The 217,656-nt window shown below is 70.2% G+C and carries 172 protein-coding genes, 1 tRNA gene, 1 rRNA gene, 3 pseudogenes and 1 riboswitch (1 of these 178 cut by a window edge); of the genes and pseudogenes, 114 read left to right on the top strand and 63 right to left on the bottom strand.

Translation table 11 applies throughout. The annotated features are described in order from the left end of the window. Together rrf and ACZ5WE_RS28695 are read left to right on the top strand one after the other, a co-directional pair. A 5S ribosomal RNA gene (gene rrf, locus ACZ5WE_RS28700) occupies positions 1–88 on the top strand; the annotation flags it as partial. A gap of 115 nt (positions 89–203) precedes the next feature. Next, positions 204–866 (top strand): DegT/DnrJ/EryC1/StrS family aminotransferase, encoded by a 663-nt coding sequence (locus ACZ5WE_RS28695; RefSeq protein WP_467688549.1) that lies wholly within the window; start codon positions 204–206, stop codon positions 864–866. Here the strand turns inward: ACZ5WE_RS28695 and ACZ5WE_RS28690 are convergent. Further along, a complete protein-coding gene (locus ACZ5WE_RS28690; RefSeq protein WP_467688547.1) occupies positions 863–1,783 on the bottom strand; it encodes a CE1 family esterase in 921 nt (306 codons plus the stop codon). The two genes, ACZ5WE_RS28695 and ACZ5WE_RS28690, sit on opposite strands and share 4 nt — an antisense overlap. Before the next feature lie 140 nt (positions 1,784–1,923). Here ACZ5WE_RS28690 and ACZ5WE_RS28685 point away from each other — a divergent pair. Continuing rightward, positions 1,924–1,996 (top strand) — tRNA-Thr (locus ACZ5WE_RS28685). Positions 1,997–2,070: 74 nt separating this feature from the next. Here the strand turns inward: ACZ5WE_RS28685 and ACZ5WE_RS28680 are convergent. Next, positions 2,071–4,734 (bottom strand): SpoIIE family protein phosphatase, encoded by a 2,664-nt coding sequence (locus tag ACZ5WE_RS28680; protein ID WP_467688545.1) that lies wholly within the window; start codon positions 4,732–4,734, stop codon positions 2,071–2,073. Between the two features lie 273 nt (positions 4,735–5,007). Between ACZ5WE_RS28680 and ACZ5WE_RS28675 the strand changes: the two genes are divergently transcribed. From ACZ5WE_RS28675 to ACZ5WE_RS28630, 10 genes are all read left to right on the top strand, one after another. Then, positions 5,008–10,521: a HAMP domain-containing protein gene (locus ACZ5WE_RS28675; RefSeq protein WP_467688544.1), complete on the top strand. Its 5,514-nt coding sequence runs from the start codon at positions 5,008–5,010 to the stop codon at positions 10,519–10,521. Between the two features lie 244 nt (positions 10,522–10,765). Then, positions 10,766–11,449, top strand: coding sequence for a response regulator (locus tag ACZ5WE_RS28670; protein WP_467688542.1), 684 nt, complete (start codon positions 10,766–10,768; stop codon positions 11,447–11,449). 148 nt (positions 11,450–11,597) lie between these two features. Next, positions 11,598–14,393 carry a DNA translocase FtsK gene (locus ACZ5WE_RS28665; RefSeq protein WP_467688540.1) on the top strand — a complete coding sequence of 932 codons (2,796 nt, stop codon included), beginning with the start codon at positions 11,598–11,600 and terminating at the stop codon, positions 14,391–14,393. A 197-nt stretch (positions 14,394–14,590) separates the two neighbouring features. Continuing rightward, complete coding sequence (locus ACZ5WE_RS28660) at positions 14,591–15,478, top strand: helix-turn-helix domain-containing protein (RefSeq protein ID WP_467688538.1); 888 nt, start codon at positions 14,591–14,593, stop codon at positions 15,476–15,478. 66 nt (positions 15,479–15,544) lie between these two features. After that, positions 15,545–17,038, top strand: a complete 1,494-nt coding sequence (gene rimO, locus ACZ5WE_RS28655; RefSeq protein WP_467688536.1) for a 30S ribosomal protein S12 methylthiotransferase RimO — start codon at positions 15,545–15,547, stop codon at positions 17,036–17,038. Continuing rightward, a complete protein-coding gene (pgsA, locus tag ACZ5WE_RS28650; RefSeq protein ID WP_467688535.1) occupies positions 17,035–17,754 on the top strand; it encodes a CDP-diacylglycerol--glycerol-3-phosphate 3-phosphatidyltransferase in 720 nt (239 codons plus the stop codon). The genes rimO and pgsA overlap by 4 nt, the downstream gene beginning before the upstream one ends. Continuing rightward, positions 17,754–18,293, top strand: coding sequence for a CinA family protein (locus ACZ5WE_RS28645; RefSeq protein ID WP_467688533.1), 540 nt, complete (start codon positions 17,754–17,756; stop codon positions 18,291–18,293). The genes pgsA and ACZ5WE_RS28645 overlap by 1 nt, the downstream gene beginning before the upstream one ends. Positions 18,294–18,402: 109 nt before the next feature. Next, positions 18,403–18,777 carry a helix-turn-helix domain-containing protein gene (locus ACZ5WE_RS28640; RefSeq protein ID WP_160507571.1) on the top strand — a complete coding sequence of 125 codons (375 nt, stop codon included), beginning with the start codon at positions 18,403–18,405 and terminating at the stop codon, positions 18,775–18,777. A gap of 359 nt (positions 18,778–19,136) precedes the next feature. Further along, positions 19,137–19,607, top strand: a complete 471-nt coding sequence (locus ACZ5WE_RS28635; RefSeq protein WP_467688532.1) for a Dps family protein — start codon at positions 19,137–19,139, stop codon at positions 19,605–19,607. Between the two features lie 325 nt (positions 19,608–19,932). Beyond that, positions 19,933–20,259, top strand: coding sequence for a hypothetical protein (locus tag ACZ5WE_RS28630; RefSeq protein ID WP_467688578.1), 327 nt, complete (start codon positions 19,933–19,935; stop codon positions 20,257–20,259). On the opposite strand, the gene ACZ5WE_RS28625 is transcribed toward ACZ5WE_RS28630, so the two are convergent. The 3 genes from ACZ5WE_RS28625 to ACZ5WE_RS28615 form a co-directional block, all read right to left on the bottom strand. Continuing rightward, positions 20,207–21,061 (bottom strand): SDR family NAD(P)-dependent oxidoreductase, encoded by an 855-nt coding sequence (locus tag ACZ5WE_RS28625; protein WP_467688530.1) that lies wholly within the window; start codon positions 21,059–21,061, stop codon positions 20,207–20,209. The two genes, ACZ5WE_RS28630 and ACZ5WE_RS28625, sit on opposite strands and share 53 nt — an antisense overlap. 112 nt (positions 21,062–21,173) lie before the next feature. Continuing rightward, positions 21,174–21,974, bottom strand: coding sequence for an Fpg/Nei family DNA glycosylase (locus ACZ5WE_RS28620; RefSeq protein ID WP_467688529.1), 801 nt, complete (start codon positions 21,972–21,974; stop codon positions 21,174–21,176). A 141-nt stretch (positions 21,975–22,115) separates the two neighbouring features. Then, positions 22,116–26,816, bottom strand: a complete 4,701-nt coding sequence (locus ACZ5WE_RS28615) for an ATP-dependent helicase (RefSeq protein WP_467688527.1) — start codon at positions 26,814–26,816, stop codon at positions 22,116–22,118. Between the two features lie 79 nt (positions 26,817–26,895). Here ACZ5WE_RS28615 and ACZ5WE_RS28610 point away from each other — a divergent pair, with 79 nt between their 5' ends. From ACZ5WE_RS28610 to ACZ5WE_RS28600, 3 genes are read left to right on the top strand one after another with little or no spacing between them, the layout of a single operon-like run. Beyond that, positions 26,896–27,789, top strand: a complete 894-nt coding sequence (locus tag ACZ5WE_RS28610; RefSeq protein ID WP_467688525.1) for an AraC family transcriptional regulator — start codon at positions 26,896–26,898, stop codon at positions 27,787–27,789. After that, positions 27,786–28,595 carry an AzlC family ABC transporter permease gene (locus ACZ5WE_RS28605; RefSeq protein WP_467688577.1) on the top strand — a complete coding sequence of 270 codons (810 nt, stop codon included), beginning with the start codon at positions 27,786–27,788 and terminating at the stop codon, positions 28,593–28,595. Before ACZ5WE_RS28610 ends, ACZ5WE_RS28605 begins: the two co-directional genes overlap by 4 nt. Continuing rightward, the gene (locus ACZ5WE_RS28600; protein ID WP_467688524.1) at positions 28,592–28,900 is read left to right on the top strand and encodes an AzlD domain-containing protein; all 309 of its coding nucleotides are present in this window, start codon (positions 28,592–28,594) and stop codon (positions 28,898–28,900) included. The genes ACZ5WE_RS28605 and ACZ5WE_RS28600 overlap by 4 nt, the downstream gene beginning before the upstream one ends. Here the strand turns inward: ACZ5WE_RS28600 and ACZ5WE_RS28595 are convergent. Together ACZ5WE_RS28595 and ACZ5WE_RS28590 are read right to left on the bottom strand one after the other, a co-directional pair. Continuing rightward, positions 28,890–29,429 (bottom strand): annotated as a pseudogene (locus tag ACZ5WE_RS28595) (MFS transporter); the annotation flags it as partial. The gene ACZ5WE_RS28600 and the pseudogene ACZ5WE_RS28595 overlap by 11 nt on opposite strands. A 42-nt stretch (positions 29,430–29,471) precedes the next feature. Beyond that, entirely contained in the window at positions 29,472–30,851 is a 1,380-nt protein-coding gene (locus ACZ5WE_RS28590) for an alkyl sulfatase dimerization domain-containing protein (RefSeq protein ID WP_467688522.1), read from the bottom strand. A gap of 153 nt (positions 30,852–31,004) precedes the next feature. Here ACZ5WE_RS28590 and ACZ5WE_RS28585 point away from each other — a divergent pair, with 153 nt between their 5' ends. Then, on the top strand, positions 31,005–32,204 hold the full coding sequence (locus ACZ5WE_RS28585) for a PucR family transcriptional regulator (protein ID WP_467688520.1): 1,200 nt from the start codon (positions 31,005–31,007) through the stop codon (positions 32,202–32,204). On the opposite strand, the gene ACZ5WE_RS28580 is transcribed toward ACZ5WE_RS28585, so the two are convergent. Beyond that, complete coding sequence (locus ACZ5WE_RS28580; RefSeq protein WP_467688518.1) at positions 32,175–33,131, bottom strand: hypothetical protein; 957 nt, start codon at positions 33,129–33,131, stop codon at positions 32,175–32,177. The two genes, ACZ5WE_RS28585 and ACZ5WE_RS28580, sit on opposite strands and share 30 nt — an antisense overlap. 80 nt (positions 33,132–33,211) lie before the next feature. Here ACZ5WE_RS28580 and ACZ5WE_RS28575 point away from each other — a divergent pair, with 80 nt between their 5' ends. From ACZ5WE_RS28575 to recX, 4 genes are all read left to right on the top strand, one after another. Further along, positions 33,212–33,406 carry a DUF3046 domain-containing protein gene (locus ACZ5WE_RS28575; protein WP_367045344.1) on the top strand — a complete coding sequence of 65 codons (195 nt, stop codon included), beginning with the start codon at positions 33,212–33,214 and terminating at the stop codon, positions 33,404–33,406. A 105-nt stretch (positions 33,407–33,511) separates the two neighbouring features. After that, the gene (locus ACZ5WE_RS28570; protein WP_467688516.1) at positions 33,512–34,819 is read left to right on the top strand and encodes an AI-2E family transporter; all 1,308 of its coding nucleotides are present in this window, start codon (positions 33,512–33,514) and stop codon (positions 34,817–34,819) included. A gap of 260 nt (positions 34,820–35,079) precedes the next feature. After that, complete coding sequence (gene recA / locus ACZ5WE_RS28565) at positions 35,080–36,216, top strand: recombinase RecA (protein WP_467688514.1); 1,137 nt, start codon at positions 35,080–35,082, stop codon at positions 36,214–36,216. A 3-nt stretch (positions 36,217–36,219) separates the two neighbouring features. After that, positions 36,220–36,969 carry a recombination regulator RecX gene (gene recX / locus ACZ5WE_RS28560; protein WP_467688512.1) on the top strand — a complete coding sequence of 250 codons (750 nt, stop codon included), beginning with the start codon at positions 36,220–36,222 and terminating at the stop codon, positions 36,967–36,969. Positions 36,970–37,092: 123 nt separating this feature from the next. Here the strand turns inward: recX and ACZ5WE_RS28555 are convergent, their stop codons facing one another. The 8 genes from ACZ5WE_RS28555 to ACZ5WE_RS28520 form a co-directional block, all read right to left on the bottom strand. Further along, positions 37,093–37,581 (bottom strand): rhodanese-like domain-containing protein, encoded by a 489-nt coding sequence (locus tag ACZ5WE_RS28555; protein WP_467688511.1) that lies wholly within the window; start codon positions 37,579–37,581, stop codon positions 37,093–37,095. Beyond that, complete coding sequence (locus ACZ5WE_RS28550) at positions 37,578–38,114, bottom strand: cupin domain-containing protein (protein WP_467688509.1); 537 nt, start codon at positions 38,112–38,114, stop codon at positions 37,578–37,580. The genes ACZ5WE_RS28555 and ACZ5WE_RS28550 overlap by 4 nt, the downstream gene beginning before the upstream one ends. A gap of 72 nt (positions 38,115–38,186) precedes the next feature. Further along, positions 38,187–38,258: a putative leader peptide gene (locus tag ACZ5WE_RS28545; protein WP_309544753.1), complete on the bottom strand. Its 72-nt coding sequence runs from the start codon at positions 38,256–38,258 to the stop codon at positions 38,187–38,189. Positions 38,259–38,316: 58 nt separating this feature from the next. Beyond that, entirely contained in the window at positions 38,317–39,960 is a 1,644-nt protein-coding gene (locus tag ACZ5WE_RS28540) for an FAD-dependent monooxygenase (protein ID WP_467688507.1), read from the bottom strand. A gap of 291 nt (positions 39,961–40,251) precedes the next feature. Then, positions 40,252–41,175 (bottom strand): amino acid ABC transporter permease, encoded by a 924-nt coding sequence (locus ACZ5WE_RS28535; protein WP_467688506.1) that lies wholly within the window; start codon positions 41,173–41,175, stop codon positions 40,252–40,254. After that, a complete protein-coding gene (locus ACZ5WE_RS28530) occupies positions 41,172–41,840 on the bottom strand; it encodes an amino acid ABC transporter permease (protein WP_467688504.1) in 669 nt (222 codons plus the stop codon). The genes ACZ5WE_RS28535 and ACZ5WE_RS28530 overlap by 4 nt, the downstream gene beginning before the upstream one ends. A gap of 113 nt (positions 41,841–41,953) precedes the next feature. Continuing rightward, entirely contained in the window at positions 41,954–42,787 is an 834-nt protein-coding gene (locus ACZ5WE_RS28525; protein WP_467688502.1) for a glutamate ABC transporter substrate-binding protein, read from the bottom strand. Positions 42,788–42,843: 56 nt separating this feature from the next. Beyond that, complete coding sequence (locus tag ACZ5WE_RS28520; protein WP_160507590.1) at positions 42,844–43,623, bottom strand: amino acid ABC transporter ATP-binding protein; 780 nt, start codon at positions 43,621–43,623, stop codon at positions 42,844–42,846. A gap of 288 nt (positions 43,624–43,911) precedes the next feature. On the opposite strand from ACZ5WE_RS28520, the gene ACZ5WE_RS28515 reads away from it, so the two are divergent. Together ACZ5WE_RS28515 and ACZ5WE_RS28510 are read left to right on the top strand one after the other, a co-directional pair. Continuing rightward, positions 43,912–44,601: a response regulator transcription factor gene (locus ACZ5WE_RS28515; protein ID WP_467688501.1), complete on the top strand. Its 690-nt coding sequence runs from the start codon at positions 43,912–43,914 to the stop codon at positions 44,599–44,601. A gap of 16 nt (positions 44,602–44,617) precedes the next feature. Beyond that, positions 44,618–46,033, top strand: a complete 1,416-nt coding sequence (locus ACZ5WE_RS28510) for a sensor histidine kinase (protein ID WP_467688499.1) — start codon at positions 44,618–44,620, stop codon at positions 46,031–46,033. Between the two features lie 21 nt (positions 46,034–46,054). On the opposite strand, the gene ACZ5WE_RS28505 is transcribed toward ACZ5WE_RS28510, so the two are convergent. After that, positions 46,055–47,050 (bottom strand): TAXI family TRAP transporter solute-binding subunit, encoded by a 996-nt coding sequence (locus ACZ5WE_RS28505; RefSeq protein WP_467688498.1) that lies wholly within the window; start codon positions 47,048–47,050, stop codon positions 46,055–46,057. A gap of 86 nt (positions 47,051–47,136) precedes the next feature. Here ACZ5WE_RS28505 and miaB point away from each other — a divergent pair, with 86 nt between their 5' ends. Genes miaB through ACZ5WE_RS28490 form a run of 3 tightly spaced genes read left to right on the top strand, consistent with a single transcriptional unit; the run spans position 47,137 to position 49,791 of the window. Continuing rightward, positions 47,137–48,657 carry a tRNA (N6-isopentenyl adenosine(37)-C2)-methylthiotransferase MiaB gene (gene miaB, locus ACZ5WE_RS28500; RefSeq protein ID WP_467688496.1) on the top strand — a complete coding sequence of 507 codons (1,521 nt, stop codon included), beginning with the start codon at positions 47,137–47,139 and terminating at the stop codon, positions 48,655–48,657. Between the two features lie 51 nt (positions 48,658–48,708). Continuing rightward, positions 48,709–48,993: a hypothetical protein gene (locus ACZ5WE_RS28495; protein ID WP_160507594.1), complete on the top strand. Its 285-nt coding sequence runs from the start codon at positions 48,709–48,711 to the stop codon at positions 48,991–48,993. A gap of 39 nt (positions 48,994–49,032) precedes the next feature. Further along, positions 49,033–49,791: a class III extradiol dioxygenase subunit B-like domain-containing protein gene (locus ACZ5WE_RS28490; protein ID WP_467688494.1), complete on the top strand. Its 759-nt coding sequence runs from the start codon at positions 49,033–49,035 to the stop codon at positions 49,789–49,791. A 174-nt stretch (positions 49,792–49,965) separates the two neighbouring features. Here the strand turns inward: ACZ5WE_RS28490 and ACZ5WE_RS28485 are convergent, their stop codons facing one another. Beyond that, positions 49,966–50,277 carry an antitoxin gene (locus ACZ5WE_RS28485; RefSeq protein WP_467688493.1) on the bottom strand — a complete coding sequence of 104 codons (312 nt, stop codon included), beginning with the start codon at positions 50,275–50,277 and terminating at the stop codon, positions 49,966–49,968. Between the two features lie 25 nt (positions 50,278–50,302). Further along, positions 50,303–50,662: a hypothetical protein gene (locus ACZ5WE_RS28480; protein WP_467688491.1), complete on the bottom strand. Its 360-nt coding sequence runs from the start codon at positions 50,660–50,662 to the stop codon at positions 50,303–50,305. 182 nt (positions 50,663–50,844) lie between these two features. On the opposite strand from ACZ5WE_RS28480, the gene miaA reads away from it, so the two are divergent. From miaA to hflX, 6 genes are all read left to right on the top strand, one after another. After that, entirely contained in the window at positions 50,845–51,783 is a 939-nt protein-coding gene (miaA, locus tag ACZ5WE_RS28475; protein ID WP_467688490.1) for a tRNA (adenosine(37)-N6)-dimethylallyltransferase MiaA, read from the top strand. A gap of 101 nt (positions 51,784–51,884) precedes the next feature. Further along, positions 51,885–52,346, top strand: coding sequence for a hypothetical protein (locus tag ACZ5WE_RS28470; RefSeq protein ID WP_467688488.1), 462 nt, complete (start codon positions 51,885–51,887; stop codon positions 52,344–52,346). Between the two features lie 75 nt (positions 52,347–52,421). Then, positions 52,422–53,300, top strand: a complete 879-nt coding sequence (gene dapF, locus ACZ5WE_RS28465) for a diaminopimelate epimerase (protein WP_467688486.1) — start codon at positions 52,422–52,424, stop codon at positions 53,298–53,300. A 142-nt stretch (positions 53,301–53,442) separates the two neighbouring features. Next, positions 53,443–55,602 carry a RelA/SpoT family protein gene (locus ACZ5WE_RS28460; RefSeq protein WP_467688484.1) on the top strand — a complete coding sequence of 720 codons (2,160 nt, stop codon included), beginning with the start codon at positions 53,443–53,445 and terminating at the stop codon, positions 55,600–55,602. Positions 55,603–55,713: 111 nt separating this feature from the next. Continuing rightward, positions 55,714–57,201, top strand: coding sequence for a M1 family metallopeptidase (locus ACZ5WE_RS28455; RefSeq protein WP_467688482.1), 1,488 nt, complete (start codon positions 55,714–55,716; stop codon positions 57,199–57,201). A gap of 170 nt (positions 57,202–57,371) precedes the next feature. After that, on the top strand, positions 57,372–58,871 hold the full coding sequence (hflX, locus tag ACZ5WE_RS28450) for a GTPase HflX (protein ID WP_467688480.1): 1,500 nt from the start codon (positions 57,372–57,374) through the stop codon (positions 58,869–58,871). A 211-nt stretch (positions 58,872–59,082) separates the two neighbouring features. Here hflX and ACZ5WE_RS28445 read toward each other — a convergent pair whose 3' ends face one another. Together ACZ5WE_RS28445 and ACZ5WE_RS28440 are read right to left on the bottom strand one after the other, a co-directional pair. Beyond that, on the bottom strand, positions 59,083–60,309 hold the full coding sequence (locus tag ACZ5WE_RS28445) for a trypsin-like serine peptidase (protein WP_467688478.1): 1,227 nt from the start codon (positions 60,307–60,309) through the stop codon (positions 59,083–59,085). A gap of 246 nt (positions 60,310–60,555) precedes the next feature. Then, positions 60,556–61,803, bottom strand: coding sequence for a trypsin-like serine peptidase (locus ACZ5WE_RS28440; protein ID WP_467688477.1), 1,248 nt, complete (start codon positions 61,801–61,803; stop codon positions 60,556–60,558). Positions 61,804–62,130: 327 nt separating this feature from the next. On the opposite strand from ACZ5WE_RS28440, the gene ACZ5WE_RS28435 reads away from it, so the two are divergent. From ACZ5WE_RS28435 to ACZ5WE_RS28415, 5 genes are all read left to right on the top strand, one after another. Beyond that, positions 62,131–63,642, top strand: a complete 1,512-nt coding sequence (locus ACZ5WE_RS28435) for a diaminobutyrate--2-oxoglutarate transaminase family protein (protein ID WP_467688475.1) — start codon at positions 62,131–62,133, stop codon at positions 63,640–63,642. 99 nt (positions 63,643–63,741) lie between these two features. Next, positions 63,742–65,736 carry an IucA/IucC family protein gene (locus tag ACZ5WE_RS28430; protein WP_467688473.1) on the top strand — a complete coding sequence of 665 codons (1,995 nt, stop codon included), beginning with the start codon at positions 63,742–63,744 and terminating at the stop codon, positions 65,734–65,736. 36 nt (positions 65,737–65,772) lie between these two features. Continuing rightward, positions 65,773–66,594, top strand: a complete 822-nt coding sequence (locus ACZ5WE_RS28425; protein ID WP_467688471.1) for a GNAT family N-acetyltransferase — start codon at positions 65,773–65,775, stop codon at positions 66,592–66,594. Positions 66,595–66,652: 58 nt separating this feature from the next. Continuing rightward, positions 66,653–68,614 carry an IucA/IucC family protein gene (locus ACZ5WE_RS28420; protein WP_467688470.1) on the top strand — a complete coding sequence of 654 codons (1,962 nt, stop codon included), beginning with the start codon at positions 66,653–66,655 and terminating at the stop codon, positions 68,612–68,614. Between the two features lie 40 nt (positions 68,615–68,654). After that, the gene (locus tag ACZ5WE_RS28415; protein ID WP_467688468.1) at positions 68,655–70,697 is read left to right on the top strand and encodes an ATP-dependent DNA helicase; all 2,043 of its coding nucleotides are present in this window, start codon (positions 68,655–68,657) and stop codon (positions 70,695–70,697) included. Positions 70,698–70,795: 98 nt separating this feature from the next. Here the strand turns inward: ACZ5WE_RS28415 and lexA are convergent, their stop codons facing one another. Beyond that, on the bottom strand, positions 70,796–71,575 hold the full coding sequence (lexA, locus tag ACZ5WE_RS28410; protein WP_367045483.1) for a transcriptional repressor LexA: 780 nt from the start codon (positions 71,573–71,575) through the stop codon (positions 70,796–70,798). A 494-nt stretch (positions 71,576–72,069) separates the two neighbouring features. Between lexA and nrdR the strand changes: the two genes are divergently transcribed. Beyond that, complete coding sequence (gene nrdR / locus ACZ5WE_RS28405; RefSeq protein ID WP_467688466.1) at positions 72,070–72,624, top strand: transcriptional regulator NrdR; 555 nt, start codon at positions 72,070–72,072, stop codon at positions 72,622–72,624. A 134-nt stretch (positions 72,625–72,758) separates the two neighbouring features. Then, entirely contained in the window at positions 72,759–75,656 is a 2,898-nt protein-coding gene (locus tag ACZ5WE_RS28400; protein WP_467688464.1) for a vitamin B12-dependent ribonucleotide reductase, read from the top strand. Positions 75,657–75,722: 66 nt separating this feature from the next. Here the strand turns inward: ACZ5WE_RS28400 and ACZ5WE_RS28395 are convergent, their stop codons facing one another. Continuing rightward, a complete protein-coding gene (locus ACZ5WE_RS28395) occupies positions 75,723–76,250 on the bottom strand; it encodes a TerD family protein (RefSeq protein WP_467688463.1) in 528 nt (175 codons plus the stop codon). Between the two features lie 148 nt (positions 76,251–76,398). On the opposite strand from ACZ5WE_RS28395, the gene ACZ5WE_RS28390 reads away from it, so the two are divergent. The 5 genes and pseudogenes from ACZ5WE_RS28390 to ACZ5WE_RS28370 all read left to right on the top strand — a co-directional run. Further along, positions 76,399–77,232, top strand: a complete 834-nt coding sequence (locus ACZ5WE_RS28390) for an arylamine N-acetyltransferase family protein (protein WP_467688461.1) — start codon at positions 76,399–76,401, stop codon at positions 77,230–77,232. Between the two features lie 33 nt (positions 77,233–77,265). After that, entirely contained in the window at positions 77,266–77,871 is a 606-nt protein-coding gene (locus tag ACZ5WE_RS28385; RefSeq protein WP_249587319.1) for a YdbC family protein, read from the top strand. A 134-nt stretch (positions 77,872–78,005) separates the two neighbouring features. Further along, positions 78,006–78,665, top strand: coding sequence for a histidine phosphatase family protein (locus ACZ5WE_RS28380; protein ID WP_467688458.1), 660 nt, complete (start codon positions 78,006–78,008; stop codon positions 78,663–78,665). A 12-nt stretch (positions 78,666–78,677) separates the two neighbouring features. Next, a complete protein-coding gene (locus tag ACZ5WE_RS28375; RefSeq protein ID WP_467688457.1) occupies positions 78,678–79,586 on the top strand; it encodes an ADP-ribosylglycohydrolase family protein in 909 nt (302 codons plus the stop codon). Between the two features lie 335 nt (positions 79,587–79,921). Continuing rightward, positions 79,922–80,548: pseudogene (locus tag ACZ5WE_RS28370) on the top strand (DUF4153 domain-containing protein); the annotation flags it as partial. A gap of 114 nt (positions 80,549–80,662) precedes the next feature. Here ACZ5WE_RS28370 and ACZ5WE_RS28365 read toward each other — a convergent pair. Then, entirely contained in the window at positions 80,663–82,219 is a 1,557-nt protein-coding gene (locus ACZ5WE_RS28365; protein WP_467688455.1) for an MFS transporter, read from the bottom strand. A 133-nt stretch (positions 82,220–82,352) separates the two neighbouring features. On the opposite strand from ACZ5WE_RS28365, the gene ACZ5WE_RS28360 reads away from it, so the two are divergent. The 3 genes from ACZ5WE_RS28360 to ACZ5WE_RS28350 all read left to right on the top strand — a co-directional run bounded on the left by ACZ5WE_RS28360 (position 82,353) and on the right by ACZ5WE_RS28350 (position 84,510). After that, entirely contained in the window at positions 82,353–82,967 is a 615-nt protein-coding gene (locus ACZ5WE_RS28360) for a TetR/AcrR family transcriptional regulator (RefSeq protein ID WP_467688453.1), read from the top strand. 89 nt (positions 82,968–83,056) lie between these two features. Further along, complete coding sequence (locus ACZ5WE_RS28355; protein ID WP_467688452.1) at positions 83,057–83,758, top strand: ribonuclease HII; 702 nt, start codon at positions 83,057–83,059, stop codon at positions 83,756–83,758. A gap of 77 nt (positions 83,759–83,835) precedes the next feature. Next, positions 83,836–84,510 (top strand): hypothetical protein, encoded by a 675-nt coding sequence (locus ACZ5WE_RS28350; protein WP_467688450.1) that lies wholly within the window; start codon positions 83,836–83,838, stop codon positions 84,508–84,510. A gap of 225 nt (positions 84,511–84,735) precedes the next feature. Here ACZ5WE_RS28350 and ACZ5WE_RS28345 read toward each other — a convergent pair whose 3' ends face one another. Further along, on the bottom strand, positions 84,736–85,374 hold the full coding sequence (locus ACZ5WE_RS28345; protein ID WP_467688449.1) for a hypothetical protein: 639 nt from the start codon (positions 85,372–85,374) through the stop codon (positions 84,736–84,738). A gap of 214 nt (positions 85,375–85,588) precedes the next feature. Continuing rightward, on the bottom strand, positions 85,589–87,778 hold the full coding sequence (locus ACZ5WE_RS28340) for a RecQ family ATP-dependent DNA helicase (RefSeq protein WP_467688447.1): 2,190 nt from the start codon (positions 87,776–87,778) through the stop codon (positions 85,589–85,591). Positions 87,779–87,911: 133 nt separating this feature from the next. Here ACZ5WE_RS28340 and ACZ5WE_RS28335 point away from each other — a divergent pair, with 133 nt between their 5' ends. The 7 genes from ACZ5WE_RS28335 (at position 87,912) to ACZ5WE_RS28305 (ending at position 99,149) form a co-directional block, all read left to right on the top strand. Then, on the top strand, positions 87,912–89,408 hold the full coding sequence (locus ACZ5WE_RS28335; protein ID WP_467688445.1) for a DUF4192 domain-containing protein: 1,497 nt from the start codon (positions 87,912–87,914) through the stop codon (positions 89,406–89,408). A gap of 390 nt (positions 89,409–89,798) precedes the next feature. Further along, positions 89,799–91,703, top strand: a complete 1,905-nt coding sequence (locus tag ACZ5WE_RS28330) for a glycogen debranching N-terminal domain-containing protein (protein ID WP_467688576.1) — start codon at positions 89,799–89,801, stop codon at positions 91,701–91,703. 189 nt (positions 91,704–91,892) lie between these two features. After that, entirely contained in the window at positions 91,893–92,654 is a 762-nt protein-coding gene (locus tag ACZ5WE_RS28325; RefSeq protein ID WP_467688443.1) for an NUDIX hydrolase, read from the top strand. 191 nt (positions 92,655–92,845) lie between these two features. Beyond that, on the top strand, positions 92,846–95,140 hold the full coding sequence (locus ACZ5WE_RS28320) for an ATP-binding cassette domain-containing protein (RefSeq protein WP_467688441.1): 2,295 nt from the start codon (positions 92,846–92,848) through the stop codon (positions 95,138–95,140). A 161-nt stretch (positions 95,141–95,301) separates the two neighbouring features. Further along, on the top strand, positions 95,302–96,189 hold the full coding sequence (locus ACZ5WE_RS28315; protein ID WP_467688439.1) for a FadR/GntR family transcriptional regulator: 888 nt from the start codon (positions 95,302–95,304) through the stop codon (positions 96,187–96,189). A 425-nt stretch (positions 96,190–96,614) separates the two neighbouring features. Beyond that, the gene (locus ACZ5WE_RS28310; protein ID WP_467688437.1) at positions 96,615–98,156 is read left to right on the top strand and encodes an RNA polymerase sigma factor; all 1,542 of its coding nucleotides are present in this window, start codon (positions 96,615–96,617) and stop codon (positions 98,154–98,156) included. A gap of 162 nt (positions 98,157–98,318) precedes the next feature. Further along, positions 98,319–99,149 (top strand): serine protease, encoded by an 831-nt coding sequence (locus tag ACZ5WE_RS28305; protein ID WP_467688435.1) that lies wholly within the window; start codon positions 98,319–98,321, stop codon positions 99,147–99,149. A 169-nt stretch (positions 99,150–99,318) separates the two neighbouring features. Here the strand turns inward: ACZ5WE_RS28305 and ACZ5WE_RS28300 are convergent, their stop codons facing one another. Next, positions 99,319–99,546, bottom strand: coding sequence for a DUF7455 domain-containing protein (locus ACZ5WE_RS28300; protein ID WP_389913001.1), 228 nt, complete (start codon positions 99,544–99,546; stop codon positions 99,319–99,321). A 440-nt stretch (positions 99,547–99,986) separates the two neighbouring features. Between ACZ5WE_RS28300 and ACZ5WE_RS28295 the strand changes: the two genes are divergently transcribed. The 3 genes from ACZ5WE_RS28295 (at position 99,987) to ACZ5WE_RS28285 (ending at position 104,396) form a co-directional block, all read left to right on the top strand. Beyond that, positions 99,987–102,110, top strand: a complete 2,124-nt coding sequence (locus tag ACZ5WE_RS28295; protein ID WP_467688433.1) for a DNA gyrase/topoisomerase IV subunit B — start codon at positions 99,987–99,989, stop codon at positions 102,108–102,110. 154 nt (positions 102,111–102,264) lie between these two features. Next, on the top strand, positions 102,265–102,807 hold the full coding sequence (locus ACZ5WE_RS28290) for a DUF485 domain-containing protein (RefSeq protein WP_467688431.1): 543 nt from the start codon (positions 102,265–102,267) through the stop codon (positions 102,805–102,807). Then, positions 102,804–104,396, top strand: a complete 1,593-nt coding sequence (locus ACZ5WE_RS28285; protein WP_467688429.1) for a solute symporter family protein — start codon at positions 102,804–102,806, stop codon at positions 104,394–104,396. The genes ACZ5WE_RS28290 and ACZ5WE_RS28285 overlap by 4 nt, the downstream gene beginning before the upstream one ends. Before the next feature lie 46 nt (positions 104,397–104,442). On the opposite strand, the gene ACZ5WE_RS28280 is transcribed toward ACZ5WE_RS28285, so the two are convergent. Genes ACZ5WE_RS28280 through ACZ5WE_RS28265 form a run of 4 tightly spaced genes read right to left on the bottom strand, consistent with a single transcriptional unit; the run spans position 104,443 to position 109,077 of the window. Beyond that, entirely contained in the window at positions 104,443–105,123 is a 681-nt protein-coding gene (locus ACZ5WE_RS28280; protein ID WP_467688427.1) for a response regulator, read from the bottom strand. Next, positions 105,120–106,775: a sensor histidine kinase gene (locus tag ACZ5WE_RS28275; RefSeq protein WP_467688425.1), complete on the bottom strand. Its 1,656-nt coding sequence runs from the start codon at positions 106,773–106,775 to the stop codon at positions 105,120–105,122. Before ACZ5WE_RS28275 ends, ACZ5WE_RS28280 begins: the two co-directional genes overlap by 4 nt. Before the next feature lie 28 nt (positions 106,776–106,803). Further along, a complete protein-coding gene (locus tag ACZ5WE_RS28270) occupies positions 106,804–107,769 on the bottom strand; it encodes a sucrase ferredoxin (protein ID WP_467688423.1) in 966 nt (321 codons plus the stop codon). A 36-nt stretch (positions 107,770–107,805) separates the two neighbouring features. Beyond that, on the bottom strand, positions 107,806–109,077 hold the full coding sequence (locus ACZ5WE_RS28265; RefSeq protein WP_467688421.1) for a citrate synthase family protein: 1,272 nt from the start codon (positions 109,075–109,077) through the stop codon (positions 107,806–107,808). A 113-nt stretch (positions 109,078–109,190) separates the two neighbouring features. Between ACZ5WE_RS28265 and ACZ5WE_RS28260 the strand changes: the two genes are divergently transcribed. Further along, a complete protein-coding gene (locus ACZ5WE_RS28260) occupies positions 109,191–110,375 on the top strand; it encodes a citrate synthase/methylcitrate synthase (protein WP_467688419.1) in 1,185 nt (394 codons plus the stop codon). A gap of 110 nt (positions 110,376–110,485) precedes the next feature. Here the strand turns inward: ACZ5WE_RS28260 and ACZ5WE_RS28255 are convergent, their stop codons facing one another. From ACZ5WE_RS28255 to ACZ5WE_RS28240, 4 genes are all read right to left on the bottom strand, one after another. Beyond that, positions 110,486–110,731: a hypothetical protein gene (locus ACZ5WE_RS28255; protein ID WP_467688417.1), complete on the bottom strand. Its 246-nt coding sequence runs from the start codon at positions 110,729–110,731 to the stop codon at positions 110,486–110,488. Between the two features lie 114 nt (positions 110,732–110,845). After that, positions 110,846–111,508 carry a DUF6082 family protein gene (locus tag ACZ5WE_RS28250; RefSeq protein ID WP_467688415.1) on the bottom strand — a complete coding sequence of 221 codons (663 nt, stop codon included), beginning with the start codon at positions 111,506–111,508 and terminating at the stop codon, positions 110,846–110,848. Between the two features lie 108 nt (positions 111,509–111,616). After that, the gene (locus tag ACZ5WE_RS28245) at positions 111,617–111,850 is read right to left on the bottom strand and encodes a hypothetical protein (protein WP_467688414.1); all 234 of its coding nucleotides are present in this window, start codon (positions 111,848–111,850) and stop codon (positions 111,617–111,619) included. A 176-nt stretch (positions 111,851–112,026) separates the two neighbouring features. Then, on the bottom strand, positions 112,027–112,590 hold the full coding sequence (locus tag ACZ5WE_RS28240) for a DUF6082 family protein (RefSeq protein ID WP_467688412.1): 564 nt from the start codon (positions 112,588–112,590) through the stop codon (positions 112,027–112,029). Positions 112,591–112,881: 291 nt separating this feature from the next. Here ACZ5WE_RS28240 and ACZ5WE_RS28235 point away from each other — a divergent pair, with 291 nt between their 5' ends. Next, positions 112,882–113,931: a CobW family GTP-binding protein gene (locus ACZ5WE_RS28235; protein ID WP_467688410.1), complete on the top strand. Its 1,050-nt coding sequence runs from the start codon at positions 112,882–112,884 to the stop codon at positions 113,929–113,931. Here ACZ5WE_RS28235 and ACZ5WE_RS28230 read toward each other — a convergent pair whose 3' ends face one another. Next, positions 113,932–116,385, bottom strand: a complete 2,454-nt coding sequence (locus ACZ5WE_RS28230) for a DNA gyrase/topoisomerase IV subunit A (protein ID WP_467688408.1) — start codon at positions 116,383–116,385, stop codon at positions 113,932–113,934. It abuts the gene before it with no gap. Between the two features lie 236 nt (positions 116,386–116,621). Here ACZ5WE_RS28230 and ACZ5WE_RS28225 point away from each other — a divergent pair, with 236 nt between their 5' ends. The 4 genes from ACZ5WE_RS28225 to ACZ5WE_RS28210 all read left to right on the top strand — a co-directional run bounded on the left by ACZ5WE_RS28225 (position 116,622) and on the right by ACZ5WE_RS28210 (position 121,466). Beyond that, positions 116,622–117,974 (top strand): M16 family metallopeptidase, encoded by a 1,353-nt coding sequence (locus ACZ5WE_RS28225; protein WP_467688406.1) that lies wholly within the window; start codon positions 116,622–116,624, stop codon positions 117,972–117,974. After that, positions 117,971–119,356: a M16 family metallopeptidase gene (locus tag ACZ5WE_RS28220; RefSeq protein WP_467688404.1), complete on the top strand. Its 1,386-nt coding sequence runs from the start codon at positions 117,971–117,973 to the stop codon at positions 119,354–119,356. The genes ACZ5WE_RS28225 and ACZ5WE_RS28220 overlap by 4 nt, the downstream gene beginning before the upstream one ends. A 220-nt stretch (positions 119,357–119,576) precedes the next feature. Continuing rightward, a riboswitch (cyclic di-AMP (ydaO/yuaA leader) is annotated at positions 119,577–119,740 on the top strand. Between the two features lie 12 nt (positions 119,741–119,752). After that, positions 119,753–120,556, top strand: coding sequence for a M23 family metallopeptidase (locus ACZ5WE_RS28215; protein ID WP_467688402.1), 804 nt, complete (start codon positions 119,753–119,755; stop codon positions 120,554–120,556). Between the two features lie 223 nt (positions 120,557–120,779). Further along, positions 120,780–121,466 (top strand): GntR family transcriptional regulator, encoded by a 687-nt coding sequence (locus ACZ5WE_RS28210; protein ID WP_467688400.1) that lies wholly within the window; start codon positions 120,780–120,782, stop codon positions 121,464–121,466. Between the two features lie 167 nt (positions 121,467–121,633). On the opposite strand, the gene ACZ5WE_RS28205 is transcribed toward ACZ5WE_RS28210, so the two are convergent. Continuing rightward, positions 121,634–121,915: an HPr family phosphocarrier protein gene (locus ACZ5WE_RS28205; protein WP_160507645.1), complete on the bottom strand. Its 282-nt coding sequence runs from the start codon at positions 121,913–121,915 to the stop codon at positions 121,634–121,636. Between the two features lie 210 nt (positions 121,916–122,125). Here ACZ5WE_RS28205 and ACZ5WE_RS28200 point away from each other — a divergent pair, with 210 nt between their 5' ends. Genes ACZ5WE_RS28200 through ACZ5WE_RS28185 form a run of 4 tightly spaced genes read left to right on the top strand, consistent with a single transcriptional unit; the run spans position 122,126 to position 127,493 of the window. Continuing rightward, on the top strand, positions 122,126–124,957 hold the full coding sequence (locus ACZ5WE_RS28200) for a bifunctional acetate--CoA ligase family protein/GNAT family N-acetyltransferase (RefSeq protein WP_467688398.1): 2,832 nt from the start codon (positions 122,126–122,128) through the stop codon (positions 124,955–124,957). 42 nt (positions 124,958–124,999) lie between these two features. Beyond that, complete coding sequence (locus ACZ5WE_RS28195) at positions 125,000–125,596, top strand: DUF5998 family protein (protein ID WP_467688396.1); 597 nt, start codon at positions 125,000–125,002, stop codon at positions 125,594–125,596. After that, the gene (locus tag ACZ5WE_RS28190) at positions 125,596–126,789 is read left to right on the top strand and encodes an alkaline phosphatase family protein (RefSeq protein WP_467688394.1); all 1,194 of its coding nucleotides are present in this window, start codon (positions 125,596–125,598) and stop codon (positions 126,787–126,789) included. The genes ACZ5WE_RS28195 and ACZ5WE_RS28190 overlap by 1 nt, the downstream gene beginning before the upstream one ends. A 53-nt stretch (positions 126,790–126,842) precedes the next feature. After that, on the top strand, positions 126,843–127,493 hold the full coding sequence (locus tag ACZ5WE_RS28185) for a thymidine kinase (protein WP_467688392.1): 651 nt from the start codon (positions 126,843–126,845) through the stop codon (positions 127,491–127,493). A 66-nt stretch (positions 127,494–127,559) separates the two neighbouring features. On the opposite strand, the gene ACZ5WE_RS28180 is transcribed toward ACZ5WE_RS28185, so the two are convergent. Further along, positions 127,560–129,032 (bottom strand): NCS2 family permease, encoded by a 1,473-nt coding sequence (locus tag ACZ5WE_RS28180; protein WP_467688390.1) that lies wholly within the window; start codon positions 129,030–129,032, stop codon positions 127,560–127,562. A 335-nt stretch (positions 129,033–129,367) separates the two neighbouring features. Here ACZ5WE_RS28180 and ACZ5WE_RS28175 point away from each other — a divergent pair, with 335 nt between their 5' ends. Then, a complete protein-coding gene (locus ACZ5WE_RS28175) occupies positions 129,368–130,000 on the top strand; it encodes an XRE family transcriptional regulator (RefSeq protein ID WP_467688389.1) in 633 nt (210 codons plus the stop codon). A gap of 16 nt (positions 130,001–130,016) precedes the next feature. Here the strand turns inward: ACZ5WE_RS28175 and ACZ5WE_RS28170 are convergent, their stop codons facing one another. Continuing rightward, positions 130,017–130,823 (bottom strand): VOC family protein, encoded by an 807-nt coding sequence (locus tag ACZ5WE_RS28170; protein ID WP_467688388.1) that lies wholly within the window; start codon positions 130,821–130,823, stop codon positions 130,017–130,019. 320 nt (positions 130,824–131,143) lie between these two features. On the opposite strand from ACZ5WE_RS28170, the gene ACZ5WE_RS28165 reads away from it, so the two are divergent. Then, positions 131,144–131,998 carry a sulfurtransferase gene (locus ACZ5WE_RS28165; RefSeq protein ID WP_467688386.1) on the top strand — a complete coding sequence of 285 codons (855 nt, stop codon included), beginning with the start codon at positions 131,144–131,146 and terminating at the stop codon, positions 131,996–131,998. A 71-nt stretch (positions 131,999–132,069) separates the two neighbouring features. On the opposite strand, the gene sepH is transcribed toward ACZ5WE_RS28165, so the two are convergent. Further along, positions 132,070–133,179, bottom strand: a complete 1,110-nt coding sequence (gene sepH / locus ACZ5WE_RS28160; RefSeq protein WP_467688384.1) for a septation protein SepH — start codon at positions 133,177–133,179, stop codon at positions 132,070–132,072. A gap of 462 nt (positions 133,180–133,641) precedes the next feature. Here sepH and ACZ5WE_RS28155 point away from each other — a divergent pair, with 462 nt between their 5' ends. Then, positions 133,642–134,889, top strand: coding sequence for a hypothetical protein (locus ACZ5WE_RS28155; protein WP_467688382.1), 1,248 nt, complete (start codon positions 133,642–133,644; stop codon positions 134,887–134,889). A gap of 44 nt (positions 134,890–134,933) precedes the next feature. Here the strand turns inward: ACZ5WE_RS28155 and ACZ5WE_RS28150 are convergent, their stop codons facing one another. After that, positions 134,934–136,265, bottom strand: coding sequence for a D-arabinono-1,4-lactone oxidase (locus tag ACZ5WE_RS28150; RefSeq protein WP_467688380.1), 1,332 nt, complete (start codon positions 136,263–136,265; stop codon positions 134,934–134,936). Next, positions 136,213–137,463, bottom strand: coding sequence for an MFS transporter (locus ACZ5WE_RS28145; RefSeq protein ID WP_467688378.1), 1,251 nt, complete (start codon positions 137,461–137,463; stop codon positions 136,213–136,215). Before ACZ5WE_RS28145 ends, ACZ5WE_RS28150 begins: the two co-directional genes overlap by 53 nt. 107 nt (positions 137,464–137,570) lie before the next feature. Between ACZ5WE_RS28145 and ACZ5WE_RS28140 the strand changes: the two genes are divergently transcribed. Both ACZ5WE_RS28140 and ACZ5WE_RS28135 read left to right on the top strand, forming a co-directional pair. Further along, positions 137,571–138,698: a ferrochelatase gene (locus ACZ5WE_RS28140; protein ID WP_467688376.1), complete on the top strand. Its 1,128-nt coding sequence runs from the start codon at positions 137,571–137,573 to the stop codon at positions 138,696–138,698. Between the two features lie 29 nt (positions 138,699–138,727). After that, positions 138,728–139,540, top strand: a complete 813-nt coding sequence (locus ACZ5WE_RS28135; protein ID WP_467688374.1) for an inositol monophosphatase family protein — start codon at positions 138,728–138,730, stop codon at positions 139,538–139,540. A gap of 107 nt (positions 139,541–139,647) precedes the next feature. Here ACZ5WE_RS28135 and ACZ5WE_RS28130 read toward each other — a convergent pair whose 3' ends face one another. Then, positions 139,648–139,821: a hypothetical protein gene (locus ACZ5WE_RS28130; RefSeq protein ID WP_167357823.1), complete on the bottom strand. Its 174-nt coding sequence runs from the start codon at positions 139,819–139,821 to the stop codon at positions 139,648–139,650. Between the two features lie 307 nt (positions 139,822–140,128). On the opposite strand from ACZ5WE_RS28130, the gene ACZ5WE_RS28125 reads away from it, so the two are divergent. From ACZ5WE_RS28125 to ACZ5WE_RS28110, 4 genes are all read left to right on the top strand, one after another. Further along, on the top strand, positions 140,129–140,782 hold the full coding sequence (locus ACZ5WE_RS28125; protein ID WP_135331070.1) for a response regulator transcription factor: 654 nt from the start codon (positions 140,129–140,131) through the stop codon (positions 140,780–140,782). A gap of 6 nt (positions 140,783–140,788) precedes the next feature. Further along, positions 140,789–142,021: a sensor histidine kinase gene (locus ACZ5WE_RS28120; RefSeq protein WP_467688371.1), complete on the top strand. Its 1,233-nt coding sequence runs from the start codon at positions 140,789–140,791 to the stop codon at positions 142,019–142,021. A 393-nt stretch (positions 142,022–142,414) separates the two neighbouring features. Beyond that, on the top strand, positions 142,415–142,711 hold the full coding sequence (locus ACZ5WE_RS28115; RefSeq protein ID WP_055544889.1) for a DUF4193 domain-containing protein: 297 nt from the start codon (positions 142,415–142,417) through the stop codon (positions 142,709–142,711). Positions 142,712–142,724: 13 nt separating this feature from the next. Further along, entirely contained in the window at positions 142,725–143,657 is a 933-nt protein-coding gene (locus tag ACZ5WE_RS28110; protein WP_467688369.1) for a hypothetical protein, read from the top strand. Positions 143,658–143,694: 37 nt separating this feature from the next. Here the strand turns inward: ACZ5WE_RS28110 and ACZ5WE_RS28105 are convergent, their stop codons facing one another. Next, positions 143,695–144,141, bottom strand: coding sequence for a DUF3093 domain-containing protein (locus ACZ5WE_RS28105; protein ID WP_467688368.1), 447 nt, complete (start codon positions 144,139–144,141; stop codon positions 143,695–143,697). 58 nt (positions 144,142–144,199) lie between these two features. Between ACZ5WE_RS28105 and ACZ5WE_RS28100 the strand changes: the two genes are divergently transcribed. The 16 genes from ACZ5WE_RS28100 to ACZ5WE_RS28025 all read left to right on the top strand — a co-directional run bounded on the left by ACZ5WE_RS28100 (position 144,200) and on the right by ACZ5WE_RS28025 (position 165,483). Beyond that, a complete protein-coding gene (locus tag ACZ5WE_RS28100; protein WP_467688367.1) occupies positions 144,200–144,784 on the top strand; it encodes a PaaI family thioesterase in 585 nt (194 codons plus the stop codon). After that, a complete protein-coding gene (gene dut, locus ACZ5WE_RS28095) occupies positions 144,781–145,317 on the top strand; it encodes a dUTP diphosphatase (protein ID WP_467688365.1) in 537 nt (178 codons plus the stop codon). Before ACZ5WE_RS28100 ends, dut begins: the two co-directional genes overlap by 4 nt. Position 145,318: 1 nt before the next feature. Continuing rightward, positions 145,319–146,086: a DUF3710 domain-containing protein gene (locus ACZ5WE_RS28090; RefSeq protein ID WP_467688363.1), complete on the top strand. Its 768-nt coding sequence runs from the start codon at positions 145,319–145,321 to the stop codon at positions 146,084–146,086. Between the two features lie 318 nt (positions 146,087–146,404). Beyond that, positions 146,405–146,494: a K(+)-transporting ATPase subunit F gene (gene kdpF, locus ACZ5WE_RS28085; protein ID WP_033264828.1), complete on the top strand. Its 90-nt coding sequence runs from the start codon at positions 146,405–146,407 to the stop codon at positions 146,492–146,494. 8 nt (positions 146,495–146,502) lie between these two features. Then, positions 146,503–148,167, top strand: coding sequence for a potassium-transporting ATPase subunit KdpA (kdpA, locus tag ACZ5WE_RS28080; RefSeq protein ID WP_467688361.1), 1,665 nt, complete (start codon positions 146,503–146,505; stop codon positions 148,165–148,167). A gap of 83 nt (positions 148,168–148,250) precedes the next feature. Then, on the top strand, positions 148,251–150,356 hold the full coding sequence (kdpB, locus tag ACZ5WE_RS28075; RefSeq protein ID WP_467688359.1) for a potassium-transporting ATPase subunit KdpB: 2,106 nt from the start codon (positions 148,251–148,253) through the stop codon (positions 150,354–150,356). A gap of 23 nt (positions 150,357–150,379) precedes the next feature. Continuing rightward, positions 150,380–151,060 carry a potassium-transporting ATPase subunit C gene (locus ACZ5WE_RS28070; RefSeq protein ID WP_467688358.1) on the top strand — a complete coding sequence of 227 codons (681 nt, stop codon included), beginning with the start codon at positions 150,380–150,382 and terminating at the stop codon, positions 151,058–151,060. A gap of 141 nt (positions 151,061–151,201) precedes the next feature. After that, positions 151,202–154,468 (top strand): FtsX-like permease family protein, encoded by a 3,267-nt coding sequence (locus tag ACZ5WE_RS28065; protein ID WP_467688356.1) that lies wholly within the window; start codon positions 151,202–151,204, stop codon positions 154,466–154,468. Positions 154,469–155,053: 585 nt separating this feature from the next. Then, positions 155,054–157,846: a hypothetical protein gene (locus tag ACZ5WE_RS28060; protein ID WP_467688355.1), complete on the top strand. Its 2,793-nt coding sequence runs from the start codon at positions 155,054–155,056 to the stop codon at positions 157,844–157,846. Beyond that, positions 157,839–158,759 (top strand): ABC transporter ATP-binding protein, encoded by a 921-nt coding sequence (locus ACZ5WE_RS28055; protein WP_467688354.1) that lies wholly within the window; start codon positions 157,839–157,841, stop codon positions 158,757–158,759. Before ACZ5WE_RS28060 ends, ACZ5WE_RS28055 begins: the two co-directional genes overlap by 8 nt. A 99-nt stretch (positions 158,760–158,858) precedes the next feature. After that, entirely contained in the window at positions 158,859–160,085 is a 1,227-nt protein-coding gene (locus ACZ5WE_RS28050) for an alginate lyase family protein (RefSeq protein WP_467688353.1), read from the top strand. Between the two features lie 75 nt (positions 160,086–160,160). After that, on the top strand, positions 160,161–160,841 hold the full coding sequence (locus ACZ5WE_RS28045; protein ID WP_467688352.1) for an ABC transporter ATP-binding protein: 681 nt from the start codon (positions 160,161–160,163) through the stop codon (positions 160,839–160,841). 150 nt (positions 160,842–160,991) lie between these two features. Next, positions 160,992–163,538 carry a DUF4118 domain-containing protein gene (locus ACZ5WE_RS28040; RefSeq protein ID WP_467688350.1) on the top strand — a complete coding sequence of 849 codons (2,547 nt, stop codon included), beginning with the start codon at positions 160,992–160,994 and terminating at the stop codon, positions 163,536–163,538. A 44-nt stretch (positions 163,539–163,582) separates the two neighbouring features. Next, positions 163,583–164,266 carry a response regulator gene (locus tag ACZ5WE_RS28035; RefSeq protein ID WP_249592796.1) on the top strand — a complete coding sequence of 228 codons (684 nt, stop codon included), beginning with the start codon at positions 163,583–163,585 and terminating at the stop codon, positions 164,264–164,266. Between the two features lie 89 nt (positions 164,267–164,355). After that, on the top strand, positions 164,356–164,754 hold the full coding sequence (locus tag ACZ5WE_RS28030; RefSeq protein WP_467688349.1) for an OB-fold nucleic acid binding domain-containing protein: 399 nt from the start codon (positions 164,356–164,358) through the stop codon (positions 164,752–164,754). 3 nt (positions 164,755–164,757) lie between these two features. Then, a complete protein-coding gene (locus ACZ5WE_RS28025) occupies positions 164,758–165,483 on the top strand; it encodes a DUF3159 domain-containing protein (protein WP_467688347.1) in 726 nt (241 codons plus the stop codon). A 113-nt stretch (positions 165,484–165,596) separates the two neighbouring features. Here ACZ5WE_RS28025 and ACZ5WE_RS28020 read toward each other — a convergent pair whose 3' ends face one another. From ACZ5WE_RS28020 to ACZ5WE_RS28005, 4 genes are all read right to left on the bottom strand, one after another. Beyond that, positions 165,597–166,274 carry a potassium channel family protein gene (locus ACZ5WE_RS28020; protein ID WP_249587254.1) on the bottom strand — a complete coding sequence of 226 codons (678 nt, stop codon included), beginning with the start codon at positions 166,272–166,274 and terminating at the stop codon, positions 165,597–165,599. Further along, positions 166,274–166,942, bottom strand: coding sequence for a potassium channel family protein (locus ACZ5WE_RS28015; RefSeq protein WP_467688345.1), 669 nt, complete (start codon positions 166,940–166,942; stop codon positions 166,274–166,276). The genes ACZ5WE_RS28020 and ACZ5WE_RS28015 overlap by 1 nt, the downstream gene beginning before the upstream one ends. Before the next feature lie 153 nt (positions 166,943–167,095). After that, positions 167,096–167,335 carry a hypothetical protein gene (locus tag ACZ5WE_RS28010; RefSeq protein WP_467688343.1) on the bottom strand — a complete coding sequence of 80 codons (240 nt, stop codon included), beginning with the start codon at positions 167,333–167,335 and terminating at the stop codon, positions 167,096–167,098. Beyond that, positions 167,335–167,664, bottom strand: a complete 330-nt coding sequence (locus ACZ5WE_RS28005) for an ArsR/SmtB family transcription factor (RefSeq protein WP_467688341.1) — start codon at positions 167,662–167,664, stop codon at positions 167,335–167,337. Before ACZ5WE_RS28005 ends, ACZ5WE_RS28010 begins: the two co-directional genes overlap by 1 nt. A gap of 172 nt (positions 167,665–167,836) precedes the next feature. Between ACZ5WE_RS28005 and ACZ5WE_RS28000 the strand changes: the two genes are divergently transcribed. The 3 genes from ACZ5WE_RS28000 (at position 167,837) to ACZ5WE_RS27990 (ending at position 173,713) form a co-directional block, all read left to right on the top strand. Next, positions 167,837–170,116, top strand: a complete 2,280-nt coding sequence (locus ACZ5WE_RS28000; protein ID WP_467688340.1) for an MMPL family transporter — start codon at positions 167,837–167,839, stop codon at positions 170,114–170,116. 61 nt (positions 170,117–170,177) lie between these two features. After that, positions 170,178–172,226, top strand: coding sequence for an APC family permease (locus ACZ5WE_RS27995; RefSeq protein ID WP_467688338.1), 2,049 nt, complete (start codon positions 170,178–170,180; stop codon positions 172,224–172,226). A gap of 107 nt (positions 172,227–172,333) precedes the next feature. Continuing rightward, positions 172,334–173,713, top strand: a complete 1,380-nt coding sequence (locus tag ACZ5WE_RS27990) for a class I SAM-dependent RNA methyltransferase (protein ID WP_467688336.1) — start codon at positions 172,334–172,336, stop codon at positions 173,711–173,713. Positions 173,714–174,201: 488 nt separating this feature from the next. Here the strand turns inward: ACZ5WE_RS27990 and ACZ5WE_RS27985 are convergent, their stop codons facing one another. The 3 genes from ACZ5WE_RS27985 to ACZ5WE_RS27975 all read right to left on the bottom strand — a co-directional run bounded on the left by ACZ5WE_RS27985 (position 174,202) and on the right by ACZ5WE_RS27975 (position 175,633). Further along, positions 174,202–174,477 (bottom strand): helix-turn-helix domain-containing protein, encoded by a 276-nt coding sequence (locus tag ACZ5WE_RS27985; RefSeq protein ID WP_467688334.1) that lies wholly within the window; start codon positions 174,475–174,477, stop codon positions 174,202–174,204. Continuing rightward, complete coding sequence (locus tag ACZ5WE_RS27980; RefSeq protein WP_467688332.1) at positions 174,474–175,208, bottom strand: hypothetical protein; 735 nt, start codon at positions 175,206–175,208, stop codon at positions 174,474–174,476. Before ACZ5WE_RS27980 ends, ACZ5WE_RS27985 begins: the two co-directional genes overlap by 4 nt. A 266-nt stretch (positions 175,209–175,474) precedes the next feature. Then, a complete protein-coding gene (locus tag ACZ5WE_RS27975) occupies positions 175,475–175,633 on the bottom strand; it encodes a hypothetical protein (protein WP_467688331.1) in 159 nt (52 codons plus the stop codon). A 423-nt stretch (positions 175,634–176,056) separates the two neighbouring features. On the opposite strand from ACZ5WE_RS27975, the gene ACZ5WE_RS27970 reads away from it, so the two are divergent. Further along, the gene (locus ACZ5WE_RS27970; RefSeq protein ID WP_467688329.1) at positions 176,057–178,636 is read left to right on the top strand and encodes a tetratricopeptide repeat protein; all 2,580 of its coding nucleotides are present in this window, start codon (positions 176,057–176,059) and stop codon (positions 178,634–178,636) included. A gap of 30 nt (positions 178,637–178,666) precedes the next feature. On the opposite strand, the gene ACZ5WE_RS27965 is transcribed toward ACZ5WE_RS27970, so the two are convergent. Beyond that, positions 178,667–179,575 carry a serine/threonine protein kinase gene (locus tag ACZ5WE_RS27965; protein WP_467688327.1) on the bottom strand — a complete coding sequence of 303 codons (909 nt, stop codon included), beginning with the start codon at positions 179,573–179,575 and terminating at the stop codon, positions 178,667–178,669. A gap of 42 nt (positions 179,576–179,617) precedes the next feature. Here ACZ5WE_RS27965 and ACZ5WE_RS27960 point away from each other — a divergent pair, with 42 nt between their 5' ends. From ACZ5WE_RS27960 to htpG, 7 genes and pseudogenes are all read left to right on the top strand, one after another. Continuing rightward, positions 179,618–181,183 (top strand): PD-(D/E)XK nuclease family protein, encoded by a 1,566-nt coding sequence (locus ACZ5WE_RS27960; protein WP_467688325.1) that lies wholly within the window; start codon positions 179,618–179,620, stop codon positions 181,181–181,183. After that, positions 181,180–182,325, top strand: a complete 1,146-nt coding sequence (locus ACZ5WE_RS27955; protein WP_467688323.1) for a pPIWI_RE_Y domain-containing protein — start codon at positions 181,180–181,182, stop codon at positions 182,323–182,325. The genes ACZ5WE_RS27960 and ACZ5WE_RS27955 overlap by 4 nt, the downstream gene beginning before the upstream one ends. After that, on the top strand, positions 182,318–185,833 hold the full coding sequence (locus ACZ5WE_RS27950; protein WP_467688321.1) for a pPIWI_RE_Z domain-containing protein: 3,516 nt from the start codon (positions 182,318–182,320) through the stop codon (positions 185,831–185,833). The genes ACZ5WE_RS27955 and ACZ5WE_RS27950 overlap by 8 nt, the downstream gene beginning before the upstream one ends. Positions 185,834–185,865: 32 nt before the next feature. After that, positions 185,866–188,637 (top strand): pPIWI_RE module domain-containing protein, encoded by a 2,772-nt coding sequence (locus tag ACZ5WE_RS27945; protein WP_467688319.1) that lies wholly within the window; start codon positions 185,866–185,868, stop codon positions 188,635–188,637. Positions 188,638–188,879: 242 nt separating this feature from the next. Next, positions 188,880–189,122, top strand: coding sequence for a hypervirulence associated TUDOR domain-containing protein (locus ACZ5WE_RS27940; RefSeq protein WP_467688574.1), 243 nt, complete (start codon positions 188,880–188,882; stop codon positions 189,120–189,122). Positions 189,123–189,149: 27 nt separating this feature from the next. After that, positions 189,150–190,329 (top strand): annotated as a pseudogene (locus tag ACZ5WE_RS27935) (spore photoproduct lyase family protein). A gap of 87 nt (positions 190,330–190,416) precedes the next feature. Continuing rightward, complete coding sequence (gene htpG / locus ACZ5WE_RS27930) at positions 190,417–192,252, top strand: molecular chaperone HtpG (RefSeq protein ID WP_467688317.1); 1,836 nt, start codon at positions 190,417–190,419, stop codon at positions 192,250–192,252. A gap of 153 nt (positions 192,253–192,405) precedes the next feature. Here htpG and ACZ5WE_RS27925 read toward each other — a convergent pair whose 3' ends face one another. The 5 genes from ACZ5WE_RS27925 to ACZ5WE_RS27905 all read right to left on the bottom strand — a co-directional run bounded on the left by ACZ5WE_RS27925 (position 192,406) and on the right by ACZ5WE_RS27905 (position 198,877). Beyond that, positions 192,406–192,963, bottom strand: a complete 558-nt coding sequence (locus ACZ5WE_RS27925) for a hypothetical protein (RefSeq protein ID WP_467688315.1) — start codon at positions 192,961–192,963, stop codon at positions 192,406–192,408. A 445-nt stretch (positions 192,964–193,408) separates the two neighbouring features. Next, on the bottom strand, positions 193,409–193,978 hold the full coding sequence (locus tag ACZ5WE_RS27920; RefSeq protein ID WP_467688313.1) for a DUF305 domain-containing protein: 570 nt from the start codon (positions 193,976–193,978) through the stop codon (positions 193,409–193,411). Positions 193,979–194,070: 92 nt separating this feature from the next. Beyond that, on the bottom strand, positions 194,071–194,919 hold the full coding sequence (locus ACZ5WE_RS27915) for a DUF1996 domain-containing protein (RefSeq protein ID WP_467688573.1): 849 nt from the start codon (positions 194,917–194,919) through the stop codon (positions 194,071–194,073). A 140-nt stretch (positions 194,920–195,059) separates the two neighbouring features. Beyond that, positions 195,060–197,012 (bottom strand): discoidin domain-containing protein, encoded by a 1,953-nt coding sequence (locus tag ACZ5WE_RS27910; RefSeq protein WP_467688312.1) that lies wholly within the window; start codon positions 197,010–197,012, stop codon positions 195,060–195,062. Between the two features lie 50 nt (positions 197,013–197,062). Further along, positions 197,063–198,877, bottom strand: coding sequence for a coagulation factor 5/8 type domain-containing protein (locus tag ACZ5WE_RS27905; protein WP_467688310.1), 1,815 nt, complete (start codon positions 198,875–198,877; stop codon positions 197,063–197,065). A gap of 407 nt (positions 198,878–199,284) precedes the next feature. On the opposite strand from ACZ5WE_RS27905, the gene ACZ5WE_RS27900 reads away from it, so the two are divergent. Together ACZ5WE_RS27900 and ACZ5WE_RS27895 are read left to right on the top strand one after the other, a co-directional pair. Beyond that, on the top strand, positions 199,285–200,337 hold the full coding sequence (locus ACZ5WE_RS27900) for a LacI family DNA-binding transcriptional regulator (RefSeq protein WP_467688308.1): 1,053 nt from the start codon (positions 199,285–199,287) through the stop codon (positions 200,335–200,337). Positions 200,338–200,660: 323 nt separating this feature from the next. Continuing rightward, positions 200,661–201,569 carry an aminoglycoside phosphotransferase family protein gene (locus ACZ5WE_RS27895; RefSeq protein ID WP_467688306.1) on the top strand — a complete coding sequence of 303 codons (909 nt, stop codon included), beginning with the start codon at positions 200,661–200,663 and terminating at the stop codon, positions 201,567–201,569. Between the two features lie 235 nt (positions 201,570–201,804). On the opposite strand, the gene ACZ5WE_RS27890 is transcribed toward ACZ5WE_RS27895, so the two are convergent. From ACZ5WE_RS27890 to ACZ5WE_RS27875, 4 genes are all read right to left on the bottom strand, one after another. After that, positions 201,805–203,904 (bottom strand): ABC transporter permease, encoded by a 2,100-nt coding sequence (locus tag ACZ5WE_RS27890; RefSeq protein WP_467688304.1) that lies wholly within the window; start codon positions 203,902–203,904, stop codon positions 201,805–201,807. A 122-nt stretch (positions 203,905–204,026) separates the two neighbouring features. Beyond that, entirely contained in the window at positions 204,027–204,830 is an 804-nt protein-coding gene (modA, locus tag ACZ5WE_RS27885; RefSeq protein ID WP_467688302.1) for a molybdate ABC transporter substrate-binding protein, read from the bottom strand. 94 nt (positions 204,831–204,924) lie between these two features. Then, a complete protein-coding gene (locus tag ACZ5WE_RS27880) occupies positions 204,925–205,332 on the bottom strand; it encodes a TOBE domain-containing protein (RefSeq protein WP_467688300.1) in 408 nt (135 codons plus the stop codon). A gap of 153 nt (positions 205,333–205,485) precedes the next feature. After that, positions 205,486–206,289 carry an arylamine N-acetyltransferase family protein gene (locus ACZ5WE_RS27875; RefSeq protein ID WP_467688298.1) on the bottom strand — a complete coding sequence of 268 codons (804 nt, stop codon included), beginning with the start codon at positions 206,287–206,289 and terminating at the stop codon, positions 205,486–205,488. A gap of 95 nt (positions 206,290–206,384) precedes the next feature. Between ACZ5WE_RS27875 and ACZ5WE_RS27870 the strand changes: the two genes are divergently transcribed. The 6 genes from ACZ5WE_RS27870 to ACZ5WE_RS27845 all read left to right on the top strand — a co-directional run bounded on the left by ACZ5WE_RS27870 (position 206,385) and on the right by ACZ5WE_RS27845 (position 211,828). Beyond that, positions 206,385–207,539, top strand: a complete 1,155-nt coding sequence (locus ACZ5WE_RS27870) for an epoxide hydrolase family protein (protein WP_467688296.1) — start codon at positions 206,385–206,387, stop codon at positions 207,537–207,539. A gap of 189 nt (positions 207,540–207,728) precedes the next feature. Beyond that, the gene (fes, locus tag ACZ5WE_RS27865) at positions 207,729–209,009 is read left to right on the top strand and encodes an enterochelin esterase (RefSeq protein ID WP_467688294.1); all 1,281 of its coding nucleotides are present in this window, start codon (positions 207,729–207,731) and stop codon (positions 209,007–209,009) included. 118 nt (positions 209,010–209,127) lie between these two features. Further along, positions 209,128–209,508 (top strand): cell division protein SepF, encoded by a 381-nt coding sequence (locus tag ACZ5WE_RS27860; protein WP_367045643.1) that lies wholly within the window; start codon positions 209,128–209,130, stop codon positions 209,506–209,508. Between the two features lie 97 nt (positions 209,509–209,605). Further along, positions 209,606–210,772, top strand: a complete 1,167-nt coding sequence (locus tag ACZ5WE_RS27855) for an AAA family ATPase (RefSeq protein ID WP_467688292.1) — start codon at positions 209,606–209,608, stop codon at positions 210,770–210,772. Further along, complete coding sequence (locus ACZ5WE_RS27850) at positions 210,769–211,092, top strand: nucleotide pyrophosphohydrolase (RefSeq protein WP_467688290.1); 324 nt, start codon at positions 210,769–210,771, stop codon at positions 211,090–211,092. Before ACZ5WE_RS27855 ends, ACZ5WE_RS27850 begins: the two co-directional genes overlap by 4 nt. 253 nt (positions 211,093–211,345) lie before the next feature. Next, on the top strand, positions 211,346–211,828 hold the full coding sequence (locus tag ACZ5WE_RS27845) for a DUF6099 family protein (protein WP_467688572.1): 483 nt from the start codon (positions 211,346–211,348) through the stop codon (positions 211,826–211,828). Between the two features lie 65 nt (positions 211,829–211,893). Here the strand turns inward: ACZ5WE_RS27845 and ACZ5WE_RS27840 are convergent, their stop codons facing one another. Beyond that, the gene (locus ACZ5WE_RS27840; RefSeq protein WP_467688288.1) at positions 211,894–212,121 is read right to left on the bottom strand and encodes a hypothetical protein; all 228 of its coding nucleotides are present in this window, start codon (positions 212,119–212,121) and stop codon (positions 211,894–211,896) included. Positions 212,122–212,463: 342 nt separating this feature from the next. Then, entirely contained in the window at positions 212,464–213,387 is a 924-nt protein-coding gene (locus tag ACZ5WE_RS27835; protein WP_467688286.1) for an LLM class F420-dependent oxidoreductase, read from the bottom strand. 178 nt (positions 213,388–213,565) lie between these two features. On the opposite strand from ACZ5WE_RS27835, the gene ACZ5WE_RS27830 reads away from it, so the two are divergent. The 3 genes from ACZ5WE_RS27830 to ACZ5WE_RS27820 form a co-directional block, all read left to right on the top strand. Beyond that, on the top strand, positions 213,566–214,018 hold the full coding sequence (locus ACZ5WE_RS27830) for a cold-shock protein (protein ID WP_467688284.1): 453 nt from the start codon (positions 213,566–213,568) through the stop codon (positions 214,016–214,018). Positions 214,019–214,175: 157 nt separating this feature from the next. Continuing rightward, positions 214,176–215,705, top strand: coding sequence for a 3' terminal RNA ribose 2'-O-methyltransferase Hen1 (locus ACZ5WE_RS27825; RefSeq protein WP_467688282.1), 1,530 nt, complete (start codon positions 214,176–214,178; stop codon positions 215,703–215,705). Further along, a protein-coding gene (locus tag ACZ5WE_RS27820) for a polynucleotide kinase-phosphatase (protein ID WP_467688280.1) crosses the window boundary here: on the top strand, positions 215,702–217,656 show its 5' portion. It continues 610 nt past the right edge of the window; the window shows 1,955 of its 2,565 coding nt (coding positions 1–1,955); its start codon is at positions 215,702–215,704; the stop codon falls past the right edge of the window. Before ACZ5WE_RS27825 ends, ACZ5WE_RS27820 begins: the two co-directional genes overlap by 4 nt.

The raw sequence follows: 217,656 nt of genomic DNA, 5'->3' as shown, positions 1-217,656 counted from the left end.
CGGTTACATTCCGAACCCGGAAGCTAAGCCTCACAGCGCCGATGGTACTGCAGGGGGGACCCTGTGGGAGAGTAGGACGCCGCCGAACTATTATTAGAAGAGCTGGTCCCCGAACTTCGGTTCGGGGACCAGCTCTTTTTTGTTTTGTGTCACTTCCCGTTCACGTGCCGCAGCCAACATCTTGAGGCATGGGGACAGTTGGCATGTTGCGAGCCGCAGGTGTCGGCATTGGTGACGAGGTCATCGTGCCGGCGTACGGAAACGTGGAGATCGCCGAGACCGTGGTCCTGGCAGGGGCCGTGCCCGTGTTCGCGGACATAGATCGGACGACGTACTGCCTCGATCCTGATGCAGTGACCGCCGCCATCACCTCTCGTACGGCCGCCGTGGCTGTCGTGCACCGCTTCGGGCACCCGGCCGACGTCAGGCGGCTTCGGGACGTCGGGCAGCGGCACGGCATTCTCGTACTGGAGGAGGGTGAGACGAACGCACCGTACGACGAGCTTGCGCAGCGGCGGGCTCACGCGGCCTACCTGAGTGGGCGGCTCGGTGGTGTGATCACCCCGGACGGCGTCGAGGGGCACAGCTATCAGCAGTACGTCGTGCGGGTGCCCGGCAACGGGCGGCCGGACCGGGACGCGTTCGCGCGAGCCGTGCGGGTCAAGGGGATCGACTGCCGGGTGCCGGTGAAGACGCCTGTTCATCGCACGCCGAAGTTCTGGCGGGACGTCTGCCTGCCGGAGACCGAGCGGGCCGCGGACGACACCCTGGCGCTGCCGGTTGACGCGTCGATGTCGCGGCGCGAACTGCAGCGCGTTGTCTCTGCCTGCAACGCGCTCGGCGGGCTTCTTCAGCCGGCCTTCTAGGACTTCGAGGCGGCTGTTCGCCAGGGCACCTTCTTGGTGTGGGACTTGAAGAACTCCCACATCACGTCTGTCGCGTTGATGCCCGCGGTGGGGTCGGACATATTGCCGCCCACGCCGCCCGGCCAGGAATGGCCCATGTCGGGCAGGCGATGCACGACGACGTCCGATCCGTCGCGGCACTTGGCCGTTGTCCTCTTGATGTTCTTCTTGAGTTTCTCCGGCCGGCTCGTCTTGCAGGACAGCCGTTTCTGCCAGGCCGTGATGCCCTCGTCCATCCCTGTGTAGTGCTCGTCGAGTCCGCCGATGAAGGTGATCACGGAGACTGGGGTCTTGGGCATGTACGAGTCCATTGCCGAGTCGGGGCCGAGATAGCCGCCGCTGACCGGGGCGATGGCCGCGAAGGTGTCGGAGAGTTCGACCGCGAGCTTGTAGGACATGTCGCCGCCGTTGGAGATGCCGGTCGCGTAGACGCGGTCCGGGTCTGAGTTCCAGGTGCCGGTCAGCCTCTTCGTCATCGTACGGATGAAGCCCACGTCGTCCTCGGTGCCGCAGCAGATCAGGGCGTTGAAGCCCTGGTTGAGGCCGTCGGGGTAGGCGACGAGGAAGTTCTCCTTGTCCGCCTTGGCGTTGAGGCCGCTGATCGTGGCCGCGGCCGAGCCGTTGGCCGGATAGGGGTGCATGGCGATGATCAGGGGGAGCTTGTCGGCGCGGGTGTAGCCCGGTGGGGCGTGCACCGTGTAGACGCGCTTCTTGCCCTTCCAGGTGAGTGTGACCTTCTGATCTCCGGGGCGCGGGGTTTCCGCGGCCGCCCGCTTCCTGGTGGGCTTCTGGTCCGCGGCGTCGTTGTCGTCGTCGGATCCGCAGGCTCCGAGCGGCAGGAGCAGGGCGGCCAGTGCCAGGGGTAAGGAGTTCCGCATGGATGTACCACGTGGGGTCGGCATGGGCGCAGAGTGGCAGTGGCGGTGCGGGCGGTCCAGAGGAACGGTCGGTTCGAGGCACCTTCGATTTCGGGTATGATCTATTCCGTTGCCGAGCGGGAAACCGCGAAGCGCAACAGGCCCCTATAGCTCAGTCGGTAGAGCGTCTCCATGGTAAGGAGAAGGTCTGCGGTTCGATTCCGCATGGGGGCTCAGAGAGTAAGAAGAGAAGGTCCCCGCCCAGTTGGGCGGGGACCTTCTTTCGTTTCCGGAGGGGCGGGGGTGCCTCAGTCCTTGTGGAGGCCCGGGACCCGCATCGCGAGGATCGCCATGTCGTCCGACGGGGCGTCCGTCGCGAAGCGTTCCACCGCGCGCATGATGCGGGCCGCTACCGCGCCGGCCGTGAGTCCCGTGCATGTGGTGAGGACGTCCGCGAGGCCGTCGTCGCCGAGCATGCGGGTGCCCTCGCGGCGCTCGGTGACGCCGTCCGTGACGCAGAGCAGGACGTCGCCCGGGTCGAGCGTCATCGTCTGTTCGTAGAGCTCCAGGTCGTCCATGACGCCGAGGAGCGGTTGCGGCTCCGCGTACGGCTCGACTGTGCCGTCCTGGCGCAGGCGGAGCGGGAGGGGGTGTCCTGCGCAGACGATCTTCAGGACCGCTGAGCCGTCCTCCTGCGGCCACAACTCCCCGTAGAGGAGCGTGAGGAAGCGGCTGCGGGCGCCCTCGTCGAGGATCGCCGCGTTCAGGCGCTCCAGGACGGCGGGGCCGCCGAAGCCCTCGCGGGCCAGGAGACGCAGGGCGTGGCGGGCCAGTCCGGTGACCGCCGCGGCCTCCGGGCCCGTGCCGCAGACGTCGCCGATCGCGAAGCCGTACGCGCCGTCGCGGATGGGGAAGAGGTCGTAGAAGTCACCGCCGACTTCGTTGCCCTCGCCGGCCGCGCGGTAGATGACCTCGACCTCGACGCCCGGGATCTGCGGGAGCCCCGGCGGCAGCAGGCTGCGCTGGAGGGACTGACTGATGGCCATGCGCTCCGAGTACAGGCGGGCGTTGTCCAGGGCCAGGGCCGCACGGCGGGAGAGATCTTCGGCCAGTTCCAAAATCTCTTGGCGGAAGTGTTCGTCGGAGGGCTTGCCCAGCGTGAGCATGCCGATGACGCGGTTGCGGGCGACCAGGGGCAGGACGACCGTCTCGCCGCCGACCGCCGATGCCGTGGAGAGCGTCGTGCCGATGCCCGAGCCCAGGCTCATGGGCTCACCGAGGCCGAGGCTGCGCATGGAGGTGCGCAGGGCGGCCTGGTGGGCGGCCTCCGATGGGGCGGCCCAGACGCGGGCTCCGGGGGTCGGCACGGGGTCGGGAGGGGCGATCTTGGAGAGGAGTGCCTTCAGGCCGTCGATGCGCTCCTCGTCCTCATGGAGGACGTACGAGAGATAGGGCTCGGACGACTGGTCGGCGATCGTGTAGACCGCGCACCAGGTGGCGAGCGTCGGGACGGTCATCTGGGCCATGAGCGCCAGGGTCTGGTCGCGGTCCAGGGTGCCCGCGAGGAGGTCCGAGGCCTCGACGAGGAAGGAGAGCGAGCCGCGGCGCAGGCGCTCCAGCTCGCCGAGGCGCGCGGACTCGACGGCGAGGGCGATGCGGTCGGCGGCGAACTGCAGGCGCAGAGCTTCTTCGTTCGAGTACCGGTCGGGGGCCTCGGCGGCGACGCCCAGGGAGCCCGTGAGGCGGCCCTCGACCTTCAGTGGGACCGTGACCACCGAGCGCATGCCCGTGCCGCTGAGGAGCGGTACGGCGCCGGGGACGACCGTGAGGTCCTCGTGGACGGCCGGCATACGGGCGGAGCCGTAGCGTCCGGGGCCTGCCTCCACGGGGACGCGGGCGAAGCGCTGGCGGGCGGAGGGGAGGCCTGTGGAGGCGCGGACCTCCAGCTCCGTCTCGTCGTCCGTGGCGAGGAGCAGGAAGGCGGCGTCGCCGTCGAGCATGTCGCGGGCGCGTTCGACCGTGCGCTGGAGCAGACCGTCGAGGTCGTCCGGCGCGGGGGAGCCGATGAAGACCTCGAAGGGGTCGGCGGTGTGCGACTCGGTGAGCGTCCCGGGCTCGGGGGCGGGGCCGCGCAGCGGGGTCTGCAGGACGGCACGCTCGTCGTCGCGGACGAGCAGGCAGACCGTGGAGGGTTCGCCGTCGGCATCGCGCACGCGCAGATGCGAGGCGTAGACGGGGGTCACGCGGCCGTCGGAGCCGCGGATGCCGTAACTGCCCTCCCAGCGGGAGAGTTGGAGCGCTTCCACGATGCCGGTGCTGGTGCCCGGGGTGTGCGGCCAGGCGGCGAAGTCGGTGAGCGGCTTGCCGGTTACCTGTTCCGCGACGTACCCGAAGAGCTCTTCCGCGTCTTCGTTCCAGGCGGAGATCGCGCCGACGCGGTCGATCTGGACGACGGCGACGCGGACTCTGCCGTCGGTGAGCGGGAGCAGCTCGGCGGGGAGGGCGGGGCCCGCGGCGCGGGTGCCCACCGAGCGGTCGGGGAGGTCGAGTTGGAACCAGACCTGCTTCTGCGTCGGGGTGTAGTCGACGCCCCACCGGGTGGCGAGCGCCGCGCACAGCTGGAGGCCGCGGCCGCCTTCGCGGTCCGGGTTGCCCATGTTCACCGCGGACTGCTGGAGCGGGATCTCGCGTTCCGGATAGTGGTCGGACACCTCGATGCGTACGGCGTCCTCGCTGCGCAGGCAGAGGACGTCCGCGGCGGTTCCGGCGTGCACGACGGCGTTGGTGACCAGCTCGCTGGTGAGGACGACCGCGTCGTCGACGATGTCCGTGAACCCCCAGCCCTGGAGGGTGTCGCGGACAAAGGAGCGGGCCGTCGCGACGGAACGCCCGACGGGGTCGAAAGTCGCAGCCGCGCGCGCGGTGATCACAGAACTCCTCGTACGAGTATCGACGCCCAAGTCTCCCACCATGGTGCGGCCGCCCCTCCGATGCCCGCTTGTACGTGTGCCACCGCCCAGGCCGGGCAGGACCGGGGTGGTTGGACAGCCGGATGCCAGGTTACTTACCTTCGCCGTCCATGCTGATGCCGGACGTCAGTGTTTCCGCCCGGAGGGTGTGCGGACGGTGTGCGAAGCTGCCGAACTGTTATGGCCTGGTTCAGCCATGGTGAAACACTGGGCAAGCTTCTTGGAGAGAGCCCAGGTAACCCGAGCAGTACGGTCGACCCTTGCGGGAGGGACACAGTGGAGTCTGGCGCAGCGACGCGGGGCACTAAAACGCGTGCGAAAGACGGACAGTCCCAGAGCAAACAGCGCAAACCGCGCCACGGGACGACTACGTCAGTGGACGCTGCGGCCCTGAACAGGTTGCTCGCGGCGCTCGCGGCGATGCGGGACGGAAACTTCCGCAAGCGGCTCACGGTCTCCGGTGACGACGTCATGTCGGAGATCGCCGCCGTCTTCAACGAGGTGGCCGACCGGAATCTGCATCTGACCGGTGAGCTTTCCCGGGTGCGGCGCATGGTCGGGCGTGAGGGAAAGCTCACGGAACGGCTGGAAACCGGCGCGAGCGAGGGTTCCTGGGCGGCCGCGATCGACGCGTCGAACGCCCTCGTCGACGACCTCGTACGCCCCGTCTCCGAGGTGGGACGTGTGCTCTCCGCTGTCGCCGAGGGCGACCTGGAGCAGCGGATGGAGCTGCGGGCGCAGGTGGACGAGGGGAACGGTCATCCGCTGCGCGGGGAGTTCCTGAAGGTCGGCCGGACGGTCAACAACCTGGTCGACCAGCTCTCGACGTTCACCGACGAGGTCACGCGGGTGGCCAGTGAGGTGGGTACCGAGGGCAAGCTCGGAGGCCAGGCGCGGGTACGCGGAATGTCCGGTTCGTGGAAGGACCTCACGGATTCGGTGAACACCATGGCGTACCGGCTCACCGCGCAGGTACGTGACATTGCTCTCGTTACGACGGCGGTCGCCAAGGGTGACTTGTCCCGGAAGGTGACGGTCCACGTCGCCGGCGAGATGCTGGAGCTGAAGAACACCGTCAACACGATGGTGGACCAGCTCTCGTCGTTCTCCTCCGAGGTGACCCGCGTCGCGCGCGAGGTCGGTACGGAGGGCGAGCTCGGCGGCCAGGCGCAGGTGCCGGGTGTGGCGGGAGTGTGGAAGGACCTCACCGACTCGGTGAATCTTATGGCCGGCAACCTCACCGCCCAGGTGCGTGGGATCGCCCAGGTCACGACGGCCGTCGCGAACGGCGACCTGTCCCAGAAGGTGACGGTGAGCGCGCGCGGCGAGGTCGCCCAACTCGCCGAGACCATCAACCAGATGACCGAGACGCTGCGTACGTTCGCGGACGAGGTCACGCGTGTCGCGAACGAGGTCGGTGCCGAGGGCCAGCTGGGCGGTCAGGCGAACGTGCCGGGCGCGGCGGGAACATGGAAGGACCTCACCGACTCGGTGAACACGGTCTTCCGGAACCTCACCACGCAGGTACGGGACATCGCGACGGTGACGACGGCGGTCGCCAACGGCGATCTGTCGCAGAAGGTCACGGTGGATGTCGCGGGCGAGATGCTCGAGCTGAAGAACACCGTGAACACGATGGTGGACCAGCTCTCCGCCTTCGGTGCCGAAGTAACGCGTGTGGCGCGGGAGATCGGCGTCGAGGGTGAGCTCGGCGGCCAGGCACAGGTACAGGGCGCGGCCGGCACGTGGAAGGACCTGACGGACTCGGTCAACACCGCCTTCCGCAACCTCACGGGTCAGGTCCGCAACATCGCGCAGGTGACGACGGCGGTCGCCAACGGCGACCTGTCGCAGAAGGTCACCGTCGACGTCTCCGGCGAGATGCTTCAGTTGAAGAACACCGTGAACACGATGGTGGACCAGCTGTCGTCCTTCGCCGATCAGGTCACGCGGATGGCACGCGACGTGGGTACGGAGGGCCGCCTCGGTGGCCAGGCGCGCGTGGACGGTGTCAGCGGCACCTGGAAGGAACTCACCGACTCCGTCAACTTCATGGCGGGGAACCTGACGTCGCAGGTACGCCAGATCGCCCAGGTCACGACGGCGGTGGCCCGGGGTGACCTGTCGCAGAAGATCGACGTGGACGCGCGCGGCGAGATCCTGGAGCTGAAGAACACCATCAACACGATGGTCGACCAGCTCTCCGCCTTCGCCGACCAGGTGACCCGGGTGGCCCGCGAGGTGGGCACGGAAGGCCGCCTCGGCGGGCAGGCGCAGGTGCCCGGCGTGGCCGGTGTGTGGCGCGATCTGACGGACTCCGTGAACGGCATGGCCGGCAACCTCACCGCCCAGGTGCGCAACATCGCGCAGGTGGCGACCGCGGTGGCCCGCGGTGACCTCTCCCAGAAGATCGACGTGGACGCGCGCGGCGAGATCCTGGAGCTGAAGAACACCCTCAACACGATGGTCGACCAGCTCTCCGCCTTCGCCGAGCAGGTGACGCGAGTGGCCCGCGAGGTGGGCACCGACGGCATCCTGGGCGGCCAGGCCGAGGTGCAGGGTGTCTCCGGCACCTGGAAGGACCTCACGCAGTCCGTGAACGGCATGGCGAACAACCTGACCCTTCAGGTCCGCAACATCGCCGAGGTCACGACGGCCGTCGCCATGGGCGACCTCTCCAAGAAGATCACCGTCGACGCGAAGGGCGAGATCCTCGAGCTCGTCACCACCGTGAACACGATGGTCGACCAGCTCTCGAACTTCGCCGAGCAGGTCAACCGCGTGGCCCGCGAGGTGGGCACCGAGGGCAACCTGGGTGGCCAGGCGCGGGTTCCGGGCGTCACCGGCACCTGGAAGGACCTCAGCGACAACGTCAACCTGATGGCGAACAACCTGACCGGTCAGGTGCGCAACATCTCCCAGGTCGCGGCGGCGGTCGCCAACGGAGACCTGACCAAGAAGGTCACGGTCGAGGCGCGCGGCGAGGTCGCGCAGCTCGCCGACACCGTCAACACGATGGTGAAGACGCTGAGTTCGTTCGCGGACGAGGTGACCCGAGTGGCCCGCGAGGTGGGCACGGACGGCATCCTCGGCGGTCAGGCCCGGGTGCCCGGAGTCTCGGGCACGTGGAAGGACCTGACGGAGTCCGTGAACGGCATGGCCTCCAACCTCACCGGCCAGGTCCGCAACATCGCGATGGTCACCACCGCGATCGCCAAGGGCGACCTGACCAAGAAGATCGACATCGACGCCCGGGGCGAGATCCTCGAACTCAAGACCACCATCAACACGATGGTCGACCAGCTGTCGTCCTTCGCCGAGCAGGTCACGCGCGTGGCCCGCGAGGTGGGTACGGAAGGGCAGTTGGGCGGTCAGGCGCGGGTGCGGGACGTCGACGGCACGTGGCGTGACCTCACCGAATCGGTGAACGAGATGGCCGGAAACCTGACGCGTCAGGTACGTGCCATCGCCGAGGTCGCCACCGCGGTGACGCGCGGCGACCTGAACCTGAAGATCGACGTGGACGCGGCGGGCGAGATCCAGGTCCTGCAGGACAACATCAACTCGATGATCGCCAACCTCCGTGACACCACCCTCGCCAACAAGGAACAGGACTGGCTCAAGGGCAACTTGGCCCGCATCTCCGGTCTGATGCAGGGCCGGCGCGACCTGGCGGACGTCGCCTCGCTGATCATGAGCGAGCTGACGCCGGTGGTTTCCGCGCAGCACGGCGCCTTCTTCCTGGCGCTGCCCACGGAGGACGCCCCGGAACCGGGCGCCGAGCAGGGCGACGCGTACGAGCTGCGCATGATGGGCAGTTACGGCTACTCCATGGGCTCCATGCCGACGTCCTTCCGGCCCGGCGAGACGCTCATCGGCACGGCGGCGCAGGAGCGGCGCACGATCCTCGTGGAGAACGCGCCATCCGGCTATCTGCGGATCGCGTCCGGCCTCGGCGAGGCACCGCCCGCCCAGGTGATCGTCCTCCCGGTGCTCTTCGAGGGGACCGTCCTCGGCGTGATCGAGCTGGCCGCGTTCCAGCCGTTCACGCAGATCCAGAAGGACTTCCTCAGTCAGATCGCCGAGATGATCGCGACGAGCGTCAACACCATCAGCGTCAACACGAAGACCGAGGTCCTGCTCAAGCAGTCGCAGGAGCTCACCGAGCAACTGCGGGAGCGCTCGGCGGAGTTGGAGAACCGGCAGAAGGCGCTGCAGGACTCGAACGCCGAGCTGGAGGAGAAGGCCGAGCTGCTCGCCCAGCAGAACCGCGACATCGAGGTCAAGAACACCGAGATCGAAGAGGCAAGGCAGGTCCTGGAGGAGCGCGCCGAACAGCTCGCGGTCTCGATGCGCTACAAGTCCGAGTTCCTGGCGAACATGTCGCACGAGCTGCGGACGCCGCTCAACTCCCTGCTGATCCTGGCCAAGTTGCTCGCCGACAACGCCGACGCGAACCTCACCCCCAAGCAGGTCGAGTTCGCCGAGACCATCCATGGCGCGGGCTCGGACCTGCTCCAGCTGATCAACGACATCCTCGATCTGTCGAAGGTCGAGGCGGGCAAGATGGACGTCTCCCCGACGCGCATCGCCCTGGTGCAACTCGTCGACTACGTAGAGGCCACTTTCCGCCCGCTGACGGCAGAGAAGGGGCTCGATTTCTCCGTACGGGTGTCTCCGGAGCTGCCCGCGACGCTGCACACGGACGAGCAGCGGCTCCTCCAGGTGTTGCGCAATCTCCTGTCCAACGCGGTGAAGTTCACCGACTCCGGAGCGGTCGAGCTGGTGATCCGGCACGCGAACGCCGATGTGCCCAACGCCATCCGCGAACAGCTCCTGGAGGCGGGTTCGCTGCGGGACGCGGACGCGGATCTGATCGCCTTCTCGGTGAGCGACACCGGCATCGGGATCGCCGGCAGCAAGATGCGGGTCATCTTCGAGGCGTTCAAGCAGGCCGACGGAACGACGAGCAGGAAGTACGGCGGTACGGGCCTCGGGCTCTCCATCAGCCGGGAGATCGCGCGTCTCCTTGGCGGCGAGATCCACGCGGCGAGCGAACCGGGCCGCGGTTCGACGTTCACGCTTTATTTGCCGCTGCACCCGAGCGAACTGCCGCCGCAGGGCTACACGCAGCTGGCGCCCCTGCCGGGCACGGTCGCGCGGCCCGCCCTGGAGGAGGGTCCGTCCACGGTCGAGCAGCCCCCGCAGAGCGAGGGAGCCGCCCAGCCGCGGCTGGACTCGATGCCGGGTTCGGGCACGCTCTTCAGGCGCCGCCGTCGTGCCGCGCACGCCTCGTCGGAGCAGCCGCCGGTGCTGCCCGGGCAGGGCGTCGCCGAGCCCCAGGAGCAGGGCTCGCAGGGGCAGTGGCCGACCGAGGGGCAGGAGGCGCCCGAGGCGCGTCACGGCTACCAGTTCGGCGGTGAGAAGGTGCTCATCGTCGACGACGACATCCGCAACGTGTTCGCGCTCACCAGCGTTCTGGAACAGCACGGGCTCTCGGTGCTGTACGCGGAGAACGGCCGTGAGGGCATCGAAGTCCTGGAACAGCACGACGACGTGACGGTCGTCCTGATGGACATCATGATGCCGGAGATGGACGGGTACGCGACGACGACGGCGATCCGCAGGATGCCGCAGTTCGCCGGGCTTCCGATCATCGCGCTCACCGCGAAGGCCATGAAGGGCGACCGGGAGAAGGCCATCGACTCCGGAGCCTCCGATTACGTTACGAAGCCGGTTGACCCGGATCATCTGCTCTCGGTGATGGAGCAGTGGATGCGCGGGGAGTGACCGAGAAGAGGCTTCATTACGCGGAGTTGCTGACAGAGTGTGGCCGAAGCCGTGTAGAACCACGGGATTCGGGGAACCTTCTGGTCTCCCACTGCGTTTCTGCTACGTGCACAGTGACATCGCGGTGACAGGGTGTGGCGACAGGCGGGGTGCGGCTACCATGACCGGCACAAGGACGGACGGCGTAAGGGAGTCGTCCCCTGGGGCGGCGCCCGGTGTACCGCCGGGGCGAGGAGGGCGGGCCATGGTGCAGAAGGCCAAGATCCTCCTGGTCGATGACCGGCCGGAGAATCTGCTGGCGCTGGAGGCCATCCTCTCTGCGCTCGATCAGACCCTGGTACGGGCATCGTCCGGGGAGGAAGCGCTCAAAGCACTACTCACGGACGACTTCGCGGTCATTCTGCTGGACGTCCAGATGCCAGGCATGGACGGTTTCGAAACCGCCGCGCACATCAAGCGGCGAGAACGGACCCGGGACATCCCGATCATCTTCCTCACCGCCATCAACCACGGCCCGCACCACACGTTCCGCGGTTACGCGGCCGGTGCGGTGGACTACATCTCCAAGCCGTTCGATCCGTGGGTGCTGCGCGCGAAGGTCTCGGTGTTCGTCGAGCTGTACATGAAGAACTGCCAACTGCGGGAGCAGGCAGCCCTGCTGCGTCTCCAGCTCGAAGGCGGCGGCAAGTCGGCGGCGGGTGACGCCAAGGAGCCCGCGGGTCTTCTCGCCGAGCTCTCCGCGCGCCTCGCGGCCGTCGAGGAACAGGCCGAGGCGCTTACGAAACAGCTGGACGACGACTCGGCGGATGCCGCCGCGGTCGCCACCGCGGCCCATCTCGAACGCAAACTCACCGGCCTGCGGCGGGCTCTTGACGCCTTGGAGCCGGGCACCGGAAGCGGTGCGCCTTCGGTGTCCTCGCAGAGTTGAGCCGGCGCGGACACAGGGCACGAGGGGGCACAAGCCGACGCGGAGGCGGTGAACATCCGTCAGTTCACCGCCCCCGCAAGGGCGACACAAACGGGTGAAGCAGTAGGCACACGTGTCCGCAGTGGCCTCCACCGGTAACCTCAGACCCATGGCCTCACGTCCGTCCGCAGCCAAGAAGACGCCCGCGAAGAAGGCGGCCGCGCCCACAAAGGCTCCGGCGAAGAAGGCCGTCGCCAAGAAGCCGCCCGCCAAGAAGGCTCCGGTGAAGAAGGCGCCCGCCAAGAAAGTCGCGGCGAAGAAGCCCGCGCCCAAGCCGGCGCCCAGTCCCACGGGCGGCGTGTACCGCCTCGCGCGCGCCCTCTGGCTCGGTCTCGCGCACAGTGTGGGCGCGCTGTTCCGCGGCATAGGGCGCGGCGCCAAGGGGCTCGATCCGGCGCACCGCAAGGACGGTGTCGCGCTGCTGCTGCTCGGCATCGCGCTGATCGTCGCCGCGGGCACGTGGTCGAATCTGCGCGGGCCCGTGGGCGATCTCGTCGAGATGCTGGTGACCGGCGCGTTCGGCCGCCTCGATCTGCTCCTTCCGATACTGCTGGCGGTCATCGGCGTACGCCTCATCCGGCACCCCGAGAAGCCCGAGGCGAACGGCCGCATCGTGATCGGCCTGTCCGCGCTCGTCATCGGCGTGCTCGGCCAGGTGCACATCGCCTGCGGTTCGCCTGCCCGCGCGGACGGCATGGAGGCCATAAGGGACGCGGGCGGCCTCATCGGGTGGGCCACGTCCACTCCGCTGATCTTCACCATGGGCGAGGTCCTCGCCGTACCGCTGCTCGTCCTGCTGACCGTCTTCGGGCTCCTCGTGGTCACGGCGACGCCCGTCAACGCCATCCCGCAGCGGCTGCGGCTGCTCGGCACCAAGCTCGGCATCGTCCAGGCGGAGCCCGAGGCGGTGCAGGGGGACTACGCGCACGACGAGCGGTACGAGGAGCAGTGGCGCGAGGCGCTGCCCGCCCGCTCGCGCAAGCGCGCTGGGGCGCCTGAGCAGTACGCCCCGGACCAGGCGGAGGAGGAGGCGCTCACCCGGCGCCGCAGGCCCCGCAGAGGGTCCTCACAGCCCTCTGCGGACCGGCCGATGGACGCGGTGGACGTGGCGGCCGCCGCGGCCGCCGCCCTGGACGGTGCCGTCCTGAACGGCATGCCGCCCTCGCCGCTGGTCGCCGACCTCACGCAGGGCGTCACCGGGGAGCGCGACGAGCGGCCCGAGGAGCCCGAGCAGTCCGCTGAAAGCTCCGCCAGCTCCGTGCCGGTTCCGACCGCGCGCGCCACGGACAGCCCGCCGCCCGGCGTGCTCCGCAAGAAGCCGGGGGAGTCGCGTGACGCGTCGGCCTCCGGCGTGAAGGACCTGACGAAGGCCGCCCCGGAACAGCCGCGGGACCTGCCGCCGCGAGCCGAGCAGCTGCAGCTGGCCGGGGACATCACGTACTCGCTGCCCGCGCTCGACCTGCTGGAGCGCGGTGGCCCGGGCAAGACCCGCAGTGCCGCGAACGACGCGGTCGTGGCCTCGCTCAGCAACGTCTTCAGCGAGTTCAAGGTCGACGCGGACGTCACCGGCTTCACTCGGGGCCCGACGGTCACGCGGTACGAGATCGAGCTCGGCCCGGCCGTGAAGGTCGAGAAGATCACGGCTCTGGCCAAGAACATCGCGTACGCCGTCGCCAGTCCCGACGTCCGCATCATCAGCCCCATTCCCGGCAAGTCCGCGGTCGGCATCGAGATCCCGAACACCGACCGCGAGATGGTCAACGTGGGCGACGTGCTCCGTCTGGCGGACGCGGCCGAGGACGACCACCCCATGCTGGTGGCGCTCGGCAAGGACGTCGAGGGCGGGTACGTCATGGCCAACATGGCGAAGATGCCGCACATCCTGGTCGCCGGAGCCACCGGCTCCGGTAAGTCCTCGTGCATCAACTGCCTGATCACTTCGATCATGATGCGGGCGACTCCCGAGGACGTACGGATGGTCCTCGTCGACCCCAAGCGCGTCGAGCTCACCGCGTACGAGGGCATCCCGCACCTGATCACGCCCATCATCACCAACCCCAAGCGGGCCGCCGAGGCGCTCCAGTGGGTCGTGCGCGAGATGGATCTGCGCTACGACGACCTGGCGGCGTTCGGCTACCGGCACATCGACGACTTCAACCAGGCCGTCCGCGAGGGCAAGCTCAAGACGCCCGAGGGCAGTGAGCGGGAGCTCAGCCCGTACCCGTACCTGCTGGTGATCGTCGACGAGCTCGCCGACCTGATGATGGTCGCCCCGCGCGACGTCGAGGACTCGATCGTGCGCATCACGCAGCTCGCGCGGGCGGCGGGCATCCACCTGGTGCTCGCCACGCAGCGGCCGTCCGTGGACGTCGTGACCGGTCTGATCAAGGCGAACGTGCCCTCGCGGCTCGCCTTCGCGACCTCGTCGCTCGCCGACAGCCGCGTCATCCTCGACCAGCCGGGTGCCGAGAAGCTGATCGGCAAGGGAGACGGCCTCTTCCTGCCGATGGGGGCGAACAAGCCCACCCGAATGCAGGGCGCCTTTGTCACCGAGGACGAGATCCACGCGGTCGTCCAGCACTGCAAGGACCAGATGGCGCCCGTCTTCCGGGAAGACGTCACCGTCGCCACCAAGCAGAAGAAGGAGATCGACGAGGACATCGGCGACGACCTCGATCTGCTCTGCCAGGCCGCTGAGCTGGTGGTTTCCACCCAGTTCGGGTCCACGTCGATGCTCCAGCGCAAGCTGCGCGTCGGCTTCGCGAAGGCCGGACGGCTCATGGACCTCATGGAGTCGCGCGGCATCGTGGGGCCCAGCGAAGGCTCAAAGGCTCGTGACGTTCTTGTGAAACCCGATGAGCTGGATGGCGTGCTGGCAGTGATCCGCGGGGAGGCTCACCCATAAGGGAGCGGCAGGCAACCGTTTCCCTTCGGCATACGTCAAGTTGAGCGGAGGGAAAGCACCATGGTCCACCGCCCCCACCATCAGGATGTCCGGCCATTCCGATGGCGTACAAAGTCCGTCGCCCAGTTGCCCCACCCTTCGCGAACCCCCCTAGACTGAACATCCGGCAGGTGGCTACACGCTCGAAAGGCGCCCCCGTGTCCATCGGCAACTCCCCTGAAGACGACCGCCCTTCAGACCACCGACCCACAGACGACCGGCCCGACGACGACCGTCCGGCAGCTGAGAGTCCGGCTGACGACCGGCCCTCGATCGGGCGCGCGCTGCAGCAGGCACGTATCGACACGGGCCTGACCGTCGACGAAATCAGTACGTCCACTCGGGTGCGCATCCCCATCGTGCACGCGATCGAACAGGACGACTTCTCCCGGTGTGGCGGAGATGTGTACGCCCGCGGCCACATCCGGACGCTCGCACGCCACGTGGGCCTCGACCCTGCCCTTCTGCTGGCCCAGTACGACGAGGCGCACGGCGGTCGCCCGCCCGCGCCCACCCCGGCGGCGCCGCTCTTCGAGGCCGAGCGGATCAGGTCCGATCCGCGCCGGCCGAACTGGACCGCCGCCATGGTCGCCGCGATCGTCGCCGTCGTCGGCTTCGTCGGCTTCACCGCGTTCAACGGCGGGGACGAGGACGACGGATCGAAGTCGCAGGTCGCCGAGGGCGCCACGCCCGCGACCAGCAAGCCCGCCACGAAGCCCGCGCCCAACAAGCCCGCCGATCCCAAGCCGGACCCGTCGGACAGCGCGATCGCCGGCGCTCCCCGGGACAAGGTCACGGTCAAGGTGAGCGCCCCGGACGGGCGAAGCTGGATCTCGGCCAAGGACCACAACGGCCGGACGATGTTCGACGGCGTCCTCGAAGAGGGCAAGTCGAAGACCTTCCAGGACAAGCAGAAGATCGACCTGGTCCTCGGCGACGCGGGCGCGATCCAGCTGTTCGTGAACGGCAAGTCGATCGAGAACGAGTTCGAGCCCGGTCAGGTCGAGCGGCTCACGTACACCAAGGGCGATCCCGAGGTCGGCTGACCCTTGTGACGGCGGCCCGGACCCTCGCGGCGGGGGCCCGGGCAGGGACGAAGTAGTCTTGAGACCATGCCCGAACGCCGTACCGTCGCCCTTGTCACTCTTGGCTGCGCCCGTAACGAGGTGGACTCGGAGGAGCTCGCAGGCCGCTTGGAGGCGGACGGCTGGCAGCTCGTCGAGGCCGCCGAAGACGCGGATGTCGCCGTAGTCAACACCTGTGGATTCGTCGAAGCCGCCAAGAAGGACTCCGTCGACGCCCTCCTGGAAGCCAATGACCTCAAGGGCCATGGCAAGACCCAGGCCGTCGTGGCGGTCGGCTGTATGGCCGAGCGGTACGGCAAGGAGCTCGCCGACGCCCTCCCCGAAGCCGACGGTGTCCTCGGTTTCGACGACTACTCCGACATCTCCACCCGCCTGAACACCATCCTCAGCGGCGGCAGTGTCGAGGCTCACACCCCTCGTGACCGTCGCAAGCTGCTGCCGATCAGCCCCGCCGAGCGGCAGGACGCGGGCTCCGACGTCGCCCTGCCCGGTCACGCGCCCATGGACCTTCCCGAGGGCGTCGCACCCGCCTCGGGGCCCCGTGCCCCGCTGCGGCGGCGCCTGGGCACCAACCCCGTCGCCTCGGTGAAGCTGGCCTCCGGCTGCGACAGGCGCTGCTCGTTCTGCGCCATTCCCTCCTTCCGCGGGTCCTTCATCTCGCGGCGCCCTTCGGACGTCCTCGGGGAGACGCGCTGGTTGGCCGAGCAGGGCGTCAAGGAGGTCATGCTCGTCTCCGAGAACAACACCTCGTACGGCAAGGACCTCGGCGACATCCGGCTCCTGGAGACGCTGCTGCCCGAGCTGGCCGCCGTCGACGGGATCGAGCGGGTGCGCGTCAGCTACCTGCAGCCCGCCGAGATGCGCCCCGGGCTCATCGACGTACTGACCTCCACGGAGAAGGTCGCCCCCTACTTCGACCTGTCCTTCCAGCACTCCGCGCCTGGTGTGCTGCGGGCGATGCGGCGCTTCGGGGACACCGACCGGTTCCTGGAGCTCCTGGACACCATTCGGACGAAGGCCCCGCAGGCCGGCGTGCGGTCCAACTTCATCGTGGGCTTCCCCGGCGAGACCGAGGCCGACGTGGACGAGCTCGAGCGGTTCCTCACGGGTGCGCGGCTGGACGCCATCGGCGTCTTCGGGTACTCCGACGAGGAGGGCACGGAAGCGGCGACGTACGACCGGAAGCTGGATCAGGACGTCGTGGACGAGCGGCTCGCGCGCATCTCGCGGCTCGCCGAGGAACTGACCTCGCAGCGCGCCGATGAGCGCCTCGGTGAGACCGTCGAGGTGCTCGTGGAGGCCGTGGACGAGGAGGACGGCGCGATCGGCCGGGCGGCTCACCAGGCGCCCGAGACGGACGGCCAGATTCGCTTCACGGGCGCTACGGGTGGGGACGGCCTGCAGGTCGGTCGTATGGTCGTGGCAAAGGTGGTCGGCACGGAAGGCGTGGACCTGGTGGCTGAGTACAGCGAAATCCTGGGGGACTCGCCCCGGATCCCGGCCGAGGAGGCACGCAGATGACCGGAGTCCCGGCATCCGCGGCGGGCGGCTCCGGCGCGCAGGGCGCCAAGCCGGTGCGCGGCGGAAAGTTGGGCGCTGCGGCCGTCAATCAGGCCAGTGTGTGGAACGTCGCCAACTTGTTGACGGTGATCCGGCTGCTTCTCGTGCCCGGCTTCGTGATGCTGCTGCTCGCCGACGGCGGATACGACCAGGCCTGGCGCGCGTGGGCCTGGGCGGCGTTCGCCGTCGCCATGATCACGGACCTGTTCGACGGGCACCTGGCACGCACGTACAACCTGGTCACGGACTTCGGGAAGATCGCCGACCCCATCGCCGACAAGGCGATCATGGGCGCAGCGCTGATCTGTCTCTCCTACCTCGGCGATCTGCCCTGGTGGGTGACGGGCGTGATCCTCGGACGTGAGCTCGGGATCACACTGCTGCGGTTCTGGGTGATCCGCTTCGGTGTCATTCCGGCCAGTCGCGGCGGCAAGATGAAGACGCTCTGGCAGGGAACGGCGGCCGGAATGTACGTCCTGGCGCTGACCGGGCCGCTCGCCACGCTGCGCTTCTGGGTGATGGCGGTCGCCGTCGTCCTGACCGTCCTGACCGGGCTCGACTACGTACGGCAGGCCATCCTGCTGCGGCGACGGGGTCTCGCGGAGGCGCGTGCGGCGTCTGCCGCCTCCGCAGCCGCATCCGGCTCCGGCGAAGGGGCTCGGGAGTCGGCCCCGTGATGTCCCTCGGCCCGGCCGCGGAGGTGCTGCGGCTCCTTCAGGCGCGGGGCGAGACGCTCGCGGTCGCCGAGTCGCTGACCGGCGGTCTGGTGGCCGCCGAGCTGACGGCGGTTCCCGGGGCCTCCCGGGTCTTCCGGGGGTCCGTGACGGCGTACGCGACCGAGCTGAAGCACGAGGTGCTCGGGGTCGACCGCACTCTCCTGGCCGAGCGCGGTGCCGTGGACGCCGATGTGGCGCTGCGGATGGCGGCGGGTGTGCGCAAGGTCATGGACGCGGACTGGGGGATCGCGACCACGGGCGTCGCGGGGCCGGAGCCGCAGGACGGTCAGCCGGTCGGGACGGTCTTCGTGGCGGTCGACGGGCCGGGTTCCGCTCTTCGCTCTGAGGGGAAAGTGGCCGCGCTGCGGTTGAACGGTGAGCGTTCGGACATCCGTATGGAGAGTGTACGGAGCGTGCTCACGCTGCTGGTCGAGCGGCTGTCCGGCGAACCTGCCGGGAACGGGCGGGCACAGGATACGGAACAGAACGGGGGGACTTGATGTTTGCAGCCCTGAGTGAACACGACATCGCTCCCCGCACGGCCGCCGCGCGAGGCGGTACGGTGGGGCGTGAAGGATGCGGCTACGCGGTCCGAGGAGGGAGCCACCGATGATTCTGCTCCGTCGCCTGCTGGGTGACGTGCTGCGTCGGCAGCGCCAGCGCCAGGGCCGTACTCTGCGCGAAGTCTCCTCGTCCGCCCGAGTCTCGCTCGGCTATCTTTCCGAGGTGGAGCGGGGGCAGAAGGAGGCATCCTCCGAGCTGCTTTCCGCGATCTGCGACGCGCTTGACGTACGGATGTCCGAGCTCATGCGCGAGGTGAGCGACGAGCTCTCTCTCGCTGAACTGGCTGCGTCGGCAGCGGCTACGGAACCGGTGCGCGCACCGGTTCGCCCGATGCTCAATTCCGTCTCGGTGAGCGGTGTGCCGCCGGAACGGGTGACGATCAAGGCGCCTGCGGAGGCGGTGGACGTCGTCGCCGCGTGACGCTGCGCTGACTGTGCACGCTGTTTGAGCGCTCCGATGTGTCGAAGCCCCGGCCGGGTCACCGGCCGGGGCTTTCGTGCGTTCACGGGGCGCTCCGGGTGGTTCGTGCGTTCCGGGAGTCCTTGGGCGTTCTGGGTGCCGCTGTGTGGGTTGTGGGTGCTGGTTGTGGGGCTGGTTGTGGCTGGTTGCGGGCGCTGGTTGCGGGTGCTGGTTGAGGGGTGTGCGAGGGCTGTTTGAGGTGCCTTTTTGAGGTGACTCGTTCATCTTCTAAGCTGTCTGCGAGATGTCCCTATTGGTGCACTTGTGCGACAGTTGGTGGGGATTTTCGCTCACGCGAGCCCATGATCTTTGGAGGTTGGATGTACGTCGTGAAGAGTCCTCTGTCCGATGCGGATCTGAAGACGGTCTCGGACGCCTTGCAGGGCGCGCTCGTGGATCTGGTCGATCTCTCCCTGGTGGCCAAACAGATCCACTGGAACGTGGTCGGCACGCGCTTCCGCTCCGTCCATCTGCAGCTCGACGAGGTCGTGGACACTGCGCGGACGCACTCCGACACGGTGGCCGAGCGGGCTTCCACCCTCGGCGTCTCGCCTGACGGCCGCGCGGCGACCGTGGCGCAGAGCAGCGGCATCGGCGAGGTCGCCGGCGGCTGGGTCAAGGACGGGGACGCGGTGGGGACGCTTGTGGACGCGCTCGGTGCGGTGATCACGCGGATGCGGGAACGGGTCGAGGCGACCGGCGAGGCGGATCCGGTGAGCCAGGACATCTTCATCGGGATCACGGCCGATCTGGAGAAGCATCACTGGATGTTCCAGGCGGAGAACGGCTGATTTCGGAGAACGGCTGGGCTCGGGGAACGGCTGATTTCGGGAACGGCTGAGCTCGGCTGTTTCGGGAGCGGCTGGGCTCGGCTGTTTCGGGAACGGCTGAGCTCGGAGACGGGCGATCGCGGAGGGGTCGCGAGTGGTCGCGGAGAACGGTTGAGCAGGATGTTGGCCGTGCCTCGTGTGCCCTGTGGTGCGCCCTGCCGCCCGGTGGAGCCGGGCGTCTAGCGTCGATCGGGCATCGGGAGCCGGGCGTCAGGAGTTGGGCGTCAGGAGTTGGGCGTCGAGCGTTGAGCCTCGTGCGGAGGTGGTGACCGTGGCATGGAGAGTCGTGCGGTGGGCGCCGGCTCTGGCACTTGGCGCGCTCTGGTGGTGGGGCGTGCTGCGGCTGGCCCTCGTGCCCGATGCGGGAATCCTGGAGGGGGCGGTCGCGGCCGGTGGATGGGGGCTGAGTCTGCTGCCGGTGCACTGTGTGCCGAAGTCGCGGGCGGTGGGGGCGTCCCGGGCCAGGAAGCGTGAGGCCTCCGCCGCCGGGCGGCCGGGCGGCAGGCAGTGGCCCGGGCGGCGTGCGGCCAGGGGCGCTGCCCGCGGTGCCGCCGGCGCTGTCACCAAGGCATGGCGACGCCGCCGTTCGGGCGGAGGATCTGGCCCGTCGTAAAGCCGGAGGCGTCGGATGCCAGGTGCAGGACGGCGTGTGCGATGTCCTCCGGTTCCCCGACGCGGCCCAGCGGGGACATGCGGATCATGAGTCCCTCGGTGTGCGCCTGGGCGTCGGTGTCGTGCCGGTTGGTCATCGGGGTACGGATCCAGCCGGGTGCGACGGCGTTGACGCGGATGCCGTGCGGGCCGACCTCGGTGGCGAGGGTCTTCGTGAGCTGGACGACGGCGGCTTTCGCCGCGCCGTAGCAGAGGAGGCCGGGGCCGCCGGTGTCCACGGCACCCGAGGCCATGGTGATGATGCTGCCGGTGTGGCGGGGACTGCCGGTGTGGCGGGGACTGCCGGTGTGGTGGGGCCTGTCGGGGTGGCGGGGGCTGTCGGTCTCGCCGTTGTGCGCCGCGATCATCGCGCGGGCCGCGGCCTGGCAGGCGTACAGAACGCCCTTGAAGTTGATGTTCAGGACCCGGTCGAGGTCCTCGTCGCGGGTCTCCAGAACCGGGCTGCTGTGCATGATTCCGGCGATGGCTGCCATGACGTCCAGGCGGCCGTCGGCCGCGGTGGCGGTGGCGACGGCCTGGTCGACCTGGGCTCTGTCCGCAACGTCCACGGAGTGGGTGTGTGTGGTACCGCCCGCGGCCTTGATGAGCGTGGCCGTCTCGTGGAGTCCCTGGGCGTCGCGGTCGGCGCAGTGGACGGTGGCACCCGCTTCCGCGAGGAGTACGGCCGAAGCCCGGCCAATGCCGCTGGCCGCGCCGGTGACGAATGCGGTGCGTCCGCTGAGGTCGTACGCCGAGAGGGGCATGACGGGACGGTACGGCGGGATCTGACGGGGCGTCAACTAGTTGGTGTGGGTGTGGGTCTGCGCAAGTGTGGGTGTGGGTGTGGGCTGACGGGCTCGGGAAGCAGGCCGGGATTCAAGGAGTCGGGCCCTGTTGGCAGGAAGGGCACCAGTACGTGGGGCGGCTCCGCGAGCCGTCGCCCTGCTCGGCCAAGCGGATGGGGGTGCCGCAGCGCAGGCAGGGGCGGGGGACGCGGCCGTAGACGTACAGGCGCCGGCCCGCGCTGTCGCGGCCCGTGGTGGTGCGCGCCGGGCGGTCGCGGTTGGCTTCCAGGAGCTTCTTGGCTAGGGCGGGGATGCGGGAGGCGGTCTCGGTGGGGAGCTCGCCCACGGGGTGCCAGGGGGTGACGCCGAGGAGGAAGCAGAGCTCGCACTTGTAGACGTTGCCGATGCCCGCGAGATTGCGCTGGTCGAGCAGGGCCTCGCCGAGGGGGCGGTCGGGGGTCGCGAGGAGGTTGGCGAGGGCCTGCTCGGGGTCCCAGTCGGGCCCCAGGAGGTCGGGGCCGAGGTGGCCCACGGCCTTGTCCTCGTCGGCGGTGCGGAGGAGTTCGAGTACGGGCAGGCGATAGCCGACCGCGGTGCGCTCGGCGGTGCCGAGGATCGCCCTGATCTGGTGTCCGGGGCCGCCTCTCCAGCGCTCACCGGGGGCGTACACCTTCCAGGAGCCGTCCATGCGGAGGTGGGAGTGCAGGGTGAGCCCGCCCTCGAAGCGGGCGAGGAGGTGCTTGCCGCGCGGGGTGACGTCCAGGACGGTGCGCCCGGTGAGGTCGACGGTCGCGAGCTTCGGGACGCGGAGGTCGGAGCGCGTGACGGTATGCCCGGCGAGGGCGCTGTGCAGACGCCGGGCTGCCTGGTGGACGGTGTCGCCTTCGGGCATGGGATCCAGGGTGGCATGTCGGGGGTGGGGTGGGGGTCAGGTGTGGGGGAGGGGCGCGTGGGGTTGGGAGGGCGGCGTGCGGTGTGGCATGGCGTGGCCGGCTCGGGGCCCGGGGGCGGCTGGCCCGGGTGGTTGCCGTGGCTAGGCGCGCAGGCGGAGGCCCCGGGGGGTGGCGTGGAAGCCTGTTCCTTCCAGGAGAGGGGCGAAGGGGGAGGTCAGGGCGGAGCCGCCGTTGATGCGCTCGACCGTGACCGTGCCGAGTGAGCCCGCTCGGGCCGCCGCGGCGAGGGCCGCGGCGGCCGCGTGCAGCCGGGCGTCCTCGGTGGCCGGGGTGTCGTCCTGCGGGGTCGCGGGCCACGCCAGCAGGGTCTTGCCGCCCCGCTCCATGTAGAGGGTCAGTTCGCCGTCGACGAGGACGACCAGGGAGCCTGCCTTGCGGCCCGGCTTGTGCCCCGCGTCGGTGGGCGGGTCGGGCCAGGGAAGTGCGGCTCCGTACGCGTTGGCCGGGTCGGCGGCGGCCAGGACGATGGCCTGGGTCTCCGAGGGGCGCGGGGAGTAGTTCATGGCGGCCGGTGAACTGTCGGCGCGGTCGCGGGCGTTCGCCGCCGCGCGCAGCCGGTCCACCGCGCCGTCCATGGCGAACTGGGCGGCGCCAAGACCCTCGACCACATAGCCGCGCCGCGCCTGACCGCTGTCCTCGAAGGCGGACAGGACGCGGTACGTCGCCGAGAAGCCGCCCTCGACTCCCTCGGCCGCGACCGCCCCCCGGGTGACCACGCCGTGCCGGTCCAGGAGAGTGCGGGCCAGGGCGTGGGCACGCAGGGTGAGGTCGGGCTCGTGGGCGGGGAGCAGTGACCAGCGGCCCGCTACGGTCGGCGGGCCCGTACGCGACGTGGGGCGGGCGGCGGTGGTCAGCGTGCCATAGCGCCCGCGAGGGGCGGAGCGCTTGGCGCGGTGGGCCGTGGAGCCCGCGGTGCGACCCGAGCCGAGGAGGGAGCGCATCGGGGCGAGGGTGTCGTTCGTGAGCCGTCCGGACCAGGCCAGATCCCAGATGACATCGGCCAGTTGGGGGTCGGATGCCTCGGGGTGGGTCGTGGCGCGGACCTGGTCGGCGATCTGCCGGAAGAAGAGGCCGTACCCCCCGGAGAGGGCGTCGAGGACCGACTGGTGGAGCGCGGTGAGCTCCAGCGGATGAGCAGGCGGCAGGAGAAGGGGTGCGGCGTCGGCCAGGTAGAGGGAGACCCATCCGTCCTTTCCGGGGAGGGCTCCGGCCCCGGCCCACACCACTTCTCCGGCGGCGGTGAGTTCGTCGAGCATCGCGGGCGCGTAGCCGGAGACACGGGAGGGCAGGACGAGCTTCTCGAGCGCGGACGCGGGCACGGTCGCTCCCTGCAACTGCTCGACGGCGCGCACCAGTCCGTCCACGCCCCGCAGTCCGTGCCCGCTCAAGTTCTGCCATTGGGGCAGGAACTGGGCGAGGGCGGCGGGCGGCACCGGCTCCAACTCATGCCGCAGGGCCGCGAGGGAGCGGCGGCGCAGCCGGCGCAGGACGGCGGCGTCGCACCACTCCTGGCCGATGCCCGCCGGATGGAACTCTCCTTGTACGACACGTCCGTTGGCTGCAAGGCGTTGCAGCGCACCCTCGGTTACCGCGGCTCCGAGGCCGAAGCGGGCCGCCGCCGTCGCCGAAGTGAACGGGCCGTGCGTGCGTGCGTACCGCCCGACGAGGTCACCGAGGGGGTCCTTCACGGGTTCCGTGAACGCCTCCGGGACGCCGACCGGCAGCGCGGTGCCCAGCGCGTCGCGCAGCCGGCCCGCGTCCTCGATCGCCGCCCAGTGGTCGGCCCCCGCGATGCGGACGTTGATCGCGCGGCGGGCGGAGGCAAGCTCCTGCGCCCACTCGGGCTCGGCACCGCGCTCTGCCAACTCGGCTGTGGTGAGCGGCCCGAGAAGGCGCAGCAGGTCGGCGACACCCTCGGCGTCCTTGATGCGGCGGTCCTCCGTGCGCCACTGGAGCTCCTGCTCCAGTTCCGTGAGGACGTCCGCGTCCAGCAGCTCGCGCAGCTCGGCCTGGCCCAGGAGCTCCGAGAGCAGCCGGGAGTCCAGGGAGAGGGCCGCCGCGCGCCGCTCGGCGAGCGGTGAGTCACCCTCGTACAGGAACTGCGCCACGTACCCGAACAGGAGCGAGCGGGCGAACGGGGACGGCTCGGGAGTGGTGACTTCGACGAGCCGGACCTTGCGGGACTCGATGTCGCCCATCAGTTCTGTGAGGCCGGGGACGTCGAAGACGTCTTGGAGGCACTCTCTGACCGCCTCCAGGACGATGGGGAACGAACCGAACTCGCTCGCCACCTGGAGCAGTTGCGCGGCGCGCTGGCGCTGCTGCCACAGAGGCGTGCGCTTTCCGGGGCTGCGGCGCGGCAGCAGCAGCGCGCGGGCGGCGCACTCGCGAAAGCGCGAGGCGAACAGAGCCGAGCCGCCCACCTGATCGGTGACGATCTGGTTGACCTCGCCCTTGTCGAAGGCGACGTCTCCCGCGCCTACGGGGGCCTGCTCGCTGTCGTACTCCAAAGGGCGGTCGGTGGGTTCCTGGTCGAGCAGGTCCAGGCTCATCAGGTCGGCGTCCGGCAGCCGCAGCACGATGCCGTCGTCGGCGTGCATGACCTGGGCGTCCATGCCATACCGCTCGGTCAGCCTGGAGGCGAGGGCCAGGGCCCAGGGGGCGTGCACCTGCGCGCCGAACGGGGAGTGCACCACGACCCGCCAGTCGCCCAGCTCGTCGCGGAACCGCTCGACCACGATCGTGCGGTCGTCCGGGATGTGGCCGCAGGCCTCACGCTGTTCGGAGAGGTACGTCAGGACGTTGTCGGCGGCCCACTCGTCCAAGCCCGCTGCCAGCAGGCGCACGCGCGCGTCGTCACGCGAGAGGGAGCCGACCTCCCGGAGGAACGCGCCCACCGCACGGCCCAGTTCGAGCGGGCGGCCCAGTTGGTCGCCCTTCCAGAAGGGGAGGCGGCCCGGGACGCCGGGAGCGGGGGAGACGAGCACGCGGTCGCGTGTGATGTCCTCGATGCGCCAGGAACTGGTGCCGAGCGTGAAGACATCGCCCACCCGGGATTCGTAGACCATCTCCTCGTCGAGCTCTCCGACGCGGCCGCCGCCCTTCTTGGGGTCGGCACCGGCGAGGAAGACCCCGAAGAGGCCGCGGTCGGGAATCGTGCCCCCGGAGGTGACCGCGAGGCGCTGCGCGCCCGGCCGCCCGGTGACGGTGCCGGCGACGCGGTCCCACACCACCCGGGGGCGCAACTCCGCGAAGGCGTCCGACGGATAGCGTCCCGCGAGCATGTCCAGGACGGCCGTGAACGCCGACTCGGGGAGCGAGGCGAAGGAGGCCGCCCGGCGGACCAGGGCAAGGAGGTCATCGACCTGCCAGGTGTCCAGGGAGACCGTCGCGACGAGCTGCTGCGCAAGGACGTCCAGCGGGTTGGCCGGGATGCGCAGCGACTCGATGGAGCCGGTCCGCATCCGCTCGGTGACCACGGCGGCCTGCACCAGGTCCCCTCGGTACTTGGGGAAGACGACGCCGGTGGAGACCGCGCCCACCTGGTGTCCCGCCCGGCCGACCCGCTGCAGGCCGGAGGCCACGGAGGGCGGTGACTCGACCTGGACCACGAGGTCCACCGCGCCCATGTCGATGCCCAGTTCCAGGCTGGAGGTGGCGACGACCGCCGGCAGGCGGCCGGCCTTCAGGTCCTCCTCGACGAGCGCGCGCTGCTCCTTGGAGACCGAGCCGTGGTGGGCGCGGGCGAGGACCGGAGGGGCGCCCTTGGCCGCGCCCGCCTCGGCCATCAGCTCCGCGGGGGAGTGGTCTTCGGGGAGGGGCTCGCCCGTCGCGCGTTCGTACGCGATCTCGTTGAGCCTGTTGCACAGGCGCTCCGCGAGACGGCGTGAGTTGGCGAACACGATGGTCGAGCGGTGCGCCTGGACGAGGTCGGTGATGCGCTCCTCGACATGCGGCCAGATCGAGGGGCGCTCCGCGCCCTGGTCGGAGTCGGCGACCGGGGAACCGCCCAGCTCCCCGAGGTCCTCGACCGGCACGACCACGGACAGGTCGAACTCCTTGCCGGACGGCGGCTGGACGATCTCCACCCTGCGCTGCGGGGAGAGATAGCGCGCCACCTCGTCCACCGGACGGACGGTCGCCGACAGGCCGATGCGGCGGGCGGGCCGGGGCAGCAGCTCGTCGAGCCGCTCCAGGGAGAGGGCGAGATGGGCGCCGCGCTTGGTGCCCGCGACGGCGTGCACCTCGTCCAGGATCACCGTCTCGATGCCGGCCAGCGCGTCCCGCGCGGCGGAGGTGAGCATCAGGAAGAGCGACTCGGGGGTGGTGATCAGGATGTCCGGCGGGCGCGTGGCGAGGGAACGGCGCTCGGCGGGCGGGGTGTCGCCCGAGCGGATACCGACCCGCACCTCGGGCTCGGCGAGCCCGAGGCGCACGGACTCCTGACGAATGCCGGTCAGCGGGCTGCGCAGATTGCGCTCCACGTCGACCGCGAGGGCCTTCAGCGGAGACACGTACAGCACCCGGCAGCGCTTCTTGGGGTCGGCGGGCGGCGGGGTCGAGGCCAGCTGGTCGAGGGCGGCGAGGAACGCGGCCAGCGTCTTGCCCGAGCCGGTGGGCGCGACGACCAGCACGTCCGAGCCCTCGCCGATGGCCTTCCACGCCCCGGCCTGCGCGGACGTGGGCGCGGAGAAAGCCCCCGTGAACCAGCTGCGGGTCGCGGGGGAGAACCCATCGAGGGCGCCGGGGGCGCCGGGAGCACTGGATGCGGACCTGACCATGACCCCATCGTGCACCCCGCCACTGACAACGGCGCCGACCTGCGGAAAAGGGTTTGCGTGGCTGGCGCAGAATGGGGTCATGGCAGGTTCGGCGGAGCAGGCGCGGCACTGGCGGTACGCGGAGCTGCCCGGGGTCGACCTGCTGCGTGCCCACTACATCAACAAGACGTTCGTGCGGCACACCCACGAGCACTTCGTGATCGCCGCGATCGCCGAGGGCGTCGACGTCTTCCACCACGGCGGCGCCGATCAGCACGCGGGGCCGGGGACCCTGGCCCTGGTCAACCCCGACACGCCGCACACGGGCCGGGCCGGTGCGCCCGAGGGCTGGCGGTACGCCGCGGTCTACCCGTCACCGGAACTGGTCGCGGCCATCGCCGCGGAGACCACCACCGTTCGAGGAACCCCCGGCTTCATCCGACCGGTGCTCGAGGACCCATACGCCGTGACTCTCGTCCACCGGGTGCTGCGAGCCGCCGAGGAGGGCAACGCGCTGGCCGCCGACACGCTGCTGCGGGTGGCCGTGACCCGGCTGCTGCGGCTGAACGGCGGGCCGCTCCCTGAGCGTGCGCTGCGCACGGCGGGTGCCGGGGTCGCGGCACGCGCGCGTGCCGTCCTGGAGGAGCGGCTCGCCGAGCCGCCGAGTCTGGAGCGGCTCGCCACCGATCTCGGAGTCGGCCCCTTCGCGCTGCTGCGGGCTTTTCGCGACGCGTACGGGATGCCTCCGCACGCGTGGCTCACCGACACGCGGGTTCGCGCCGCACTGCGCCTCCTGGACGCGGGAACGACCCCCGCCGAAGCGGCCGTCGCCGTGGGCTTCACCGACCAGCCGCACCTGAACCGGCACTTCACGCGGATCGTCGGGGTGCCGCCGGGGGCGTACCAGCGTGAGCGCAAGAACGTACAAGACGGGGAATCGGCCCTGCTCGTACCGTCCGGCGTGTGGCAGAACAAACGACACGCGCAGGCATAACCCCAGGCCTGATCGAGCACGACGACCGCCCCACCGGCTCACCGGAGAAACCCGACTCCGCCGTCGTCCGCGACGCCCTCGGGGTCGGGATCGCCGTCGGACTCTCCGGCTTCGCCTTCGGAGTGACCTCGGCGGGCAGCGGCCTCACTGTGCTCCAGACCTGCGCGCTCAGCCTGCTGGTCTTCACCGGGGCCTCGCAGTTCGCACTGGTCGGGGCGCTGGCGGGCGGCGGCAACCCGTTCACCGCGGCGGCGGGCGCCTTCTTCCTCGGCGTACGCAACGCGTTCTACGGGCTGCGGCTCTCGCAACTGCTGGCCCTTCCGCGCGCGGTGCGCCCGTTCGCCGCCCACTGGGTGATCGACGAGACCACCGCCGTCTCGCTCGCACAGCCGACCCGGCACGCCGCCCGCATCGGTTTCACCGTCACCGGGCTGAGCCTCTACGTGCTGTGGAACCTCACCACGCTCCTCGGGGCGCTCGGTGCCGAGGCCATCGGTGACACCGACGTGTGGGGGCTCGATGCCGCGGGACCAGCGGTCTTCCTGGCGCTGCTCGCGCCGATGCTGCGGACGACTACGGAGCGGGCCGTGGCGGCGGTCGCGGTCGTCCTGGGGCTCGGTCTACTGCCCGTGCTGCCTGCGGGGGTGCCGGTTCTGGTGGCCGCGCTGGCCGTGCCGGTGGCGCTCTACGTAGAGGGCCGCAAGGCATCCGCCAAGGGAGCCGCATCTCCCGATGACGCCCAGAACGACAGGCAGAACGTGACGCAGAACGACATGCAGAGCGAGACGCAGAGGGAAGACCGTTGAACATCTGGATCGCGATCGGAGTGACCTTCGTCGGTTGTTACCTCGTGAAGCTCGCGGGCCTGTTGGTCCCGGCGGGCGCCCTGGAGCGCCCGCTCGTCAAGCGCATGGCCGCCCTGCTGCCGGTGGCGCTGCTAGCCGCGCTCACGGCCCAGCAGGCCTTCGCCGAAGGGCGGGTCCTGGAGCTCGACGCCAAAGCCCTGGGGCTCGCCGCGGCGGCCGTGGCGCTGCTGCTGCGCGCCCCCTTCCTGGTCGTCATCGGAGCGGCGGTGGCCGTCACCGCGGGGGCGCGGGCGCTCATGGGCTGACCGGCGTCTCTGTCCCCGTCGTTTCGGGGACTCCGAGCCGCCGCGCGGCCTTCTCCGGACGGCAGAAGAGGGCCGCGAGGACGCCGGCGGTCAGCAGCAGCCCCGACGTCAGCAGCCAGCCTTGCTCGTAGCCCGCGGACACCGTGGCGGCGCGGTCCACCATGCCGCCGAGGACCAAGGGGGAGAGGATCCCGCCGAGCGCATAGACGAAGGTCAGCACACCGAGGACGAGGCCCCGCCGGGCGGGTGGAGCGATCTGGGCGCAGGCCGTGGAAGCCACGGTGAGCATCACCATGGCCAGGGCCATCGGGCCCATCATCAGAGGCACCTTGACCCACATGGAGTCCGTCGATCCGAACGTGGCGACGGCGCAGCCCGCCACCGTCATGAGCAGCCCGGCTCCCGCGCCCACCGGCAGCCGGGGTGTGCCGCCCCGCCGTGTGGAACGCTGCGCGAGCAGGCCGTGCGCGAGGAGCACCGCGCCGTTCGCGAGGGCTCCCACGCCCACCAGAGTGCCCGCCTGGTGGAGGTCCCAGCCGACCGAGCAGCCACGTGTTCCGCCAGGCCCCGCTCATCCGCAGCAGCCGTCTTCGCCGTCGATCACGCCGACACTGATCGCCCCGGCGGCGCGGCTGCGACCCTCCGGGGTGCGCGTCAACTCCATCTCCAGGTCCGTGCCTTCGGCCACGGCGGCCGACTCCGCGGCCGCCCAGTTGAAGACACCGCGCGCCATGGTCGACGTCTCCTGGAGGGCACGCAGCGCGTACACCTCGGCACGCACGCGTGCCACCCCGGCATCGGCGGGTGCGGCCAGCGCGGCCGTCTCCGCCAGATGCGCGGCCAGTCGTAGCTCGCCGTCGGCCAGCAGCTGTGCGGCCCGCTGCGCCAAGGCGTGGGCGCCTCCCGCGGCCTTCGCGAACTCGGCCGCGAGCGCCGCCTCCGGGGCCGGCTTGAGGTGGGCGGGGTTCTGGTCGTACCAGCCACCCCAGAGCCGCCAGAGGTTGCGTACGACGAACTCCGGCTCGTCGTAGGCGGGGTGGAGGTACGGCTTCGCGAGGAGTTCCTCCGGGACCTTCACGCCGTGGATGACGGCGTCCAGTCGGTGGCCGGCGTTCATCAGCGCCCTGGTCTGCTCGCACAGCGACTCCAGGAGCCGTGCGGTGTCGTCGAGCGCCTGGTGTACGCGTTCGGCGCCCACGATGGGGACGCCGTGCCCGGGGAGCAGCAGTTCGGCGCCGAGTTCCTGCATGGCGCGCAGGGCTCGTGCCCAGTCCTCCGGGTAGCGCTGCGCCTTCTGGGGATTGCCGGCGTTCGGCGAGTTCCAGATGAACAGGTCGCCCGTGCACAGCGTTTTGAGTTCTGGTATCCACACGTAGGTGTGGTCATCGGTCTCCCCGCGCGCGTGGACCAGCTCGAAGGTCAGCTCGCCGCGGCGCACGGTATGGCGGTCCCGGTAGACGGTGTCCGGGTAGCGGTACGTGGTGGGCCACTCCAGGGAGGGCACTCCGAACTGCTTGCGGTTGATCCAGGAGTTGTATCCCGCGGTCCGGATGTAGCGGTCGAAGCGTGCGGTGACGCCTTCGTGGGCGATCACCTCGGGCGGCCGGCCGCCCGTCGCCTCCGCTTCGCGGTCGAAGGGGAACACTCCGAAGACGTGGTCCACATGGCCGTGCGTGTACACCACGGAACGTACCGGCCCCGCGCCGAATCGGCCGACCGGCGCGTGCAGTTGCTGCGCCGTGCGGAAATCCCCGGAGTCGACGAGCACCACCCCGTCGCCGGTGTCGAACACCGCGACGTTCGCGAACGCCGGGAAGAACCGCGCCCGTTCGCCGAGCCGCACCAGTTCGTCCCCGGTGTACGCGCCGGTGAGGTGGGCCAGAAGTGTCTCCTCACCCCGCCAGACCCGGTCGATGTACTCGGAATAGTCCACTGCCTTGTGCTCGGTCATGCCCGCGGCTCCTCGTGTGCGTTGGGGTGGATGGCCACAGGTCACGAGTTTCGGACCCTGCCGCGTGATCGAACACCCGCTCCCGTCACACACAGGTCCCGTGGGTAATGTGACGCGTCACAACCGCGGCCCCGCCCCCGGAGAGGAGACACCGTGGCCCTGTCCTCCGAGGCGAGATCCCTGGCGGCGCGCTGTGAGCCCCGGGTCGACGAACTGGCCCGCAGGATGGCCCGTGAGTCGTTCGAGGAGCTGCCCGGCTACGCGGAGCTCCCCGACGACGTGAAGGACCTGGAGATAGCCGCGACCGCACGCCACGGTGTGCGTCTGTTCCTGCGCCACGTCTCCGATCGGCCCGGCAGCCACCGGCTCTTCCGCGAGCGGGCCGCACAGCGCGCGGAGGAGGGCATGCCGCTGCACCTGCTGCTGCGCACGCACGCTCTGGGCGTCTACGTCCTGTGGCAGGCGCTGCGCGACGTGGCTCGCCCCGGCGAGGAATCGGCGCTGGTCGAGCTCGTGGACGTGTTGCTGCAGTCGCACCCCGCCATCGTCGGTGCCGTGGCCGAGACCTACCTGGACGAGCGTTCCGCCCTGGAGGCCGAGCAGCGCGCCCAGCGCAAGTCCCTGGTCCGCGGTCTGCTCGACGGCATGGTGCCGCCCGGTCATGTGCTGCTCGACCAGCTGCGCCTCGCGGGGCCCGCGCTCGTCCTTGCGGTCGGCTTCGACGGGGCGCCTGCTGAGGGCCCCGTAGCGGTACGGCGGCGGTTGCGGCGTGTGCAGACCGCCCTGGACCACGCCTTCGAGGTGGAGGTGCTCGCGCTCCTGGAGCTCGACGGCGGACGGGTCATCGTGCCCCAGGAGTGCCGGCCGTCCGATGACCTGCCGCGCCGCCTCAGCAAGGCCTGCGACCTTCCCGTACGCGTGGCCGCCGTGGACGCCGCTGGGCCCGAGGCCGTGACGGACGCGGCGCGGACCGCGACCGAGATTTTGCGCATCACGCGCGCGTGCGGTCTGCCCCCGGGCCTGTACCGCATGGAGGACGTGCTCCTCGAGTACCACCTCTCCCGCCGCAACGAGAGCAGCCACCTCATCTCCGCACTGCTCGACCCGGTCGCCGACCGCCCCGAGCTCCTGGAGACGCTGCGTACCCACCTCGGCCATCAGCAGGAGCGCAGGGCGACCGCCGCCGCCCTCGGCCTGCACCCCAACACCGTCGACAACCGCCTGGCGAAGATCGGCGAACGCACCGGCATCGACTTGTCGGCGCCGCGCGGCACAGCACTCGCCATCGCGGCGCTGCTGCTGAGGGAGGCCGAGGACGGCCCGTCAGGCGATGGACCGTCCGTACGCCCGTAGCGTGCGCAGCGCCTCGATGGTGACGATCGGGCGGGCTTCGAGGGCGCTGCCGGGCGCCCACTGTCGCCAGCGGATCGGCCAGCCGCCGTCCTCCTGCTGCTCCCGCTCGAGGAAGTCCAGGGAGAGCGCCATTTCCTCGTCGGTGAACCACGCGCGCGAGAGCGACTCGGGGGCTTTCGCGTAGTCGTGCGCGAAGTGGTGCTCACCCGGCGCGTAGCCCGGAGCCACGGGGTACGCGTCCAACCGCTCGGGGTCGAGCGTCACGAGGTTCTGTTCCCGCGCGATCCTGCCGAGCCGGTCGGCGGCAGCCTGCGCGCGCGGGCGGTTGGGTGCCCCGTCGAGAAAGGCGACGGCCGCCTCGATCTCGTACGGATGGGACTTCTCCAGGGACTCCACCGCGGCCCAGCAGAAGTCGGTGGCCCTGAACAGCCAGGCGTGCCACACCTCGTTGCGGTGCAACAGGCCCACTACGGGGCCGGTGGCGAGGAGTTCGCTCGGCGGATCGTCCACTACGGGCACGAACGGCGCCGAGGGGTAGCCGCGTTGGCTGGGATGGATCGCCGGGAGGGCGCCGTCAGCCGTCGACACGGATGTCAGATAGCGGCACACGCGCTCCACCCGCTGCCCGCCGCAGCGTCGGATCGAGTCCAGGACGCGCAGCGCGTGGCCGGCGTGCAGGGGCTGGCTGACGGGGCCCCGCAGATCCGGTTCGAGCGCGTATCCGTACCCGCCGTCCTCGGTGCCGTACGCGGCCAGGGCGGTCTCGACCGCGTCGGCCGACGGGCCGGCTCCGGTGCCACCCGGGCCGCTCAGGAAGTGGTACGCGAACCGCCGCTGCTCGAGGACGCGCGCGGTGAGCCAGACGAAGTGCTCGGCGCGTGCGACCGGCGAGTGCGCGGCGTGCGGGGATGCTCCGGTTTCGGCCATGCACAGACCGTAGGCCGGAAAGCACCTTCGGTAAGCACCCCTGCGTCCGGCTGCACTCTCAAGGGAGCGATACTGAGGGCATGCGGTTGACGGTTTTCTGGGAGCGGATGGCGGACCACTTCGGACAGGGGTACGCCGACTCGTTCGCTCGCGACCATGTGATGGCCGAGCTCGGCGGGCGCACGGTGCACCAGGCACTGGACGCGGGCTGGGAAGCCAAGGATGTCTGGCGCGCTGTGTGCGCGGCGATGGACGTACCGGCCGAAAGGCGCTGACGGCCGGACACTTCGCCATCCGCCCGTGACCCGCCCCGAGCACCGTCGGGTGCGAAGACGCGGGGGTGGCGGTCGAATGTCGGTGGCGTGGGCGAGACTGGCCCCGTGGCATCGACAGACGAGACCGCGCAGGTCACTCAGGACGTAGCTCCACTCGGCACAACGCCGCCCGCACAGCCCCCGAACGGGGCGGAGACCGGGCGGGCCGCCAGCATGCCGCGCTGGCTGCCGCGCGCCATGGTGCTCGCCCTCGCGCTCATCGCCTGTTTCCAGCTGGGCAGTTGGGCCTTCCACCAGCTGACCGGTCTGCTGATCAACGTCCTGATCGCGTTCTTCCTGGCGCTCGCGGTAGAGCCCGCGGTGAGCTGGATGGCCGCGCGCGGGCTGCGCAGGGGCTTCGCCACCTTCCTGGTCTTCCTCGGGGTCCTGATCGTGGGCGCCGGCTTCATCACGCTCATGGGGTCGATGCTCGCGGGCCAGATCGTGGACATGGTCGAGGACTTCCCCGAGTACCTCGACGATGTCATCAGCTGGATCAACCAGACGTTCCACACGGAGCTGTCCCGGGTCGAGATCCAGGACAGCCTGGTCCACTCGGACTGGCTGCAGAAGTACGTGCAGAACAGCGCGAGCGGCGTCCTGGACGTGTCGGCGCAGGTCCTCGGCGGTCTCTTCCAGCTCCTGACGGTCCTGCTGTTCTCGTTCTACTTCGCGGCCGACGGCCCGCGGCTGCGCCGTGCGCTCTGCTCGGTGCTGCCGCCCGCCCGCCAGGCCGAAGTGCTCCGCGCCTGGGAGATCGCGGTCGACAAGACCGGCGGCTACATCTACTCGCGCGGTCTGATGGCGCTGATCTCCGGAGTCGCGCACTACGTCCTGCTGCAGGTCCTCGGCGTGCCGTACGCGCCTGTGCTCGCGGTGTGGGTCGGCCTGGTCTCGCAGTTCATCCCCACCATCGGCACGTATCTGGCGGGCGCGCTGCCGATGCTGATCGCCTTCACGGTCAATCCCTGGTACGCGCTGTGGGTGCTGATCTTCGTCGTGGTCTACCAGCAGTTCGAGAACTACGTCCTGCAGCCCAAGCTCACCGCCAAGAGCGTGGACATCCACCCGGCGGTCGCCTTCGGGTCGGTCATCGCGGGCACGGCACTCCTCGGAGCGGTCGGCGCCCTGATCTCCATCCCGGCGATCGCGACCCTGCAGGCCTTCCTGGGGGCGTACGTGAAGCGGTACGACGTCACGGACGACCCGCGCGTCCACGGGCACCGCCGCAAGGGCGGGGTGTCCCTCCTGACGCGCGTGAGACGTGCCATGCGCGGGCCGAACCACCCCGGGGCGGCTTCGGAGGCCGAGGTCGCGTCGGAGGAGGCGTCGGGCGACACCGGCTCCGCATCGGGCTCGGGCGAGCGCGAGTAGGCACCCTCCAGGTCTCCTCCGCAGTCTCGGCGGGAGCCGCGTGGTGCGCTTGACACCAAAATCGAACATCCGTTCTTATGGGTTGCCTGGCGGCGTTTTCCCGGGGTTTTCGCGGGGGGATCCCTGGGCTCCGGCGGATTTCGGCGGGGCGATCGCCTCGAGTTATCCACAGGCCGGACGGGCGTCGGGGCGGATTGTCAGTGGCAGGCGCTAGCGTCATTGACGTGAAGCGATCGACACAAGCAAATCGGGTGGAACCCATGGCAGGAACCGACCGCGAGAAGGCGCTCGAAGCCGCGCTCGCGCAGATTGAACGGCAATTCGGCAAGGGCGCAGTGATGCGCATGGGCGAGCGGCCGAACGACCCCATCGAGGTCATCCCCACCGGGTCGACCGCGCTCGACGTCGCGCTCGGCGTCGGAGGCATCCCGCGCGGCCGTGTGGTGGAGGTGTACGGACCGGAGTCCTCCGGTAAGACGACGCTGACGCTGCACGCCGTGGCGAACGCACAGCGCGCGGGCGGCGCCGTCGCCTTCGTGGACGCCGAGCACGCACTCGACCCCGAGTACGCGAAGAAGCTGGGCGTCGACATCGACAACCTGATCCTGTCCCAGCCGGACAACGGCGAGCAGGCTCTGGAGATCGTCGACATGCTGGTCCGCTCCGGCGCGCTCGACCTGATCGTCATCGACTCCGTCGCGGCCCTGGTGCCGCGTGCGGAGATCGAGGGTGAGATGGGCGACTCGCACGTGGGTCTGCAGGCCCGCCTGATGAGCCAGGCGCTCCGGAAGATCACCAGTGCGCTCAACCAGTCCAAGACCACCGCGATCTTCATCAACCAGCTCCGCGAGAAGATCGGCGTGATGTTCGGCTCGCCGGAGACCACGACCGGTGGCCGCGCGCTGAAGTTCTACGCCTCGGTGCGGCTCGACATCCGCCGGATCGAGACCCTGAAGGACGGCACGGACGCGGTCGGCAACCGCACCCGCGTCAAGGTCGTCAAGAACAAGGTCGCGCCGCCCTTCAAGCAGGCCGAGTTCGACATCCTCTACGGCCAGGGCATCAGCCGCGAGGGCGGCCTGATCGACATGGGCGTGGACAACGGCTTCGTCCGCAAGGCAGGCGCCTGGTACACGTACGAGGGCGACCAGCTCGGCCAGGGCAAGGAGAACGCCCGCAACTTCCTGAAGGACAACCCCGATCTCGCCAACGAGATCGAGAGGAAGATCAAGGAGAAGCTGGGCGTCGGCGTGAAGCCGCAGGCCGACGAGCCGACCGCCGAACCGGGCAAGGACGCGGCGGGTGCGGCGGGTGCGGCAGCCGAGGACGCCGCCAAGACGGTGCCCGCGCCGGCGACCAAGGCCACCAAGCCCAAGGCCGCCGCGGCCAAGAGCTGATCCATGACGCGGCGCACGGACTGGGCGGACCAGATCACTTCCGAGCACCACACCGACCCCGCGAGCCGAGGCCTCGCGGACGGTGCGGATCAGGGCGGCGCCGACCAGGAGGGCGAGAGCGCCGGCTTCCGCGGGGGCGGCGGCCGGAGAGGGCGCCGACGGCGTGGCGGCTTCGGTGAAGGCCGGGGTGGCGGTGCACAGGACAGCGGCCCCCCTTCCTCGTCGAGGGCCGAGAAGGGGGAGCCGCCGACGGGGGATCCGGGTGAGCGGGCGCGGGCGATCTGTCTGCGGCTGCTCACCGGGACTCCGCGCACGCGCAAACAGCTGGCGGACGCGCTGCGCAAACGGGACATCCCGGAAGACGTGGCGGAGGAAGTGCTGACCCGCTTCGAAGAGGTCGGCCTGATCAACGACGGCGCCTTCGCGGGTGCGTGGGTGGAGTCCCGGCACCACGGCCGGGGCCTGGCCCGACGGGCGCTCGCGCAGGAGCTGCGTACGAAAGGCGTGGACGCCACGCTGATCGAGGAGGCCGTCGGACAGCTCGACTCGGAGCAGGAGGAGGCGACCGCACGCGAGCTCGTCGCCCGCAAGCTCCGGGCGACGCGGGGCCTCGCCCGAGACAAGCGGCTGCGTCGTCTCGCGGGCATGCTCGCCCGCAAGGGCTACTCGGAAGGCCTGGCGCTCCGGATCGTCCGGCAGGCCATCGAGGAAGAGGGCGAGGACGCGGGGGACTTGGGGTACGACGGGGACTGAACCGGCCAGGGCCCTCGCGGGGGTGGGGCCCAGGTCAGGGCCGGGCAGCGCGGTGCGAACCGCGGCCCGGCCCCTTCGCGTGTCCCGTCATGGTGGCGAAGGTCCGGCGGCGAGTGAGCCTGATCAACCCGAGTTGGGAAGCCCGGCGCCGGCGGGAAGCCCGGCGGTTACAGGGAGGCCGGAGGTGACAGGGAGGCCGACGGCCTTCCACGCCTGGAACCCGCCGATGAGGTCGGTCGCGTGCCGCATCCCCAACTGCCGCAAGGAGACGGCGGCGAGACTCGACGCGTAGCCCTCGTTGCAGATCACGACGACCCGCAGGTCGTGGCTCACGGCCTCCACGGCACGGTGGCTTCCCTGCGGGTCCAGGCGCCACTCCAGTTCGTTGCGCTCGACGACGAGAGCCCCGGGAATCAGGCCGTCGCGCTCGCGCAAGGCGGCGTACCGGATGTCGACCAGGAGGCCCCCCGCGGCCGCGATGTCACGCGCCTCCTCCGGAGTGACCCGATCGAGGTCGAGCCGCACACGCTCCAGCAACTCGTCGATGCCGACGGGAGGTTCGTCCTTGGGGCGGGCGTCAGTGTGGCGTACACCTTCGGAATGCTCACTCACTGCCAGTCCTCCGGGCGCTCCACGGACTCCAGGCGCAGGACCGCGCCCGTACGGCTGTAGCGGCGGATGCGCGGGAGCGGGGGGTAGTAGGCGTGCACGGAGACGGCGTGCTCGCTCGTGGACTCGTTCAGCACTTCATGCACGTGGTTCTGGCCGAACGCCCTGCCCTTGCCGGCCGTCAACTTCCGCTCGCGGTCGACCCCTTCGGACAGCTCTAGGGTCTTCCAGCCGTCGGTGGGCAGCCGGGCGGCGAGCGAGTTCTCCTTGAGCGTGCCGGCAGCGGTGAGGAAGGCACCGACCGATTCCGCGTGGTCGTGCCAGCCGGTGCCGGTGCCCGGCGGCCAGCCGATCAGCCAGGCCTCGCTGCCACCGGGCCCTTCGAGGCGCACCCAGGTGCGGCCCTCGGGGTCGAGCGGCAGTGAGGCGATGAGCTCGGGATCGGCGGCGCTACGGCGTACGAAATCGAGGAGCTCGGCGGCGGTGGGCGCGTGCGCCGTCGTGGAGGCGGGCGCGGTGAAGACAGAGGCAGACACGAGGACCGTCCTGGAGGTTCGCGGAAGCGCGCGCCACAAGGAGGGCAACGCGCAAGGGAGAAGAGGGCGAATTCAGCAGGACGGACGACACACGCAGCCCGCATAGCGGACGAGGTCCATATGGACCCTCCGCCACAGGCGCACATCGGTGTCGGTCACGTTTCGGAGTAGACCATGACGCTGCGTGCCGGTCAACTCCTTCTCACTGTGTGGTCGGACGGCCCACCGCGGCCGTGTCCTCCGCCTTTTCCGTGGTCTCCGCGCTGTCCGTACGCCGCTTCGAAACCGCCCCGCCGAGGGCCGCCTCGGCCGCCGTATACAACTCGGCGGGCCGCACGCCGCCGAGCGCGGTGACCAAGTGACCGTCGGGGCGGATGAGCAGCACCGAGTGGGCGGGGGCTCCTGGGTAACTCTCCGCGACGAGGAGTTCCGCAGGGTGCGGCAGCGCCGTGACGGCGGCGGCGAGCCGGGGCATGATCCCGGCCGTCACCCAGTGCCGCCGCTCCCACACCACCGTGCCGGGCGCGACGAGGACGACGAGCAGATGACCCACTCCGAGCCGATCGCGCAACTGCACCAAGGACCCGTCGGGCGCCGTCACCGGTACATCGGCCACGGGCGCCCCCGGCTCCGTGCCCACCGCCACCTCGGACTCGGAAAGCGGGGGCGCCAGCGGTGATTCCGCGTACGACGCGGGTGCGCCGAGGGGCCCGCGCCCCACATGGCCATCGGCGAGGAGCGTGTCGTGGCCGCGCGCCGACCCCGGCACATAGGAGCGCAGCCCTTTGCCGCCCCGCAGTATCGGCAGCGACTGGTCGGCGGCGCGCAGGCGAGCGGCGACACTGGCCCGCCGCTCGGTCTGGTAGCTGTCGAGGAGAGCGTCCCGCGCGCCGTGGTGCCAGGCGAGCGCCAGCTTCCAGGCGAGATTGTCCGCGTCCCGCAGTCCTTCGTCGAGCCCTTGCGTACCGAGCGCGCCGAGCAGATGCGCGGCGTCGCCCGCGAGGAAGGCGCGGCCGACCCGCCACCGGCGGGCCAGACGGTGGTGGACGGTGTGCACGCCCGTGTCGAGCAGTTCATACGGCGGTGTGGCGCCGTCGCACCAGCCCGCGAGGGTCTCGCGGATGCGCACCACGAGGGCATCGGGTGTCACGAGCTCGCCGCGCGGCGGCAGCAGCCAGTCGAGCCGCCACACCCCGCCGGCGAGCGGACGGCCCGTCACCTCGGCGCCTCCGTGGCGCCACGGAGGCATCCGATGCAACAACGCTTCGCCGGGTCCCGGAAGTTCCGTGCGCAGCGCGGCCACGGCGTGTCGCTCGACGGCCGTACGGCCCGGGAAGCGGACGTCGAGGAGCTTGCGCACAGTCGAGCGCGGCCCGTCGCACCCCACCAGATAACTGCCGCGCCACCAGGCGTCCTTGGGGCCGCGCGTGTGGGCGGTCAGCCCGCCCGGGTCCTGTTCGAGGGTGTCGAGCTTGCTCTCCGCCGCGATCTTGACCAGACGCTCCTCGGCGATGGCCGCCCGCAGGGCACCGGTCAGCACATGCTGGGGCACATGCAGCGGGGCAGGCGCCTCATCACTGAACGTGAACTCCCGCATCAGCTGCTTGCGCCGCAGGGAACGCCAGCCGCCCCACCGCGCGCCCGACTCCTGATCACCGAACGAGTGACCGGCGAGCCGTTCCATGAGTGCCGCGATGTCATCCCGCAGGACGACCGTCCGCGCGGGCCTCTGCTCGTCCTTGCCGGGCCCTTCGTCGAGTACGACGGTGGGGACGGAGTGACGCGCGAGAGCCAGGGCGAGCGTGAGCCCCACGGGACCCGCGCCGACGACGATCACCGGGTCCACGGGGCGCACCCTCCCGCCGCAAGGGCCCGGGAGCGCTGGACATACGTACAGGAACTGGCAGTTGGAGCCCGGTGCACGATCACAGAACGTATGCAACCCACCGCTGCTGCCTGCGTCAAGTTGCCGCCCGACTGCTGTGGCGCTTGGGCGAACGTGTGATGGGGCGGTCGACAGACAAGACTGGGAGTGGTCGGTATGTGACAAGGGCTGCCGCCCCCTATGCAAGAGGGGGGCAGCGGCGCAAAGCCGCTGCCCCCTCCTTTTGCCCTGCCGCTGAGTCGATGGCCGCTGCTAGCCGCCGCCGCCCCCGGTGTTTTCACCGTGGTCCATACGGATCGTCTTGGGGCCGATCGTTTCCAGGTTCTCGAGCGCTTCGGGGCCCACCACGGCACCCGTGCTCTTCTTGGACCGTCGCATACGGCGCTCCAGCCACGACGCCAGACTGGTGAGAATCAGGTTCAGCACGATGTAGATCACCGCGACCACGATGAAGCTGGGGATGACGCTCGCGTAGAACGACGCCGCCGTCTTCCGGGCGTTGAGCAGCTCGGTGAAGCTGAGCATCGCGCCGCCGAGCGCGGTGTCCTTGACGATCACGACGAGCTGGCTGACGAGGGCCGGGAGCATCGCGGTCACGGACTGCGGAAGCAGCACGCTCGTCATCGTCTGGCCCTTGCGCAGGCCGATCGCCTTGGCCGCTTCCGTCTGGCCCTTGGGCAGCGACAGAATGCCCGCTCGCACGATCTCGGCGAGTACCGAGGCGTTGTAGAGCACCAGGCCGGTGACGACTGCGTACATCGGGCGCGCGTCGACGCTGATGTCGGTGGACGCCGAGTAGAACTGGTTGGCGAAGACCATCAGGATCAGCACCGGGATCGCCCGGAAGAACTCGACGACCACGGCGGCGGGAACCCTGACCCACCGGTGGTCGGAGAGCCGTGCGATACCGAAGAGCGCCCCCAGCGGAAGGGCGATCACCATGGCGAGGCCCGCGGCCTTCAGCGTGTTCGCGAGTCCTGGCAGCAGATACGTGGTCCATGACTCGGAGTCGGCGAGCCAGGGCTCCCACTTGGCCCACTCCAGCTGCCCCTTGTCGGACATGGCGCTCCAGGCCCACCAGAGTCCCAGGAGCAGGAGCGCGAGAAAGAGCAGGGAGAGAAGGACGTTGCGTCGTCTGGCGCGGGGCCCAGGAGCGTCGTAGAGGACGGAGGTCATCGCTTCACCGCCAGGCGCTTGCCGAGCCACCCGAGTATCAGGCCCGTCGGCAGGGTCAGCACCACGAATCCGAAGGCGAATATCGCGGTGATGAGGAACAACTGCGCCTCATTTTCGATCATTTCCTTCATCAGCAGAGCCGCTTCCGCCACACCGATGGCCGCTGCGACCGTGGTGTTCTTGGTCAGGGCGATCAATACGTTGGTAAGAGGGCCGATCACGGATCGGAAGGCCTGCGGCAGCACGATGAGACCGAGGACCTGACTGAAGCTCAGCCCGAGGGCACGTGCGGCTTCCGCCTGGCCCACCGGCACCGTGTTGATGCCGGACCGCACTGCCTCGCACACGAACGCCGCCGTATAGGCGCCGAGGCCGAGCACCGCGAGACGGAAGCCCAGCGTGTCGAAGTCGTTGCCCGCACCCAGAGTGATGCCGAAGACATCGGCGAGCCCGAGCGAGCTGAACACGATGATGACGGTCAGCGGGATGTTCCGCACGATGTTGACGTAGGCGGTACCGAACCAACGCATGACCGGAACCGGGCTGACGCGCATGGCGGCCAGCAGAGTGCCCCAGACCAGGGAACCGATGCCTGCGAAGACGGTGAGCTTCACCGTCATCCAAAAGGCATCGAGCAAGTCGTAGTCTTCAAGAAAGTCGAACACGATCTCCCGCGCTCTCGCATGTGGTGATGGCGAGGTACGCCGCCGCGTCCGAGCGGCGGCGTACCGGCGTGTGCCCTGTCAGTGGAGCGGCTTCAGGAGCTGCTCCCACGAGGTCACTTGACGATGTCGCCGATCTTCGGGGCGGGCTCGTTCTTGTAGTTGGCAGGGCCGAAGTTCTTCTTGACGGCCTTGTCCCAGGACTTGTCCGAAACCATCTTCTCGAGGGCCTTGTTGATCTGGTCCTCGAGCTTGGAGTCGCCCTTCTTGATGCCGATGCCGTAGTTCTCGTTGGTGAGCTTCAGGCCGGCGAGCTTGTACTTGCCCTTGTACTGCTCCTGCGCCGCGTAGCCGGCGAGGATCGAGTCGTCCGTGGTCAGCGCGTCGACGGCGCCGCTGCCCAGTCCGTCGATGCACTCGGAGTAGGTGCCGTACTCGCGCAGCTGGGCCTTCGGCGCGATTTCCTTCTTGACGTTCTGCGCGGAGGTGGAGCCGGTCACGGAGCAGAGCTTCTTGCCGTTGAGGTCCGTGCCCTTGGTGATCTTGTCATCCGACCGGACCAGCAGGTCCTGGTGAGCGAGAAGGTACGGTCCCGCGAAGTCGACCTTCTCCTTGCGCTCGTCGTTGATCGAGTACGACGCCGCGATGAACTTCACGTCACCACGCTGCAGGGCGGTCTCGCGGTCCGCGCTGGGAGTTTCCTTCCACTCGATGTCCCCGGCCTCGTAGCCGAGCTCCTTGGCGACGTAGGTCGCGACATCGACGTCGAAGCCGGTGTAGCCGTCCGGCGTCTTCAGGCCGATACCCGGCTGGTCGAACTTGATGCCGATGGTGATCTTCTTGCCCCCACCGGAACCCTTGTCGTCCTTGTCGTCCGAACCGCAGGCGGTGGCGGTGACGGAGAGCGCCAGTACGGCAGCGGCAGCCGCGGTGACCTTGCGAGCCTTCATGGTGAACATCCTTTGTGTCGGCAGAAGAGAGTTGAGACGCAGGAGAGCGTCATGCGTCAGTGGTGAAGGATCTTCGACAGGAAGTCCTTGGCCCGGTCGCTGCGCGGGTTGCTGAAGAACTGGTCCGGTACGGCCTCTTCGACGATCCGGCCGTCCGCCATGAAGACGACGCGGTTGGCCGCGGAGCGTGCGAAGCCCATCTCGTGGGTGACCACGACCATGGTCATGCCGTCGCGCGCGAGCTGCTGCATGACCTCCAGGACCTCGTTGATCATCTCCGGGTCGAGCGCCGACGTGGGCTCGTCGAAGAGCATCACCTTGGGGTCCATGGCCAACGCGCGGGCGATCGCGACGCGTTGCTGCTGGCCACCGGAGAGCTGCGCGGGGTACTTGTCGGCCTGCGAGGCGACGCCTACGCGGTCCAGCAGACCGCGCGCCTTCGTCTCAGCCTCCGCCTTGGACGTCTTGCGCACCTTGATCTGGCCCAGCATCACGTTCTCGAGCACGGTCTTGTGCGCGAAAAGGTTGAAGGACTGGAAGACCATGCCCACGTCCGCACGGAGACGGGCGAGCTCCTTGCCCTCCTGGGGCAGCGGCTTGCCGTCGATCGAGATGTCTCCCGACTCGACCGTCTCCAGGCGGTTGATGGCGCGGCACAGTGTCGACTTGCCCGACCCGGAGGGGCCGATCACGACGACGACCTCACCGCGGGTGATGGTCAGGTCGATGTCCTGGAGGACGTGCAGAGCGCCGAAGTGCTTGTTGACGTTCTTCAGCACGACCAGGTCATCCGCCCCGGGCGGTATGGCGTCCTTGGTCACCGATACTTCGGTCACGGCTTGTTGCTCCATCCTCCTCGGTTGGGAGGACAGTAATAACCCGGTGCGACCAGCGTCATTACATCTGAGGGGAAATTGAGCATAACGATCCGGCCGCAACCGGACACACCGTGTGAACGGGGACGCCCGGGCGCGTACCGGCTCCATAACGGAACGTGCCCGTGACCCGAACCCTCTTGACGCGGTCCTTACTCATCGGAGTGGATGCCTTGGTGCCTGTGCACGCGCGCGTACCGGCCATCGGCGAGCGCGAACGGAACGACCGATGAACCGGAGGGGGCCCGTATGAGACTGCTCCTCGTCGAGGACGACGATCATGTGGCCGCCGCCCTGTCGGCGGTCCTGGCCAGGCACGGCTTCGACGTCGTGCACGCCCGCAATGGCGAGGAAGCGCTGCAGGCCCTGCTGCCCGGCGAGACGGCACCCTTCGGGGTCGTACTCCTAGATCTGGGACTGCCCGATCAGGACGGCTACGAAGTGTGCGGGAAGATCCGCAAGCGCGGGTCGACTCCTGTGATCATGGTGACGGCGCGTGCCGATGTGCGCTCGCGGATCCATGGCCTGAATCTCGGGGCCGATGACTACGTAGTGAAGCCGTACGACACCGGGGAGCTCATCGCCCGCATCCACGCGGTCATCCGGCGCCCCCCGTCCGGCGCCGCGGCCGGCCCGGCCGACAGTGAACTGCGCCTCGGTTCCGTACGCATCGAACTGCCCACCCGTCAGGTCAGTGTGGACGGTTCGACAGTTCAACTGACCCGCAAGGAGTTCGACCTGCTCGCGCTCCTCGCGCAGCGGCCGGGCGTGGTGTTCCGCCGGGAGCAGATCATCAGCGAGGTGTGGCGCACCAGCTGGGAGGGAACGGGACGCACCCTTGAGGTGCATGTCGCTTCCCTGCGCTCCAAGTTGCACATGCCGGCCCTGATCGAGACCGTACGGGGCGTGGGCTATCGGCTCGTCGCCCCGGCCGCGTAGCGAGTAGCGAGGTCAGGTGCGCTCTCGCCTCCTCCCGCTGCTCATCGTCCTCATGGCGGGTGTGCTGCTCGCGCTCGGCTTCCCGCTCGCGGTGAGCGTGGCGGCGGCGCAGCAGCAGAAGGTGGTCGTCGACCGGATCGACGACACGGCGCGGTTCGCGGCGCTCGCACAGTTCGTCACGAAACGTCCCACAGGATCGCGCCTGCGCGACAAGGACGAACGGCGCGAAACCCTCCAGACCGAACTCGACTACTACCACGAGGTCTACGGGATCAAGGCGGGCGTCTTCTTCCGGGACCGTGTGCCCATGGCTCACGCCCCCGGAGCCTGGTTCCTGCCTCCCAGGGGCGCCGAGGCGCGGGAGGCCTTCGAAGAGGCCCTCAGGTCCCGTGGAAGCCACGATCCGCGTCAGGTGTGGCCCTGGCAGCGCGGCCGGCTCGTCGTCGCATCGCCGGTGATCAGGGACGGGGACGTCGTCGCCGTCGTCGTCACCGACTCGCCCACGGGACGCATGCGTTCCAAGACGCTGCAAGGGTGGCTGCTCATAGGGGCCGGCGAGTCGGCGGCGATGCTCCTCGCCGTCGGCGCCGCACTGCGCCTCACCGGCTGGGTGCTGCGCCCGGTACGGGTCCTGGACGCGACCACGCACGACATCGCGACCGGGCGCCTGAAATCGCGGGTGGCCGCAGCGGGCGGACCGCCGGAACTGAGGCGCCTGGCCCGGTCGTTCAACGAGATGGCCGACAACGTCGAGGACGTACTGGAGCAGCAGCGGGCCTTCGTCGCCGACGCCTCTCACCAACTGCGCAACCCGCTCTCCGCCCTGCTGCTCCGCATCGAGCTGCTCGCCCTCGAACTGCCCGAGGGGAACGAGGAGATCGCCTCCGTGCGTACCGAAGGCAAACGCCTCGCCCAGGTACTCGACGACCTCCTGGGCCTCGCACTGGCCGAGCACGCCGCGGCCGATCTGCGGCTCACCGACATCGGCGAACTCGCGGCCGAACGCGTCGGCGCCTGGCGCCCGCTCGCCGAGGAGCGCGGGGTGCGCCTGACGGGCGTCTGTCCGGCGACCACCGGCTGGGCCGACCCGGTCGCCCTGTCCAGCGCCCTGGACGCGGTGATCGACAACGCCCTCAAGTTCACGCCCGAGGGCAAGGAGGTGGGGGTGGAGGTCTCCTGGAGCGGTGAACTGACGACCATAGTGATCACGGACGGCGGTCCCGGCCTCACGGAGGACGAACTCGCCCGCATCGGCGACCGCTTCTGGCGCAGCAACCGCCACCAGAACGTCAAGGGATCCGGCCTCGGCCTGTCCATCTCGCGCGCCCTGCTCACCGCGGGCGGCGGTTCCATCGCGTACGAGCGGCACGAGCCGCACGGACTGCGGGTGACCGTCCGCGTGCCACGCGGCGAGCCCGGGAGCCCGGTCTGACGGCTACGGCTTGACCGAGGGCTACGGCTTGACCGACTGGTAGTAGCGGCGCGCGCCCTCGTGCAGGGCGAGCGGGTCCGTGTAGAGCGCCGTCCGCAGGTCCACCAGCTGGGCCGCGTGCACCTTGCCGCCGATGTGGTCGCGGCTGTCGATCACCGTGCGGGTCAGCCCCTCGGTCAGCTTCGGGTCCGCCCGGTCCGTGGTGACCAGGAGGTTCGCCACGGCCAGGGTCGGCACGGCGTCGTTCTGCTGGGCGTCGGGATAGGCGTCGGCGGGCATCACCGCCGCCCGGTAGTAGCGGGAGGCTCCGCCCTGCTTGTGCAGGGCGTCCACGAGGGTGCCGAGCTCGACGAGGCGGATGTCGAACTCTTCGGAGAGCAGCCGCACTGTGGTGGTCGGCAGCCCGCCCGACCAGAAGAAGGCGTCGATGTCGCCCTTCTTCAGAAGATCGGGCGCCTTGTCGATGCCGGCGTCCACCGACGTGAGGTCCTTCTCGGGATCGAGGTCGGCGGCCTTGAGTACCCGGTCCGCTATCAGCCGAACGCCCGAGCGCGGCTGTCCCACGGCCACCTTCTTGCCCCGCAGGTCCTGCGCTTTGCTGATGTCCGACGAGCGCCGTACGACGAGCTGCACGTAGTCGTCGTACAGCCGCGCACAGCCCCGCAGCCGGCCCGCTCCCGCACGGTCCTCCAGGCGGTACTTCTCGACGGCGTCGGCGGCCGCGATCGTGAAATCGGCCTTCCCCGTGGCCACCCGCTCGACGTTCTGCTGGGAGCCCTCGCTGTTGAGCAGCTCCACGTCCACCTTGGGCATGTCATGGGAGACCGCGGTCCGCAGGAGCTTGCCGTATCGCTCGTACACCGCGTTCTTCACGCCTGTACTGAAGGTCATCCGGCCCCCCGGGGAGTCGTCGCCCGCCGGGACGAGCCACCACATCAAGAGCCCGAAGACCACAAGGGCGGCCGCGGCACCCTGGAGTGCGCGGCGCCGGCTGATGCGGGGGAGTGCCTGGAGCATGCGCGCGATCCTGCCAGGCCACTCGCCGTGATGGCCAGGGCCGAGCTCCCGGCAGGGACACTCCGGCGACCGCCTACCCTTGTCACATGAGCAGCGGCGACCGGGGACAGGCAGTGGGCGTTAAAGGAACGTACGAGGTGCGCACCTACGGGTGCCAGATGAACGTCCACGATTCGGAGCGCCTCTCCGGTCTCCTCGAGGGCGCCGGCTACGAACGCGCGCCCGAGGGCTCGGACGGCGACGCCGACGTGGTCGTCTTCAACACGTGTGCCGTCAGGGAGAACGCCGACAACCGCCTCTACGGGAACCTCGGCCGCCTGGCGCCGATGAAGACCAAGCGGCCCGGCATGCAGATCGCCGTCGGCGGCTGCCTGGCCCAGAAGGACCGCGACACCATCGTCAAGAAGGCCCCCTGGGTCGACGTCGTCTTCGGGACGCACAACATCGGCAAGCTGCCGGTGCTCCTGGAGCGTGCCCGCGTCCAGGAAGAGGCCCAGGTCGAGATCGCCGAGTCCCTCGAGGCGTTCCCCTCGACGCTGCCCACGCGCCGCGAGAGCGCGTACGCGGCATGGGTGTCCATCTCCGTGGGCTGCAACAACACCTGCACGTTCTGCATCGTGCCCGCCCTGCGCGGCAAGGAGAAGGACCGCAGGACCGGCGACATCCTCGCCGAGATCGAGGCGCTCGTCGCCGAGGGCGTCTCCGAGATCACCCTGCTCGGTCAGAACGTGAACGCCTACGGCTCGGACATCGGTGACCGCGAGGCCTTCAGCAAGCTCCTTCGGGCCTGCGGGAAGATCGAGGGCCTGGAGCGCGTGCGCTTCACGTCCCCGCACCCGCGCGACTTCACGGACGACGTGATCGCCGCCATGGCCGAGACCCCGAACGTGATGCCGCAGCTGCACATGCCGCTCCAGTCGGGCTCGGACCCGATCCTGAAGGCGATGCGCCGCTCGTACCGCCAGGACCGCTTCCTCGGCATCATCGAGAAGGTCCGCGCCGCCATGCCCGAGGCCGCGATCACCACCGACATCATCGTCGGCTTCCCCGGGGAGACCGAGGAGGACTTCGAGCAGACGATGCACGTGGTCCGCGAGGCCCGCTTCGCCAACGCCTTCACCTTCCAGTACTCCAAGCGCCCCGGTACGCCCGCGGCGACGATGGAGGGGCAGATCCCCAAGGAGGTCGTGCAGGAGCGCTACATGCGTCTGTCCGCCCTCCAGGAGGAGATCGCCTGGGACGAGAACAAGAAGCAGGTCGGCAGGACGCTCGACCTGATGGTGGCCGAGGGCGAGGGCCGCAAGGACGGCGCCACGCACCGCCTCTCCGGACGCGCCCCCGACAACCGCCTGGTCCACTTCACCAAGCCGGACACCGAGGTCCGCCCCGGTGACGTCGTGACGGTGGAGATCACGTACGCGGCCCCGCACCACCTGCTCGCCGAGGGTGCCGTCCTGAACGTGCGCCCCACGCGCGCGGGTGACGCCTGGGAGAAGCGCAACACCGAGGCTGCGGCCAAGCCCGCCGGCGTGATGCTCGGACTGCCGCAGGTGGGCGCCCCGGAGCCGCTTCCGGTGACCACTGGAAGCGGTTGCGCGGTCGACTGACCGGGGCGAGCGGCGGACGACGGGGGAGCGGCGGACACGGGGGATGGGCTGATGGCGCGCTGGGCGCTGATGATGGAGAACCCGCCGGGGCCGGGGGCATGGCATCTGTTCGAGCTGATGGCCACGGTGGACGGCACACATGAGGAAGCGGTCGAGCGGTTCGCGGAGTTCGTCCGCCTGTACCGCCCGAAGCACCCGCGCTATCCCGTACGGATGCGGCGTTACCGCACGGCCGACGGCTGGATGGTGATCGGCGACGGTTCTTCCGGGGGCTCGTTTCCGTACCGCTTCTCGATCTCCGAGCTGGAGTGGGACTCCGGCCCGATCTCCTACTAGCGCGCGCTCCCACTGGCGCGCGGCGTTACGCTGCGGATCATGCTTGTCGCCGCAGCCGTCTGCCCCTGCCCGCCCCTGCTGGTCCCCGAGGTGGCCGCGGGTGCTGCCCCCGAACTGGACGCCGCACGCGCCGCGTGCAAGGACGCCATCGGGGTGCTCGCCGCCTCGCGCGCCGACCGTCTCGTCGTGGTCGGCCCCGCCGCGCAGAACGGACGCGGCCCGCATCCGCAGGGCGCCCGCGGGTCCTTCCGCGGTTTCGGCGTGGACCTGGATGTGCGACTCGGACGCCCCGGCGGCGAGGGCGGCGGCGACGGTACGGCCGGCGCGGACGGCTCCCTCGCGGATGCGGCGGAGCGCGAACTTCCGCCCTCGCTGGCCGTCGCCGCCTGGCTGCTCGACCGTACGGAGTGGTCGGGGGCCCCGCTGGAAGGCCTCGGGGTGGGGGAACCTCTGGCGGCCGAGCGGTGTATTCAAGTCGGAGGGGAAATCGTGGCGCGGGCCGACCGGGTGGCCCTGCTGGTGATGGGCGACGCCAGCGCCTGCCGCACGCTGAAGGCGCCCGGTTATCTCGACGAGCGGGCGGCCGGCTTCGACGCGGAGGCGGCCCGTGCACTGGGGGCGGCGGACGTCGAGGCGCTCAAAGCACTGGACGAGAAGCTGGCGTACGAACTGAAGGCGGCGGGAAGGGCGCCGTGGCAGGTGCTCGCGGGCGCGGCCGAAGGAGCGGGCCTGAGCGGCGAGCTGCTCTACGAGGACGCTCCGTACGGCGTCGGGTACGTGGTGGCTGCCTGGTCGTAGCGCTCGAGCCCCCTGACTTGAGCGGACGAGCGGACCGAGCGGACCGACCGGCGGGAGCGGCCTGGCAGAGGCGTCCGCGCAACGCGCACGTGGCCGACGCACGGCGACGGCCGCGGAGCTGGTGGCGCTCCACGGCCGTCCGCCGGGGTCGTTCGACCGGTGACGCGGGGTGGTTCAGGGAGCCGGAGGGGACGTGGGTGGGGTGGTGCCACCCATGGGCGGGGTCGTGCCGCCTGCGGGCGGGGTGGTGCCGCCACCCGTGTCCTTGCCCTCGTCGGGCGTCCCGGCGAGGCGGTCCACGGCATCCTTCGCCTTGCCCGTCCCCGTCTGGATCTTGTCGCTGTACTTGCCCTTGGTCTTGTCGTCGACCACCTTCGCGGCCTTGTCGAGACCTTGGTCGATCTTGCCCCCGTGCTGCTGCGCGAGGCCCGCGACCTTGTCCTTCGCCGGGGCGAGCTTGTCTTTCAGGCTTTGCAGGAAGCCCATCGGTTGCCTTCCCTCGCTGGGGGAGTCACTTGCGGGCGCCTTCGTCGGCTTCGTCGTTGTCGGCGGCCTTCTCCGCGGACTGCTGCTTCGGGATGTCCACGTTGTCCGCGGCAGCCGCATCGGTGTCGTCCGACTTGTCCTCGGCCTCGGTCTCGGCGTCGACCTTCTCCCCGGCTTCCTTCTCCGCTGGCTCCTCGGCCTTGGTCTCGGCGTTGGGCTCGTCCTTCGCGGCGGCTTTGGCCTTGGCCTCTTCCTGGCCGGGCTCGGCCTCGGGGGACTCCCCGGCCGCTTCCGGCTCGGCCGTCAGGGTGCCGGCTGCCGCCTCGGCTGTTGACGCCTCTTCCGTGTCCTTGGACTTCCTACGGAATCGTGCAAAAACGCCCATATCTACTCCATACGGTACTCGTGTGGGCGAAATCCCGCGCCGCCCGGTGCGCCCTGTTGCGCCGCCCGGGTCGCCGATCCTCGAAACCGGCGGCCGGAACCTCGCAACAGGCAACGACCCCGGACGTGTGGCGTCACGTAGCTCGTTCGGGAAGTGGCCTTGGGGTTTGCGAGACTGGGGCGGTGAGTAGAGCAGCTCCCGCACCGCGGGTCATCGCCATCGTCGGGCCCACCGCGGCTGGAAAGTCCGATCTGGGCGTTTTCCTCGCCCAGCGTCTCGGCGGCGAAGTCGTCAACGCCGACTCCATGCAGCTCTACAGAGGGATGGACATCGGAACCGCCAAGCTGACGCTCGAAGAGCGTGACGGAGTGCCGCACCACCTCCTCGACATCTGGGACGTCACGGAGGCGGCGAGCGTCGCCGAGTACCAGAAACTGGCGCGAGCCGAAATCGACCGACTCCTTGCCGATGGACGCTGGCCGATCCTGGTCGGCGGCTCCGGGCTCTACGTCAGGGGGGCCGTCGACCACCTGGAGTTCCCCGGCACCGACCCAGCGGTCCGGGCCCGCTTGGAGGAAGAGCTCGCGCTCCACGGCTCCGGCGCGCTCCATGCCCGCCTCGCCGCCGCCGACCCCGGAGCGGGCCGGGCCATCCTCCCCAGCAACGGCCGCCGGATCGTCCGCGCCCTCGAGGTCATCGAAATCACCGGCAAGCCCTTCACCGCCAACCTCCCCGGCCACGACTCCGTATACGACACCATCCAGATCGGCGTCGATGTCGGCCGCCCGGAGCTCGACGAACGCATCGCCACGCGCGTGGACCGCATGTGGGACACGGGCCTCGTCGACGAGGTGCGTGCCCTGGAGGCCGTGGGGCTGCGCGAGGGGCGTACGGCCTCCCGCGCGCTCGGGTACCAGCAGGTGCTCGCTGCGCTCGCGGGGGAGTGCACCGACGGCGAGGCGCGTGCGGAGACCGTGCGCGCGACCAAGCGGTTCGCACGCCGTCAGGACTCGTGGTTCCGCCGTGATCCCCGGGTGCACTGGCTCAGTGGCGCCATGGCCGATCGGGGGGAACTCCCGGGGCGGGCAATGGCGTTGGTCGAACGAGCGGTCACAGCCTGATCACGTGATGGCATCGGGACGCTCCGGCGGTCATCCCGGCCCCTGACGCCGTGCCATCATCGACCATCGATCGACCAGTGGAGTCCGAAGCAGGAGGGCGGATGGCGATGGAGGCCGGCCCTCGTGACACCGCGCATGACGGCGGCGAGCTGACCCCGGACGGCCCTGACGGGGCCCCGGACGGCGTGACCGACGACGGTCCCGTCGCGGACGCGATGGCCGCGGCGGAGGTCGAGGTCGAACTGCGCCCGCAGCGCCGTCTGCGCATCTGGCAGCTCGCGCCGATCGTCATACTCGCCGCCGCCGGATCGCTGATGTTCGCCTTCCCGCTGGCCTTCGAGTTCGGGGACGGCGGCGCCGTCGTCGCCATGCTCGGGCTCCTGATCAGCAGCTGCGCCGCAGGCTGGGGCATGATGGCCGCCCGCCGCGTGGGGCACACCTGGCCCGGGCTGCCGGAGCGCGGTTCCGGGCGCCGCCCGGACTGGCGGATCGTCTCCGCGTACGCCCTGGTGTTCCTCGCCGTCGCCGTCCTCGCCGTGTGGCGGGTCGCGCGCCTTCGCTGACGGCGTCGTACGAGGTCAGAGCCCTGGCGGGCACCTTGACGACTGACTGTCCCAGGTACCCCGTACGATCGAGGAATGAGCACGCCGATCGCTTTCCTCAAGGGGCACGGGACCGAGAACGACTTCGTGATCATCCCGGACCCCGACAACGCCATCGCGCTGTCCCCGGCAGCTGTCGCCGCCCTGTGCGACCGCCGCGCGGGCATCGGGGGCGACGGTCTGCTGCATGTCGTGCGTTCCGCGGCGCACCCCGAGGCACGGCATCTGGCCGACGAGGCCGAGTGGTTCATGGACTACCGCAACGGCGACGGTTCGATCGCCGAGATGTGCGGCAACGGCGTGCGCGTCTTCGCCCGCTACCTGCAGCGCGCCGGTCTGGTGGGCGAGGGTGATCTTGCCGTCGCGACCCGCGGTGGCGTGAAGACCGTGCACATCGCCAAGGCCGCGGCCGGCGGGGGCGTCACCGTCGGCATGGGCAAGGCGGCCTTCCCCGAAGGGGACGTCGAGGTCTCGGTGGCCGACCGCCACTGGCCCGCGCGCAACGTGAACATGGGCAACCCGCACGCGGTCGCCTTCGTGGACGACCTGGCCCACGCGGGCAACCTGTACGACCCGCCGCCATTCAGCCCCGCTTCGGCCTACCCGGAAGGCGTGAATGTCGAGTTCGTCGTCGACCGCGGCCCGCGCCACGTCGCCATGCGGGTGCACGAGCGCGGCGCCGGAGAGACCCGCTCGTGCGGCACAGGCGCGTGCGCCGTCGCCGTCGCGGTGGCCCGCAGGGACGGGGCGGACCCCGCAGCGACCGGTTCGCCGGTCACGTACACCGTCGATCTGCCCGGTGGGAGCCTGGTGGTCACCGAGCGGCCCGACGGCGAGATCGAGATGACGGGCCCCGCTGTGATCGTCGCCGAAGGCGAGATCGACGCGGAATGGCTCGAAACTGTAAACCCGTGAACTGTCGCTCGAATGGGTGATCCGTTTCACGCTCGGCGAGAGGCGGTCAGCGGCGCGTGATGGGCTCGGTAGCATCAAGCACCGGCCCGGACGGAGCACGCCGTCGTCCGCTCACCGCCGGTCGGAGCAGCCGGAGGTGCCCATGAGTGCGGAGGCCACAAACCCCGCGGTGTCTGGCCCCGTGACGCCCGCAGCGCAGCGCAGGCGCGGTCGTCCTCGGCTTGACCTGCGCAGGCTCGGCCGGGCAGCCCTGTTGGGGCCGGCCACCCGGGACCGGTTGCCGGACGCGATCGGCCATGTGGCGGAAGCCCATCGCGCCCATTACCCGGACGCGGATCTGGAGCCGTTGCGGCGTGCCTGGGTCCTCGCCGAGTCCTCCCACCGCGGCCAGATGCGCAAGAGCGGTGAGCCGTACATCACACATCCGCTCGCGGTGACCCTGATCCTCGCCCAACTGGGCGCCGAGATCACGACCTTGACCGCGTCCCTGCTCCACGACACCGTCGAGGACACGGATGTGACGCTCGATCAGGTGCGTACGGAGTTCGGCGACGACGTCTGCTATCTGGTCGACGGCGTCACGAAGCTGGAGAAGGTCGACTACGGTGCGGCCGCCGAGCCCGAGACCTTCCGCAAGATGCTCGTGGCCACCGGCAACGACGTACGCGTCATGTCGATCAAGCTGGCCGACCGCCTGCACAACATGCGCACGCTCGGCGTCATGCGCCCCGAGAAGCAGGCACGGATCGCCAAGGTGACGCGGGACGTGCTCATCCCGCTCGCCGAACGCCTCGGCGTGCAGGCGCTCAAGACCGAGCTGGAGGACCTCGTATTCGCGATCCTCCACCCGGAGGAGTACGCCAAGGTCGAAGAGCTGATCGCGGCCAACGCGGTGGGCGGCGGCGACCCGCTGGAAGGGACGGCGGACGACGTCCGGGCGGTGCTGCGCGAGGCGGGCATCGCGGCCGAAGTCCTCATCAGGCCGCGGCACTACGTCTCGGTCCACCGGGTGCACCGCAAACGCGGCGAGATGCGCGCGGCGGACTTCGGACGGCTCCTGGTCCTGGTGAACGAGGACGCGGACTGCTATGGCGTGCTCGGCGAACTGCACACGTGCTTCACGCCGGTGGTCTCGGAGTTCAAGGACTTCATCGCCGTACCGAAGTTCAACCTCTACCAATCGCTGCACACGGCGGTGGCCCGCCCGGACGGAGAGGTCGCCGAAGTCCTCATCCGTACGCACCAGATGCACGAGGTGGCCGAGGCCGGCGTCGTCGCGCTGCGCAATCCGTACGCTCCTCCTTCGGAGGAGCAGTCCGACGCCGCCACCGAGGCCCCTTCCGAGGACGCCGTCGAGGGCGAGCGCGCCGACCCGACCCGGCCGGGCTGGCTCTCCCGCCTGCTCGACTGGCAGGAAGCGGCCCCCGACCCCGACACGTTCTGGTCCACGCTCCGTGAAGACCTCGCCCAGGACCGCGAGATCGCCGTCTTCCGCCCCGACGGGGGCACCCTTGGACTGCCCGCGGGCGCGAGCTGCGTGGACGCCGCCTATGCCCAGTACGGCGAGGACGCCCACGCCTGCATCGGCGCACGTGTCAACGGCCGCCTGGCGACGCTGAGCACGGTCCTGCTGGACGGTGACACGGTCCAGCTGCTCATGGGGCAGGACGTGGCGTCCGGGCCCTCCCGCGAGTGGCTCGACCACGCGCGCACGCCCGGGGCCCGGATCGCCATCCGGCGCTGGCTCACGACCCACCCCGCGCCCGCGTCGGTACCCGCGGCGTCGCCCCCGGAGAAGACGGCCCCGGCGCCCTTGCCGCAGGCCTCCGCCTTCCCGCGCCCCGCCGCGGCGAACGCCGTCGTGGACAGGGAAGGCGCGAGCGTACGACTCGCGGGCTGCTGTACGCCCGTGCCGCCCGACGAGGTGACCGCCTTCGCCGTGCGGGGCGGGGTCGTCACCGTGCACCGCGTCGAGTGCCCCGCTGTAGTACGCATGAAGGAGGTGGGGCGTTCGGAGGTCGGAGTGCGCTGGGGAGACAGCGCGGAGTGCCGGGTCACGCTGATCGCCGAGTCGTTCGGGCGGGCGCATCTGCTGGCCGATCTCACCGAAGCCATCGCCCTGGAGGGCGTCGAGGTCATGTCGGCGACCGTCGAGCCGCCGAGCCAACAGCGCGTGCGCCACACGTACACGCTGCAACTGCCGGACGCGGCTCACCTCCCGGGGCTGATGCGCGCGATGCGTGCGGTGCCCGGTGTGTACGACGTCAGCCGTGCCCAGCACCCGGCGGCGGCGACTTCGTAGCAGTCGGACAAGAGGCGTCAGCGTCGTATCAGCCGCCTACTGGCGACTCGTTCGAGTGGCACGGCGCGCGCCGACACCGGTGCGGAAGGTCCGCGCTGATAGCGGTAGTTCATGCTGCTCACCCCCCGGGTCAAGGCCTCGCGGCCGAGGACTCTCCGTATCGCGACCGCGCTCCTGGCCGCGGCCACCTCCGTAACCCTTCTCGCCGCGAGCGCGCCGTCACCGGCCGGACCGCTCGGCATCGGCGACCGGCTCTTCCCCCACCTGGGCAACCCCGGGTACGACGTCATGGCGTACGACATCGCCTTCACGTACCACGGCGACAAGAAGAAGCCGCTCGACGCGGTGACGGTGATCGACGCCCGTGTGATCGCCCCGCTGCAGCGGATCAACCTCGACTTCGCCCATGGCAAGGTCCGCTCCGTCGCCGTCAACGGTGCCCCCGCCCGCTTCGAGACCACTGGTGAGGACCTGGTCGTCACGCCGTCACGGCCGCTGAGCCGGGGCGAGCAGATGCGGATCACCGTCCGGCACACCAGCGATCCCAGGCCCACGAAGAACCAGGACGGCGGCTGGGTGCCTACCTCCGACGGGCTCGCCATGGCCAACCAGGCCGATGCCGGGCACCGTGTGTTCCCGTCCAACGACCACCCGTCCGACAAAGCACAGTTCACGTTCCGCGTCACCACTCCCAAGGGGCTCACCGCCGTCGCCAACGGCCTGCCCGTCGCCACGGCGCGCACCGGGTCCACCACGACCCGGGCCTTCCGCACCCGCCACCCGATGGCGACGGAACTGGCCCAGGTGTCCATCGGCCGCTCTGCCGTGGTGCACCGCTCCGGGCCGCACGGCCTGCCCGTACGCGATGTGGTGCCCGCCAAGGACCGCAAGGCGATGGAACGCTGGCTGAAGAAGACGCCGGACCAGATCGGCTGGATGGAGGGGAAGGTCGGCCGCTACCCCTTCGAGACGTACGGCGTGCTGATGGCGCAGGCCCAGACCGGTTTCGCCCTGGAGACGCAGACCCTCTCCCTCTTCGAGAGCGACCTGTTCAAGCGGCCCGAGTACCCCGAGTGGTACGTGGAATCGATCATGGTGCACGAGCTGGCGCACCAGTGGTTCGGCGACAGCGTGAGCCCGCAGACCTGGTCCGATCTCTGGCTCAACGAAGGGCACGCCACCTGGTACGAGGCCCTCTTCGCCGAGGAGAAGGCGAAGAAGCCCCTCCAGAAGCGGATGCGTGAGGCCTACAAGCAGTCGGACGCCTGGCGTGCCGCGGGCGGACCGCCGGCCGCGCCGAAGGGCCCCGAGTCGGGCCAGAAGATCAGCATCTTCCGCCCGGTGGTGTACGACGGCAGCGCGCTGGTGCTGTACGCGCTGCGGCAGGAGATCGGGCACCAGAACTTCGACGGCCTGGAGCGGGCCTGGGTGCGCATCCACCGGGACGGGAACGCGACGACCGCGGACTTCGTGCGGCTCGCGTCCTCGATCGCGGGCCGTGATCTGAGCGGCTTCTTCGACGCCTGGCTGTACGGCGCGAAGACGCCGCCGATGCCGGGCCACCCGGACTGGCGTAAGGCGGCTCCCGCCCGGAAATAACCTGGGTGACGAGACGGGCCGTTCCGTGCAACCATCTTCAGGTCGGCGCCGCTGCGGGTCCGGGAAAACCCTTCGGGGTGATCTCAGGGCCCCCGCCGGCCGGCCCGGGGAATCTCGGGGCGGCCCGGAGCGTTGACCCGTGTGAAGAATCCCATCGACGTAAGGATCCAATGACCTCCTCTTCTTCCCCTTCCCAGGACGCGCAGAGCCTCGCGCAGAACTACCCCGAAGGTCTTCGGGCCGATGCCCTGATGGAAGAGGACGTCGCCTGGAGCCACGGACACGACGGAGACCGGGACGGCGAGCAGCTCGACCGCTCCGAGCGCGCGGCCCTGCGCCGCGTCGCCGGCCTCTCCACCGAGCTCGAGGACGTCACCGAAGTCGAGTACCGACAGCTCCGTCTGGAGCGAGTCGTGCTCGTCGGCGTGTGGACCTCGGGCACAGTGCAGGACGCGGAGAACTCCGTCGCCGAGCTGGCCGCCCTCGCCGAGACGGCGGGCGCGCTCGTGCTCGACGGCGTCATCCAGCGCCGCGACAAGCCCGACCCGGCGACCTACATCGGATCCGGCAAGGCCATGGAGCTGCGTGACATCGTCCTCGAGACCGGGGCCGACACCGTCGTGTGTGACGGTGAGCTCAGCCCCGGCCAGCTGATCCACCTCGAAGACGTCGTCAAGGTCAAGGTGGTCGACAGGACCGCCCTGATCCTCGACATCTTCGCCCAGCACGCCAAGTCCCGAGAGGGCAAGGCGCAGGTCGCCCTTGCCCAGATGCAGTACATGCTCCCGCGCCTCCGTGGCTGGGGTCAGTCGCTCTCCCGTCAGATGGGCGGCGGCGGATCCAGCGGCGGCGGTGGCATGGCGACACGTGGTCCCGGTGAGACCAAGATCGAGACGGACCGCCGTCGGATCCGCGAGAAGATGGCGAAGATGCGCCGGGAGATCGCGGAGATGAAGACGGGCCGCGAGATCAAGCGCCAGGAGCGCAAGCGCAACAAGGTGCCGTCGGTCGCGATCGCCGGTTACACGAACGCGGGCAAGTCCTCCCTGCTCAACCGCCTCACCGGCGCGGGCGTCCTGGTGGAGAACTCCCTGTTCGCCACCCTTGACCCGACCGTGCGCCGGGCCGAGACGCCGAGCGGCCGGATCTACACCCTGGCCGACACCGTCGGGTTCGTACGGCATCTGCCGCACCACCTCGTCGAGGCGTTCCGCTCCACGATGGAGGAGGTCGGCGAGTCCGACCTGATCCTGCACGTGGTGGACGGTTCGCACCCGGTGCCTGAGGAGCAGCTGGCCGCCGTGCGTGAGGTGATCCGCGATGTGGGCGCGACCGACGTGCCCGAGATCGTGATCGTCAACAAGGCGGACGCCGCCGATCCGCTGGTCCTCCAGCGGCTGCTGCGCAACGAGAAGCACGCGATCGCGGTCTCCGCGCGCACGGGCGCCGGCATCGAAGAGCTGCTCGCGCTGATCGACGCCGAACTGCCGCGGCCCGAGGTCGAGATCGAGGCCCTCGTGCCGTACACGCAGGGTCAGCTCATCTCGCGCGCGCACGCCGAGGGCGAGGTGCTCTCCGAGGAGCACACCGCCGATGGCACGCTGCTCAAGGCGAAGGTGCACGCGGAACTGGCGGCGGATCTCGCGCCGTACGTCCCGGTCGCGGGCTGAACGCAGGCCCGGACGCCGCGGGCTGAACGCAGGCCCGGACGTCGCGGGCTGAACGCAGGCCCGGACGTCGCGGGCTGAACGCAGGTCCGGACAGGCGTGGTTCACGCGGTACGCATGTCACGCGGTTCACATGGCGAAGGCCCGCCCCCTCTCGTAGGGGGCGGGCCTTCGCCGTGTCAGGTGCGAGGTGCGGCGGTCGCCCGCCGTGCGGCTACTGGGAGCCGTACTTCTTGCTCATCATGTCGTAGACCTGCTCGGCGCCCTTGCCCAGCTGCGGTCCGGCCAGCCAGGTGTTCTCGGCCGGGCCGATCGAGGTGTTCGAGACCAGCTGGGTCTTGTCGCCCACCATCCGGAACCAGCCGCCGCCCGACGAACCGCCGGTCATGGTGCAGCCGATGCGGTACATCGTCGGCTGGGTGGAGGTCAGCGAGAGGCGGCCCGGCTTGTCGATGCACTTGTGCATGATCTGGCCGTTGTACGGGGGAGCGGCGGGGTAGCCCCAGGCGCCCATCGAGCTCACGCTCTGCGCCGACGGAGTCGAGAAGTCGACCTCAAGCGCGTTGCCGACCGTCTCCTCGAGGGACTTGGAGCCCTGCTCCGGCTTCACGTGCATCACGGCGTAGTCGTATGGCGCACCGGCACCGCCCGAAGCGGCGCCCTCGTCGATCCACTCGGCGGAGGTCGAGACCCAGTCGGCCCAGTACTGGCCGTACGGGGCGACTTCCTGCGGGGCGGCGTTGCTCAGCTCGGCCTCGGACTTGCCGAGGTCGTTGTAGGCAGGCACGAAGGTGATGTTGCGGTACCAGCCACCGGCGGAGCCGGCGTGCACGCAGTGACCCGCGGTCCACACGAGGTTGGACTTGCCCGGGTTGCGCGGGTCCTTCACGACCGTGCCGGAGCACACCATCGAGCCCCCGGGGGCATCGAAGAAGATCTTGCCGACCGGGGCGGCGTTCTTGTGGTACGGCGTCTTCTCGCGCTTGGCCTGGACCGGCGACGGCTCGGGGTCGGTCGCGCCCTGATCGGAGGGGGCGTCCTTCGCGGCGATGGTCTTCTTCGGGTCCTTCGCGTCCTTCATCCGCTCGGGCTTCCAGAGCCCTTCGATGACGGGGTTGACGAAGTCCTTCGCCTCGCGGAGCCATTCCTCCTTTTCGAAGTTCTTCCAGCCACCGTCCTTCCACTTGTCCGGGTCGATGCCGTGGTCCTTCAGCTTGTCGGCGAGGTCGCCGGGCAGCTTGGCATCGGAGCCGGTGTCGGTGCCGGTGTCGGAACCCTTGTCGGCGCCCTGCGAGGTGCCGGAATCAGCCCTGTCACTGGCCTTGTCTTCGCTGGGACCGCAGGCCGTGGCAGTCAGTGCCAGAGTCGCGGCGAGCCCCGTGGCGGCGAGTGCGAGACGCCGCCCGCGACTGCGCGCGAAGGGCGCACGAGTGGAACGCATGGTGCTGTAACCCCCGAATTGAACGTGTGATTGCTGCACTTGATTGCTGCAATTGCCATGTACTTGTCACATGTCGGCGTGGCGTCTCCTGGAGCGCCCCGCCGATGCAACACCCCACTATGCCTGTGTGATTGGGGACGAATGACGGCGGGGTCGTGAAGGTTTCCGGCGATCCCGCCGTCGTACATCAGGCGACTACTGCTGGTTGTGCGTCAGCGACTTCCGCTGGTCGCGCCCCACAGGCGTCTACTGGTCGGCGAACTTCTTGCTCACCGCGCCGTAGATGCCCTTGGCTTCCTTGCCGAGCCGCGGACCGGCGAGCCAGCCGGCCGTCACCGGGCCGATGGAGGTGTTGGAGACCAGGGAGGGCTCGCCGTCCGAGCCCTCGGCGACCCAGCCGCCGCCGGACGAACCACCGGTCATCGTGCAGCCGATGCGGTACATCGTCGGGTCGGGCTTGCTGATCGAGAGCCGGCCCGGCTTGTCGGCGCACTGGAACGCCTTCTGGCCGTCGAACGGCGGAGCCGCCGGGTACCCGGTCGCCGTCATGTCGGCGATCTGCGGCACGGCCGGGGCATTGAAGTCCACGGGGAGCGCCGAACCGACCTGCTCCTCGAGGGACTTGCCCTCGCTGCCCTTCTCGGGCGTCACGTGGATGACCGCGAAGTCGTACGGTGCGCCCTTGCCGCCCGTCGGGCCACCCTGCTCGATCCACTGATCGGAGGTCTGCGCCCAGTCGCCCCACCAGACGCCGTGCGGAGCGACTTCTTCCTTGGGGGCGTTCTGCAGCTCGGCGGCCGACTTGCCGCTGTTGTTGTACGAGGGCACGAAGGCGATGTTGCGGTACCAGCCGCCGTCGGCGCCGGCGTGCACGCAGTGACCCGCGGTCCACACCATGTTGGACTTGCCCGGGTGTGCCGGGTCCTTCACGACGGTGGCGGAGCAGACCATCGAGCCGTCGGGGCCGTCGAAGAACAGCTTGCCCGACTCGGGAACGCTGGCGTCGTACGGCGCCTTCAGGGCCGCAGCTTCCACCGGCTCGGGCGTCGGGTCGGTCACGCCCTGGTCACCGGAGATGTCGTTGTCGTCTACACCGCGGTCGGGGTTCTGGTCGGCGTCCCGCATGCGGTCCGAGTCCCACAGACCCTCGATGATCGGGTTGACGTAGTCACCGGCCTCGCGGAGCCAGTCGTCCTTGTCGAACTTCTTCCAGGCCCCGCCCTTCCACTTGTCCAGGTCGATGCCGTGCTCCTTGAGCCGGTCCTGGATGTCCTGCGGAATCTTGACCTTGCCGTCGTCGTTGCTGTTGCCGTTGCCGTCGTCGGCGGGCTGGGAGGCGGACGGATCGTCGCCCGCGTTGTCCTCGCTCGGGCCACAGGCCGTCGCGGTCAGCACGAGCGCCGCGCCGATGGCGACAGCGGCCGCCACAGGGGAGGTTCTACCGCGCGCGCTCCTCCCACGACGAGCGGTATTGAGCGGGCGTATGGATCGCATAGAGAGATTCCCCCTGGGCTTCGAGATCGTTCGCATGCCGGACACCGTGTGCCGCACGGTGCGTTGAGCACCGGACTTCCGTGGCGCTGCGCACCCTGCTGCGGATGAACGGCACCTCACACTATGCCGGTGCCGTAGGGGACAGCCGACGGAACGGCAACGGTTCCGTCACGGCAAGGATCTTCCGATGACCCGTGTTCTCCCGCAGCCCCCGTCGTTGGTACGTACGGGGGACTGGCGGCCTGCGTTCATCTCCCCTGCCAACTCGTCGGCGCGCTGGCCCAGTTCGAGTGGGAGCGCCCATTCCCAGCGGGAGGACCAACAGTCGTGGCCGTGACCGAGCCGGCGCCCGCGGCGGTTTCCGCGGGGCACTCCGCAGTACACGAGGGGATCCTGCGACGCCAGTCGGCGCGCGAGTCGGCGGCCCGCACCTATGCGCGGGCCCTGCCGATCGTGCCGGTACGGGCGCGCGGCCTGACCATCGAGGGCGCCGACGGGCGGCGCTATCTCGACTGCCTCTCGGGTGCGGGGACCCTGGCCCTTGGGCACAACCATCCGGTCGTGCTGGAGGCGATCAGAAAGGTCCTCGACTCGGGGGCACCGCTGCACGTCCTCGACCTGGCCACGCCGGTCAAGGACGCCTTCACCACCGAGCTGTTCCACACACTGCCCCGTGAACTCGCCGACCGCGCCCGGATCCAGTTCTGCGGCCCCGCCGGCACGGACGCGGTGGAGGCCGCGCTCAAACTCGTGCGGACGGCGACCGGGCGGAACGGCATGCTCGCCTTCACCGGCGCCTACCACGGGATGACGGCAGGGGCGCTCGAAGCATCCGGCGGCGCACCGGACGTACGCGTCGCGCGCCTGCCCTACCCGCAGGATTACCGCTGTCCGTTCGGCATCGGCGGTGCGGACGGCGCCGAACTCGCGGCCCGCTGGACCGAAAGCCTCCTCGATGACACCAAGTCGGGCGTGCCCCAGCCGGCCGGGATGATCCTCGAACCGGTGCAGGGCGAGGGCGGCGTGATCCCCGCCCCCGACGACTGGTTGCGCCGGATGCGCGAGATCACCGCCGCACGCTCGATCCCGCTCATCGCGGACGAGGTCCAGACCGGCGTCGGGCGCACCGGCACCTTCTGGGCCGTCGAGCACAGCGGTGTGGTCCCGGACGTGATGGTGCTGTCCAAGGCCATCGGCGGCAGCCTGCCGCTGGCCGTCGTGATCTACCGCGACGACCTCGACGTCTGGCAGCCCGGCGCCCACGCCGGCACCTTCCGCGGCAACCAGCTCGCCATGGCGGCCGGCACGGCCACCCTCGCCTACGTGCGTGAGAACGGCCTCGCCGACCGCGCGGGAGTCCTTGGTACCCGCATGCTCACCCAGCTGCGGTCCCTGGCCGCCGAACACCCCTGTATCGGCGACGTCCGCGGCAGAGGCCTGATGATCGGCGTCGAACTCGTGGACCCAGTCGCCGCGCATCCGGCTGTCGTGGACCCGGCCGCCGCGATCTCGGCCAACGCGCACCCGACCGCTACGGACCCGACCGCTACGGACCCGGCTGTCGCGGACCGATCTGTTCCGGCTGCCCGGTCGGTGAGCGACCCCTTGTCTGCCGGGCCTCTGACCCGCTTCCCGCGCCCGCTTCCCCCGGCGCCCGAACTCGCCGCGGCAGTTCAGCGCGAATGCCTGCGCCGCGGCCTCATCGTCGAGCTGGGCGGACGGCACGCCAGCGTCGTACGTCTCCTTCCTCCTCTCACCATCACCGACGAGCAGGCGGCCGCGATCCTCGACCGCCTCTCCGACGCGATCTCCGCGGCGGCGCGTCCGCACCACGGATAGCCACACCCGGACCCGGGCCGTCCCTCGGACGGCCAAGAGACATCAGCACAGCTCCAGCCCGTCGCCCCGGAGCCCGAACGACTTCACAAGGAAACCCTCTTGAACGCCACCCCCGCATCCGACGACCCACCTCACCCGCACGTCCCAGGCGTGTGCGGCCAGCAATCCTCACTGGTGGCGGAGCCCGGTACGGTCCCGCGGCAGAAGGGAGGCCGGCAGGCCGAGCAGCTGCGAGGCGCGACCGCCGACCTCCTGGAGCACCCCGATCCGCACACCGCCGCGCAGGTGGCGGCCATCGAGAACCTCCTGCGCTGCTGGGTACGCGAGAACGACTTCCCCGCCCCCGAGCAGGGCGCCCTGCGTATCCCGCTAGAGGCCAGCGGCACCGCCCTCCTCGTCCCCGTGTACTACTGGTCGGCCACCGGCTGGCACCGCTTCGGCCTCCCGTACCTGGAAGACGGCCCCCAGAGCGCACCCCCGGCCGACGCCGTCACCGTCGCCGCGCTGTTGGGCCGCGAAACCGGCCAACGAAGCGGAACCGCCGCCCCAGACGGGCAGGCTGCCGGCCCCGAATCCAACTCCGGCATCGGGTCCGGCGCAGCCGCAGCCGCCGACCCCGGCAGCGACAGTGAGCGGGTCGAGGGAGGGGACCTCGTCGGCCGTGTCGCCGATTCGGTGCGGCGCACCGCTACCTTCATCGCCGACCGCCGCGACAACCCCGGCGACGAGCCCGACCTCTTCCTCGCCGCCGAGCAGTCCCTGCTCCTCGGCCACCCCCTGCACCCCACCCCGAAGAGCCGCGAAGGCCTCTCCGACACCGAATCCCGGCTCTACTCACCGGAGTTGCGCGGCGCGTTCGCCCTGCACTGGATCGCCGTGGACCCCTCCGTACTCGCCTCGGACTCGGCCTGGACCGAGCGCGGCCGCACGCTCCCGGCCCAGCAGCTCACCGCCCGCCTCGCCGGTCCGGACCTGCCGTTGCCGCACGGCCACGCCGCCCTGCCCCTGCACCCGTGGCAGATGCGTGAGCTCAGGCACCGCCCCGGGACCGCCGCTCTCCTGGAAGCCGGCCTCCTCCAGGACCTCGGCCCTCACGGCGCACCGTGGTACCCGACCTCCTCCGTGCGCACCCTCTACCGCTCGGGCGCACCGGCCATGCTCAAGCTCTCGCTCGGCCTGCGCATCACCAACTCCCGTCGTGAAAACCTCCGCAAGGAACTCCACCGCGGCGTGGAGGTCCACCGCTTGCTGCGCAGTGGCCTCGCCGAGCAGTGGCAGGCGGTCCACCCCCGCTTCGACGTGATCCGCGACCCGGCCTGGCTCGCCGTGACCGGCCCCGACGGCGCACCCGTCTCCGGACTCGACGTCATGATCCGGCACAACCCCTTCGGCCCCGGCGACGACGCCACCTGCATCGCGGGACTCGTCTCGCCCAGGCCGTCACCGCACTCCAGTGGGCACGGCCGGCCCCCGATGCGCTCCCGGCTCGGCGAGATCGTCACTCGCCTCGCCGGACGGACGGGCCGCCCTCGGGGAGCCGTCGCCACGGAGTGGTTCCTGCGCTACCTGGAGAACGTCGTACGCCCCGTGCTCTGGCTGGACAGCGAGGCAGGGGTGGCCCTGGAGGCCCACCAGCAGAACACCCTCCTGCTGCTCGACTCCGACGGCTGGCCTGTGGGCGGCCGCTACCGCGACAACCAGGGCTACTACTTCCGCGAGTCCCGACGCCCCGAACTCGACCGAAGGCTTCCCGGCATCGGCGAGCACAGTGACACCTTCGTGTCCGACGAGGTGGCGGACGAGCGCTTCGCCTACTACCTCGGCATCAACAACGTCCTCGGCCTCATCGGAGCCCTGGGCGCCCAACGCCTGGCTGACGAGGCGCTGTTGCTCGCGGCATTCCGCCGCTTCCTCGGCGACATCGTCTCCGGCCCGGCTTCGCTGCGTACGCCGCTGCCCGCCCTGCTTCTCGACTCACCCGTGCTGCGGTGCAAGGCCAATCTGCTGACCCGCCTTCGCGGGCTCGACGAGCTCGTGGGCCCGGTCGACACCCAGTCCGTCTACGTCTCCATCGCCAACCCCCTTCATTCCTGAGGAACATGACCCACGCTTTCTGAGAGGAGCGACGCCGTGCCTCCGCCTCCCCCCGATGCGAGCACCGACGCCGGAACCGAGTCCGCCACCGAACCCGCCACTGAGCCATCCGCCGCCGACAGAGCAGACGTCCAGGACACCCTGGACCTGCGCCTCCCGGACGAACTCATCGCCCTGTTCGGCGCTGGTGGCGCGGCCCCAGCGCAGGATGCGTACGCGGGACGCATCGGCGCCGACGCGCGCACGGCAGAACGTGCCCCGGCGCCGTCGGCTACCTCGTCAGCCGATGACCTGCTCGACAATGTCGCCGACTGGGGCCCCGCGACCACCTCAGCCGGTGTCTTCCAACTCGTCCCCGTGTGTATCGAACGCGATCTCTCCCTCATCAGTCGGTGGATGAACGACCCCGCTGTGGCGGCATTCTGGGAGTTGGCCGGCCCCGATGCCATCACGCGGGCGCATCTGCGCCGCCAGATCGACGGTGACGGACGCAGCGTCCCCTGCCTCGGTGTCCTGGACGGCACGCCGATGAGCTACTGGGAGGTCTACCGCGCGGACCTCGACGCCTTGGCCCGCCACTATCCGGCCCGCCCGCACGACACCGGTCTTCACCTCCTCATCGGCGGTGTCGCCGACCGTGGCCGCGGGCTCGGCACCTCTCTGCTGAGAGCCGTCGCCGACCTCGTGCTCGACTGTCGTGCCTCGTGCGCACGCGTCATCGCGGAACCTGACCTGCGCAACACCCCCTCCGTATCCGCATTCCTGAGCGCCGGCTTCCGCTTCTCTGCCGAGGTGGAACTTCCCGACAAGCGCGCGGCGCTCATGGTCCGTGACCGGGCCCTGCGCGCACTGCTCTGACCCGCTCACTCTTAGTACACCGCTCGACCTGATCCGGTTCCCTCCCTGAGGAGTCCCCGTGCCGAATCCGTCCGTCCCCCCGACGTCCCGTGAGCCGTCCGCTCTCCACGACCCGCGCGCTCTCTACGACCCGCCTGAGCTGACTCCCGACCGGTGGGCGAGAGGGGGGCGCCGCCTCCTGGCCAAAATGGTCGGTGAGTTCGCCTACGAGGAGATCATCGCGCCCGTCCCCGCCCGACCGGGCGACGGGGACAGTTACAGCCTCCGCCTCGATGCCGGTGGCGACGGCGACGGCGATGTCGGTGCCGATGCCGATGCCGGTGGCGACGGTGGCGAAGCCGGTGGCGGTGGTGCGGGCCGGCGCAGTGAAGTCCCGCGACCGGCAGCGACAGCGCCCCGCCTCCTCTTCCGCGCCCGCCGCGGCTCGTACGGCAGTTGGCACGTCGACCCGGCGAGCCTGGCCCTGGCCGAGGGCGAGGGGCCGCCACTCCCCTTCAGCGACCCCCTCCGCTTCCTCACCCGGGCCCGCCGCACTCTGGGGATCGACGGTGCCACGCTCGGCCACCTCGTCCGCGAGCTGACCATCACGCTCTCCGCCGACGCCCGGCTCGACCGGACGGCACTCACCGCCGCGCAGCTCGCCGACCTCGGCTACGCCGAACTCGAAGGGCATCAGACCGGCCACCCCTGGCTCGTCCTCAACAAGGGCCGCATCGGCTTCTCCGCCAGCGACGCCGCCCGCTGGGCGCCCGAGGCACGCCTCACCGCGGAGCTCCCTTGGATCGCGGTCCACACCGACCTCGCCACCTACCGAGGCGTCGCCGGCCTGGACGCGGCGGAGAAGCTCTATACACGTGAACTCACCCCCGCCACACGGGAGTCCTTCGCAGACATACTCAGGGCACGCGGCCTCGACCCGCACGCCTATCTCTACTTGCCGGTGCATCCGTGGCAGTGGGACGACGTGGTCCTGCCCCTCTTCGCCCCCTCCGTCGCCGCGGGCTCGATCGTGCCCCTCCCGACCGACGGCGATCTGCGGCTGCCCCAGCAATCCATTCGTACGTTCCTGAATCTGTCCCGACCTGACCGGCACACCGTCAAGTTGCCCCTGTCGGTCCTCAACACCCTCGTGTGGCGCGGCCTCCCGACCGAGCGCACTCTGGCCGCCCCCGCCGTCACCGCGTGGATGCACGCCCTGCGCGACGCCGACCCCTTCCTGCGTGACGAATGCCGCGTGATCCTGCTTGGCGAGGTCGCGTCGGTGACCGTCGAGCACCCGTTGTACGACGGCCTTCCCGAGGTCCCCTACCAATACAAAGAACTACTGGGTGCCATCTGGCGCGAACCGATCACCCGGTATCTCGCCCCCGATGAGCGCGCCCGCACGCTTGCTTCCTTGTTGCACACCGATCCGGACGGCAGGGCTTTCGTCGCCGAGCTGGTCGAGCGCTCGGGCCTTGCCCCCGAGGCCTGGCTGCGGCGCCTCTTCGGCGCACTGCTGCCTCCGCTCCTGCAGTTCCTGTACCGGTACGGCACCGTGTTCTCCCCTCACGGGGAGAACGCCATCGTCGTCTTCGACGACAAGGACGTACCCGTCCGGCTCGCGGTGAAGGACTTCGTCGACGACATCAATGTCAGCGCCGAGGCCCTTCCCGAGCACGCGTCGATGCCGGACGACGTCCGCGACGTACTGCTCACCGAACGCCCCGACTTCCTCACGCAGTTCATCCATTCAGGGCTCTTCGTGGGTGTTTTCCGCTACCTCGCCCCGCTCTGCCAGGAGCAGCTGGGCATCCCGGAGACCACCTTCTGGTCGCTCGTCCGTGCCGAGATCCTGCGCCATCAGGCGCGCGCCCCCCAGCTCAAGGAGCGGTACGAGATGTTCGACCTGCTCACCCCGCGCATCGAGCGGCTGTGCCTCAACCGGAACCGGCTCCACCTCGACGGGTACCGGGACCGCCCCGAGCGCCCGCACGCCGCCGTGCACGGCAGCGTCCCGAACCCTCTGCATCAGCCTTGATCGAGGGATTGTCAGTGGAGACCCGTAGGGTGGTCGCGCTATGACAAAGCCCTCCCTTCCCGAGCTCCTGCACGCCGCCGTCACCGCCGTCGGCGGCACAGAGCGCCCTGGCCAGGTGACGATGGCCGAGACCGTCGCCGAGGCGATCGACGACGGTTCCCATCTGCTGATCCAGGCCGGCACCGGCACGGGAAAGTCCCTCGGCTATCTGGTGCCCGCGCTCGCGCACGGTGAGCGCGTGGTGGTCGCGACGGCCACGCTCGCGCTGCAGCGTCAGCTCGTGGAGCGCGATCTGCCGCGGACGGTGGATGCCTTGCATCCGCTGTTGCGCCGCCGCCCCCAGTTCGCCATGCTCAAGGGCCGTTCGAACTATCTGTGCCTGCACCGCCTCCATGAAGGAGTGCCACAGGAAGAGGAGGAGGGGCCGGGCCTCTTCGACCAGTTCGAGGCAGCAGCCCCCACCAGCAAGCTCGGCCAGGACCTGTTGCGGATGCGCGACTGGGCGGACGAGACCGAGACCGGTGACCGGGACGACCTCACGCCAGGGGTCTCCGACCGTGCCTGGTCCCAGGTGTCCGTCTCCTCCAGGGAGTGTCTGGGCGCGTCGAAGTGTGCGTACGGAGCGGAGTGCTTCGCCGAGGCGGCGCGGGAGCGGGCCAAGCTCTCCGAGGTCGTCGTCACCAACCACGCACTGCTCGCGATCGATGCCATCGAGGGCGCCCCGGTCCTTCCGCAGCACGAAGTGCTGATCGTGGACGAGGCCCATGAACTGGTCTCGCGAGTGACCGGCGTCGCCACCGGCGAGCTCACCCCCGGCCAGGTCAACCGCGCTGTGAGGCGAGCCGCCAAGCTCGTCAACGAGAAGGCGGCAGACCAGCTCCAGACCGCGTCCGAAGGCTTCGAGCGGGTGATGGAGCTGGCGCTCCCCGGCCGTCTCGAGGAGGTCCCGGAGGATCTCGGGTATGCGCTGATGGCCCTGCGCGATGCCGCCCGCACGGTCATCTCGGCCCTTGGCTCGACCCGCGACAAGTCGGTCCAGGACGAGGACGCCGTGCGCAAACAGGCCCTCGCCTCCGTCGAGACGATCCACGATGTGGCGGAGCGCATCACGAACGGCTCCGAGTGGGACGTCGTCTGGTACGAACGGCACGACCGCTTCGGGGCCTCGTTGCGAGTGGCGCCCATGTCCGTGTCGGGCCTGCTGCGCGAGAAGCTCTTCAGCGACCGCTCCGTGGTCCTCACGTCCGCCACCCTCAAGCTCGGCGGCGACTTCAACGGGGTGGGGGCCTCTCTGGGGCTCGCCCCCGAGGGCATCGAGTCCGAGGACGCCCCCGCGTGGAAGGGCCTCGACGTCGGCTCGCCCTTCGACTACCGCAAGCAGGGGATCCTGTACGTCGCCAAGCACCTGGCCCGGCCGGGCCGTGAGGGCACACGCAGCGACATGATCGATGAGCTGGCCGAACTGATCGAGGCGGCAGGCGGCCGTACGCTCGGTCTGTTCTCGTCCATGCGTGCCGCTCAGAACGCCGCCGAGGAGCTCCGCGGCCGCCTCGACGTGCCCATCCTGCTGCAGGGTGAGGAGACGCTGGGCGAGCTGATCAAGAACTTCGCGGCGGACACGCGGACCTGCCTGTTCGGGACGCTTTCGCTGTGGCAGGGCGTCGATGTTCCCGGCGCCAGCTGCCAGTTGGTGGTCATGGACAAGATCCCCTTCCCACGACCCGACGACCCGCTGATGAGCGCTCGCCAGAAGGCGGTGGACGACGGCGGCGGCAATGGCTTCATGGCCATCGCCGCGACGCACGCGGCGCTTCTGATGGCGCAGGGCGCGGGGCGGCTGGTGCGGGCCTCCGCGGACCGCGGAGTGGTCGCCGTCCTGGACCCCCGCCTCGCGACCGCGCGCTACGGCAGCTATCTGCGGGCTTCGCTTCCCGACTTCTGGTACACGACGGACCGCAATCAGGCACGGCGCTCCTTGGCCGCGATCGACGCGGCGGCTAAGGCAGATCCGATGCCCAACCCCAAGCCCGATCCGAAGGCCAATCCTCAGACGGAGGGCGAGGACGAGGCAGCAGCGGAGTAGAGGGCCCGGCTCCTGCGCCCTGGGCCCGGCGGCCTCCAGACGCAGCAGGGCCCCGGAACCGGCGCAGTTGGTTCCGGGGCCCGGTCAGGGGCGGAGGCTCACACTCGCCGCAGCACCGCCACCACCTTGCCGAGGATCGTCGCCTCGTCACCCGGGATGGGCTGATACGCGGAGTTATGAGGCAGCAGCCACACGTGTCCGTCCTCGCGCTTGAACCTCTTCACCGTCGCTTCGCCGTCGAGCATGGCGGCGACGATGTCGCCGTTCTCCGCGACCGGCTGGCGGCGCACCGTCACCCAGTCACCATCACAGATGGCGGCCTCGATCATCGAGTCACCGACGACCTTGAGGACGAACAGCTCGCCGTCGCCGACGAGCTGCCGGGGGAGCGGGAAGACGTCCTCCACCGACTCCTCGGCGAGGATCGGGCCACCGGCCGCGATGCGGCCGACCAGAGGGACGTACGAAGCGGCGGGCTTGCCTGCCGTGTCCGTGGGCTGGCTGCTCGGCTGGTCCGAGCCTCGCACCTCGTACGCCCGCGGGCGGTGCGGGTCGCGGCGCAGGAAGCCCTTGCGCTCCAGGGCCATCAGCTGGTGAGCGACCGACGAGGTGCTGGAGAGGCCTACCGCCTGCCCGATCTCCCGCATGGACGGCGGGTACCCCCGCCGCTGCACCGAGTCCCTGATGACCTCGATGACGCGGCGCTGCCGGTCGGTGAGCCCCGAGCTGTCGGCGCGGATGCCCGGAGGCCGTCCTGGTAGGGAGCGTGTGGGCTTGGGGCCCTCCGGGTTCGTGGCGTCATTCATGGCATGCACCGGCTCGAGTCGGCTCTGGCGGTCCTGGGCAGTGATGGTGGCGCTGTCTGCGGTGGTGGTCACGTCGGTCGGCCCCTCTCGAGATTGTCTCCCTAGTTAGCCAACGGTAGTTGCTTTCGAAAGGTTGCGCCAAACACACGTTCGAGTGAAAAATCGCAGAATGCCTGCCGCGATCAGGCGTCTGGGTGTATGGCTAACGTTCGAGCCGACTGGCATTTCGGTTCATTACGGTACGCTTCACCGCCCGGGTCGCACCCCGCTCAGTGGGGCTCCCATACTGCCACTCGCAGCCCGGTCAACCCGGCACCGCCCCCTTCTCGTGCGGCGCGCGAGGCGGGCTCGTACCCTTCCTGGCGTGCCGCGGCTACGCGACACGCGATGGGGCCGGATTTACGGCCAAACCCCAGATCTAGTGGTTGGATTGCAACCACGGCCCAGAAGTTGTGGTCCCCGGTCTTTTCAGGCCTCGGGCATCGCCTATGCTTGGGGCTGCTTCGAGGGCCTCATGGGCCTGTTGAGGCCTATGAGTCGTGTCGTGAAGGAGGGTTGGGAGTTCCATGCACTGCCCCTTCTGCAGGCACCCCGACAGTCGCGTGGTCGACAGTCGCACCACCGATGACGGCACGTCGATCCGCAGGCGCCGTCAGTGTCCCGACTGCTCCCGTCGTTTTACGACCGTGGAGACGTGTTCGCTGATGGTGGTCAAGCGCAGCGGCGTGACCGAGCCCTTCAGCCGTACGAAGGTGATCAACGGCGTACGCAAGGCATGCCAGGGGCGGCCGGTGACCGAGGACGCCCTCGCCCAGCTCGGCCAGCGGGTCGAAGAGGCGGTGCGGGCCACCGGAAGCGCCGAACTGACCACGCACGACGTCGGTCTGGCCATACTTGGTCCGCTGCAGGAGCTGGACCTCGTGGCCTACCTGCGCTTCGCGTCCGTGTATCGGGCGTTCGATTCACTTGAGGACTTCGAGGCTGCCATCGGGGAGCTGAGGGACCAGCGGGAAAGGCGGCTCGACGACGAGCCGCAGGGCGCCGGCGGCAAGAACGGCGCGAAGGACTGCGGGCCCGGAGGGACTGTCGAAGTCCCGGTGCCCGCCACTGCCGCCGACTGACCGGCTGAACGGCCGCCGGCGGCACACCAGACCTGTTGCGGATGACCTTCGTGGGATCCGCAGCACCAGACAACACCGTGTCACGGGAAGAACGTGGCACTTCAGGGCGTTTTAGCCTGATACAGGGAGGCGGCATGACCGAGACGACGAGCGGCCCGGCGCGAGGTTCCCGAGCCAAGGGATCCAAGGCCAGCAAGGGTCTGCGTATCGAGCGCATCCATACGACGCCCGGCGTGCATCCGTACGACGAGGTGGTCTGGGAGCGCCGAGACGTCGTCATGACCAACTGGCGCGACGGCTCGGTCAACTTCGAGCAGCGTGGCGTCGAGTTCCCCGACTTCTGGTCGGTGAACGCGGTCAACATCGTCACCAGCAAGTACTTCCGCGGGGCCGTTGGCACCCCGCAGCGCGAGACCGGCCTCAAGCAGCTGATCGACCGCATCGTGAAGACCTACCGCAAGGCCGGCGAGGACTACAGCTACTTCGCCTCGCCCGCCGACGCCGAGATCTTCGAGCACGAGCTGGCGTACGCCCTCCTGCACCAGATCTTCAGCTTCAACTCGCCGGTCTGGTTCAACGTCGGTACGCCCCAGCCGCAGCAGGTCTCCGCCTGCTTCATCCTGGCCGTCGACGACTCCATGGACTCGATCCTCGACTGGTACAAGGAAGAGGGGATGATCTTCAAGGGCGGCTCCGGCGCCGGCCTGAACCTCTCCCGCATCCGCTCCTCCAAGGAACTCCTCTCCTCCGGCGGCAACGCCTCAGGGCCGGTCTCCTTCATGCGCGGTGCCGACGCGTCCGCAGGAACGATCAAGTCGGGTGGCGCCACGCGCCGCGCGGCCAAGATGGTCATCCTCGACGTCGACCACCCCGACATCGAGGGCTTCATCGAGACCAAGGTGAAGGAAGAGGAGAAGATCCGCGCCCTGCGTGACGCGGGCTTCGACATGGACCTGGGCGGCGACGACATCACGTCCGTCCAGTACCAGAACGCCAACAACTCGGTCCGTGTGAACGACACGTTCATGAAGGCGGTCGAGGAGGGCGGCAAGTTCGGCCTGACCTCCCGTATGACGGGCGACGTCATCGAGGAGGTCGACGCCAAGTCGCTCTTCCGCAAGATGGCCGAAGCCGCCTGGGCCTGTGCCGACCCCGGCATCCAGTACGACGACACCATCAACGCCTGGCACACCTGCCCGGAGTCCGGCCGGATCAACGGCTCGAACCCGTGCAGCGAGTACATGCACCTGGACAACACGTCCTGCAACCTCGCCTCGCTGAACCTGATGAAGTTCCTCAAGGACGACGGCCTGGGCAACCAGTCCTTCGACGCCGAGCGCTTCGCCAAGGTCGTCGAGCTGGTCATCACCGCGATGGACATCTCGATCTGCTTCGCGGACTTCCCGACGCAGAAGATCGGCGAGAACACCCGCGCCTTCCGCCAGCTGGGCATCGGCTACGCCAACCTCGGCGCCCTGCTGATGGCGACCGGCCACGCGTACGACTCCGACGGCGGCCGCTCGCTGGCCGGCGCCATCACCTCGCTGATGACGGGTAGGTCGTACAAGCGTTCCGCCGAGCTCGCCGCGGTCGTCGGCCCGTACGACGGCTACGCCAAGAACGCCACGCCGCACAAGCGCGTCATGAAGCAGCACGCCGACGCCAACGCCACCGCGCCTCGTGTGGACGACCTGGACACGCCGATCTGGGCCGCCGCCACGGAAGCCTGGCAGGACGTGATCCGCCTCGGCGAGAAGAACGGTTTCCGTAACTCCCAGGCGTCCGTCATCGCCCCGACCGGCACCATCGGTCTCGCGATGTCCTGCGACACCACGGGCCTCGAGCCCGACCTCGCCCTGGTCAAGTTCAAGAAGCTCGTCGGCGGCGGCTCGATGCAGATCGTCAACGGCACCGTGCCGCAGGCCCTGCGTCGCCTGGGCTACCAGGAGGAGCAGATCGAGGCGATCGTCGCCCACATCGCCGACCACGGCAATGTGATCGACGCCCCCGGCCTGAAGACCGAGCACTACGAGGTCTTCGACTGCGCGATGGGCGAGCGTTCCATCTCCGCGATGGGCCACGTCCGCATGATGGCGGCCATCCAGCCGTGGATCTCCGGAGCGCTCTCCAAGACGGTCAACCTCCCGGAGACTGCCACCGTCGAGGACGTCGAAGAGGTCTACTACGAGGCCTGGAAGATGGGCGTCAAGGCGCTCGCCATCTACCGCGACAACTGCAAGGTCGGCCAGCCCCTCTCCGCCAAGACGAAGGAGAAGGAGAAGGCCGCGGTCACCGAGAAGACCGAGGACACGATCCGTGCCGCGGTCGAGAAGGTGGTCGAGTACCGCCCCGTCCGCAAGCGCCTTCCCAAGGGCCGCCCGGGGATCACCACCTCCTTCACCGTGGGTGGCGCCGAGGGCTACATGACCGCCAACTCCTACCCGGACGACGGTCTCGGTGAGGTCTTCCTGAAGATGTCCAAGCAGGGCTCGACCCTCGCGGGCATGATGGACGCCTTCTCGATCGCCGTCTCCGTGGGCCTGCAGTACGGCGTTCCGCTGGAGACGTACGTCTCGAAGTTCACGAACATGCGCTTCGAGCCGGCCGGCATGACGGACGACCCGGACGTGCGGATGGCGCAGTCGATCGTCGACTACATCTTCCGCCGCCTGGCGCTGGACTTCCTGCCCTTCGAGACCCGCTCCGCGCTCGGCATCCACTCGGCCGAGGAGCGTCAGCGCCACCTGGAGACCGGTTCTTACGAGCCGTCCATGGAGGAGTCGGACGTCGACGTCGAAGGCCTGGCGCAGTCCGCTCCGCGGCAGCCCGAGGTCCTGAAGGCGGTCGCCACGCCGAAGGCCGAGGCCGAGAAGCCCGCTCCGCAGCAGGCGCACACCAGCGCCGAGCTCGTCGAGATGCAGCTGGGCATCCAGGCCGACGCGCCGCTGTGCTTCTCCTGCGGCACGAAGATGCAGCGGGCCGGCTCCTGCTACATCTGCGAGGGCTGCGGCTCGACCAGCGGTTGCAGCTGATCTGCTGACCTAGCCGAATGAGGGGTTGGCGGAGCCGTCCGGCTCCGCCAACCCCTCACCGCGTTCTCAGAGCGCGCCGCCCATCAGTGCCGCGAAGGACGTCGGGTCCGCGTCAAAACCGCGGATGACCTCGCGGAAGGCCCACGCGCCCGACTCGTCCCTGGTGAACTCGGCGACGGTGGCAGCCGTGTACCCGGAGACATCGGAGAGGTCGCTCAGGGCCAGGTCCGTGTACCCATGGCGGATGCGTACGGACGTGTTCGGGATATCGCCGAACACCTGTCGCTCCTCGTGAGGCTGTATGGCCACACCGACCACCACGCGCGCGTACCTGGCCGCGAGCCGGTCGAGCTCCAAGGTCATGACCTCGTCGAAGCCGAAGCCCTGACCTGTCTGGCTGTCCCTGTTGAGGGTGATCGTCCCGTCGGGGGCACGGCTGTCGAAATGCACCAGGTACGCGGGCCTGTCGTACGGAGCGTCCGCCGTATAGGTCGCGGCGATGATGTCGAGGTCGTGCGAGGCTGAGCCGAGCGGGCTCGGATCCCACTTGAGCCCCACCTCGACCTTCTCAATTCCCTTGCTGACACTGCTCACCAGAGATCCCCCTCCTCGTAGTCCCCGCTGACGCCGATGCTCTAGGCATGTCCAACAGACACGCTACGACGCATGACTGACATCACTGAAGTTCGCCGGTCGGCAAGGCTGTTGGCGCACGGACACAGTCCTGTGGATCATTGTCCCCATGACGTGGAACGGGGAAGAACTGGACATCGAGGCCTACTTGGCCAGGGTCGGCCACGAGGGAGAGGCGAAACCCGACTTCGACACCCTCCGTGCGCTCCACCGGGCGCATGCGGCGTCGATCCCCTTCGAGAACCTGGAGATGATGCTGGGCAGGCCCGTGCCGCTGGATCTGGGGGCGCTGCAGGACAAGCTGGTGCGGCAGCGCAGAGGCGGTTACTGCTACGAGCAGAACCTCCTGTTCGCCGCTGCCCTGGACCGGATCGGCTTCGCCGTCACGGGTCTGGGGGCCAGGGTCAGGGCGGGTGCCTCGTCGCGTCGCGCGGTGACCCACATGCTCCTGAAGGTCGAGGCGGACGGCCGACAGTGGCACTGTGATGTCGGCTTCGGCGCCGAAGGGCTGCTCGAACCGATCCCCATGGGGGGCGAGGGTGACGTACGGCAAGACGTGCGACAAGGAGAGTGGCGGTTCGGGATCGTCCAAGAAGCAGACGGTGCGCGGGTGTTGCGGACTGAGCATGCGGAGGGCTGGTTCGACCTTTACGAATACACGCTGGAAGAACGCCTTTTCGTCGACTACGTAGTGATGAACCACTACACATCGACCCACCCCATGTCGTCGTTCATCCGCCGCCCGGTGATCCAGAGGGCCGCTCCCAAGGTGCGCCGCACCTTGGTCGGCGAGCGCCTGACGGTGACGCGACCGGATGGCACATCGGACGAACGCGACGTATCCGCCGAGGAGTTGGGAGATGTTCTCGACCGTGAGTTCGGCATTGAACTGAACGCCGATGATCGCGCCGAGCTGATCAGGGCGCACTACGCCGGAGCGTGACCCGGGCCACGCTCCGCGCCGTACGATGGCGCCGTGCTGGTCAAGTGGATTCGCTGCACCGTGGTGGACCGACGGGGGTTCGAGCGTGGACAGCGAAAGTGGGCGGGGCTTCTGGGGGAGCCGGGGTTCCGGGGACAGGGCGGGGGGTGGAGCCGGGAGCGGCCGGGCGTGGCGCACGTCTTCGGCTTCTGGGAGAGCCGGGCTTTCTATGACTCCTTCATGGCACGCTCCCACGACCGGCTGGCCGCCACGCAGTCAGGGACGTTCAAGGACATCCAGATCAAGCTCTTCGATCACCGTTTCGACGTGAAGACGGGCTTCGAGCCGCGCTTCGCGGACGCCGACGTGGTTCGGGTGGCGCACTGCCGGGTCCGTGAGGCGCGGGTGGAGCACTTCGCGCTCATGCAGGAGAAGGTCTGGAATCCGGCGATGGCGGGCTCGCCGGGGATGGTGCGCGGGCTCTTCGGCGAGGCACCCGGGCACGAGTTCCTCGTCCTTTCGATGTGGCTGTCGGCCGCCGAACACGGCAAGTACCGCAGGGAGCGGGTGGAGCGCCTCTCGCTGCGTGCCCAGACGGAGGCCGATGTCGCGGCACTGGCCGGTGACATCGTGGAACTGGAGCCGTCGTGGACGGTGTGACGTCGCGCGATGACCTTCCGCGACGGCGGGCTGTGACGGCGGGCCGCGACGCGGGCGGCGGCCTCATACGCCGGATGGAGCCCGGGCGGCCGACCGGTTGAGCCGCGCGGGAGCGCCCGATCTAGGGTTTCCGTATGGCACGTCCGCAGCGCATCTTCCTTCTCCGGCACGGCGAGTCGGCCGGCAACGCCGACGACACCGTGTACGAACGCGAACCCGATCACGCGCTGGCGCTCACCGAGAAGGGGTGGCGGCAGGCGGACGAGACGGGCGAGCAGCTACGGGAGGCCATCGGCCAGGAGCGGGTGAGCGTGTACGTCTCGCCCTACCGCCGCACCCACGAGACCTTCCGGGCCCTGCGGCTCGACCCCGAGCTGGTACGGATCCGCGAGGAGCCGCGGCTGCGGGAGCAGGACTGGGGAAACTGGCAGGACAGGGACGACGTCAGGCTACAGAAGGCGTACCGCGACGCGTACGGGCACTTCTTCTACCGCTTCGCCCAGGGCGAGTCAGGAGCCGACGTCTACGACAGGGTGGGCGCGTTCCTGGAGAGCCTCTACCGGAGCTTCGAGGCTCCGGACCATCCACCGAACGTCCTTCTTGTCACCCACGGCCTCACCATGCGGCTGTTCTGCATGCGCTGGTTCCACTGGTCGGTGGCGGAGTTCGAGTCGCTGTCCAACCCCGGGAACGGCGAGATGAGGACGCTGGTGCTCGGCGACGACGGCAAGTACACACTGGACCGGCCATTCGAACGCTGGCGCGAACCCGAACCCTACGGCGTCACCGGATAGAGTGGCAGGGCGATGACCGCTGACTCCTCTCCCGACCGGCGCCTGGCCCGCGCTCTGGCCAGCCTGCGCGGACTGGCGGTGGGGGACGCGCTGGGCTCTCAGTTCTTCGTGCCCGCGAACTACCCGCTGCTGAAGCGCCGGGAAGCGCCCCCAGGCCCCTGGCAGTGGACCGACGACACCGAGATGGCCTGTTCCGTGGTCGCGATCCTGGTCCGCCACGACCGGATCGACCAGGACGCCCTGGCCCTGTCCTTCGCCGAGCACCACGACTTCGACCGCGGCTACGGCCCCGCCGTGAACCGGCTGCTCAGGCAGGTCCGGGAGGGCGGGGACTGGCGGGAGCTGGCCTCCGCGCTGTTCAAGGGCCAGGGCTCGTGGGGCAACGGGGCGGCCATGCGGATCGCCCCGCTCGGCGCCTGGTACGCGGATGATCCGGAACAGGCGACGCACCAGGCGGAGATCTCCGCTTACCCCACGCATCAGCACCGTGAGGCGGTCGTGGGGGCCATGGCGGTGGCGGGCGCCGCGGCACTGGCCGCCGACCCCGCTGGGCCGCCCGCGCCGAAGGCACTGCTCGACGGCGTCATCGACCTCGTGCCCCGCAGTGCCGTGGGGGCGGGCCTCCGTCGCGCTCGGGACATGCTCGACTACGGAGACGCGGAGACCGTCGCCGCGGTCCTCGGGTGCGGCCGCCGCACGAAGGCGCATGACACGGTGCCGTTCGCGCTGTGGTCGGCCGCTCGCGGCCTCGGCGCCTATGAGCGGGCCATCTGGTCCACCGCCCAGGTGGGCGGCGATATGGACACGACCTGCGCGATCGTGGGTGGCGTGGTCGCTTCCGGCGAGGGCGGGGCGCCTTCCGGGGAGTGGCTGGAGCGGACCGAGGTGTTGCCCGGCTGGGTGCCGGACGAGGCGGGCTGAAGTCGGGGTTCCCGTGTGGCTGTCACGGCCATGCCACAGCGTGGCCGGCGCGGGGGTCGTCGTCGGCCTTGCGGCCAATCTGGCCGGCAGGCCACGAGTTGATCATGACTTGTGTGTCCTCAACGAGATGGCGGTCGCTCGTCGGCCCCGCCACGCGCGCGTGCCGTCTGCTGCACGTGCGGACCGGCCGGGAGTGGGTCCCTTGTCCGAAACACCGTCCATGCCTGAGCCATCCGATGTGGAGGATCCACCAGCGGGTTCAGTCAGAGATTCAGCAGGAAAACCGCCACGGACTCCACGAGTGGACAGCTACGGCGACGTGCCTGAGGAACCTGCTGCTGCTCGCCACGCTGCTCACCCTGGTCGTCATCGTCCTCGCCCTGCGCTGGGCCCCACGGGACGGGGCACGCGACCGAGGTCTGGTGCGGGCCGTGCTCGGGACGCTCTGTGCCCTCACGCTCGTCGTCGTCGCCTCCGCGGTGCGGCGCATGGACATGTACGTCGAGGCGTACGGCCTGACCAGGCTGCGGGTCTCCGTCGTGGCCGTAGAGCTCTGGCTCGGCGTGGTCATCGTGCTGATCATGGCGGCCGGAATATGGGGCGCGACCTCTGCCGCGCGCCGTCGCCGCGAGTGCCGCGGCCGGTGTGCTGGTCTTCGGGCTTCTCTCGCCCGACGGTCTCATCGCCGAGCGCAGTGTCCAGCGCTACGAGGACACCGGGAAGTTCGACCTGGAGTACGCGCGGGGGCTGTCCGCCGATGCCGCTCCCGCCGTCGACGGACTGCCGGAGCCCTTGCGCTCCTGCGCCCTTGAGGGCATCGCGAACGGCCTCGGATCCGAGGCCGGCCCTTGGTACGCCACCAGCTGGGAGAGGCGCGGGCCAGGGAGATCATCGAGGACCGGCCGCCCACGGCACCCTCGGAGGACTGCGCATCCGCCGGCGAGGAGACCTCGTACCGCTGAGCCGCTTGTGGTCGTCCGGGGCGGCGGAGGGGGGCTGCGAGTACCGGGCCGCCCCCTCCCCGCCGCCGAGGACGGCCCGGCGCGTACGCACGCCCCGTCGCACGCTCGCCCCCGTCAGCCGCCCGCAGGCCCCGCCGCGCTCGCCGTACCGGACAACGCGTCCATGTCGCTTCTGCGTACCCGGACAAGCACCAGGGCGGTGACCAGGGCGAGTACGGCCATGGCGACGGCCGGTATGAAGGCCGTCGAGATCCCCTGGGAGAGCACTTCATGACCCCAGGGCGCGGGCAATTCGCCGGTCTTGGCGAAGGCGGCCTTCTGTTCCGGCGAAGCGTTCGCCATGAAGTCCGCCATCTGTTCCTTGCCCTCGTCGCGGCTCGCCGTGCCGAACACCGTGGTCAGGATGGAGAGGCCGAGCGAACCGCCCACCTGCTGAGTCGCGTTGAGCAGCCCTGATGCCGCGCCCGCCTCGTGTTGGGCCACTCCGGAGACGGCTGTCAGTGTCAGGGTCACGAAGTTCAGGCCCATGCCGAAGCCGAACAGCACCATCGGGCCGAGCACTCCGCTCGCGTACGAACTGTCCGGGCTGATGAAGGTCTGCCAGCCGAGTGCGAGAACGACGATGGCCGAGCCGGTCACCATGAATGGTTTGGGACCGAGGACCGGAAGCAGCCGTTGGGAGATGCCCGCGCCCGCCGCGATCGCGACCGTGACCGGGAGGAAGGCGAGGCCTGCCTCGATCGGGGTGTAGTTCAGTACGTTCTGGACGAAGAGAACGATGAAGAAGAACATCCCGAACATCGCCGCAGCGAGGCTCAGCATGATCACGTACGAGCCCGAGCGGTTGCGGTCGGCGAACATCTTCAGCGGAGTGATCGGTTCCTTCGCCCGGCTCTCGATCAGGGCGAAGGCAAGGAGCAGCACGATCGCCGCGCCGAACGACCCCAGGGTGAGGTTGTCGCGCCAGCCGTCCTCGGACGCCCGGATGAATCCGTAGACCAGGGAAGCCATGCCGAGGGTCGACGTGAGGGCGCCCGCGATGTCGAAACGGCCCGGGTGGCGCTCGGACTCGCTGATGTAGAGCGGGGTGAGGAAGGCGATCAGGATGCCGATGGGTACGTTCACGAACAGCACCCAGCGCCAGTCGAGCCACTCAGTGAGCATGCCGCCGGCCAGCAGGCCGATGGCGCCGCCACCCGCGGAGACGGCCGCGAAGACGCCGAAGGCGCGGTTGCGCTCGGGACCTTCGGGAAACGTCGTGGTGATGAGGGCCAGGGAGGTCGGTGACGCGATCGCGCCGCCTACGCCCTGCAGGGCGCGCGCGGCCAGCAACTGCCAGGGCTCCTGGGCGAATCCACCCAGGAGCGAGGCGAGGGTGAAGACCAGGATGCCGGTCATGAACACCCGGCGGCGGCCGAGGATGTCACCGGCCCGGCCGCCGAGAAGCAGCAGACCGCCGAAGGTCAGCGTGTACGAGCTGACGACCCAAGTGAGGTCGGTGGTGGAGAATTTGAGCGCGTCCTGAATGTGCGGGAGCGCGATGTTCACAATCGTCGCGTCGAGGACCACCATGAGTTGGCAGGCCGCGATGACGGTCAAGGCGATACCGGGCCGGCCCTCTCGGCGGGCGGCGCCGGGTTCTTGATCTTTACCTAACTGAGAGGTTGTCACTATGGGTCCCCCACAAGTGCGTTAGTGAACGCCCCCGTTCACTGTCGCGTCAACGGTAGTGACTCCCCATCAGTGAACGCAACCGTTCACTGACACTGCCTCGCACTCCAAGTACTCCAACGGAGAGATATCGATGGTTACTTCGCGCTGGAGCGCCGCATCCGCTCAACCGGCCTCCCTGCGCCGCCGGGGCCCCGTCCTGGAACGGGCGATCCTCGAGGCCACGCTCGAGCAGCTCAGCACAGTCGGCTGGAACGGCCTGACGATGGAAGGCGTGGCCGCGGGCGCTCAGACCGGCAAGGCCGCCGTCTATCGCCGCTGGCCCTCCAAGGAGGACCTCGTCGTGGACGCTCTGCGGGCCGGCCTTCCCAAACTCGACTCCACGCCGGACTGCGGAGGGGTCAGGGAAGATCTCCTCCAGCTGTGCCGGCAGATGCGTGAGTCGATGTTCTCTCGGCCCGGATTCGCTCTCCGCGCGGTGCTTCACGAGTGCGACACGGTGGCGGCCGAGCGATTCCATGGGGTGATCTTCGACGGGGTCATCGGGCCGAGCGTGGAGTTGATCAAAGAGGTCGTTCGCCGGGGAGTCGAGCGCGGAGAGGTGCGCGCCGACGCCGCGAACTCCAACGTATGCGACGTCATTCCGGCGATGATGATGTACCGCTCCAAGGTGTGCGGGAGCGAATGGGGGGACGAGGAGTTCGCCGAACTGATCGACCAGGTGATGGTTCCGCTGCTTCGTCGGTAGTCCCGGATGGGTCTGGGCGTCGCGGGTCGTGCTTCGTCGGTAGCCCTGGGTGTCGCGGGCGCTATGCGGCGGCGTAGGCTGATGGCGCCATGCCGTACGAACCACCCACCCACACCGTCGAGCGCTCCCTTCGCGCTACCACCGGAGCGAAGATCGTTGCCGGAGTCGACGAAGTCGGGCGCGGCGCGTGGGCGGGACCGGTCACCGTATGTGCGGCGATCACGGGACTGCGCAGGCCGCCCGAAGGACTCACCGATTCCAAGCTGATCACTCCCAAGCGGCGCACCACGCTCGCCGGGGTGCTGGAGAGCTGGGTCACGGCCTATGCCCTGGGGCACTCCTCGCCCGAGGAGATCGACGACATGGGGATGACCGCCGCGCTGCGGCTCGCCGCCGTGCGCGCCCTGGATGCGCTGCCGGTGCGTCCGGAAGTGGTGATCCTCGATGGGAAGCACGACTATCTCGGGACTCCCTGGCAGGTCCGTACGGTGATCAAGGGCGACCAGTCCTGTGTGGCCGTCGCCGCGGCGTCGGTGATCGCCAAAGTTCGGCGCGACAAAATGATGGCCGAACTGGGTATCGAACATGCAGACTTCGGTTTTGCGGCCAACGCCGGCTATCCGTCGCCGGTGCACAAGGCCGCGCTGGCGGAGCGGGGGCCCACCCCGTACCACCGGATGTCGTGGGCGTATCTTGATGCGCTGCCCCAGTGGCGGCACCTCAAGAAGGCCCGCAGCTGGGCGGATGGAAGTGTTCCGGAAATCGAGGGCCAGCTCGGCTTCGATTTCTGAGACTTCCGGCAGTTCCACTCGCACTCAAGTGCCACCCGCCGGTGCCACGCGCACCGGCATTTGACAGACAACAACGCATGCCTCTCAGTCCCGAGGAGCCTCAGATTCACGAGAGTGCCCAGGGTCCCCGCGTGACCCCGGCCAGTGGCCGCATCACGCCGACCCCCCGCCCCGTACCCGGCCCGCGTCCCGCGGCTGCGCCGCGTCCTGGCCGACCGGGCCCCGCCCGGCCGACGCCGCCGGCGCAGTTCACGTCGCGTGAGCCGGCCGCCAAGCCCGGGCCGTCCGCCCCGGCTGCTTCCGGATCTTCCGCCGCTCCCGCCGGTCCCCCCGCGGGGTCCGCCACGGATGCCGGTGCTTCGGTTCCGCAGATCCAGCTGATACCGGCTTCCGCCGAGGGGGCGCTCGACGCCGCCGAGGAAGCCCTCGACCTGCTGCTCGACTCGGGCCGCGCTCCGGGTGAGGTGCTGGTGATCACCACCGGCGACCCGCACCCGTGGGCCACGCACGAGCTGTCGTTCGGCGAGGCCTCCTACTGGGCTCAGCACGACGCGGGCGACGACGTCTTCTACGCCGACGCCGCCGCCCTGGACCGTGCCGTGTCCCGCCCCGTGGTCGTCGTCGCCATCAACGGCGGCAGCGAGGAGACCGCGGTCGGCGCGCTGCCGACGGCGCTCACCCGGGCCGGAGCCCTGCTGATCGTCTGCGGTGACCCGCAGCGCATCAACGCGATGCTCGGCGCGGGCGTCTGACGTTCGCTGTCTGACCTTCGCTGTCTGACATCTGCGCTTCGGGCTCTGGCTTCGGCTGCCCGGCGTTCGATGCCGGGTGGATGGAGTCGGACGCGGAGCGGCCGGTGTCTGTGGCATGGCCGGGTGAGCCTTGAGCGTGTGCGCCGCGTACCGCGCGACGCGGGCGACGGTGCGCTCCGGTCCATGCCTGTGGCCCGCCTCGCGGCGGGTGGTGCGGCGGACGCCTCAGCGTGCCGCCGCTCGGCGCAGTACGTCGGACGCGGCGCCGCCGGTGCGCGGTGGCGGCGGATCGGTTTCGGCGAAGGCCTCGGGGTCCGAGCCGGAACTGGGGCGACGGCCGCCGCGACCCTCGCCGAGCACCTGCCAGCCGTCACGCGTCAGCGTGATGTAGGCGCCGCACCGCAGCCCGTGCAGCGTGCAGGCGTCCCGCAGCCCCCACATCCACGCCCCGTCCTCCTGGGTCCAACGCGCGTCACCGTCACGGCAGTAGAGCAGGACGGCGGTGCGCACCGGAGTGCGGCGCCGCAAATCGTGCGGGATGACCCGACGCAGCTGCGCGAGCAACGCGTTACGAAAGACCCAGCCGTCCGCCACGCTCGGCCGCCGGGGGAACGAAGCGCTCGCCCGGAGCCGTTCTTCCGGATCGAGGACAGCGACGACGGCTGTCGCGGGCGTCGGGCGATGCCGGGCGTGCAGCCCACTGACAACCTCACGCGGGTTGCGCAGCAGGGGAATTCCCGCGGCTGACCACTCCGCGGGCTCGAGCATCCGGGCCAGTCGGTTGGCGGAATCGGCGGACATCTCGGCCGACGTCGAAGACTCCGACATCGATGCCGCGGCGGACGGAGCGAATCCGAAGGTCACGGTCCTCCCTTCGGCTACGCGCCCAGAGGGCGGGATCGGGCTGGGGGAGCGCACCGCGGCACAGTCCTACCGGGCCACGGGGAGCCGCGCGGGGAGCGATACCAATTCTTCCCGTCGGACTGCCCTGCGGCAACGAGCAATTGGGGCCGCCGACCGCTATCTGGTAATGCGCCTGCTATATCCCTGCCCAGGGCACGCCACCTTGACCCTTGTGTCAGCCCTGTACAGCCAGGACCAGCGGCAACACCCCCTTGGCTCCGGCTCGGCGGAGCATGCGCGCGGCCACCGCCAGGGTCCAGCCGCTGTCCGTCAGGTCGTCGACGAGCAACACGGGGCCGGCCGTTTCCTGGAGCGCCGCTGCCAGCTCGGGGGGCACGGACAGCGTTCCGTCGAGGGCGCGCAGCCGCTGGGCACTGTTGGTCCTCGGCACATGCGCCGTATCGGCACCGGGGGCGTACTCGATGGAGCCGAGGAGGGGAAGGCGGCCGACCTCGGCGATCCGCGCGCCCAGTGACTGGATCAGCTGGGGCCTGGTGTGCGAGGACATGGTCACGACGCCGGCCGGTCGCGGTGGGGCGTCGGCGCTGCCCGAGGCCCAGCCGCCGGGGCCCTTCGCCCAGTCGGCGAGCACGCCGACCACGGCCTTCGCCACGTCGTCGGGCACCGGCCCGTCAGGGGCCTGCGGGGTGAGCATGGGCCTGAGCCGGTTGCCCCACCCGATGTCCGACAGCCGTCCCAATGCCCGGCCCTGGGAGGCCTGTTCCCCGGCGGGGATACGTCCCTTGAGGTCGACGCCGACCGCGGCGAGGCCGGTCGGCCACATCTTCCGGGGTTCGACATCGACGCCCGCGCGGACCAGTTCGCCCTTCGCTGTGTCGAGCGCCCCGGGGGACACGGCGTCGGTGAAGCGCGCTCCCGCGCAGTTGTCGCAGCGGCCGCAGGGGGCGGCTGCCTCGTCGTCCAACTGCCGCCGCAGAAACTCCATCCGGCAGCCGGGAGTGGTGGCGTAATCACGCATCGCCTGCTGTTCCGTCTGGCGCTGCTTGGCGACCCAGGCATAGCGCTCGGCGTCGTACGCCCAGGGCATCCCCGTGGAGGTCCAGCCGCCCTTGACGCGTCGGACCGCGCCGTCCACGTCGAGGACCTTGAGCATCGTCTCGAGGCGGGACCGGCGCAGCTCGACCAATGGCTCCAGGGCGGGCAGCGACAGCGGCCTGCCCGCCTGCGCCAGCACGTCAAGCGTGCGCCGGACCTGCTCCTCGGGCGGGAAGGCGAGCGAGGCGAAGTAGTTCCAGATCGCCTCGTCCTCCTTGCCCGGAAGAAGCAGCACCTCCGCGTGGTCGACACCGCGGCCCGCACGGCCGACCTGCTGGTAGTAGGCGATCGGGGAAGAGGGGGAGCCGAGGTGCACCACGAAGCCGAGGTCGGGCTTGTCGAAGCCCATTCCCAGGGCGGAGGTGGCGACCAGGGCCTTCACGCGGTTGGCGAGCAGATCCTCCTCGGCCTGCTGGCGGTCCGCGTTCTCCGTCTTTCCGGTGTAGGAGGTGACGGTGTGCCCGCACTGACGCAAGAAGGCGGTGATCTCCTCGGCTGCGGCCACGGTGAGCGTATAGATGATCCCTGAGCCCGGAAGCTCGTCCAGGTGGTCGGCGAGCCACGCCAACCGGTGTGCGGCATTGGGGAGTTGGAGAACATTCAGGCTCAGGCTCTCCCGGTCGAGGGCGCCGCGCAGCACAAGCGCGTCCGAACTGCCGCCGGTACCGAGCTGCTCGGCCACGTCGGCCGTCACGCGCGCGTTGGCCGTCGCGGTCGTGGCCAGGACGGGGACACCCGGCGGCAGGTCGGCGAGCATGGTGCGCAACCGTCGGTAGTCCGGCCGGAAGTCGTGGCCCCAGTCCGAGATGCAGTGCGCCTCGTCGACCACGAGCAGGCCGGTCGCCGCGGCGAGCTTGGGCAGGACCTGATCGCGGAAGTCCGGGTTGTTCAGCCGCTCCGGGCTGACCAGGAGAACGTCCACGTCGCTGGAGGCCACCTCGCCCTGGATGGTCTCCCACTCCTCCGTGTTGGAGGAGTTGATCGTGCGGGCACGGATCCCGGCTCGTGCCGCCGACTCCACCTGGTTGCGCATGAGCGCGAGCAGCGGGGAGACGATCACGGTGGGGCCGCTGCCCCGCTCCCGCAGCAGCGCGGTCGCGACGAAGTACACGGCGGACTTTCCCCAGCCCGTGCGCTGCACGACCAGTGCCCGGCGCTTTTCGGCGACGAGCGCTTCGATCGCGCGCCACTGGTCCTCACGCAGTCGTGGGCCGTCCGACGGTGCCTCCTCGCCGCTTGCGGGCGCGGGGCCGCCGACGAGGCGGGCGAGTACGGCATCGGCCGCCGTGCGCAGATCTTCGTTGCTCATGCCCCCATGCAACCCGATGGGTCTGACATTAGGCGAACGAGTCCGCCGAGCTGTGGATAACTCTTGGCGTGCCCCTGATCGTAGTTATCCACAGGGCAAACCGGAATCTGGTGATCCGCGGGAGAGTCGGCACATGGCGAACCACAGCGAGCAAAACGACCAGATCGACTCGACCAACTCCATCCACTCGACCGACTCCACCCCTTCGACCAACTCCATCCACGCGGCCAACTTCAACGACTCGACTGATTCCAGCGACTCGACCGGTGCACCTGACCCCACCGACCCCATCAATCCCACCGATCCCACCGATCCCATCGGCTCCATCGACGAGACGCTGGTCACCCTGCGCACTCCGGCCGAACTCGCGGATGCTCTGCCGTACTTGCTCGGATTCAGGCCCGAGGAGAGCGTCGTCCTCATCGCTCTGCACGGCGAGCGGGGGCGGTTCGGTGGGCGGGTGCGCCTCGGCATTCCCGGGCGCGAGGAGGACTGGCCGCCCATCGCAGAGCAGCTCGCTCAGTGCCTGGTGGGCGGGTGTGAGCGGCGCGGAGCCCGGCCCGACGGCATCGTCGCCTTCCTGTGCGCGGAACCGGTCGGCGCCGAATCCGGCCGGCAGGTCATGGAGCGCCTGCGACCGCTGGCACAAGTGCTCCGCACCGCCTGCGGAAGCCTCGACGTCCCCGTGTTCGAAGTCGTGTGCATCTCGGCGGGCAGCTTCTGGACCTACTGCTGTCCGAACAAGCAGTGCTGCCCGCCGGAGGGCGTGCCACTGCTGAGGCCCGGCACTTCGGTGCTGGCTGCGGCCACCGCCTACGCAGGCGTCCAAGTGGGGGCAACACCAAGGGAGATGAGGGCCCGACTCACTCCATGGGAATCCGCCGCCGCGGTGGACCAAGAGGCCGCACTCGACGCGGCAGGCATGGCGATCGTGCACCGGATCCTGGAGGAGGACGGGCACGCCGAGGTCGCCGCTGACACGCTTGACCTGGCCCGGCGGATCATGGCGCGCATGGTCGCCGCGCCGTCGGTCAGCGAAAGGCTGGAGGCGGACCTTCAGGATGACGAACTGCTGGCTCACGACGAGGCCGCGGCGCTGATCCTCGGTCTCCAGGACCGAACGACGCGCGATCGGGCCGCGGAGTGGATGGAAGGCGAAGCCGGGGCGCCTGCCCTTCGTCTCTGGAGGGCCCTGGCCCGTCGCTGCGTCGGCGCCTACGGGGAGCATGCCGCGGCACCACTGTCGCTGGCGGGCTGGGTCGCATGGTCCCTCGGTGACACCACGGAGGGACAGGAAGCCCTGGACATGGCCTTGTGCGCCGATCCGAGTTACACCTTCGCGCAGCTCCTGCACCATGCCTGCACCGGCGATCTGGACCCCGAGCCGATCCGTCGCTGCTTGCGCAGGGAGCGAACCGACCGTGGGATGACGGGGGTTCAGACCGAACTGCCACTCTCGGCGGAGCCCTCGGAGCCCTCGGAGCCGGCAGCTGAGCCGGTGGGGGTCGCTCGACGCCGCCGCCCCGCGCGCCCGAAGGGCGGCACCGGTTCACGGACCACCGAAAGGCCGACCACAGGGCCGCAGAACCGCAGCCGCACCATTCGACGCACGGCGAGGAACGACACGTGAACGCGGGGGTTCGGGACTGGGGGAGAGGGGGCAGACGGGTGCTGTCCGGGATGCCGTACGTGGAAGGCAGGGGCCGGGCGAGTGGCCTTCCGCCCCGCGGGCGTGACTTGGGGCGGGGCCGGTCCGTTCACCTGAGTGGCGGTACCTGCGCCCGGTGGGACACCCGTGCCGGGGTCGATCCGCCGTACGACCTCCGACTTCCCGTAGCGCGGACAGCGCAGAAGAGGCCACCTCATGCCCCTGCCCGCCCCGTCACCTGTCTCCGGCAGAGAAGGTCCCCAGAGGGCTGCGCCGGGTTCACCGCCCCACCCCGGCGGACCCGCCCAGGCTCACGCGCCGCGTCGCCTCGCGCAGCTGCCGCCCGTGCACGCCACGCTGATCTGTGTCGCCATGCCCACCCTCGCGATCTCCACGGAACAGGGGCAGTTGACCGGCCGCGGACTCGAGGGGTTCTACCGCGCGGGACGCAGGCTGCTGTCCCGCTGTCAGCTACGAGTGGCGGGGCGCGAGCCCATCGCAGTGCAGGCACGGATGCTCTCGGCCGACCATGCCCGCTTCGTGGCGACGCTGCGTCCCTCCGCGGACGGCGGCCCGGATCCGGACGTGGTCGTCGAGCGGACCCGGTACGCGGACGGTACGGAGCGGATCATCCTGCGCAGTGCCGCCGGTCGACACCTGCGGTTGCCCGTGGAGGTGTCGCTCGGCACGGATCTGGCGGAACTTGGAGTGATCGCCTCCGGCAACACCGGCCCCGAACTGCCCGCCAGTGTCCACGACTCCGGGATGCGCTGGTCCTCGCCGGGTGGCACCTGTGTGGTTACCGCACACCCGGCGCCTGCGGACGCGCTGGCCTCCGCGGGGCTGTTGCGCTGGGAGGTGGAGCTGCCGCCGGGTGGCACCTGGAGTCTGGAGCTGCGGGCGCGGCCGGAGGGTGCGGGCCCGGTGAGGGTGGTCGGGCACGGGGTGTCGCGCTCCCTGGCCACGGCGCGGGCCGCGGGCGACGACCCCAGGGCCCGCACCCTGCTGGATCGATCCGTGGAGGACCTCCAGGCGTTGCTGCTGCGGGACCCCGAGCACCCGACCGACGTCCACTTGGCCGCGGGGGCGCCTTGGCGCTGCGGTCTCGCACCGGCCGAAGCGCTCGCGGCCGCCCGGATGGCCCTGCCGCTCGGCACGCGGATCGCCGTGGGGACGCTGCGTACGCTGGCCCGCCGTCAACTCGCGGGCAGGGGACCGCGGGTGGGCATGATCCCGGGGCCGCTGCGGAACGCGGGACCGCATCTGCCGCCCGGGTGCACGGGGGTCGAGGCGACGCTGCTCTTCCCGGTGCTGTTGGCGGAGGCATGGCGTTGGGGGCTGCCGACGCAGGAGACGGAGGAGTTGCTGCCGGCGGCCGAGCGTTGCCTGCAGTGGCTGCTTGCCGCCGCGGGCGACGGAGGGCGCCTGCCGGACCCGTATCCCGGTGGGCCCGCGCGTTGCGAGACCCAGGCCCATGCCCACCGGGCCGCGCTGCTCGGCGCCGACCTGCTCCACGCGCACGGCCGGCCGGGCGGCGGCGACCTGCGGCAGTGGGCGGAGCGGATGCGGGGCGCGTTCCGGGAGGACTTCTGGGTGGAGGACAGGGCGGGCGGCCGCCCCGCCGCGGCCTGTCTGGCCGACGGCCGCCCCGTGCCCCTCCTCACTGGGGGAGCCGCGCACCTCCTCGACACGGGCCTGCTCGGGGCGGGCGTGCTCGCGCCAGGACTCCTGGACAAGGTGCGGACCGAGCAGCTCGCCCGGCTTCTGGGCGGGCCCGCGATGGACTCGGGGTGGGGGTTGCGGAGCCTGGGCGTCAAGGAAGCCGCGTACAACCCTTTCGGGCATCGTGGCGGGGCGGTCCGGGTCCATGAGACGGCGGTAGCCGTCGCGGGTCTGGCCGCCGCGGGCTATGAGAAGGAGGCGAGCGCACTGCTGCGGGGGGTGATGGCGGCGGCGGAGACGTTCGGCTGTCGGCTGCCTGAGATGTACGCGGGGGAGCAGCGGACGGAGGGCGGCGCTCCGTTGCCGCACCCTGCTGCCTGCCGCCCGGCGGCCACCGCCGCGGCCGCTGGGGTGCACCTCCTCACGGCGCTCGCCGGGGTCCGGCCCGACGCCCCGTCGGGCACGGTGACGCTGCGCCCCGTCCGCAGTGCGCCCCTGGGGGAGCTGGGGCTGACGGCGCTGCGCGTCGCGGGCGCCCCGTTCTCCGTGCGTGTCAGCAGGCTCGGCCTCGCCATGGTCGAGGAAGCGGCCGACGGACTGCAGCTCGGGGTGTGAACGGACTGCGGCTGGGGGTGCAGACCGACGGAGGAAGGACCTACGGAGCTGAGGCCTGCGGCGGGCGCGGCTCACCTGGGGAGGGTTGGGGAGCGTGTGGCCAAAATCTGACGTGGGGCCCGGTGAAACCAGCCGGGATCGGATGCCGGAGGAGCTGATTATCGTCAGGCAGACGACTATGATCGCGGCATGTCGCCCTACGACCCGTCGGCCTTCCCGCCCTTTGCTGTCACCGTCGATCTGGTCGTGCTGACCGTGCGTCGCCACGCGCTCTGCGCGCTTGCCGTACGCCGGGGCGAGTCGCCGTTCCAGGGTCGTTGGGCGCTCCCCGGCGGATTCGTGCGTGACGACGAGGACTTGTCGGCGGCCGCCGCGCGGGAGTTGGTCGAGGAGACGGGGCTGTGCGCCCACGATCCGGACTCCCCGGCCCAGGCGAACGGCGCGCACCTGGAGCAGCTGGCCACGTACGGCGATCCGAAGCGCGATCCACGGATGCGGGTCGTCAGCGTCGCCCATCTCGCGCTCGCCCCCGACCTCCCCGCGCCGCGGGCCGGCGGCGATGCGAACAGCGCGCGCTGGGCGCCGGTCGAGGCACTGCTCAACCAGGGTGGATACGGTCGTGAGGGCGAACAGGCGGCGCCGCTCGCCTTCGACCACGCGCGGATCCTGGCGGACGGCGTGGAGCGCGCCCGTTCGAAGATCGAGTACTCCTCGCTGGCGACAGCCTTCTGTCCGCCCGAGTTCACCGTCGGTGAGCTGCGCCGGGTGTACGAGGCGGTGTGGGGCGTCGTGCTCGACCCGCGCAACTTCCACCGCAAGGTGACCGGCACGCCGGGCTTCCTCGTCCCCACCGGTGGTACCACCACTCGCCAGGGGGGCCGTCCCGCCCAGCTCTTCCGGGCGGGCGGTGCGACGCTGCTCAACCCGCCGATGCTGCGCCCCGAGGTCTGAGGCGCGCGCCACGGGTCGCCCCGCAGGTCACCTGTCGGTCTGGTCGCCGAGCGGACACCCGCAGCCCGCAACCTGACCGAAATGCCGGAAATATCGCGTTATCTTGCTGAAGTACCCACGGGGTTCGACCGTCCCCGACCCGGCGGACGAACCCTGGCCGCCGAGCGGTCGCACATCCCGCGAGAGAAGCGATGATCCAGGCCATCGGACTGACAAGCAATCCCCGCCAGGAGCTGCCGCCCGCCGTCGACGACGTGTCGTTCGAGGCGCGAACAGGCCGTGTCACGGCACTGCTCGGCGCGCAGGGCGCCGGCAAGACGACGGCGCTCAGGCTCATGCTCGAAATCCAACAGGGCCGAGGAGTCACCTACTTCAGAGGACGTCCGCTGCACCGCATCACCTACCCGTCACGCGAGGTGGGCGTCCTGCTGGGTGAGGTCCCGGGCCACCCCGGCCGCACGGTCCGCGGTCAGCTGCGCATGTTGTGCGCGGCCGCCGGTGTGCCCGCCCAGCGCGCCGACGACGTACTCGAAGTCGTCGGGCTCGTCAGCCTTCGAGATCAGCGTCTCGGCACGCTCTCGCGTGGCATGGACCGCCGTCTCGGCCTGGCCTGCGCGCTGCTCGCCGACCCGCACACGCTCGTCCTCGACGGGCCAGCCGACGGGCTCTCGGCTCGGGAGGGCGGCTGGCTGCACGGGATTCTGCGCGCGCACGCGGGCCAGGGCGGGACCGTCCTGTTCTCCACGGCCGACCCCAAGGAGGCCGCACGGACCGCCGACCGCGTCGTCACGCTGGAAGCGGGCCGACTGGTGGCCGACCAGGAGGCCGGGGACTTCGCCCGCACCCGGCTGCGCCCCCGGGTCGCTGTGCGCAGTCCGCACGCGGCTCGGCTCGGCGTGCTGCTGTCCAAGGAGGCCAGGGCCGGGCAGCGCTCCATCGAGGTGGTGCAGGAGGACGGGAGCCGGCTCTCGGTGTACGGCAGCAATTGCGCCGACATCGGAGAGACGGCTTTCCGGCACGGAATTCTCGTCCATCAACTCGCCGACGAAATCGGGGACGCGGGGCCTGCGGCTGAGGCTGCTGTGACCGACCCCGAGCCCGTGTCCGCCCCCGGAATCGACGCCTCCGACGCGGCGGCTGCGGCGGGCGACGCGGGAGGGAGCCCAGCAGGAAGCGACTGGGCGCCAGAGCCGCCAGCCGCGGCAGCCGCGCCAGCCGCGGCAGCCGCGCCAGCCGCGCCAGCCGCGCCAACCGCGCCAGAGACGCCAGTGCCAGCCGCCATGCTGCCAGGAGCAGGAGCAGGAGCAGGAGCAGGAGCAGGAGCAGGAGCAGGAGCAGGAGCAGGAGCAGAAGCAGGAGCAGGAGCAGAAGCAGGAGCAGAAGCAGAAGCAGAAGCAGAAGCAGAAGCAGGGGTCGAGACCTCGCCCGAGGCTGAGACCGTGGCAGCGTCCGGGACCGCCACCCAACTCGCCCCTACGGACCGCACCGCCACCACGGATCGTCTCGCCACCGCGGCCCACACCGCCACCGCGGCCCGCACCGCCACCACCGACCGCGGCGTCACCGCCGGCCTTCTCGCCACCACCGACCGTCTCCCCACCGCCGCCCGCGTCGCCACCACCGACCGCACCGCCACCCCGGACCCCCTCACCATCGCCGCCCAGCGGATTCCCGTGGCGCCGTCCCCCCTGCCGCCCCCCATCTCGGTTCGGCCCGCCGGCAGCCCTCTCCGTCCCCTGCGCTACGAGCTGCGTCGCGCTGCCGGTGTCGGTACGGGGTACCTCACGACGGCCGTTGTGCTCGCCGTCTCCGCCGTTCTCTGCGTCTTCCTCGCCAGGAGCGGTCACACGCCGCAGCCTTACTTGCTGGCCGCCTGGCCCCAGGAACTCCCCTTGCCGCCCGCAGCGCTCGGCGCCGGACTGCTCGGCGCCCTCGCCTTCGGTGAGGAATTCCGCCACCCCGCCCTGGCTGCCGACCGGGGCACCGTCCCCCGCCGCTTGGGGCTGCTCAGCGCCAAGTTGATCGTCGCGGCCGCCACCGCTCTTGTGCTGAGCCTGCTCGTCCTGGTCTCCGACGCCGCGCTCCTCCACCTGGTATACGGCGAAGAGATCGCAAAAGTTCCCGCCGACTGGCTTTCGCTGAGCACGAGTTGGGTGGCACTGGTCGCGGGCTGCGCCTGGGCGGGGGTGCTCGCAGCCGGAGTCTTCCGGTCCACTACCGCCGGCCTCGCCGCGGTTCTCGCGGTGCCGATCGTCGTCGTACCGCTCGTACAAAAGGCCTTGGAGGGACCGTCTGTGCGATCGGCGGCGGGGCTCCCCGGGAGGCTGCGCGACCTCGCACTGGTGCAGTGGCCGTTCGGTGTCGAGCGATATCTGGCCGGCGGAGTCCGGCTGGTCGCCCAACCTGTGGGCAGCGCGCTGATGTTGTCGCTGACCACACTGCTCTGCGCATATCTGCTCACGGGGATGCGCAGACGGGCTCGATAGCGACCGTCCGTCGCTTGTGTTTCCGTGCTGCGCACAACTCCTCGGAGAACGCCCATTTCTTTCCGATAAGGCGTCAATTGCGGCGGGGTAAGCGATCACCCTTTCGTGTGCTTTTCACCAAAGACCTCAAGGGACTTGGGGGCCACGCCGACAAAGGTTCCGTGAGTACCCTTGCGCACACCATGATGACCGCCGCCCGCTCCGCAGACTCCGGCCTCGCCGGCCCGGGCGAACTCGACCGCTACCCCTACGCCGAGGCCCCGGGTGCCGACCGCGTCGTCGCGCCCTCGTGGGACAGCGCCGACCAGGACCTCGGCCGCGTGGGACGACGCACCGCAGGCAGCCGCGGCCGCGGGCTGCACGGCCAACTCGTCCAGCAGCTCGGCCAGATGATCGTCTCCGGCGACCTGGGAGCCGACCGCCCGCTGGTCCCCGAGGAGATCGGCCAGCGTTTCGAGGTCTCCCGCACCGTCGTCCGGGAATCGCTGCGTGTACTGGAAGCCAAGGGCCTGGTCAGCGCCAGGCCCAACGTCGGCACGCGCGTGCGGCCCGTCAGCGACTGGAACCTGCTGGACCCGGACATCATCGAGTGGCGTGCGTTCGGGCCGCAGCGCGACGACCAGCGCCGCGAACTCAGCGAGCTGCGCTGGACGATCGAGCCCCTCGCCGCCCGGCTCGCCGCGGGCCACGGCCGCGAGGAGGTGCAGCAGCGGCTCGCCGACATGGTCGAGATCATGGGCCACGCCCTGAGCCAGGGCGACGGGATCACCTTCTCCCGCGCCGACGCCGAGTTCCACTCGCTGCTCATCCAGCTCGCGAGCAACCGCATGCTGGAGCACCTGTCGGGCATCGTCTCAGCGGCTCTCCAGGTCTCGGGTGGCCCGGTCACCGGCTGCGAGCGCCCGACCGAGGCATCCCTGGTGCACCACTCGCGCATCGTCGACGCCCTCGGGGCGGGCGACGGACCGGGCGCCGAGGCCGCGATGCGCCAGCTGCTCACCGTCCACCCGGAGGTGGAGCGCGTCGTGCCCGCCCCCCGCGAGCACTGACGGCCGGGTCCGCGTCCGTTCGGCCGGCTCATGCGCCTCGCGGCCCGACCTCATCACTCCGTTGGCGCGGTGGCGTCGCCGGGACTCTGTGGGTTCCTCGGGGACCCGGCAGAGACCCGGCGACGCGGCCGTTGCTGTTCGGAGGGCCGCCAGGGCTCAGGTCTGGACACCTCTGACCGTATCTGGGCGCTTTTGAGCGCTTACGCGGTGTGACTCGGGCCACGTAGATTGGGCGTAACGCTCCTCGGGGCAGCGCGATGACCTAAGAGGTGATAGCCGAGGAGGGAATACAGCAGTCGTTCGCGACGCTGTGCAGCTTCCCGGCCGCGCCTGCGCCGTCGGCCCATCCCCAGTCGTCGGTCGTCGGTCCTGGTCCACAATGGACGGGGCCGGAAGCCGTTTTCCAACGTTCCGAGAGGTTGTTCGTGTCGGCCAGCACATCCCGTACGCTCCCGCCGGAGATCGCCGAATCCGTCTCTGTCATGGCGCTCATCGAGCGGGGAAAGGCTGATGGGCAGATCGCCGGCGATGACGTGCGTCGTGCCTTCGAAGCTGACCAGATTCCGGCCACTCAGTGGAAGAACGTTCTGCGCAGCCTCAACCAGATCCTCGAGGAAGAGGGTGTGACGCTGATGGTCAGTGCCGCGGAGCCGAAACGCCCCCGCAAGAGCGTCGCAGCAAAGAGCCCGGCCAAGCGCACCGCGACCAAGACAGTCGCGGCCAAGGCGGCCACGGCCAAGCCGACCACCGCGACCGCCGCCCCCGAGGCGTCGGCCGTGGATGTCGCAGCTGAGGACGCGCCCGCGAAGAAGGTCGCTGCCAAGAAGACGACGGCGAAGAAGGCCGTCGCCAAGAAGACCGTGGCCAAGAAGGCGACGGCAAAGAAGAGTGCGTCCAAACAGGACGACGAGATGGTGGACGACGAGGCCACTGAGGAGACGTCCGCCAAGGGCAAGCCCGGTGAGGGCGAGTCCGCGGAAGAGGGTCCCCAGGCAGGCTTCGTACTGTCCGACGAGGACGAGGACGACGCCCCGGCCCAGCAGGTCGCCGCGGCCGGTGCCACCGCCGACCCCGTCAAGGACTACCTGAAGCAGATCGGCAAGGTCCCGCTGCTCAACGCCGAGCAGGAGGTCGAGCTCGCCAAGCGCATCGAGGCCGGCCTGTTCGCCGAGGACAAGCTGGCGAATGCCGACAAGCTCGCCCCGAAGCTCAAGCGCGAGCTGGAGATCATCGCCGAGGACGGGCGCCGCGCCAAGAACCACCTCCTGGAGGCCAACCTCCGTCTGGTGGTCTCCCTGGCCAAGCGCTACACCGGCCGCGGCATGCTCTTCCTGGACCTCATCCAGGAGGGCAACCTCGGTCTGATCCGCGCGGTCGAGAAGTTCGACTACACCAAGGGCTACAAGTTCTCCACGTACGCCACCTGGTGGATCCGTCAGGCGATCACCCGCGCCATGGCCGACCAGGCCCGCACCATCCGTATCCCGGTGCACATGGTCGAGGTCATCAACAAGCTCGCGCGCGTGCAGCGCCAGATGCTCCAGGATCTGGGCCGTGAGCCCACCCCGGAGGAGCTGGCCAAGGAACTCGACATGACCCCGGAGAAGGTCATCGAGGTCCAGAAGTACGGCCGTGAGCCGATCTCCCTCCACACCCCTCTGGGTGAGGACGGCGACAGCGAGTTCGGTGACCTCATCGAGGACTCCGAGGCGGTCGTTCCGGCCGACGCGGTCAGCTTCACGCTCCTTCAGGAGCAGCTGCACTCCGTGCTCGACACGCTGTCCGAGCGTGAGGCGGGCGTGGTCTCCATGCGCTTCGGTCTCACGGACGGCCAGCCGAAGACGCTGGACGAGATCGGCAAGGTCTACGGAGTGACGCGTGAGCGTATCCGTCAGATCGAGTCGAAGACGATGTCGAAGCTGCGTCACCCGTCGCGTTCGCAGGTCCTGCGCGACTACCTGGACTAGTCACCAGCGCTCCACAAGGAAGACCCGAGGCCTCACGCGAGGCCTCGGGTCTTCTGTTTGTCCGATGCCTCCACCCTGACGCGGAGCGCGTGGCGCGGGTGCGGGGTGTGCCGCACTGGATCACTGTGGGTGTTTCACGGCAACCCAGAGTGAGGAGTTCGCATGCCTCGTCCTTTCGCCCGTACCTTCACGGCGGCGTTGGCCCTTGTCGCCCCGGTGGTGGCGCTGCCGCTGGCCTCTCCGGCCCCCGCGGCGGCCGACAGCATCGTCATCGGGGGCAGTCCGGTCCGGGTGGCCGACAGCCCCTGGGTAGTGGCGCTCTCCAGCCGTGACCGGTTCGGGGGTACGCGTTCGGGACAGTTCTGCGGAGGCGTGGTGGTCGGACGCACGAGGGTCCTCACCGCGGCGCACTGTCTGGGAGAGGAAGTCCTCGGAGTGCGGCTGAGCGAGATGAGTGACCTGAAGGTGATTGCCGGCCGGGATGATCTGAGCACGTCACAAGGCCGTGAGATCCCGGTACGCGAGGCTTCGGTCAATCCGCGGTACGACAGTTCCTCGAACTCCGGCGACGTCGCGGTGCTGTCGCTGGCGAGCCCGCTTCCGCAGGGCTACGTGATCCCCATGGCCGGCGCGGGCGACCGGGCATACGAACCCGGCACGCGCGCGGCGGTCTACGGGTGGGGTGACACGACGGGATCGGGTGACTACGCGCGTACGCTGCACTCCGCGTACGTGCGTGTACTGCCCGACGCGACCTGCAGGGAGGCGTACCCGGGCAATTCTGACGGAACGTACACGGCCGCATCCATGCTGTGCGCGGGGGAAGTTGAGGGCCGGCGTGATGCCTGCCAGGGGGACAGCGGCGGTCCGCTGATCGCACACGGGCGGCTGATCGGCCTGGTCTCGTGGGGGAGCGGCTGCGGGCGGGCCGGGAGTCCCGGGGTCTACACGCGGATCTCGGGTGTCGCGCGGGAGATGCCACTGCGCGGGTGAAAGTACGGGAGTTGTCGGTGCGAGGGGTGTGGAGCGCGGCCAGGGACCGCCGAGGAGGTGCCTGGGCGCCCGTGTAACGCGAGCGGGCGGCCGTCCCTGGGGTTGGCAGGGTCGGCCGCCCGATCACCGGCCTGGTGTGCGCCGGATGGCTCGTCGTGGGTGCGAGGCGTCAGTGGTCCTCGTCGTTGGTCTCCGGGACGGCCGTCAGCCGCTCCGTCTCGTCCTGTATCTCAGCGGCGATCTTCTTGAGTTCCGGCTCGAACTTGCGGCCGTGGTGGGCGCAGAAGAGCAGTTCACCGCCGCTCAACAGGACGACGCGCAGGTATGCCTGGGCGCCGCAGCGGTCGCAGCGATCAGCGGCCGTCAGGGGGCTCGCGGGGGTCAGAACAGTAGTCACGTCGCCTCTTCTCTAGCTCGACGAGCTGTCGTACCAGGGTCAACATCCAACCAGGCCGAAAACGTTCCCGCTCGTGGCTTTTCCTCGAAGTTTTTTCCGAGGCGGTTGTCTGCTGCCGGTTGGCGGCGAATGTGCCGTATTACGTCTCTTACGTGTCGTACGGTTTCGCGCTGTCTGTCAGGTCGGTCGTCCGCCGGCTGGGTTGCCGGTTGTTCATGAGGACGTGCCCGGAGCCTAAATGGTTCATGCCTGGAAGGGAACGTGACGTGCGCTTCACTCAATCGAAGGATCGAACAAGCGTGCGGTACTGGACTAGTGTGAGTTGAGACGAGGGTGGCGTTACAACGGCTCTACCAGGCCTCGGTACCCTCTGAGCGGCAACCGAAGCCGGGTCCTTACCCCAAGGGACCCCTTTTGAAATTCAGCGAGGAGCGAACCGCGTGACCGCCGAGACGTCCGTGCCGTCCACAGCATTGCTGACCGGAGCAGACCGGGACGGTTCCAACTACACCGCGCGGCACCTGCTCGTCCTGGAGGGGCTCGAGGCCGTTCGCAAGCGTCCTGGCATGTACATCGGGTCCACGGACAGCCGTGGCCTGCTGCACTGCCTCTGGGAGATCATCGACAACTCCGTCGACGAGGCCCTGGGCGGCTACTGCGACCACATCGAAGTCATCCTCCACGACGACGCCTCCGTAGAGGTCCGGGACAACGGCCGAGGCATCCCCGTGGATGTCGAGCCCAAGACCGGCCTCTCCGGAGTCGAGGTCGTCATGACGAAGCTCCACGCGGGCGGCAAGTTCGGCGGTGGCTCCTACGCCGCCTCCGGCGGCCTGCACGGAGTGGGTGCCTCCGTGGTGAATGCCCTGTCCGCACGCCTCGACGTAGAGGTGGACCGCGCGGGGCACACCCACGCGATCAGCTTCCGTCGCGGCGTCCCCGGCGCCTTCGCCAAGCCCGGCCCCGACGCCGACTTCGACTCGTCGGCCAAGCTGCGCAAGGCCAAGAAGATCCCCAAGACTCGGACCGGCACGCGCGTGCGCTACTGGGCCGACCGCCAGATCTTCCTCAAGGACGCCAAGCTCAACCTCGAGACGCTGCACCAGCGTGCCCGGCAGACCGCCTTCCTGGTGCCGGGCCTGACCATCGTCGTACGCGACGAGTACGGCCTCGGCGAGGGCGGCACCAAGGGCGAGGAATCCTTCCGCTTCGACGGCGGCATCAGTGAGTTCTGTGAGTACCTCGCCCAGGACAAGGCCGTCTGCGATGTCCTGCGCCTCACCGGGCAGGGCAGCTTCAAGGAGACCGTCCCGGTCCTCGACGACCACGGGCAGATGACCCCCACCGAGGTCACCCGTGAGCTCACCGTGGACGTCGCCCTGCGCTGGGGCACGGGCTACGACACGACACTGCGGTCCTTCGTCAACATCATCGCCACCCCCAAGGGCGGCACCCACGTGACGGGCTTCGAGCGCTCGCTCACGAAGACGATGAACGAAGTGCTGCGCACCCAGAAGGTGCTGCGCGTCGCCGAGGACGACATCGTCAAGGACGACGCCCTGGAGGGGCTGACCGCGGTCGTCACGGTCCGTCTCGCCGAGCCGCAGTTCGAGGGCCAGACCAAGGAGGTGCTCGGCACCTCGGCGGCCAACCGCATCGTCGCCAACGTCATCGCCAAGGAGCTCAAGGCGTTCCTGACGTCCACCAAGCGCGACGCCAAGGCGCAGGCGCGCGCCGTGATGGAGAAGGCCGTCGCCGCGGCCCGCACGCGCATCGCGGCCCGCCAGCACAAGGACGCCCAACGCCGGAAGACGGCCCTGGAGTCCTCCTCGCTGCCCGCGAAGCTGGCCGACTGCCGCAGCGACGACGTGGACCGCAGCGAGCTCTTCATCGTCGAGGGCGACTCGGCGCTCGGCACCGCCAAGCTGGCGCGGAATTCCGAGTTCCAGGCCCTCCTGCCGATCCGCGGCAAGATTCTCAACGTTCAGAAGGCGTCCGTGACGGACATGCTGAAGAACGTGGAGTGCGGCGCGATCATCCAGGTCATAGGGGCAGGGTCCGGCCGGACCTTCGACATCGACGCGGCGCGCTACGGGAAGATCATTCTCCTCGTCGACGCCGATGTCGACGGCGCGCACATCCGGATTCTGCTGCTCACCCTCTTCCAGCGCTACATGCGCCCGATGGTGGAGGCGGGCCGGGTCTTCGCGGCCGTGCCGCCCCTGCACCGGATCGAGCTGGTGCAGCCGAAGAAGGGCCAGGACAAGTACGTCTACACGTACTCGGACAACGAGCTGCGCGAAACGCTCCTGGAGTTCCAGCGCAAGGGGATCCGCTTCAAGGACTCCATCCAGCGCTACAAGGGCCTCGGCGAGATGGACGCGGACCAGCTCGCGGAGACCACCATGGACCCCCGTTACCGCACCCTGCGACGGGTCAACATCGGCGACCTGGAGGCCGCCGAGCAGGTCTTCGATCTGCTGATGGGCAACGACGTCGCGCCCCGCAAGGAGTTCATCACGAGCTCGGCGGCGACGCTGGACCGTTCGCGCATCGACGCCTAGCGCTCGCGCGACCGCAAGTCCCAGTTGAGCGGGGGTCTTTGATGGGGTCCTTCACCTGATGGGGTGAAGAGCAGGGAGAGAAGAGTCAGGGATCTTCCCGTTCTGCCCATCCTTGGGCACGCGGCCGAACAAGGCTGCGGACAAGGAGAGTTCGGTGGAGAAGCACGACGGGCGCGATGCGGGGCAGGCGCGGACCGGTGATCCGAGGGATCCCTGGTACGACGCGCTTGCGTCCGGCTGGGGCGAGTTGGACGGCACGGGTGCGCCGGCACCCGTGGCGCCGCCCCGAGCCGCACCGGAGCGGATCGCGAGCGCGGCCGACATCTACCTGGAGGTCCAGCGAAGCGCTGCCTTCCAGGAGGTGCGCAGCCGGTACCGGCGGTTCGTCTTCCCCGGGGTGGCCGTCTTCTTCACCTGGTACGTCGCGTATGTCGTGACGGCGACGACGGCACCGGGGCTGATGGCGCGGCCCGTCGCCGGATCCGTGAACATCGCGATGCTCGCCGGCCTCGGGCAGTTCCTCACGACCTTCCTGCTGACCTGGGCCTACGCCCGGCACGCCCGGCTGAGGAGAGATCACGCGGCGCTCGATCTGCGCTGGGCGGTGTTCGAGCAGAAACGGGAACACGACCAGCGCAGCGAGCGGGACCCTGCCCGGGGGAGCGCGCAGGAGCCGGCCCTTGGGGGCGAACGATGACCGGGGACCACCAGACGCTCGCGCTGTTGCTGTTCGGCGTGTTCGTGGCCGTCACGCTCGCCATCACCACGTGGGTGAGCCGGAACCGGCACGGCTCGGCGGAGGAGTTCTACGCGGGCGGACGGCTCTTCTCGCCCATGGAGAACGGTTTCGCCATCGCGGGTGACTACATGTCGGCCGCCTCCTTCCTCGGCATCTCCGGACTGATCGCGCTCTTCGGGTACGACGGGTTGCTCTACTCGGTGGGCTTCCTCGTCGCCTGGTTGGTCGTGCTGTTCCTGGTGGCCGAACTGGTGCGCAACTGCGGCCGGTTCACGCTCGCCGATGTCGTCGCCGCCCGGATGAGGGAGCGGCCCGTACGCATCGCGGCGGGAACTTCCTCGGTGACCGTGTCCGTTCTCTATCTGGTGGCGCAGATGGTGGGGGCGGGCTCACTGGTGGCGCTGCTGCTCGGCGGGACGAGCGGGGCGGCGCAGACCTGGACGGTGATCGGCGTCGGTGCGCTCATGGTCATCTATGTGTCGTTGGGAGGGATGCGGGCCACCACCTGGATCCAGATCGTCAAGGCGGTCCTGCTGATGTGCGGCGCGATCGCGCTGACCGTGCTCGTTCTGGTGCGTTTCCACGGCGACTTCGACCAGTTGCTGCGGACCGCGGCCGACCGCAGCGGACACGGCAGCCAGTTCCTCGCCCCCGGGTTGAAGTACGGCGGTGACTGGACCTCGCGCCTGGACTTCATCAGTCTCGGGCTCGCGCTCGTCCTCGGCACGGCCGGACTGCCACACATCCTCTCCCGCTTCTACACGGTGCCGACCGCGCGAGCCGCCCGCCGCTCCGTCGTCTGGTCCATCGGTCTCATCGGCAGCTTCTACCTGATGACGATCGTGCTCGGATTCGGCGCCGCCGCGATCGTGGGCTCCGACGCCGTGCGGGGGTCGAATGCCGCGGGGAACACGGCGGTTCCGCTGCTCGCGCTCGATCTCGGAGGCGGCGCGGACTCCACAGGAGGAACGGTTCTTTTCGCGATCGTCGCCGCGATCGCCTTCGCCACGATCCTCGCCGTCGTCGCCGGGATCACGCTCGCCTCCTCGGCGTCCGTGGCCCACGACCTGTACGCGTCGCTGCGGCGCAAGCACGCGAAGCCGCGCAGCGAGGTGGCGGTCGCGCGCCTCGCGGCTGCCGGGATCGGTGTGGTCGCGATCGGTCTGGGGCTGCTCGCCCGGGACCTCAACGTGGCGTTCCTGGTCGGCCTCGCCTTCGCGGTCGCCGCGTCCGCGAATCTGCCGGTGCTGCTCTACTCGCTGTTCTGGCGGAACTTCACCACGCGGGGAGCTGTCTGGTCGGTCTACGGCGGCCTGGTGCCCTCCCTGGTGCTCGTCGTGCTGTCACCCGTGGTCTCCGGAGGGCCGAGCTCCCTCTTCCCGGGCGTGGACTTCCAGTACTTCCCGCTGGAGAACCCGGGGCTCGTCTCCATCCCGCTGGGCTTCCTCGCCGGATGGCTGGGCACCGTCACCTCGGCGGAGCCCGCGGACGAGGCCAAGCACGCGGAGACCGAGGTGCGGTCGCTCACCGGGGCGGGAGCGGCGTAACAGCCCTCCAGGCCCACGGAACGGCACGGCACGGCCATGGCCCTGGCTAGGAGGCGCTGGACGCCCATTCGTAGCGGTGCTCCGGGCGGCCCGTGTCGCCGTACTTGAGGCTGAGCCGGACCCGGCCGGAGCGCTCCAGGAGCTTCAGATAGCGCTGGGCCGTCTGGCGGCTCAGCCGGGTGCGGTCGGCCAACTCCTGGGCGGACAGCGGCCCTTCCGCGCCCATCAGGGCCCTGCGGACCAGCTCGGCCGTGGTGGGGGAGTGCCCTTTGGGCAGCTCGGGCGCCGGAGTCGCCGAAAGGGCGCCGAAGATGCGGTCGACCTCGGCCTGCTCGGCCTCGCCCCCGCCGTCCAGCGTGCGGCGCAAGGTCGCGTACGCGTCGAGCTTGGCGCGAAGTCCCGCGTAGGAAAACGGCTTGACCAGGTACTGCAGGGCGCCGTGGCGCATCGCGGCCTGCACGGTGGCGACATCGCGCGCGGCGGTCACCATGATCACGTCGGTCTGGTGGCCGCGCTCACGGAGCGTACGGACCACCGCGAGACCCGTCTCGTCCGGCAGGTAGTGGTCCAGGAGCACCAGGTCGACGGGGAGTTCCTCGACGCACCGCAGCGCCTCGGCCGCGCTGTGGGCCTTCGCGGCCACCCGGAAGCCGGGGACCTTCGCCACGTAGGCGGCGTTGACGTCCGCGACCCGGACGTCGTCGTCCACGACGAGCACCTCGATCATCGTGTCTCCTCCGTGGGGGCCGGGTCCGTGGGGGCCAGTTCGGCCTGGGCGAGCGCTTCGGGCAGGATGACGGTGAACTCGGCGCCCCCTTCGGGGGAGGCGTCGGCCCGGGCGCTGCCTCCCTGTCGCTCGGCGAGCCTGCGGACCAGGGCGAGCCCGATGCCGCGCTTGCCGTGCGCCGGCGGCTCCTTGGTGGACCACCCCTCGGTGAAGATCGTCTCGCGTTGCTCGGGCGGTACGCCAGGGCCCGTGTCGCTCACCCGCAGGACGACGGCGCGTCCCTCGGTGCGCACATCGACCTCCACGCGCGCGTGGCGGGTGCCCGCGGCCGCGTCGAGCGCGTTGTCGACCAGATTGCCGACGATGGTGACCAGGCCGCCCGGGTCGATCAGCCGGTCGGGCAGCGCGGTGTCGCGCGGGACGGCGAGGACGACCCCGCGCTCCGCGGCGACCGTCGCCTTGCCCACCAGAAGCGCGGCGAGCAGCGGATCGCCGATCTTCTCCGTGATCTGCTCGGCGGTCACCCGGTGCGCGCCAGCCACCTCACCGACGAACTCCGCCGCCTCCTCGTACATCTCCAGCTCCAGGAGGCCGAGCAGGGTGTGCATACGGTTGGCGTGTTCGTGGTCCTGGGCGCGCAGGGCGTCGATGAGGCCGCGGGTGGAGTCCAGTTCGCGGCCCAGCTGCTCCAGTTCGGTGCGGTCGCGCAGGGTGGCGACGGCGCCTCCGTCGTCCGTGGGCATGCGGTTGGCGACCAGGACGCGCTGGCCGCGGACGGTCAGGAGGTCGGTGCCGGTGACCCGTCCGGCGAGCACGTCGGTTGTACGTCCCGGGCCGAGCGCGGTGTCGAGCGGTTGCCCGAGGGCTTCCGCTCCGAGGCCGAGGAGGCGCTGGGCCTCGTCGTTGAGGAGGCGGACGCGTCCCGCACGGTCCAGGGCCACCACGCCTTCGCGGATGCTGTGCAGCATGGCCTCGCGTTCCGCGAGGAGCGCCGAGATATCGGAGAAGGCCAGGTCACGAGTCTGCCGCTGGACCCTGCGTGAGATCAGATAGGCGGCGAGGGCGCCCACGGCGAGGGCCCCGCCCGCATAGGCGAAGAGTCCGGGGATCGCGTGGATCAGCCGGGCGCGGACACTGTCGTACTCGATGCCTACGGAGACGGCGCCCACGATGTCCCCGTCGATGTCCCGCAGCGGCACCTTGCCGCGGGCCGAGCGGCCCAGGGTGCCGTCGTCGATCTCCATGACCTCGTCCCCGGCGATCGCCTCGCTGGGGTCGGTGGAGACGATCTGGCCGATCTCGTCGTGATCGGTGTGGGACCAGCGCACGCCGTCCTTGTTCATGATCACGACGTACTCGGCGCCGCTGGCGTGCCGGATTCGTTCCGCTTCCGTCTGCACGGGCCCGTCGACAGCCGGCTTCGACGAGCGCAGGTCATCGGCGATCTGCGGCTGGGCGGCCGTGGTCTGCGCGATGGCGAGCGCGCGGCGCATCGCCTGGTCGTCCAGCTGATCGCTGAGCGGCGCGAGGAAGAGCCCCGTGGCGAGCACGGCGACCCCGGCGGCGATCGCCAGCTGCATCAGCAGCACCTGCGAGAAGACGCGCCGCGGCAGGCCGAGGCGGAGTCGTCGTGCGGGGGAGGTCGGGCTCATGTGTACGAACGGTACGGCGAGCGGAGGGCTACTCCGAAGTCACTGTGGCGGGGATCTCCCGCGCGGCTCCGTACGCGATCGGCCGCACGGCGACGGCATCCATGCGCGCCGGGGCCGCCAGGGCCGCGCCGCAGCTCTCCGGCCGTGGCGGCAGTGAGGCCCCCTGGACGACCGTCACGCGCCAGCGCCGTCCGTCGGTGTGCGCCACCGTCACGTCCCAGCGCGGGGCCGTGCCGTCCCGCGGGGACGTGACGCCCGTGTGGATGACGCTCAGGGCACCCGCGGCGTCCTCGCCCGTCTCGGCGCGCACCGCGAGCTCGGCGGCCTGTCCCGGGCGGTCCCAGGCGGAGCTGCCCCGGCAGCCTTCGGTGACGACACGGCCCGCACGCACCCCTTCGAGGATCTCCTTGACGGCGGCCTGATCGGAGCGGCCGTACGCGTAGCCGTAGGGCAGGACCAGCAGCGTGGGGGAGAAGCGGTGACCACCCAGATGAGTGACTTCCCAGGCGCCCTCTTCACCGGACGTGGCGAGTGCGGCGGCGAGCGGCCTGCCCAGAAGAGCGCAGCAGCGGTCACGTTTGCCGTTCGTGCAGACCAGGGCGAGCGGGGCGCCCGTGTGCGGGGTGCCGAATCCGCCGTGGTCACCCGCTCCGAGAGCCGCGAAGTCGAGGTCGAGCAACTCCTGGGGCCTGTCCGTGACGTGGCCGCGCAGCCAGGCGTCGCCGGGCACGGTGTGGGCCACGTACACCCTCCGGCGTGCCGGCGGATGGCTGTCCGCGTGGCGGCCCGGGCGGCGGATGAGTGCGATGCGTACGCCGGTTCCCTCGGCGGCGGCCTCCAGGGCGCGGCCGACCTCCGGATCCAGGTGGCTCGAAGTGAGGGCTTTGGCGCCCCACGGACCCGGCTGTTCAAGCAGCAGCCAGGTCCTCGCGGTGGCCGCGGTCCCCGCGAGAGACTCGTCCAGATCCCGCGAAGCGGCGGCGCACGTACTCACAGAGGCGAGCCTAACCCGCGCCGGGTCTGGGGTGATTCATCCGCCGTCGGGCGCGGGCATCGGCTGGGGCGGACGCCGTCCGACGTACTGCCCGCTGGGGCGCATGCGCAGCGGACGTTCCTCGTACTCCTCCAGGGCGTGCGCGATCCAGCCGGCCGTGCGCGCCACGGCGAAGATCGTCTCGCCCGCTTCGGCGGGCATCCCGGACGAGGCGGTCAGGACGGCGAGGGCCAGGTCGACATTGGCGTGCAGGTCCGTGTGGCGGGCCGTGGTGGCCACCACGTCGCGGGCCGCCGCCAGGGCGGGGCCGGCCCTGGGGATGACCTCCAGGAGGGCGAACAGGGCCTCCGCGCGCGGGTCGTCGCCGGGGTAGAGCCGGTGGCCGAGGCCCGGGACGCGGCGGCCCGCGCGGAGTTCGTCGGCCACTACGGGGGCCGCGCTGCCCCGGTCGAGTACGTCAAGGAGCATGCGGTGCGCGAGCCCGCTCGCCGCGCCGTGCAGGGGGCCCTCCAGGACACCGAGGCCTGCCGACACCGCCGCGTACGGGTGGGCGCGGGCGGAGGCGGCGACGCGGACGGCGAGCGTCGACGCGGCGAGGTCGTGGTCGACGAGCAGGGCGAGCGCGGTGTCCAGGGTGTGCAGGGAGGCGTCGTCGGGTTGTCGCCCAGTGAGCCGTGCCCAGAGCCGCCGGGCCAGGGGGCCCTCGTCCCGGTGGGCGCGGCTGATGGGGGGCAGCGCCGCTACCAGGGTGGGGATGAGGGCGCGTGCGGTGCCGATGACGGCCTCTTCGGAGAGGTCGAAGCGGAGGGGGTCGGCTGCCGCGGCCGAGATGGCGGCCACCCGCAGGCGGTCGGTCGGGCCGCTGTGCTCGGGCAGCGCGTTGACGGCGCGGCGTGCGGCGTTCACCGTCTCCTCGGGGGCGGTGAAGCGGGTGCCGGGGCGCATGACGCCGGTCCACAGCCACTCGGCGACCTCTTCGTAGGAGTGCGTCAGGGACAGTTCCATCGCGTCGACACCGCGGTAGTAGTAGCGGTCCTTGTCGATGAGTGTGATGCGGGTGTGGACGGAGAGCTCGCTGCTCGCGGAGGTGGTGGCGGGTTCCCGGCGATTCTTGCGGGCGAGCGATTCGACCTCCTTGGCGTCGAAGGTGCTGCCCCGTGAGCCGGGGCCGCGGCGGCTGCTGAGCTGACCGCGGCTCACGTACGCGTACACGGTTTCCGGCTTCACGCCGAGCAGTTCGGCGGCTTCTCGGGTGCTCAGGCGTCGGCCTTCCTTCGGGGTGACCGGGGTGGCCTCTTGATCCGTCATGGGCATCACCGTATCCACTCAGTCAGTGCAGGCATTGATTCAATCAATATTGACAGGAAAACAGTCAAGCATGGACAGTCAAATCAAGTCCAGGGAGGAAGTCGAGGAAGAACATGTCGATCAATGGCTCCACCACCACCCCCACCACCCCCACCGCCCCCGTGGAGGTTCCCCGCGGGCTCGCGGGCGTCGTCGTGACCGAGACCCGGCTCGGGGACGTCAGGGGATACGAGGGCTTCTACCACTACCGCCAGTACTCGGCCGTCGAGCTCGCGCAGACCCGCAGCTTCGAGGACGTCTGGCACCTGATGTTCCACGGCTCGCTGCCGGATGCCGGGCAGCGAGCCGCCTTCGCCACGCAGACCGCGGCCCTGCGCCGGCTGCCCGACGAGGTGAGTGCCGCGCTGCCCGCCATAGCCCGCGCCAGCGCCCTGTCGGGGCCGCTCTCGGGACTGCGTACGGCGCTGTCGCTCTTCGGTGCGGCGAAGGGCTTCCGCCCCGTGTACGACATCGACGGCGACCGGCGCCGTGCCGATGCCCTCGCCGCGTCCGCTGTCGTACCGACCCTGCTCACGGCGCTGTACCGGCTCGGTCAGGGACTCGACCCCGTGGAGCCGCGCGAGGACCTGTCCTACGCCGCCAACTACCTCTACATGCTGACGGGTTCGGAGCCGGAGCCGGAGCGTGCGCGGGCGATCGAGCAGTACTTGATCTCGACCATTGATCATGGATTCAACGCGTCAACGTTCACGGCCAGGGTGATCACCTCGACGGGCGCGGATGTCGCGGCCTGTCTCGTGGGCGCGGTGGGGGCCCTCTCGGGCCCGCTGCACGGTGGAGCGCCGAGCCGCGCGCTCGACACGCTCGACGCGATCGGGACCCCTGACCGCATCGACGGCTGGATCCGTGAGCGGGTGCTGGCGGGGGACCGCATCATGGGCTTCGGTCACCCCGTGTACCGCACGGAGGACCCGCGTTCGCGCATGCTGCGGGGCATCGCGCAACAATTCGGCGGACCGATGGTGGAGTTCGCGATCGAGGTCGAGCACCAGGTCGAGGCGATCCTCGCCGAACTGAAGCCGGGCCGCGAGCTGCACACCAACGTGGAGTTCTACGCGGGCGTGGTCATGGAACTGTGCGGCCTGCCACGCGAGATGTTCACGCCTACGTTCGCGGCGGCGCGGGTGGTGGGCTGGGGGGCCAACATCCTGGAGCAGGCGGAGGACTCGAAGATCATTCGGCCTGCGGCGCGGTATGTGGGTCCTGTCGCGCCGGAGTCGGTGCCTGCGGTGACCTGACAGTGCCATAGCGGTCACGGGGCAGTGAGTGAGGGACCTGGCCACCCCTGGAGGGGCCAGGTCGGTGTGGTCGCAGCCGACTCGGGAGGTTCACCCACCTCTCAAGGAGGTCAGAGGTCAGGAATGTCGATCTTGGCGTGAAGGAGTGTCTCGCGCGTGATGACCACGATCCCTTCATCGCTCGAGCGCCCTGCATCGGCGGGGAGTTTGCTGTCGAGGGCTGCGGTTCTGACGGCGCCGATCACGGCAAACGAGCCATCGCTGAGCTCGAAGATGTCGGGGCATGTGTTGCCGTCTAGGCTGCCGCGCTGACGAGGGGAGGAGCCGATGCGGCGGATGATGTCTGGTGTGGTCACGAGCGGTAGGTTCTCAGCAGGTAGAGGGTGCAGTCATGCCGGAGTGGCAAAACTTCATCCGCGTGGTGTAGGCGAGGATCTCCAAGGTGCGTACTTTTGCTTCTCTGTTGACCGTCAAGCGGTTGGCGGACTGGCCGGAGAAGGTGGCGTGAAGTAGTCGTCAGCCCTGACCGGCGGCCCGCAGGCGACAGCAGATGCGTACGCCTCGTTCGCGATCTGCACGAAGCGCCGCAAGCGACGGTCGGTCCCCGACTCCGCGAGCCGATGCCACGACGGTCCGCTGTTCACCCAGTAGGCCCGGCCGATCTCGCCTCGGAAGTAGTCCTGAAGGATGGCCCGCATGGTGGGCTCATCGAACAGGTCGAGTTTGAAGTCGGTGCTCCACATGCTGACCATCAGGTTGCAGACGAGAAGCTGACGCCAACGCTGCTGTGTGACAGGCGTGTTGGGCGGCTCCCAGCAACTGAGGAATTCCGGTTCGTTCAGTGTGAGCAGGGTGAGCTCGCGATGAGTGGCCCGGTGTGACTCCTCGTTCTGTATGCGGGTCTGCCGCGCCTGGTAGGCGATCGACAGCACCACACCCATGAGGGCAGCGGCCGAGAAGAGCACCGAGAGCGCGCCATATGTCTGACTGACGTCGCTGAGATGATTCCAGTCCATTCCGTGCGGCGCGACGCTGTTCAGTAAGAAGGGTGTCGCGGAAATGACGGCCAGTGAGGCCAGGGCCCCGCTGCCCCAGGTTGCGAAGCGTCGGCGTATCCCTCTGGGCGATGTCACTGCCCGCCTCCTCCCCTGACCCCAGGAGAGGAGGGTCGCTCAGCATCCTCGGGGGAAGTCACCGCTTAGGCAACAGGGCCCGACGTCGGTGGTGCCTGGGCGCGGGGCCTAAATGCTAGGAATGTCCGCCTTTGCGCAAATCAGGGTTTCGCGGGTGATCACCACGATGCGCTCATGGTCGCCCCGGCCGGCATCGGCGGGGAGCTCCGAATCAAGTTCTGCGGTGCAATCTGTCCCGATGACGGCGAAGTTTCCGTCGCTCAGCTCAAAGATGTCCGGGCAATGCTGTGCCGTGTGGCAGCGGCCTCGTGGGGACTCACCGATGCGGCGCACGATCGTCAAGTAGAACCCTGCTTCGGGGGTAGGTGGCGTTGTGAGTGGCGACAGGGTAGCGGTCCGACGATGAGCCCTGTGTCGACCAGGCTCGATCGAAGCGGTCGTGACGTCCTGTCGGTGTGCACGAGGCGCTCCGGTTCCGTGGCAGGCACTTGGTCCGCCGCCGTCGGCGTCGGCCCTCGTCACTCCGGAGGGTTGCCCACGACCCACCATTCGTCGGTGTCGGCTTCATCCAGATCGTGGATGAGTTTGTCCGTCATGTGGCCGACCTGGGCCTCGACGGAACTGTCCGCGAGGCTCGCCCGAGCAGGCCGGGTCGCCTCCCAGTACTCGCGGAAGATCGGGTTCTGGACCGTGCCGCGGAGGTGGCCGAAGAGCTCCATCTGACTGACGTTGCCGATGCGGTAAGCGAGCAGGGCATTGGTGTAGACGGCGTTGGCGAAGAGGAACTGGCGGTGCTTCGTATGAGGGATCGTGCCCCCGTGCGTGTCGAGGACAGCAGCCAGTGCCGGGTCCTCCATCGCCTTGCTCAGCAGCTCCCATTGGAGCCGTTGCTGGTTGGCGAGGTCGATGTGCCTCTGCAGGCTGCGCTGATCCACTCGCTCGCACCGTTCGACCCGCAAATGCAGTTCCTTGAACCGGCGTTGTTGTGTGATGAGGGCACCAACGGCGCCGACCGTGAAGGCTGCCAGGCTCGCCGTCACGGCAGAGCCCCACCCCCGTGCTCCGTAGTTCTGTGTGGCCATGTCAACCCCCGAATCAGGCGACCGTCCGCCGGTCGTCGTGTGCGGGTCGACAGGGAGCGGACCGGCGAGCGATGGGCGGCGCGCTTGCCGTCTCCCAGGGTGCCGAGCGGCTCTGATCGGCGGGGAGGCGGAGAGGAGGCGCACGGAAGGCATCGGTGGTCGCATGTCCCGGCGCCGTGCCCAATGTGTGCCCCGCCTGCGCCGCTAACAATCGTTCACTTCGCGGCCCTTCCACGCGCACATATCCTGGGGCCGTCTTCATTCGTCGTACGGGATCCGGAGGGGTCGCACGTGAGCAAGCAGCAGATCCCGGTCGTCGTCCTCACCGGCTTCCTCGGTTCCGGTAAGACGACTCTGCTCAATCACCTGCTGCACCGCAGCGGCGGCAGCCGGATCGGTGCGATCGTCAATGACTTCGGGGCCGTGGAGATCGATGCCATGGCGGTTGCCGGGCAGCTCGGGGACTCCACCGTGTCGCTCGGGGGTGGGTGTCTTTGCTGCGCCGTGGATGTCAGTGAGCTCGATCTGTATCTGGACAAGCTTGCTCAGCCCTCCGCCCGGATCGACCTCATCGTCATCGAGGCCAGCGGGCTCGCCGAGCCGCAAGAGCTCGTGAAGATGGTCCTCGCCAGCGAGAATCCGCACATCGTGTACGGAGGGCTCGTCGAGGTCGTCGATGCCGCCGAGTTCGACTCCACCCGGCAGCGGCATCCCGAAGTTGATCGGCATCTGAGGATCGCTGATCTTGTTGTCGTCAACAAGGTCGACCGTGTGCCTGGAGGCGAGCGGGAGCGGGTCCTCGGCGTCGTCCGCGGGCTCACTGATCGCGCGGCCGTGGTCGGAGCCTCGTACGGGCGCGTCGATGTCGAGCTGCTCCTCGACCGGAAGCCCGTGGGGGAGCGCGTCGGGCAGCTGTCCTTCGACGACCTGCACCAGCATGAGCACGACGCGGACGGTGAGCACCACGACCATCTGCACTCCGCCTACGAGAGCCTCTCCTTCTCCTGCGAAGTGCCCATGAACCCCCGCCCGTTCATGGCTCTCCTCGACAGTCGGCCCGAAGGGCTCTACCGCATCAAGGGGTACGTCGATTTCGGCGCCGCCGACCCGCGCAACAAGTACGTCGTGCACGCCGTCGGGCGGTTTCTGCGCTTCTACCCCGAGCCGTGGGCCGCGGGTGAGTCACGGCTCACCCAGCTCGTCCTCATCGGGTCCGGCATCGACGTACCGGCTCTGGAGAAGGAGCTCGAGGCGTCTCGTGAGTACGCCCCACAGGGCGGTGCCGATGAGCACAGCATGTGGGGCGTACTGAGGTACGTACAAGAGCCGCAGGGCGACTGACTACGCCGGGCCCGCCACCGCGGCCACCGGCTTCGACAGGGAGACTCCCGAGCCGTCGCGGCGCGGGTCGATCTCCGGCAGCTCCGCCGGCAGGCCGCTGCGCTGGGCCGCGAGCGGCGGCGTCGGGCCCGCCCACGCGAAGCTCAGGCAGTCCTCGCCCTTCAGGAAGCGCTGGACCCTGACACCACCCGTGGCGCGGCCCTTGCGGGGGTACTGGTCGAACGGCGTCACCTTGGCCGTCGTCTGCACCGAGTCGTCGAGCGTGCCGCGCGAGCCCGCCACCGTGAAGACCACGGCGTCCACGGCCGGATCCACCGCCACGAAGGAGATGACCTTGACGCCGTCCGCGAGCTTGATGCCCGTCATGCCACCCGCGGGGCGGCCCTGCGGGCGGACCTGCGCGGCCTGGTACCGCAGGAGTTGGGCGTCGTCCGTGATGAAGACCAGGTCCTCCTCGCCCGTGCGCAGCTCGGCCGCGCCGACGATCCGGTCACCGTCCTTGAGGGTGATGACCTCCAGCTCTTCCTTGTTGGACGGATAGTCCGGGACCACGCGCTTGACCACGCCCTGTTCGGTGCCGAGGGCGAGGCCCGGTGAGGACTCGTCCAGGGTCATCAGGCAGATCAACTTCTCGTCCGGCTCCAAGGAGAGCAGCTCCGAGACAGGCGCTCCTCCGGAGAGGTTCGGTGCCGCGTGCGTCTCCGGGAGTTGCGGGAGGTCCACCACGGAGAGGCGCAGAAGGCGGCCCTCGGACGTCACCGCGCCCACCTCGCCCCGCGCGGTCGCGGGGACGGCGGAGACGATCACATCGTGCTTGACGCGCTTGGTGTCGCTCTCGTCGAACGGCTCGCCGTTGGCCGTACGGGCAAGGAGGCCCGTCGAGGAGAAGAGCACGCGGCACGGGTCGTCCGCAACCTGCAGCGACACCGTGGGTGCCGGGGTGCTCGCGGACTCCAGGAGGACCGTGCGCCGGTCCGTGCCGAACTTCTTCGCCACGGCGGCCAGTTCGGCGGAGACCAGCTTGCGCAGCTCCGCGTCCGACTCCAGGATGCGGGTCAGCTCGTCGATCTCGGCCTTGAGCTTGTCGCGCTCGGACTCCAGCTCGATGCGGTCGAACTTGGTGAGGCGGCGCAGCGGCGTGTCGAGGATGTACTGCGTCTGGACCTCGCTCAGCGAGAAGCGCTCCATCAGGCGGTCCTTGGCCTGCGCGGAGTTGTCGCTGGAGCGGATGAGGCGGATGACCTCGTCGATGTCCAGGAGGGCGACAAGGAGACCCTCGACCAGGTGCAGCCTGGCCTGCTTCTTGCTGCGGCGGAACTCGCTGCGGCGGCGCACGACATTGAAGCGGTGGTCGAGATAGACCTCGAGCAGTTCCTTGAGGCCGAGCGTGAGGGGCTGGCCGTCCACCAGGGCCACGTTGTTGATGCCGAAGGACTCCTCCATCGGCGTCAGTTTGTAGAGCTGTTCAAGGACGGCTTCAGGGACGAAGCCGTTCTTGATCTCGATGACCAGGCGCAGGCCGTGCGAGCGGTCCGTGAGGTCCTTGACGTCGGCGATGCCCTGCAGCTTCTTCGAGCCGACCAGGTCCTTGATCTTCGAGATGACCTTCTCGGGGCCCACGGAGAAGGGCAGTTCGGTCACGACCAGGCCCTTGCGGCGCGCGGTCACGTTCTCGACGGCCACCGTCGCGCGGATCTTGAAGGTGCCGCGCCCTGATGCGTACGCGTCCTTGACCCCGGACAGGCCGACGATGCGGCCACCCGTGGGCAGGTCCGGGCCCGGCACGAAACGCATCAGCGTCTCCAGGTCGGCCCCGGGGTGCTTGATCAGATGGCGGGCGGCGGCGATGACCTCGCCGAGGTTGTGCGGCGGCATGTTCGTCGCCATGCCGACGGCGATGCCCGACGCGCCGTTGACCAGGAGGTTCGGGTAGGCCGCCGGCAGGGTGACCGGCTCCTGCTCCTGGCCGTCGTAGTTCGACTCGAAGTCGACTGTGTTCTCGTCGATCGACTCCGTCATCAGGGACGTCGCGTCGGCCATCTTGCACTCGGTGTACCGCATGGCGGCCGGCGGGTCGTCGTTGCCGAGCGAGCCGAAGTTGCCGTGGCCGTCCACCAGGGGCAGGCGCATGGAGAAGGGCTGCGCCATGCGCACCAGGGCGTCGTAGATCGACGCGTCGCCGTGCGGGTGCAACTTACCCATGACCTCACCGACGACGCGGGCGCACTTCACATAGCCGCGGTCGGGGCGCAGGCCCATCTCGTTCATCTGGTACACGATCCGGCGGTGCACCGGCTTCATGCCGTCGCGGGCGTCCGGCAGGGCGCGCGAGTAGATGACCGAATACGCGTACTCGAGGAAGGAGCCCTGCATTTCGTCGACGACGTCGATGTCGAGGATCTTCTCCTCGAACGACTCGTCGGGCTGCGGGGTCTTCGTGCTGCGGCGGGCCATCGCTGCTGCGGCTCCTTCACGGTGTCTGCCAGGGCATCAACAGGATCTGACGCCGACCATCAACGGGATCTGACGCCGACCATTGTGGACTGTCCCACTGACAACGCCGACCACGACCCGGACTTCGACCCTGACTACGCCGAGTGCGGAGCGGGAACTTCGCCGGTTGTCAGCACGCTTGCATACAGTGGCGGGACTGGCAGAATTTCCAGTTTTCAGCGATCGAAGGGACGTACATGCCCATGGGTCACACGGCCACAGCCGAGGCCGGCTCCGGCGGCCTGACAGCGACCGAGCACCGGCTGGCCAACGGCCTGCGCGTGGTGCTCTCCGAGGACCACCTGACCCCGGTCGCCGCGGTCTGCCTCTGGTACGACGTCGGCTCGCGCCACGAGGTCAAGGGGCGTACGGGCCTCGCGCACCTCTTCGAGCACCTCATGTTCCAGGGCTCGAAGCAGGTGCAGGGCAACGGCCACTTCGAGCTGGTACAGGGTGCGGGCGGCTCGCTCAACGGCACCACGAGCTTCGAGCGCACCAACTACTTCGAGACCATGCCCACACACCAGCTCGAGCTGGCCCTGTGGCTGGAAGCCGACCGCATGGGCTCGCTGCTCTCCGCGCTCGACGACGAATCCATGGAGAACCAGCGGGACGTCGTCAAGAACGAGCGCCGCCAGCGCTACGACAACGTTCCGTACGGCACGGCGTTCGAGAAACTGACCGCCCTCTCGTACCCCGAGGGCCACCCCTACCACCACACCCCGATCGGCTCCATGGCCGACCTGGACGCGGCGACGCTGGAGGACGCGCGGCACTTCTTCCGTACGTACTACGCGCCCAACAACGCCGTCCTGTCGGTCGTCGGCGACATCGACCCGGAGCAGACCCTCGCCTGGGTCGAGAAGTACTTCGGTTCCATCCCCTCGCACGACGGCAAGCAGCCGCCGCGCGACGGCTCGCTGCCCGACATCATCGGCAAGGAGCTGCGCGAGGTCATCGAGGAAGAGGTCCCGGCCCGCGCCCTGATGGCGGCCTACCGCCTCCCGGAGGACGGCACGCGCGCGTGCGACGCGGCCGACCTGGCGCTCACGGTCCTCGGCAGCGGCGAGTCGTCCCGCCTCTACAACCGCCTCGTGCGCCGCGACCGCACCGCCGTGGCGGCCGGGTTCGGCCTGCTGCGCCTCGCCGGAGCCCCCTCGCTCGGCTGGCTCGACGTGAAGACGTCCGGCGACGTCGAGGTCCCCGTCATCGAGGCCGCCGTCGACGAGGAGCTCGCCCGCTTCGCGGAAGAGGGCCCCACCGACGAGGAGATGGAGCGCGCCCAGGCGCAGCTGGAGCGCGAGTGGCTCGACCGGCTCTCCACGGTGGCGGGACGCGCGGACGAACTGTGCCGGTACGCCGTCCTGTTCGGTGACCCGCAGCTCGCCCTCACCGCCGTCAAGCGCGTCCTGGACGTCACCGCCGAAGAGGTCAAGGCGGTCGCGGCGGCCCGCCTGCGCCCCGACAACCGCGCGGTGCTCGTGTACGAGCCCATCGCCCCTGAGGCCGACGAAGCCAACGACGAGGACGAAGAGGAGGCGGCGAAGTGAGCGAGGCCGCAACGATGCAGTTCCACCCGCAGCCCCAGGCGGGCGCCGCACGGCCGTGGGCCTTCCCCGCGCCCGAGCGAGCCACCCTGGACAACGGCCTCACCGTGCTGCGTTGCCACCGCCCCGGCCAGCAGGTCGTCGCCGTGGAGGTCCACCTGGAGGCGCCGCTCGAAGCCGAGCCTGCGGGCCTTGACGGCGTCGCCACGATCATGGCGAGGGCCTTCAACGAAGGCACCGACAAGCACTCCGCCGAGGATTTCGCCGCCGAACTCGACCGCTGCGGCGCCACCATGGACGCGCACGCCGACCACCCCGGTGTCCGTGTCTCCCTCGAAGTCCCGGTCTCGCGCCTCCCGAAGGCGCTCGGCCTGCTCTCCGACGCCCTGCGCGCCCCCGCCTTCGCGGACAGCGAGATCGAACGGCTCGTACGCAACCGCCTGGACGAGATCCCGCACGAGGCGGCGAACCCGGGACGCCGCGCCGCCAAGGAGCTGTCCCGGCAGCTCTTCCCGGCGACCTCCCGCATGTCGCGCCCCCGCCAGGGCACCGAGGAGACGGTCACGGCCATCGACTCGGCGGCGGTGCGCACCTTCTACGAGAAGCACGTGCGTCCCGCCACGGCGACCGCCGTGGTCGTGGGCGACCTGACCGGCGTCGACCTGGACGCCGTCCTCGCCGACACCATCGGCGCCTGGACGGGCGGTACCGCCGAGCCGCGTCCGGTGCCTCCGGTGACCGCGGACGACACCGGGCGTGTCGTCATCGTGGACCGCCCCGGGGCCGTCCAGACGCAGTTGCTCATCGGCCGCGTGGGGCCGGACCGGCACGACCGCGTCTGGCCCGCGCAGGTGCTCGGCACGTACTGCCTGGGCGGCACCCTCACCTCGCGCCTGGACCGCGTCCTGCGCGAGGAGAAGGGATACACCTACGGCGTACGGGCGTTCGGCCAGGTCCTGCGTTCCGCCCCGGACGGCAGCGGCGCCGCGATGCTCGCCATCAGCGGCTCCGTGGACACCGAGTCCACGGGTCCGGCGCTCGACGACCTGTGGAAGGTCCTGCGCACCCTCGCCGCGGAGGGCCTCACGGACGCCGAGCGCGATGTCGCCGTGCAGAACCTGGTGGGCGTCGCCCCGCTCAAGTACGAGATGGCGGCGTCCGTCGCGGCCACCCTCGCCGACCAGGTCGAGCAGCACCTGCCGGACGACTTCCAGGCCCAGCTGTACCGCCGGTTGGCCGAGACCGGCACCGTGGAGGCCACCGCCGCCGTGGTGAGCGCCTTCCCCCAGGACCGCCTTGTGACGGTGCTCGTCGGGGACGCGGCGCAGATCGAGGAGCCTGTCAGGGCGCTCGGCATCGGTGAAGTGAGTGTGGTCACGGGGTGAGTGCGGGGTGCGCGCGAACTGAGTGACAGTCAGGACATATCGGGACCCCGGTGGCGAGAAATCGCTACTGGGGTCCTCATATGTCCGAATTAGTATGGAGGTTACGTGTCTGACCTGTGGCGTGCGCTACAAAAGCTCTGATCCGTTTGTCGTTTGAAAGACGCCCCGCTTAGCGTCTGGTCCGGCTGTTCGTCATGCAGTACGCCGCGCCCGCGGCACCGGACAGTCATCGCCGAGTCCCCGTACGGCGCGAGCCAGGGGAGCCGGGGACCCACATGTCCCCTTGGGGTGAATCGGGAACCTCGCCGTGAGGTGAGGGACTCGTAGGAGACCTTCCTGCTCCGAACCCGTCAGCTAACCCGGTAGGCGAGAAGGAAGGAAAGGATCAGCCACTTCATGGCGTTCACCCGTGCCACCGGGAAGCACCGTCGCCCGAGCCGCCTCACGCGTACGACCGCGAACGTGGCGGGCGTCGCCGCCCTCACCACCACCGGTGTCATCGGGGGCCTGGCCGCTCCGGCGCTCGCCGCCGACGACGCGGTGACTCCCCAGCACACCGGCCTCACCCAGGCGATCTCCGTGGGCGACTCGCTCGCCCAGAGCGTCGACGCGCAGGCCGCTGCCCAGCAGCAGGCCGCCGACGACGCCGCAGCGGCCAAGAAGGCCGAAGAGGCCGCCAAGAAGAAGGCCGAGGAGGCCAAGCGCAAGGCCGAGGCCGAGGCGAAGGCCAAGGCCAAGAAGGAGCGCGAGGCCAAGGAGCGTGCCGCTCGCGAGGCCGAGCGCAAGCGCCTCAACAGCTACGTCTCCCCGATCACCGGCTCGTCCATCTCCACGGGCTACCAGACCGGTGGCGCCATGTGGTCCTCCGGCAGCCACACCGGTGTCGACTTCCACGCCGCGTCCGGCACCTCGGTGCACGCGGTCGGCTCCGGCACCGTCGTCGAGGCCGGCTGGGGCGGCGCCTACGGCAACAACGTGGTCATCAAGATGAACGACGGCACGTACACCCAGTACGGCCACATGTCGTCCCTCGGTGTCACGGTCGGCCAGGCGGTCACTCCGGGCCAGCAGATAGGCCTCTCCGGCTCCACCGGCAACTCCAGCGGCCCGCACCTCCACTTCGAGGCCCGCACCGGCGCGGACTACGGCACGGACATCGACCCGGTCGCCTACCTCCGCTCGCACGGCGTCAACGTCTGATCCCGGCCCGAACTCACGCGGTCGCACGCGGCGCACCTGATTCACCGAAAGCCCCGGCTCGTCGAGAGCCGGGGCTTTCGCCGTTCCCGTATCTCCTTTGGCCAAAAGTATCCCTGGATTTCGGCCGACCGTCGGAAATTCGGCCGCTCTGCAATAGAGTCCCCGGACAGGCGAACAGGCGTCGATCGACCGCGTTTCGCGGGGATTAAGGCGGAGGTCAGTCATGCGCATTCCCGCGCACTCGGTATGCACGGCCATCCGGGACGACATCGTCTCCGGTGTCTACGAACGGGGCGGCCGGCTCACCGAGGAACTGCTCGCGCGCCGCTACGGAGTCTCCCGCGTCCCCGTGCGCGAGGCCCTGCGCACCCTGGAGGCCGAGGGCTTCGTCGTCACGCGCCGGCACGCGGGCGCGTGCGTCGCGGAACCCACCGAACAGGAGGCGGCCGACCTCCTGGAGGTCCGCGCGCTCCTGGAGCCGCTGGGTGCGGCCCGCGCCGCACAGCGCCGCACGGAGGCGCACCTGAAGGTCCTGCGCGGCCTCGTCAGGCTCGGCCAGGAGCGATCCAGGCGCGGTCGGAGCGAGGATCTGCGCTCCCTGGGCGGCTGGTTCCACGAGACGCTCGCCCAGGCGTCCGGCAGCCCGGGCCTCACGGCACTGCTCACCCAGCTCCGGCACAAGATCGCCTGGATGTACGTGGTCGAGACGTCGGCCGCCCCCGCGGAGGCCTGGGCCGAGCACGCCGCGATCGCCGACGCGGTCGCTCGCCGGGACGCGGAACGGGCCCGTGCGCTCACCGCGCAGCACTCGGAGCGGACGGCCTCCGCGCACCGGCTGCGCTACGTGCGCAATCTCTCCGGTGTGAGGGGTTCGCAACATGCCGTAAACACGACGGGCCTGCGTCTTTAACAGAGGCGCCGTATACAAAGAAGTGCTATTCGGTGGGGCGTTGTTTCTGCTGCCCGAATTCAGTGCGCGGTGTGGGGGAAACAGGGCAGGGGATAGCAGCAGAAAAAACACTGAAGGGCCCGCCCCTATTTCGGGCGGGCCCTTCAGCGTATGAGTACCAGTCTTTACTAGACGGTCTCGGGGAGCTCCTCGAGACCGTCCGCGACCAGCTTCGCCAGACGGTCGAGAGCGGCGTCCGCGCCCTCGGCGTCGGAGGCGAGGGTGATCTCCTCGCCGCCCTGCGCGCCCAGACCGAGCACCGCGAGCATGGAGGCGGCGTTCACGGGGTTGCCGTCAGCCTTGGCGATCGTCACGGGGACGCCGGCGGCGGTGGCCGCGCGGACGAAGATGGAGGCGGGTCGGGCGTGAAGGCCCTCGGCCCAGCCGACGTTGACGCGGCGCTCAGCCATGTGTTGCTGCCCTTCCAGATGTCTCACAGTTGTCTAGACCAGTGTCTCATGCCGTCACGAGTGCTCCGCCGGCCGTTGGTCCGTGCCGTGCCGACCGATGGTCCGTGCCCCGTCGACCGTACGTCCTGGCGCCACGGGGCCCACGTCCCGCCTTCGACGTCTCCTAGCCTGCCCCGGCCAAGGCGCCCCCGCGACCCGTACCCTGGGCCCATGCAGACCCCGTCGGACCGGCACGCATACCCCTCCCACTGGGAAGCCGATGTCGTCCTGCGTGACGGAGGCACCGCCCGGATCAGGCCGATCACGGCCGAGGACGCGGACCGCCTGGTCAGCTTCTACGAGCAGGTCTCGGACGAGTCGAAGTACTACCGCTTCTTCGCGCCCTACCCCCGCCTGTCCGCCAAGGACGTGCACCGCTTCACCCATCACGACCAGGTGGACCGGGTGGGTCTTGCGGCCACCGTGGGCGGCGAGTTCATCGCCACCGTGCGCTTCGACCGCATCGACTCCCGCGGCATGTCCGCGAGCGCGCCCGCCGACGAGGCCGAGGTCGCCTTCCTCGTGCAGGACGCCCACCAGGGCAGGGGGGTCGCCTCCACCCTGCTCGAACACATTGCCGCTGTCGCCAGGGAGCGCGACATCCGCCGCTTCGCCGCCGAGGTGCTGCCCGCCAACACCAAGATGATCAAGGTGTTCACGGATGCGGGGTACCAGCAGAAGCGCAGCTTCGAGGACGGCGTCGTACGTCTCGAATTCGATCTGGAGCCCACCGACCGCTCGCTCGCCGTGCAGCGCGCCCGTGAGCAGCGGGCCGAGGCGCGGTCGGTGCAGCGGCTGCTCACGCCGAAGTCGGTCGCCGTGATCGGTGTCGGGCGCACGCAGGGCGGCGTGGGGCGCAGCGTGCTCCGGAATCTGCGGGAGGCGGGCTTCACGGGGCGGCTGTACGCGGTGAACAGCGCGTTCGAGGAGGAGACCGAGGTCGACGGGGTGCCTGCCCACCGCTCCGTGCGGGACATCGAGGAGACCGTCGAGCTCGCCGTCGTCACCGTGCCCGCCGAGCGCGTGCCGCAGGCCGTCGCCGAGTGCGGTGAGCGCGGGGTGCCCGGTCTTGTCGTGATCTCCGCCGGGTACGCGGAGAGCGGTCCCGAAGGGCGGGAGCGGCAGCGTGAACTGGTGCGTCAGGCCCGGTCGTACGGCACGCGCATCCTCGGCCCGAACGCCTTCGGAGTCATCAACACGTCGCCGGACGTGCGGCTCAACGCGTCCCTGGCCCCGCATCCCCCCGAGCGCGGCAGGATCGGCCTCTTCACCCAGTCCGGCGCGATCGGCATCGCGCTCCTTTCCGGTCTCCACCGGCGTGGCGCGGGCCTGTCGACCTTCGTGAGCGCGGGCAACCGCGCGGATGTGTCCGGCAACGACGTCCTCCAGTACTGGTACGAGGACCCGGACACCGATGTCGCCCTCATGTACCTCGAATCCATCGGCAACCCGCGCAAGTTCACGCGGCTCGCCCGGCGCGCGGCGACGGCGAAGCCGCTGGTCGTGGTGCAGGGGGCGCGGCACAGCGGGATCGCGCCCACGGGGCACGCGGTGCAGGCCACGCGGCTTCCGCACGCCACGGTGTCGGCGCTGCTCCGCCAGGCGGGGGTCATCCGGGTGGAGACCGTCACCGAGATGGTGGACGCGGGGCTGCTCCTCGCGGGGCAGCCGTTGCCGTCCGGGCCCCGGGTCGCCATTCTCGGCAACTCCGAGTCGCTCGGACTTCTCACGTACGACGCGTGCGTTGCCGATGGGCTTCGGCCGTTGCCGCCGGTGGATCTGACCACCGGGGCCACCCCCGATGACTTCCGGGCCGCGCTTGCCGAGGCGTTGTCGGATGATGCCTGCGATGCCGTGATCGTCACCGCTATCCCCTGGGTGGGGGAGGACGGAGCCACGGGGTCGCCCGAGGGGGAGGAGCTTGCCGCCGCGCTGCGGGCGGCTGCCGCCGGGTGCCCGGCGAAGCCGGTGGCCGTGGTCCACGTGGAACTCGGCGGCCTCGCCGAAGCGTTGGCAGCGGCGACGCGGACTCGCCCCGACGCCCCCCGCCCTGCGGAACGTACCCCCGCGGTGGAGGTGGCCCCGGCAGGGGCCGACCCCGAGCCCACACCCGCCCCCAGCCCGGCGCAGTCGTACCGCATCCCCGCCTACCCCGCCGCCGAGCGTGCCGTCCGGGCCCTCGCCGAAGCCGTGAAGTACGCCCAGTGGCGACGTGAGGCCAAGGAGCCCGGCAAGGTTCACGAGTACGAGGACATCGACGAGAGCGGTGCCGCACGGCGGATCGACGAGCTCCTCGCCGCGCAGGACGACCCGCGCGGCGCCACCCTCGCCCAGGACGACGCCCGCGAACTGCTCGGGCGGTACGGCATCGACGTACGGGACGCCCTGCCCGCGCCCGACCCGGACGGGGCCGTGGCGGCCGCCCGCGCGCTCGGCTACCCCGTGGCCCTCAAGACCACGGCCCCGCACCTGCGTCACCGTGCCGACCTCGGAGGCGTGCGGCTCGACCTGGCGGACGAGGAACAACTGCGCAGGGCCTACGCCGAATTGACCGAAGCCTTCGGCAAGCCCGCCGAGCTGCGGCCCGTCGTGCAGGCGATGGCGCCCCGCGGCGTCGACACCGTCGTCCGCGCGGTCATCGACCCGGCGGCCGGAGCGGTGCTCTCGTTCGGCCTCGCGGGCGCCGCGTCCGAGCTGCTCGGTGACACCGGGCACCGCCTGGTGCCGGTCACCGAGCGCGACGCGGGCTCCCTGGTCAGGTCCATCCGGACCGCCCCGCTCCTCTTCGGCTGGCGCGGTTCGGCGCCGGTCGACACCCCGGCCCTCGAAGAGCTGCTCCAGCGGGTCTCGCGCCTCGTGGACGATCACCCCGAGGTGGTCGCCGTCTCCCTGGAGCCCGTGGTCGTCGCCCAGCGCGGCCTCTCCGTGCTCGGTGCCTCCGTGCGGCTCGCGCCCCCACCGGCCCGCGACGACCTCGGCCCGCGGGCCCTGCCGGGGTACTGAGGCCGCCAGTGGGGCACCGTGCGCCCTCCGCCGGGTCGTAGGATGGACGGCATGGCAAAGACCGGTACGACGACCCAGGGGCTGCGCGCGGCGATCGAGCGCAGCGGCTACTACCCGGCCCTCGTGGCCGAGGCGGTGGAGGCCGCGATCGGCGGCGAGGCCATCGGGTCGTACCTGGTCCACCAGGAGACCACGTTCGACGCGAACGAAGTGCGCCGGCATGTGACGGTCCTCGTCCTGACCGGCACCCGCTTCATCGTCAGCCACACCGACGAGCAGGCGGCGGACAGCACATCCCCGACGCCGTACGCGACGACCTCCACGGAGTCCGTGAAGATCGGCCGGATCTCGTCGGTCGTCGTCAGCCGCGTCGTCGCCAACCCCGAGAAGTACGTCCCGGGCTCGCTGCCCCGCGAGGTCGTCCTGACCATCGGCTGGGGTGCCGTGTCGCGCATCGACCTGGAGCCCGCCGCCTGCGGCGACCCCAACTGCGAGGCGGACCACGGCTACACCGGCAGCTCCACCGCCGACGACCTCAGCCTCCGCGTCAGCGAGGCGGGCGACGGCCCGGACACCGTGCGCCAGACTCTCGCCTTCGCGCAGGCCCTGTCCGAGGCGACAGCCGAGACCGCCCGCTGATGTCCCTGTCCGCCTGGGACGACGTACAGCCGCTCTCCCTCGACTCCGCGCCCCTGCCCGAGTACGGCGCGGGCTCGCTCGCCGACCTGCTGCCCACGCTCGTCTCCCACCAGGGCGTCGAGGGCTTCGCGCCCGTCATTCCGGAACTGGCCCAGGCCGACCGGAACTGCGTCTTCCTGATCGACGGCCTCGGCTGGGAGCAGCTCCGCGCCCACCCGGATGAGGCTCCCTTCCTGACCTCGCTCATCGGTTCATCCCGCGGCGGTACGGGACGTCCGATCACCGCGGGCTTCCCCGCCACCACCGCGACCTCCCTGGCCTCGGTCGGCACGGGCCTGCCGCCCGCCTCGCACGGCCTGCCCGGCTACACCGTGCGCAACCCCGCCACCGGCGAGCTGATGAACCAGCTCCGCTGGAACCCGTGGACGGACCCGCGCAAGTGGCAGCCGTACCCCACGGTCTTCCAGCAGGCCCACGCGGCGGGCGTGCACACCGCCCAGGTCTCGTCCCCGACCTTCGAGAACACCCCGCTCACCAAGGTCGCGCTGAGCGGCGGCAGCTTCCGCGGCCGGCTCTCCGGCGAGGACCGCATGGACCTCGCGGCCGAGCAACTGGGCGCGGGCGACCGTTCGCTGGTCTACACGTACTACGCCGAGGTCGACGGCAAGGGGCACCGCTTCGGCGTCGACTCCGACGCCTGGCGCGGCCAGCTCATGTACGTCGACCGCCTGGCCCAGCGCCTGGCGGAGCAACTCCCGCCGCGCAGCGCCCTGTACGTCACCGCCGACCACGGCATGCTCGACATCCCCTTCGACGAGCAGTCCCGCATCGACTTCGACGAGGACTGGGAGCTGCGCGCAGGCGTCGCCCTCCTCGGCGGCGAGGGCCGTGCGCGCCACGTGTACGCGGTGCCGGGCGCCGAGAACGACGTCCTGACCGTCTGGCGCGAGGTGCTCGGCGAGCAGTTCTGGGTGGCGAGCCGGGACGAGGCGATCGCGGCGGGCTGGTTCGGCCCGCCCGGCGCCGTCGACGAGCGGGTGTACGGACGCATCGGCGACGTGATCGCGGCGGCGCACGACGACGTGGCGATCATCGCCTCCGAGAAGGAGCCGAAGGAGTCGGGCCTGTTCGGCATGCACGGTTCCATGACCGCCGTCGAGCAGCTCGTACCGCTCCTCGAAGTACGCTCCTGACCAGACCGCTGCCCCGTACTGCCTCCGAACGTCCCGAAAGGCTGCAACTCCCCATGCCCGAGCTGGTGTTCTTCTCCGGAACGATGGACTGCGGAAAGAGCACCCTGGCTCTGCAGATCGAGCACAACCGCTCGGCCCGCGGTCTGAAGGGGATGATCTTCACCCGTGACGACCGTGCGGGGGAGGGCAAGCTGTCCTCGCGGCTCGGCCTCGTCACGGACGCGATCGAGGCCGCCGACGGCTTCGACTTCTACGCCCATCTCGTCGACCGCCTCTCGCAGGGCGGCCGCGCGGACTACGTGATCGCGGACGAGGCGCAGTTCCTCGCCCCCGGCCAGATCGACCAGTTGGCCCGTGTCGTCGACGACCTGGGCCTGGACGTGTTCGCCTTCGGCATCACCACGGACTTCCGCTCCAAGCTCTTCCCCGGCTCGCAGCGTCTTGTCGAACTCGCCGACCGCGTCGAGGTGTTGCAGGTCGAGGCGCTGTGCTGGTGCGGCGCCCGTGCCACCCACAACGCACGCACCATAGGCGGTGCGATGGTCGTCGAAGGCGCTCAGGTCGTGGTCGGCGACGTCGACCACGCGGCGGACGAGGTGGGTTACGAAGTGCTGTGCCGCCGTCACCACAGGCGCCGGATGACCAGCGCCACGGCGCACGCGGCGGTGCTCTCTCCCGATGTGCTGCCTGTCGCCTCTGCCTGACCGGCGCTGCGGCGGTGACGCCCGTGTGCGTCACCGCCGAGGCCGCACGGCCACCGGGGTCCCTGGTTACTTCACCCCGAGCAGTTGCTCCAGCGGATCGATGGCGAAGTAGACGAGGAAGAGTGCCGCCGTGCCCCACAGCAGCCAGTGGACCTCGCGGGACTTGCCCAGGCACGCCTTGATGGCGACGTACGAGATGAAGCCGGCGCCGATGCCGTTGGTGATGGAGTACGTGAACGGCATGACCGCGATGGTCAAGAACGCCGGTACCGCCAGTTCGTAGCGGTCCCAGTCGATGTGCTTGACCTGGGTCATCATCAGGAATCCGACCGCGACGAGGGCGGGCGACGCGGCCTGCATGGGCACCATGGTCAGGACCGGGGTCAGGAACAGGGCGAGGCCGAACAGGCCTCCGGTGACCAGGTTCGCGAAGCCGGTGCGGGCGCCTTCTCCGACACCGGCCGCCGACTCGATGTACGTGGTGGCGGAGGACGACGAGGACGCGCCGCCCACGACGGCCGCCGCACCGTCGATGAGCAGCACACGGCCGAGGCCGGGGACCTGGCCGCGCTCGTCGAGGAGACCGGCCTCCGCCGTGACGCCGACGATGGTGCCCATCGTGTCGAAGAAGTCCGACAGGATGAGGGTGAAGACGAGCAGCACCACCGTGAGGACGCTCACCTGCCCGAAGGACCCGAACAGGTCGAAGTCGCCGAGGAGGGCGAAGTCGGGTGCGGCGACGGGCTTGTCGGGCATCGACGGCGCGGTCAGGCCCCACGACTTGACGTCGGCGATTCCGTCGACGATCACGGCGAAGATCGTCGTCGCCACGATGCTGATGAGGATGGCGCCCCTCACCTTGCGGGCGAGCAGTACGACCGTCAGGAGCACGCCGAGGCAGAACACGAGCATGGGCCAGCCGGTCAGCGAACCGGTGCCGAGCTGGACGGGAATGGTGCTGTTCGCGGCGTCCGGGACACGCGTGACGAAGCCCGCGTCGACGAAGCCGATGAACGCGATGAACAGGCCGATCCCGACGCTGATGGCCTGCTTGAGCGGCTGTGGGATGGCGTGCATGATCGCCTCGCGCAAGCCGGTCATCACCAGGACGCAGATCAGCAGGCCTTCGAGCACGATGAGACCCATCGCGTCGTCCCAGCTCATCAGTGGCGCGATCTGGAACGCCACGACGGCGTTGATGCCAAGGCCCGCGGCGAGGGCGAGCGGCAGATTGCCGCCGACGCCCATGATCAGGGTCATCACCGCGGCCACGAGAGCCGTGGCGGTCACCAGTTGGACCGAATCCAGCCGTGTGCCGAACTTGTCCTCGGTGCTGCCGAGGATGATCGGGTTGAGCACGAGGATGTACGCCATGGTGAAGAACGTGGCGAAACCGCCGCGTATCTCGCGGCCGTACGTCGAACCCCGTTCGGTGATGCGGAAGAACCGGTCGAGCGGGCCGCGAGGGTACATCGGCGGGGCGTCGGCGGGGCCTGGCGGGCCGTACGGCCCGGACGGGCCTGTCGCGCTGGTCGTCATGAACGTTTCTCCTGGACCGACAAATGGGGACGTGTGACGGAGGGGGCGCCGAGGGGGCATGCGAGCGGTATTGGGGGAACGCACATACGGCGCCTCGCGAGCGGATCATACGGGGGGTCGACACGCCTTCAACTCCGGCCTCATTACTAGGCAGTACAGGGCAGGCGAGCTCTTGTGGCTTCCTACGAACTTGACTACGACGCATGCGCGAAAACCGAAACAAAGGCGACAGATGACATGGAGTTAACGGCCGTAACTCCATAGTGTCTGGCCCCGTGCACCCACCACCACCGTTCAATGCCCGGGCTGCCCGGACGCTCCGCGAGAAGCTCGGCATGGCCCCCGGCCACGTCGCCTACGGCATGCGTGTCTCGTACGGCTTGGAGTACGTGTCGCCGGACCATGTCACCGCGTGGGAGCAGGGCAGGGCGGTGCCCACGTCGAACGAGCTCGCCGCGCTGGCCGGTGCGTTGTGGTGCGCGCCCCACGAACTCATCGGCGCTCCGCGGACTCTGCGGGACCACCGTCTCGCGGGAGGTCTCGCCATCGAGGACGTGGCCCGGGCCACCGGACTCGACGTGCGGGCCTACCAGCACATGGAAGAGACCAACACGTGGGCCGGCAATCGGAGGCAGTCGGCCCATCTAGGTGCCGTGCTGCAGCTGGCGCCGCGGGATTTCGTGGCCGTCACCGGCCTCGAGGACGAACTCGCCCGACTCCTCGCGGAAGCCGTCAGCACCCGCTGGCAGGCGCACATTCGCCCCATCGCCAAACTGCTCTCGATGGAGCGCCAGGATCTGCAGGAGCCGCTCAAAGCCATGCACCAGGAGTACCAGTCCCTCCTGACGGCCACCCTCGGCCGGGTCGGCAACGCCGCCGCGTCGGGCGAGACAGGGCGGCGTTACCTGGAAGACATCGTCGACCACTTCTGGTCCAGGATCCCCGGCCGTGATCCCGGCGGGAGGTGACCTTCCGCGTCCTGAGTCAGCTCTCCGAGCGCACGAGCGTGAAGACCGCGCCCTCCGGGTCGGCGACTGTGGCCACCCGCCCGTGGGCTCCCGCCTGCGCGGGTGTCACGACATGGCCGCCGAGTTCGGTGACCCGCCGTACCGACTCGTCCACGTCGGCGACTTCGAAGTACGTCATCCAGTGCGCGCCCCGGTCCCGCGGCAGCGCCTGGCCCAGGCCGCGCACCGAGGCCACCGGCCGTCCTTCGACCTGGAGCGTCACGTAATCGAGGTCGGGCGAGGTGGTGGCCTCTTCGGTGTATCCGAAGACCGCTTCGTAGAACTTGAAGACGCCCGCGGTCTCCTGGGTGACCAGTTCGTTCCAGGCCGGGGCTCCCGGCTCCCCGACGAGGGCGGCGCCCAGGTGCTCCGCCGCCTGCCAGATCCCGAACACCGCGCCGGCGGGGTCCACCGCGATGGCCATCCGCCCGGCCGCGCCCGCGTCCAGCGGGCCGACGCCGATCGTGCCGCAGCAGTGCCGCACGGCCTCGGCCGTCGCGTCCACGTCGTCCGACGCCAGGTACGGCGTCCAGGCGATCGGCAGGTGGTGGTCGGGCGGCAGCTGGCCGATCCCGGCGACCTCATGGCCGTCGAGCAGCGCCCGCACGTAGGGCCCGAGCTGCTCCGGTCCTGGCCGGAACTCCCAGCCGAACAACGCTCCGTAGAACTCCTGGGTCGCGGCCAGGCCGTGCGCCATCAGGCTCACCCAGGTGGGTGTGCCGGGCGCGCGGCGGACGGCCTCCGAGCCGTCACGCTGACCCGTCGACCCCCGTGCCTCCGTCATCGTCACTCTCTCCTCGGCCCGTCATGGTGGCCGCTAGGCTCCGCTTTCGAATGCACGTACCTATGTCGCGCGTTTGCCCGCCCGTGCAGATGCTCGCACCACCTGGGGCGCCGCGCGCCTTGGCCGCGCCGCTTGCCCCGGCTCCGCCCAGAGGATGCCCGGTTTGCCGTTCCTCATCCGTTAACGCGCGATTGCTCGGTGGTGTCGTCCGGCAGTACACGCCGTGCCCGGTTCCGTACGCCCCGTGTTCGGCAGTCGTCCGGCGGAGCAGGGTAGCCGGACCTGGCCGATGCGGCCACCCCGTACGCAAGGATGGGCCTATGAATGCCATCATCTCCGCATCCGAACTCGCGAGCGACCTGGAGGGCGAGAACCCGCCAGTGCTCCTGGACATCCGCTGGCAGCTGAGCACCGCCAAGGCGGCGGGCGCCCCCGCCTTCGACGGGCGGGCCGAGTACGAGAAGGGGCACATCCCCGGAGCCGTCTTCGTCGACCTGGACGCTGATCTCGCGGGCCCGGCGGGCTCGGCCGGACGGCACCCCCTGCCGGACGTGGAGCGCTTCGGAGCGGTGATGCGCGCGGCCGGCGTCTTCGCCGACCGGGACGTGGTCGTGTACGACGGCGGGCAGGGCTGGGCCGCGGCACGTGCCTGGTGGCTGTTGCGCTGGACGGGGCATCCCTCCGTGCGGGTGCTCGACGGCGGGCTCGCGGCGTGGGGCGGTCCGCTGGTCCCGGGGGACGAGCGCCCGGCGGCCGAGGGCTCGTTCGTCCCCGCGACGAACACCGCGGACCTCCTCGACGCCGACGCCGCGGCGGCCCTGGCCCGCTCCGGTCTGCTCCTGGACGCCCGCGCGGCCGAGCGCTACCGCGGTGACGTCGAGCCGATCGACCGCGTCGGCGGCCACATCCCGGGTGCGGTCTCCGCGCCGACCACGGAGAACGTCACGGCGGACGGCACCTTCAGGCCGGCCGCCGACCTCGCGGAACGCTTCAACTCCCTGGGCGCATCCGGCACTTCCGAGGTCGGCGTCTACTGCGGCTCGGGTGTGTCCGGCGCCCACGAGGTGCTGGCGCTCGCGGTGGCGGGCGTACCGGCGTCGCTGTACGTCGGCTCGTGGTCGGAGTGGTCATCGGACGAGTCCCGTCCGGTGGCCAAGGGCCCGGATCCGCAGTAGCGGGCGGTCCGTCAGAATGGCCGGGGCCCGCACCTGCACGGTGCGGGCCCCGGCCATGTTGCGACGACGCGTTACTCCTGCTTCTTGCGGCGCGTGCCGAAGACGATCTCGTCCCAGCTGGGCACCGCCGCACGCCGCCCGGGACGGACGCCGTCGGCCTCCGCCTGGCGGTCGGTGGTGCCGACGAGGCGGTCGCGGTGGCTGGCCACCGAGCGCGGCATCAGGACGTCCGCGTACGCGGAACCCGCGCCGGCCGATGCCGCGGGGGCCTCGTCTGCCTCCGGGTCCTGCTCGGGCTCCTCCACGGGCACCGGCACCGGCGGAAGATCCGTCGGCTGGGGCACGGGACGCTCCGGCACGATCATGTCGCCGCGGAAGCTCGGCACCGCCTCCAGGAGGCTGGTCAACGAGTCCCGCTCCGACTCGGAGACGGCGGCGGTCGCGCCGGTGGCCGTGCTCTCCTCCCCGGGCTCCGGGGGCAGCGGCACGCTCGGGCGGTCCAACTGCCGGTCCAGGGCGCGGTCAAGGGGACGGTCCAGCGAGGGCCTGTCCCGGGGCAGCCGGGCGATGCGCGGCACGAACGGGAAGCTGGGCTCGGGCGCGGCGATGTCGTCCGTCTCGCCGATCAGCGAGCGCGCCTCGTCGTCCACGGCCTGTACGAGCCGCCGCGGCGGGTCGTACGTCCAGCTCGCGGAGTGCGGCTCGGTCGCGACGCGGTAGACGAGCAGGACCTCCCAGGTGCCGTCGTCACGGCGCCAGGAGTCCCACTGGATGGTTTCCTTGTCGGCTCCGCGCAGGAGCAGTCGCTCCGAGACGGCCTCGCCGAGTTGGGGCCCGGTGTTCTCGCCGGGACGGCGCACAGGAGTCTTCCGGGCCCGCTCGGCCATGAAGGCGCGCTCGGCGAGCACGGGTCCTTCGAAGCGGCGGACACGATCGACGGGGATTCCGGCGAGAGAGGCGACTTCCTCCGCGCTGGCACCGGCACGTATCCGCGCCTGGATGTCGCGGGGGCGGAGGTGGCTCTCGACCTCGATCTCGATCTGGCCGAGACGCGGACGGTCGCCGCGCACCGCCGCGCGCAGTCGCTCGTCGATCGGAAGCGTGTACTCCGTGCTGTCCGCAGCTTTGAGCACCAGCCGTGTGCCGTCGTTGCTGACGGCCACGACACGCAGTTCGGGCATGGGGACCTCCCGGGTGGTGCCTGCCGACGTCACGTGCGTCGCTGCTTCCGCTAGTCGAGTGTGGCCTGCCCGGGTGCAGCCTGCCACAACCTTGCCGAGTTGCCCGGCGTGTCGGGCATGGGCCCAAGGTCGCCGTTATGGCACGGTTACCTCTTCGCAACTCTCAGTGACCACTTCGGTCACCCTGTGCAGCGAGCCCCCTCCCGGCGGTTCTGGAAGGCCCCGGGCACCCAGGTGGGAGACCGGACCCAGGGCTCGCAACAGTACTCCATTCGGGCCACGCGGGTGGTCCGCCGCGCCGCCGAACTTCTCGCAGGGGACGGGAGTTGGCGCATCGGGATACCCGGGCAGGGTGGTCCACGAGTGGCACACTTCACGGAATCTCCAGAAACGGAACTATCCCCTTCACCCATACGTCCCTTTCTCGTGTAGTCAGTCGAGAAAGGGAGGCAAGGGTCGGAGATGCGTGAAAAGCCGGATTCCGGCAAGGAGTCGAGGGGCCGGGCGGAGCCGGAGGACTCGACGGAGCCGAAGGAGAAGCGGCGCCTCGACCTGAGTGTGCCGCAGGTCGCGGGAAGCGCCGTGGCCGCGGTCGTGGCGGCGAAGCTCGCGTCGAGCTTCGGCGTCTACGGCACGATCCTGGGCGCCGGTGTGGTGAGTGCCGTCGCGACCTGCGGCGGCACGCTCTTCCAGCACTTCTTCCGGCGCACGGGCGAGCAGATACGTGACGTCACGGTGCAGGCCAAGCCGAGGGCGCGGCAGGTGCCGGCCGACGGCTCGGGTGCGCCGGTGGCGGAGACGTTCAGAGCGGCGTCGTACACGGGTGCGGCGGCGCACACCGGGCACGGGCCCGTGACGACGACATGGGGGAAGACGGTCGAGCCGGATGCCACCTCAGTGCTGCCTCCCGCTGTTGACACGGATCGCACGAACGTGCTGCCGGTGGTCGATGCCGACGCGGACCGCACGAATGTGCTCCCGGTGGTGGACGCCGACGCGGACCGCACGACCATGCTGCCCGGCGCGGGCGCCGAGGCCGAGAAGACACAGATGCTCGGATCGGTCGACGCCACGCAGCTGGTGCCCCGGGACGACGCGACGCGCGTGCTGCGGCAGGCGGCTCCGGTCGTGCCGGAAGAGCCGGCGGCGCCACCGCTCCCCCCGGACGAGTTCACCCACGGCACCACGCATCGCACCCAGGTCCGGAGCTGGAAGAGGCCGCTGATCGCGGCCGCGGTGGTCTTCGGCGTCGCCATGGCCGGCATCACGACGTACGAGCTCGTCTCCGGCGAGGACTTCAGCGGGGGGCACGGCACCACGATAGGCAACGGCTTCTCGGGCAGGAACAGCTCCTCGGACCACGGGTCCACGCCCTCGACCGACCCCTCCGGGCAGCCGTCCGACGGACCTTCCACGGGCTCCGACGACGACGGTTCGCAGCAGGGTGGCGACGCTTCGCAGGACCCGGACGGGGCGCACTCGCAGACGCCGGAAAGCGGCAACGGCGACGACAGCGGCTCGGACTCCGGTTCGAAGGACGACCCCGACAAGGGCTCGGACCCCGGCACGGACTCCGGGGACGACGACGGCTCGAAGACCGACCCGACGCCGACGCCGACCCCCACCCCGACTCCGACGCCGACCCCGTCGAGCGGTGGCGACACCGGAAACGGAGACGACGGGCAGCGGGGAGGGACCCCCACCCCGTAGGCCGCTGCTGCGTGAACCGCCCCCCCCGTAGGCCGTGGCGGTCCTCAGGCGCCCAGGACGCGGCGCAAGTAGTCGTTGCCGAACATGCGGTCCGGGTCCAGGCGGTCGCGCAGCGCCGTGAACTCGGCGAAGCGCGGGTAGACCCGCGCGAAGTAGTCGGCGTCGCGGGTGTGGATCTTGCCCCAGTGGGGCCGGCCCTCGTGCGCGGTGAAGATCCGCTCGGCGGCCGTGAAGTACGCCTGGTAGGGCGCCCCCCGGTACATGTGGACGGCGACGTACGCGCTCTCCCGGCCCGAGGCCGTGGAGAGCGTGATGTCGTCAGCGGGGGCGGTGCGGACCTCCACGGGGAAGCTGATCCGCAGGTTCGAGCGCTCCACCATCGCCTTCAGCTCGCGCAGTGTCTCGACGAGGGCCGCCCGCGGGACCGCGTACTCCATCTCCATGAAGCGCACGCGGCGCGGGCTTGTGAAGACCTTGTAGGGGATGTCCGTGTAGGTGCGGGCGGAGAGCGCCTTGCTGGAGATCCTGGCGATGCCGGGGATCGTCGCGGGGACGGCCCTGCCGATCGTGTTGACCACCTGGAAGAGGCCGTTGGAGAGAATTTCGTCCTCTACGAAGGCGCTGACTCTGCCGGGCGGGGCGGCGGGGCCCACGCTGCGGTTGTTGCGCTTGGTGGTGCAGTTGCCGGTGTGCGGGAACCAGTAGAACTCGAAGTGCTCGTTCTCGGCGTGGAGCGCCTCGAACTCGCTGGTGACCTTGTCGAAGGTCATCGGCTCCTCGCGGGCGGTGAGGAAGAAGACGGGCTCCACGGAGAAGGTGATCGCGCTGATCACGCCGAGTGCGCCGAGGCCGAGCCGGGCCGCCGCGAAGACCTCGGGATTCTCCTTCTCGGAGCACGTGAGGACCGTTCCGTCCGCGGTGACCAGCTCAAGTGCCGTGATCTGCGCGGAGATCGACGCCGAATCGCGGCCCGTGCCGTGCGTCCCGGTGCTGATCGCGCCGGAGACGGTCTGCTCCATGATGTCGCCCATGTTCGTGAGCGACAGGCCCTCGCGTGCGAGGGCGGCGTTCAGACGCTTCAGCGGAGTGCCCGCCTCCACCGTGACGGTGCCGGCCTCGCGGTCGATTCTGCGGATGCCGGTGAGGAGTTCGGGGCGTATGAGGAGGCCGTCGGTCGCCGCGGTCGCCGTGAAGGAGTGGCCGGTGCCGACCGGCTTCGCCCTGAGGCCGTCCTCCTTGGCCCGACGCAGCGCGGCGGAGAGCTCGTCGACCGATGCGGGGGTGACCTCCCTGGCCGGGCGGGCGGTGACGTTGCCCGCCCAGTTACGCCACGCTGCTGTGCTCTTCCCGCTGCCCGTGCCCGATGCCGTGCTCATGCGTCCCTCCCCGTTGCGACGCCGGCTTCTTCAGCCGGCGGTACCCGAGGAACCCGACCGCCACCGCGACGGCCCCGGAGAGCCCGGGGACCGCGTACCCGGCGTCCGATCCGGCCGCGTCGATGACCCAGCCGGCCGCGGAGGAGCCGAGCGCGACGCCGACCGCGAGTCCGGTGCTCACCCAGGTCATGCCCTCGGTCAGCTTCGCGCGTGGTACGTGCTGTTCGACGAGGGCCATCGTCGTGATCATGGTTGGCGCTATGGAGAGGCCCGCGATGAACAACGCCACGGCCAGAAACGGAAGGTTCCCGACCAATTGAAGCGGGATCATACTCACGGCCGTCGTGCAGACACCCAGCAGCCACCTCGGCGCGGGAGCGCCCTTGAAGCGGATGAGACCGAAGGCGGCTCCCGCCAGACAGGAGCCGAGCGCGTAGACGGCGAGCACGAGGCTGGCCGCCGACTTGTGACCGTGGTCCTCCGCGTACGCGACGGTCACCACGTCGATGGACCCGAAGATCGCACCCGTCGCCACGAAGGTCGCGACCAGGACCTGCAGCCCGCCGGAGCGCAGTGCCGAGCCCTTGGTGTGGTGTTCACGGCCGTGCGGCACCGGCTCGGTGGCCCGCTGGGCCGTCAGCCAGAAGACGCCCACGGCGAGGAAGACCCCGGCGACGAGCGGCCCGGCCTCCGGGAACCACACCGTGGAGAGCCCGATCGAGATGATCGGCCCGAAGATGAAGCAGATCTCGTCCACCACGGACTCGAAGGAGTACGCGGTGTGCAGTTGCGGGGTGTCCCGGTAGAGCACCGCCCAGCGTGCCCTGATCATCGAGCCCACGCTCGGCACGAAGCCGACGAGGGCGGCGAAGGCGAAGAGCGTCCAGTCCGGGAGTTCGTACTTCGCGCAGAGCAGGAGCCCGGCGACCGCGGCCAGGGATGCCAGGGTCGCGGGCCGCAGCACGCGGCGCTGGCCGTACCGGTCGACGAGCCGGGAGATCTGCGGGCCGATCGCGGCGGCCGAGAGCGCCACGGTCGCCGAGAGCGCGCCCGCGAGGCCGTACCGCCCGGTGAGCTGGGACACCATCGTCACGATCCCGATGCCCATCATCGACAGCGGCATCCGGCCGAGGAAGCCCGCCGTCGAGAACCCCTTGGTGCCGGGGGCGGCGAAGATGGCGCGGTAGGGGCTTGGCACGTGGGACTCCGTAAGGCGTAAAGATGGCCGATACAGCTTACGGTCCCCGCAGGGCCGAACGCACCGTGATTTTCCGGCTGTCAGTGGCGAGTGGCAGGATCAAAGACATGTCCGATGCGCTCGATGCCTCTCCCTATGACGCCCTGCTGCTGCTCTCGTTCGGCGGCCCCGAAGGCCCCGACGACGTGGTCCCGTTCCTGGAGAACGTGACGCGGGGCCGCGGCATCCCCAAGGAGCGGCTCAAGGAGGTGGGGCAGCACTACTTCCTGTTCGGCGGGGTCAGCCCGATCAACGACCAGAACCGCGCCCTGCTCGACGCCCTGCGCAAGGACTTCGCGGAGCACGGCCTCGACCTGCCGGTCTACTGGGGCAACCGCAACTGGGCGCCCTATCTGACCGACACCCTGCGCGAGCTCGTCCGGGACGGCCACCGCCGCGTCCTTGTCCTCGCCACCAGCGCGTACGCCTCGTACTCGGGCTGCCGCCAGTACCGCGAGAACCTCGCCGAATCCCTCGCCGTGCTCGCCTCCGAGGGCCTTGAGGTGCCGCGCGTCGACAAGCTGCGGCACTACTTCAACCACCCCGGCTTCGTCCGCCCCATGATCGACGGGGTCCTGAAGTCCCTGGCCGACCTCCCCGGTGACGTACGCGAAGGGGCGCACCTCGCCTTCACGACGCACTCCATCCCGACCGCGGCCGCCGACACGTCGGGTCGCGTCGAGGACCACGGGGACGGCGGTGCGTACGTCGCGGAGCACCTGGACGTGGCCCGGCTCATCGCCGACGCGGTGCGCGAGGAGACCGGCGTCGAACACCCCTGGGAGCTCGTCTACCAGTCGCGCAGCGGCGCCCCGCACATCCCGTGGCTGGAGCCGGACATCTGCGATCACCTGGAGGAGCGGCAGGCGGCGGGCGCTCCCGCCGTGGTGATGGTCCCGATCGGTTTCGTGTCGGACCACATGGAGGTCCTCTACGACCTCGACACCGAGGCCGAGGCCAAGGCCGCGGAGCTGGGGCTCCCGGTCCGCCGCTCGGCCACGGTCGGCGCCGACCCGCGGTTCGCCGCCGCGGTGCGTGACCTTGTCCTGGAGCGAGCCGGCACGGAGAGCGGGCGCGAGGTCGCGCCCTGCGCCCTGGGCGCGCTCGGCGCGAGCCACGACCTCTGCCCGGTGGGCTGCTGCCCGGCACGCGCCCCGAAGCCCGCGGCCGCGGGCGCCGACAGCCCGTACGCGTGAGCGCCGACAGAGAAGGCACAAGGAGCACCGTGACCGACCCCGCAGACCAGCAGTTGAAGGCCGAACTCCTCGGCGTGGCCCTGGAGGCCGCGCATCGCGCCGGGGCCTTCCTGCGCGACGGGCGCCCGGACGACCTGGGCGTGGCCGCCACCAAGACCAGCGCGGTCGACGTCGTCACCGAGATGGACATCGCCTCCGAGAAGCTGATCACCGACTTCTTCGCCCAGCGCAGGCCGGACGACGGCGTGCTCGGTGAGGAAGGTGCGAGCTCCGAGGGCAGCAGTGGCGTCCAATGGGTGATCGACCCGATCGACGGCACCGTCAACTACCTGTACGGACGCCCGGACTGGTCCGTGTCCATCGCGGCCCGCAAGGACGGCGAGACGCTGGTCGGCGTGGTGCACGCCCCGATGCGCGGGGAGACCTACCGGGCCGTCCTCGGGGAGGGCGCCTTCGTCAACGACAAGGCGGCGCACACCCGCCCCGCGCCCCCGTTCGAGCAGGCCCTCGTCGGCACGGGCTTCGGGTACATCGCCGAGCGCCGCACCCGCCAGGCCGAGGTGGCACGCCGGCTGATCCCGCTGGTCCGGGACATCCGCCGCGGCGGCTCGGCGGCGATCGACCTGTGCGATGTCGCGCTCGGCCGCCTGGACGCGTACTACGAGCGTGGCCTCAACCCGTGGGACTTCGCGGCCGGTGAGCTCGTCGCCCGGGAGGCGGGCGCGCTGACCGGTGGACGCCCCGGACAGGCTCCCTCGGGGGAGCTGACCGTCGCGGCCCCGCCCGGCCTCTTCGAGGACCTGCAGGGCCGCTTGGAGGAGCTCGGCGCCTGGCACGACTGACCGCCGGGATTCACACCTCCGGAGCAGACAGCACACGCGGAAGGGCCCCGGCATCTCGTCCACGGATGCCGGGGCCCTTCTGCTCGCGATGGATCAGGAGCGATGGATCAGGCGTGCAGCGCGCCGACCTCCACCCCGTGCTCGGCGGCCAGCCGGTGGAGATCTTCGAGCTCGGCCTGCTCGACCTCGGCAAGGAAGTCGTCGCCCGTCTCACGGGCCTTCGTGAGGTCGGATTCCGTGGCCTTTATGCGCTGCAGCAGTCCTGCGGTAAAAGCGTCCATGGTTGCGCCCCCTCGGCTGGGTCGTGGGTCGATGGCACGGGGGTGTGCCCTCAAGAAGGGGCGATCACGTCTCAAGCCGCCCGTCGTACGGAAAGCGGGTTGTGGCGTGCCACATACAAAGCGTGATCGCGGGTGTGAGGTCGTCCTCCCCTGGCTCCCTTCCACGGAAACCTCAACCGTCGGAGAAAATCCCGCATTCCCCGGCCAGGAGACCGCCTTACAGCCGGTTTATGGCCGAAAGGGGCAGGATGGAGCCCACACCCCACGAACAGACCTGCCCGCAGGGGCACAGAGGAAGGACAGCGCCGTGCGCGTACTCGTCGTCGAGGACGAGCAGCTGCTCGCCGATGCGGTGGCCACCGGACTGCGCCGGGAGGCCATGGCCGTCGACGTCGTGTACGACGGAGCGGCCGCCCTGGAACGCATCGGGGTCAACGACTACGACGTCGTGGTGCTCGACCGGGACCTCCCGCTCGTGCACGGCGACGACGTCTGCCGCAAGATCGTCGAGCTCGGCATGCCGACCCGCGTCCTGATGCTCACCGCGTCGGGCGACGTCAGCGACCGCGTCGAGGGCCTGGAGATCGGCGCCGACGACTATCTCCCCAAGCCCTTCGCGTTCAGCGAGCTCACGGCACGCGTGCGTGCCCTCGGCCGGCGTACGAGCGTGCCGCTGCCCCCCGTCCTGGAGCGCGCCGGGATCAAGCTCGACCCGAACCGCCGCGAGATCTTCCGCGACGGCAAGGAGATCCAGCTCGCCCCCAAGGAGTTCGCCGTCCTCGAAGTGCTGCTGCGCAGCGAGGGTGCCGTCGTCTCCGCCGAACAGCTGCTCGAAAAGGCCTGGGACGAGAACACCGACCCGTTCACGAACGTGGTCCGGGTGACCGTGATGACCCTGCGGCGGAAGCTCGGCGAGCCCGCCGTCATCGTGACGGTGCCCGGCTCCGGTTACCGGATCTGATCCCCGGTGGCCGCGACCCCGGCGCCACCAACGGCGCCTCCGAAACCCACCTGGGACCCCAGGAAGGCCGAACCGCCCTTCCCGTGGCTGCGCCCCACGATCCGCATACGGCTCACGTTGCTGTACGGCGGCATGTTCCTGATCGCGGGCATCCTGCTGCTCTCGATCATCTACCTCCTCGCCGCGCAGGCCCTGAACGTGGGCAGCGACCTGCCGTTCAAGATCGTCTCCGGCCAGGTGGCCAGCGACACGTGCAACTTCCCGAGCTCGCCGTCGGCCGGTGAGCTCAACAACGCCATGAACGCCTGCGTCAACGAACAGCGCCAGCACGCCCTGGACAACCTCCTGAGCCGCTCGCTGCTCGCCCTGCTCGGCCTCGCGGTGATCGCCTTCGCCTTCGGTTACGCGATGGCGGGCCGCGTCCTGTCGCCGCTGGGCCGCATCACGCGCACCGCGCGCAGGGTGGCCGGCACGGACCTGTCCCGGCGCATCGAACTGGACGGCCCCGACGACGAGTTGAAGGAGCTCTCGGACACCTTCGACGAGATGCTCGACCGCCTGGAGCGGGCCTTCACCGCCCAGCAGCGGTTCGTCGGGAACGCCTCGCACGAACTGCGCACGCCACTCGCGATCAACCGCACGCTGCTCGAGGTGCAGCTCTCCGACCCGGGGGCGCCCCCCGAGCTCCAGCAGCTCGGCAAGACGCTCCTGGCGACGAACGAGCGCAGTGAGCAGCTGGTGGAGGGGCTGCTGCTGCTGGCCCGCAGCGACAACCAGATCGTGGAGCGCAAGCCGGTCGACCTCGCCGAGGTCGCCGACCGCGCCGTCGACCAGGTGCGGTCAGAGGCCGACGCGAAGGGCGTGGAGATCCGCGGGGAGCGGGGCCCGGCCGTCGTCCAGGGCAACGGCGTCCTCCTGGAGCGGATCGCCCTGAACCTCGTCCAGAACGCCGTCAGGTACAACGTGCCGGATGAGGGCTGGGTCGAGGTGACCACGGAGGCCCAGCACGGCCAGGCGGTCCTCGTGGTGTCGAACACGGGTCCCGTGGTGCCCGCGTACGAGATCGACAATCTTTTCGAGCCGTTCCGGCGGCTCAGGACCGAGCGCACGGGCAGCGACAAGGGCGTGGGACTCGGCCTGTCGATCGCCCGGTCGGTGGCGCGGGCTCACGGGGGCCGTATCATCGCGGAGCCGCGCGAGGGGGGAGGGCTCGTGATGCGAGTCACCCTTCCTCTCTGAGATGCTGCCGCGGACTCGCCGCGATGTTCGCTTTGCGCGGAATTTTCGGGACCTGTTCCCGGAGATTTCGTGTGCGATCGATCACAGGGGCGAATTTTCGGCCATCTACTCTCCGTGATCGTGAAAGTCGTCGGAAAGCCGGGAAAATCCGGGTTTTCAGGGGTCTTGATCACGGGAAGTACACGGGGTGGCGCCCGTGAAGTGCGACATTCGGACCGTGTACGGTCCCGATCGCCATCCAAACCGATCACCTCTTCCGGGGTGCGGTTGGGTGTCGATTGAGTAACAGACCTTGATGTGAGGCAAAATCTCCGCCTCAGGTCGGGCACAAGTCCGGCCTCTCACGCGTTACGTGCGCTGAGACACCGCAGACACCCAGAGGGGGAGAGCGACATGGCAACGGACTACGACACCCCACGCAAGACCGACGATGACGTCAACGAGGACAGCATCGAGGAACTCAAGGCGCGGCGGAACGACAAGTCGACCTCGGCAGTGGACGTCGACGAGTTCGAGGCCGCAGAGGGCCTCGAACTGCCCGGCGCGGACCTGTCGAACGAGGAGCTCGCCGTACGGGTGCTCCCGAAGCAGCAGGACGAGTTCACCTGCATGAGCTGCTTCCTGGTGCACCACCGCAGCCAGCTGGCCAGGGAGAAGAACGGCCAGCCGATCTGCCGCGACTGCGACTAGGGCAGGGTCGGCCGTGACAGGCTCGACCCCGCCTAGGAAGCGCCGCTTCCGCAAGCGCGGAGCGGACCAGGAGAACGCCGCCATCGAGGGCGTGCGTGACGACGAGCGGGGCTCTTCCCCCACAGGAACAGCCTCGCTCGGACCGGCGAACACCTCAGAGGTGGCAGCACCAGACGAGACGGCGGCCGACAAGGCGTCCAGGGCCCCCGGGTCCAAGGGCCGCGTTGCCGCCGTCACGGACGGAGTCAAGGCGGGCGTACGCATGAGCGGACGCGGCGCCAAGGCCGGCATCGGCTATCTCGCCGACCGGATCATCGAGAACGCCCCGCGGGTCCCGATCCGGGACCTGGGCACCCTCCGCAAACAGTTCCCCGGCCTGGACGCCGAGCGGATCGCGGACAAACTCATCTCCGGAGCGGCCAACGCGACATCGACGGTCGGTGCCGGAGTCGGCGCCGCGGCGATGATGCCCGTGCCGCCCGCGATGCCCGCGGAGATGGCCGCCGAGATCACCGGAGTAGCGGCGATCGAGCTGAAGCTGATCGCCGAACTCCACGAGGTCTACGGCAGGCGCCCGCCCGGCAACCTCAAGGAGCGCAGCTCCGCCTACCTCACCTCGTGGACCGAGGAGCGCGGCATCGACGTGGTGAAACCCGCGTCGATCAACGCGGCGCTCGGCGGCCAGATGAAGCGCGAGCTGCGCCAGCAGATCATGAAGCGCATGGTGCGCAACCTCCCGAACCTGATGCCCTTCATGGTGGGCGCCGCGGTCGGCGCCGTCATGAACCGCCGTGACACCAAGAAGCTCGCTGAGCGGGTCCGTGCGGACCTGCGGAGGTCGCAGGTGCCCTGGGACGCCCTGCCCGAGCTGCCGCCCCTCGAGCAGCCCCTGAAGCCTCTGGACCCGCTGCGTCCCGGCACCCCGCCCAAGGAGCTGGGGCACTGACGCGGCGGGTTCCGCGCACGCCCCCGAGGAGCGGCCCTTAAGAACCCCGGACGGCCGTCAGCGCCGCCGCGAGCCCCTCGGGGTTCCGCGTCGACACGTACACGTACGGAGTCGGGTCCTGCGGGTCCGTGATCTCGACGCGCAGCGCCGTGGGGATGTAGGCGCGCAGCAGCATGAAGGCGCGCGGATCGGCCTTCGGGCCGCGCCAGGCGCGCGCCTCCTCCGCGTCGAGTACCACCGGCTCACCCAGCGCGGAGACCGGGATCTTCGCGTCACCCGCGACGAGCGAGCCCGCCACCACGCGGATCCGGGGGGAGCCGTACGAACTGGTGACGACCGCGGCGACCGCCGTCCCGGCGACCAGGCCGCCGAGCAGCGGCAGGGTGCCGAAGGGGAGCATGATCAACGCCATCGCGACGCCGACCAGGAGCGAGACAAGCCACCAGGAACGGGGCGCCGTCAGGCGTTCTTCGTAAGGCTGCATGGATGCAAGCTTGGCACGATGAGCTGTGTGACCGGACTCGCGGGTAAGGTCTGCGGCTGTGAGTGGTACTTCAGCAGCTCTGACGCCCCCGGCCGACGCAATAGCGCCCGTCCGCCACCCCGACGCGCCCGGCCCCGGCGAGCTCATCGGAGCCCATTACGAGCACTGCTTCGGCTGCGGCGAAGGACAGGCCCACGGGCTGCACCTCGCGGCGTACGCCGGTGAAGGCGTGGGCGTCACCGCCGAGTTCACCGTCCGCGAGGCCCACCAGGGCGCTCCGGGCCTCGCCCACGGCGGAGTGCTCGCCACGGCGCTCGACGAGACGCTCGGCTCGCTGAACTGGCTGCTGCGGGTGATCGCCGTGACCGGACGGCTCGAGACGGACTTCGCGCTGCCCGTGCCGCTGGGCACCGTGCTCTTCCTCGAGGCCGAGGTGACCGCCGTCGCGGGACGGAAGATCTACTCCCGGGCCACCGGCCGGATCGGCGGCCCGGACGGGCCCGTCGCCGTCCGTGCCAAGGCCCTCTTCATCGAGGTCAAGGTCGACCACTTCGTCGAGAACGGCCGCCCGGAGGAGATCCGGGCCGCCATGGACGACCCGGACCAGCTCCGCCGCGCACGTGCCTTCGAGGTGAACCCGTGACCCCCGCACCCCGGCCGGAGCTCGACGTGCTGATCCGTCGCGTCGACTCCGATGTACCGCTGCCGTCGTACGCGCAGCCCGGCGACGCCGGGGCGGATCTGCGGACCACCGAAGCGTGCGAACTCGCCCCGGGCGAGCGGACGGTCCTGCCCACCGGGGTGTCTATCGCGCTGCCGGAGGGGTACGCGGCCTTCGTGCACCCGCGCTCCGGGCTCGCCGCCCGCTGCGGTGTCGCCCTGGTGAATGCCCCGGGGACGGTGGATGCCGGGTACCGTGGAGAGATCAAGGTGATCGTGGTGAATCTCGACCCGCGCGAGCGCGTGCGGTTCGAGCGCTTCGACCGGATTGCCCAACTGGTCGTCCAGCAGGTCGAGAAGGTGCGCTTCCACGAGGTGGCGGAGCTTCCCGACTCGGCGCGGGCCGAGGGGGGCTTCGGGTCCACCGGCGGCCATGCCGCCGTGGACACCGGCTCGGGTGAAAAAACGGGTGGGAATCGATACGCATCGGTCGTATCTGACCGGGAAGGACAGTGACGTGTTCGGACGTCGCAAGAAGGACAGTGCCGCCGAGGACGCGGCGGGCGAGGCCGAGCAGGTCGTCGACGACTCCGACGCTGCGGACAGTGATGACGCGGCGCGGTCGCGCGTGAGGCTCGAGCCCGAGCCCCGCCCCGACGGTCCCTGGGACATCTCGGAGGTCCGGGAGCCCGGCGAGGGCCGCGTGGACCTCGGTGGCCTCTTCGTACCGGGTGTCGAGGGCATGGAGCTGCGCGTGGAGGTCGCCGGTGACGCGATCGTCGCCGCGACTGTCGTGCTCCAGGACAGCGCCATCCAGCTGCAGGGCTTCGCCGCCCCCAAGAAGCAGGGCATCTGGGGCGAGGTCCGCGAGGAGATCGCCTCGGGCATCACCCAGCAGGGCGGTGTCATCGACGAGGTCGAGGGCCCCCTCGGCTGGGAGCTGCGCGCGCAGGTGCCGGTGCAGCTGCCGGACGGCACGGGCGGGGTGCAGGTCGTGCGCTTCATCGGTGTCGACGGTCCGCGGTGGTTCCTGCGCGGGGTCATCTCCGGCCAGGGCGCGGTGCAGCCGCAGGCCGCGGGTCTCCTCGAGCAGATCTTCCGGGACACCGTCATCGTGCGCGGCGACGGCCCGATGGCCCCTCGCGACCCGATCGTCCTGAAGCTGCCGGACGACGCACAGATGGTCGCCGAGGGCGGTGTCCAGCAGGAGCAGCAGGAGGGCTCGCGCTTCTCCGGCGGCATGGGCCAGCTCCAGCGGGGACCTGAGATCACCGAGGTGCGCTGAGGGGCACCCCACCTGAGCAAGCAGTACAGGCCGATGGGCCGCACTCCCTGACGGGAGTGCGGCCCATCGGTGTTTTCGCAGGTGGGGGTGGGGAGACGCACGTACTCGTAAGAGAGTCGTCAACGGAGGGCCGGCGGCCGTAAGGGAGCCGTCAACGGCGATCGTTTCCGGCCAGGAAGGAGGTTTGCTCAAGGCGCCGGATACATCGCATCTCATCTCTCTCACCTAGGAGCACACGATGGCCGACGTGGCCTTCGTCGTCACCACGATCGCGGTTTTCGCGCTGGTGGCGTTCATCGCCAAGGGGGTGGCGAAGCTGTGACTGCCGAGAACATCGTCGGTCTCGTCGTGGCCGTCGCCCTGCTGGGCTATCTCGTCCTCGCTCTCGTGTTCCCAGAGAGGTTCTGAGGACGGATATGAGCCCTGTTCTTGCTGGTGTGCTCCAGTTCCTGGCGCTGATCGTGGCGCTCGCCCTGGCATACCGTCCGCTCGGCGACCACATGGCCAAGGTCTACTCCTCCGAGAAGCATCTGCGCGTCGAGAAGTGGATCTACAAGGGCATCGGCGCCAACCCGAACGCCGAGATGCGCTGGCCCGCCTACCTGCGCGGGGTGCTCGCCTTCTCCGCCGTGAGCGTGCTGTTCCTGTATCTGCTGCAGCGGCTCCAGGGCTCGCTGCCCGGGTCGCTCGGCTTCAGGTCCATCGACCCGGACCAGGCCTTCAACACCGCCGCGTCGTTCGTGGCGAACACCAACTGGCAGTCGTACTACGGCGAGCAGGCCATGGGCCACGCCGTGCAGACCGGCGGTCTCGCGGTGCAGAACTTCGTGTCCGCCGCCGTGGGCATCGCCGTCGCGGTGGCCCTGGTGCGGGGCTTCGCCCGGTCGCGGACCGGGGAGTTGGGGAACTTCTGGTCCGACCTGGTGCGCGGTGTCGTACGCATCCTGATTCCGGTCTCGGTGATCGGCGCGGTCGTCCTCGTCGCCTGTGGCGCGATACAGAACTTCTCCGGCGTCCACGGGGTCGGCCAGTTCCTGGGCGGCAGCCAGGAGTGGAACGGCGGCGCCGTGGCCTCGCAGGAGGTCATCAAGGAGCTGGGCACCAACGGAGGCGGCTACTTCAACGCCAACTCCGCCCACCCCTTCGAGAATCCGAGCGGATTCTCCAACCTGTTCGAGGTCTTCCTGATCCTGGTGATCCCGTTCGCGATCACGAGGACCTTCGGGCGGATGGTCGGTTCCCTCAGGCAGGGGTACGCGATTCTCGCCACGATGGTGACCATCTGGATCGGGTTCACCGCGCTGATGATGTGGACGGAGTTCCATCACGGGGGCCCGGCCTTCGGTATCGCGGGCGGCGCGATGGAGGGCAAGGAGACGCGGTTCGGGATCGCGGGTTCGGCGATCTTCTCGGTCGCCACGACACTGACCTCGACGGGAGCGGTCAACTCCTTCCACTCCTCCAACACCGGCTTCGGCGGCGGGCTCGATCTCCTCGGCATGCAGCTGGGCGAGATCGCGCCGGGCGGTACGGGGTCGGGTCTGTACGGCATGCTGATCATGGCGATCATCGCGGTGTTCATCGCCGGGCTGATGGTGGGCCGTACGCCGGAATACCTGGGCAAGAAGATCGGCACCCGCGAGATCAAGCTCGCCGCCTGCTACATCCTCATCACCCCCGCCCTGGTGCTCGGCTTCACGGCGGTGTCGATGGCGCTGCCGACGCCCAAGGACTCGATGCTCAACTCCGGGGCGCACGGCTTCTCGGAGATCCTCTACGCCTACACATCGGGCGCCAACAACAACGGTTCGGCGTTCGCCGGGCTGAGCGCGGACACGAACTGGTTCAACACCACGATCGGTCTCGCGATGCTCCTCGGCCGGTTCCTGCCGATGGTGTTCGTCCTCGCGCTCGCGGGTTCGCTGGCGGAGCAGAAGCCGATCCCGGCGACGGCGGGCACCCTGCGCACCGAGAAGCCCCTGTTCACCGGGCTGCTGGTCGGCACCATCATGATCATCACCGGCCTGACCTACTTCCCGGCGCTCGCCCTCGGGCCGCTGGCCGAAGGGTTGGCGTCATGACCACCGACGTGAAGAACACAGCCGTAAAGAACACAGCCGTAAAAAACACAACCGACACAGTGAAGCCAGAGGAGCCCGGCTCCATGTCCACCGCTACTCCCACCCGTGCGCCGCACCAGGACGTGCCCGGCGGGCACGCGGAAGGCGGCCGTGTCGGCGGGGGTCTGTTCGACCCCAAGCAGCTCCTGAAGTCCTTCCCCGACGCCGTGCGGAAGCTCGATCCGCGGGTGATGGTCAAGTCGCCCGTCATGTTCGTGGTGCTCGTCGGCTCGGTGATCACCACCGTCCTCGCGGTCAAGGACCCGGGAGACTGGTTCGGCTGGGCGATCGCGGTCTGGCTCTGGCTGACCACGATCTTCGCCAACCTCGCGGAGGCGGTGGCCGAGGGGCGCGGCAAGGCGCAGGCGGACACGCTGCGCAAGGCCAAGACCGACACGGTCGCGCGCCGCCTCGACGGCACGGCCGAGGAGCAGGTGCCCGGCACCGCGCTGCGCATCGGCGACCTGGTCGTCTGCGAGGCGGGTGATGTCATCCCCGGCGACGGTGACGTCGTCGACGGTGTCGCGAGCGTCGACGAGTCGGCGATCACCGGTGAATCGGCCCCGGTCATCCGGGAGTCGGGCGGTGACAGGTCGGCTGTCACCGGCGGCACGAAGGTCCTCTCCGACCGCATCGTCATCAAGATCACGACGAAGCCCGGCGAGACGTTCATCGACCGCATGATCAACCTGGTCGAGGGCGCCGCCCGGCAGAGGACGCCCAACGAGATCGCGCTCAACATCCTCCTCGCGTCCCTCACCATCGTCTTCCTGCTCGCCGTCGTCACGCTCCAGCCGTTCGCCGTGTACGCCGGTGCCGAGCAGTCCATGATCGTGCTTGCCGCGCTCCTGGTGTGCCTGATCCCGACGACCATCGGCGCACTGCTCTCCGCGATCGGCATCGCGGGCATGGACCGCCTGGTCCAGCGCAACGTCCTTGCCATGTCCGGGCGGGCGGTCGAGGCCGCCGGCGACGTCTCGACGCTGCTGCTCGACAAGACGGGCACCATCACGCTCGGCAACCGGCAGGCCGCCGAGTTCGTGCCCGTGCGCGGGACGACCGAAGCCGAGCTCGCGGACGCCGCCCAGCTCTCGTCGCTGACCGACGAGACGCCCGAGGGCCGCTCCATCGTCGTACTGGCGAAGGAGAGGTACGGGCTTCGCGAGCGCCACCAGGGGGAGTTGGAGGGCGCCGAGTGGGTCGCCTTCACCGCGCAGACGCGGATGTCGGGCGTCGACCTCGTCGAGGGCGGCAGCGGGCGCAAGGTCCGCAAGGGCGCGGCCGGTTCGGTCGTCGCCTGGGTCACGGAGAACGGTGGCACCGTGTCCGCGGACGCCCAGGCCCTGACCGACACGATCTCGCAGGCCGGCGGCACACCGCTCCTGGTCGCCGCCAGGGACGACGAGGGGGCGCGGGTACTCGGTGTCATCCACCTGAAGGACGTCGTCAAGGAAGGCATGCGGGAGCGGTTCGACGAGCTGCGGCGCATGGGCATCAAGACGGTCATGATCACGGGTGACAACCCGCTGACCGCCAAGGCGATCGCGGACGAGGCGGGCGTGGACGACTTCCTCGCCGAGGCCACGCCCGAGGACAAGATGGCGCTGATCAAGCGGGAACAGGCAGGCGGCAAGCTCGTCGCGATGACCGGTGACGGCACGAACGACGCACCCGCCCTTGCCCAGGCGGACGTGGGTGTGGCCATGAACACCGGCACCTCGGCCGCCAAGGAGGCCGGGAACATGGTGGACCTGGACTCCGACCCGACCAAGCTCATCGAGATCGTCGGGATCGGCAAGCAACTCCTGATCACACGGGGTGCGTTGACGACCTTCTCGATCGCCAACGACGTCGCGAAGTACTTCGCGATCATCCCCGCCATGTTCGCCGTGGTCCATCCCGGCCTCGACAAGCTCAACATCATGGGCCTGTCGTCCCCGGAGTCGGCCATCCTGTCGGCCGTCGTCTTCAACGCGCTGATCATCGTCGCCCTGGTGCCGCTGGCCCTGAAGGGTGTGCGCTACCGGCCGATGAGCGCGGACCGGATGCTGCGGCGCAACCTCGGCATCTACGGGCTCGGCGGTCTCGTCGCCCCGTTCGTCGGCATCAAGATCATCGACATGATCATCTCCCTCATACCCGGGCTGTAGTTCCTGAAAGCGTGCTGATCGTCATGAACAACTCCGTTGGAAGTACGGCACGGTTGCTGGGCGCCGGTCTGCGCGCCCTGCTGGTGCTGACCGTGATCTGCGGTGTCATCTATCCGCTCGCCGTCACCGGGATCGCCCAGGGCCTGTTCAGCGACAAGGCCAACGGCTCCGAGATCAGGAGCGAGGGCAAGGTCGTCGGCTCCGAGCTCATCGGGCAGCGGTACGACCTGCCGCTGAAGAAGGGCCAGGAGAGGGCGGATCCGGATCTGAAGTGGTTCCAGCCCCGGCCGTCCAACGGCCTCGGCTCCAACCAGGACGCGGGGGTGAACACCCAGTACGACCTGATCCTTTCGGGTGCGACGAACCTGTCCGGTGACAGCAAGGACCTGGTCGCGAACGTCAAGGCGGCCAAGGCCGCCGTCGTCAAGGACAACTCCACGGCGGGCTTCAAGGTCAGGCCGTCGGACGTGCCGGCCGAGGCCGTCACCTCGTCCGGCTCAGGTCTGGACCCCCACATCTCCCCGGAGTACGCGCAGCTGCAGGCCCACCGAGTGGCCGAGAAGAACGGCCTCGCCGTGAACAAGGTCGAGAAGCTGGTCGACGAGCACACGGACGGACGGAGTCTCGGCTTCGTGGGCGAACCCCGCGTCAACGTCCTTCAGCTCAACATCGCGCTGAAGGGGCTCGTCACCGGCAAGAGCTGAGGCTCTTGGCCTTCGAGAGAAAACTGACGCTTCCTCAAATCGCTTGTGACACAAGGTGATCCGGTCCTCCTGACCGGACCGTTGCGGGCCACAATCGGGTACGTCCATACTGTGCCGGTCACGCGGGGGGAGACCGGTGCGGTGAGCGGACGGCGCGTACCCGCCGTGGTGCGGAGCGGCCGGTATCACGGGATGGTGCTCGGGGCCGCCGGGCTCGCCGTCCTGCTGGCGGCCACGGTGCTCGCCGCCCTTGCCGCGCTGACCGAGAAGGCGGTCGAGGGCGGGGTGCGGCAGCGGCTCTCCGCTGACCGGGACGCCGTCGTCGAGGTGGCCGGGCGGTACGGCGCCGACAGTGTGCGGCGCCTGGACGCGGACGCACGGGCCGCGGTCGACCGCACCTATCGCGACGTACCCCACCGGACGCGGCTCGCGCTGCGGGCGCCCGGGGCACGCAACGACGAGCTCGCCGTGACCGAGGCCGGGGGACAGCGGCGTGAGGACGCCACCGTGTCCGTGGTCGCGCTCGAGGGGGCTCGGTCCCACGCAGGCCTCGTGGCGGGCCGGTGGCCGCGCGGCGGCACTGGCGGCTCGTCGGGTGGGATCACGGAGACCGTGCTGACCAGGGCATACGCCGCCGAGCTCGCCGTGCGGACCGGCGACGACGTGGTCGTGCGCGGCGCCGGTGAGCGTCTGGTGCGGATGCGGGTCGTCGGGCTCTACACGACCGAAGGGCGCGCGCCCGCGCTCTGGGCAGGCCTGAGCAGCACGTTCGGGACGGCCGAGTCCATCGCGCTGGTGCCCCGCGGCGCGTTCACCGCCCGGCCGGGGCTCACGAAGGACGCCGACGCGCTGTGGCTCGGCGTGCCCGAGGCGCGGGGGCTGCGGCTCGGCGACATCGGGCCGCTGGCCGAGCGTGCCCGGCGGTTCGGCGGCAGCGACGCCTCGCTCTCGGTGCTGCGGGGGAAGGGGGCTGCGGCCGACCTGACCGTCTCGGCAGGGCTGCGCAGGGCCCTCGACCGGCTCACCACGCCCATCGCCGTGGCCCGCGCCGGGCTCTATGTCCCCGCCACGCTGCTCGCCGCCCTCGCGGTCGCCGCCCTGGTGCTCACCGGGCGTCAGCTCACCGAACACCGGCGCCCGGAGCTGGCGTTGCTGGCCGCCCGGGGCGCGGGGACGCGGCGGCTGGTGATGTCGACGGGAGTGCAGTGGGCGGTGATCGCCCTTCCGGTGGGGATTGCCGCACCCTTTCTCGCGGGTCCGCTGCTGCGGCTGCTCGAAGGGGCGGGGCTGCTGCACGGCGGGGTGCCGGACGCGGCCGCGATCGGGGCCGCCTGGGTGGCCGCCGCCTTCGCCGTCGTGGTGCACGGGTGCGCTGTGCTGCTGCCGACGGTGCGGGTGGTGCGGGACCGGCGGGCGGTGCGCCGCCTCCGTCTGCGGGTGGGCAGGTTCGCGGGAGCGCAGCGGGTCGGGGCCGATGTGGTCCTGGGGGCGGTGGCCGTCCTCGGATGGCTTCAACTGCGCCAGTACCGGTCGCCGGTGACCGGCGACGGAGTCGACCCGGTGCTCGTGTTCGCGCCGGTGGTGATGACCACCGCGGCCGCTCTGCTGGCGCTGCGCCTGCTGCCCTTCCTGACGCGGGCCATCGACCCGCTCGCCCGGCGTGGCAGGGGGCTCGTGCTGCCGCTCGGCGGATGGCAGATCGGGCGGCGCGCGGCACGGCACGCCGGACCCGCGCTTGTCGTGACGCTCGCCCTGGCCGTCGCGGCGCTGAGCAGCACCGCCCTCGCCATTCTCGACCGGGGGGACCGCGACCAGGCCGCGTTCGGGGTGGGCGCCGACCTGCGCGTCGAACCGGGGGAGAGCGTGCCGAGCGGGGAGCGGCGTGCGACGTACGGTGCGCTGCCGGGGGTCGAATCGGTCACTCCGGTGGTGACCACTGAGGGCTACATCGGGCAGGACGCGGTGGCCGTCACCGGCGTCAACACCGGGCGGGGGCCGGTGCCTTCGCTGCGGGGCGATCTCGCGGAGCGGCCCATGCGGGAGATGGTCGCGCCGCTGGGGAGGGGCATTCCGGCGCACGGTCTTGCGGTCGGCGACGTTCCTGCCGGGGGTGAACTGCCGCTCCGGGTGCGGCTGTCCGCCGGTGGTCCCGGACGCGGCCCTGCTGTGCCGGTCCGCCTGACGGTCTTCTTCGAGGACCAGGACGGCCTGATCCACTCAAGTGCTGCTCTTCTCAAGGAGGGTGGCACTCGGGTGGTGCCGCTGCGCGTACCGGTGCGCGGCGGCGGCTTGCGGATCCTGCAGGTCGATCTGAGCATGGCGGGCGAGACGGTGCGGCGTACGTACCGTCTCCGCGTCGACCGGGTGCCGGGGCTCACCCAGGAGGCCCGCTGGCGCGACCTGCGCGAGGACGCGCCGGACCGGTACGGGGCGGGATGCCCCGGGGCGGAGCCGCCGCGCGGGGCGGTGGGCGAGGCGCCGGGGCCGGTGCTCTGCGGCGACAGGCCAGGACCCGGAGTACTGCTCGACGCGGTACTTCGGGGGCCCGACACGCGGCTGAAGTACCCGACGTGGAGCGTGCGTCTCGGCACGGACACCTGGCGCGGGACCAAGGGCCGTCCCGCGGCGCCCGCTCTCGCCGATCGCGCGCTGCTGGACTCGGGAGCGGTACGGGTGGGGGACGTGGTGACGGTACGGCGAAGTACGGGCGGCAGCGCACGGCTTCGGGTCATCGGGCGCATCGCGGCGGTGCCGGGCGAGGCGCGCGACCGGCCCCGACTGCTCGCAGACTCGCGGGCGATGGCCGCGCAGTTGGTGCTGGGCGGGGCGTTGCCGGGGGCGGAGAGCGCGTGGTGGGCGAGGGCGGCGGGGGGCGACGCGAGCGCGGCTTGGGAGGCGGTGCGGGACAGTCCTCGGCTCGGAACCGCCGTCGATGTGCCTCGCGCGCGCGAGGAGCTCGCCGAGGACCCGTTGCGGCGCGGGGCCCGCGGCGGCCTCTGGCTCTGCCTCGCCCTGGCACCGGCGTTCGCCGTCATCGCCTTCACGCAGCACACGGTGCTCGCGGCGCGGGCGCGAGGGCGGGAGTTCGCGCTGCTGCGGGCGTTGGGGGTACGGCGGGGCCAACTCGCCGCGTACCTATGGACGGAGCAGCTGGCACTGGCGGGGGTGGCCGCGCTCCTGGGCACGGTGCTCGGAGCGGGCCTGGCCGTCGTGATCATGCCGGTGGTGACGGTGGACGCGGAGGGCGACCCGGTCTTCCCCGGCCTGCTCACGGAGGTGCCGTGGGTGCGGGTCTGTCTTGTGGCGGGCGGGGTGACGGTGGTGATCTGCGGGGTGGTGAGTGGGGTGGCACGGGTTTTGGGGCGGGTGGATCTGGGGCGGGTTTTGCGGGCGGGGGAGGACAGGTGAGGGGTCCCTGCGGGGCTGGGGCGGGGCTTGGGCGGGGCTGGGTGGGGCTGGGAGGGCTGGGGGGGCTGCGGTACTGCCCTGGGCTTGGCGCCGTGGGCTTGGCGCCCTGGGCTTGGTGTCCTTGGCCTGGTGTCCTCGGCCTGGTGTCCTTGGACCGCCCGGCCACTTCGGCGGGGCCGTGCCGGTATGTCCGTCCTCGCTATCGTCCGGTGGCCGTGGGGTTGCTTCGGCGCTGGAGTGCCGCGAACCGTGCTCCGGGCGGACATACCGGCACGTCCCCTCGCGTCTCGTTGCCGTCTGCGGGCGTGGCGCACCTCTGTTGGCGAGTACTGCCCACCCGGCGGGCACGGGTCACCCTCGACTGTGCGTCTTCAGCCCACCCCTATTCGTGCCCACCCACCAGGCGTGTACGGATCTCCGCCATCTGTGCGTCTCCAGCCCTCGCCCAGCTGTGGCGCTCCGGGGCAATCGGGTGGGTGGGTGGGAAAGGTTTGTTCGGGCATGGGGGGTGCGGGGTGATCGGGTGGGTGGGTGGGAGGGGGTGACTGACACGTGGTCGGGGCGGAGTTGTTCAGAGGGGGGCCCATGAGGCGTGGGGAGTTGGGGCTCTGGGGGTGCCTCGCCGCGATTGTGCTGGTGCTCAGCGCCGTGGCCATCGGGGGGCCGGGGATGTTGGAGCGTGCTGCCGGGGGCGCCCTCGGGGACCGGCTCGGGCAGTTGCAGCGGGACGCGCCCGGCGTCACCCACCGGGTGCGGTTCGGGGTGGAGGACGAGCGGGGCGGGGCGAAGAGCTCGCTGGGTGAAGATCTGCGGCGGGTCTCCACCGCCGTCGAGAACGCCACCCCCGCCCCCCTCCGCGGCAAGCTGGTGCGCGACTCCACCCGGATCGCCCTGCCCGGCGTACGGACCCGTGACGGCACCTCTCTGTCGCTGGTGTACGCCTCCGACGCCCCGCCCCGTTCCGCGTACGCCGCAGGGAGGCCCCCTGCCGCGAGGGGCCGCGTCGTGGAGATCGCCGTCTCCACCCGCACCCGCGACGCCCTGAAGCTGCGCCTCGGGCAGGAAATCAGGCTAGGGCGGGGCGCGTTGGAGATCGTGGACGCGTCGGCACGGGTGGTCGGGTTCTACGCCGCCGAGGGCGAACGGCGGCTCTGGCGCGAGCAACCCCTGCTCGCGCGCACCGGACGGGCCCCGCAGGGCGGTGCCGCGCGGTACGCAGGCGCCCTCCTCGCGCCGCGCGGCGTCGAACTGCTGCAGAGCCAGGCGGAGGCCGACCTCACCGTGATCTGGGGCATGCGCCTCGACCTCGGCGACGATGCGCGCTACGTCGGGGATCAGGGGCAGCGCGACTTCGAGCGCATCATGCTCCGCTACCCGGATTCCGTGCGGGGCGTCACGTGCGACCTGGGCATGGTCAGCGGCGGGATGCCCTGCGCCTTCGGCTCACATCCGGCCACCGAGTCGGAGACCGCCACCGAACTGCCGGACACCTTGGAGGAGTTTCAGGCGCAGTGGCGCCAGGCCAGTGTCGTGATCTCCTTCGCGCTCGCTTCGGTGACGGCGGTCGGGCTCGCCGCCCTGGTGGTCGGGGCGCTGCTCTCCGTACGCCGTCGCCTCGACGTCCATCGACTGCAACGCGCGCGTGGGGCATCGGCCCTGGGAATCGCCCTGGGACGTGCCGTGGCGTCCGCGCCGGCCGTGCTGCTGGGGTTCGTGGGCGGGTGCGTTCTCGCCTCGGTCCTGCCGGGGGCGTCGTCCGCGTACGGGCGAGGGCTGCTCGTCACCGTGGGCGCGTGGCTGATGCTGCCCCTGCTGACCTGGTGGGCCGTCCGGGACCGGGCCCTGCTGCGTGCCGAGGAGACAGGCGGTGGGCGCCGCGTCGTCTTCGAGGTGAGTGTGGTGGTCGTCGCTCTGGCGGGCGTGTTCGCGCTGCGGGCGCGCGGGACGGCGGGCGGGGCGGGAGATGATCCGCTGCTCGCCGCCGTCCCCGTGCTGCTCGGGCTCGCCACGGTCGTGGTGCTGGTGCGCCTCTACCCATGGCCGGTACGTCTCCTCGCGCGCCGGTCCGCCCGTGGACGCGGAGCCGTGGCCCTCATCGCGCTCTCCCGCGCGGCCAAGGAGGCTCCCGCGCGGGCGCTCGCGTTGCTCGTCCTGGTGGTGACGCTGGCCGGCGCCGTGTTCGGCGGTCTGGTCGCGGGGACGCTGACGGAGGGGCGCCGGGACGTCGCCGCCTGGCGGGTGGGCGCCGATGCCTCCTTCCTGGGGGCGGGGCGCGACCCGGACACCGCGAAGCGGCTGGCACGCGCGCGTGGCGTGCGGGAGACAGTGGCGGTGCGGCAGTTGCGGGTCGATCCGGTGAGCGGGACGGACGGCGGGCGGTACGGGATCGCGAGCCTGGTGGGCGTCGACGGCACGAAGCTGCGCTCAGCGGTGGGGAGTTCGGCCGCCGCCCAAGCACTGCGGGACGCGGGGCTCACCGAGGGCAGGGGCAGGGACCTGGATGCGGGCAAGGACGTGGGCGCGGGCCAAGGCCAGGATGTGGGCGCGGGTGAGGGTGAGGCCAAGGGCGGGCGCGGCGGCGGCCGTGACATCCGCGTGCTCGCCGACGCCGCCGACGCGGGGGACCTGCTGACCATCACGGTGCACGGCAAGGAGCGTCGCCTGCGTGTCGTGGGCACCCTCCCCGAAGCGGTGCGACGCGACCCCGCACTCGGCCCCCTGCGCGCCGCCACCGAGGGCAGGGACCACCTCCTGCTCGCCGACAACGGCGACCTCGATGCCTTCGGCGCGAGCGAGTTCGAGGAGTCGGCCCTGCTCCTCTACGGCCCGCACCTGAACGTCGGTGAGCTGCGTTCGGTCGTCCCGCGCGCCGCGCCCGGCGGCGCCACCGGAGAGCTGCGGATCCGCGCCGAGGAGCAGACAGAGGCCGACGAGGACGGCCTGATCGCCGCCCTGACCGCCGCGCACACCGCCTGCACCGCCCTCGCCGTGTTCCTCGCGCTGCTCGCCCTCGTGCTCGAACTCCTGCTGTCCGCCCCGGCACGCGGCAGTACGACGGCCCGGCTGCGCACGCTGGGACTCGGCGGCCGCGCCACCGCCGGGCTGCATCTGCTCCAGCTGCTGCCCCTGGTGCTCGCGGCGGTGGCCGGCGGCGTGGCGCTCGGTCTGACCCTGCCCGGACTGCTCGGCCCCGCCCTCGACCTGAGGGAGCTCACCGGCGGCCCCACCGAGCCCGCCCTGCGGACCGACGCGCTGTTCACCATCGCTCTGGCGGCCGGAACCGTCGCCCTGATGGCCGCTGCGGTGGGCGTGGAGACCTGGCTGGGGCGGCGGCGTGGACTCGGAGCTGTGCTGCGACTGGGGAGGAACGATGACTGAGCTCGCCGATCTGGAGGCCCGCGCGAACGCCGCGCGCCACCGCGCGAGGGACGAGGGCCTTGTCGTCTGCGACAACCTCGTACGCGTCTATCGCACCGACAAGGTGGAGGTGCAGGCCCTCCAGGGGCTCGACCTGGTGGTCGGGGAAGGGGAGTGCGTGGCCCTCGTGGGCGCGTCCGGGTCCGGCAAGTCCACCCTCCTGTCGATCCTCTCGGGGCTCGATCTGCCGACCGCGGGCCGGGCGCGGGTCGCCGGGCACGACCTGCTCGCCATGGGACGCCGCGAGCGTCTGGGCTACCGCAGGAACACTGTCGGGTTCGTGTGGCAGCAGACAGGGCGCAATCTGCTGCCCTACCTCACGGCTGTCGAGAACGTGGTGCTGCCGATGAAGTACGCGTGCGTGCCCCGTCGCGAGCGCGCGGCGCGGGCCGCCGAACTGCTCGGCGTGCTCGGTGTCGCGTACTGCCACGACCGGCGGCCCGCCGAGCTGTCGGGAGGTGAGCAGCAGCGCGTCGCCGTGGCCGTCGCCACCGCCAACTCCCCGCGTGTTCTGCTCGCCGACGAGCCCACAGGGGAGCTGGACACGGCCAGTGGTGAGGAGGTGTTCGCCGCCCTGCGCCGCGCCAATGAGGAGCTCGGCGCGACCGTTCTGGTCGTCACGCACGATCCGCTCGTCTCGGGTCAGGTCCGCCGCACGGTCCGCATCCGGGACGGCCGTACCGCCACGGAGACGTTGCGTGAAAAGGGCGGCGCGGGTGAGGAGTTCACGGTTCTGGACCGGGCGGGGCGGTTGCAGCTGCCCCGCGACCACGTGGAGCGCTACGGGCTGAGCGGACGCGTACGGCTCACGGAGGAGCCGGACCACATCGGTGTCTGGGGCGAAGGGCCGGAACCAACCTCGCCCTCCGCCTGAAACCTTGACGGCGGACTGGTCCGTACCTATGGTCTCGGCCCAACACGCGTGTTCAGAAAGGCACTTGAAGTTCACATACAAGAATGGATGGCCCTTCGCATGGCTGACACCCCCACACCCGTGCGCCACCACCGCAGATCCCGCACGGCAGTCCTCGCGACCCTCGCCTCCGTGGTGACCGCACTGGTCGCCGCCCTGCTCGCCTGGCCCGGCTCCGAGCGCGCCGACGCCGCGCCCAGCAGTTTCGTCCACCCCGGAGTCACCGTCTCCCGCGGACAGCTCGACTTCACCAGGGAGAAGGTCAACGCCGGCGCCCAGCCCTGGAAGGGCGCCTACGACCAGATGATGGGAAGCAAGTACGCCTCCCTCTCGCGCACGCCCAAGCCCCGAGCGGTCGTCGAGTGCGGTTCCTACTCGGACCCCAACTACGGGTGCACCGACGAGCGCGAGGACGCGATAGCCGCGTACACCACGGCACTCGCCTGGTACATCACGCGTGACGACCGCTACGCGAAGAAGTCCATAGAGCTGATGGACGCCTGGTCCGGCACCATCAAGGACCACACCAACAGCAACGCCCCCTTGCAGACCGGCTGGGCGGGCTCTTCCTGGCCCAGGGCCGCCGAGATCATCAAGCACACGTACACCGGCAGTTGGGGCAACTCGGGCCGCTTCGCGACGATGCTGCGCAACGTCTACCTGCCCGAGATCATCAACGGCTCCAACTCCAACGGCAACTGGGAGCTGTCGATGATGGAGGCCGCCATCGGCATCTCCGTCTTCATCGAGGACAAGGGGTCGTACGACAAGGCGATGGCCAAGTTCCGCACGCGCACCGCCGCCTACGTCTACCTCGCCTCCGACGGCGAGCTGCCGAAGACCGTGCCCAGCCAGAACCTCGACACCCGCGCGAAGATCGTCAAGTACTGGCAGGGGCAGGGCACCTTCACCACCGGGCTCACCCAGGAGACCTGCCGCGACTTCACCCACACCGGATACGGACTCTCCGCGATCTCCCATGTCGCCGAGACCAGCCGCATCCAGGGCGAGGACCTCTACAAGACGGACGTCGGCGAGCGGCTGCGCCAGGGCCTCGGCTTCCAGGCCAAGTACGAACTGGGCGAGGCGCCCCCGAGCTCGCTCTGCGGCGGCTCGGTCCACCGGGGCCTCGGGCCGATCACCGAGGTGGGCTACAACGCGCTCCACAACCGCCTCGGCCACGCCATGTCCAACACCCAGAAGCTCACCGAGCAGAAGCGCCCGGCGGGTTCCAACAACCTCTTCGTCGCCTGGGAGACCCTGACCCACGCGAACAACCCCAGCTGAACCGGGCCTTGTTGGGCCGGGCGTGCCGTGACCATACTGGCGCCCGGCCCCACAGGACCGCACGGGGGAGTGGGCATGACCGCGAGCGCAGTCGTCGTCGAGGACCTGCACCGGACCTACGGCAGTGGCGCGTCCGCCGTGCACGCCCTGCGCGGCGTCTCCCTCACCGTCCCGCGCGGTGAGCTGGTCGCCCTGAAGGGGCGCTCGGGATCCGGCAAGACCACGCTGCTCAACCTCGTCGGCGGGCTCGACACCCCGGACTCCGGGAAGATCACCGTGGAAGGGCTCGAACTGGCGGGGCTCGGCGAGAACGGCCTCCTGGAGCTGCGCCGCGACCACGTCGGCTTCATCTTCCAGTCCTTCGGACTCATCCCGATCCTCACCGCCGCCGAGAACGTCGGCGTACCCCTTCGGCTCCGAAAGACCGACCCCCACGCGCGCGAGGCGCGCGTCGCGCTGCTGCTTGCCCTTGTCGGCCTCGCCGACCACGCCGAGCAGCGGCCGGGCGAGCTCTCCGGAGGACAGCAGCAGCGCGTGGCGATCGCCCGCGCGCTCGCCAACAAGCCCTCGCTGCTCATCGCGGACGAGCCCACTGGGCAGCTGGACGCCGAGACCGGGCTGGCCGTGATGGAGCTGCTGCGTGCCGTCGTCCGCGGCGAGGGCGTCACCGCCCTGGTCGCCACGCACGACGCCGCGCTGCTCGACCTCGCCGACCGGGTCCTTGAACTGAGCGACGGCGAGATCGTCGCGCGCTGACCCACGTGACTGCCGCATCGATCCCCGTGACCTGCCACATCAGGGTTGCGTCAAGGAGCACCCGCGGTCGCCCCTTCGCCCCCTTTGCGGGAATTGTTGGCCGTAAGGTCGACGCTGCGTACACAGCAGTTTCGGGAAGACAATGGGGCCATGGCACGCGGCAAGCTTCGGATATACCTCGGTTCGGCACCGGGCGTCGGCAAGACCTACGCGATGCTGTCCGAGGCGCACCGCCGTATCGAGCGCGGCACCGACTGCGTGGTCGCCTTCGTGGAGCACCACGACAGGCCGCGCACCGAGGTGATGCTGCACGGCCTGGAGCAGGTGCTGCGCAAGGAGCTCGAATACCGCGGCACCCTCTTCACCGAGATGGACGTCGACGCCGTCCTGGAGCGCGCGCCCGCCGTCGCCCTCGTGGACGAACTGGCGCACACGAACGTCCCCGGCTCGCGCAACGCCAAGCGCTGGCAGGACGTCGAGGAACTCCTCGCCGCGGGCATCGACGTCGTCTCGACCGTGAACATCCAGCACCTGGAGTCCCTCGGCGACGTCGTCGAGTCGATCACCGGCGTACGCCAGCGCGAGACCGTGCCGGACGAAGTGGTGCGGCGCGCGGACCAGATCGAGCTCGTCGACATGTCGCCACAGGCGCTGCGCCGCCGCATGGCCCACGGCAACATCTACAAGCCCGACCGGGTCGACGCGGCCCTGTCCAACTACTTCCGGCCCGGCAATCTCACCGCCCTGCGCGAGCTCGCGCTGCTCTGGGTCGCCGACCGGGTCGACGAATACCTCCAGCAGTACCGCGGCGAGCACGACATCCGCTCCACCTGGCAGGCCCGCGAGCGCATCGCCGTGGGCCTCACCGGAGGCCCCGAGGGACGCACCCTGATCCGCCGCGCGTCCCGCATGGCGGCCAAGGGCTCCGGCAGCGAGATCCTCGCCGTCTACATCGCCCGCAGCGACGGCCTGACCGCGGCATCGCCCAAGGAACTCGCCGTTCAGCGCACCCTCGTGGAGGACCTGGGCGGCACCTTCCACCACGTCATCGGCGACGACATACCCGCCGCGCTGCTCGACTTCGCCCGCGGCGTCAACGCCACCCAGATCGTCCTCGGCTCCTCGCGCCGCAAGACCTGGCAGTACATCTTCGGGCCCGGCGTCGGCGCGACGGTGGCCCGCGAATCGGGGCCCGACCTGGACGTCCACATCGTCACGCACGACGAGGTCGCCAAGGGCCGCGGCCTGCCCGTGGCGCGCGGGGCGCGGCTCGGGCGGTCCCGGAGCATCTGGGGCTGGCTGGTGGGCGTGGGCGGCCCCGCGCTCCTGACGCTGCTCCTGACCCATGTCGACGCGGACCTGGGCCTCGCCAACGACATGCTGCTCTTCCTGACACTCACGGTCGCCGCCGCCCTCCTCGGCGGCCTCCTTCCGGCCCTGGCGTCGGCGGCCTTCGGCTCACTGCTCCTGAACTACTACTTCACGCCGCCACGGCACCTGTGGACGATCTCCGACTCCAAGAACATCGTCGCGATCATCGTCTTCGTGGGCGTCGCGATCTCCGTCGCCTCCGTCGTGGACCTCGCGGCCCGCCGTACCCACCAGGCCGCGAGGCTGCGCGCGGAGTCGGAGATACTCTCCTTCCTCGCGGGCAGCGTGCTGCGCGGCGAGACCAGCCTGGACGCCCTCCTGGAGCGCGTGCGCGAGACCTTCAGCATGGACTCGGTGGCGCTCCTGGAGCGCGCGAGCGACGTCGCTCCCTGGACCTGCGCGGGCCGGGTCGGTGGCGGCCGCGTGCTGGACCGCCCGGAGGACGCGGACGTGGACATGCCGGTCGGCGACCACATGGCGCTCGCCCTGTCCGGCCGGGTGCTGCCCGCCGAGGACCGCAGGGTGCTGGCCGCGTTCGCCGCGCAGGCCGCCGTGGTCCTCGACCGCCGGCGCCTCCAGGACGAGGCACAGCAGGCCCGCACCCTCGCCGAGGGCAACCGCATCCGCACCGCACTGCTCGCCGCCGTCAGCCATGACCTGCGTACGCCCCTCGCGGGCATCAAGGCCGCCGTCTCGTCCCTGCGCTCCGATGACGTGGCCTGGTCCGAGGAGGACCAGGCCGAGCTCCTCGAGGGCATCGAGGACGGCGCCGACCGCCTGGACCACCTGGTCGGCAACCTCCTGGACATGTCCCGCCTGCAGACCGGCACCGTCACCCCGCTGATCCGCGCGATCGACCTCGACGAGGTCGTCCCGATGGCGCTCGGCGGCGTCCCCGACGGCAGCGCGGACCTCGACATCCCCGAGACGCTGCCCATGGTCTCCGTGGACAAGGGCCTCCTGGAGCGCGCGGTCGCCAACATCGTCGAGAACGCCGTCAAGTACAGCCTCGACGCCGAGCCGGTCCTGGTCTCCGCGAGCACGCTCGGCGACCGCGTCGAACTGCGCGTCGTGGACCGCGGCCCGGGCGTCCCGGATGGGGCCAAGGACCGCATCTTCGAACCGTTTCAGCGCTACGGTGACGCTCCGCGCGGCGCGGGCGTGGGACTCGGCCTCGCGGTCGCGCGCGGCTTCGTCGAGTCCATGGGCGGCACGCTGGAGGCCGAGGACACCCCCGGCGGCGGCCTCACCATGGTCCTCACCCTGCGGGCGGTGACGGGCGGACCTCCGGCCCTCCCGGACCTCTCCGCGCAGGCCGTCTCATGACCGCCGAGACGGCCACAACTGACAAGCCCGAAAGGCAGGTACCGATGACCCGGGTGCTCGTGGTCGACGACGAGCCGCAGATCGTACGCGCCCTCGTGATCAACCTGAAGGCACGCAAGTACGACGTGGACGCGGCCCCGGACGGAGCCACCGCGCTCCAGCTCGCCGCCGCTCGCCACCCCGACGTGATCGTGCTCGACCTCGGCCTGCCCGACATGGACGGGGTCGAGGTCATCAGGGGCCTGCGCGGCTGGACGCGCGTCCCGATCCTGGTGCTCTCCGCGCGGCACAGCTCGGACGAGAAGGTGGAGGCCCTCGACGCGGGCGCCGACGACTACGTCACCAAGCCCTTCGGCATGGACGAGCTCCTGGCCCGGCTCCGTGCCTCCATCCGCAGGGCCGAGCCCACCGGAGCGGGCGAGGACGACGTGATGGTGGACACGGAGGACTTCACGGTCGACCTGGCCGCCAAGAAGGTCAACCGCGACGGGCGCGACGTACGCCTGACGCCCACGGAGTGGCATCTGCTCGAAGTCCTGGTGCGCAACACCGGGCGCCTGGTCAGCCAGAAACAGCTGCTCCAGGAGGTCTGGGGCCCTTCGTACGGTACGGAGACGAACTACCTGCGCGTCTACATGGCGCAGCTGCGGCGCAAGCTGGAGGCGGACCCCGCGCATCCGCGGCACTTCATCACCGAGCCGGGAATGGGTTACAGGTTCGAGCGGTGAGTCAAGGGTCAGGGCCGGACTGAGCGGGCATAAGCACAGATGAGCGCACCCATTGCGGCGCTGTCGGCGACCCCCGGTACGCTTCCTGTATGAGTGCTGTTCCTGGTTCCGAGAAGCCGGCAGGCCGTTTCCGGCGCATGCTCGACCGGCTGTCCTCCTCCCAGGAGGATCTGGAGTCGGAGGAGCTGCGCGAGGACGCCGAGACGGCTGGGTGCACCCGCATCGGAGACTGCCACGACCGCCAGATAGTCACGGTTACTGGTACCTTGCGCACGGTCACCCTGCGACCACGCGCCGGCGTCCCCGCCCTGGAGGCGGAGCTGTTCGACGGCTCCGCGGCTCTGGACGTGGTGTGGCTCGGCAGGCGCTCCATCGTGGGAATAGAGCCGGGGCGCAGGCTGATCGCGTCCGGCCGGATCTCGATGAGCCGCGGCCGCCGGGTGCTCTTCAACCCGAAGTACGACCTCAGACCCCTCGGACGGGAGTAGCCGGTGACGTCCCTCGACAAGCCGACGGACCAAGGAACCACGGATCAGGACGCCGATTCCAGGGCCGTGACCGAGGCCGCGCTCTTCGAGGCCTTCGGCGGCGTGCGGGGCATGGTGGAGACCGTCGTCCCGGGCCTCCTCTTCGTGACGATCTTCACGATCAACAAGGACCTGCACATGTCGGCCATCGCGGCCCTCGCGGTGTCCCTGGTGCTCGTGGCGGTCCGCCTGGTCATGAAGGACACCGTCAAGCACGCCTTCAGCGGCGTCTTCGGTGTCGCCTTCGGTGTGGTCTTCGCGATGATGACCGGCAACGCCAAGGACTTCTATCTGCCGGGCATGCTCTACACCCTGGGCCTCGCCCTCGCCTACATCATCACGGCCGCGGCGGGTGCCCCGCTGATCGGCCTGATCCTCGGACCGGTCTTCAAGGAGAACCTCTCCTGGCGGACCCGCAACCCGGGCCGCAAGAAGGCGTACACCAAGGCCAGTTGGGCCTGGGGACTGATCCTGCTCGCCAAGTGCGCGATCCTCTTCCCGCTCTACTGGTGGGCGGACACCACCCAGTTCGGCTGGGTCCTGATCGCCCTGAAGATCCCGCCGTTCCTGCTCGCCGTCTGGCTGACCTGGGTCTTCCTCGCGAAGGCTCCGCCGCCCATCGACGTGTTCGCCGAGATGGAGGCCGAGGAGAAGGCGGCGAAGGAACGCGAGCACCGGGCCGCCCCGTAAGGGGCGCGGGGAACTGCGCGACCAGCCACGACGCACCCGCAGGCGTTCGACGACAGCTGGGGGCGCCCGGAATCTTCCGGGCGCCCCCAGCTGCGTACAAGCAAGCGCAGCGACTAGCTCGCCGCGTCCTCCCGCCGCACGGAGAGCAGGTCCTCCAACTGCTCCTCGCGAGCCTGCGCCGCGACGAACAGCAGCTCGTCCCCCGCTTCAAGGGAGTCATCCGCGGTCGGCGCGAGGACGCGCGTGCCGCGGATGATCGTCACAAGGGAGGTGTCCTCGGGCCACTGGACATCGCCGACCTGCGTGCCCGCGAGGGCCGACTCGGGCGGCAGGGTCAGCTCGACGAGGTTCGCGTCGCCGTGGCTGAAGCGCAGCAGGCGTACGAGATCGCCGACGCTGACCGCCTCCTCGACGAGCGCGGACATCAGACGCGGGGTCGAGACCGCGACGTCGACGCCCCAGGACTCGTTGAAGAGCCATTCGTTCTTGGGGTTGTTCACGCGGGCGACGACCCGCGGGACGCCGTACTCGGTCTTCGCGAGCAGCGAGACGACGAGGTTGACCTTGTCGTCGCCGGTCGCGGCGATCACCACGTTGCAGCGCTGGAGCGCCGCCTCGTCGAGCGAGGTGATCTCGCAGGCGTCGGCGAGCAGCCACTCGGCCTGCGGTACGCGCTCGACCGAGATGGCGGTCGGCGCCTTGTCGATGAGCAGAATCTCGTGCCCGTTCTCCAGGAGCTCACCGGCGATGGAACGTCCCACCGCGCCTGCTCCGGCAATGGCGACCCTCATCAGTGACCGCCTTCCTCGGGGCCTTCGGCGAACGCCGCTTCGACCTTCTCGACCTCGTCGGTGCGCATCATCACGTGCACCAGGTCGCCCTCCTGGAGCACCGTCTGCGAGGTCGGCAGGACCGCCTCGCCCAGCCGGGTGAGGAAGGCCACGCGGACGCCGGTCTCCTCCTGGAGCTCACTGATCTTGTGGCCGATCCAGGACGTGGACGCGTGCACCTCGGCGAGCTGTACGCCGCCGGTGGGGTCGCGCCACAGCGGCTCGGCACCGGAAGGCAGCAGCCTGCGCAACATCTGGTCGGCGGTCCAGCGGACCGTGGCGACGGTGGGGATGCCGAGGCGCTGGTAGACCTCGGCGCGGCGCGGGTCGTAGATGCGGGCGGCGACGTTCTCGATGCCGAACATCTCGCGGGCCACGCGGGCGGCGATGATGTTCGAGTTGTCGCCGCTGCTGACCGCGGCGAAGGCGCCCGCCTCCTCGATGCCGGCCTCGCGCAGCGTGTCCTGGTCGAAGCCGATGCCGGTGACGCGACGGCCGCCGAAGCCGGAGCCCAGACGGCGGAAGGCGGTGGGGTCCTGGTCGATCACGGCGACCGTGTGCCCCTGTTGTTCCAGGGTCTGCGCGAGAGCGGATCCGACTCTCCCGCAGCCCATGATGACGATGTGCACGCCCGTCCTTCCGGCTGTGTCAATACTTTTTGCTCAGGCTGAACGGTAAAAGCGTCTCAGACCGACGCCCAAGCTACACACGCACGGTCCGCGGAGGGCACCCCCGTGCACCTGCCGGTGCTCGCGGGGGTCAGTACGTGGGCCGGGGGCGGGTCAGTCCACGCTGCGCAGCAGGCCCTCGACGTTCTTGAGCCGGTAGCTGAGCTCGACGAGCTGCAGCCGCGCCGCCTCCTGCTCGGTCCTGGCGCGCTCGACGACCTCGCGGTACTGCTCCATCGCCTCGGCCCACTGGCGGTCGCGCTCGCGGTTGCGCTGCGACTGGAAGTAGGCGACGGCCACGACCGCGCCGGCGAGTATCAGGAAGAAGGCGACCGGGATGATCACGTCGTCCATTAAGACCCCTCTGATGAGTGCTGTCCGTCCTCGTCCGACGCGTCCTGCCGGACGGCCGCGAGGATCGTGTCCACGTTCAATCGCACGTCGAACGGCGCCAGTTCGAAGTACTTGAGCGCCTTGCCGTCGTCGGAGAGTTCCAGGCGGCCGACGACGAGACCGGCCTTCTCCAGACGGTCGAGGTGCATGTAGAGCAGGGGGCGGGAGACACCGAGCCGCCGCGCCAGTTCGCTGACGTACAGCTGTCCCGGGGCGAGCTCGGTGATGATCCGGATCCGCTGGGCGTGGCCGACGGCGGAGAGGAAGGCGAGCAGCTCTTCGCTGTCCATGGCCCGCCTTCGCGCTGGTCCCGAAACCTGTCAGCCAAGACTTACGTATGACGGGATCCACTGTCAATCCGCCCACTCGCAGTCTCGAATGACAGTTGACGTCTCGCTCCTTCACCTGTCAGTCTCCACTTACACATGAAGGCTGGGGAAGGACGAAGGGGCGGGGATGGTCATGAGGAAGCGATCGGTCACGGTGCGCGTGGCCCGATGGAGTGCGCTGCATCCAGGGCGCGCGGTCGTCGGCTGGCTGGTGTTCGTGGTGCTGTGCCTGGGCGGCGGGATAGCCGCCGGCATGAACAGCGCGACCTCACAGGACTTCCGCGTCGGTGAGGCAGGCCGCGCCGAGGCCCTGGCGACCGAGGGCGGCGTCCAGATGCGGCCCACGGAACAGGTGCTGATCCGCGCCGAGTCGGGGCCGCTCGACAAGGTGGCCGCCGACGCCGCCGTGAAGGACATCACCGCCCGGATGAAGTCGCTGCCGGAGGTCGCATCGGTGGCGGCGCCGGTGAAGTCGGCCGATGGGCGGGTCCTGCGGGTCCAGGTGGAGCTGAACGGCTCCGAACAGGAAGACCAGGAGAGCGTCCCTCCGCTCCAGGCCCAGGCCGAGGAGGCCGCGAAGGCCCACCCGGGACTGGTGATCGAGGAGACCGGCGACGCCTCCGTGAGCAAGGGCGTCGACGACCAGCGCGACAAGGACCTGCAGTTCTCCGAGGCGATCACGCTGCCCATCACGCTGATCACACTCGCCGTGGTCTTCGGCTCGGTCGTCATGGTCGGCGTACCGCTGCTGCTCGCGGTCACCTCGATCATGGCGACGATGGGCCTGGCGATGCTGGCCTCGCACCTGCTGCCGGACACCGGCGTCGGGATGAGCATGATCCTGCTCATCGGCATGGCCGTCGGCGTCGACTACACGCTCTTCTACCTCAAGCGCGAACGCGAGGAGCGGGCCCGCGCGGGCGGCCGCCTCACCTCCGAGGCCCTGGTCGAGGCCGCCGCCGCGACGGCGGGCCGCGCCATCGTGGTCTCCGGACTCGCCGTGATCGTCTCCACCACCGCGCTCTTCCTGGCCCGTGACGTCATCTTCGACTCCCTCGCCACCGGCACCATCCTGGTCGTCGCCGTCGCCGTGGTCAGCTCGGTGACGGTGCTGCCCGCCCTCCTGGTCAAGCTCGGCCGCCGTACCGAGCGCCGCGCCGCCAAGCGCCTCGCGCGGGGCAAGCCGGTCCGCACGACGTACGGCGAGAAGAAGCCGGGCCGCGCCTGGAACGCGCTGCTCGCGCCCGCCCGCAAGCGCCCCGCGCTCACCCTGTGCCTGTCGGTCCTCGTCATGCTGGGGCTCGCGCTGCCCGCACTGAACATGAACCTCAAGAACCCGGCGCGGGACAGCTTCTCGCGCGACATCGAGGCGATGAAGGGGTACGACAGGCTGCTCGACGCCTTCCCGGAGCAGCGCGTCAGGCACCTGGTCGTGGTGCGGGCCGAGGCATCGCGGGCCGCCGACGTGCGGCAGGCCCTGACGGATCTCGACCGCGAGGCGAAGGCCGACCCGCTCTTCTCGCACTCCTCCGGTGCTCCGCTCCTGCGCTCCTCGGAGGACCGCAGGACCACCACCCTGGAGCTCAACGCCCCGCACCCGACGTACTCGAAGAAGGCCGAGGACTCGCTCGACCACCTCCGCCACGACCATCTCCCCGCCACCGTCGGCAAGCTGCCCGGCGTCGAGACGGCCGTCACCGGCGAGGTGCCGCGCGGCACGGACTACGTCGATCACCAGAACCAGAAGCTGCCGCTCGTCCTCGGCTTCCTGCTCCTGATGACCTTCGCCATGACGGTCTTCGCGTTCCGCTCCGTCGTCCTTGGACTGCTCGGCATCGTGCTCAACCTGCTCTCCGCCGCGTCCGCGCTCGGACTGCTCGTCCTGGTCTTCCAGGGGGAGTGGGCCGAGGAACTGCTCTCGTTCATCTCGCTCGGCGGGATCTCCTCGCGGGTGCCGCTCTTCCTCTTCGTGATCCTCTTCGGGCTCTCGATGGACTACCAGGTCTTCGTGGTCAGCCGGATCCGGGAGGCGGCGCTGAACGGCGTACCCACCCGACAGGCCGTCATCGAGGGCATCAGCTCATCGGCCAAGGTCGTCACCAGCGCCGCGATCGTCATGGTCACCGTCTTCGCGAGCTTCGTGATGCTGCACATCCTGGAGATGAAGCAGATGGGCTTCGTCCTCGCGGCGGCCGTCCTGCTCGACGCGTTCGTGATCCGCATCATGATCCTGCCGGCGGCACTGCTGCTCCTCGGGCGTGCCACCTGGTGGCCCTCCCGCGCGATCCACCGAGCCGAGCAGCGGGTGGCCGAGCGGTACGGGGCGCGGGAGGTGCCGCACGCACCGGAAGGCGTCGACGGGCGTCCGGTTTCCGGGCATTGGGCGGAGCCCCCGGCGGCGCGTCGTGGCTAACCGGAGCGCTTAGGGGGTGGTGGGTGGGCGGGCACCCAATCGAACGCTTACGATCCTCTGCGTGTCCAAACTGACCGACGTGCCCAAACGGATCCTCATCGGGCGCGCACTGCGCAGCGACCGGCTCGGAGAAACCCTCCTGCCGAAGCGCATCGCTCTACCCGTGTTCGCGTCCGACCCGCTCTCCTCCGTCGCCTATGCGCCGGGGGAAGTGCTCCTCGTCCTCTCGATCGCGGGTGTGTCGGCGTACCACTTCAGCCCCTGGATCGCTGTCGCGGTCGTCGTGCTGATGTTCACCGTCGTCGCGTCGTACCGGCAGAACGTGCACGCTTATCCGAGTGGTGGTGGCGACTACGAGGTCGCCAACACCAACCTCGGCCCCAAGGCCGGACTCACCGTCGCGAGCGCGCTGCTCGTCGACTACGTCCTGACCGTGGCGGTGTCGATCTCCTCGGGCATCGAGAACCTCGGCTCGGCGATTCCGTTCGTCGTCGAGCACAAGGTGCTCTGCGCCGTCGCCGTCATCGTGCTCCTCACGGTGATGAACCTGCGCGGCGTGAAGGAGTCGGGAAAGCTCTTCGCCATCCCGACCTACGTCTTCGTGGCCGGCGTCTTCATCATGATCGCCTGGGGCGCCTTCCGCGGCATCGTCCTCGACGAGACGATGAAGGCGCCCACCGCGGACTACGAGATCAAGCCCGAGCACGGAGGCCTGGCGGGCTTCGCGCTCGTCTTCCTGCTCCTGAGGGCCTTCTCCTCCGGCTGTGCCGCGCTCACCGGCGTCGAGGCGATCAGCAACGGAGTCCCGGCCTTCCGCAAGCCCAAGAGCAAGAACGCGGCAAGCACCCTGGCCCTGATGGGTGCCCTGGCCGTCACCATGTTCTGCGGCATCATCGCGCTCGCCATGACGACCAAGGTCCGCATGGCCGAGTATCCGGGCAAGGACCTGTTCCACAACGGCGTTCCGGTCGGCTCGGACTACGTGCAGAACCCGGTGATCTCGCAGGTCGCCGAGGCCGTCTTCGGCAACGGCAGCTTCCTGTTCATCGTCCTGGCCGCCGCCACCGCGCTTGTCCTCTTCCTCGCGGCCAACACGGCGTACAACGGCTTCCCGCTGCTCGGCTCGATCCTGGCGCAGGACCGCTACCTGCCGCGTCAGCTGCACACCCGCGGCGACCGCCTCGCCTTCTCCAACGGCATCGTGCTGCTCGCGGGCGCCGCGGCCCTCCTCGTCGTCATCTACGGCGCGGACTCGACCCGTCTGATCCAGCTCTACATCGTCGGCGTCTTCGTCTCCTTCACGCTCAGCCAGATCGGCATGGTCCGGCACTGGAACCGCCATCTGCGCAAGGAGAAGGACCAGGCCAAGCGGCGCCGGATGATCCGCTCGCGGGCGATCAACACCTTCGGTGCCTTCTTCACGGGCATGGTCCTGGTCGTCGTACTCGTCACGAAGTTCACGCACGGCGCGTGGGTCGCCCTGCTCGGCATGGTGATCTTCTACGCGACGATGTCGGCGATCCGCCGCCACTACGACCGCGTGGCCGAGGAGATCGCCGCCCCGGAGACGCCGTCCGACGACAGCGTGCGCCCGTCCCGCGTGCACTCGATCGTCCTGGTCTCCAAGATCCACCGCCCGACGCTGCGCGCCCTGGCCTACGCCAAGCTGATGCGCTCGGACACGCTCGAAGCGCTGAGCATCAACGTCGACCCGGCGGAGACCAAGGCCCTGCGGGCCGAGTGGGAGCGGCGCGGCATCACCGTCCCGCTGAAGATCCTCGACTCGCCCTACCGCGAGATCACGCGGCCGATCATCGAGTACGTCAAGGGCCTGCGCAAGGAGAGCCCGCGCGACGTGGTCAGCGTGATCATCCCGGAGTACGTGGTGGGCCACTGGTACGAGCACCTGCTGCACAACCAGAGCGCGCTCAGGCTCAAGGGCCGGCTGCTCTTCACGCCGGGCGTGATGGTGACGTCCGTCCCCTACCAGCTCGACTCCTCCGAGGCCGCGAAGAAGCGGGCGCGGAGGCGGTCGGAGTGGAACGCGCCGGGTGCGGTGCGCCGGGGCCCGGTGGAGAAGCGCCAGAAGGAGCCGAGCAACAAGGCCTGACCCCTGCTGCTGGTGAGCGGCCGGGCAACACCCACGTAGACTGGTGGGCTGTTGTCCGGCCGTTTCCTTTCGGCCGATCCCCCCTTACGTAGTGGAGTCACCCCGCCATGCAGGCAGAACCGAAGAAATCGCAGGCGGGGAACGCGAAGGACTCGCACTCGGAGGCGTCGCGGGCGGCCTCCCTGGTCGGGCAGGAGTACGAGGTCGAGGTGGGCCCGGTCGCCCACGGCGGCCACTGCGTGGCCCGCACGGCGGAGGGCCGCGTCCTCTTCGTCCGGCACACGCTCCCGGGCGAGAAGGTCATCGCACGCGTGACGGACGGCGACGAGGACAGCCGCTTCCTGCGCGCCGACGCGGTGACGGTCCTCGACCCGTCCAAGGACCGCGTCGAGGCTCCCTGCCCGTACGCGGGCCCCGGCCGCTGCGGCGGCTGCGACTGGCAGCACGCGAAGCCGGGCGCACAGCGCCGCCTCAAGGGCGAGGTCATCACGGAGCAGCTGCAGCGCCTCGCGGGCCTGACCCCCGAGGAGGCCGGCTGGGACGGCACGGTCGTCCCGGCCGATGGCGACAAGCTGCCGCCGGGCGAGGTCCCGGCCTGGCGCACCCGCGTCCAGTACGCGGTCGACCCCGACGGCAACGCGGGCCTGCGCCGCCACCGCTCGCACGAGGTCGAGCCCATCGAGCACTGCATGATCGCCGCTCCCGGGGTCTCCGAGCTCGGCATCGAGAAGCACGACTGGGCCGGCATGGAGTCGGTCGAGGCGATCGCGGCCACCGGCTCCCAGGACCGCCAGGTGATCCTGGAACCGAAGCCGGGCGCGCGTCTCCCGCTCGTGGAGCTGGACAAGCCGGTATCCGTCCTCCGCATCGCCGAACAGGACGGCGGCGTCCACCGCGTCCACGGCCGCCCCTTCGTCCGCGAGCGCGCCGACGGCCGCACGTACCGCGTCGGCAACGGCGGCTTCTGGCAGGTGCACCCGAAGGCGGCCGAGACCCTCATGCTCGCCGTCATGCAGGGCCTGACGCCCCGCAAGGGCGAGACGGCCCTGGACCTCTACTGCGGAGTGGGCCTGTTCGCGGGCGCCCTCGCCGACCGGGTCGGCGACCAGGGCGCGGTCCTCGGCATCGAGTCCGGCAAGCGAGCGGTCGAGGACGCCCGCCACAACCTCGCCGCCTTCGACCGCGTCCGCATCGAACAGGGCAAGGTCGAGGCAGCCCTGCCGCGCACGGGCATCACAGAGGTCGACCTGATCGTCCTGGACCCGCCGCGCGCGGGCGCGGGCAAGCAGACGGTGAAGCACCTGACGGGTCTGGGCGCGCGCCGGATCGCATACGTGGCCTGCGACCCGGCCGCACTGGCACGGGACTTGGGGTACTTCCGGGACGGGGGGTATCGGGTGCGGTCGTTGCGGGCGTTCGATCTGTTTCCGATGACGCATCATGTGGAGTGTGTGGCGATTTTGGAGCCTGCCTCAAAGGGTGCCTGACCTGCGGTTTTCCGAGCCTCTCAGGTGTGGCACGGTGAGATCGACCTGCTTCCCGGAGTACATGACGAGGAGCCTGCCATGTGACAGATGCGTGTCTCTGGCCTGCGGCTCTGTGGACACCATGCTGGACGAAGGGTTCGCTGGCCCGGTCGTCGCGGGCACGGCGCGGAGCCATCTCGACGCTTGTCTGACGCTGCTTCTAACGATGTGTCAGGCATATCGGCCTGCCGCCCATGCTCTGTGGAGTCCTCCTTCTCGACTCGTTCCATCGTCGGTGGGCATACGGAGGTCTTCCTCCGCGTCCTGAACCCGAACTCTGTGTCACAACCGGCGCTGAGGTCTCACCCCGGGTCGAACAGGCGACTCGGAGGACCACACCTGGCGACGGGCCGGGGTCGGGCGTGGAGAGGCAAGGCGGTGCGGCCCCGTGGCATCAGCCACGGGGCCGCACTGTGGCGGAGGGCACGAAGCCCGCCTCTTCTTCCCGGTCAGAAGCCGACTCCTGGGCCCTCCGTGTCCAGTTTCAGGTCCACGCTGTACAGGGGACGGTCCTCGATCCCCAGGGCGCGCATCAGCTCGTTGGTCGGAATCCTGTACCTGCCTCCGACGCGGCGGACGGAGCAGGGGAACTCCCCCTCGCGGATCAGTCGGTACGCGGTCGTCGAACCGATCCCGAACGCTCGGCACGCCGTCCGCAGGTCCACTGTCACGGGCAGGTCGAACATCTCGGAGAAACTGAGTCGGCCCTCTGCCGGGTCCTTCATGTTCGCCTCCCTGCAGGGCGGACCGGCCGGGTACCCGCGCGGCGCTCGGACCGTCGGTTCTTCCGGGGGGCGTGGTGCGTCGAACGGTCCCTCGTCCCGTCGTCGGTGTCGGCGAGGGCATCCTTGCGCAGATACTCCGGGCGCACCCGGAAGCGCAGTGGGGCGCGCAGCCCGTCCGGGCCGTCCGGACGGTCGACCCGCACGTCCAGGCGCTCCTCGGCCGAAGCGTCCGCCTCCCCGTCGGACGCCCTGAGCGCGCGATCCTGGGCGATGCGCTCGACATGGGTGGAGGGGAGTTCCCGCAGGCCGTCGCGAGCGAAGCACCACGCCCTGGTGCGCGCGGCGTGGATCAGGGACGAGTCGGAGAGGCGGCTCGCGGCGTCCGGAGCCGCCAGTTCCTCCAAGAGGGCCAGGATCATCTCGGCCTCCACGTCCGACCGATCGGCGTGCAGGCGCGTGCAGACGCGGTGGACCGTCCCGGTCAACCGGGGCAGGGCCAGCCAGATCGCCAGGAGCTTCCCGGTGCCGTGTGGAGCGAGGTCGCTCAGCGCGGTGCTGAGTACCTCCTTCCAGACCGCGGCGGCGAACTGCGGGTCAGAGCCCGGCCCGTACAGGGCTTCGTATGTCTCGACAGCGGTCAGCCGGCCCGGCTCCGCCCCCTCGATGTCCGTGGGAACGGTCACGAGGACCGCGTCGCCGCCCCGGGGTTCGTCGAAGTGCCGCCTCACCAAGGCGAACAAACTACTAGATAGTGGATACATCAGTAAATGTCCTTTCTCTGGGTTGAAGGTGCCGAAGGCGCCGGAGATGTCGATGTGCTGGACGTGCTGAAGAGCCGCCGGTGTCGGTCCTGTCGACCGGGTTTCGCCGCCTTCGACCACGAGCGTGTGACAGTGCGGAGAGGCCGTGAGCTCGCCGGTCGGAGTAGTTCAGAGGGGCGGGGCCGCAGTGGGTGGGTGCCCGCCCGGGACGGGCACCCACCCATGAGCTGTGGAACTCAGGCGGTCTCGGCGGGAGAGTCGTCCGGCGCTTCGGCGCGCGGGGTCGCTGGCGTGGTGCCCTCGGTCCGGTCGGCCGCCCGCCGGCGCCGGGTCGGCGGCCAGTCGGGGGATTGGCGCAGACGGCTCGCCCGGCGGTTTCGCTGACGGTTGTTCATAGGGCCTGTGGTTCCTTCCTGATGGGTCGATGGATGACTACGCTGCCGTCTCGCTCTTCTGCGAGCGGGCTGGTGCCATCGTGCCCGGGGATGGGAGGAGGCCGCGGAGCGGAAACTGAGGGAAAACTGAGGCATGGGGGCGTGAAGAAGTACTTGCGTGTGAAGCGGCGCATCGCAACGTACAGATGAAGGGGGCGCCGTCGCAGGGCCCGGACCACTGCTTCCGGTGCGGAGAGGGGAAGGGCGATGGAGGGGTATGTGCTGGGCCCGGTAAGAGCCGAAGGGGACGGCGGCGGAAGGGTCTGCGCAGGTTCGAAGGCAGCCGGGCTGTTTGCGCTTCTGGCGACATCAACGGGCTGCCGATGCACCAGGAAGGAGATCGCCGAAGTCCTCTGGGAGGGCGAGGAGAACACCCGCGGCCTGGTGGACCGTGCTGTCTCTGACCTGCGGAAGCGACTGGGCCCGGAGGCCGTGCCCCATGGTGGCAAGTCGGGCTACTGCACGCTCCGCGCGCCGGAGGGCGGCGTCGACCTGCTCCGCTTCCGCGACCGGGTGGCGAGGGCTGAAGGGCTGAACCATCCGGAGGGGTTCGAGTTGCTCGGCGCGGCCCTGGAGGAGTGGGACGGCGGTGATCCGCTGCGCGGGCTGACCGAGAGCGGCTTCCAACTGCGCCGGGAGGCGCTGCGGGCCGAGTTGATGGCCGCGGTGCACGCCCGGATGGACGCCGCCTACAAATCGAGGGAGGAGAAGTGGCTCCGTGAGGAGACGGAGAAGTGGTTCGAGCGCGCACCGGAACTGCCCCAGGTCTTCCGGTTCTACCTGCTCGCCCACGACGACCTGGCGGAGCGCCGACGTGAACGGCTCATCAAGGAGTGGACGAGGCGCAATGGAAAGCCGGACACCGACTTGCGGAGTGCCTTCGACCAGGTCCGGGGAGTCGCCCACCGGTCCGGCGGGACGCTCCTGCCGCCCGTCCCAGACCAGTTGCCCGGCAGCAGCCGCAGGCCTGTCGGGCAGGACGAACTGATCCGTGGCCTCGTGGCGGCCGTGTGCGACGAACAGGACGCCGGCAACCTGGCCTTGGTCCTCATCAGCGGCATGGCGGGTGTCGGGAAGAGCACGGTGACCAACCACCTCGCCCGTCAGCTTCGAGAGCGGTTCCCCGACGGAGTGCTCCGCGCCGAACTGAACGGGTTCGCCGACGGGGACGCGCGGCCCGCCGAACCGGACGAGGTTCTGGACGGGTTCCTGGCCGCGCTGCCGCCGTACACCACGGTGACCGGACCGGAGAGCAAGAGCAACGCGCTGCGGTCGGCACTGGCCCACCGCTCGGTACTCGTCGTCCTGGACGACGCGCTCAACGCTAAGCAGGTGCTGCCGCTGCTCCCCGGAGACGGCACCTGCGCCGTGATCATCACCAGCCGCAACGATCTGTTGCGCCTGCAGTCCGAGAGAAAGGTGCTATTTCGCAAGATGGAGCCGCTGCAAGAGGCGGATGCCCTGGAGGTGCTCCAGGAGAAGGTCTCGGTCGAGGATCGAGCGAAGCACGCCCAGGCTTTCAGTGAGCTGGTCAGCCTCTGCGGACGGCTGCCGTTGGCGCTCACCGTGGTGGCTCGACTCCTGGAAGGCGGTGCGCGTCCGTTGCGTACCCTCCCCGCCCTGGTGCGGGACATGAAGGAGGAGCGGGAGCGGGCGAGGCTGGACACCCTGCACCTGCCGGAGCATGAACTGTCGGTCCGCGCAGCGCTGAACTGCTCTGTACGCGTGCTCGGTGCGGAGGCCCGGATGCTGCTGTGGCAGCTCGCCGTCCACCCCGGGCCCACCGCCTCCTGGGAGGCGGTGATGGATCTGGGAAGGGCGGCAGGGGAAGGAGCGCGCACCGACCGGGCCTTGATGGAGCTCGTGGCGGCGAACCTTGTGGAGCGCCAGGGCGACCGGTACGGACTGCACGACCTCGTGCGGGCCTTCGCCCGTCGGCATGTGCAGCCGGGGGCGGACGGAGAGACAGCGGACATCGAGCAGGCGACCGTACGGCAGGTGCTGGAACACCAGCTGCACAACGTCCGCGCCTGCGACCGGGTGCTCGACCATGAGCGCGCCCTGCCCATCGGCGAGCCCGACGGGGTCACGGTCACCGACCCCGCGGAACCGGGGCAGGCGATGGCGTACCTGGACGAGGAGTACGCCGCTGTCCAGCGAGGCATCCGAATAGCCATCGACCAGGGCATTGACCGGTACACATGGCTGCTTTCGATGGCCCTGGTCACCTATCAGTGGCGTCGGCACCTCCTCGGCGACGCACTGCGGAACCTCCTGCGCGCCGTCGAATCCGCCGAATCCGCCGCTGCCCCGGTCGATTGCGCCATGGTCCACCGGATGCTGGCGGGGACACAGTGGCGGTTCGGCGAGTACGACGCGGCCGTGGGCCACCTGCGCCGTGCCGTCCGGCTCAGCAAGGAGGACGACAGTGAGGCGGGCCGGCTGAGTCTTGCCCGTTCGTTTCACCGGCTCGGGATCACCCTGCGCAAGCAGGGCGACCGGACGGGGGCGGAGGAAGCGCTGTGCCAGGCCCTGGAGTTGTGCCGGGGGGTGTCCGACGCTGTCGGGGAGGCCGCCGCCCTGAACGCCCTCGGCGCGCTTCACCACGACCGGGGTGAGTACGCGCAGGCGCTCCGTCGATGCGCCGACGCCTTGGGCGTGGTGGAGCGCACGGTGGAGCGCAGCGGCCTGGCCGATGTGCTGTTCACCCTGGCCAAGGTGCACCTGGCCCGCGCCGAACGGGACGAGGCCATCTCCCTGTACCGGCAGGCGTGCGACATCTACCGCGAACAGGAGAACTGGCCCAACGAGGACAAGACGCGGATGCTCTTCGCGGACGTCCTGGTGTCCGCCGGTGAAACCGACACAGCGGTACGGGAGTTGGAGAGAGTCATCGTGCTGCGTGAACTGATGGGCGGCGAAGGCGTACGCGAGGTCCAGGAGTTCCTGGAAGGGTTGAGGTGACCCGCCCGGTCGGTACCCTCCGGATCACCGTCACAGCCGAGGCGGATGCGTGCGGTAGTACTCGGTCGGGTCGGGACGCAGCCGCCTCGACGGACGCCGCGAGCCCAGCCGGGGCAGGTGCGGGCGGAGTTGGTCGAACACCTCACGGACATCCGCCGGGCGCTCCCTCGCCTCACACCGGACCATCCACAGCGCGAGAGGGGCGAACTCCGGTGGGAGCTCGGCGAGTTTGTCGGGCGGCAGCACCGGGCCGCCCGGTTCCGCCCGCTCCTCCAGTCCGCCGTAGGGCAGCCGCATGACGGTCATCTCCAGCAGGATGCAGCCAAGCCCGAAGATGTCCGCCCGCCGCGTCAGACCCGAGGGGCACGCGTCGGACTGCTCGGGAGAGGCCCAGCCGCGCGTGCCGCGCTCGAAGGATGTCTCCTCGCCCGCCGTGATCGCGTGGCCCATGTCGATGAGACGGAGACGGCCGTCCGGTTGCACGATGACGTTCTCGGGTTTGAGATCGCAGTGCACAAGATTCCGTTCGTGCACCTCCCACAGAATTTCGCACAGCTGGCCGATGACGGATGCGACGGTCCCGGGGTGCCTGACGGGCCGGGCTGCCAACAGGACGTTCTGCAGTTGGTGTCCCTCGATGAATTCCATGACCAGGCATCGGCGTCCTCGGTGCGTCCCGGTGGCGAAAACCTTGGGAATCTCCTGAATTCCCGTAAGCATCATCATGCGGGAGCCCTCTTCGAGAAGGTTGCTGCCAGCCGAGCGGAAGTAGCTCTCGGGGCCGAGGTCACGGGACTTCTGGAGCTTCAGCGCCACTCTCTCCCCGCTCCTGCGGTCACGGCCGAGGAAGAGGTCGCCCTGGCCGCCGTCACCGACCATGTCCAGCACTTCGTAGCGCTTCTCCACATCGCCGATCTCCTCGATCTCCCTCTTGGCCACCCTTCTTTCCTCTCTTTCCTCCGTGCAGAAATGGAGCAGAAAATGTCACAGCCGTGGCTGCCCCCCGACGGGGTGACCCGCACCTCCGAAGTCATCACGGTATCCGCCGGAATGTTCAAAGGAGGCGAATTCCGGTGCCCTGCCGCTGACGCTCTCAAGACTCGTGGCTACCACACCGCCGACCCCGTACCGCGCCGCCGCGAGCGGTTGGAGCACTTCACTCTGGGCCCCTTCATGGCCGCCTGCGACGCCCGCTTCCGGCCCTCCGGCAGCCTGCCCCGGACGCGTACCGCGCCCTTGCACGACGGCCTGAGGACATGGTCGGACCATGGTGTGAAGGCGTACGAGGCGGCCTTCCCCGCGGACCCGGAACGCCCCCTGAACGAGGTCCCCGAGCCGTGGACGTACCGCTACCGGCCGTCCGGCCCCGACTCGCGGAACGCCCAGGAGTACCGCTTCACCGTGTGGGGCCGCTGCCTGGCCTCCGCCGACGGTGCCTACCGTGAACTCCGTCTGCCCGTGCACCGCCTGAACCGGGAGCTGCCGCCTGACGGGTTCGTCGCCGCCGTCGCCCTGGTGCTGGCCGAGGGCACCCCCGGGCCGCCGCCGGAGCATGTACGGATCGTGGAGTTCGCGCTGTTCGACGGCCGTACGCGGGAGCTCTTCGCCGGCAGCCGGGAGCAGGCGCTCGCCCGGTACCGCGAGCACGGCCCCGACGCCCTGGCCGGCGTACTGGACGGACGGGAATACCGCCCTGGCTCCGCCTGCGGCGGATGTCCCTACCTGTCGGTCTGCCCGGCGCTGCGCGCGGCGCCCGGACTGCTGGGCATCGAGTCGCCGAACCGGCCCCGCCGCACCTGGTCGGTGACCAACGGGCGCAACTATCGGGCTTGTCCGGCCCGCGACCACATGCGCCGGCTGCACCTGCCCACGGCGGACTCCGTCGAGCGCGAGGTGACGGCCGAGCGCGGTCGGGCCCTGCACGCCTACCTCGCCGACCGGCACGGCCACGGATCGCCTCGACCGTGCACGGTCGAGGTTCCCGAGGAGTGGGTGCCGGACGAATTCGACCTGCCCGACCGCGAACGCACCCTCGGCGCAATCCTGTTGCGGCGGCACGCCGCGGTCTGCCCGCTGCGGTGCGTCGGGGACGGGACGGACGTGCGGACCGAACCCAGGGTGGTGCGGCACGACACCGTCGCCGACGTGGTGGTGATCACCGCACCCGACCTGCTCTACCGGGAAGCCGGCTCCTGGGTGTGGCGCGAGACCAAGACCTCCGCCACCGACCGGCGGTCCAACCTTCCCCTGCTGGAGCTCTACCCTCAACTGGCCCTGGCAGTCGTGCTGATCGGCCGCGGTGACCTGGGCGGCGCTCCGTCCCGTGCCCGGGTCGAGCTTGAGGTGCTGCGCCCCGGCGGTGCCGACCTGGAGATCATCGACCCCTTCGCCTCCGCCAACCGGACCGCGGCTGAGGGAGTCCTGCGGACGATGGTGACCGACTGGCACGGGGACGACCACTACACGGCCGTGCCCGGACGCTCATGCCAGCGGTGCGAAGTGGCCCGCTGGTGCTCGGTGTCGGCCGCCACCGAGGTGGCGGCATGAGGGCGGGGGCGGCCCGCCGGGCCGACCGGCCGGGCACCGGGGAAGAATCTGAGGGCGCGGGCAGCGAACTCTTCCGCGAGCTTGCCCGCATGGTGGCTGCCCTCGCCGAGGTTCAGGGCCTGCGCTCGTTCGCCCTGCCCTATCCCGGCCTCGCCCAGCGTGCGCTGGACCGCACGGTGATGCACTGCCTCGACGTCGGGGAGACACCGCCGAGGAGCCTTCCGGAGTTGTGGGAGTGGTGCCGGACCAAGCCGGCGGGCGATCCGTTCTTCGCGGTTACCGCCTCCCTGGTCACCCCGGGCGCGACGCTGGTACACCCGGTCGGCCGGATGCCGACGCGGTCGTGCCTCGAAGTCGCCTCGCGCGGGCCGGACGGGGGCGTGGCGGCGCATGCTCGCGCGCTTCTGGGCGACTTGGAAGCGCGGTGCGGAACGGGCGAGCGCTACCGGCAGTGCCGGGGCTTCCTGGCCCGCCACCCGGTGGTCCACCGGCAGGACCGCTTCAGGCCCGGCTGGAGCAAGGCCGTCTGGAGCCGCGTCAAGGACCTCTACGGGCCGCTGCCCGAATCCCTGCTTGTCGACGGCGACTTCCTGCGCTGTCCCTCGTGCGGGCTCCCCGCGCTGCCCAGGGACCGGGCCGTGCCCGTACCCGGGCCGTCCGCCACCGACACGGACATCTGGTGCGAGGGAGAGGAATGCCCGCGCGACGATCCTCCGGAACTGATCCGCGAGCCGGACCAGACATGGATCCTGCGGCGTTCGCTGCGGACGTTCCTCGCACTGCCGTGCCGGACCGAAGAGGCCGCGCTGGACGCGCTGGATCGCGCCGGGATCGACCATGAGCCCGTGTCGGGGCCTCTGTCCGCCTACCGGTTGAGGGACACCGGTGCCGGAATCGTCGACATCCAGATGTACGACCGCCTGCAGCCGGCCCTCCTCGCCGCACATCTCACCGACAGCGCGCCCCTCGCGGACCGCACCCTCGTCGTGGTCCCGGACGCGCTCGCCGGACGGGGCGGCTACCGGGAGGCCTTCACCGACGCCCTTCCCGCGCTTCTGCGGGACCGGCTGGTGCTCACCACACCCGTGGACCTCGTGCCCGATCTGGGTCGGGCCCCTAGAGAGGAGAAGGACGATGCGTAGCATCACCCCGCCGCTGACCGACGTACTCCGCGCTCTCAAGGCGTTCCTTGGGCCGTCCGTCCCCAAGGCAGCCCTGGAAACCCTCTGCCAGGTGGAACTCGGCCTGTATCTCCAGCAGAAGCTGATGCCGGGCAGTCCCGCGGGCAGCGCCTGGGTACTGTTCAGCGGATACGGGTTCGCTGAGGCACACGAAGCGCAGCTGCCGCCGGACACCGCGCGGACGTTGCGTGTCGCCCGGTACTCGATGTGGACACTGCGCAGGGGCCGCACCTGGCGCGAGGCGCTGGAGAGCTACCAGCTGTTCGACTCCAGGGTGCGCGGCTACGACGTACCGGACACCGAGTCGCCCGCCACCCGCCGCGAACTCTCTCTCGCCAGTGACCGCTTCTCCGTCTACGAGCAACTGCTGTGTGCCGCACCGCCGTTGGCGGGCAAACGCATGCCGATCGCGGGCCAGGGTCCGCACGCCTTCCCCGTCAGTCGCACCCTGGCCGTCGTCGACCTGCCGTCCGTCCCCCACACCCCCCTCGTCGCCCACGACTTGGACCTGGAACCGGCCGGCGGTGGAGAGCCTCTGCTTTTCACCCGGAAGAGCCTGGAGCGCACCGCGGCGGAGATGGACGCCACACACGCCCGCGTTGGTGAGGGAAGGCCGCCGCGCTGGCTGGAGCGGCTGCGGGCCTTCGACCTGTCCACCAAAGCGAACGGCACGTTCCACAAGACCGGCAAGGACGAGGACTTCACGTTCACGGTCGACGGGATCCAGCACCTGCTCGGCATCGTCGGCGCGGGCAAGAGCACGCTGCGCGACCTCATCGCCGTCCATCTCGCCAAGCTCGGTAAGCGCACCACCATCGTGGTCACCGACGTCGCAGAGGTACTGAAGCTCGTTCGGCTCTACGATCTCTACACCGACGGCGCCGCCGCGCCCGTGCTCGGGTCCTCCGGCCGGGAGCGGCACGCCCAGCGGCTGCACCGTCGGCTGGCGGGCCGAGGCGAGCACCGTCTGCTCGCCCACGACGACCCCGCCTTCGCCTACCTCGGGACCTCCTGCGTGCTCAACGCCAGGCGGCAGGGGGCAACTTCGTCCACCGAGCCACTTGCCTTCGGTGAGGCACCCTGCTCCCGGCTCCGGCCACCGTCGGACCCGCGGCGCGACAAAGGTGGCGGCCGGGCCTCCGATTGGCAGAAGAGCGCTGCGAGCTGCCCCTACTGGTCCGCCTGCCCCCGGTACCACGGAGCCCGCACCCTGGTCGGCGCCCTGATCTGGGTGGCCACGCCGGCCGGACTGATCGACGCCTCACCGCCCCGCCCCCAGAACGGCGAGCGCATCCGCTACCTCGAACTCGCCTGCCGCCGCAGCGACCTCGTCATCATCGACGAGGTCGACCGGGTGCAGATGCAGTTCGACCAGACCTTCGCACCCGCCGTAGTCCTCGCCAGCGACGAGGACAAGGGCCTCATCGACCAGCTGAGCCGGCACAAGATCCGGGAGCTCGCGGCCAGCGGGCGCACCCAGCTCTCCGAACGGGACGTGGAGACCTTCGCCGCCGCCCTCAACACCGCCGGATCGGCCACCGACCGGCTGTACGCGATGCTCGTCGCCAGGTACGACCTGCGCAGGTGGGTGCGGACGGGCTACTTCAGCGCTTGGACGCTGCAGCTCGGACTGCTCGACGAACGCTACGAACTCCCCGACGGCAGCGGGCCGGAACACCGGAACCACGTCCCCAGACAGGCTCTCGGTAAGCTTCTCGACGCCTTTCGCGACAACCCCTTCGGCGACCGCCGCCGCAGGATAGAGGAGGACTTCAGCGAGCTGACCGCCCTCCTCAACGAACTGCTCCACACCGGCAACCCGGAGAATACCCGGCGCCACCTGGCCGAGGTCATGGACGAGGTCTTCCACATTGACCCGCGGTACATGGCCGCCCGGCAGCAGACGTACAAGGAGGAGTACGACGAGTGGCAGCGCGCGGAGGAGGAACGGCAGAAGGGGCGAGGCCGCCGCCGGAAGCCCAAGCCACCGCCCCAGACCCCCGAGCAGTGGCACCAGGAGCTCGCCGAACGCTTCGAGTTCACGCTGCTGCTCAGCGCCCTGGAACCCCGACTTGCCATGATCAACGCCATGTGGCCCCGCGTCGAGGCCGCCCTCAGCCTGGGCTACAACACGATGTACCGTCGGCCGCTCGACTACGGCCCGATGGTGCCCGAGGCCCCGATGGGCAATGTACTCGGCTTCCAGTTCCGGGTCCCGGGCGAGGACAAAGGCGGAGTCCGCAGCGGCGAGCTGACCTTCTTCCGCTGCAGCGGCGTCGGACGTGAACTGCTGCGCGCCATGCCCCGCCTCGCCTCCGTCGACGGCAGGCCCGGCGCCCATCTGCTGCTCATGTCCGGCAGCAGCTGGGCGGGCGCGTCCAGCCGCTACCACGTCTGCGTCCCAGTCGGCGTGATCATCGAGCCGCCGGCCAAGGTGACCGAACGTATCGCGAACGAGAGCCTGATGCGTTTCGAGTTCATCGACGACGGCGACGAGAAGCTGCGCCTGTCGGGAACCCACCCGGACGACCGCCCCGAGAAGCTGCGCCGCATCGCCACCCACCTCGGCGCGGCGGGGGAGTGCGACGCGCCCGAAGGAGGTCCGCTGGAGCGCGAGTTGCTCTCCCTTTGCGCAGGCAAGCGCGACCAGATCCTCCTGCTGGTCGGAAGCTACGCCGAGGCGCGCATCGTGGCCGACACCCTGCACAACCTCAACTCCCGCTGGCGCGACAGCGTGCTGTGCCTGGTCTCGGACGACGAGGAGATCGCCCCGGAGGACGAGGCGCCGTCCGTCTACCGCGCCCGGTCACTGCGCCGGGGCGACGTCGAGCACCTGAAGGACCTCGACGCGAACATCCTCGTGGCGCCCCTGCTGGCCGTGGAGCGGGGCCACAACATCCTCAACGACGACGACGAGGCGGCCATCGGCACGGTCTACTTCCTGGCCCGGCCCAATCCGCACCCCGAGGACCTGTCCCTGGCCGTCCACGCCGTCAACGACTGGATCGTCCGCGCCGTGACCGGCGGTGACTTCGACACCTGGGTACAGGGACAGGCCACTGTCGAGGAAGGTGCCGACGAGGTCCGCCGCCTCGCTCGTTCGCGCTGGTACAAGGTACTCGCGCGCTCGATGGCTTGGAGCCACCTCGGAGAAGAGACGCGGGAGCAGGTCACTTGGGACATGTTGGTCCTGATGTGGCAGGTGATCGGGCGGCTGGTGCGCGGCGGCGTACCGGCCAGGGTGGTCTTCGTCGACGCCGCCTTCGCCCCGAACCGCGGGGCCGTACCACCGCAGGCCGACACCCCCAAGTCCAGCCTGCTGCACAGCGTCCTCGACGTGCTGGACCCGTACTTCGAGGGCGAGACGAAGAGCGCGGAGGAGCAGTTCATCGCCCACGCCCTGTACGAACCTCTCCGGCGCATGCTCACCCGTCTGCTCGCCCCTGCTCCCGACCCGGCCCACCCGTAAGCGCCGAACTCCGGCTTTCAGGAGGAAATTTCGTGTATCACACCATCCGCAACGCGGCCTATGAATCCGACCCGCTCCATGGACCGTGGCGGGAGGAGATGAGTGTGCTGCGGCTCGGAGAGGAGTTGCACACCGAGCTGACCAGGATGCACACCGAGGCCGACCAGGGCTCCGTCCGCCCTGATCGGCTCCCTGTACGCAGGCTCAACTTGCTGCTCCAGGCGATGGCCCCCGGTGTCATCGCGACCGGCCGCAATGCCGGAACGGACGGCCGCCTGCCGTGGCTCTACGCACGGGAAGCCGTCCCGCCGGAGGTGCTGGCCCCGGTGATCGGCACCTGGGCGGCGGGCATGTACCGGCAGGAGGACGACACCGAGGGCCCCGATCTGGAGGAGAGGCTCCGCTCCGACGACCCGGCCGAGGCCGTCCAACTGCCATATTGGGAGACCGAATCAGTCGACCTCACCGAGACCGTGACCTCGGCGGGCGGAACAGCCGAACCCACCGCACGGCTCTACGGCTTGCTACCCGAGTGGGTCGCCTTCCGGTTGGCCGCCCGGACGTTCCGCACCGGGGGCACCACACTCCACTTCCGCGTCGAGAGTTCGGGCAACGGCGCGCGACTCGTCTCCTGGCCGCCACAGCGGTACGAGCGCCGCGGGCAGACCTGGTACTACTCGGCCTGCCTCAACATCACCGTCCACACCGTGCCGTTCGCCCCACGGTTCCGCGTCCATGTGTCCGCTCAGGTACGCCGGTGGGCCACCCAGCTGGACGTGCGCCCCCACCAGCTCGGCGGCACGACCGTTCTGCTCGACGCTCCGCTGCCATGGCCGGGAGGGCCGGACCGGGGCCACCGGTTGATGGTGAACACCCTCGGCTACGACCGGCGGCTGAAGGAACTGGCCTGGCGCCACCACAGCCCCGCACCGCTCCTGCCCGAGCTGGATATCGTACGCAACTATCCGCAGCCCGAGGCGCTCTTCTCCCATCCGGAACGCTGGATCAACGGGTCCGGGGACGTGGCCGCCGGCATCGTCTACCACCCGTCGATCGGCCCGCATGAGGTTGGACCGGGGCTGATGGCACGGGAGCGGGCGGATCTGGACGCCTGGGTCGAGGAAGGGCTGCGCCCCATGCTGACCCGGGTTCCCGACCTCACACGGGTTACCCGGAGTAACACTCCCTCGCTGCTGCCCCGTTCGGGCGCCAAGCGTGGTCCGGGCGTCCGGGACACGCAGCTGGCCCTGCAGCGGCGGGCGGCGTTGGCACGCGCACTCAACGGCCGTCCCCTGGAGATCGACGTCTTCTGGCAGTCCCCGGAAACCCGTGCCGCCCTGCTCGCGGAACTGCCCAAGCTCATCGGCTTCCCTCCCGGGGAGAGCGAGGGGCGGGCCGACGACGACACCTGGCGGTGGCGGGGCGAGGGGGTCGAGATCCGCGTACGGGCCCTGCCCGCGGGACCCCTGGCCGACGCCCTGCCGGTCTCCCGGGAGCGCAGTCGCCCCAGGGCCGCCCGGCTGGCCGAAGCCGTCGAAGGGCGCTGCCGACTTGTGGCGGACCGAGTGGTTCCGCGTCCCGACGCGGCCGGAGTCGTGATCACGGAGATCGCTGGCAAGGAGCGCTTCGCCGCCGTCTCCGACTCCGATCCCAAGCATGCGCTGCGCATCGCCTGGGCGCGGCAGGGCCGGCTGAGCCAGTTCGTCAACCTGCCCGACGACACCGACAGCGGCCTGGAGCACCGGGCCAAGTGGACCTGGCTGGACGCCTTTCGGCAGCTCGGCGCGATCAGTCCGCCCGCCCATCGAGTGGGGGCCGGAGTTCCCGGCGACCTCCAGTACGTGGCGCTCTGGCTCGTACGCCACACCAGGAAGGGGCCCACGCGGCGCCCCGTCCATCGGCTTGTCGCGGTGCGGGTCCGCCTCGGGGACGAAGGAGCGGGCGTCATCGAGGGGTGGGACGCCGAGCGCGCCGAATGGGTGCCGTACCCGAAGCTGTTGCTGCTGCTCTCCCAGGCAGTGGAACCAGTGGCGGAGTCGGGGAAGGAGACTGATACGGGTCGCCCTGGCGACGGCGTGACCGCCAGGGGCGGGCTCCGGCCCGGTGCCCGCCCAGGTGTGGAGCAGCACAGGCAGCGGGAGGCCGAGCGGCAGATCCGCGCGCTGCTCTTCCAGCTCCGCGGTCGCCCGACCCTCGTGCTGGCGGACGCAGGCAATCTGCGCCAGTGCTGGCCTCGCCTGCGCAACGGCGAGCTGGACCGCGACATGCTCGGCTTCGGCACCGAACCAGCCCAGCGCCACACGCTCTACGGTGACGACCTGCGGGTGGTGCTCGTACGGGACGCCAACGCGCGGGAGGAAGTGGCGGAGTGGTACGCCCACGACGCCAAGGGCAGCGTCGGCTTCGCCGAGGGCGTGTGGGGGTCGGCAGAGACGGAGAGCCGTGTCTTCGCGAGTACGGCCTCGAAGCCGCATACGGTGGCGAAACTGCCGAAGGGGCTGATGAAGCTGGCGCCCACGGCACAGGGCCGGACAGCACCCGGGAAGACGGCCTGGAACCCCGGGCAGCTGGAGATCACCGTGCTCGGCTGCCTGTCGGAGAAAGCGCTGGCGGACTCGGGGCGTGAAGGGGACCTGCCTGACCGGCCGGCGGAGTGGGCGACGCTCACGCACCAGCTGCGCTACCACGATGACTACGCGCCGCTCGCCCGGCCTCTCCCGCTGCACTTGGCGCGTCTCGCTGGTGAGTACGTGCTTCCGGTGGCCGGAACGAAGGAAGAAGAGAGCACGTCATCCGCTCCATGAGCGAGGCGCCGCCTGCATGGGGCGTGCCAACGGCAGACTCTGATAGGCGTCATTGCTCCCTCGCGTGAGTGCCAAAGGCTGTACCTGACCACGGTTGAGGGGGCCTGACCCACAGACCCGCGGGCCTTAAGCCCCGTGGTCGTCTGCCGGAATGCGCCGCGTCCTGAAGCACGGGACAGTGAAGAACGTCGTTTATCGGGGGTCGAGGCCGAGGGAGCGTGCGGATCGTGGCAAAGGAAAGGATGCTCAGCAAGGGTGACCAGGTTTCCTGGAGCAGCCATGGGCAGACCGTTCCGGGGAATGTGAAGAAGAAGATCACGGGACGCGCTCAAGTGGCGGGACGTACCGTCGACGCCTCTGAAGAGGAACCGCAGTACGAGGTCGAGAGTGACAAGTCCGGTCGCCATGCCGTCCACAAGCCGCAGTCATTGTGCAAGAAGGGCAAGGGCGGTGGCGTGACCCGGACTGAGGGAAACCCGGACTGAGGGAAGCTCGGACTGAAGGAACAGCACGTGCAGCAGCCGGCCGCGGAACCCGGCTCGGGAAAGCCCGAGCAGCAAGCGCTCTTCGGGTGGGCGGACACCGCGCCGGCGGCGCAGACTCCGCAGCAGGTGTTTCGGGACAGTCCGGAGGCGCGCAGAATGCTCGACGTACGCGAGGTCTACGCCGAGCCCGCCGCCCTCGACTCTCCGCGCGGCCAGCAGATCATGGCCCGGCTGCCGGGCGTGCGCGTGACCGAGGTCGACAGTCACTGGCGAATTCCCGCCCTGCACGGCGATGACGGCAACGTGGGCCGGTGGGTCCGCAGCAAGACCGAGACGCTTGTTCTCGGGGTCAAGCACACTCTCGCGACGCGCCCCAACGGAAGGTCCGCCGACTGGGATCGCGCCCGGCCCCTCCAACGGCTGCGCGATGGCCTGCGCCTACTGCTACGTCTCCCGACGCAAGGGCTTCGCCAACCCCATCACCCTGTTCACCAACATCGAGGCGATCGTGGCCCACGTCCGGCGCCACGTACGGGCCCAGGGTCCCAAGACGGAACCCAATCAGTGCGATCCCGAAGCCTGGGTCTACGACATCGGCGAGCACGGTGACTGTTCCGTCGATGCTCTGGTCTGCGACAACACCGCTGATCTCGTCGCTGCGTTCCGCGGCTTGCCGACGGCCAAAGCTTCCTTCGCGACCAAGTTCGTCAACCCTGATCTGCTCGCGCTCGATCCGCAGGGGCGTACGCGTGTGCGCTTCTCCGTCATGCCCGCCGACGATGCCCGGCTGCTCGACATCCGCACCAGTCCGGTCGAGGAGCGGATCGCGGCAGCCGCCGATTTTCTTGATGCCGGGTACGAGGTTCACTTCAACCTCTCGCCCGTCGTGCTGCGCCCCAGGTGGCAGCAGGCCTGGGCAGAACTGCTCACCCACCTCGATGACGTCCTGCCCGCCCGCGTGAAGCAACAGGCAGCCGCCGAGGTCATCATGCTGACCCACAACCAGGCGCTCCACGAGGTCAATCTGGGCTGGCATCCTCGCGCCGAGGACGTGCTGTGGCAGCCGCAGGCCCAGGAGACCAAGCGCTCGCAGAACGGCGCGCTGAACGTGCGCTACTCCCTTGAGGTCAAGCAGCAGTCCCTGGAGCGAATCCGGCAACTGCTCGCGACACACGCGCCGTGGCTGCGCGTCAGGTACGCCTTCTGACTCACTTCGGCCTCCGGTGCGCGCGCACTTTCACGATCCTGGGAAAGTGGGCGGCGTCGCACAGATCAACTGACCAGAAGGGGCGCCATGACCACCGAGACGCTGGAGTTTCAGGCCGAAGCTCGACAGCTCCTGCAGCTGATGGTCCACTCGATCTACTCGAACAAGGAGATCTTCCTCCGCGAGCTCATCTCCAACGCCTCTGACGCCCTGGACAAACGGCGCCTCGCCGCGCTCACGGACGCGAGCCTGAGGGCCGATGATCCGCACATCGCCATCGAGGTCGACCAGGAGGCCCGCACTCTGACCGTGCGGGACAACGGCATCGGCATGTCGCGTGACGACGTGGTGGGACTCATCGGCACCATCGCGAAGTCAGGCACCGCCGAAGCCCTGCGCAAGCTTCGCGAGAACAAGGAAAAGGAATCGGCCGAGCTCATCGGGCAGTTCGGGGTCGGCTTCTACTCCGTCTTCATGGTCGCCGACAGGGTCACCCTGCACACCCGCAGGGCCGGCGAGGCGTCGGGTGTGCGCTGGGAGTCGGACGGCGACGGCACGTACACCATCGAGGACGCCGATGAGGTGCCGGAGGGCACGTCCGTGACCGTGCACCTGCGGCCCGCCGACGAAGAGGACGCGCTGCACGACTACGCCGACGAACGGAAGATCCGGGAGATCGTCAAGCGGTACTCGGACTTCATCTCGTTCCCCATCCGGAGGGGAGACGACACGCTCAACTCGATGAAGGCCCTCTGGGCCCGCCCGCGTTCCGAGGTCAAGGACGAGGAGTACCGGGAGTTCTACCGGCACATCAGCCATGACTGGACGGACCCGCTCGACACCATCCAGATGCGGGCCGAGGGCACCTTCGAGTACGAGGCCCTGCTGTTCATCCCGTCGCGCGCCCCGCACGACCTCTTCCAGCGCGACGCCCGCCACGGCATTCAGCTGTATGTGAAGCGCGTGTTCATCCTGGACGACAGTCGTGACCTCCTGCCCGGCTACCTCCGCTTCGTCAAGGGAGTCGTCGACGCGGCCGACCTGTCGCTGAACATCTCCCGCGAGATCCTCCAGCAGGACCGGCACATCCAGCTGATCCGCCGGCGCCTCACGAAGAAGGTCCTCTCGACGATCAAGGACCTGATGAGGAAGGACACCGACAAGTACCGCACGTTCTGGCGCGAGTTCGGTGCCGCCGTCAAGGAAGGCCTGCTCGACGGGTCCGAGGACCAGAAGGCGATCCTCGACATCGCGTCGTTCGCCTCCACCGTCGGCGACGAGCCCACCAGCCTCGCCGACTACGTCGGCCGGATGAAGGACGGCCAGGACAAGATCTACTTCATGACCGGCGAAAGCCGCGCGCAGGTCGAGAACTCCCCGCACATGGAGGCGTTCAAGGCCAAGGAGTACGAGGTCCTGCTGCTCACCGACCCGGTGGACGAGATCTGGGTCGAGGCGGTGCGGGAGTACGAGGGCAAGGAGTTCCAGTCCGTCGCTCGGGGCGCGGTCGACCTGCCGTCCGAAGAGGAGCCGTCCGAGGAGAAGTCCGGCGCCTACGCGGCCGTGCTCACCTGGCTCAACGAAACGATCGACGAGGTGCAGGACGTACGCCTGACGACCCGTCTGACCAGCTCGCCCGCGTGCCTGGTCAGTGACGCCGACGGCCTCACGCCGACGCTGGAGAAGATGTACCGGGCGATGGGCCAGGAGGTCCCGCCGGTCAAGCGCATCCTTGAGCTGAATCCCGAACACCCGTTGGTGAGCGGGCTGAAGTCGGCGTACGAGCAGCGGGCCGCGGACCCGGATCTGGCCGAGACGGCAGAGCTGCTCTACGGCACCGCGCTGCTCGCGGAAGGGGGAGACCTGGCCGACCCGGCGCGCTTCGCCATGCTGCTCGCCGATCGCCTCAGCAAGACGGTGTGACCATCGGTCGATGACGACGCATGCCGCGAGCACATCCGTGGTCGCGGCATGCGTGGTCGCGGCATTCGTTTGCAGGGCATGCGTGTGCGGGGCATGCGTGTGCGGGGGCCGGGGGACGGGCCGGCCCCGGCCCCGGTGTCCCGGACAGTGTTCTCAACAAGCCTTGGGGAAGGCGGCGCGCAGTGCCGCGCCCCTGACGGTGACCGCGGCATGGACGAGGGACAGGGCGGAAACACCCTGCATCACGGTGAACCACGCCGGGCAGAGGCCGGGGATCAGATCCACGCCGATGATCGCGATCGGCAGGATGACGGTGAGCGCACTCAGACGCTCGTACGCCCGGCGCGAACCCTTGGAGACGTCGACGGCCATCCGGTGGAGCAGCGCGGTGACCGTGAGCAGGACGGCGGACCGCACCCACATGAACGGCGTCGCGGTCTGACCGCTGATCGCCATCACGGCGACCGTGCCCAGGATGACGGCGCTGACAGTGCCGTAGAGCGCGATGCCCTTCTTCAGTGTGCCGACGGCCTCCTGGGCCTGCAGTGTGCCGACGGCCTCCTGGGCCTGCAGTGTGCCGACGGCCTCCTGGGCCTGCAGTGTGCCGACGGCCTCCTGGGCCTGCAGCGTGCCGACGGCCTCCTGGGCCTGCGGGGCGCCGAGCTGCGTGTCTTCGGCCCTGACCGCGGCGGTCGTGGTGGTCTTTCCCATGGCTTTCGTCCTCCGTGTCGATGTGATGCTGACGCTACGGAGCGCATGAGGTGCGCGGTATGAGCCTGAACGTACGGGTGGGTGGGCCCAGGCCCACTCCCGCCGGTGGCCGGTGGCCGGTGTTGCGGTCGGGCTAGTGCTGCGGGCGGCCGGTGCTGGTGGCGGTTCCCCGTGGGTCGGCAGGAGCCGCATCACCGACGGCGCGGCTCCTGCCGGCGCCCTTCGTGGTGGGAAATCCCGCCTCTCACCCATGGAGGGCACTGCGCGAGGAAGCGACGAGGGGGAGCCTCGTTCCTCGCGTCCCGGTCGATCGTCGCCACCCGGGACGCGGCGGCTGCCAGAACCTGGCCGCTCCGGTCGCACCCTCACGACGCTACTCCGGCTTCGCTCCATCGCTCGTACAGATGTGCGGAGTTGGTACGAAGCGGTGCGCTCTGTCGGTCTCTCACCGGCCGGGCAGTGACTTCAGCTGGTCGGCGCGGGTGTCGGCGATGCGGGCTGCCAGGCGTCGGACCGCGCCGCTGCCGGCCGAGTGGGCGGCGGAGCGTGAGACGCGTTGCGAGTGGCCGAGGTGGTCGCGGAGTTCCTTGAGGAGGAAGCGGTCGAAGGCGGTGCCGGTGAGCCGACGACCGCGGGCGAGGTCGCTCCCGCTCACCATGCCGGGCATGTCGTGACCCTTGTGCACATTGGTGTCGGGCAGGCCCATGCGGTGCAACAGCGGGCGCAGGAGGGCGAGTTCGGCTCGGTGTTCCTTGGTGCGGGCGGCCGCCCAGGTCTCCAGGCCCGGCGCTGACGCGCGGCCGGCGGCGAGTTCGAGGAGCCGCACAGCCTGGTCGTCCATCGGGATCATCAGCTGAATCCAGCCCGTGTCGGTGGCTGTGGCTCCGGGGAGGGGCGGGCTGTCGCCGGGGGTAGTGGGAGCGGTGGGAGTGGCGGGGGTGGTTGGGGCCGGTGGCGTCGAGCAGGCGCCCAGCAGCAAGGCGAGACATAGGGCGAGAGCGGGTGCCTGCTTCATCTGCGCTTCCTGTGGGCGGGCCCGTGCCCGGCCGGAGGGGAGTCCGGCCGGGCACGAGGTGCGGGAGGGAACAGGAGTTGAGGGTGCGTCAGTCAGGAAGGATGTCCGTCGATGCCGCACTTGATGATGGGGTTGATGCAGTCACGCACCCGGCGTTCCATCTCGGCCTCGGGCCATACGTTGATGAAGTCGCCGTGCATCGTGTACCCCGCTCCCGAGGCGAGCCGAAGGTCCGCGGGGTTGCCGTTGACGGGGTAACGCAGGACCTGACGGAGCTTGGGCACCGGAACAGGGTGGGTGCCGGGGCAGGCGCCGTTGACCGGGTAGGACATGTGGCTCTTGTGGTCCGCGGAGTCGAGATCCTTGCCGTTCCAGCACTGCGGGAAGTCGAGATAGGACTCCAGCATCGAGCCGGCCGGGCAGTTGACGAAGTCGGGGGACGATCCGACCTCGCCGTGGTGCAGGCAGGACCAGCGGGAGATGGTGTTGTCGTTCGGGCCGGTGGCCTTGGCGTTGCCGGCCACGATGCGCAGACCGCGGGGTATGGGCTGCGTCTTGGCGATGATGTCGTCCCTGACCCCCTCGCCGAGGTAGTAGAAGGTGGTGCCGGTCGGCTCGATCGGAGTGTTGCCCTTGTAGAGGGTCGGCACCCAGTAGGCGGAGAGATCGGTGTCGGGCGAGCAGGTGCTCGCGGAACCGTTCAGGCTGCCCAGGCTGGAATGGGCGTTGGTCGAGGTGTTGCCGAAGAAGCTGTGCATGTGGGAGGCGCCGGGCAGGCCGGGAAAGATGATCGGGTCGTCCGGCGCGCGGTGGCTGGCGGGACACTCGGCCAGGAACTCGGCCACGCGCACGACGTCCTGCTTGGGGGCGGTTGCCGCCTGCGCGCCGCTCTCGGGGAGCGTGAGGCCCAGGAGCGGCAGGACCAGCGCCGCCAAGACCATGGGCAGCCGGCGGCGGCGGTGGCGCCGGGGTGGTTCCGGCTTCGGGGGAGCGGGGTGTCTGTTCACGGAAGCTCCTGTCGGGATGGATGGGTTGGAGGAATTCTGAGGAGGAGGGTGATGAGGATTTGGATGAGGCGGGGTCAGCTCTTCTGTTCCACTCGCACCCAGTCGACCTCCGCCTTCACCCCGCCCGCCGCGACCCTGTCGACGCTGGACTGCGGAAGGCCCCAGTAAGGCTGGGTGACCTTGTTCCAGCCGGCCGGGTAGGCGCCGCCGAGGGCGAGGTTGAGGATGACGTACTGGTCGTGGTCGAAGACCCACTCGCCGCGGGTGGACTCCAGCTTGTTGCGCGTCGTCTCCTGGACCAGGCGGTCGTCGACGTAGAAGCGCATGGCCGTCGGTGTCCACTCCACCGCGTACGTGTGCCACTGGTCGGCTCTGCCGCCGTTCGGGTAGGCCTGGCGGGCGCCGATGTTGCCGTCCGCCGAGTAGCCGGGGCCGTGCAGGGCGGAGCTCGTCCAGTCCGCGTAGCCGATGTTCTCCATGATGTCGGTCTCGCCGGAGGCGGGCCACGAGACGTTCGGGTCGTCCACGTCGCTGCCCAGCATCCAGAAGGCGGGCCAGAATCCGTCGCCGACCGGCAGCTTCATGCGGGCGCTGACCTTGCCGTACGTGAAGTCGAACTTGGTGTTGGTGTCGATGCGGCCCGAGGTGAAGTCATAGGTGCTGCCGCCCGCGGTGGTGCAGTTGTCGCAGTAGTCGGACTCGAGGACCAGACTGCCGTTCTCCGTACGGATGTTGTTCGTGGAGTCGACGTACGCCTGCGCCTCGCCGTTGACCGAGCCCATCTCCTGACCGGTCCTGACAACGCGCCACTTGGAGCGGTCCAGGCCCCCGGCGGTGAAGTCGTCGAAGAACGTCGTCCGGTACGTACCCGACTGGTCGCCCGGCAGCGACGGATACGCGGCGGACGCGCTGCCACCCGTGCCCCACACCTCGAACTCGTAGAGGGAGTACCCGAATTGGGCGGTGGCCGGAGCCGGGTTGTAGAAGGACCGGCGTTCCTTGCCGAGCATCCGTACATAGCGGCCGGTCGCGGGCTGCGAGAGCCGCACGTTGTCGTGCCGGCCCACCGCGTCGGCGGGGGACTTCACGTCGGCCCGGCGCGCGGCGACCTCCGCGGCGGAGGGCTTGTGGACCGTGCGCCAGGTCTGGTTGTCATCGGAGACCTGCAGTTCGTAGTCGACCGCGTAGGCCGCCTCCCAGTACAGGTCCACGGTGTCGATGGTGGAGCGCGCGCCCAGGTCGACCGAGATCCAGCGGTTGGCGTTCCAGTCGCTGGACCAACGGGTCTGATCGGCCTTGAGGTCCGCCGGCCGACCGCCGTCGGTGGCGAAGGACGGGGAATTGCCCGCGTGCTGGTAGCGGTTGGTGTAGGCGGGGTGGTTCAGGGCGAGGTTCGCGCGGGTCGTCGAGGCCGGGGCGGGTGCGCCGCCGTAGACCTTGAAGGCGTGCAGGGAGTAGCCCCAGGGCGTGGCTCGTTCGACGCCGCGCATCCTGACGTAACGGCCCGTCACTTCCTGCGGGTACGTGTGCGCGGTGACGGAGCCTCCGGTGCCCGCGGTCTCGGTGTAGAAGGGGGTCCAGTCGGTGCCGTTCACGGAGACTTCCAGGACGTACTGCTTGCCGTACGCGGCTTCCCAGTCCAGTACCACGCGATCGACGCGGAGGGTGGCGCCGAGATCCAGGCGTATCCACGCGTCGTCGGCGAACTGGCTCGACCAGCGCGTCGACGCGTTGCCGTCGAAGGCGGCGCCAGGGCCGGGGGTGCCGGACTCATTGCCGGACGCGGTCGCGGAGGCCGGGTTCGCGGTGTACGCCTCGGCGGCGCGGTCGGTGTCCCAGGCCGCGGCGGCGACCGCGCCGGGAGGGTCGGCCGGCGCGGCGGAGGCGAGTCCGGTCAGCAGGGTCAGGACGCAGGCCGTCGCGAGCGCGAGGACCGGGGTGAGTCTTCCTCTCCGGGAGGCGCTGGTTCTGCGGGGCTCGCCGGTTCTGCGGGGCTCGCTGGTTCTTCGGAAAGTGCCGGAGCGCATGCTGCTCTCCTTGCGGGTGGGGGCGTAACTGGCGTCAGGGGTCCGGCGGTTCAGGGGAAGGAGATCACCGTGGACGGCACCGTGTTGGAGCCCGATGTAGGAGCGCCGGTCGCGTTGATGACATGCGCGTACTGGCCCTTGCCGCCGAGCGAGACGACGAGCAGGTGGTGGAACTTCACGCCGGGTTTGTTCGGCGCGGCGAAGCCGTGTTCCTGCACGATGGTCGGGTCGACGTTGTAGTAGCAGTAACTGCCGAGGCCCCAGCCTTCGTGGGTGTTGACGGAGTCGGCGACCTTGTACGCGGCGAAGCCCCGGATGCTGCCGTTCTGGATGGCTGCCTGGTTGGGCGCGTCGTACGCCTTCTCGTTCTGGTAGAAGATCGTGCGCCCGCGCTCGCCGTTCCACTGCACGTCGTACTTGTTGAAGTGCTCCACGAACAGGCCGGTGGCCAGCACGTCAGCGCCGTTCACGACGACGCCGTAGTCGGCCCGGTTGGTCTCCCAGCCGACGCCGTCGCCGTGGTCGGCACGCCAGACCCAGGTGTGGTCGACGATGGTGTGGCGGCTGTTGACCACCATGCTGGTGGTGGCCTTGCCCGCGCCCGCGCCGCCGATACGGATGAACACGTCCTGGACCGTGGTCGGGTTTCCGACGTGCGAGGCGCTCGCGCCCTGTGGGCCGATCTCGACGAGCGTCCGGGAGTTCTGCGGCCCCGCGTCGACCAGGAAGCCGGCGAGTCGCACCCCGTCGACGTCGGCGGTCTTGACCGCGGTGACCCCGTTGTCCGGGATGAGGGTGGCGTAACCGATGCCGAGGACGACGGTGTTCGCCCGCTTGACCTCGATCGGCCGGTCGAGATGGTAAATGCCGGGCGTGAGAAGGAGGTTGAGCCCTTGGGCGAGCGCGGCGTCGAGGGTGGCCGCGCTGTCGCCCGGCTTGGCGACGTAGAAGGCGGAGAGGGAGAGGGACTGCCCCTGCGGGGTGCCGTGGCCCCAGCTGGTGCCGCGGGCGTTGGTGCGCAGGGCGGGCAGGAAGACCTTGTACTCCGCGCCGTCGAGGTAGAGGAAGGGCTTCTCCCGTGAGTACGGGGTGTTGTTCAGGGTGGTGTAGGGAGGGTTGGGGAAGGAGTCGCCGGGGGCGCCCTCCACCCCGGAGAAGACCATGTTCCACACCGCGTTCAGCCAGCCGCCGATCGAGCTGTCCCGGGTGTACCACTGCTGCTGGGAGTACGGCTGTACGGTGCCGTCGATCCGGCTGTCGGCGATGTAGCCGCCGCTGGCCCAGCCGTAGCCGTTGGGTGCGAGGTTCAGGTCGCCGCGTATGTGCATGCGGCGGAACGGGGCTGCCTGGGAGACCGCCCAGCGGTTGGCGCCGCTGACCGGGGACAGGGAGAGGTTCTCCGCCGAACGCCAGAAGTTCTGCGTCGCGTTTCCGTTGAACCAGCCCGCGTCGACGGTGACGTCGCCGTTGAAGTGCGTGTCGTCGGGGGAGAGGCCAAGACCCATGATCGAGGTGTAGAAGCCGATCTGGGCGTTGAGTCCGCTGTAGGTGCCGGGCTTGAACAGCAGGGCGTAGCGGGCCGAGCCGAACTGCGCCGACTCCTGCTTCTTGAAGATCTCGTCCAGCTTCGCCTGGATGCCGCCGGTGGACGGGTCGAACACGATGACGTTCGGGCCCAAGTCGGGAGCGAGGGCGTTCGCCGGCTGCGGGCGGCGGGCTGCGGGAGCCTGCGTCGACGGCGCGTCGGGAGCGGCTACCGCCTGCGAGGCGAGCAGGCCGGTGGCCGGGACCGCGAGGGCGGCGGCCAGGGCGGAGCGGCGGGAGAGGGTGGATCTCGCGGCGGGCGAAGGCTGGTGCTCGGACATGGCAAGTCCTTCTGTCGGCTGGGCGGTTGGCGCGCTGAAGTGCCGTTGGTGGGGGGCGACGCCGCTCCGGAGTGATCGGGGCGGAACGGTGCCGTGCGCGTGCGGTTCAGTTCGGTGCTTAGGTTCAGAACCTGAACGGTGATCTCCGAGAGAGCGCTCTCTCGCGTTGGATAGTTGTGTCTCGGACCAGGCACGTCAAGGGGGTGCGCACGATGTCGCACTGACTCGGCGGGGAGAAGTCAACTAGGTGCCGCTGTGGGCAAGTTGACGTCAATCGATGGTACGTGGGTGATATGTCCGCCGGAGTGGGCGCTGACGGAGCAACCACCTGCGTGGTACGCGGAGTTGACGTTCCATCAGGCCCGGAGAACCGAACGACCGCCCACCCCGGTTGCTATAAAGACCCGGTGACTGCCGACGCCCTGCGCCCCGCCCGCCCCGTGACCCTGGAGGATGTGGCCCGCACCGCCGGGGTGTCGCGCGCCACCGTCTCCCGGGTCGTGAACGGCGCACCCACCGTCGACCCGGTGCTGCGCCGCAAGGTGGAGGAGGCGGTCGAGGCCACCGGCTACGTACCCAACCAGGCCGCCCGCTCCCTGGTGACCCAGCGCACCGACTCCATGGCCCTGGTGGTGTCCGAGCGGGAGCGTCGGCCGGTCGAGGCTCCCTTCGTCGGCCGGATGTTCACCGACCCCCACTTCGGGCGGGTGGTCGGCGGTCTTCTGGACGTGCTGCGCCCGGCCGGGGTCCAGATGGTCCTGATGCTGGTCGACGACGACACCTCGCGCCGGCAGTTGCTGTCGTATCTGCGCCAGGGCCACGTGGACGGTGCGGTGCTCGTCTCCTCGCACGCGTCCGATCCGCTGCCCCGGCTGCTCGCGGAGACGGGCCTGCCCGCCGTGCTCGCGGGGCGCCCGGCGGAGACGGTCCCACTGCCGTATGTGGAGGTGGATCAGCGGGCGGGGGCGCGGATGGCCGTCGAGCGTCTGGTCTCCGGGGGGCGCCGCAGGATCGGCACCGTCGCCGGACCGCAGGACATGCCGGCCGCCCAGGAACGCCTCGAAGGCTTCCGTGAGGCGCTGGCCGCACACGGAGTGAATGACGCGCCCTGGGCCGAGGCGGACTTCACCCGGGCGGGCGGGGCCGATGCGATGCGGCGACTTTTGGCCCAACACCCCACCCTGGACGGTGTTTTCGTCGCATCGGACCTGATGGCGCAGGGCGTGCTGCAGACCCTGCTGCGGGCGGGCAGGCGGCTGCCGCAGGACGTGGCGGTGGTGGGCTTCGACGACAGCGAGGCCGCGCGATCCTGTGAGCCCGCGCTGACCACGGTCCGGCAGCCGGTGGAGGAGATGGCCGCGGAGATGGCCCGTCTGCTGATCGGCCGGATCAAGCAGCCGGGAGAGGCGCCGCTGTCGATGGTGTTCCGCCCGACGCTGGTCGAGAGGGCGTCGGCGTGAGGGGAGCGCGGGTGACGAGGCTCGGCCGCTGCGGCGGGTGTGGTGGCCACGGTCGGTGGAGGACACCACCTGCTCGTGGCATCCATGGGGCAGAGCCCGGGAGCCCGGGGTCCGTGCGAGGCGCCGGGGCCTTGGTGATCACCGCGACAGAAGTCGTGCCGCTCGCTCGACGACTCGACGACTCGAGAACTCGAGAACTCGAGAACTCAACGACTCGACAACTCGATAATTCGTTGCGCGGCGAGATCGCAGGGGGCGATGATCCCCGTATGGTTCCGACGCCTGCTGGGGTTCCGACGCCTCCCGTGGATCCGAGTTCTCCCGTGGTTCCGACGCCTCCTGACGGCCGCGCCGGAATCGACGCCGCCCTGGTGCAACGCCTGGTCGCCGCCCAGTTCCCGCGCTGGCGCGACCTGCCGGTCAGGCCGGTGGAGGTCGACGGCTGGGACAACCGCACCTACCGCCTGGGCGACACCCTGACGGCCCGGCTGCCCACCGCCGCCGGATATGTCCCCGCGGTGGCCAAGGAGAACGAGTGGCTGCCCCGGCTCGCGCCGTCCCTGCCGTTCGCCGTCCCGCTGATCCTGGGCGAGGGCGCCCCGGGCGAGGGTTACCCCTTCCCGTGGTCCGTCCGCGGCTGGCTGGACGGTGAGACGGCCGCTCGCGGACGCATCGACGACATGGAGCAGTTCGCGCACTCCGTCGCCGACTTCATCCTCGCCCTCCAGCGCTGCGACGCCACCGGGGGTCCGCTCGCCGGCGAGCACAGCTGGTACCGAGGGGCGTCCCCGGCGTACTACGACGAGGAGACCCGGCGGTGCCTCGCCGCACTCGAAGGCCGCGTCGACACGGGCAGGGCGGCGGCCGTCTGGGATGCCGCCCTCGCCGCCGAGTGGCGCGGGGAACCCGTGTGGTTCCACGGCGACATCGCATCGGGCAACCTCCTTGTCGCGGAAGGCAAGTTGACCGCCGTCATCGACTTCGGCACATCGGGCGTCGGGGACCCGGCCTGCGACCTGGTGATCGCGTGGGGGATGTTCTCGGGCGAGAGCCGGGAGACGTTTCGGCGCGCGGTCGGCCAGGACGAGGGCACCTGGGCGCGGGCCCGCGGCTGGCTGCTGTGGAAGTGCCTGTTGACCCTGACCGGGTACGTCGACAGTGATCCGGAGCGGGCGGCCGTCGACCAGCGGCTGATCGCAGAGGTGTTGGACGACCACGAACGCTTCGGCTGACCCGGCGCGCAGCCCGCACGCCCCGCGCCCGCAGCCCGCACGCCCCATGCCCGCAGCCCCCCACGCCGCGCGCCCGCAGCCCGCAGCTTCCACGCCCCGCGCCCGCAGCCTGCACGCCCCGCGCCGCAGCCCGCACGCCCCATGCCCGCAGCCCCCCACGCCGCGCGCCCGCAGCCTGCAGCCTGCACGCCCCGCGCCCGCAGCCCGCACGCCCCGCGCCCGCAGCCCGCACGTCTCAGGTGGGCACGACCGTCGCCTCCGTCGCCTTCACGCTGGTCCACACCGACGTCCCGTCGGTGAGGCCGAGTTCGGCGGCGGCCTGCGGGGTGATCTCGGCCACCAGGTCGGGGGCCTGGGGCGAGGTGATAAGGAGGCGGAGCCTGCTGCCGCTGGTGGTGATCTCACGGATGGTGCCGGGCCAGACGTTGCGCGGACTGCCGGTGGGCTTGTCGCGGTGCACGGAGACCGCCTCCGGAGCGATGATCGCCAGCGCCTCCGTGCCCGGCGGCAGCGGCTCGGCGATCACGAGGGTCCCTCCGCCGGGCAGGGCGAGCCCTTCGGGCCCCGCGATGCCGGGCCAGGCATTGCGGCCCAGCATCCTGGCCACCCACGGAGAGCGGGGGTGCCGGGTCACCTCGGCGGGCGCCTCGTCCTGGAGGGCGAGCCCCTGGTCGAGTACGAGAACCCGGTCGGCGAGGGACACAGCCTCGACCGGGTCGTGTGTGACGATCAGGCAGACGCCCCCGAAGGTGTCGAGGTGCGTACGCAGGGTGTGGCGCACATGAGCCCGGGTCGTCTGGTCGAGCGCGGCGAGCGGCTCGTCCAGGAGGAGCAGCCGGGGGCGGGCCGCCAACGCCCGTGCCAGCGCGACCCGTTGGGCCTGACCGCCGGAGACCTGGGCCGGTCGGCGGTGCGCGAGGTGGCCGACGCCCAGCCGGTCGAGCCACTCCTGCGCGCGTCGCCGGGCCTCGGCCCGCGGGACACCCAGCGCACGCGGCCCGTACGCCGTGTTGGCGAGGGCGCTCATGTGCGGGAACAGGGCGCCGTCCTGCGGGACCCAGGCGACGTGGCGGCGGTGCGGCGGCAGCCCGGTGACGTCGGTGCCGCCGAGCCGCAGTTCGGCGTGGGCGCGCGGGGTGAGGCCGAGGAGCGCGCGCAGCAGCGTGGTCTTGCCCGCGCCGTTGGGCCCGACGACGGCGATCGTGGTGCCGGGTTCCGCGTCCAGGGTGAGGCGGTTGAAGCCGGTGACCTCGGCGTGCAGGGACCAGCGCTCCGTCGACGGCGGCGCGGGTCCGTCCGCCACCGCCTCGGGGAGCCCGAGGTCGAGCCCGGACCCTGACCCGGCCCCGAGCCCGGACCCTGACCCGGCCCCGAGCCCTGACCCGGACCCGGCCCCGAGCCCTGACCCGGACCCGGCCCCGAGCCCTGACCCGGACCCGGCCCCGAGCCCTGACCCTGACCCGGCCCCGAGCCCGGGCGCGACCCCTTCGTCCGGCAGCCGCACCGGTGACCGCCCCCGGCCCCGCCCGCCCGGCGTGCTCATCCACCGGCCGCGCAGCGCGACGAGCACCGCCATGGCGATGGCGAGCAGCAGCAGCGACACGGACGTCGCGGCCTCGGGGGAGTCCTGGAGCAGCAGGTACACCTGGAGGGGCAGGGTCTGGGTGGTGCCGGGGAGGTTGCCTGCGAAGGTGATGGTCGCGCCGAACTCGCCGAGGGCCCGCGCCCAGGTCAGGGCCGCTCCGGCGATGAGCCCGGGGGCGACCATGGGCAAGGTGACGGTACAGAACACCCGTACCGGCGAGGCCCCCAGGGACGCCGCGGTCTCCTCGTAACGAGGGCGGAGTCCGCCGAGCGCGCCTTCGAGGCTGATGACGAGGAAGGGCATGGCGACGAAGGCCGCGGCGATCACCGCGCCGGAGGTGTGGAACGGCAGGGTGATCCCGAACGTGTCCTCCAGCCACGGGCCGAGCAGCCCGCGCCGTCCGAAGGCGAGCAGCAGCGCCACGCCGCCCACCGTGGGCGGAAGCACCATCGGGAGCAGCACGAGGGAACGTACGACCGCCTTGCCGGGAAAGTCGACGCGGGCGAGCAGCCAGGCCAGCGGCACCCCGAGCAGCAGGGAGATGCCCAGCGCCCAGAAGGAGACGACAAGAGACAGCTTCAGCGCCTGCGTGGTCCCTTCGCTGGTCAGATGGGCCCCGAGCTCGCCCCACTCCGTACGGACGAGAATCCCGAGCAGCGGCAGCATCAGGAACGCGATGGCGAGCAACGCGGGGATGGCGAGGGCGATCGGGGTGCGGGGGCCGGTGGTGCGGCCGCGCAGGCGTTTCATCGTGGTCCCTGGGGTGCGCGCGGGATGGTTCGCGAGGTGAGGGGGCGTACGGGGCGTTCCGGGGGACGGCCCGGAGGGCCCCGACCGGGGAGGCGGTCGGCCCCCTCACCTCGACATGCGGGCTACGGCTTCTCGAAGCCCGCGTCCTGGAGGATCTTCTGCGCGGCGGGCGTCGAAAGCCACTTCACGAAGGCGTTCGCGGCCTCCGTGTGCTTCGACGTCTTCAGGGTGGCCGCGGGATACTGGGCGATGGCGTTCTGACCGTCGGGGATCTTGACCGCGTCGACCTTCTTGGGGGCGGTGGCGGCGTCGGTCCTGTAGACGAGCCCGGCGTCCGCCTCGCCCAGTTCGACCTTGCTCAGGACCGACCGGACGTTGGGCTCCTGGGAGACCGGCTTCACATCGATCTTCTGGTCGTCCAGGATCTGCTTGCTGTAGCGGCCGACCGGCACCTCGGACGCGGCGAGCACGACCTTCAGCTTGCTGTCGGAGAGGTTCCTCAGCTCGGCGACCTTCTTCGGGTTGCCCTCGCCGACCGCGATGACCAGGCGGTTCTTGGCGATGACGGACGGCTTCCCGGTGTCGGCCTGCAGGCCGTCCATGGTCTTGGTGTCGGCGGTGACCAGGGCGTCGGCCGGAGCGCCCTGCTTGACCTGGGCGGCCAGCTCCTGGGAACCGGCGAAGGAGAAGTTGACCTTCGTCCCCGGGTTCTCCTTCTCGTACGCGGTACCCGCGGTCTCGAAGACATCGGTGAGCGAGGACGCGGCGAGCACGGTGAGGTCGGCCTTCGGGGCGGCGGCGCCCGCGGGCTGCTTGCCGCTGCCGTCCTTGCTGTCGTCGTTGCCGCAGGCGGCAAGCGGGACGAGCAGGGCGGCCGTCAGTACGGCGGCGGTGCGGCGCCGGGCGGGGCTGAGAGTGAGCGACATGAGCGTGGAACTCCTTGGGGAGCGGCCGGCGGCGCGGTCCGGCCCGTGGTTGCGGACCCTGGGGTGCGGACCAGGGGATCAGGGGATCAGGGGATCAGGTGCGATCGATGTGCACGCTGGTGGACTTCACGCGGGCGGTGGCCTGCATGCCGACCTCCAGGCCCAGCTCCTCCACGGCCTCCCGGGTCAGGAGCGAGACGAGCCGGTGCGGACCTGCCTGGATCTCGACCTGGGCCGCGACGTCGCCGAGCTTCACGGCGGTGACGATGCCGGGAAAGGCGTTGCGGGCGGAGGTGTAGGGGATGTCGTCCTCGCCGTTGCTCCCCTGTGCCTGCCCCTGCGCGACCTCGACGGAGAACGCGGCGAGATCACGGCCGTCGATGAGCCGGCGGCCGCCTTCGTCCCGGTGGGTGGCGACCCGTCCGGCGTCCGCCCAGCGACGAGCGGTGTCGGGGCTGACTCCGAGCAGGCGTGCCGCCTGTCCGATGGTGTAGGACTGCATGCGCGACACGATAGGCCGCTTCACCTGGCATATGCAACACTTCTGGGTCTTTCTACGTGGCAGATGCGACCCCACTTGGAGGAAGTGTCAAGAGGAGAGAAGAAGTGTCAAGAGGAAGTGTCATGAGGAGTGAACCCAGCGGGTCACAGCGGGTCAGGCGCCCTCTTCTCCACGGAACTCGCTCTTCCGTACCTGTGGCACCTGCTCCAGGGTGATGCCGAAGTACGTGGCGTACGCGTCCAGCACCTCGGCGTCCGTGGCCAGTTCGGCGGTCTCGCGCTCACCGCCCGTCGTCGTGGTGAGGGTGCGGCCGCTGAGGGTGATCCGCCCGGTCCCGGTGAGCATCGAGCAGACCAGTGACCGTGTGAAATGGGACCGGGGCGACGTGCGGTGCCACCAGGCGCCGGACGTGAAGTCGTCGAGGGCGCGCGGGCGCCGGTCGACCACGTACTGCGGTGTGCCGTCCCTGCTGACGGCCAGATCGCCTTCGGGGGTCTCGTCGATACGGAAGGTACCGCCGGGGTCCGGCTGGTCGGCGCGTTCGCCGAAGACCAGCGGGAAGTGGCTGTGGGTGCCGAAGCCGACGTCCGCGAGCCAGTCACCGCCGTCGGAGGTGCGCACATGCAGCGCCAGGTGGTCGTAGGGGATTCCGGGATGCCCTTCGGCGTCGTACACACGGGCCTGCAGCAGGGTGACCTCGAAGCCGAGTGCGGTGAGCAGCGCGGCGAACGCGCCGTTGAGTTCGTAGCAGAAGCCGCCGCGGTGGGCGCCGACGACCTTGGCGACCAGGGAGTCCTCGGTGAGTTCGATGTTCTCGCCGAGGTGGATGGAGAGGTTCTCGAAGGGGACGGCGCGCAGGTGCGCGAGATGCAGATCGTGCAGGGCCCGCGTGGTGGGAGCGGCGGGGCGCTCGGCGCCGATGCGGCGCAGGTAGGCATCCGTCTGATCAAAATCCATGGGCAGATTCTCGCGCGTCGCGCATCATGGGCCTGCCCGCCGCGTCGTCGCCGTTCCGGTGCCGCGGCGACTTCTGCCTCCCGCCCGAAGGAACCATGACAGCCGAACCCGCTCCTTTTCGGACCTCCGTCTCTGACGACGTGCTCAACGACCTGCGTACGCGCCTGAAGCGCACCCTCTTCACCCAGCCCTCCGACTCCACGTACTGGGCGGCGGGCGTCGACCCCGGCTGTCTGCGCGAACTCGTCGCCCATTGGGCGGACGGCTTCGACTGGCGTGCCGCCGAGGAAGCGCTCAACGCCTTTCCTCAGTACGTCGCCGAAGTCGCCGGTCGGCGCGTGCACTTCGTCCATCTGCGGGGCCACCGCCCCGAAGGTGCCCCCGCACCGCTGCCGCTGGTCCTGAGCCACGGCTGGCCGAGCAGTTTCGTGGAGATGCTGCGGGTCGCGGGGCGCCTGGCCGACCCGGGCGCGCACGGCGGTGACCCGGCCGACGCCTTCGACGTGGTGATCCCCTCACTGCCCGGTTTCGTCCACTCGGAGCTGCCGCGCGAGCCGTTCACCCGCAGCGGGGTCGCGGAGATCTGGCACGAGCTGATGACCGAAACCCTGGGCTACGAACGCTTCGGTGCCTTCGGCGGAGACATCGGTGGCGGTGTGACGCAGTGGCTCGGCGCCCGGTATCCGCAGGACGTGGCCGGGGTGCACATCACCTCCGCCGTGGTCACGGAACAGTTCGACGCGAAGCCGCCGACTCCCGAGGAGCAGTCGTATCTCGACGCGCTGGCCGCGTACGACGTGGGCGACCAGGGCTACAGCGAGATCATGTGCACCCGCCCCGACACGATCGCCGCGGCCCTGATGGACTCACCGGCCGGGCTCGTCGCCTGGATCGCCGACAAGTACCGCGACTGGAGCGACTGCGGCGGCGACCTGGAGGCCCGCTGGGACAAGGACACCCTGCTCACCGTCGCGACCCTGTACTGGGCCACCGGCAGTATCGGCTCGTCCTTCCGGCAGTACTACGACTACCCCCGGAACCAGCCGGTGCCGCCCATCACCGTCCCCGCGGCCATCACCCTCAGCCATGAGCCGGCGTACGAGAACTACCCGAGGAGCCTGGCCGAGCGCACCTTCACCGATCTGCGCCACTGGAGCACCCCGAAGCGGGGCGGGCACTTCATGGCGCACGAGGAGCCGGAGCAGGTGGCGCGGGAGCTGCGAACGTTCTTCCGGCCGTTGAGGAGCTGAAGCGCCTTCTTCGGGACCCGCACCCTTCTTCGGGACGCGCAGTTCTTCGGGGCCCGCACCTTCTTCGGGACCCGTACCCTCTTCCAAACCCACGATCGCATCACTTAGGTTAGGCTAAGCTAAGTTGATGTTGTTCTTGTGTGCTGGACCAGGAAGGCGGGGAACGATGCGGGTCCTCTTCGTGTGCGGATGAGCGCCACCACGGGGGTGCTCGCGGCCGACGCGGCGCCCCGCAGGATCGCGGCCGCCGTGCCCCGCGTCGAGCGCGTCGCCGCCCGTGCCGCGGACGCGGCCGAAGCCGAACGCGCCGTCATCCTGGAGGAGTTCTGGGCGGATGCCGCGCGCCGCGGCACTCCCCTGATCGAGGCGCTCGACGGCGACCCGGACCACTGTGCCGTGACGTTCCTGTGGCGCGGCCATCGTGCCACCCGGCAGGTCCTGCTGTTCGCCGAGGGCATCGCGGACCCCGCCGACCTCGCCGCGTCCCGACTGAGCCCGCTGCAGGGCACGGACATCTGGCACCTCACCTATCGGCTGCGCGCCGACCACCGCTGCTCGTACCGCATGGCCGCCGACATCTCGCCCGGCGAACCGCCCGCCTCCGCCGAACTCCTCCAGCGACGGCTGCTCTCCTTGTCCGCGCACGCCGCGCCCGACCCGCTCAACCACCGTCGGACGCCCGCCCGTTGGCCGGACCGCGACACCTCTGTTCTCGCACTTCCGCAGGCGCCCGCGCGGGCATGGGCCGAGCGGCGTGCCGGGGTGCCCCGGGGGAGGGTCGAGCGGCACCGGCTGCCCGCGGGGGTGCTCGGCGCCGAGCGGGACGTGTGGGCGTACCTCCCGCCGGGCGATCGGGCGGCCGAGCTGCCGGTGCTCGTGCTCAACGACGGCGACATGTGGTTCGGGCGGCTCGCCTTCCAGGACGCGCTGGACGCCCTCATCGCCGACGGAGCCGTGCCGCCGCTCGCCGTCCTCGCCCCGGACACCGTCGACAGGGCCACGCGCAGCCGGGAGCTGGGCGCGCGCGACAGCCACGTGCGCTTCCTCGCCGACGAACTGCTGCCGTGGGCGGCCGGCCGCTGGCCCCTCACCACCGACCCCGCGCGCACGCTCGTCGCGGGCCAGGGCCTCGGCGGACTGACCTCCCTGTACGCGGGTTTCCTGCGGCCGGAGCGGTTCGGCAACGTCCTTGCCCAGTCCGTGCCGCTCTCCGCGCCCCTCACCGACCCTCTCTCTGCACCTCTCTCTGCAGCCCTCTCAGGTCTCGGTGGCGGCGCGTTCCGGCCCGTGGTCGTGCGCCTGGACGTCGGACTGCGCGAGGATGCGATTTTCGGACACCATCGCGATCTGTACGAGATCCTGCGCTCGCACGGCTGCCCGGTCACCCTGAACGAGTACAACGGCGGCCATGACTGGGCCTGTTGGCACGCCTGCCTGACCGAAGGGCTTGTGGGACTCCTGGGACACTGACCCGCCGGCCCTGGCACACTGGTCCGCCCGCTCCGTGTCGCTGTTGGGCCGAACGGGTGAGGTCGCGTAAGAATGAGCCAGTGCAGATATCGAGTGCGAGCCAGGACGGGGTGGAGCGTTGAACAGCCACGACGTCACCGATGAACAGTGGGAAGGGCTCGCCCAGGTCGTACCGCTGCGCAGCCGCAACGAATGGCCGTCCTGGCCCGGCCACCGCGCGATGCCCGAAGCGGAGACCGAGGCGCGGCGGCGTTTTGTGGTGATGCGGGTGAACATCTTCGCGGACGCCCGCGAGGTCGCCGAGACGGTCATGGCGCAGATCCCGGTCCTCCTCGACCTGACCGGGGCGGAGACGGAAGTCGCCAAGCGCGTCCTGGACTTCAGCAGCGGCGTGGTCCTCGGCCTCGGCTGCGGTATGCACCGCGTCGACAAGAACGTCTTCCTGCTCGCGCCGCCCGGCACCGAGGTGCAGGGGCTCGTCGCGGCGGCACAGTCGTAGGTGGTGCGGGAGCCGCTCCCCGGCGGAATCCCTCATTCGTAGGAAGGTCACTCGGGCGGAACGGTTCACCAGACCCGTCGCCGCCTACCGTCCGGACATGACAGTGCACCTCCCGGAGGCGGGCGCCGAGCCACCGTCGGGTCCGGACCGCAGCCGCGTCACCGAACTGCGGCTATCGGCATTCGCCTCGCATCGGGGCGCCGTGTTCCCGCTCGGTCCGCTGACCCTCGTCGCGGGGCCGAGCGGGAGCGGCAAGTCCACCGCGCTCGCCGCGTACGAGGCGCTGGCGCGGCTCGGTGCGGGTGAGGAACTCGTCGATGTCTTCGCCGATCCCGTGGCCTGCGTGCCCGATCGCGCACGGGGCGACGGGCAGCAGCGGCGCGGGTTCCGCATCGGCTGCACGGTCGACGGTCCCGTCGGCGCGGTGCGGCTCGACGTCGCCGTACAGGCCGAGCCCGAACTGCGCGTCGTGGGGGAGCGGCTGACCCTGGGCGGGCTCACACTGCTCGAGACGGCGCTGCGCGATCCGGGGCGGCGCGCGGTGCAGGCCGCCTGGCACACGGCGGGCCTGACGCCGGTGACGCGCGGCCCGCTGCCGGACGACCGGCTCGGCACGGCGCTGCTCCCGCTGCGCGTAGCGGGCAAGACCGAGGGGCAGCGTCTGGTGCTCGCCGCGGCCGAGCAGGTGGTGGTCGCGCTGCGCTCCGTGTTCCCGTGCGCTCCCCGGCCCGGGCTCATGCGGCTGCCCGTGCCACCCGGACTGATCGGCGCGGGGCGTCTGTTGAGCGGCTGCGACAACCTCGCCGAGGTCCTTCTGCGTACGAGGCAGGAGTGCGGCCACCGTCATGCGCGGCTGGTGGCCGCGGTGCGGGCGGGGTGCGCGGGGCCGGTCGCCGATGTGTTCGCGGAGGTGGCCGACGACGGGTCGGTCCAGGCGCTCATCGACCGGGGCGGCGGAATCAGGTCACCCGTCGGGAGGCTGGGGGACGGCGAGTTGAGGTATCTGGCGCTCGCTCTGGTGCTGCTCACCGGACCCGGAGTGCTGGCGGTGGACCCGGTGGCCGAGGTGCCGTCGGCCTACCAGAACCTCACCGTACTCGCCGACGGCCTCGACCACTTCCTCGACCAGCGGCAAAAGCGCGCACTCGCCGAACTGGCGGCGAGCACCTGCCAACGCGGGCACATCCGCCTTGTCGGGACGGTGAGCGACGCGTCGTGGGCCGCTCAGGTGGGCGGGGCCGCGATGGTAGACCTGGAGTCGTGACCGAACTTGATGTAGCGGGACTGCAGCGCAGGCTGGCCGACTTCGCGGCGAAGCGGGACTGGGAGCAGTACCACACGCCGAAGAACCTGGCAGCCGCGCTCAGCGTGGAGGCGTCCGAACTGGTGGAGATCTTCCAGTGGTTGACCCCCGACGAGTCGGCGCGAGTGATGGACGACTCGGACTCGGCGCATCGGGTGAAGGACGAGGTCGCCGACGTGCTCGCCTATCTGCTGCAGTTCTGCGAGGTGCTGGGCATCGACGCGCTGGCGGCGCTCGACGCGAAGATCGACCGGAACGAACAGCGCTTTCCGACGAGGTGATCCATGGATCACCCATGGATCACCCATGGGTCTTCCGTGGTGTTCCGTGTGTCCTCCGTGGCCTTCCATGAACCTCTCTACGGTGCGTAAATTCGTCACTCTCCGGAGTGGACGCGTTGTCCACACTCGATAACTTGTCCACAGATTTCCGGGTTGCTCTGGCTTTTCGTCCGGCTGGCACTCACTCTGGGTAGTGGGCAAGGGAGTTCGGGCGAACGTGCGGCGGTTGCGCGCGGGATGGATGGGGGTGCGCATGGAGGCGATGCGGCTCATCGAGGCGAGCAGGCACGCTCTGGCGCGGAGCCAGGAACCGTCGGACATCGTTGCCGAGGTGTGGCAGTCCCAGGCCCTCGCGCAGGCGATCGGCAGCCGGCTCGCGGTCGCGGGACCTCCGGAGTTACGGGGCGAGGCGCTCGGCCTGAGCGAAGTCGGCGGCAGAGGCTGTGGGGTCCTCGTCGTCCCGGGCCTCGGGACGGAGGGCATACGGGCCTCGCGGCTGACGGGCATCGGCCGGCCGCACGAGGTGCTGCGAGGACTGGACGAACTGCTCGGCGAGGTGGCCATCGCGCTCGTCGGCGTGGCCATGGGCGCGGAGGACGAGGGGGTGTACTGGCAGTGCATGGAAGCGATCGACGCCGCCGACGAGTCGAGGGACCGGGTGCTCGAGATGCTGCGCAGGCTCGCGGTGCGCGAACAGAGCCTGCCCGAGCCCGACTCGGCGGCGGGGTCGCCATGATGCGGCGCTGTGACGGGGGCCGCGGACGGCCTGGTGGCACGAACGCCCGGGGAGGGCCGGTGCCGTCAGAAGCGGGTGGGGTCGCCGCCGGCGGGGGGACGTGGGGCGGGGGGCGCGCTGTCGCCGGTCGTCGTCGTGGACTGCTGCAGATCCGCGTCGAGCTGAGTCAGATCCGCGTTGAGCGCGGCCATCAGCTCCTCCATCTGCTGGAGCAGGCCCTTGGGTGGGCCCTGCTGATCGGGCACGGAAGGTTCGCGCGCGGCCTCCTGCTCGGGTACGGCTTCCTGGGACATGGCGGCCTCCTCGGCCCTCGCCCTCCCGGTGCTGGAGGGCAGCTGATGCAAGCGACGCACCAGCAACGGCCGGCGGCGCGGGTGCCGGGCGGTCCGGCTCCGCCCGAGCCAACGATCACCCGCGGCGGCGGGTCACTGGGGCGGAGCCACACCGGAGCCCGGGTTGACGGAATTTCACCCGGCCGGGGTCGCGCGAAACCGGCGCGACCGGCGGAGTTGACGGGAGCGCGCCCGGGGCCGGCTCCCTCGGGGGCGGTCGCGTGGCGGCCAGGTCAGTCGCGGCCAGGTCCGGTGTGGCCGGATCGGGCTCGGTCAGGGCGCACGCCGCCAGGTCGGGCGCGGTCAGGTCAGCTGCGACATGACCTGCGAGGAGATCAGCTCCAGGTGGTCGAGGTCGTCCAGGTCGAGGATCTGGAGATACATGCGCTGCGAACCGACGGCCTGGTAAGCGGCGATCCTCTCGACGACCTCCGCCGGGGAGCCGGCGAGCCCGTTCGCCTTCAGGTCCTCCACCTCGCGCCCGATCGCGTCGGCTCGGCGCTTCACCTCCGCGTCCGTCTTGCCGACGCAGGCCACCAGGGCGTTGGAGTAAGTGAGGTCGTCGCCCTTGCGGCCGACTTCATCCGCGGCGGCGCGTACGCGCTTGAACTGCTGCTCGGTATCGGGGAGAGAGGCAAAGGGAATGTTGAACTCGCTCGCGTAGCGGGCCGCGAGGGCGGGTGTCCGCTTGGCGCCGTGGCCACCGATGAGGACGGGCACCTTGGGCTGCGCGGGCTTGGGAAGGGCGGGGGAATCGGCGAGTTGGTAGTAGGTGCCGTCAAAGGTGAAGCGCTCACCGACCGGGGTCTCCCACAGGCCGGTGACAATGGCGAGTTGCTCCTCCAGGCGACCGAACTTCTCCTTCGGGAAGGGGATTCCGTACGCCGAGTGCTCGGCCTCGTACCACCCCGAGCCGAGGCCGAGCTCGATGCGGCCGCCCGACATCTGGTCGACCTGCGCGACCTGGATCGCGAGGACACCGGGCAGCCGGAACGTACCCGCGGTCATCAGCGTGCCGAGCCGGATCCGCCGGGTCTCACGGGCCAGGCCGGCGAGGGTGATCCAGGCGTCCGTGGGGCCGGGAAGGCCGTCGGAGGAGCCCATGACGAGATAGTGGTCGGAGCGGAAGAAGGCGCTGTAGCCGAGGTCGTCGGTGGCCTTGGCGACGCGGAGAAGCGTCTCGTAGGTCGCACCCTGCTGCGGTTCGGTGAAGATTCGAAGGTCCATGCACCCATCTTGCCCGGATGCCGGAGCCAGTCTCAGTCCCGCGCAGGCCGTGTTGCCGCTGCTCGCCGACGGGACGTGAGGGGCCGCTCAGCCGTACGGCACCGAGGTCCCGGGGTTAGGCTTCGGCACTGGCTGTCCGGGCGAGGGGCCCGGAGATGGTGGCGGGGTTGGGGTCGAGATGGTCGCTGGCAGGGTTGTTCGGTTCGACGGGGCGCGGGGGTACGGGTTCATCGCTCCGGAGCATGGTGGGGAAGACGTGTTCCTGCACGCCAACGACCTGCTGATTCCGGAGCCTTTGGTGCACACGGGGGCGCGGGTCGAGTTCGAGATCGAGGAGGGCGAGCGCGGTCCCAAGGCGTCGTCCGTCCGTCTTTCCAAGGGGGCGCAGGCGTCTACGGCACCGGCGTTCGCGGGCGGCGTGGCACAGGTGCCTCCGTCGATCCAGGCGTCCGCCCCCGGGTTCGACGACGGCGAGGAGCCGACCTGCGATGTGCTCAGCGTCGCGGAGTACTCGTTCGAGATGACCGAGCTGCTGCTCGGTGCGGCTCCGTGGATGACCGGTGAGCAGATCAAGCAGCTCCGCGAACAACTGGTGCAGCACGGCAGGAGCCACGGCTGGGTGGAGGGCTGAGCCGGGTCAGCGGGAGATCCGGGGAGAGATCGAGAGGGAGATCCAGGGGGAGCGAAAACCCCTGAGTGCGTCAGTGATGTTCGCTGTACGGTCTAGAGGCGCGCTGGAGCCGCAACCGTAAGTTCCCGCAGTTCAGATTGCGTTTCGAGGCATACCCGTGTTCCTGACGATCAGTACCTCCGGTACCCCCGACAGCCCCGCGACCGACCTCGGGTTCCTGCTGCACAAGCATCCCGACAAGGCGCAGGCGTTCTCCACTTCCTACGGCACCGCGCACGTCCTCTACCCCGAGGCTTCCGTGGAGCGTTGCACGGCCGCGCTGCTGCTCGAGGTGGATCCCCTGGCGTTGGTGCGGCGGGGAAAGGGAAAGGGCCGGGGCGGGGCGCCCGACGCGGCGCTCGCGCAGTATGTGAACGACCGGCCCTACGCCGCTTCGTCGCTGCTCGCCGTGGCGCTGAGCGCGGTGTTCTCCAGCGCCATGCGCGGGCTGTGCAACGCGAGGCCCGAGCGGGCGGGGCAGCCGCTGCCGTTGCGTATCGAGGTGCCCGCGCTGCCCGCGCGCGGCGGCGCGGACCTGGTGCGCAAGCTGTTCGAGCCGCTGGGCTGGACGGTCGCGGTGACGCGGATTCCGTTGGACGAACAGTTCCCGGAGTGGGGCGACTCCCGCTACGTCCACGTCGTACTCGACGTGCCGGACGGGAAGTTGACCCTGGGCGAGGCGCTTCGGCACCTCTACGTCCTCCTCCCCGTGCTCGACGACGCCAAGCACTACTGGGTCTCGCCGGACGAGGTCGACAAGCTGCTGCGCGCAGGGGAAGGCTGGCTCGCGGATCACCCGGAGCAGAAGGTCATCACGAGCCGCTATCTGGCGCGGCGCTGGTCGCTGACCCGGGAGGCCACGCAGCGCCTCGAACTGGTGCGGCTCGCCGACGCGGACGATGTGGATGTCGACTCCATCGACAACGCGGTCGACGAGGAGAGCGCTGCTTCCGACTCCGAAGAGGGGGCGGACAAGCCCGCGCCGCTCGCCGTGCTGCGGCGTGAGGCGATCCTCGCGGCGCTGGCCGGGGCCGGCGCCGGGCGCGTGCTCGACCTCGGGTGCGGGCAGGGGCAGTTGGTGCAGGCGCTGCTCAAGGACACGCGGTTCACCGAGATCGCCGGTGTCGATGTGTCGATGCGGGCGCTGACCATCGCCTCGCGGCGGCTGAAGCTCGACCGCATGGGCGAGCGGCAGGCCGAGCGCGTCAAGCTCTTCCAGGGCTCGCTGGCGTACACCGACAAGCGGCTCAAGGGGTACGACGCCGCTGTGCTCAGCGAGGTCATCGAGCACCTCGACCTGGAGCGGCTGCCCGCTCTGGAGTACGCGGTGTTCGGCTCCGCGAGGCCGCGCACGGTGCTCGTGACGACGCCGAACGTCGAGTACAACGTCCGCTGGGAGACGCTGCCCGCCGGGCACGTCCGGCACGGCGACCACCGGTTCGAGTGGACGCGCGAGGAGTTCCGCGGCTGGGCCGAGCGGGTGGCCGGACGGCACGGGTACGGCGTGGAGTTCCTGCCCGTGGGGGACGACGACCCCGAGGTGGGGCCGCCGACCCAGATGGCCGTGTTCACACAGGCCGACAAGAACGACAAGAACGACAAGAACGAAGCGACCCGCAAGACCACGAAGGAGGTGCGGGCAGCATGACGCACGAAAGCGGCACCAGCACCGAAGCCGTACGCGCCGGACGCGTGCTGCCCGTCACCGACCTCTCCCTCGTCGTCCTCGTCGGCGCCACCGGCTCCGGCAAGTCCACCTTCGGCCGTAAGCACTTCAAGCCCACCGAGGTGCTCTCCAGCGACTTCTGCCGCGGCCTCGTCGCCGACGACGAGAACGACCAGGGCGCGAGCCGCGACGCCTTCGACGTGCTGCACTACATCGCGGGCAAGCGCCTCGCCGCCGGCCGCCGCACCGTCGTCGACGCGACCAACGTGCAGAGCGAGAGCCGCAAGCAGCTGATCGAGCTGGCCAGGCAGTACGACGTGCTGCCCATCGCCATCGTCCTGGACGTGCCCGAGGAGGTCTGCGCCGCGCGCAACGCCGAGCGCGCCGACCGGGCCGGCCTGTCCCGCCGCGTCATCCAGCGCCACCAGCGCGAACTGCGCCGCTCCTTGCGGCACTTGGAGCGCGAGGGGTTCAGGAAGGTCCACGTCCTCAAGGGAGTGGAGGAGGTCGACCACGCCACCATCGTCACCGAGAAGCGCTACAACGACCTCTCTCACCTCACGGGCCCCTTCGACATCATCGGCGACATCCACGGCTGCGCCGCCGAGTTGGAGACTCTGCTCGGCAAGCTCGGTTACGTCGACGGCACGCACCCCGAAGGGCGTACGGCCGTGTTCGTGGGCGACCTCGTCGACCGCGGACCCGACTCCCCGGGCGTGCTGCGCCGCGTGATGTCGATGGTCGCTGACGGCACCGCGCTGTGCGTACCGGGCAACCACGAGAACAAGCTCGGGCGGTACCTCAAGGGCCGCAAGGTCCAGCTCACCCACGGACTCGCCGAGACCGTCGAGCAGTTGGGGTCGGAGAGCGAGGAGTTCCGCGCGAGCGTAAGGGAGTTCGTGGACGGGCTCGTCTCCCACTACGTCCTCGACCGCGGCAAGCTCGTCGTCTGCCACGCGGGCCTGCCCGAGAAGTACCACGGGCGTACGTCGGGCCGGGTGCGCTCGCACGCGCTGTACGGCGACACCACCGGCGAGACCGACGAGTTCGGCCTGCCGGTGCGCTACCCGTGGGCGGAGGACTACCGAGGCAGTGCCGCCGTGGTCTACGGCCACACCCCCGTGCCGACCGCGACCTGGCTCAACAACACCATCTGCCTGGACACCGGCGCCGTCTTCGGTGGCAGCCTCACCGCGCTGCGCTGGCCGGAGCGCGAGCTCGTCGACGTACCGGCGGAGAAGGTCTGGTACGAGCCCGCCAAGCCGCTGCGCACGGAGGCGCCCGGCGGTCACGACGGCCGGCCGCTCGACCTGAACGACGTGCGCGGACGCCGGGCCGTGGAGACCGGCCACGCCGGACGCGTCGCGGTGCGCGAGGAGAACGCGGCGGCGGCCCTGGAGGTCATGAGCCGGTTCGCCGTCGACCCGCGGCTCCTGCCGTACCTCCCGCCGACGATGGCGCCCACCGCGACATCGCAGCGCGAGGGCTACTTGGAGCATCCGGCCGAGGCCTTCGCGTCGTACGCCGAGGACGGGGTCGCCCGGGTCGTGTGCGAGGAGAAGCACATGGGCTCGCGCGCCGTGGCCCTGGTGTGCCGCGACGCTGACGTGGCCCGCGAGAGCTTCGGCGTGGACGGCCCGACCGGCTCGCTCTGCACCCGCACGGGACGCCCTTTCTTCGACGATGCCGAGGTCACCGAGGAGATACTCGGGCGGCTGCGCACCGCCGTCACCGATGCGTGCCTGTGGCAGGAGCTCGACACGGACTGGCTGCTGCTCGACGCGGAGTTGATGCCCTGGTCGCTGAAGGCTTCCGGCCTGCTCCGCTCGCAGTACGCGGCCGTGGGCGCGGCGTCCCGAGCCGTCTTCCCCGGCGCGATCGCCGCCCTGCAGGCGGCCACGGCTCGCGGCGTGGACACCGGCCCGCTCCTGGC

The sequence above is a fragment of the Streptomyces sp. NPDC033180 genome (genome assembly GCF_055577645.1).
This window is presented reverse-complemented; position numbering and strand designations above follow the sequence as displayed.

What these genes read in the sequence shown, in the direction of transcription:
- ACZ5WE_RS28695 (WP_467688549.1), top strand. Translation starts at nt 204, where the DNA reads ATGTTGCGAGCCGCAGGTGTCGGCATTGGTGACGAGGTCATCGTGCCG.
- ACZ5WE_RS28690 (WP_467688547.1), bottom strand. Translation starts at nt 1,783, where the DNA reads ATGCGGAACTCCTTACCCCTGGCACTGGCCGCCCTGCTCCTGCCGCTC.
- ACZ5WE_RS28680 (WP_467688545.1), bottom strand. Translation starts at nt 4,734, where the DNA reads ATGGTGGGAGACTTGGGCGTCGATACTCGTACGAGGAGTTCTGTGATC.
- ACZ5WE_RS28670 (WP_467688542.1), top strand. Translation starts at nt 10,766, where the DNA reads ATGGTGCAGAAGGCCAAGATCCTCCTGGTCGATGACCGGCCGGAGAAT.
- ACZ5WE_RS28665 (WP_467688540.1), top strand. Translation starts at nt 11,598, where the DNA reads ATGGCCTCACGTCCGTCCGCAGCCAAGAAGACGCCCGCGAAGAAGGCG.
- rimO (WP_467688536.1), top strand. Translation starts at nt 15,545, where the DNA reads ATGCCCGAACGCCGTACCGTCGCCCTTGTCACTCTTGGCTGCGCCCGT.
- pgsA (WP_467688535.1), top strand. Translation starts at nt 17,035, where the DNA reads ATGACCGGAGTCCCGGCATCCGCGGCGGGCGGCTCCGGCGCGCAGGGC.
- ACZ5WE_RS28645 (WP_467688533.1), top strand. Translation starts at nt 17,754, where the DNA reads ATGTCCCTCGGCCCGGCCGCGGAGGTGCTGCGGCTCCTTCAGGCGCGG.
- ACZ5WE_RS28640 (WP_160507571.1), top strand. Translation starts at nt 18,403, where the DNA reads ATGATTCTGCTCCGTCGCCTGCTGGGTGACGTGCTGCGTCGGCAGCGC.
- ACZ5WE_RS28635 (WP_467688532.1), top strand. Translation starts at nt 19,137, where the DNA reads ATGTACGTCGTGAAGAGTCCTCTGTCCGATGCGGATCTGAAGACGGTC.
- ACZ5WE_RS28625 (WP_467688530.1), bottom strand. Translation starts at nt 21,061, where the DNA reads ATGCCCCTCTCGGCGTACGACCTCAGCGGACGCACCGCATTCGTCACC.
- ACZ5WE_RS28620 (WP_467688529.1), bottom strand. Translation starts at nt 21,974, where the DNA reads ATGCCCGAAGGCGACACCGTCCACCAGGCAGCCCGGCGTCTGCACAGC.
- ACZ5WE_RS28615 (WP_467688527.1), bottom strand. Translation starts at nt 26,816, where the DNA reads ATGGTCAGGTCCGCATCCAGTGCTCCCGGCGCCCCCGGCGCCCTCGAT.
- ACZ5WE_RS28610 (WP_467688525.1), top strand. Translation starts at nt 26,896, where the DNA reads ATGGCAGGTTCGGCGGAGCAGGCGCGGCACTGGCGGTACGCGGAGCTG.
- ACZ5WE_RS28590 (WP_467688522.1), bottom strand. Translation starts at nt 30,851, where the DNA reads ATGACCGAGCACAAGGCAGTGGACTATTCCGAGTACATCGACCGGGTC.
- ACZ5WE_RS28580 (WP_467688518.1), bottom strand. Translation starts at nt 33,131, where the DNA reads ATGGCCGAAACCGGAGCATCCCCGCACGCCGCGCACTCGCCGGTCGCA.
- ACZ5WE_RS28575 (WP_367045344.1), top strand. Translation starts at nt 33,212, where the DNA reads ATGCGGTTGACGGTTTTCTGGGAGCGGATGGCGGACCACTTCGGACAG.
- recA (WP_467688514.1), top strand. Translation starts at nt 35,080, where the DNA reads ATGGCAGGAACCGACCGCGAGAAGGCGCTCGAAGCCGCGCTCGCGCAG.
- recX (WP_467688512.1), top strand. Translation starts at nt 36,220, where the DNA reads ATGACGCGGCGCACGGACTGGGCGGACCAGATCACTTCCGAGCACCAC.
- ACZ5WE_RS28535 (WP_467688506.1), bottom strand. Translation starts at nt 41,175, where the DNA reads ATGACCTCCGTCCTCTACGACGCTCCTGGGCCCCGCGCCAGACGACGC.
- ACZ5WE_RS28525 (WP_467688502.1), bottom strand. Translation starts at nt 42,787, where the DNA reads ATGAAGGCTCGCAAGGTCACCGCGGCTGCCGCTGCCGTACTGGCGCTC.
- ACZ5WE_RS28515 (WP_467688501.1), top strand. Translation starts at nt 43,912, where the DNA reads ATGAGACTGCTCCTCGTCGAGGACGACGATCATGTGGCCGCCGCCCTG.
- ACZ5WE_RS28505 (WP_467688498.1), bottom strand. Translation starts at nt 47,050, where the DNA reads ATGCTCCAGGCACTCCCCCGCATCAGCCGGCGCCGCGCACTCCAGGGT.
- miaB (WP_467688496.1), top strand. Translation starts at nt 47,137, where the DNA reads ATGAGCAGCGGCGACCGGGGACAGGCAGTGGGCGTTAAAGGAACGTAC.
- ACZ5WE_RS28495 (WP_160507594.1), top strand. Translation starts at nt 48,709, where the DNA reads ATGGCGCGCTGGGCGCTGATGATGGAGAACCCGCCGGGGCCGGGGGCA.
- ACZ5WE_RS28490 (WP_467688494.1), top strand. Translation starts at nt 49,033, where the DNA reads ATGCTTGTCGCCGCAGCCGTCTGCCCCTGCCCGCCCCTGCTGGTCCCC.
- ACZ5WE_RS28485 (WP_467688493.1), bottom strand. Translation starts at nt 50,277, where the DNA reads ATGGGCTTCCTGCAAAGCCTGAAAGACAAGCTCGCCCCGGCGAAGGAC.
- ACZ5WE_RS28480 (WP_467688491.1), bottom strand. Translation starts at nt 50,662, where the DNA reads ATGGGCGTTTTTGCACGATTCCGTAGGAAGTCCAAGGACACGGAAGAG.
- ACZ5WE_RS28470 (WP_467688488.1), top strand. Translation starts at nt 51,885, where the DNA reads ATGGCGATGGAGGCCGGCCCTCGTGACACCGCGCATGACGGCGGCGAG.
- dapF (WP_467688486.1), top strand. Translation starts at nt 52,422, where the DNA reads ATGAGCACGCCGATCGCTTTCCTCAAGGGGCACGGGACCGAGAACGAC.
- ACZ5WE_RS28460 (WP_467688484.1), top strand. Translation starts at nt 53,443, where the DNA reads ATGAGTGCGGAGGCCACAAACCCCGCGGTGTCTGGCCCCGTGACGCCC.
- ACZ5WE_RS28455 (WP_467688482.1), top strand. Translation starts at nt 55,714, where the DNA reads ATGCTGCTCACCCCCCGGGTCAAGGCCTCGCGGCCGAGGACTCTCCGT.
- hflX (WP_467688480.1), top strand. Translation starts at nt 57,372, where the DNA reads ATGACCTCCTCTTCTTCCCCTTCCCAGGACGCGCAGAGCCTCGCGCAG.
- ACZ5WE_RS28445 (WP_467688478.1), bottom strand. Translation starts at nt 60,309, where the DNA reads ATGCGTTCCACTCGTGCGCCCTTCGCGCGCAGTCGCGGGCGGCGTCTC.
- ACZ5WE_RS28440 (WP_467688477.1), bottom strand. Translation starts at nt 61,803, where the DNA reads ATGCGATCCATACGCCCGCTCAATACCGCTCGTCGTGGGAGGAGCGCG.
- ACZ5WE_RS28415 (WP_467688468.1), top strand. Translation starts at nt 68,655, where the DNA reads ATGACAAAGCCCTCCCTTCCCGAGCTCCTGCACGCCGCCGTCACCGCC.
- nrdR (WP_467688466.1), top strand. Translation starts at nt 72,070, where the DNA reads ATGCACTGCCCCTTCTGCAGGCACCCCGACAGTCGCGTGGTCGACAGT.
- ACZ5WE_RS28400 (WP_467688464.1), top strand. Translation starts at nt 72,759, where the DNA reads ATGACCGAGACGACGAGCGGCCCGGCGCGAGGTTCCCGAGCCAAGGGA.
- ACZ5WE_RS28390 (WP_467688461.1), top strand. Translation starts at nt 76,399, where the DNA reads ATGACGTGGAACGGGGAAGAACTGGACATCGAGGCCTACTTGGCCAGG.
- ACZ5WE_RS28380 (WP_467688458.1), top strand. Translation starts at nt 78,006, where the DNA reads ATGGCACGTCCGCAGCGCATCTTCCTTCTCCGGCACGGCGAGTCGGCC.
- ACZ5WE_RS28375 (WP_467688457.1), top strand. Translation starts at nt 78,678, where the DNA reads ATGACCGCTGACTCCTCTCCCGACCGGCGCCTGGCCCGCGCTCTGGCC.
- ACZ5WE_RS28360 (WP_467688453.1), top strand. Translation starts at nt 82,353, where the DNA reads ATGGTTACTTCGCGCTGGAGCGCCGCATCCGCTCAACCGGCCTCCCTG.
- ACZ5WE_RS28355 (WP_467688452.1), top strand. Translation starts at nt 83,057, where the DNA reads ATGCCGTACGAACCACCCACCCACACCGTCGAGCGCTCCCTTCGCGCT.
- ACZ5WE_RS28350 (WP_467688450.1), top strand. Translation starts at nt 83,836, where the DNA reads ATGCCTCTCAGTCCCGAGGAGCCTCAGATTCACGAGAGTGCCCAGGGT.
- ACZ5WE_RS28340 (WP_467688447.1), bottom strand. Translation starts at nt 87,778, where the DNA reads ATGAGCAACGAAGATCTGCGCACGGCGGCCGATGCCGTACTCGCCCGC.
- ACZ5WE_RS28335 (WP_467688445.1), top strand. Translation starts at nt 87,912, where the DNA reads ATGGCGAACCACAGCGAGCAAAACGACCAGATCGACTCGACCAACTCC.
- ACZ5WE_RS28330 (WP_467688576.1), top strand. Translation starts at nt 89,799, where the DNA reads ATGCCCACCCTCGCGATCTCCACGGAACAGGGGCAGTTGACCGGCCGC.
- ACZ5WE_RS28325 (WP_467688443.1), top strand. Translation starts at nt 91,893, where the DNA reads ATGTCGCCCTACGACCCGTCGGCCTTCCCGCCCTTTGCTGTCACCGTC.
- ACZ5WE_RS28320 (WP_467688441.1), top strand. Translation starts at nt 92,846, where the DNA reads ATGATCCAGGCCATCGGACTGACAAGCAATCCCCGCCAGGAGCTGCCG.
- ACZ5WE_RS28305 (WP_467688435.1), top strand. Translation starts at nt 98,319, where the DNA reads ATGCCTCGTCCTTTCGCCCGTACCTTCACGGCGGCGTTGGCCCTTGTC.
- ACZ5WE_RS28285 (WP_467688429.1), top strand. Translation starts at nt 102,804, where the DNA reads ATGACCGGGGACCACCAGACGCTCGCGCTGTTGCTGTTCGGCGTGTTC.
- ACZ5WE_RS28280 (WP_467688427.1), bottom strand. Translation starts at nt 105,123, where the DNA reads ATGATCGAGGTGCTCGTCGTGGACGACGACGTCCGGGTCGCGGACGTC.
- ACZ5WE_RS28275 (WP_467688425.1), bottom strand. Translation starts at nt 106,775, where the DNA reads ATGAGCCCGACCTCCCCCGCACGACGACTCCGCCTCGGCCTGCCGCGG.
- ACZ5WE_RS28265 (WP_467688421.1), bottom strand. Translation starts at nt 109,077, where the DNA reads ATGACGGATCAAGAGGCCACCCCGGTCACCCCGAAGGAAGGCCGACGC.
- ACZ5WE_RS28260 (WP_467688419.1), top strand. Translation starts at nt 109,191, where the DNA reads ATGTCGATCAATGGCTCCACCACCACCCCCACCACCCCCACCGCCCCC.
- ACZ5WE_RS28240 (WP_467688412.1), bottom strand. Translation starts at nt 112,590, where the DNA reads ATGGCCACACAGAACTACGGAGCACGGGGGTGGGGCTCTGCCGTGACG.
- ACZ5WE_RS28230 (WP_467688408.1), bottom strand. Translation starts at nt 116,385, where the DNA reads ATGGCCCGCCGCAGCACGAAGACCCCGCAGCCCGACGAGTCGTTCGAG.
- ACZ5WE_RS28225 (WP_467688406.1), top strand. Translation starts at nt 116,622, where the DNA reads ATGCCCATGGGTCACACGGCCACAGCCGAGGCCGGCTCCGGCGGCCTG.
- ACZ5WE_RS28215 (WP_467688402.1), top strand. Translation starts at nt 119,753, where the DNA reads ATGGCGTTCACCCGTGCCACCGGGAAGCACCGTCGCCCGAGCCGCCTC.
- ACZ5WE_RS28210 (WP_467688400.1), top strand. Translation starts at nt 120,780, where the DNA reads ATGCGCATTCCCGCGCACTCGGTATGCACGGCCATCCGGGACGACATC.
- ACZ5WE_RS28205 (WP_160507645.1), bottom strand. Translation starts at nt 121,915, where the DNA reads ATGGCTGAGCGCCGCGTCAACGTCGGCTGGGCCGAGGGCCTTCACGCC.
- ACZ5WE_RS28200 (WP_467688398.1), top strand. Translation starts at nt 122,126, where the DNA reads ATGCAGACCCCGTCGGACCGGCACGCATACCCCTCCCACTGGGAAGCC.
- ACZ5WE_RS28195 (WP_467688396.1), top strand. Translation starts at nt 125,000, where the DNA reads ATGGACGGCATGGCAAAGACCGGTACGACGACCCAGGGGCTGCGCGCG.
- ACZ5WE_RS28190 (WP_467688394.1), top strand. Translation starts at nt 125,596, where the DNA reads ATGTCCCTGTCCGCCTGGGACGACGTACAGCCGCTCTCCCTCGACTCC.
- ACZ5WE_RS28185 (WP_467688392.1), top strand. Translation starts at nt 126,843, where the DNA reads ATGCCCGAGCTGGTGTTCTTCTCCGGAACGATGGACTGCGGAAAGAGC.
- ACZ5WE_RS28180 (WP_467688390.1), bottom strand. Translation starts at nt 129,032, where the DNA reads ATGACGACCAGCGCGACAGGCCCGTCCGGGCCGTACGGCCCGCCAGGC.
- ACZ5WE_RS28175 (WP_467688389.1), top strand. Translation starts at nt 129,368, where the DNA reads ATGGCCCCCGGCCACGTCGCCTACGGCATGCGTGTCTCGTACGGCTTG.
- ACZ5WE_RS28170 (WP_467688388.1), bottom strand. Translation starts at nt 130,823, where the DNA reads ATGACGGAGGCACGGGGGTCGACGGGTCAGCGTGACGGCTCGGAGGCC.
- ACZ5WE_RS28165 (WP_467688386.1), top strand. Translation starts at nt 131,144, where the DNA reads ATGAATGCCATCATCTCCGCATCCGAACTCGCGAGCGACCTGGAGGGC.
- sepH (WP_467688384.1), bottom strand. Translation starts at nt 133,179, where the DNA reads ATGCCCGAACTGCGTGTCGTGGCCGTCAGCAACGACGGCACACGGCTG.
- ACZ5WE_RS28155 (WP_467688382.1), top strand. Translation starts at nt 133,642, where the DNA reads ATGCGTGAAAAGCCGGATTCCGGCAAGGAGTCGAGGGGCCGGGCGGAG.
- ACZ5WE_RS28150 (WP_467688380.1), bottom strand. Translation starts at nt 136,265, where the DNA reads ATGAGCACGGCATCGGGCACGGGCAGCGGGAAGAGCACAGCAGCGTGG.
- ACZ5WE_RS28140 (WP_467688376.1), top strand. Translation starts at nt 137,571, where the DNA reads ATGTCCGATGCGCTCGATGCCTCTCCCTATGACGCCCTGCTGCTGCTC.
- ACZ5WE_RS28130 (WP_167357823.1), bottom strand. Translation starts at nt 139,821, where the DNA reads ATGGACGCTTTTACCGCAGGACTGCTGCAGCGCATAAAGGCCACGGAA.
- ACZ5WE_RS28115 (WP_055544889.1), top strand. Translation starts at nt 142,415, where the DNA reads ATGGCAACGGACTACGACACCCCACGCAAGACCGACGATGACGTCAAC.
- ACZ5WE_RS28105 (WP_467688368.1), bottom strand. Translation starts at nt 144,141, where the DNA reads ATGCAGCCTTACGAAGAACGCCTGACGGCGCCCCGTTCCTGGTGGCTT.
- kdpA (WP_467688361.1), top strand. Translation starts at nt 146,503, where the DNA reads ATGAGCCCTGTTCTTGCTGGTGTGCTCCAGTTCCTGGCGCTGATCGTG.
- kdpB (WP_467688359.1), top strand. Translation starts at nt 148,251, where the DNA reads ATGTCCACCGCTACTCCCACCCGTGCGCCGCACCAGGACGTGCCCGGC.
- ACZ5WE_RS28070 (WP_467688358.1), top strand. Translation starts at nt 150,380, where the DNA reads ATGAACAACTCCGTTGGAAGTACGGCACGGTTGCTGGGCGCCGGTCTG.
- ACZ5WE_RS28060 (WP_467688355.1), top strand. Translation starts at nt 155,054, where the DNA reads ATGAGGCGTGGGGAGTTGGGGCTCTGGGGGTGCCTCGCCGCGATTGTG.
- ACZ5WE_RS28055 (WP_467688354.1), top strand. Translation starts at nt 157,839, where the DNA reads ATGACTGAGCTCGCCGATCTGGAGGCCCGCGCGAACGCCGCGCGCCAC.
- ACZ5WE_RS28050 (WP_467688353.1), top strand. Translation starts at nt 158,859, where the DNA reads ATGGCTGACACCCCCACACCCGTGCGCCACCACCGCAGATCCCGCACG.
- ACZ5WE_RS28045 (WP_467688352.1), top strand. Translation starts at nt 160,161, where the DNA reads ATGACCGCGAGCGCAGTCGTCGTCGAGGACCTGCACCGGACCTACGGC.
- ACZ5WE_RS28040 (WP_467688350.1), top strand. Translation starts at nt 160,992, where the DNA reads ATGGCACGCGGCAAGCTTCGGATATACCTCGGTTCGGCACCGGGCGTC.
- ACZ5WE_RS28035 (WP_249592796.1), top strand. Translation starts at nt 163,583, where the DNA reads ATGACCCGGGTGCTCGTGGTCGACGACGAGCCGCAGATCGTACGCGCC.
- ACZ5WE_RS28030 (WP_467688349.1), top strand. Translation starts at nt 164,356, where the DNA reads ATGAGTGCTGTTCCTGGTTCCGAGAAGCCGGCAGGCCGTTTCCGGCGC.
- ACZ5WE_RS28020 (WP_249587254.1), bottom strand. Translation starts at nt 166,274, where the DNA reads ATGAGGGTCGCCATTGCCGGAGCAGGCGCGGTGGGACGTTCCATCGCC.
- ACZ5WE_RS28010 (WP_467688343.1), bottom strand. Translation starts at nt 167,335, where the DNA reads ATGGACGACGTGATCATCCCGGTCGCCTTCTTCCTGATACTCGCCGGC.
- ACZ5WE_RS28005 (WP_467688341.1), bottom strand. Translation starts at nt 167,664, where the DNA reads ATGGACAGCGAAGAGCTGCTCGCCTTCCTCTCCGCCGTCGGCCACGCC.
- ACZ5WE_RS28000 (WP_467688340.1), top strand. Translation starts at nt 167,837, where the DNA reads ATGAGGAAGCGATCGGTCACGGTGCGCGTGGCCCGATGGAGTGCGCTG.
- ACZ5WE_RS27990 (WP_467688336.1), top strand. Translation starts at nt 172,334, where the DNA reads ATGCAGGCAGAACCGAAGAAATCGCAGGCGGGGAACGCGAAGGACTCG.
- ACZ5WE_RS27985 (WP_467688334.1), bottom strand. Translation starts at nt 174,477, where the DNA reads ATGAAGGACCCGGCAGAGGGCCGACTCAGTTTCTCCGAGATGTTCGAC.
- ACZ5WE_RS27975 (WP_467688331.1), bottom strand. Translation starts at nt 175,633, where the DNA reads ATGAACAACCGTCAGCGAAACCGCCGGGCGAGCCGTCTGCGCCAATCC.
- ACZ5WE_RS27960 (WP_467688325.1), top strand. Translation starts at nt 179,618, where the DNA reads ATGTCACAGCCGTGGCTGCCCCCCGACGGGGTGACCCGCACCTCCGAA.
- ACZ5WE_RS27955 (WP_467688323.1), top strand. Translation starts at nt 181,180, where the DNA reads ATGAGGGCGGGGGCGGCCCGCCGGGCCGACCGGCCGGGCACCGGGGAA.
- ACZ5WE_RS27950 (WP_467688321.1), top strand. Translation starts at nt 182,318, where the DNA reads ATGCGTAGCATCACCCCGCCGCTGACCGACGTACTCCGCGCTCTCAAG.
- ACZ5WE_RS27940 (WP_467688574.1), top strand. Translation starts at nt 188,880, where the DNA reads ATGCTCAGCAAGGGTGACCAGGTTTCCTGGAGCAGCCATGGGCAGACC.
- htpG (WP_467688317.1), top strand. Translation starts at nt 190,417, where the DNA reads ATGACCACCGAGACGCTGGAGTTTCAGGCCGAAGCTCGACAGCTCCTG.
- ACZ5WE_RS27925 (WP_467688315.1), bottom strand. Translation starts at nt 192,963, where the DNA reads ATGGGAAAGACCACCACGACCGCCGCGGTCAGGGCCGAAGACACGCAG.
- ACZ5WE_RS27920 (WP_467688313.1), bottom strand. Translation starts at nt 193,978, where the DNA reads ATGAAGCAGGCACCCGCTCTCGCCCTATGTCTCGCCTTGCTGCTGGGC.
- ACZ5WE_RS27915 (WP_467688573.1), bottom strand. Translation starts at nt 194,919, where the DNA reads ATGGTCTTGGCGGCGCTGGTCCTGCCGCTCCTGGGCCTCACGCTCCCC.
- ACZ5WE_RS27910 (WP_467688312.1), bottom strand. Translation starts at nt 197,012, where the DNA reads ATGCGCTCCGGCACTTTCCGAAGAACCAGCGAGCCCCGCAGAACCGGC.
- ACZ5WE_RS27905 (WP_467688310.1), bottom strand. Translation starts at nt 198,877, where the DNA reads ATGTCCGAGCACCAGCCTTCGCCCGCCGCGAGATCCACCCTCTCCCGC.
- ACZ5WE_RS27890 (WP_467688304.1), bottom strand. Translation starts at nt 203,904, where the DNA reads ATGAAACGCCTGCGCGGCCGCACCACCGGCCCCCGCACCCCGATCGCC.
- modA (WP_467688302.1), bottom strand. Translation starts at nt 204,830, where the DNA reads ATGTCGCTCACTCTCAGCCCCGCCCGGCGCCGCACCGCCGCCGTACTG.
- ACZ5WE_RS27880 (WP_467688300.1), bottom strand. Translation starts at nt 205,332, where the DNA reads ATGCAGTCCTACACCATCGGACAGGCGGCACGCCTGCTCGGAGTCAGC.
- ACZ5WE_RS27875 (WP_467688298.1), bottom strand. Translation starts at nt 206,289, where the DNA reads ATGGATTTTGATCAGACGGATGCCTACCTGCGCCGCATCGGCGCCGAG.
- ACZ5WE_RS27870 (WP_467688296.1), top strand. Translation starts at nt 206,385, where the DNA reads ATGACAGCCGAACCCGCTCCTTTTCGGACCTCCGTCTCTGACGACGTG.
- fes (WP_467688294.1), top strand. Translation starts at nt 207,729, where the DNA reads ATGAGCGCCACCACGGGGGTGCTCGCGGCCGACGCGGCGCCCCGCAGG.
- ACZ5WE_RS27855 (WP_467688292.1), top strand. Translation starts at nt 209,606, where the DNA reads ATGACAGTGCACCTCCCGGAGGCGGGCGCCGAGCCACCGTCGGGTCCG.
- ACZ5WE_RS27845 (WP_467688572.1), top strand. Translation starts at nt 211,346, where the DNA reads ATGGAGGCGATGCGGCTCATCGAGGCGAGCAGGCACGCTCTGGCGCGG.
- ACZ5WE_RS27840 (WP_467688288.1), bottom strand. Translation starts at nt 212,121, where the DNA reads ATGTCCCAGGAAGCCGTACCCGAGCAGGAGGCCGCGCGCGAACCTTCC.
- ACZ5WE_RS27835 (WP_467688286.1), bottom strand. Translation starts at nt 213,387, where the DNA reads ATGGACCTTCGAATCTTCACCGAACCGCAGCAGGGTGCGACCTACGAG.
- ACZ5WE_RS27830 (WP_467688284.1), top strand. Translation starts at nt 213,566, where the DNA reads ATGGTCGCTGGCAGGGTTGTTCGGTTCGACGGGGCGCGGGGGTACGGG.